Source organism: Bartonella sp. CL63NXGY (assembly GCF_042194905.1).
In the GTDB taxonomy this organism is placed as follows: domain Bacteria; phylum Pseudomonadota; class Alphaproteobacteria; order Rhizobiales; family Rhizobiaceae; genus Bartonella.
Genome location: NZ_JBHINK010000002.1, coordinates 1 through 230,686, shown reverse-complemented (window position 1 = coordinate 230,686; position 230,686 = coordinate 1). Strand labels below are relative to the sequence as shown.

The 230,686-nt window shown below is 37.2% G+C and carries 178 protein-coding genes, 1 tRNA gene and 13 pseudogenes (1 of these 192 cut by a window edge); 91 read left to right on the top strand and 101 right to left on the bottom strand.

Annotated features, from left to right (window positions below):
* The 4 genes in view from serS to tatA are tightly spaced (at most 60 nt apart) and all read right to left on the bottom strand, a layout consistent with a single transcriptional unit that may run on beyond the window.
* Nucleotides 1-426 carry the start of a serine--tRNA ligase gene (serS, locus tag ACFIK0_RS02080; protein ID WP_375631757.1) on the bottom strand. The gene continues 852 nt to the left of window position 1, outside the view, so only the first 426 of its 1,278 coding nucleotides appear in the window; its start codon is at nt 424-426; its stop codon lies beyond the left edge, outside the window.
* A 60-nt stretch (nt 427-486) separates the two neighbouring features.
* Nucleotides 487-1,269, bottom strand: coding sequence for a twin-arginine translocase subunit TatC (gene tatC / locus ACFIK0_RS02075; protein ID WP_375637380.1), 783 nt, complete (start codon nt 1,267-1,269; stop codon nt 487-489).
* The gene (gene tatB, locus ACFIK0_RS02070; protein WP_375631369.1) at nt 1,266-1,670 is read right to left on the bottom strand and encodes a Sec-independent protein translocase protein TatB; all 405 of its coding nucleotides are present in this window, start codon (nt 1,668-1,670) and stop codon (nt 1,266-1,268) included. Before tatB ends, tatC begins: the two co-directional genes overlap by 4 nt.
* 55 nt (nt 1,671-1,725) lie before the next feature.
* Nucleotides 1,726-2,028 carry a twin-arginine translocase TatA/TatE family subunit gene (gene tatA, locus ACFIK0_RS02065; protein ID WP_375637381.1) on the bottom strand — a complete coding sequence of 101 codons (303 nt, stop codon included), beginning with the start codon at nt 2,026-2,028 and terminating at the stop codon, nt 1,726-1,728.
* Between the two features lie 1,643 nt (nt 2,029-3,671).
* Here tatA and ACFIK0_RS02060 point away from each other — a divergent pair.
* The 3 genes from ACFIK0_RS02060 (at nt 3,672) to pgsA (ending at nt 7,565) form a co-directional block, all read left to right on the top strand.
* Nucleotides 3,672-4,535, top strand: coding sequence for a 23S rRNA (adenine(2030)-N(6))-methyltransferase RlmJ (locus tag ACFIK0_RS02060; protein ID WP_375631751.1), 864 nt, complete (start codon nt 3,672-3,674; stop codon nt 4,533-4,535).
* Between the two features lie 396 nt (nt 4,536-4,931).
* Nucleotides 4,932-6,911, top strand: coding sequence for an excinuclease ABC subunit UvrC (gene uvrC, locus ACFIK0_RS02055; protein ID WP_273791127.1), 1,980 nt, complete (start codon nt 4,932-4,934; stop codon nt 6,909-6,911).
* A gap of 72 nt (nt 6,912-6,983) precedes the next feature.
* Nucleotides 6,984-7,565, top strand: coding sequence for a CDP-diacylglycerol--glycerol-3-phosphate 3-phosphatidyltransferase (gene pgsA, locus ACFIK0_RS02050; protein ID WP_273723320.1), 582 nt, complete (start codon nt 6,984-6,986; stop codon nt 7,563-7,565).
* A gap of 311 nt (nt 7,566-7,876) precedes the next feature.
* Here the strand turns inward: pgsA and ndk are convergent, their stop codons facing one another.
* The 5 genes and pseudogenes from ndk to bafA (ACFIK0_RS02025) all read right to left on the bottom strand — a co-directional run bounded on the left by ndk (nt 7,877) and on the right by bafA (ACFIK0_RS02025) (nt 20,513).
* Nucleotides 7,877-8,299, bottom strand: a complete 423-nt coding sequence (gene ndk / locus ACFIK0_RS02045; RefSeq protein WP_375660508.1) for a nucleoside-diphosphate kinase — start codon at nt 8,297-8,299, stop codon at nt 7,877-7,879.
* 384 nt (nt 8,300-8,683) lie between these two features.
* The gene (gene bafA / locus ACFIK0_RS02040) at nt 8,684-11,245 is read right to left on the bottom strand and encodes a BafA family autotransporter (protein WP_375663402.1); all 2,562 of its coding nucleotides are present in this window, start codon (nt 11,243-11,245) and stop codon (nt 8,684-8,686) included.
* Between the two features lie 258 nt (nt 11,246-11,503).
* Nucleotides 11,504-11,737 (bottom strand): annotated as a pseudogene (locus ACFIK0_RS02035) (Arm DNA-binding domain-containing protein); the annotation flags it as partial.
* A gap of 339 nt (nt 11,738-12,076) precedes the next feature.
* Nucleotides 12,077-14,641 carry a BafA family autotransporter gene (gene bafA, locus ACFIK0_RS02030; protein ID WP_375659944.1) on the bottom strand — a complete coding sequence of 855 codons (2,565 nt, stop codon included), beginning with the start codon at nt 14,639-14,641 and terminating at the stop codon, nt 12,077-12,079.
* Nucleotides 14,642-15,002: 361 nt separating this feature from the next.
* Nucleotides 15,003-20,513 carry a BafA family autotransporter gene (gene bafA / locus ACFIK0_RS02025; RefSeq protein ID WP_375663401.1) on the bottom strand — a complete coding sequence of 1,837 codons (5,511 nt, stop codon included), beginning with the start codon at nt 20,511-20,513 and terminating at the stop codon, nt 15,003-15,005.
* 572 nt (nt 20,514-21,085) lie between these two features.
* Between bafA (ACFIK0_RS02025) and ACFIK0_RS02020 the strand changes: the two genes are divergently transcribed.
* Nucleotides 21,086-22,375, top strand: coding sequence for an MFS transporter (locus tag ACFIK0_RS02020; RefSeq protein ID WP_273791063.1), 1,290 nt, complete (start codon nt 21,086-21,088; stop codon nt 22,373-22,375).
* On the opposite strand, the gene ACFIK0_RS02015 is transcribed toward ACFIK0_RS02020, so the two are convergent.
* The 3 genes from ACFIK0_RS02015 to ACFIK0_RS02005 are packed head-to-tail and all read right to left on the bottom strand — an operon-like array spanning nt 22,372 to nt 23,250.
* Nucleotides 22,372-22,635 (bottom strand): hypothetical protein, encoded by a 264-nt coding sequence (locus ACFIK0_RS02015; protein ID WP_375663411.1) that lies wholly within the window; start codon nt 22,633-22,635, stop codon nt 22,372-22,374. The two genes, ACFIK0_RS02020 and ACFIK0_RS02015, sit on opposite strands and share 4 nt — an antisense overlap.
* Nucleotides 22,625-22,804, bottom strand: coding sequence for a hypothetical protein (locus ACFIK0_RS02010; RefSeq protein ID WP_375630745.1), 180 nt, complete (start codon nt 22,802-22,804; stop codon nt 22,625-22,627). The genes ACFIK0_RS02015 and ACFIK0_RS02010 overlap by 11 nt, the downstream gene beginning before the upstream one ends.
* Nucleotides 22,804-23,250, bottom strand: a complete 447-nt coding sequence (locus ACFIK0_RS02005) for a DNA polymerase III subunit chi (protein ID WP_273791065.1) — start codon at nt 23,248-23,250, stop codon at nt 22,804-22,806. Before ACFIK0_RS02005 ends, ACFIK0_RS02010 begins: the two co-directional genes overlap by 1 nt.
* Before the next feature lie 397 nt (nt 23,251-23,647).
* On the opposite strand from ACFIK0_RS02005, the gene lptF reads away from it, so the two are divergent.
* The 6 genes from lptF (at nt 23,648) to rsmA (ending at nt 31,187) form a co-directional block, all read left to right on the top strand.
* A complete protein-coding gene (gene lptF, locus ACFIK0_RS02000; protein ID WP_375630747.1) occupies nt 23,648-24,838 on the top strand; it encodes an LPS export ABC transporter permease LptF in 1,191 nt (396 codons plus the stop codon).
* Nucleotides 24,835-25,926, top strand: a complete 1,092-nt coding sequence (gene lptG, locus ACFIK0_RS01995; RefSeq protein WP_375612925.1) for an LPS export ABC transporter permease LptG — start codon at nt 24,835-24,837, stop codon at nt 25,924-25,926. The genes lptF and lptG overlap by 4 nt, the downstream gene beginning before the upstream one ends.
* Nucleotides 25,927-28,287 (top strand): LPS-assembly protein LptD, encoded by a 2,361-nt coding sequence (locus tag ACFIK0_RS01990; protein WP_375663400.1) that lies wholly within the window; start codon nt 25,927-25,929, stop codon nt 28,285-28,287.
* A gap of 109 nt (nt 28,288-28,396) precedes the next feature.
* The gene (locus ACFIK0_RS01985; RefSeq protein ID WP_375612927.1) at nt 28,397-29,353 is read left to right on the top strand and encodes a SurA N-terminal domain-containing protein; all 957 of its coding nucleotides are present in this window, start codon (nt 28,397-28,399) and stop codon (nt 29,351-29,353) included.
* Nucleotides 29,353-30,366 carry a 4-hydroxythreonine-4-phosphate dehydrogenase PdxA gene (gene pdxA, locus ACFIK0_RS01980; protein ID WP_273791070.1) on the top strand — a complete coding sequence of 338 codons (1,014 nt, stop codon included), beginning with the start codon at nt 29,353-29,355 and terminating at the stop codon, nt 30,364-30,366. Before ACFIK0_RS01985 ends, pdxA begins: the two co-directional genes overlap by 1 nt.
* Nucleotides 30,357-31,187 (top strand): 16S rRNA (adenine(1518)-N(6)/adenine(1519)-N(6))-dimethyltransferase RsmA, encoded by an 831-nt coding sequence (gene rsmA, locus ACFIK0_RS01975; protein WP_375630755.1) that lies wholly within the window; start codon nt 30,357-30,359, stop codon nt 31,185-31,187. The genes pdxA and rsmA overlap by 10 nt, the downstream gene beginning before the upstream one ends.
* Nucleotides 31,188-31,216: 29 nt before the next feature.
* Here the strand turns inward: rsmA and gmk are convergent, their stop codons facing one another.
* From gmk to ACFIK0_RS01940, 7 genes and pseudogenes are all read right to left on the bottom strand, one after another.
* Nucleotides 31,217-31,894, bottom strand: a complete 678-nt coding sequence (gene gmk / locus ACFIK0_RS01970; RefSeq protein WP_375657717.1) for a guanylate kinase — start codon at nt 31,892-31,894, stop codon at nt 31,217-31,219.
* 299 nt (nt 31,895-32,193) lie between these two features.
* Nucleotides 32,194-33,302, bottom strand: a pseudogene (mltG, locus tag ACFIK0_RS01965) (endolytic transglycosylase MltG).
* A 96-nt stretch (nt 33,303-33,398) separates the two neighbouring features.
* Entirely contained in the window at nt 33,399-34,661 is a 1,263-nt protein-coding gene (fabF, locus tag ACFIK0_RS01960) for a beta-ketoacyl-ACP synthase II (protein ID WP_375637388.1), read from the bottom strand.
* A 101-nt stretch (nt 34,662-34,762) separates the two neighbouring features.
* The gene (locus ACFIK0_RS01955) at nt 34,763-34,999 is read right to left on the bottom strand and encodes an acyl carrier protein (RefSeq protein WP_004860281.1); all 237 of its coding nucleotides are present in this window, start codon (nt 34,997-34,999) and stop codon (nt 34,763-34,765) included.
* Nucleotides 35,000-35,260: 261 nt separating this feature from the next.
* Nucleotides 35,261-35,998 (bottom strand): 3-oxoacyl-[acyl-carrier-protein] reductase, encoded by a 738-nt coding sequence (gene fabG / locus ACFIK0_RS01950; RefSeq protein WP_273791075.1) that lies wholly within the window; start codon nt 35,996-35,998, stop codon nt 35,261-35,263.
* An 18-nt stretch (nt 35,999-36,016) separates the two neighbouring features.
* Nucleotides 36,017-36,961 carry an ACP S-malonyltransferase gene (gene fabD, locus ACFIK0_RS01945; RefSeq protein WP_273791076.1) on the bottom strand — a complete coding sequence of 315 codons (945 nt, stop codon included), beginning with the start codon at nt 36,959-36,961 and terminating at the stop codon, nt 36,017-36,019.
* A 77-nt stretch (nt 36,962-37,038) separates the two neighbouring features.
* Entirely contained in the window at nt 37,039-37,626 is a 588-nt protein-coding gene (locus tag ACFIK0_RS01940; RefSeq protein WP_375663399.1) for an undecaprenyl-diphosphatase, read from the bottom strand.
* Nucleotides 37,627-37,961: 335 nt separating this feature from the next.
* On the opposite strand from ACFIK0_RS01940, the gene rpsF reads away from it, so the two are divergent.
* The 9 genes from rpsF (at nt 37,962) to ACFIK0_RS01895 (ending at nt 46,881) form a co-directional block, all read left to right on the top strand.
* Nucleotides 37,962-38,369 carry a 30S ribosomal protein S6 gene (gene rpsF, locus ACFIK0_RS01935; RefSeq protein WP_273791078.1) on the top strand — a complete coding sequence of 136 codons (408 nt, stop codon included), beginning with the start codon at nt 37,962-37,964 and terminating at the stop codon, nt 38,367-38,369.
* The gene (rpsR, locus tag ACFIK0_RS01930; protein WP_012754957.1) at nt 38,369-38,617 is read left to right on the top strand and encodes a 30S ribosomal protein S18; all 249 of its coding nucleotides are present in this window, start codon (nt 38,369-38,371) and stop codon (nt 38,615-38,617) included. Before rpsF ends, rpsR begins: the two co-directional genes overlap by 1 nt.
* A 148-nt stretch (nt 38,618-38,765) precedes the next feature.
* Nucleotides 38,766-39,746 (top strand): hypothetical protein, encoded by a 981-nt coding sequence (locus ACFIK0_RS01925; protein ID WP_375663398.1) that lies wholly within the window; start codon nt 38,766-38,768, stop codon nt 39,744-39,746.
* A gap of 25 nt (nt 39,747-39,771) precedes the next feature.
* Nucleotides 39,772-40,368, top strand: a complete 597-nt coding sequence (gene rplI, locus ACFIK0_RS01920; RefSeq protein ID WP_375663397.1) for a 50S ribosomal protein L9 — start codon at nt 39,772-39,774, stop codon at nt 40,366-40,368.
* A gap of 594 nt (nt 40,369-40,962) precedes the next feature.
* Nucleotides 40,963-42,453, top strand: a complete 1,491-nt coding sequence (locus tag ACFIK0_RS01915; protein ID WP_273791081.1) for a replicative DNA helicase — start codon at nt 40,963-40,965, stop codon at nt 42,451-42,453.
* A 6-nt stretch (nt 42,454-42,459) separates the two neighbouring features.
* The gene (gene radA / locus ACFIK0_RS01910; RefSeq protein WP_375630763.1) at nt 42,460-43,836 is read left to right on the top strand and encodes a DNA repair protein RadA; all 1,377 of its coding nucleotides are present in this window, start codon (nt 42,460-42,462) and stop codon (nt 43,834-43,836) included.
* Nucleotides 43,837-43,978: 142 nt separating this feature from the next.
* Nucleotides 43,979-44,560 (top strand): CvpA family protein, encoded by a 582-nt coding sequence (locus ACFIK0_RS01905; protein WP_273791083.1) that lies wholly within the window; start codon nt 43,979-43,981, stop codon nt 44,558-44,560.
* A gap of 78 nt (nt 44,561-44,638) precedes the next feature.
* Entirely contained in the window at nt 44,639-46,129 is a 1,491-nt protein-coding gene (gene purF, locus ACFIK0_RS01900) for an amidophosphoribosyltransferase (protein WP_273791084.1), read from the top strand.
* Between the two features lie 2 nt (nt 46,130-46,131).
* Nucleotides 46,132-46,881 carry an SDR family NAD(P)-dependent oxidoreductase gene (locus ACFIK0_RS01895; RefSeq protein WP_273791085.1) on the top strand — a complete coding sequence of 250 codons (750 nt, stop codon included), beginning with the start codon at nt 46,132-46,134 and terminating at the stop codon, nt 46,879-46,881.
* 70 nt (nt 46,882-46,951) lie between these two features.
* Here ACFIK0_RS01895 and pssA read toward each other — a convergent pair whose 3' ends face one another.
* From pssA to cysS, 5 genes are all read right to left on the bottom strand, one after another.
* Complete coding sequence (pssA, locus tag ACFIK0_RS01890; protein WP_375657719.1) at nt 46,952-47,791, bottom strand: CDP-diacylglycerol--serine O-phosphatidyltransferase; 840 nt, start codon at nt 47,789-47,791, stop codon at nt 46,952-46,954.
* Nucleotides 47,792-47,799: 8 nt separating this feature from the next.
* A complete protein-coding gene (locus ACFIK0_RS01885) occupies nt 47,800-48,498 on the bottom strand; it encodes a phosphatidylserine decarboxylase (protein ID WP_273791087.1) in 699 nt (232 codons plus the stop codon).
* A gap of 117 nt (nt 48,499-48,615) precedes the next feature.
* On the bottom strand, nt 48,616-50,499 hold the full coding sequence (locus ACFIK0_RS01880; protein WP_273791088.1) for an ABC transporter ATP-binding protein/permease: 1,884 nt from the start codon (nt 50,497-50,499) through the stop codon (nt 48,616-48,618).
* A 114-nt stretch (nt 50,500-50,613) separates the two neighbouring features.
* Entirely contained in the window at nt 50,614-51,285 is a 672-nt protein-coding gene (locus ACFIK0_RS01875; protein ID WP_375613046.1) for a DUF421 domain-containing protein, read from the bottom strand.
* A 39-nt stretch (nt 51,286-51,324) separates the two neighbouring features.
* Entirely contained in the window at nt 51,325-52,833 is a 1,509-nt protein-coding gene (gene cysS, locus ACFIK0_RS01870; protein WP_375660517.1) for a cysteine--tRNA ligase, read from the bottom strand.
* A gap of 498 nt (nt 52,834-53,331) precedes the next feature.
* Between cysS and ACFIK0_RS01865 the strand changes: the two genes are divergently transcribed.
* Nucleotides 53,332-53,700 carry a TIGR02301 family protein gene (locus ACFIK0_RS01865; protein WP_375657721.1) on the top strand — a complete coding sequence of 123 codons (369 nt, stop codon included), beginning with the start codon at nt 53,332-53,334 and terminating at the stop codon, nt 53,698-53,700.
* Between the two features lie 419 nt (nt 53,701-54,119).
* On the opposite strand, the gene ACFIK0_RS01860 is transcribed toward ACFIK0_RS01865, so the two are convergent.
* Entirely contained in the window at nt 54,120-55,448 is a 1,329-nt protein-coding gene (locus tag ACFIK0_RS01860) for a dihydroorotase (RefSeq protein ID WP_375630776.1), read from the bottom strand.
* A 64-nt stretch (nt 55,449-55,512) separates the two neighbouring features.
* On the opposite strand from ACFIK0_RS01860, the gene ACFIK0_RS01855 reads away from it, so the two are divergent.
* The 3 genes and pseudogenes from ACFIK0_RS01855 to ACFIK0_RS01845 all read left to right on the top strand — a co-directional run.
* Complete coding sequence (locus ACFIK0_RS01855) at nt 55,513-56,385, top strand: YgfZ/GcvT domain-containing protein (protein ID WP_375659939.1); 873 nt, start codon at nt 55,513-55,515, stop codon at nt 56,383-56,385.
* Nucleotides 56,378-56,995, top strand: coding sequence for a YfbR-like 5'-deoxynucleotidase (locus ACFIK0_RS01850; protein ID WP_375630780.1), 618 nt, complete (start codon nt 56,378-56,380; stop codon nt 56,993-56,995). Before ACFIK0_RS01855 ends, ACFIK0_RS01850 begins: the two co-directional genes overlap by 8 nt.
* A 351-nt stretch (nt 56,996-57,346) precedes the next feature.
* Nucleotides 57,347-57,489 (top strand): annotated as a pseudogene (locus tag ACFIK0_RS01845) (integrase); the annotation flags it as partial.
* A 98-nt stretch (nt 57,490-57,587) separates the two neighbouring features.
* On the opposite strand, the gene panB reads toward ACFIK0_RS01845, so the two are convergent.
* From panB to rpoZ, 11 genes are all read right to left on the bottom strand, one after another.
* Entirely contained in the window at nt 57,588-58,403 is an 816-nt protein-coding gene (gene panB / locus ACFIK0_RS01840) for a 3-methyl-2-oxobutanoate hydroxymethyltransferase (protein WP_375630782.1), read from the bottom strand.
* The gene (gene panC, locus ACFIK0_RS01835; RefSeq protein WP_375611217.1) at nt 58,400-59,260 is read right to left on the bottom strand and encodes a pantoate--beta-alanine ligase; all 861 of its coding nucleotides are present in this window, start codon (nt 59,258-59,260) and stop codon (nt 58,400-58,402) included. Before panC ends, panB begins: the two co-directional genes overlap by 4 nt.
* Nucleotides 59,261-59,283: 23 nt before the next feature.
* Nucleotides 59,284-60,030 (bottom strand): DNA repair protein RecO, encoded by a 747-nt coding sequence (gene recO / locus ACFIK0_RS01830; protein WP_273791097.1) that lies wholly within the window; start codon nt 60,028-60,030, stop codon nt 59,284-59,286.
* A gap of 26 nt (nt 60,031-60,056) precedes the next feature.
* Nucleotides 60,057-60,962, bottom strand: a complete 906-nt coding sequence (gene era / locus ACFIK0_RS01825; protein WP_273791098.1) for a GTPase Era — start codon at nt 60,960-60,962, stop codon at nt 60,057-60,059.
* On the bottom strand, nt 60,955-61,662 hold the full coding sequence (gene rnc / locus ACFIK0_RS01820) for a ribonuclease III (RefSeq protein ID WP_273791099.1): 708 nt from the start codon (nt 61,660-61,662) through the stop codon (nt 60,955-60,957). Before rnc ends, era begins: the two co-directional genes overlap by 8 nt.
* Nucleotides 61,643-62,455, bottom strand: coding sequence for a signal peptidase I (gene lepB / locus ACFIK0_RS01815; protein ID WP_273791100.1), 813 nt, complete (start codon nt 62,453-62,455; stop codon nt 61,643-61,645). The genes rnc and lepB overlap by 20 nt, the downstream gene beginning before the upstream one ends.
* An 80-nt stretch (nt 62,456-62,535) precedes the next feature.
* Nucleotides 62,536-62,937 carry a holo-ACP synthase gene (acpS, locus tag ACFIK0_RS01810; RefSeq protein WP_273791101.1) on the bottom strand — a complete coding sequence of 134 codons (402 nt, stop codon included), beginning with the start codon at nt 62,935-62,937 and terminating at the stop codon, nt 62,536-62,538.
* Nucleotides 62,938-62,964: 27 nt separating this feature from the next.
* Nucleotides 62,965-63,573, bottom strand: coding sequence for a DUF2062 domain-containing protein (locus tag ACFIK0_RS01805; RefSeq protein WP_375630786.1), 609 nt, complete (start codon nt 63,571-63,573; stop codon nt 62,965-62,967).
* 95 nt (nt 63,574-63,668) lie between these two features.
* On the bottom strand, nt 63,669-64,247 hold the full coding sequence (pyrE, locus tag ACFIK0_RS01800; RefSeq protein WP_273791120.1) for an orotate phosphoribosyltransferase: 579 nt from the start codon (nt 64,245-64,247) through the stop codon (nt 63,669-63,671).
* 16 nt (nt 64,248-64,263) lie between these two features.
* Nucleotides 64,264-66,489, bottom strand: a complete 2,226-nt coding sequence (locus ACFIK0_RS01795; protein ID WP_273791103.1) for a bifunctional (p)ppGpp synthetase/guanosine-3',5'-bis(diphosphate) 3'-pyrophosphohydrolase — start codon at nt 66,487-66,489, stop codon at nt 64,264-64,266.
* Nucleotides 66,490-66,617: 128 nt separating this feature from the next.
* Complete coding sequence (gene rpoZ / locus ACFIK0_RS01790) at nt 66,618-67,016, bottom strand: DNA-directed RNA polymerase subunit omega (RefSeq protein WP_273791104.1); 399 nt, start codon at nt 67,014-67,016, stop codon at nt 66,618-66,620.
* 569 nt (nt 67,017-67,585) lie between these two features.
* On the opposite strand from rpoZ, the gene ACFIK0_RS01785 reads away from it, so the two are divergent.
* Complete coding sequence (locus tag ACFIK0_RS01785) at nt 67,586-68,254, top strand: uracil-DNA glycosylase (RefSeq protein ID WP_273791121.1); 669 nt, start codon at nt 67,586-67,588, stop codon at nt 68,252-68,254.
* 48 nt (nt 68,255-68,302) lie between these two features.
* On the opposite strand, the gene smpB is transcribed toward ACFIK0_RS01785, so the two are convergent.
* Complete coding sequence (gene smpB / locus ACFIK0_RS01780; RefSeq protein ID WP_012231306.1) at nt 68,303-68,779, bottom strand: SsrA-binding protein SmpB; 477 nt, start codon at nt 68,777-68,779, stop codon at nt 68,303-68,305.
* A gap of 18 nt (nt 68,780-68,797) precedes the next feature.
* Nucleotides 68,798-69,682, bottom strand: coding sequence for a 4-hydroxy-tetrahydrodipicolinate synthase (gene dapA, locus ACFIK0_RS01775; RefSeq protein WP_273791105.1), 885 nt, complete (start codon nt 69,680-69,682; stop codon nt 68,798-68,800).
* A gap of 250 nt (nt 69,683-69,932) precedes the next feature.
* Between dapA and ACFIK0_RS01770 the strand changes: the two genes are divergently transcribed.
* A complete protein-coding gene (locus ACFIK0_RS01770) occupies nt 69,933-72,023 on the top strand; it encodes a lytic transglycosylase domain-containing protein (RefSeq protein WP_375663396.1) in 2,091 nt (696 codons plus the stop codon).
* 1,039 nt (nt 72,024-73,062) lie between these two features.
* On the opposite strand, the gene ACFIK0_RS01765 is transcribed toward ACFIK0_RS01770, so the two are convergent.
* Complete coding sequence (locus ACFIK0_RS01765) at nt 73,063-73,833, bottom strand: energy transducer TonB (protein ID WP_375663410.1); 771 nt, start codon at nt 73,831-73,833, stop codon at nt 73,063-73,065.
* A gap of 244 nt (nt 73,834-74,077) precedes the next feature.
* Between ACFIK0_RS01765 and ACFIK0_RS01760 the strand changes: the two genes are divergently transcribed.
* From ACFIK0_RS01760 to ACFIK0_RS01740, 5 genes are all read left to right on the top strand, one after another.
* On the top strand, nt 74,078-76,258 hold the full coding sequence (locus tag ACFIK0_RS01760) for a TonB-dependent hemoglobin/transferrin/lactoferrin family receptor (protein ID WP_375663395.1): 2,181 nt from the start codon (nt 74,078-74,080) through the stop codon (nt 76,256-76,258).
* A gap of 271 nt (nt 76,259-76,529) precedes the next feature.
* Nucleotides 76,530-77,573: a hemin-degrading factor gene (locus ACFIK0_RS01755; protein WP_375663394.1), complete on the top strand. Its 1,044-nt coding sequence runs from the start codon at nt 76,530-76,532 to the stop codon at nt 77,571-77,573.
* 18 nt (nt 77,574-77,591) lie between these two features.
* Nucleotides 77,592-78,494 carry a hemin ABC transporter substrate-binding protein gene (locus ACFIK0_RS01750; protein WP_273791109.1) on the top strand — a complete coding sequence of 301 codons (903 nt, stop codon included), beginning with the start codon at nt 77,592-77,594 and terminating at the stop codon, nt 78,492-78,494.
* A gap of 5 nt (nt 78,495-78,499) precedes the next feature.
* Nucleotides 78,500-79,597 (top strand): FecCD family ABC transporter permease, encoded by a 1,098-nt coding sequence (locus ACFIK0_RS01745; protein ID WP_375630798.1) that lies wholly within the window; start codon nt 78,500-78,502, stop codon nt 79,595-79,597.
* Nucleotides 79,594-80,427: a heme ABC transporter ATP-binding protein gene (locus ACFIK0_RS01740; protein WP_375643106.1), complete on the top strand. Its 834-nt coding sequence runs from the start codon at nt 79,594-79,596 to the stop codon at nt 80,425-80,427. The genes ACFIK0_RS01745 and ACFIK0_RS01740 overlap by 4 nt, the downstream gene beginning before the upstream one ends.
* Before the next feature lie 1,125 nt (nt 80,428-81,552).
* Here the strand turns inward: ACFIK0_RS01740 and ACFIK0_RS01735 are convergent.
* Complete coding sequence (locus ACFIK0_RS01735) at nt 81,553-82,527, bottom strand: tail fiber protein (protein WP_375663393.1); 975 nt, start codon at nt 82,525-82,527, stop codon at nt 81,553-81,555.
* Between the two features lie 3,335 nt (nt 82,528-85,862).
* On the opposite strand from ACFIK0_RS01735, the gene thiC reads away from it, so the two are divergent.
* From thiC to ACFIK0_RS01690, 9 genes are all read left to right on the top strand, one after another.
* On the top strand, nt 85,863-87,698 hold the full coding sequence (gene thiC / locus ACFIK0_RS01730; protein ID WP_375663392.1) for a phosphomethylpyrimidine synthase ThiC: 1,836 nt from the start codon (nt 85,863-85,865) through the stop codon (nt 87,696-87,698).
* Complete coding sequence (thiO, locus tag ACFIK0_RS01725) at nt 87,695-88,645, top strand: glycine oxidase ThiO (RefSeq protein WP_273791114.1); 951 nt, start codon at nt 87,695-87,697, stop codon at nt 88,643-88,645. The genes thiC and thiO overlap by 4 nt, the downstream gene beginning before the upstream one ends.
* A 3-nt stretch (nt 88,646-88,648) precedes the next feature.
* Nucleotides 88,649-88,846 (top strand): sulfur carrier protein ThiS, encoded by a 198-nt coding sequence (gene thiS / locus ACFIK0_RS01720; protein WP_273791115.1) that lies wholly within the window; start codon nt 88,649-88,651, stop codon nt 88,844-88,846.
* Between the two features lie 4 nt (nt 88,847-88,850).
* A complete protein-coding gene (locus ACFIK0_RS01715; protein ID WP_273791116.1) occupies nt 88,851-89,624 on the top strand; it encodes a thiazole synthase in 774 nt (257 codons plus the stop codon).
* The gene (locus tag ACFIK0_RS01710) at nt 89,621-90,226 is read left to right on the top strand and encodes a thiamine phosphate synthase (protein ID WP_273791117.1); all 606 of its coding nucleotides are present in this window, start codon (nt 89,621-89,623) and stop codon (nt 90,224-90,226) included. The genes ACFIK0_RS01715 and ACFIK0_RS01710 overlap by 4 nt, the downstream gene beginning before the upstream one ends.
* Nucleotides 90,217-90,975, top strand: a complete 759-nt coding sequence (locus tag ACFIK0_RS01705; RefSeq protein WP_273791118.1) for a hydroxymethylpyrimidine/phosphomethylpyrimidine kinase — start codon at nt 90,217-90,219, stop codon at nt 90,973-90,975. The genes ACFIK0_RS01710 and ACFIK0_RS01705 overlap by 10 nt, the downstream gene beginning before the upstream one ends.
* A gap of 445 nt (nt 90,976-91,420) precedes the next feature.
* Nucleotides 91,421-92,260 (top strand): uracil-DNA glycosylase family protein, encoded by an 840-nt coding sequence (locus ACFIK0_RS01700; RefSeq protein WP_375663391.1) that lies wholly within the window; start codon nt 91,421-91,423, stop codon nt 92,258-92,260.
* A gap of 73 nt (nt 92,261-92,333) precedes the next feature.
* Nucleotides 92,334-94,961: an aminopeptidase N gene (gene pepN, locus ACFIK0_RS01695; RefSeq protein ID WP_375663390.1), complete on the top strand. Its 2,628-nt coding sequence runs from the start codon at nt 92,334-92,336 to the stop codon at nt 94,959-94,961.
* A gap of 285 nt (nt 94,962-95,246) precedes the next feature.
* Nucleotides 95,247-97,568: an ATP-binding protein gene (locus tag ACFIK0_RS01690; RefSeq protein ID WP_375630809.1), complete on the top strand. Its 2,322-nt coding sequence runs from the start codon at nt 95,247-95,249 to the stop codon at nt 97,566-97,568.
* On the opposite strand, the gene ACFIK0_RS01685 is transcribed toward ACFIK0_RS01690, so the two are convergent.
* Nucleotides 97,565-98,089, bottom strand: coding sequence for a methylated-DNA--[protein]-cysteine S-methyltransferase (locus ACFIK0_RS01685; protein ID WP_273791214.1), 525 nt, complete (start codon nt 98,087-98,089; stop codon nt 97,565-97,567). The genes ACFIK0_RS01690 and ACFIK0_RS01685 overlap by 4 nt on opposite strands.
* An 819-nt stretch (nt 98,090-98,908) precedes the next feature.
* Between ACFIK0_RS01685 and carB the strand changes: the two genes are divergently transcribed.
* From carB to ACFIK0_RS01670, 3 genes are all read left to right on the top strand, one after another.
* A complete protein-coding gene (carB, locus tag ACFIK0_RS01680; RefSeq protein WP_273791215.1) occupies nt 98,909-102,394 on the top strand; it encodes a carbamoyl-phosphate synthase large subunit in 3,486 nt (1,161 codons plus the stop codon).
* 245 nt (nt 102,395-102,639) lie between these two features.
* Nucleotides 102,640-102,849, top strand: coding sequence for a cold-shock protein (locus ACFIK0_RS01675; RefSeq protein ID WP_012754908.1), 210 nt, complete (start codon nt 102,640-102,642; stop codon nt 102,847-102,849).
* A 317-nt stretch (nt 102,850-103,166) separates the two neighbouring features.
* Nucleotides 103,167-104,369, top strand: coding sequence for a pyridoxal phosphate-dependent aminotransferase (locus tag ACFIK0_RS01670; protein ID WP_375663389.1), 1,203 nt, complete (start codon nt 103,167-103,169; stop codon nt 104,367-104,369).
* 1,153 nt (nt 104,370-105,522) lie between these two features.
* On the opposite strand, the gene ACFIK0_RS01665 is transcribed toward ACFIK0_RS01670, so the two are convergent.
* Entirely contained in the window at nt 105,523-106,428 is a 906-nt protein-coding gene (locus ACFIK0_RS01665; protein WP_273791217.1) for a LysR family transcriptional regulator, read from the bottom strand.
* A gap of 42 nt (nt 106,429-106,470) precedes the next feature.
* Nucleotides 106,471-107,427 carry a thioredoxin-disulfide reductase gene (trxB, locus tag ACFIK0_RS01660; protein WP_375643115.1) on the bottom strand — a complete coding sequence of 319 codons (957 nt, stop codon included), beginning with the start codon at nt 107,425-107,427 and terminating at the stop codon, nt 106,471-106,473.
* A gap of 310 nt (nt 107,428-107,737) precedes the next feature.
* On the opposite strand from trxB, the gene ACFIK0_RS01655 reads away from it, so the two are divergent.
* Nucleotides 107,738-109,132: a TrkH family potassium uptake protein gene (locus tag ACFIK0_RS01655; RefSeq protein ID WP_375637398.1), complete on the top strand. Its 1,395-nt coding sequence runs from the start codon at nt 107,738-107,740 to the stop codon at nt 109,130-109,132.
* A 1,216-nt stretch (nt 109,133-110,348) separates the two neighbouring features.
* Here ACFIK0_RS01655 and ACFIK0_RS01650 read toward each other — a convergent pair.
* Nucleotides 110,349-111,407, bottom strand: a complete 1,059-nt coding sequence (locus ACFIK0_RS01650) for a glycosyltransferase family 4 protein (RefSeq protein ID WP_273791220.1) — start codon at nt 111,405-111,407, stop codon at nt 110,349-110,351.
* A gap of 17 nt (nt 111,408-111,424) precedes the next feature.
* On the bottom strand, nt 111,425-111,898 hold the full coding sequence (greA, locus tag ACFIK0_RS01645; protein ID WP_007347010.1) for a transcription elongation factor GreA: 474 nt from the start codon (nt 111,896-111,898) through the stop codon (nt 111,425-111,427).
* A 339-nt stretch (nt 111,899-112,237) separates the two neighbouring features.
* Between greA and ACFIK0_RS01640 the strand changes: the two genes are divergently transcribed.
* From ACFIK0_RS01640 to ACFIK0_RS01630, 3 genes are all read left to right on the top strand, one after another.
* Nucleotides 112,238-112,552 carry an SH3 domain-containing protein gene (locus tag ACFIK0_RS01640; protein ID WP_375630822.1) on the top strand — a complete coding sequence of 105 codons (315 nt, stop codon included), beginning with the start codon at nt 112,238-112,240 and terminating at the stop codon, nt 112,550-112,552.
* 258 nt (nt 112,553-112,810) lie between these two features.
* On the top strand, nt 112,811-115,120 hold the full coding sequence (gene uvrB, locus ACFIK0_RS01635; protein ID WP_375663388.1) for an excinuclease ABC subunit UvrB: 2,310 nt from the start codon (nt 112,811-112,813) through the stop codon (nt 115,118-115,120).
* Nucleotides 115,121-115,747: 627 nt separating this feature from the next.
* Entirely contained in the window at nt 115,748-116,530 is a 783-nt protein-coding gene (locus ACFIK0_RS01630; RefSeq protein ID WP_375657738.1) for a BA14K family protein, read from the top strand.
* A gap of 69 nt (nt 116,531-116,599) precedes the next feature.
* Here the strand turns inward: ACFIK0_RS01630 and ACFIK0_RS01625 are convergent.
* Nucleotides 116,600-116,911, bottom strand: a pseudogene (locus tag ACFIK0_RS01625) (MBL fold metallo-hydrolase); the annotation flags it as partial.
* A 4-nt stretch (nt 116,912-116,915) separates the two neighbouring features.
* Here ACFIK0_RS01625 and ACFIK0_RS01620 point away from each other — a divergent pair.
* Together ACFIK0_RS01620 and ACFIK0_RS01615 are read left to right on the top strand one after the other, a co-directional pair.
* Nucleotides 116,916-117,536: pseudogene (locus ACFIK0_RS01620) on the top strand (sensor histidine kinase); the annotation flags it as partial.
* Between the two features lie 579 nt (nt 117,537-118,115).
* Nucleotides 118,116-118,739, top strand: coding sequence for a BA14K family protein (locus ACFIK0_RS01615; protein WP_375630826.1), 624 nt, complete (start codon nt 118,116-118,118; stop codon nt 118,737-118,739).
* Between the two features lie 69 nt (nt 118,740-118,808).
* On the opposite strand, the gene ACFIK0_RS01610 is transcribed toward ACFIK0_RS01615, so the two are convergent.
* Entirely contained in the window at nt 118,809-119,459 is a 651-nt protein-coding gene (locus ACFIK0_RS01610) for an MBL fold metallo-hydrolase (protein WP_273791225.1), read from the bottom strand.
* A gap of 144 nt (nt 119,460-119,603) precedes the next feature.
* Here ACFIK0_RS01610 and ACFIK0_RS01605 point away from each other — a divergent pair, with 144 nt between their 5' ends.
* Both ACFIK0_RS01605 and ACFIK0_RS01600 read left to right on the top strand, forming a co-directional pair.
* Entirely contained in the window at nt 119,604-120,308 is a 705-nt protein-coding gene (locus ACFIK0_RS01605) for a response regulator (protein ID WP_375663387.1), read from the top strand.
* 8 nt (nt 120,309-120,316) lie between these two features.
* Complete coding sequence (locus ACFIK0_RS01600; protein ID WP_273791227.1) at nt 120,317-121,657, top strand: ATP-binding protein; 1,341 nt, start codon at nt 120,317-120,319, stop codon at nt 121,655-121,657.
* Between the two features lie 45 nt (nt 121,658-121,702).
* Here the strand turns inward: ACFIK0_RS01600 and ACFIK0_RS01595 are convergent, their stop codons facing one another.
* Both ACFIK0_RS01595 and ACFIK0_RS01590 read right to left on the bottom strand, forming a co-directional pair.
* Nucleotides 121,703-122,203, bottom strand: a complete 501-nt coding sequence (locus tag ACFIK0_RS01595) for a YbjN domain-containing protein (RefSeq protein ID WP_375629408.1) — start codon at nt 122,201-122,203, stop codon at nt 121,703-121,705.
* 404 nt (nt 122,204-122,607) lie between these two features.
* Nucleotides 122,608-122,853: an accessory factor UbiK family protein gene (locus ACFIK0_RS01590; protein ID WP_375630830.1), complete on the bottom strand. Its 246-nt coding sequence runs from the start codon at nt 122,851-122,853 to the stop codon at nt 122,608-122,610.
* Between the two features lie 305 nt (nt 122,854-123,158).
* Here ACFIK0_RS01590 and lgt point away from each other — a divergent pair, with 305 nt between their 5' ends.
* The 4 genes from lgt (at nt 123,159) to ACFIK0_RS01570 (ending at nt 127,392) form a co-directional block, all read left to right on the top strand.
* Nucleotides 123,159-124,037 carry a prolipoprotein diacylglyceryl transferase gene (lgt, locus tag ACFIK0_RS01585; protein ID WP_273791229.1) on the top strand — a complete coding sequence of 293 codons (879 nt, stop codon included), beginning with the start codon at nt 123,159-123,161 and terminating at the stop codon, nt 124,035-124,037.
* Nucleotides 124,012-125,091, top strand: coding sequence for a class I SAM-dependent methyltransferase (locus ACFIK0_RS01580; RefSeq protein WP_375643121.1), 1,080 nt, complete (start codon nt 124,012-124,014; stop codon nt 125,089-125,091). The genes lgt and ACFIK0_RS01580 overlap by 26 nt, the downstream gene beginning before the upstream one ends.
* Nucleotides 125,092-125,193: 102 nt before the next feature.
* Nucleotides 125,194-125,985 carry a peptidoglycan editing factor PgeF gene (gene pgeF / locus ACFIK0_RS01575; protein WP_375643122.1) on the top strand — a complete coding sequence of 264 codons (792 nt, stop codon included), beginning with the start codon at nt 125,194-125,196 and terminating at the stop codon, nt 125,983-125,985.
* A 474-nt stretch (nt 125,986-126,459) separates the two neighbouring features.
* Nucleotides 126,460-127,392, top strand: coding sequence for a ribose-phosphate pyrophosphokinase (locus ACFIK0_RS01570; RefSeq protein WP_273791232.1), 933 nt, complete (start codon nt 126,460-126,462; stop codon nt 127,390-127,392).
* On the opposite strand, the gene ACFIK0_RS01565 is transcribed toward ACFIK0_RS01570, so the two are convergent.
* Nucleotides 127,389-128,888 (bottom strand): ATP-binding protein, encoded by a 1,500-nt coding sequence (locus ACFIK0_RS01565; protein WP_273791233.1) that lies wholly within the window; start codon nt 128,886-128,888, stop codon nt 127,389-127,391. The two genes, ACFIK0_RS01570 and ACFIK0_RS01565, sit on opposite strands and share 4 nt — an antisense overlap.
* Nucleotides 128,889-129,180: 292 nt before the next feature.
* On the opposite strand from ACFIK0_RS01565, the gene ACFIK0_RS01560 reads away from it, so the two are divergent.
* A complete protein-coding gene (locus ACFIK0_RS01560; RefSeq protein ID WP_375630835.1) occupies nt 129,181-129,810 on the top strand; it encodes a 50S ribosomal protein L25/general stress protein Ctc in 630 nt (209 codons plus the stop codon).
* Between the two features lie 76 nt (nt 129,811-129,886).
* The gene (pth, locus tag ACFIK0_RS01555) at nt 129,887-130,513 is read left to right on the top strand and encodes an aminoacyl-tRNA hydrolase (protein ID WP_375630837.1); all 627 of its coding nucleotides are present in this window, start codon (nt 129,887-129,889) and stop codon (nt 130,511-130,513) included.
* Between the two features lie 190 nt (nt 130,514-130,703).
* Here pth and ACFIK0_RS01550 read toward each other — a convergent pair whose 3' ends face one another.
* On the bottom strand, nt 130,704-131,447 hold the full coding sequence (locus ACFIK0_RS01550) for a L,D-transpeptidase (RefSeq protein ID WP_273791236.1): 744 nt from the start codon (nt 131,445-131,447) through the stop codon (nt 130,704-130,706).
* A 266-nt stretch (nt 131,448-131,713) separates the two neighbouring features.
* Between ACFIK0_RS01550 and ychF the strand changes: the two genes are divergently transcribed.
* Nucleotides 131,714-132,817, top strand: a complete 1,104-nt coding sequence (gene ychF / locus ACFIK0_RS01545; RefSeq protein WP_375663386.1) for a redox-regulated ATPase YchF — start codon at nt 131,714-131,716, stop codon at nt 132,815-132,817.
* Nucleotides 132,818-132,976: 159 nt separating this feature from the next.
* On the opposite strand, the gene ACFIK0_RS01540 is transcribed toward ychF, so the two are convergent.
* From ACFIK0_RS01540 to petA, 4 genes are all read right to left on the bottom strand, one after another.
* A complete protein-coding gene (locus tag ACFIK0_RS01540) occupies nt 132,977-133,417 on the bottom strand; it encodes a PRC-barrel domain-containing protein (RefSeq protein WP_273791238.1) in 441 nt (146 codons plus the stop codon).
* Nucleotides 133,418-133,527: 110 nt separating this feature from the next.
* Nucleotides 133,528-134,424 (bottom strand): cytochrome c1, encoded by an 897-nt coding sequence (locus ACFIK0_RS01535; RefSeq protein ID WP_273791239.1) that lies wholly within the window; start codon nt 134,422-134,424, stop codon nt 133,528-133,530.
* Complete coding sequence (locus ACFIK0_RS01530) at nt 134,418-135,671, bottom strand: cytochrome bc complex cytochrome b subunit (RefSeq protein WP_375663385.1); 1,254 nt, start codon at nt 135,669-135,671, stop codon at nt 134,418-134,420. Before ACFIK0_RS01530 ends, ACFIK0_RS01535 begins: the two co-directional genes overlap by 7 nt.
* Nucleotides 135,672-135,675: 4 nt before the next feature.
* Nucleotides 135,676-136,224 carry a ubiquinol-cytochrome c reductase iron-sulfur subunit gene (petA, locus tag ACFIK0_RS01525; RefSeq protein ID WP_375663384.1) on the bottom strand — a complete coding sequence of 183 codons (549 nt, stop codon included), beginning with the start codon at nt 136,222-136,224 and terminating at the stop codon, nt 135,676-135,678.
* 723 nt (nt 136,225-136,947) lie between these two features.
* Here petA and ACFIK0_RS01520 point away from each other — a divergent pair.
* Complete coding sequence (locus tag ACFIK0_RS01520; RefSeq protein WP_273791242.1) at nt 136,948-137,424, top strand: tRNA (cytidine(34)-2'-O)-methyltransferase; 477 nt, start codon at nt 136,948-136,950, stop codon at nt 137,422-137,424.
* Nucleotides 137,425-138,056: 632 nt separating this feature from the next.
* On the opposite strand, the gene ACFIK0_RS01515 is transcribed toward ACFIK0_RS01520, so the two are convergent.
* Nucleotides 138,057-139,310: a CCA tRNA nucleotidyltransferase gene (locus ACFIK0_RS01515; RefSeq protein ID WP_375663383.1), complete on the bottom strand. Its 1,254-nt coding sequence runs from the start codon at nt 139,308-139,310 to the stop codon at nt 138,057-138,059.
* 245 nt (nt 139,311-139,555) lie between these two features.
* Between ACFIK0_RS01515 and ACFIK0_RS01510 the strand changes: the two genes are divergently transcribed.
* The 5 genes from ACFIK0_RS01510 to ACFIK0_RS01490 all read left to right on the top strand — a co-directional run bounded on the left by ACFIK0_RS01510 (nt 139,556) and on the right by ACFIK0_RS01490 (nt 147,863).
* A complete protein-coding gene (locus tag ACFIK0_RS01510; RefSeq protein WP_375663382.1) occupies nt 139,556-140,587 on the top strand; it encodes an AAA family ATPase in 1,032 nt (343 codons plus the stop codon).
* On the top strand, nt 140,588-141,499 hold the full coding sequence (locus ACFIK0_RS01505; protein ID WP_375663381.1) for a DUF58 domain-containing protein: 912 nt from the start codon (nt 140,588-140,590) through the stop codon (nt 141,497-141,499). It abuts the gene before it with no gap.
* Nucleotides 141,496-144,294 (top strand): DUF4159 domain-containing protein, encoded by a 2,799-nt coding sequence (locus tag ACFIK0_RS01500; protein ID WP_375663380.1) that lies wholly within the window; start codon nt 141,496-141,498, stop codon nt 144,292-144,294. The genes ACFIK0_RS01505 and ACFIK0_RS01500 overlap by 4 nt, the downstream gene beginning before the upstream one ends.
* Nucleotides 144,291-146,387: a glutamine amidotransferase gene (locus ACFIK0_RS01495; RefSeq protein ID WP_375663379.1), complete on the top strand. Its 2,097-nt coding sequence runs from the start codon at nt 144,291-144,293 to the stop codon at nt 146,385-146,387. Before ACFIK0_RS01500 ends, ACFIK0_RS01495 begins: the two co-directional genes overlap by 4 nt.
* 591 nt (nt 146,388-146,978) lie before the next feature.
* Nucleotides 146,979-147,863, top strand: coding sequence for a metallophosphoesterase family protein (locus ACFIK0_RS01490; RefSeq protein ID WP_375630853.1), 885 nt, complete (start codon nt 146,979-146,981; stop codon nt 147,861-147,863).
* Nucleotides 147,864-149,312: 1,449 nt separating this feature from the next.
* On the opposite strand, the gene ACFIK0_RS01485 is transcribed toward ACFIK0_RS01490, so the two are convergent.
* The 12 genes from ACFIK0_RS01485 to ACFIK0_RS01430 all read right to left on the bottom strand — a co-directional run bounded on the left by ACFIK0_RS01485 (nt 149,313) and on the right by ACFIK0_RS01430 (nt 163,771).
* Nucleotides 149,313-150,137: an outer membrane protein gene (locus ACFIK0_RS01485; protein WP_273791555.1), complete on the bottom strand. Its 825-nt coding sequence runs from the start codon at nt 150,135-150,137 to the stop codon at nt 149,313-149,315.
* A gap of 443 nt (nt 150,138-150,580) precedes the next feature.
* Nucleotides 150,581-153,526, bottom strand: coding sequence for a bifunctional [glutamine synthetase] adenylyltransferase/[glutamine synthetase]-adenylyl-L-tyrosine phosphorylase (locus tag ACFIK0_RS01480; protein WP_273791554.1), 2,946 nt, complete (start codon nt 153,524-153,526; stop codon nt 150,581-150,583).
* Nucleotides 153,527-153,603: 77 nt separating this feature from the next.
* Entirely contained in the window at nt 153,604-154,986 is a 1,383-nt protein-coding gene (locus ACFIK0_RS01475; protein WP_273791553.1) for a HAMP domain-containing sensor histidine kinase, read from the bottom strand.
* Nucleotides 154,983-155,669 carry a response regulator transcription factor gene (locus ACFIK0_RS01470; protein WP_273791552.1) on the bottom strand — a complete coding sequence of 229 codons (687 nt, stop codon included), beginning with the start codon at nt 155,667-155,669 and terminating at the stop codon, nt 154,983-154,985. Before ACFIK0_RS01470 ends, ACFIK0_RS01475 begins: the two co-directional genes overlap by 4 nt.
* Nucleotides 155,670-155,742: 73 nt before the next feature.
* Nucleotides 155,743-157,254, bottom strand: coding sequence for a Do family serine endopeptidase (locus ACFIK0_RS01465; RefSeq protein ID WP_273791551.1), 1,512 nt, complete (start codon nt 157,252-157,254; stop codon nt 155,743-155,745).
* A 214-nt stretch (nt 157,255-157,468) separates the two neighbouring features.
* Nucleotides 157,469-157,879 (bottom strand): cytochrome c-type biogenesis protein CcmH, encoded by a 411-nt coding sequence (locus tag ACFIK0_RS01460; RefSeq protein ID WP_375654403.1) that lies wholly within the window; start codon nt 157,877-157,879, stop codon nt 157,469-157,471.
* A gap of 1 nt (nt 157,880) precedes the next feature.
* The gene (locus tag ACFIK0_RS01455) at nt 157,881-159,860 is read right to left on the bottom strand and encodes a heme lyase CcmF/NrfE family subunit (protein WP_273791549.1); all 1,980 of its coding nucleotides are present in this window, start codon (nt 159,858-159,860) and stop codon (nt 157,881-157,883) included.
* A gap of 7 nt (nt 159,861-159,867) precedes the next feature.
* Nucleotides 159,868-160,347 carry a cytochrome c maturation protein CcmE gene (ccmE, locus tag ACFIK0_RS01450; RefSeq protein WP_273791548.1) on the bottom strand — a complete coding sequence of 160 codons (480 nt, stop codon included), beginning with the start codon at nt 160,345-160,347 and terminating at the stop codon, nt 159,868-159,870.
* A 77-nt stretch (nt 160,348-160,424) separates the two neighbouring features.
* The gene (locus tag ACFIK0_RS01445) at nt 160,425-161,195 is read right to left on the bottom strand and encodes a tetratricopeptide repeat protein (protein WP_273791547.1); all 771 of its coding nucleotides are present in this window, start codon (nt 161,193-161,195) and stop codon (nt 160,425-160,427) included.
* A gap of 234 nt (nt 161,196-161,429) precedes the next feature.
* On the bottom strand, nt 161,430-162,848 hold the full coding sequence (locus ACFIK0_RS01440; protein WP_273791546.1) for an ATP-binding protein: 1,419 nt from the start codon (nt 162,846-162,848) through the stop codon (nt 161,430-161,432).
* Nucleotides 162,848-163,513, bottom strand: coding sequence for a response regulator transcription factor (locus ACFIK0_RS01435; protein ID WP_375630861.1), 666 nt, complete (start codon nt 163,511-163,513; stop codon nt 162,848-162,850). The genes ACFIK0_RS01440 and ACFIK0_RS01435 overlap by 1 nt, the downstream gene beginning before the upstream one ends.
* A 21-nt stretch (nt 163,514-163,534) precedes the next feature.
* Complete coding sequence (locus tag ACFIK0_RS01430) at nt 163,535-163,771, bottom strand: hypothetical protein (RefSeq protein ID WP_273723886.1); 237 nt, start codon at nt 163,769-163,771, stop codon at nt 163,535-163,537.
* 343 nt (nt 163,772-164,114) lie between these two features.
* On the opposite strand from ACFIK0_RS01430, the gene ACFIK0_RS01425 reads away from it, so the two are divergent.
* From ACFIK0_RS01425 to ACFIK0_RS01410, 4 genes are all read left to right on the top strand, one after another.
* Nucleotides 164,115-166,265 carry a transglycosylase domain-containing protein gene (locus tag ACFIK0_RS01425; protein ID WP_375630862.1) on the top strand — a complete coding sequence of 717 codons (2,151 nt, stop codon included), beginning with the start codon at nt 164,115-164,117 and terminating at the stop codon, nt 166,263-166,265.
* 17 nt (nt 166,266-166,282) lie between these two features.
* Nucleotides 166,283-166,879 (top strand): DUF1214 domain-containing protein, encoded by a 597-nt coding sequence (locus ACFIK0_RS01420; protein ID WP_273791544.1) that lies wholly within the window; start codon nt 166,283-166,285, stop codon nt 166,877-166,879.
* Complete coding sequence (locus tag ACFIK0_RS01415) at nt 166,872-167,411, top strand: hypothetical protein (RefSeq protein ID WP_375663378.1); 540 nt, start codon at nt 166,872-166,874, stop codon at nt 167,409-167,411. Before ACFIK0_RS01420 ends, ACFIK0_RS01415 begins: the two co-directional genes overlap by 8 nt.
* A 534-nt stretch (nt 167,412-167,945) precedes the next feature.
* Nucleotides 167,946-168,731, top strand: a complete 786-nt coding sequence (locus ACFIK0_RS01410) for a DUF1499 domain-containing protein (protein WP_375663377.1) — start codon at nt 167,946-167,948, stop codon at nt 168,729-168,731.
* Nucleotides 168,732-169,941: 1,210 nt separating this feature from the next.
* Here the strand turns inward: ACFIK0_RS01410 and ACFIK0_RS01405 are convergent.
* Nucleotides 169,942-170,136: a hypothetical protein gene (locus ACFIK0_RS01405; protein WP_273791622.1), complete on the bottom strand. Its 195-nt coding sequence runs from the start codon at nt 170,134-170,136 to the stop codon at nt 169,942-169,944.
* 210 nt (nt 170,137-170,346) lie between these two features.
* On the opposite strand from ACFIK0_RS01405, the pseudogene ACFIK0_RS01400 reads away from it, so the two are divergent.
* From ACFIK0_RS01400 to ACFIK0_RS01385, 4 genes and pseudogenes are all read left to right on the top strand, one after another.
* Nucleotides 170,347-171,309 (top strand): annotated as a pseudogene (locus ACFIK0_RS01400) (ABC transporter transmembrane domain-containing protein).
* A 6-nt stretch (nt 171,310-171,315) separates the two neighbouring features.
* Nucleotides 171,316-172,062: an ATP-binding cassette domain-containing protein gene (locus ACFIK0_RS01395; protein WP_375663376.1), complete on the top strand. Its 747-nt coding sequence runs from the start codon at nt 171,316-171,318 to the stop codon at nt 172,060-172,062.
* Nucleotides 172,052-173,377 carry an HlyD family type I secretion periplasmic adaptor subunit gene (locus tag ACFIK0_RS01390; RefSeq protein ID WP_375663375.1) on the top strand — a complete coding sequence of 442 codons (1,326 nt, stop codon included), beginning with the start codon at nt 172,052-172,054 and terminating at the stop codon, nt 173,375-173,377. Before ACFIK0_RS01395 ends, ACFIK0_RS01390 begins: the two co-directional genes overlap by 11 nt.
* Nucleotides 173,374-173,772: a toxin-activating lysine-acyltransferase gene (locus ACFIK0_RS01385; protein ID WP_375663374.1), complete on the top strand. Its 399-nt coding sequence runs from the start codon at nt 173,374-173,376 to the stop codon at nt 173,770-173,772. Before ACFIK0_RS01390 ends, ACFIK0_RS01385 begins: the two co-directional genes overlap by 4 nt.
* Nucleotides 173,773-174,072: 300 nt before the next feature.
* Here the strand turns inward: ACFIK0_RS01385 and ACFIK0_RS01380 are convergent.
* Nucleotides 174,073-174,147 (bottom strand) — tRNA-Gln (locus tag ACFIK0_RS01380).
* Between the two features lie 869 nt (nt 174,148-175,016).
* Between ACFIK0_RS01380 and ACFIK0_RS01375 the strand changes: the two genes are divergently transcribed.
* Nucleotides 175,017-175,619, top strand: coding sequence for a superoxide dismutase (locus tag ACFIK0_RS01375; RefSeq protein ID WP_273791618.1), 603 nt, complete (start codon nt 175,017-175,019; stop codon nt 175,617-175,619).
* Between the two features lie 82 nt (nt 175,620-175,701).
* On the opposite strand, the gene ACFIK0_RS01370 is transcribed toward ACFIK0_RS01375, so the two are convergent.
* Nucleotides 175,702-177,795, bottom strand: a complete 2,094-nt coding sequence (locus ACFIK0_RS01370) for a S9 family peptidase (protein WP_375663373.1) — start codon at nt 177,793-177,795, stop codon at nt 175,702-175,704.
* A gap of 854 nt (nt 177,796-178,649) precedes the next feature.
* Here ACFIK0_RS01370 and ACFIK0_RS01365 point away from each other — a divergent pair.
* Nucleotides 178,650-179,087: a MucR family transcriptional regulator gene (locus ACFIK0_RS01365; protein ID WP_012754848.1), complete on the top strand. Its 438-nt coding sequence runs from the start codon at nt 178,650-178,652 to the stop codon at nt 179,085-179,087.
* A gap of 98 nt (nt 179,088-179,185) precedes the next feature.
* On the opposite strand, the gene ACFIK0_RS01360 is transcribed toward ACFIK0_RS01365, so the two are convergent.
* Together ACFIK0_RS01360 and ACFIK0_RS01355 are read right to left on the bottom strand one after the other, a co-directional pair.
* A complete protein-coding gene (locus ACFIK0_RS01360) occupies nt 179,186-179,596 on the bottom strand; it encodes a SufE family protein (RefSeq protein ID WP_375637421.1) in 411 nt (136 codons plus the stop codon).
* Nucleotides 179,597-179,704: 108 nt separating this feature from the next.
* A pseudogene (locus ACFIK0_RS01355) lies at nt 179,705-180,080 on the bottom strand (DUF5330 domain-containing protein).
* 1,021 nt (nt 180,081-181,101) lie between these two features.
* Between ACFIK0_RS01355 and ACFIK0_RS01350 the strand changes: the two are divergent.
* Nucleotides 181,102-181,935 carry a peptidoglycan-binding domain-containing protein gene (locus ACFIK0_RS01350; protein WP_375663372.1) on the top strand — a complete coding sequence of 278 codons (834 nt, stop codon included), beginning with the start codon at nt 181,102-181,104 and terminating at the stop codon, nt 181,933-181,935.
* 848 nt (nt 181,936-182,783) lie between these two features.
* Here the strand turns inward: ACFIK0_RS01350 and ACFIK0_RS01345 are convergent.
* The 4 genes from ACFIK0_RS01345 to ACFIK0_RS01330 all read right to left on the bottom strand — a co-directional run bounded on the left by ACFIK0_RS01345 (nt 182,784) and on the right by ACFIK0_RS01330 (nt 187,766).
* Nucleotides 182,784-182,984, bottom strand: a complete 201-nt coding sequence (locus tag ACFIK0_RS01345; protein WP_375663371.1) for a hypothetical protein — start codon at nt 182,982-182,984, stop codon at nt 182,784-182,786.
* Nucleotides 182,985-183,679: 695 nt separating this feature from the next.
* Nucleotides 183,680-186,346 (bottom strand): pyruvate, phosphate dikinase, encoded by a 2,667-nt coding sequence (gene ppdK / locus ACFIK0_RS01340; RefSeq protein WP_375631392.1) that lies wholly within the window; start codon nt 186,344-186,346, stop codon nt 183,680-183,682.
* Between the two features lie 177 nt (nt 186,347-186,523).
* Nucleotides 186,524-187,183, bottom strand: a complete 660-nt coding sequence (locus ACFIK0_RS01335) for a DsbA family protein (RefSeq protein WP_273791562.1) — start codon at nt 187,181-187,183, stop codon at nt 186,524-186,526.
* 82 nt (nt 187,184-187,265) lie between these two features.
* Nucleotides 187,266-187,766, bottom strand: coding sequence for a DUF721 domain-containing protein (locus tag ACFIK0_RS01330; RefSeq protein ID WP_273791561.1), 501 nt, complete (start codon nt 187,764-187,766; stop codon nt 187,266-187,268).
* A gap of 202 nt (nt 187,767-187,968) precedes the next feature.
* Here ACFIK0_RS01330 and mutY point away from each other — a divergent pair, with 202 nt between their 5' ends.
* Nucleotides 187,969-189,027, top strand: coding sequence for an A/G-specific adenine glycosylase (gene mutY / locus ACFIK0_RS01325; protein ID WP_375663370.1), 1,059 nt, complete (start codon nt 187,969-187,971; stop codon nt 189,025-189,027).
* A 756-nt stretch (nt 189,028-189,783) separates the two neighbouring features.
* Here the strand turns inward: mutY and ACFIK0_RS01320 are convergent.
* Nucleotides 189,784-190,872, bottom strand: coding sequence for a site-specific DNA-methyltransferase (locus tag ACFIK0_RS01320; protein WP_375613050.1), 1,089 nt, complete (start codon nt 190,870-190,872; stop codon nt 189,784-189,786).
* Between the two features lie 371 nt (nt 190,873-191,243).
* On the opposite strand from ACFIK0_RS01320, the gene ACFIK0_RS01315 reads away from it, so the two are divergent.
* From ACFIK0_RS01315 to ACFIK0_RS01280, 8 genes are all read left to right on the top strand, one after another.
* Entirely contained in the window at nt 191,244-191,939 is a 696-nt protein-coding gene (locus ACFIK0_RS01315) for an HAD family hydrolase (RefSeq protein ID WP_375660123.1), read from the top strand.
* Between the two features lie 877 nt (nt 191,940-192,816).
* Complete coding sequence (locus tag ACFIK0_RS01310) at nt 192,817-193,050, top strand: hypothetical protein (RefSeq protein WP_273791557.1); 234 nt, start codon at nt 192,817-192,819, stop codon at nt 193,048-193,050.
* A gap of 884 nt (nt 193,051-193,934) precedes the next feature.
* Nucleotides 193,935-194,291, top strand: coding sequence for a hypothetical protein (locus ACFIK0_RS01305; protein ID WP_375663369.1), 357 nt, complete (start codon nt 193,935-193,937; stop codon nt 194,289-194,291).
* A gap of 173 nt (nt 194,292-194,464) precedes the next feature.
* Nucleotides 194,465-194,827 (top strand): hypothetical protein, encoded by a 363-nt coding sequence (locus ACFIK0_RS01300; protein WP_375663368.1) that lies wholly within the window; start codon nt 194,465-194,467, stop codon nt 194,825-194,827.
* A gap of 216 nt (nt 194,828-195,043) precedes the next feature.
* Nucleotides 195,044-195,406, top strand: a complete 363-nt coding sequence (locus tag ACFIK0_RS01295) for a hypothetical protein (RefSeq protein WP_375663367.1) — start codon at nt 195,044-195,046, stop codon at nt 195,404-195,406.
* Nucleotides 195,407-196,041: 635 nt separating this feature from the next.
* Nucleotides 196,042-197,439, top strand: a complete 1,398-nt coding sequence (gene thrC, locus ACFIK0_RS01290) for a threonine synthase (RefSeq protein WP_375663366.1) — start codon at nt 196,042-196,044, stop codon at nt 197,437-197,439.
* An 82-nt stretch (nt 197,440-197,521) separates the two neighbouring features.
* Entirely contained in the window at nt 197,522-198,796 is a 1,275-nt protein-coding gene (locus ACFIK0_RS01285) for a M16 family metallopeptidase (RefSeq protein ID WP_375663365.1), read from the top strand.
* A 398-nt stretch (nt 198,797-199,194) separates the two neighbouring features.
* Complete coding sequence (locus ACFIK0_RS01280; RefSeq protein ID WP_375631388.1) at nt 199,195-202,080, top strand: EAL domain-containing protein; 2,886 nt, start codon at nt 199,195-199,197, stop codon at nt 202,078-202,080.
* 42 nt (nt 202,081-202,122) lie between these two features.
* On the opposite strand, the gene ACFIK0_RS01275 is transcribed toward ACFIK0_RS01280, so the two are convergent.
* Complete coding sequence (locus ACFIK0_RS01275; RefSeq protein WP_375663364.1) at nt 202,123-202,707, bottom strand: YqgE/AlgH family protein; 585 nt, start codon at nt 202,705-202,707, stop codon at nt 202,123-202,125.
* A 71-nt stretch (nt 202,708-202,778) separates the two neighbouring features.
* Between ACFIK0_RS01275 and ACFIK0_RS01270 the strand changes: the two genes are divergently transcribed.
* The gene (locus ACFIK0_RS01270; RefSeq protein ID WP_375622303.1) at nt 202,779-203,657 is read left to right on the top strand and encodes a protein-disulfide reductase DsbD domain-containing protein; all 879 of its coding nucleotides are present in this window, start codon (nt 202,779-202,781) and stop codon (nt 203,655-203,657) included.
* Between the two features lie 26 nt (nt 203,658-203,683).
* On the opposite strand, the gene rnhA is transcribed toward ACFIK0_RS01270, so the two are convergent.
* The 4 genes from rnhA to cyoE all read right to left on the bottom strand — a co-directional run bounded on the left by rnhA (nt 203,684) and on the right by cyoE (nt 207,289).
* Nucleotides 203,684-204,151: a ribonuclease HI gene (gene rnhA, locus ACFIK0_RS01265; RefSeq protein WP_375663363.1), complete on the bottom strand. Its 468-nt coding sequence runs from the start codon at nt 204,149-204,151 to the stop codon at nt 203,684-203,686.
* Between the two features lie 5 nt (nt 204,152-204,156).
* Complete coding sequence (locus ACFIK0_RS01260) at nt 204,157-205,116, bottom strand: homoserine kinase (protein WP_375663362.1); 960 nt, start codon at nt 205,114-205,116, stop codon at nt 204,157-204,159.
* Entirely contained in the window at nt 205,116-206,171 is a 1,056-nt protein-coding gene (ispH, locus tag ACFIK0_RS01255; RefSeq protein ID WP_375663361.1) for a 4-hydroxy-3-methylbut-2-enyl diphosphate reductase, read from the bottom strand. Before ispH ends, ACFIK0_RS01260 begins: the two co-directional genes overlap by 1 nt.
* A gap of 182 nt (nt 206,172-206,353) precedes the next feature.
* Nucleotides 206,354-207,289 carry a heme o synthase gene (gene cyoE / locus ACFIK0_RS01250; RefSeq protein ID WP_273791365.1) on the bottom strand — a complete coding sequence of 312 codons (936 nt, stop codon included), beginning with the start codon at nt 207,287-207,289 and terminating at the stop codon, nt 206,354-206,356.
* Between the two features lie 344 nt (nt 207,290-207,633).
* On the opposite strand from cyoE, the gene ACFIK0_RS01245 reads away from it, so the two are divergent.
* On the top strand, nt 207,634-208,173 hold the full coding sequence (locus tag ACFIK0_RS01245) for an invasion associated locus B family protein (protein ID WP_273791352.1): 540 nt from the start codon (nt 207,634-207,636) through the stop codon (nt 208,171-208,173).
* Between the two features lie 110 nt (nt 208,174-208,283).
* Nucleotides 208,284-209,708, top strand: coding sequence for a metalloprotease TldD (tldD, locus tag ACFIK0_RS01240; protein ID WP_273791351.1), 1,425 nt, complete (start codon nt 208,284-208,286; stop codon nt 209,706-209,708).
* A 518-nt stretch (nt 209,709-210,226) separates the two neighbouring features.
* Here the strand turns inward: tldD and ACFIK0_RS01235 are convergent.
* The 8 genes from ACFIK0_RS01235 to ACFIK0_RS01200 form a co-directional block, all read right to left on the bottom strand.
* Nucleotides 210,227-211,480 (bottom strand): class I SAM-dependent RNA methyltransferase, encoded by a 1,254-nt coding sequence (locus tag ACFIK0_RS01235; RefSeq protein WP_375663360.1) that lies wholly within the window; start codon nt 211,478-211,480, stop codon nt 210,227-210,229.
* On the bottom strand, nt 211,477-212,220 hold the full coding sequence (locus tag ACFIK0_RS01230; RefSeq protein ID WP_375637430.1) for a TlyA family RNA methyltransferase: 744 nt from the start codon (nt 212,218-212,220) through the stop codon (nt 211,477-211,479). Before ACFIK0_RS01230 ends, ACFIK0_RS01235 begins: the two co-directional genes overlap by 4 nt.
* Nucleotides 212,221-212,236: 16 nt before the next feature.
* Nucleotides 212,237-214,144 (bottom strand): 1-deoxy-D-xylulose-5-phosphate synthase, encoded by a 1,908-nt coding sequence (dxs, locus tag ACFIK0_RS01225; RefSeq protein ID WP_375637431.1) that lies wholly within the window; start codon nt 214,142-214,144, stop codon nt 212,237-212,239.
* 236 nt (nt 214,145-214,380) lie between these two features.
* Nucleotides 214,381-214,635, bottom strand: a complete 255-nt coding sequence (locus ACFIK0_RS01220) for an exodeoxyribonuclease VII small subunit (RefSeq protein ID WP_273791347.1) — start codon at nt 214,633-214,635, stop codon at nt 214,381-214,383.
* A gap of 7 nt (nt 214,636-214,642) precedes the next feature.
* Complete coding sequence (ribB, locus tag ACFIK0_RS01215) at nt 214,643-215,746, bottom strand: 3,4-dihydroxy-2-butanone-4-phosphate synthase (RefSeq protein WP_375631382.1); 1,104 nt, start codon at nt 215,744-215,746, stop codon at nt 214,643-214,645.
* A 15-nt stretch (nt 215,747-215,761) separates the two neighbouring features.
* Nucleotides 215,762-216,850, bottom strand: a complete 1,089-nt coding sequence (gene aroC, locus ACFIK0_RS01210) for a chorismate synthase (RefSeq protein ID WP_375631381.1) — start codon at nt 216,848-216,850, stop codon at nt 215,762-215,764.
* A gap of 146 nt (nt 216,851-216,996) precedes the next feature.
* Entirely contained in the window at nt 216,997-217,815 is an 819-nt protein-coding gene (gene fabI / locus ACFIK0_RS01205) for an enoyl-ACP reductase FabI (RefSeq protein ID WP_273791344.1), read from the bottom strand.
* A 127-nt stretch (nt 217,816-217,942) separates the two neighbouring features.
* Nucleotides 217,943-218,845 carry a J domain-containing protein gene (locus ACFIK0_RS01200; protein WP_273791343.1) on the bottom strand — a complete coding sequence of 301 codons (903 nt, stop codon included), beginning with the start codon at nt 218,843-218,845 and terminating at the stop codon, nt 217,943-217,945.
* Between the two features lie 324 nt (nt 218,846-219,169).
* Between ACFIK0_RS01200 and pdxH the strand changes: the two genes are divergently transcribed.
* Nucleotides 219,170-219,793 carry a pyridoxamine 5'-phosphate oxidase gene (gene pdxH, locus ACFIK0_RS01195; RefSeq protein ID WP_375628318.1) on the top strand — a complete coding sequence of 208 codons (624 nt, stop codon included), beginning with the start codon at nt 219,170-219,172 and terminating at the stop codon, nt 219,791-219,793.
* A 237-nt stretch (nt 219,794-220,030) separates the two neighbouring features.
* On the opposite strand, the gene ubiA is transcribed toward pdxH, so the two are convergent.
* Entirely contained in the window at nt 220,031-221,035 is a 1,005-nt protein-coding gene (gene ubiA, locus ACFIK0_RS01190; protein WP_375631380.1) for a 4-hydroxybenzoate octaprenyltransferase, read from the bottom strand.
* Nucleotides 221,036-221,125: 90 nt separating this feature from the next.
* Here ubiA and purD point away from each other — a divergent pair, with 90 nt between their 5' ends.
* Nucleotides 221,126-222,409 (top strand): phosphoribosylamine--glycine ligase, encoded by a 1,284-nt coding sequence (gene purD, locus ACFIK0_RS01185; RefSeq protein WP_273791340.1) that lies wholly within the window; start codon nt 221,126-221,128, stop codon nt 222,407-222,409.
* Nucleotides 222,410-223,427: 1,018 nt separating this feature from the next.
* Here purD and ACFIK0_RS01180 read toward each other — a convergent pair.
* From ACFIK0_RS01180 to ACFIK0_RS01170, 3 genes are all read right to left on the bottom strand, one after another.
* Nucleotides 223,428-223,955 (bottom strand): DUF6101 family protein, encoded by a 528-nt coding sequence (locus ACFIK0_RS01180; protein WP_012754813.1) that lies wholly within the window; start codon nt 223,953-223,955, stop codon nt 223,428-223,430.
* A gap of 144 nt (nt 223,956-224,099) precedes the next feature.
* Nucleotides 224,100-225,509, bottom strand: a complete 1,410-nt coding sequence (locus ACFIK0_RS01175) for an FAD-binding oxidoreductase (protein ID WP_375663359.1) — start codon at nt 225,507-225,509, stop codon at nt 224,100-224,102.
* Between the two features lie 2 nt (nt 225,510-225,511).
* A complete protein-coding gene (locus tag ACFIK0_RS01170; protein WP_273791338.1) occupies nt 225,512-226,474 on the bottom strand; it encodes an L-threonylcarbamoyladenylate synthase in 963 nt (320 codons plus the stop codon).
* 281 nt (nt 226,475-226,755) lie between these two features.
* On the opposite strand from ACFIK0_RS01170, the gene ACFIK0_RS01165 reads away from it, so the two are divergent.
* Nucleotides 226,756-227,037 (top strand): type II toxin-antitoxin system RelB/DinJ family antitoxin, encoded by a 282-nt coding sequence (locus ACFIK0_RS01165; RefSeq protein WP_375663358.1) that lies wholly within the window; start codon nt 226,756-226,758, stop codon nt 227,035-227,037.
* 7 nt (nt 227,038-227,044) lie between these two features.
* Nucleotides 227,045-227,326 (top strand): annotated as a pseudogene (locus ACFIK0_RS01160) (type II toxin-antitoxin system YafQ family toxin).
* 60 nt (nt 227,327-227,386) lie between these two features.
* Here the strand turns inward: ACFIK0_RS01160 and ACFIK0_RS01155 are convergent.
* The 6 genes and pseudogenes from ACFIK0_RS01155 to ACFIK0_RS01130 all read right to left on the bottom strand — a co-directional run bounded on the left by ACFIK0_RS01155 (nt 227,387) and on the right by ACFIK0_RS01130 (nt 229,506).
* Nucleotides 227,387-227,606 (bottom strand): annotated as a pseudogene (locus ACFIK0_RS01155) (hypothetical protein).
* Nucleotides 227,593-227,805: pseudogene (locus ACFIK0_RS01150) on the bottom strand (hypothetical protein); the annotation flags it as partial. The pseudogenes ACFIK0_RS01155 and ACFIK0_RS01150, both read right to left, overlap by 14 nt.
* Nucleotides 227,738-227,953: a hypothetical protein gene (locus ACFIK0_RS01145; protein WP_375663357.1), complete on the bottom strand. Its 216-nt coding sequence runs from the start codon at nt 227,951-227,953 to the stop codon at nt 227,738-227,740. The pseudogene ACFIK0_RS01150 and the gene ACFIK0_RS01145, both read right to left, overlap by 68 nt.
* Before the next feature lie 66 nt (nt 227,954-228,019).
* A pseudogene (locus ACFIK0_RS01140) lies at nt 228,020-228,286 on the bottom strand (lysozyme); the annotation flags it as partial.
* A pseudogene (locus ACFIK0_RS01135) lies at nt 228,281-229,294 on the bottom strand (hypothetical protein); the annotation flags it as partial. The pseudogenes ACFIK0_RS01140 and ACFIK0_RS01135, both read right to left, overlap by 6 nt.
* Entirely contained in the window at nt 229,294-229,506 is a 213-nt protein-coding gene (locus tag ACFIK0_RS01130) for a hypothetical protein (RefSeq protein ID WP_375645322.1), read from the bottom strand. The pseudogene ACFIK0_RS01135 and the gene ACFIK0_RS01130, both read right to left, overlap by 1 nt.
* 252 nt (nt 229,507-229,758) lie before the next feature.
* On the opposite strand from ACFIK0_RS01130, the pseudogene ACFIK0_RS01125 reads away from it, so the two are divergent.
* Nucleotides 229,759-230,686: pseudogene (locus tag ACFIK0_RS01125) on the top strand (tyrosine-type recombinase/integrase); the annotation flags it as partial.

Below are 230,686 nucleotides of genomic sequence, written 5' to 3'. Positions count from 1 at the left end.
AAAATGTTCCTTTGGTGTAAAATTAAATGTTGGAGGTGTACCAAAATGTCGAATGACGACATTATCACTTTCATCTTTACCTTCTGGAACATCATCTAATGGAATATTTGGAAGTGCTGAAAGAATTTTCTCAAGACTCTCCGTCAGCTGTTTTTCTTCCACTGTTGCAGAGGAAAGAAAAGCTTTAATCTCTTCAACTTCAGCTCTAAGACGTTCAGCCATTTGCTGATCCGATACCGCTAAAGCCTGTCCTATTTCCTTTGAAACAGCATTGCGACGTTCCTGCGCCAATTGCACCTTAGCAATATGCGACCGACGTGCAAGATCAAGTTGTATTAACCTTTCAGCTTGTGGCTCAAGACCTCTACTTACGAGTGCTTTATCTAATTTCTCAGGATTGTCACGAATCCACTTAATATCAAGCATAAAAATTCCTCATTTATATTGTTTTATTCATTCCTTATCGCATAAGATTATACACTTTTCTTAAGCGGATTTTCTTCTCTTTTCTATACTATAAGCAATTAAAATTGAAATCTCGTAAAGTGCTATCGTTGGTAAAGCCACTGCAAACATCGTAAAAAAATCCGACGGCGTTATGATTGCCGCAATAATAAAAGAGAGCAAAATAGCCCATTTTCGTTTAGACGCCAAATCATAAGACGTTAAAAATCCAATTTTTGTTAAAAGACTGATGACAAGAGGTAATTGAAAAATCAAACCAAAAATTAGGATAAATGATGTCATAAAGCCCAAATAATCAGAAATACGCACTATAAACTCTATTTTTAAATGAACATCTGGAAGAAATTGTTGAGAAAGGCTAAACCATAGTATTATTGGCGCTAATAGACCATAAACAAACGCTCCCCCAATACAAAATAAAATAGGCCCCCCAATGAGAAATGGTAAAAAAGCCATCCGCTCATTTTTATAAAGCCCTGGTGCAATAAAACTATAAAACTGAAAAGCCGTATAGGGAAAAGATAAAATAATTCCCCCAAAAGCAGAAAGCTTCATCTTCGTTAAAAAAGTTTCCCATACTTGCGTTGATTGCAAACGAATACCCTCAGGATTACCCCCTGCTATTTTCATTGCCCACTGATATGGCCATAGTAAAAAAATTAAGATATAATCTTTAACAAGAAAACACATCATAAAAGCGATCATAAATGCAACCAAGGCAGCAATAATTCGCTGACGAAGTTCAATTAAATGTTCTAAAAGTGGTGCCATATGGGCATCAACTTCATCTTTCTTAACATTCATGACATATCTTCTTTATCTTTAGAAGCAATAGATACTGTCGTATCTTTATTGGTTACGTTTTGATCGCATTCCAAAATTTCTTTATCTTTTTTTGATTTATGGTGTGTTGCCTTAACATCCAAATTATCGTGGATATCTTCTAATGTATTTTGAATGGGATCAAAAGTCTCTGTCAACTTCTTACTTGAATCGCTAATATTCGAACATGTTTTTTGCAAAGCATCGAGCTCGATTTGTCTTATTGCATCATCAAACTGATGACGCAATTCATTTGCTGTTGAACACATACGAGCTCTTACCTTTGCTACTGTTTTTAATATTTTAGGTAAATCTTTCGGTCCAACGACAATGATGAGAACAAGTAAGATTACGATAAACTCTGGTCCATCAATCCCAAACATCTCTTAATTCGACTTTCTCATCAAAAAATAATGCACAATGATGATTGCGTTTTTGTTACTGTTTTTTAGCAACAGATGTTTTGCGTTTTTTAGAAGCAGAAGAAACCTTTCTGCGCGCTGTTGCATGTTTTACCGATAACGGCTGAGATTGTTGAGATTCTACATCAATTATTTGGGAAGTAGGAGCCATTTCAACTTTATCCTCAATGCTGTCATCTTCTTCCTTCATATTTTTTTTGAAGGCTTTAATTCCCTTAGCAACATCGCCCATTAATTCAGAAATTTTACCGCGACCGAAAAGCACAAAGATAATCAATAAAATTATAATTAAATGCGTTGGTGAAAAAATATTACCCATTACTCTCTCTAACTTATGCTTTTAAATTTGATTTCATTTATTCATGCTTCCTCTGAAGAATGTATCAAAATAATATCTTACTTGTATATTTTCTTCTTAACTTAAAAACAATTACACGCTTTTATTGCAAAAGAACTTTTTATCCTCTCATCCCTTTTTAGCGTACTATAACACAAACTATTCAACAATGATAAACCGCCTCATACAAAATTCAAAACACTTAAAAACTTTTCTAAAATAACTTCATCTGATCTCCTAGGTTACTCATCTTCCTGTAAATACTATAACTAATGTCTCTCCTTTTACACAATGTTTTACGTATCATTACAAACATTTCCGTCAAATTATCCTTTACTGATAAAGATCATAACATGTTGTAAAATACTTTACGTATTCAATTAAAAAATTCAGAAAGAAAAATCTCTAAAAAACTTTCTTAACACATCATCAGTCTCTTCAAAAACTATCATCTTACGCACAACATTTATTCTTTGCGTTGGGGTAGGAATTTTATCATTCATTATTCTATGTACAATACGAAATATGAGCCATCATCGCGTTCAGTTAAATATCTGGCGTGTAAATAAAAACTATTAGCGGAAAGAGTAAAAATGCACTTTATGAACTAACTCAAGTGCCAAGAGGTATGGCAATACTGCTAAAAAATAAAAAAGGTACCAGCTTGCGCCTTTATTCAGAAAATACCTCCATATAACCAGCTCTCTAAGCCACTGTATGCTCTAACTATTACACGTCTCCGGATTCTGGGCATGCGTTCTCATAATATCATGTGTTTAACCTATCTCAGTATTGAAAACAGAATGGGCAGGAATAGAAAATTACATTCAATCAAAGGCATGGTATCGAAGCATAATCCATATAAAAAGAATTTCTTATCCTAGCCTTTTTTATAAGATTACCTCATAAAGCCGCTCGATAATACAGTGTTAGAGATAGATAAACCTATTTACTTTAGTTTAAAATTCCTCATTTTGATTGAGATAGCTTGCAGAGCACATATCAATTTTTAAAAGTTTTATTTTAGCATCATACACAATAACCTAGCTATTTAGCGTGTATAATGTAAAGCTTTGGCTCTGCTTAAAGCAATGAGATTCATTCACACTTTTACAAAAATCTATCACTATAACACCAGCACTTTATTGCTCTATCCATAATTTTACGCTCGCTAAAAAAACTTATAAATGTAACAATGTTTTTATCAAGCATTTGAAATTCTTTAATCTTTAAACAAGAAAATTTATGAATGAATTTGAAAGATACCCTTCAATTTTTCAACAAACTTCACTAATATTCTCGTTAATTGAGTGTTTTTTATAGTCTTCCTGGAAGAGTCCGCGATCATAAAGAAAAATCTCTTACAACATAAATATCTCTATTGAAATGTTTGATCTCTTCTTGTCTATCTTTCATATAAAAAATTTAAAATTTTAACGATTAATCTCATAATATAAAAATAGCCTTGTGAATAAATGCTCCGATGACATTAATATTTTTTCTGTAGTGTATAATGTGGGAGTGAGGGTATTGTTTGATTTCTATAAGAATATTTTTATGGATATCAATTCTATTATTCTATGCTAATAATCCGGTACAGTTATACATATGATAGAGTTTACTCCATGAATTATCGGCATATTTATCATGCTGGCAATTTTGCTGATGTTTTTAAACACATTATTGTCACTCGCATTGTAGAATATCTCAAACGCAAAGAAAAAGCTTTTCGCGTTATAGATACGCATGCTGGAATCGGTATTTATGACCTTTCTTCTTTAGAAGCACATAAAACAGGAGAGTGGCGCGAAGGTGTCCAACGACTTTTTTCAACTCCTATCCCAGAAGATTTAAGAACACTCCTTTGTCCATGGTGTGATATCATTGATGCCCTCAATAAAGGGGAAAAAGAAATTGTATTTTATCCTGGATCTCCTGTTCTTATTCGTCAATTATTACGGAAACAAGATCGCCTCACTGCAATAGAATTGCACAATGAAGATTATCATATTTTAGCAAAAAACTTTGCAGGAGATTATCAGACAAAAGTTCTGCATTTAGATGGTTGGCTTTCCTTAAATGCTCATGTACCACCAAAAGAAAAACGTGGGTTTATCCTTGTTGACCCTCCCTTTGAAAAAACTGGAGAGTTTTCCCGCCTTATTGATGGATTAACGAAAGCCTATCGTCGCTTTTCTGGAGGAATCTACGCTTTATGGTATCCTGTTAAATATGACAAAGAAATTGAAAGTTTTCTTCACGCGCTTTATCAAACCGGAATTCCTAAGATTCTACAGCTTGAAATGCGTATCCGAAAAAGTTCAAGTCCACCGACAATGAATGGAAGTGGTATGATTATTATTAACCCTCCCTACCTTTTGGAAGAAGAAATGAAAAAACTCAGCCCCTTTCTTATCAACCGTCTGGGACAAGATGAAAATGCCCAAATAACGCATAAGTGGCTTCAAAAAGAACATCTATTATGTTAGACTTTTCTCTATATTTTTTCTAAATCAAATATCATGTTGTAAAATACAAAGGCATTAAATGATAAAGTTCTTTGATTCTTTGGATAATACCAACATATTATAATGGTAAGCTAATAACGATCAGCGTGAATTAATTTTTTTCTTTTAGAAAGTCTATCCTCTTAATCATCATGGATTTCCTATTCAATCATTTTAATGGATAAATTAGGCAAATTCATAAAGCTGTCTTAGAATAACAACTCTCATATTTTTTATGAAAGATCGGCTCTCTAAAATCATACTCTTATGCTATAAGATATTATTTATAGAAAAAAATTATAAAGACATAAATAATCATTATTTAATAAAAAAGAATATTTCATATATTAAACAAACAACATATTTGTAATAAACGGAATGGTCCTGAAAAGTAATACAAATTGTCCGCAAAATGAACGGGAAAAACTTTCTTTTCTCTCTAATATTACATGGCATAATGCTAATCAAAGCAATGAGAAAAATCAATTCCAAGGTATCAAGTTCATACAAGAGTTTGTTAGACACCTTCCGCATAAGCCAGGGGTTTACCGGATGATTGGTGAAAATGGTGATATTCTCTATGTTGGAAAAGCCCGTAATCTCAAAAAACGTGTTTCAAACTATACACGTGAACAAGGACACAATAATCGTATTACCCGCATGATTCGTGCAACATATCATATGGAATTTATCGTCACCCATACAGAAACAGAAGCACTCCTTTTAGAAGCCAATCTCATCAAAAGATTGCATCCACATTTTAATGTACTCCTACGTGATGATAAAAGTTTTCCTTATATTATGATTACAGATGATCATCGAGTGCCTGCACTTTACAAACATCGTGGTGCTCGAATACGAAAAGCTCACTATTTTGGTCCTTTTGCTTCTGCTGGTGCAGTGACACAAACAGTTCATGTTTTACAACGCGTCTTTTTATTACGAACCTGTACTGATTCAGTTTTTGAAAACCGTACACGCCCCTGCTTGCTTTATCAAATTAAGCGATGTTCTGCACCTTGTACTCATGAAATTAGTGACAGTGATTATAAAGAACTGGTGAAAGGAGCAAAAGCGTTCCTTTCGGGAAAAGATCAATCTATTAAAAGCGATATGGTTCAAGCTATGCATAAAGCCGCAGAAAATCTTGATTTTGAACAAGCAGCTTCCTATCGTGACCGCTTATCAGCCCTTTCTCACATACAAAGCCATCAAGGTATTAATCCTCAAACGATAAAAGAAGCGGATGTATTTGCAATTGCGCAAAAAGAAGGAATGACCTGTATTCAAGTGTTCTTTTTTCGCATGGGGCAAAATTGGGGAAACCGTGCCTATTTTCCTAAAGCAGATCCCTCTTTTTCCCGCACTGAAATTTTAGCGAGTTTTCTTGCCCAATTTTACGATGATAAACCACTTCCTAAAAGCATCCTTTTATCTGAAGAAATTGAAGAAAAGACACTTCTTACAGAGGCATTTAGTCTCAAAGCAAATCACAAAGTGTCCCTCTCTTTACCTAAACAAGGTGAACGAAAAACTCTTGTTAATCGTGCCTATCTCAATGCTCATGAAGCACTTGAACATAAGCTTTCTGAAACAGCCACCCATACAAAATTGCTTCAAGGTCTTGCTAAAACATTCCAACTACCTGTTCCTCCACGCCGGATAGAAGTCTATGATAATTCTCATATCATGGGAACAAATGCTGTAGGGGCTATGATTGTTGCTGGTCAAATGGGATTTATTAAAAATCAATATCGAAAATTCAACATTCGCTCAACAGATATCACGCCTGGCGATGATTTTGGCATGATGAAAGAAGTGATTAAACGAAGATTTTCACGCCTTATCAAAGAGTATGATCTGCCAAATAGAAGTCATGACATAAAAGATGATGATCTTTTTCCCATTTGGCCTGACCTTATCTTAATCGATGGTGGTGAAGGACAAATCAACAGCGTACATGCAATACTTGCTGAATTACAATTAAATGATCTCTTCACAGTTGTTGGAATCGCCAAAGGTGTTGACCGTCATGCGGGACGTGAACGATTTTTTATAAAAGGTATCCCCCCCTTTACACTTCCTCCACGTGATCCTATCCTCTATTTTTTGCAACGTCTGCGTGATGAAGCACACCGTTTTGCGATTGGAACTCATAGGATAAAACGAAAAAAAGCAACATTCAAAAACCCACTTGATGAAATCGAAAATATTGGTCCGACAAGAAAGCGTGCATTGCTTCATCATTTTGGAAGTGCCAAAGCTGTTGCTAGTGCCTCATTTGAAGATTTAAAAAAAGTTACGGGAATCTCTATGACAATTGCACAAAAAATTCATAACCATTTTCATGAAAAATAGGCTTGTTTCATAACCTTCGACTTGTTACGTTAAGGAAATATATTCTCTTTCACAAGAATTAAAAATGGCTCCATGAAAAATCATACTTTTTCTTTTCCAAATATTTTAACTTATGCACGAATTGTTGCAGTCCCAATGGTTGTTGCATGCTTTTTTTTAGAAGGGCGGCTACAATCAAGTGATATCACTCGCTGGATTGCTGTTTCCATTTTTATCGTTGCATCCATTACTGACTTTCTTGACGGTTACCTTGCTCGTATTTGGGAACAAACATCCAATATTGGTCGCATGTTAGATCCAATTGCCGATAAACTTCTCGTCTCTGCTTGTTTGCTCTTGCTTGCCGCAGACAGTACCATCGCTGGGTGGACACTATGGGCAGCTATTATCATTCTTTGCAGAGAAATTCTTGTATCAGGATTACGTGAATATTTGGCTGAGTTAAAAGTTAGTGTTCCTGTCTCTCGTCTTGCAAAATGGAAAACTTTTGTACAAATGATCGCTATTGTATTTCTTTTAGCTGGACCAGCCGGTAATAAAATTTTCCCTTACACAGTAGAGTTTGGCATTACTATGCTGTGGATTTCTGCCCTCCTTACATTGTGGACAGGGTGGGATTATTTTCGTGCAGGTTTAAAACACGTTATCCTATGAAGAGTATGGAGATTTATAATGATAATTTATCTTTTTGTACTTAAATAAGAGATAAGAATAGCATAAGATTGATTTATTTTTATTAATGATAAATCAATCAAGCACTTTTTTGCACATTACAAGTAAGGGTGGTATATAGATAAAAGCTCTTCAAAAAAGAGTAAATAGGCTTTATATTTTCGTAAAAGCAGCTGTAATATTAAAAGCTAAAAAACAATTAATGCTCCATATGCTTTCAAAAAAGTCTATAATCTTATAAGCAAAAAACCGAAATATAGTGTTTCGGATTTTTGCTTTTTATATACGCTTTATTAACCAACAATTTCTATCTCAGAAAACCAAAAGGCGATTTCTGTTTTTGCCGTTTCAGCACTATCGGATCCATGGACAGAATTTTCGCCAATCGATAAAGCATGAACCTTACGAATTGTCCCTTCTTCTGCATCACTAGGATTCGTAGCCCCCATTACTTCACGGTTTTTAGCTATTGCATTTTCGCCTTCCAAAACTTGTACAACGGTTGGACCAGAAGACATGAATTCAACCAATTCACTAAAAAAAGGGCGTTCTTTATGAATAGCATAAAATTTTTCAGCCTCAGGTTTGCTCATCCAAACACGTTTAGACGCAATAACACGTAGCTCCGCATCCTCAAGCATTTTAGTAATTGCGCCAGTCAAATTACGACGGGTTGCATCTGGTTTAATCATCGAAAAAGTACGCTCTAAAGCCATTTACTCACCTTTATTTCATTTATAACATTCTCTGACTGTTTCTATAGCGAGCAAGGAGCCCTTTGCCAAGTGACTCTGCAAAAATCTACACAAATTCTCAAAATATAGAATGAATTATAAAGAAAACTTTAATAAAAATACCTGCAATCGCTCATCCCATCATAAAGATGCGCTACCGACTCTCAATAAATATTGAACCTTCTTTCATAATCTTAAATGCTTCCCATCAAAATTATCATTTAAGCAATAAAAAGTCATAAGAAAAAACTCACATGCAAAAAATATATCTTTTTGAAAGCCTTCTTCTTTAAAGAGGACGAACCTAGACACTTGGTTTGAAAATCCTTCTACACACATTGAGATCAATTAAAAATAACCATATATTTAGAAACTATAGCGTACACCTATAATTCCCTGAAAGGACTGTTTTGTTTTACGCCCTTTAATATAATGGGCCTCACCATATAACTTTAACTTCTCACTCACTAAACTGCTTAAACCTATTCCTAATTTACCTGCATTCCCTGATAAGTCCGTGGTAAATGAATGCCGTTGATTAATTAACGTTTGATTGTCATCTTTATTCTCACGTAACCATGCTGCTGTAATATACGCAAGCGATGAGGAATCCATGTGAGAACCAAATTCATATCCTAAAGATAAGCCAACCTCACTGCGTAATGAAGTGAATGGACGCATGTCACCTGTCATGTCATTCGATAACTTGATTTCTTTACCCTCAACTTGCAACCATGTAAATTGTCCATAAGGCTGCAACCAACTGTTCTTTGACGTCTGAAGTCGATAACCTGCTTCAAAGGAGGTGCCCACCGCCCATTGCCTATAACTTCCTTCAATCCCTAAACCATTCGTTGAAACTGCCTTTAGAGTATTTTGATAATGATTGTATTTTAAAATACCATCGAGATACCATCCACTATGATCCAAATAAGTGACATAAGCGCCAATACCATAAGTATTGATACCACTGATACCCCCCCGTGCATGCGCAACACGGACACGATCATAACTGCCAAAACCACCTATATAAAATTCTCCATTTTCCCACTCGCTTAAACCATTGATCCCTAAAACAATACCTATCTGATCTAACTTAAAATCTATATGCTCTGTCGCAATACTCTCTTTAGATTTAATCGCATAGGTCCATAAAGCTGCATTCTTTTTACTTTTATCTAGAATTCCTCTTCCCGCACGCACTGTTTGCATTTCGTTGTGAAACACCATCGCTGGAGCTACAGACATAGACAATACCGCATCTGTAGAGGGCGTGGTCAAAAAGTGAGAAACTGAAAGCGTCTCACTCAATTGTGGAGAAGGCTGTTCTTTATGAACTGGACGCACAATCATCTGATCGGCTAAAGAGTGAGAAGATTCTGAAACAGCAGTTTGTTGCTCTTCAGCAGAAAGAGGATGAGAACTGACTAGAGGAAACACCAGACGATTCTGATTTTCTTGAGAGGGAGATACAGAAACACTAGAGACATTCTGCACTTCTCTTAAATGACGTGGAGGCCGTGGTTTAGCTGGTTGTTTTTTAGTAGGTTTACGAGAACCGGTATTTTTTCCTCTAGAAGAAGCACTTTGATCAAACAATGCAAGAGGAATCTTCGTTTTCTTGTTTACACACTGTGTTTCAGTATTCGAACGTGTCGTACTTTCAGAGGCAGAACTTAAATACCAAATTGTAGAATAACCACTAGAATCAGCACATCTTTCTCTCTTTCGTAAAACATACTGATAAGCTCCACCATCAACAGCTGTAATGTCCTTACCCGAAAGATCTTCCAGAGTAAAATTAGCGCCTCCAAATTTATTAGTAACTAAATTAATCTCTGTGGTCCAACCATTTTTCTGAGAGATAGGACCTGTAATTTCACGACCAGAATCTGCAACGCTTATTTTGTGATTACCTGAACCTTCATCAATCGACAAGTAATCACTTGCATCCCCCGTAGCACTAATATTGAATCGAAAATGCAAACTTCCTGAAAGTTTCTCAACATGAAGTGAAATATGTCGTGGATCATACGGTATAGAAGTAAAAATAACAGTCCCATTCTGCCCCCCTAAATCTTCAATTTCAATCTGAGGTTTTTCTCCTATATTCCGTTCACCAACCTCAAATATTGTTTCTTCAGATCTGTCCTGTATAGGAATTTTTTTCTTAGTCGTATGATTTGTCCTATCACCAGCGAATAAATAAAGTTCTCCGTGATCATTGATCCTTACTTCTCCAACGACATCTTTTATACCAACATGGAACCACGACTTAGCAAAGCTGTTAACAGTCAGACCATCCACAAACCCTTCAGGATATACAACTTGAATAGCATGATCTTTCAAATTAGTATCATAAGATTCTCCTAACGCTAAAACGTGCTGCCTCCCATTCCCAGAGACCTGAGCATACATTGATTTTCCCCCCTCTTTTCTTTCTCCTGCATAAAGATTTTGTTCTCCGTTATCTCCCACTTTCGTATACCACACCCACGCTTCATCATATACATTCTGCTGTCCCACTGCTCCACCGCCGCCAGAAACTGTGGTATTAGAAGCACTGCTTTTTCTCACCACGCTTGTAAGATCAATATTTTTCTCTTCATGAACAAACTGCTGACCTCCAAGGATTTTAGCATCTATTGCATTTCCTCCACGTGTAACTATTTGCATCCCTCCTTTTTCAATAGTGGATCCCATGGAAGTTTTTCCATTTTCAACAATTTCAACACCACCACCTTCGATCTTAACATTATTGTTGAAAAGGGTTGTAATCAGTGCTGAACCTTTTGGTACCTTCCCTCCACTTTCCACATTTTCTAATCTTTTTAACTCTTCATTCCTGTTTTCAACTGCACTTGCAACTTGTACAAAACAACTACTGATCATCAATACTGAAAAACTCAACTTATGTTTATACTGCATTATCGACACTCCACTCTCAATTATTTAGAAAAATATCCCACGGCTACGTAGGTAACTCGTCTTAGATTGTATCGTAATGTGTTTTATTTATGTTTATAAACACTTTTTAAGTGTATTTTTTAATATAAACAACTTTAGGTTGTGTTTCTATAAAAGCCACTAGAAAGTTCTAACTTACGGCTGAAAATCTTAATAAAATTCAAATTGTTTACTTGAGTTCAAGGAATAATTTTCAATATTTGAAGTTAGATGAACAAAATGCTCGTGCCTAACGAGGTCACGTCCTTCACGGAACACAAAACGCCATTGGATTGTACATTCACGCGCTTGTTTTAAAGAGACATCTCTCAACGCACCCAAACCCATTTCGCGACGTCATCCATGAATGGTATACCGGTAAAGCCATTGAGCCCCCAATCTTTACGCTTATGAAGAAGCGAGCCGATATCATCATACACTTTGCCATCCTAATGTTGTGACAGCCCTTGACACTAGAGAAGATTCATAAGAAACATTTTTACTCTTTTCTTATATAGTTTTTATCTACATGTTCATCCCGCTTGTGATGTGCTAGGCGAATAATTTTGATTGATTCAACATAAACAGATTTGGAATGAGAGAATCCTATGATACTCGGGACTCTCATTCAACATGCATAGAAATGAATTATTATTATAAATTCAGTATGTTGCCTTTAAAAGAGAGAGTATAAAGACATTCCTACTATTTGAGAAAGTCCCTATACTCTCGAAAAGACATAGCCGGGCGTTATCTGTTTAAGCTTGCAAAACAATTACATTTGTAAAATTAATCAGCCGTGTACACACATATTTAGAAACTATAGCGTAATCCTAAAATACCTTGAAGAGCATTCTTAATCTTATGTCCTTTTAGATAATGTGCTTCCGCATAAAGTGTTAGTTTATCATTGACCGTACCGTTTAAACCAATTCCCAATTTACCCGCACTGCCTGATAAATCTGTAATAAATTTATACTGCTTATTAATTGTCGTATAATTATTATTTATATTCTCACGCAACCAAGCTGCCATAATGTAAGCTGTTAATGAAGTTTCTGAATTCACAAAAAATTCATGTCCTGCAGTCAATCCAACTTCACTGCGGAATGAATTTAATGGGCTTAGATCACCTATCATTTCATTGGAAAGTTTTATTCTTTTACCTTCAACCTGCAAACCTGTTAGCTTGATATAAGGCTGCATCCAAGTATTCTGTGCCGGTTCAAAATAACAGCCAATCTCAAATGATCCACCTATCGCCCACTGATTGTAATGACTTTGAATAGCTAAACCATTCGTTGATATGGCTTTTAAATTATCTCGATAATAATTATATTTCAAAACACCATCCATATACCATCCACGATGATCAAAATAAGTTGCGTAAGTTCCAATGCTATAAGAGCTCAAATCACTATCACCACCTCGTGCATGAGAAACACGTGCTTGATCATAACTCCCAAAACCACCAACATACAACTCTCCATGCCTTAATTCACTCAACTGATCAGCACCAAAGACTAAACCTGTCTGCCCAAGCTTAAAGTGTGTATGGCCTGTCGCAACACGTTCTCTGCTCTTAATCCCATAAGTCCATAGTTCGATATCTTTCTTATTTCTGTCCCAAATTTTTCTACCATTCCGTACAACTTGCAACTCATTATTAAAAATAAGTCCAGGGACTACGGACAACGTTAACACTGCATCTGTAGAGGGGGTTGTTGATGTTTCACCAGGAAAAAAAGGATCTGTCGGATCTGGCATAGAAGGCTCTGGTCCACTGAGGCGGTCTGCCGATAAAAACCAAACTTTCCCATTTTCATCCTTTCTTTCTTTCAAATCATACATATAAGTTCCACCATCAATGGCGTTAATTTTTTCACCCTTAAGATCTGTCAGCGTAAAATGCGCACCACCACTTTGATCCGTAATTAAATCACGCTTATTTGAAAAAGGATCCGTGATTTCAACTCCAGAATCAGAAACACTTATTGTATGTTTCCCAGCGCCTTTCTCAACCAAGAGATAATCACCACGGTTATGGGCAATCGTAGTATTGAACGCGAAATGTAAATTTCCTGAAAGATTATTCACATGAAGCTGAGAATAATATGGATCAGAACCTGTAAACGAAAAAATAACACTCCCTTCACCACTTAATTTTTGTATCAAAGAACTTTTTCCATCAAACTCATCAGTAACAGAGTACAGTTTTGTATCTTTTCCATTTAAAATAATATCTTCTACTGTGGTGCGTTGTTGATCATTCCCAGCATAAAGATGGATCTGCCCAGAATGGTTTACCTGTGTCTTGCCTTCTAATGTTGCTCCAGCATGCACCCATGATTTTGTTTGATCATTCATTGTTAGATTCTTTACAGATCCATCAGTATATATTTCCTGAATAGCACTCTCATTTAAAGTGACTCCAATAGCCTGACCGCCTTTTAAGATACGTTGTTTACCACCACCAAAAACTTCTGTGTCAAATGCAAAACCACCATTTTTTGCACTTTGAGACTTTTTTCCAACCTCTTGGACACCCCCTCGCATAACTTTCGTATTCCAAACTTTTCCGCCATCATATACTTTTTGTTGGCCTAGTGTTTCATCTTGACCATAAATGACAGTATGAGAAGCACTACTCCCTTTAATCTCTCCTCCAATATCCCCCTCGCCGAAAACAAGCTGCTCACCACCATAAATTTTAGTCCCTTCTACTTTTCCTCCATTTCCAACACTTTGGTGTCCGCCTTCTTCAACAACAGCATTTTTCGAAAAACCTTGTTTTCCCTTCAAAGCCTGAACATTTTCAATTCCACCATGTTCAATTTTACTATTCTCACTGAGTCCTCCTGCATACACATAAAGCTCTGCACCATTCCTTACAGTGTTATTAATGGATCGCCCTGGACTATCAATCTCACCATCATTTGAAATGTATGCTTTACCTTCATTATCAAGGATATAATTTTCTAAAATTGCCCCATCTTTAATGGAGATAAGTTCAGGCTTTTTAAGAAACGCAGTATTTTGTTCTTGTGCATTATATCCAGCATTGTCACGATGACTACTGTCAAGTTCCTGTTGACTCGCAAACACTCTAGCACCCTTATCCATGATAAAATCGCTAGGCTTTTTCAAAAAGTCTAATTCATTGCGCGTTCTTACCATGACATCATTAGAGGCTCCAAGTATGCATCTGCCTGTTTTCATATCCTCATTGTATTGATCTTGAAATACTTTATCATTTTCATAACTTGAAGATTGACAAAAAAGTGCTGTCCCCCCCTCATTTGCAGCAGCAGCTTGCACAAAACAGCTGCTCAACATGAGTATCCAACAATGTCGTTTCCATTTATATTGTAGAGCCATATCCTCCCCCTTCACGCCTGCATAGACACTAAACGTAATTAGCTCTACAAAATATATTTTCAACCTTAGATTGCAACAATCCTTCTTAAAAATCATCCTTATCTCATAAAAAACCGCTCTTTATAGTTTTTAAATACTTTTTTGATCAAGAATATAAGAGCGCTCTTATAGTGCTTCTTTAGCATTTTCTCGGAGTTTTCTTATCAAAGATAAAAAGTAATGCATAATCAAGTATATAAGGGTATACAGTTTATCATGAACAACGAAGCTGCATGCTCTGAAAAATTGTTCTCTGAACCTTTAATTAAAGACCTTTAAAAACAATCATATATTTAAAGATAACTAAAAAATAACCATATATTTAGAAACTATAGCGTACACCTATAATTCCCTGAAGGGACTGTTTTGTTTTACGCCCTTTAATATAATGGGCCTCACCATATAACTTTAACTTCTCACTCACTAAACTGCTTAAACCTATTCCTAATTTACCTGCATTCCCTGATAAGTCCGTGGTAAATGAATGCCGTTGATTAATTAACGTTTGATTGTCATCTTTATTCTCACGTAACCATGCTGCTGTAATATACGCAAGCGATGAGGAATCCATGTGAGAACCAAATTCATATCCTAAAGATAAGCCAACCTCACTGCGTAATGAAGTGAATGGACGCATGTCACCTGTCATGTCATTCGATAACTTGATTTCTTTACCCTCAACTTGCAACCATGTAAATTGTCCATAAGGCTGCAACCAACTGTTCTTTGACGTCTGAAGTCGATAACCTGCTTCAAAGGAGGTGCCCACCGCCCATTGCCTATAACTTCCTTCAATCCCTAAACCATTCGTTGAAACTGCCTTTAGAGTATTTTGATAATGATTGTATTTTAAAATACCATCGAGATACCATCCACTATGATCCAAATAAGTGACATAAGCGCCAATACCATAAGTATTGATACCACTGATACCCCCCCGTGCATGCGCAACACGGACACGATCATAACTGCCAAAACCACCTATATAAAATTCTCCATTTTCCCACTCGCTTAAACCATTGATCCCTAAAACAATACCTATCTGATCTAACTTAAAATCTATATGCTCTGTCGCAATACTCTCTTTAGATTTAATCGCATAGGTCCATAAAGCTGCATTCTTTTTACTTTTATCTAGAATTCCTCTTCCCGCACGCACTGTTTGCATTTCGTTGTGAAACACCATCGCTGGAGCTACAGACATAGACAATACCGCATCTGTAGAGGGCGTGGTCAAAAAGTGAGAAACTGAAAGCGTCTCACTCAATTGTGGAGAAGGCTGTTCTTTATGAACTGGACGCACAATCATCTGATCGGCTAAAGAGTGAGAAGATTCTGAAACAGCAGTTTGTTTCTCTTCAGCAGAAAGAGGATGAGAACTCGCTGGACCTGAGACTTCAATAACGTGACTTCCAAGAGAGGAAACAGTTGAAGAAACAAAAGCTGGAGATCTTTGACTCAAGTTTTGGCGGTTTTTTCTTCGACGTGGCAATTTAATAACATGTGCTTGTGGTGCTGCAATCGTTGAAAGAGAAGAAACTGATTGATTTTGATTTAAATGCCGCACAGATCTGCTTCTACTACGTGGTAAACTGTTGAGAAATGAAACATTATCAATAAATACTGCAGATAAATACCAAACTTTTTCACCCCCATCCTCATCAATTCTCTGTTTTAAACCATACGTATAGGTTCCGCCATCAATAGTTTTAACATTTGCACCAGAAAAGCTTCTCAGGGTAAAATGTGCGCCACCACTTTGATCAAAAATTAAATCAAGTCCTGCTGAAGAAGGATCAACAATTTCAATACCAGAATCTACGACACTTATTGTATGAAAACCACTCCCATTCTCAATAAAGAGGTAATCACCTTTTTCTTCTGCAAGGCTAACATTAAAGTTAAAATGTAGACTCCCTGCTAGATTATCAATGTAAAGCTGAGAGTAATATAAATCATCTTCAAAAGAGGTAAAAATGACTTTTCCTACACCGCTTAACTGCTGAATGCGTGTACTTTTGTCGTCAAACCCACGAGCAACGGAGTATAATTGAGCGTCTTCTCCATTTAATTCAATGTTTTCTACTATAGTTTGTTGACCATCGTCTCCAGCATCAAGATGGAGCCCACCAAAATCCTGAACTTTTATTTCTCCTCCTAATATTGCACCAGGAGAAATCCATGAATTAGCATTACCTTCAATCGTTAGATTCTTTACAATTCCACCTGCATAGACTTCTTGAACACCACCAGTGCGTAAAATGACTGTATTTGCTTCACCTCCTGCTAAAACACGCTGCACACCCTCTGAAAAGATTTCAGCATTTACAGCTAAACCGCCGGCTTTTTCTGCAGAGTTATCATCATTAGGAAACCACTTAGCAAGAGTTTGTACTCCTCCACTCATCACTTTTGTTCCCACAGCCATCCCATCATCATATACATTCTGCTGTCCCGGCGTATCACCTTGACCATAAAGTGTCGTGTTATAAGCACTGCTCCCCACAATTCCACCATTTACATAACCATTTCCGAAAACAAGCTGCTCCCCACCATAAATTTCAACTCTCAATGCAGAGCCTCCCCCCTCCACTTTTTGTTTTCCACCCTCGTAAATAATCGTAGATTCTGAGACCCCCTGTTCCCCTACAATCTCAGTACCACCATTTTCAATGGTTGTATTTTTACTGAAACCACCAGCTTCAACATAAAGTCTTCCTGATCCCTGAATTGTATTATTAATAGACTTCTTAAGAACACCTTGCTCTCCATCATCAAAGACATAAACTACGTTATCATCACCGAGCAAAGAGCTTTGTAGAATTCCTCCTCCTTCCCCAATGCTGTAATGAATTACATCAGAGATACTAAAATCTTTTGACGATGTCATATTTTCTTCTTTTTCAGGAAGCTTATCTATAGGCGACTCCACATGAGGTGAAGGAATTACAGGAGCAGAAGTTATTTGTGATGTAGCCAAAGACCAAGTCTTTCCCCCATTATCATCTTTTGTCTTTAAGCCATACATGTAGGCTCCACCATCAATCGTACTCGTCTCTTCACCAGAAAAATCTGTCAGAGTAAAATGCGCATTTCCGCTTTGAACATGAATTAAATCAAGCTCCAAAACTAAATTCTGATCTTGTAGAGAAGAATTGGTCATTTCAACACCAGAATCGATAACACTTATGGTGTGATTACCTGATCCTTGTTTTATCAGAAGATAATCACCGCGCTGTTCTGCAAAATTAGTATGCAACCTAAAATGTAAACTCCCTGAAAGATCATTGATCTCAAGTTTGGAGTAATGTGGATTAAACACGGTAGAAGTAAAAATAACACTGCCATTACCACTCAAACTTTCAATCAAAGAACTTTCACCATCCATCTTGGAAGCAATCGCATACAATTTTGTATCTCTGCCATTTAAGACAATTTTTTCTACTTCAGTACGAGATCGCTCAGCACCAGCATAAAGATAAATCCGTCCAGAATCATGAATCATAGTGCTTCCTTCTAATGTTGCACCAAAATGTAACCACGATTGTGCTTGATCTCTAATTATTAAATCCTTTACATAGCCTCCTAAATCTATTGCTTGGAAAGCATTCCCTTGTAAAAGAACGCCAATCGCGATTCCCCCCGCTAAAATGTGTTGCTCTCCACCAGAAAAGACCTTCGTATCAAAGGCAAAACTGCTATAATCGTTTAGATCCTCTTCTCCATAAAGATTTTGTATCCCTCCTTCCATGATCTGTGTGTTAAAAACCTCTCCATCATCATACACATTCTGATATCCTCGCACTCCATTCTCACCAGAAACGATAGTGTCATAGGCACTGCTTCTTACCATCGCACCTTTGATATCAGACTTTCCTGAAACAAACTGCTCACCACCGTAAATTTTAACCCCTTCAGCTTTTCCCCCATCTTCAACCTTTTGTTGCCCACCTTTATGAACAATAGTATCCTGTGAAAGACCCTGTGTTTTAATAAGCTCAGTGCCACCTCTTTGAATTGTCGTATACAAGCTAAAACCACCGCTATAAACGGAAAGCTTTCCACCATCTTTAACTGTATTACTAATTGAAGTTTCTCCATTGCTATCAACTTCCTTGCTACTCGTGTCAAAGCTAGGATCTGCAATAGAAACAGTTGTTCCTTGATCAATTGTGAGTTCTGTAAGTAAATCACTTGATGAACCAGTATATGGTTTCAATACACTATCAAAAACTTGAGAAGTTGTCTCATCAATGGTGTGGTTTGCATCTAAGTACCAAACTTTACCAGTACCCTTATTGTTTCTATGTTTCAAACTGTACCGATAGGTTCCGGCATCAACAGTTCCGATTTTTTCACCAAAAGTGTTTGTCAGAGTAAAATGGGCATTTCCGCTGCGATCAGTAATTAATTTAAGCTTTTTGTAAGAAGAATTTGTAATTTCACGCCCAGAATCAGCCACACTTATTGTGTGAGAACCAGAGCCCCTTTTTTTAATCACAAGATAATCACTAAGCTGCTTGGCAAAATTGACATTAAAATCGAAATGTAAAGAACCTGAAAGATCATCAATATTAAGTTGAGAATAGAGCTTATTCGTCCCTAAAGACGTAAAAATAACTCTGCCACTTCCTTTTAAATTCTTAACATTAATCTCAGGTTTTTTGCCGTTATCTTCAGACGCAATAATGTATAGTTTGCTATCTTCTCCATTTAAATTAAGATTTTCTACTTCCGTAACAGCTTCACCATTCCCAGCATAAAGATAAAGACTACCAAAATCATGAACATTTGTATTTTCACCTAATATCGCACCAGCAAAACCCCATGACCTTGCTTGATGATTAATAGTTAGATTATCCGCATATCCAGAATCATATATATTCTGAATAGCTCTATCGTATAAAGTAACTTCACTCGCATTCCCTCCTGCAAAGATATTCTGCATACCATTTTTAAAAAGTTCGCTACTCAGTGCAAAAGCCCCCTCATTAATTGTAAAATCTTCATCTTCTGTATCGGCTGTATCAGCATCTTCTGAGAAGCCGTTATGAAAATTCTCTTCACCATCAAGATTCTGGACACCTCCTCTCATAATCTTTGTGTCAACAGCCATCCCCCCACTATAGACACTTTGTAGTCCTAGTATTCCATCTTCAGCATAAATTTCGGTGTTATAAGCACTACTTGCCTTATCTTTACGCAACAAACCAGATCCAAGACTTCCCTTACCAAAAATAATTTGCTCGCCACCATAAATTTTAGTACCTTCTGCATTTGCACCACTCTCAACAATTTGTTTACCCCCTTTTTTAACAGCGGCATATTCTGAAATGCTCAAGTTTTGGACAAACTCAATCCCACCATGCTCAATTGTCGTATCCCTGCTAACACTTGCTGCATCAATGTAAAGTTTTCCACCCTCCTGAACCGTATTATTGATAGAATATCCAGCGTCTTCATAATTAAAGCTATTTACTTTTTTACCAGAGTCCTCAGAATCACGGTCAGTAATATAAACGGCAATATCATCATAAATTATTGAATTTGTGAGTACTTCAAAGAATAGGTTTTCTAATCTCTTCCTCCCCTCTTCTGAAGGATTACTTCCTTCTGCTCTCTGTTTATTCTCTATCCTTTTTGATCCCCCCTTTTTTTCTTTTAATCCCCTTACTTCCGATAACAACTTTCTTGTCTCTTCTAGATGTTCACTGATACTTACTGGTGTTAATAACTTTTCTCTTGGTGTAGCTACTCCATCTGCACTCGCAATCTTGACAAAAAAACCACTGGTCATTAATGCATAAAAACTTAATTTCATTTTGCGGTGCATTATTCACACTCCATAATTTCAAATTTAAATTCCCCCATTTAGAAAAAAGTGCATAGACAAAAACAACACAACGTAATTGCTCAACCTCATGTCTTTTAAGATAGCAAAGCATACGATGGATTAAGCTCTGATAGACGAAATATACACCTTGTGTTTTAAAATGCATACACAACTAAAAGATTTAATTTATTTTAGATACACTTTAAAAGTGTTGCAATTGCATCCATAAAAAATATTTTTAATATTTTGAGACACTAAATACTGATCTACGAATAAGATTGATCCCTTAATAGATAAAAATGGCATTAAACTTTAAAGGAAACAGCAATGTGAATGAGAGCTGCGTTTATAGCCACCTATTGCCATCTTCTACAGCATTTAAAGCAGCGTCTTTATTTTATTCATTTTGGATAATATCTAGAGCACTTATTCATACTCATCAGTCCATAATCATTGTTCTAATATATAACGAAGTGTCATAATATTGACTCGACACTGATTTGAAATTTCTATACTTATAGTCAGTTAACTCGTTATTTGATTTGTCATATACTGAAAGGGACATTCTATTCATGTCTATAAACTCAGAAATGAAAGCTACAAGCAACAGAAACTCCCCTCGTCGAATTTTATTTGCAAGCCTTATTGGACCAACAATTGAATTCTTCGATTTCTATGTCTTTGGCACTGCCGCAGCTCTTATATTTCCTCATGTGTTTTTTCCAACACAAAATGATCAGACTGCCATTTTACAATCTTTCCTCATATTTGGAGCAGCCTTTTTTGCCCGCCCTTTTGGATCAGTTGTTTTTGGACATTTTGGGGATAAAATTGGAAGAAAAGCAACACTTATTGCTTCTCTTCTCACAATGGGTCTTTCAACAGTCATTATTGGTTTTCTTCCTACTTATGAAATAGCAGGGTGGTTTGCCCCTTTCCTCTTAACCTTGTGCCGTATTGGACAGGGAATGGGATTAGGAGGAGAATGGGGAGGCGCTGTTTTACTCGCAACAGAAAATGCCCCTCCAGAAAAGCGCGGCTGGTATGCGATGTTCCCCCAATTAGGCGTTTCAATAGGTTTGTTTTTATCTATTGCTGTTTATTTAGCTCTGTTGCATTTCCTTGATCGTGCGGAACTTTTAGCTTGGGGATGGCGTATTCCTTTTATTGCTTCAGTTGTTTTTATGATTATAGGATTATGGGTCCGTCTTTCAATTAATGAAACTGTTCAATTCAAAAAAACTCTTGAAAGTAAAGAACATGTCAAAGTTCCTATCATAGATGTCTTTTTAAAATGTCCACGAATCCTATTTCTTGGAGTATTTTCTGGTATGGCAACTTTTGTTTTGTTTTACTTGGTTACTACATATTTGTTAAGCTATTCAACAAACCATCTGCAATTGCCATTTCATCAAGCTCTTCAAATCGAAATTGTCGGTGCTATTTTTTGTGGGATTTTTACTGTCATCACTGGAAAACTCGCTGACCGTATTAGACGTAGAACTTTGATGATTTGGATTACAATCATCACCGGTATTTATTCTTTCGCAATTCCTTATTTCTTAAATTCTGGAGTTATAGGAGTCCTTGCAATGTCTGTTATTGGTTTGTCTCTCATGGGAATGATATACAGTCCTCTTGGTGCTGTTTTGGCTTCACCATACCCAACAGCAATCCGATATACCGGTTCTTCTATCACTTTCAATTTATCTGCTATCATAGGAGCTTCTCTCGCGCCTTATATTGCAGAATATCTGGTGCAACATTTCGATACATCTTATATCGGTTATTATTTGCTTCTTGCTTCTTTTATTTCACTGATTTGCTTCGTCGGATTTACAGATGATGAAATATCCAACTAAAATATAATAACGAAGAATAAAATAAGGACTGGCGGCAAAAATGCTGCCAGTTTTGTTTTTAAAGACAGGGGTTGAGGTATTTTCCACCACAATATTCCCGCAAAAAATGCACTCAAAAAGAAAAATAAAAAATCTGCAATATTACTCATATAAGCAACAGCAAACATTTTTGATAAGATATGCGTTGTCCCCAACCACGACACGCAAAAGAAGGACAACATCACAGCCCATAAAATAAGCAAAATTCGATCAATAATCATCATCATGGCGTTTCGTTTTTTTAATTATAGGCCATATCTTTAGCATGCCTAAAAGAAAAATCACAATAAAAACCCAACGCCCTCCCCCTGAACCTTCCGTAATAAAAAGTGCTGGATTTACTATTCCCAGCAATCCTATAAAAATCAGAGCAATAGATACGAGACGCATTAAACCTGTTTTTCCCAGCGACGATCTTCAGTCTGTTGCCAATACGTTAAATTATGATTTTCCATTTTATATTTTTTCCACTGTGCACGAACGAGATTCAACTGCTCTTCACTTCTACCATCAAATATCACGACAAGCCGTTGATAAGCATCAATATCCGAACAAACAGCTCCCTCTATGAGAAAACGAACCTTTGAATCATTCGGATTTTCTTGTCCTGTCGTCAGAAATACAGGCTGAAAGTTTGAATATTGATCACACTCCGTTCCATGTCCAATAAATGATTCATCAGCATAAACCCATAAATGTATATCTATAGAATCGCGTTGTTCTTTACTCACACATTGTATTGTTACTTTACCAAAACGAGCCAATGCACGCTCCACAAGCGTCGGCAAAATATCCTTCAGCGTTGACTGCGTCAAATGATAGAATAAAATATCCAATCTCTTAAGCCTTCATCATTCTTTATAAAAAAGCTAACATCTTTTTAAAAAAACTTCTATATCTCTAATACAAAGGAAACGGTTCAAGATATAAACCCTCTTTTTTGATGGAGATGCATCATCTTTTTGCACGTGTCTTTAAAAGACAATAATTTTTATTTTCAACGTTAATAAAAAAGTTTTTTAAGTTATTTTCTAGATTCTTTGTAGACTATAGTTGAAAATAAAATATAATGTACGGAAAATTTAAAGAGGACCTCATAGGCAATTTTATATTATTTATTTGGTAAAAATATCCAATTCATGAAAGGATATTTTTTCAAACTTTATTACATTTTAACCGAAAGCAGTAAAAATATTTGCTATCGAATTAAAGACTGAGGATTTTCCCCAATTTATGCGTATTATTGAGTTCTACATCCTGAAACGTGTCCTTGTTTTGTTTAGTTCTGTCATGATTGCAGCAGTGGGCGTTAGTTGGACTATACAAATTCTTGCACGGATAAACTTTCTCACAACAAGTAAACAAACACTCCTCACAGTCTTACAATTTTCACTTTCATTGGTTCCTTCTGTTATTTTTCTTGTCATTCCATTTGCATTAGTGATCGCAGTTACAACCATCCTCTCAGCAATGCATCAAGACTCAGAATTTGCTGTCATCAATGCCTCTGGTTTTCCTAAAAGTACTGTTTGGAAACCTATCCTTCTTCTTGCTATTGTTGCATCCTGTATCTCCTTTTCTATAGCTAATTTTGTTGTTCCTCAAGCGCGTCTTCATATGCGACAAATGCTAGCAAGCGCTCATTTTGATCTTATTAATCTATTCATTAGTGAAGGGAGCTTTCAAAAACTCGCCAATAACCTTTACATAGAAATTGGCGAACGAAATCCAAACGGAACACTTGAACGCCTTTTCATTGCCGACCAGCGTGATCCTAAGACTGATCTTTTTTATTATGCAACAGACGCATCCATTGTGAGCAATAAAAACGGCAGTTTTCTGGTTCTCAATAACGGTGAAATAGAAAGAGTCAATCATCAAAATAACAGTGTTTCAATCGTGCAATTTAGCTCATATACTTTTAGCCTAGGAGAGTTTATCCCCAGTGATAAAACACCTACTCTTTATCCAAAAGATCAGTCTCTTTCTTATTTACAAAACCCTGACCCAAAAGATCCCTATTATCAACGAAAACCACTCCAATATAAAGCTGAATTTCACCGCAGATTAACACAATGGCTCTACCCTATTGTTTTTTCACTTATTGCATTAGCAGCGGCAGGAGATGTACGCTCCCATCGACAAGCTCGTCATTCCGCAAATCTCTCGGCAATTGCCCTTTCTTTTCTGGTGTATTGGATAGGATATTTTTTCGCAGAAAAATCAAAAAGCGATCTTGCATACGTTCCTCTCCTTTATATTATACCCATAGGAACAAGTGCATTTGTCTTTTTTATGCTTTTAACGAATCATAAAATTGGGCTTCCCACAAAAGTTAATGAGATACTTCAAATCGCTTTTCAAAAAATAATGAACAAATTTGAACAGCGAAAATCTCAAGATTCCTCGGATAAAATATCATGATTGGGTGGACACTTGGACGATATTTTTTTATACGGTATCTTAAAATAACTTGTTATTTCTGGGGAAGCATTTTTGTTCTTGCTCTTTTAATCGATTTCACAGAGAATTCCGGTAGGCTATCTTCCCTTCCGCATTATACAGCAAAAGATGCATTTTTCCTCTCTGCTTTACGCATCCCTTTTATCATGCAACAACTTATCCCTTTCATTGCACTCTTTTCTGCAATGGCAACGCTTATCTCGCTCAACAAAAAACTTGAACTTGTAGTGACTCGTTCAATCGGTGTTTCTGCATGGCAATTTCTTATGCCAGCTTGTTTTGGAGCTTTTCTTTTGGGATTATTTTCAATTCTTCTCATTAATCCACTTGCTGCATGGGGATTTTCTCAAGCAGAAAAAAAGATGACTGAATGGCGCAATCACAATGTACTAACACCTCTTCACAATACAAGTATCCACTGGTTAACACAACGTACAAATTTAGGCAGAACAACCATTGGCGCCAAATCTATCACCGATCAAGGACTTTCTCTTCTCGATGCAACCTTTGTACAATACAATGACAACGCAACCGTCAAAAATTGGATTAACGCCCCAAAAGCAACCTTGACTAATGGATTTTGGCTATTAACAAATGGAACAATCTATAAAATAGGGCATCCTCCTGAAAAATTTACCGTGTTGCAAATAAAAACCAATCTAAAACCTGAATTTTTAACGGAACGTTTAGTGAATCCCGCAACTATTCCATTTTACCAATTGCCAAAAAAAATTATGATTGCACGTTCATTTGGCTATTCTGCTAATAATTTTGATATGTATTTTCAATCTTTGATTGCATTACCGGCATTGCTTGTGGCAATGACCCTCATTGCAGCAACTGTATCTTTAAATTTTACACGTTTTGGGCAATCTAGAATGTTGATTCTTGGTGGCGTAATAGCTGGGTTTATGCTTTATGTTATTTCCGTACTTGTTCAAGCTTTTGGTAATGCTGGATATATTCCACCAATTATTGCAGCTTGGACACCCGTTGTTATTGCGTTATTCTTAGGAATCTCTTTTTTACTTCATAAAGAGGATGGCTAAGTGAAAGCATTAACACTTAAAAAAACTATTTTAACAAAATTAAGTGCTCTCGCTTTTAAAAGTGTTATAGGGGTTATTTTAGGAAGTGCTTTGTCTTATTGTGCGCACGCTCAAAGCCTTCTATCTCCTTCTCAAAGTCGCATTCAAAATCCGGAACCTCCTCTTTTGCTCTCTGCGGATGAACTCATCTACAATCGTGATGAAAACACTGTTTCTGCACACGGTAATGTTCAAATCGAATATGATGGCAATAAAGTTGTCGCTCAAAAAATTATTTACAATCAAAAAACAGGACGGCTTATAGCACAAGGGAACGTTGAAATTACTCAAAAGGATGGTAATAAAATTTATTCCAACCAAATTGATATGACCAAAGATCTTGGCGAGGGTTTTGTAAACGCCTTACGTATTGATACAGCCAACAATGTTCACTTTTCAGCCCAAAATGCTACACGCAAACACAACCACATAACAGTCTTTGAAAATGCAACCTATACAGCCTGTGAACCTTGCTCTTATAAACCAGATCGAGACGTCCTATGGAAAATTAAAGCAAGAAAGATCATATGGAATAATAGCATCAAAAAAATTCGGTTTGAAAATAGCAGTTTTGAAGTTTTTGGTGTACCGATTATAAAATTTCCAAATTTTGAGATCTATGATCCAACTGTTAGGCGTGCTAGCGGTCTGCTTACTCCTCATTTTTTTTATACTGATTATCTCGGTATGGGGATAAAGAATTCTTATTTCTGGAATCTCGCCCCCCATTATGATTTTACCCTTTCTTCTACGGTTTATACCCAACAAGGGCTTTTAACCGAAGGGGAATGGCGTCAGCGTTTAAAAACGGGACGTTATAATATTCGCTTTGCTCATATATATCAAATGAAACCGCATAGATTTGATAATGATACGATTGATGCCCAACATAAAAACCGTTATATGCTGGCGACAAAGGGGGATTTTCGTATTAATTCACACTGGACTTATGGATGGGATATTCTTGCACAATCAGATCGGCATTTTAGTCGTGCCTATAAACTTGAAAACTATAACAATCCTACACAACTTTCTCAGATCTATCTGAATGGTCTTGCAGGAAAAAATTATTTTGATATGCGTTTTTATCATTTTAAAGTTCAAGATTCAATATTGAATGATCCTCATTATGAACGTCACTCTCGGCAAGCGTGGGTCTTACCACGCATCGATTATTTTTTCACACCAGATGAACCCATTTATAATGGAGAGCTTACCTTCCATAGTAATATGCAATCAGTTTATCGTCGCCATGCTGACTTCAGTTCACCCGACCAGAACGGAAACCCTCTCAACACAGTAAAACTTTCTGGTATGGCTGGAAATAGTTTGCGTTTAACAAACGAGCTTCAGTGGAAAAAGCGCTTCAACACGCACAACGGACTCATCTTAACCCCTCTTCTCTCTCTACGAGCTGATATCATTACAACCAATGCAAGAGAAAATCACACAGATTCTATAGAAAACAATGCCTTATCCGCAATTCATGGTTCAGCAATTCGTGGCATGGCAACAGCAGGGTTGGAACTACGCTATCCCTTCCTCATTACAGCTGATCATTCTACACATATTATAGAACCAACTGCACAAATTTTTATACGCAATAATGAACAATATATTGGACAAATTCCTAATGAAGATGCTCAAAGCTTTGTCTTTGATGCCACCACTCTCTTTCAACGAGACAAATTTTCTGGTTATGATCGTGTAGAAGGCGGTACAAGAGCCAATATAGGTATAAGATATTCTGGAAGCCTTAATGATAATTGGTCTCTTTATGGTCTCATTGGACAATCCTTTCATCTAGCAGGAAAGAATTCTTTTGCAGAAAAGGACTTTATCAATGTCGGTACTCATTCTAGCTTAGAGGCAAAACGTTCAGACTATGTTGCAATGTTTGGTACAACCCATAAAAGTGGTTTTTCCTTAGAAACGCGTGGACGCTTTGACAAAAAAACAGGAAAAATCCGCCGTAGTGAAATCGAAGCATCACAAAAATGGCAAAATTTTTGGGCAGCTCTACAATATGCCTATATCGCAAAGCAACCAGATTATGAATATTCTCAAGAGCGCCAAGAAATTTCTTTTCAAACAGGACTTAAATTGGCAGATTATTGGTCCATTAATAGCAACACCGGTTATGATTTAGTATCTGGTACATTTATAAAGCGAGGAATTAGCTTGAGTTATATGGATGAATGTTTCGGGTTAACATTCGGTTATCAACAGGTAACGAATCCAGGCAGGAAAGCACCCTTGCAAAACTTTAATTTCTCTCTTTCATTGCGTACGATTGCAGATATCGGAAAAAAGATAGATTAATTTATAAAGGGAATGTATCAGTCATTTAACTTATCATTGTTTTTATGAAAGAAAGCGTGTATTTTAAGTTGTTGATGAGAATTAATAAACAATGCGAAAGCCTATTTACATGAATAAATTGAAAAAGCGTTTTCTTGCTTTATTTTATATTGCGTCTTTGAGCGTAAGTAGCCTGTTAATAAATGGATTTTTGATTCCGACAGTCTTTGCGCAGACTTCTATTGTTGTTACAGTTAATGGCAACCCCATCACAAATTATGATATACAAAGACGCCTTGCTTTTCTCAGATTACAACAAAAGCAAGGCAATTTGGTGGCACAGGCTAAAAAAGAGCTTATTGACGAAAAGCTAAAAAATATTGAAATAAAACGTCTTAATATTGAAGTAAGCAATGATGAAGTTGATAGAGCTTTTGAGAATTTTGCGACACAAAATAATATGACGATTGATCAGCTCAACCAGATTCTGATCCAAACTGAGATCACAGTGCAACACTTTAAAGATTACATCCGTGGACAAATAGGATGGGGGCGTCTTGTTAGCGCACGCTATCAAGCTGAAACAGGTATGATTAGCGAACAAGAAGCTGTACGCAGAATATTAAAAAATGGTGGTGTAAAACCTTCAACCAACGAATATACATTACAGCGAATTGTTTTTGTCATTCCTGCGCATCGTCGTTCAGAGATCTTTGAAAGACGTCAAAGAGAAGCAAGTAATTTTCGCGCACATTTCCGTGGATGTGCCAATGCTCACAATCAAGCAAGAGGTATTTTAGACGTTACTATCCGCCACTTAGGAAAGTTTCTGGAGCCACAACTTCCTAATGCATGGGAACAAGCTATTCTTGAAACGCCTGCTGGAAAAATGACAAAATTACAAGAAACATCTGATGGAATTGAAGCAATTGCTGTCTGCAAAATAAAAAGAGTTTCTGATGATTATGTCGCTCGACTGATATTTTCTCTTCAAGATAGTAAAAAAAGAAGCCCGCAAAAACTTGAAGAATTAAGCGACAAATATTTAGGAGAACTGCGGCGAGTGGCACGCATTCAAAATTCATAATGGCTGCTCTTATTGTTAGTGGTGGTGATCCTGCCGGTATTGGTCCTGAAATAGTATTAAAAGCGTGGAATTTGCGTGTTACGCGCCAAATTCCACCTTTTGTACTTCTTGCTGATCCAGATGTTATTCGTTCGCGCGCTCGTTTTTTACAGATTGATGTTGAGGTGCAATCTGTTTTAAGCAATAATCCTGCAAAAAATTTTCAAAACGCTCTTCCTATCATACCGTTAAAAAACAAACAAAGTGATCAATTAGGTATACCTTCATCGAATAATGCCGCTGGAATTATTGAAGCAATTAAACGCTGTGTTCAATTGATTCAAAATGGCCATGCATGTGCACTTATCACTTGTCCTATTGCAAAAAAGAATCTTTATGATGCCGGTTTTCAATTTCCAGGTCATACAGAATTTTTAGCTGATTTAGCCCATAAAGCTTTTCATAAATACTATCATCCAGTTATGATGTTAGCAGGACCTCGATTAAAAACAGTACCAATAACTGTTCATATTCCATTTAAAAATGTTCCTTCACAGCTTACCCGTGATTTAATTATTCAAACGGTACTTATTACTGAATGTGACTTAAAAACACGGTTTAAAATAACGTCACCCCGACTAGCTGTTGCTGGTCTTAATCCTCATGCTGGAGAAGGAGGTGCAATGGGCAAAGAAGATATTGAAGTTATCACTCCTGCTATTGAATATCTTAAAAAGAAAGGACTCAATATTGCAGGCCCGCTACCTGCCGACACAATGTTCCATGAATGTGCAAGAAAGGCATATGACGTTGCCATTTGTATGTATCATGATCAAGCCCTTATCCCTGTTAAGACATTAGACTTTGACAGCACTGTTAATGTCACGTTAGGTCTACCTTTTATTCGCACGTCTCCAGATCACGGAACTGCTTTTGACATTGCTGATAAAGGGATAGCCTCTCCCGAAAGCTTTATTGCTGCTCTTAAACTTGCAAATCAACTTGCAAAAAATAGTTTAATACCATGCCAATAGATAATCTCCCTCCTCTGCGTGAGGTCATTGATATATATGGATTACAAGCGCATAAATCTTTGGGGCAGAATTTTCTTTTTGATCTTAATTTAACATCTAAAATTGCTCATCAAGCAGGCAATATAGAAGGAAAACCTGTTCTTGAAATTGGTCCTGGTCCTGGAGGTCTCACACGTGCCTTGCTAGCAAAGGGTGCCATTGTAACAGCAATAGAACGCGATGAGCGCTGCATACCGGCTCTCTTAGAAATAGAAAAACACTATCCTAAAAAATTAAAAGTTATTTGTAATGATGCACTAAAGCAAGACTTCTCAAAACTCTTTGAAACAAGCCCAGAAAAACCTCGTATTATTGCAAATCTTCCCTATAATATTGGGACAAAACTCTTATTAAATTGGCTTTTGACTGAACCATGGCCTCCTTTTTATGAATCAATGACATTGATGTTTCAACGTGAAGTTGCCAAACGGATTACAGCTAAACCTCAATCTACTCATTATGGGCGTCTTAGTGTCTTAACTGGCTGGCGTACTACTGCTAAAATTGCTTTCGATGTACCCCCTCAAGCCTTCATACCAATACCTAAAGTAACATCTTCCGTTGTTCATATTATTCCACGAACACAACCTCTTGCCTGCTCTGCACAAAAACTAAGCCTCGTCACAAAAACCGCCTTTGGGCAAAGACGAAAAATGCTTCGTCAAAATCTCAAAACACTTGGAGGTGAAGTGCTATTAGAAAAAGCTGGAATTGATGGAATGCGCCGTGCTGAAACGCTCTCGGTTTCTGAATTTGTAACTCTAGCGCATCTAGTGCTCTAAAAAATACACTTTGTGTTATGAAACCTTTTTTAATCACAACATTTATCGATTTTTTCAGCAATAAGCCCATCAACAAAAGAGCCAAGATAAGAACAACGCTCACGTTTTACGGTTTCAGCTAAATAAATTGATTTAATAAAAGATAAAGACTGATCTAAATCTTTGTTAATCACAACATAATCATAAGAACGCCAATGCTTTAACTCCGTTCGTGCATTTTCCAATCGCAAATTGATGATATCTTGACTATCTTCTGCTCGACGATGTAAACGCGAAACAAGCTCTTTCATTGATGGTGGAAGGATAAAAACAGATACAGTGTCTCCTAGCATCTTTTTTTGCAGCTGCTCGGTACCTTGATAATCAATATCAAATAACATATCATGGCCAGCATTCAATGCGTTTTCAACAGTTTCACGCAAAGTGCCATAATAATTTCCGTGAACTTCTGCCCATTCAATAAATTCATCTCTATCACGCTTATATTCAAACTCTTCCTTTGAAATAAAGTGATAATGTAGCCCATCTACTTCACTAGGACGCCTTTTCCTTGTGGTCATACTTACGGAAAGCTCTAATTGTCCATCTTTTAGAAGTAATCGAGAAATTGTTGATTTACCAGCACCTGAAGGTGAAGAGAGAATAAATAAAAAACCGCGGCGTTGATTTATTTTTATAGCACTCAATTTACTTTCAAAGACTGTCATTACATCACTCTACTTTGTTCATAAATGTTTCTCCAAAATTTGAATTATACATTATCTCAACCTCTCCCCTAATCAATGTGTTTTCTTAGCAATTCTCAATGTTATTTTGCTCTTTTTTGAGATAAGGTATTAGCAGTATATTCACTTCTTTCTTAAATATTTTTATCCATACGCCAATCCCACTTGTGACAGACAAGAAAATGATTTTTTATCATTCTCATAAAAAGTTTAAATAGAAAAATTTTACTATATTTGGGATTCTCATTTACGATGCAAAAAGATGTGTTATCACTATAAATTCAATGTTTTGCCTTTAATTCTCGCCACTTGCGAACATTCATATTATGTTCCTCTAAAGTTCGAGAAAAAACATGCCCTCCTGAACCATCAGCAACAAAATAAAGTGCATCACTGCTTGGTGGATGTGCCACCGCTTTTAAAGAATCCCGACCTGGATTTGCAATAGCCGTTGGGGGCAAACCATTAATTTTATAAGTATTATATGGTGTTTCCTTCTCAAGATCTGAACGATAAATTGCACGACCGGATGGTTTTCCTTTTCCTCCGAAGAGACCATAAATTACTGTTGGATCCGATTGAAGACGCATATGCTTTGTAAGGCGGTTATAAAATACCGCAGCAACCATTGGTCTTTCTGCTGCAATTCCCGTTTCTTTCTCAACAATTGAGGCTAATATAACAAATTCATCAATTGATTTAATGGGTAAATCAGGTGAACGCGTAGCCCATATAGCATGAATTAATTTTGTCTGTCCTTCACGCAACCTGTTTAAAATCTCTTTACGCGTTGTTCCCCGAATAAAACGAACAGTATCCGTCATTAAATAACCTTCTGGAGGCAAAATTTTTGGAAGGTCTCCAATCAAAATTTCATTCGCAGCTAATCGATCGAAAACTTGCTGAACCGTTAAACCTTCAGGTACTGTAAATGTATACTCTATAGATTTTCCTTTCACAAGAATATCCATAATATCCTGCATCGAAGCATGAGCTGGAATTAAATATTCACCAGCCTTCAGATGCGTTGTTTTTTGGTGATAACCAACCCCATAAACAAAAATATCTGATGATCGAATGAAACCACGTTTTTCTAGCAATGAAGCAATTTCACGAATTCCGGTACCAGGATGGATAAGAACAATTTGTTCTTCCTCAATTTTTCCCTTTTCTTCAAAAATACTTTTTCCAATATAAAGAGGAATACTTATGGCAAAAAGAATAATCACAATCAGCATAAGAAAAAAATGACCGAGAATGACCAACGGATTACGGACGATAGATGATTTCTTTCGTTTTTTATGTATTAACATGTCATAACTATCTGCTAAATGATTCGAAGAGGAATCACTTACGTCCTTTAATGATTTCCATTTTTCACATCGGACATAACCCCTCAATAGCGATTAAGGATAATATTATAATTTCTCATTCACCTTATAATAAAATAGAAAACTCAAAAGCAAAAATTAAATAAAAATACTTATTATCCCCTAAAACGTCGCATCACCAACGATGCATTTGTCCCACCAAATCCAAAAGAATTAGAAAGAATCGTATCAATCTTTCGTTCACGCGGTTTGTGTGGTACAAGATCGATTTTCGTTTCAATCGATGGATTGTCAAGATTAAGTGTCGCTGGGGCTATATTATCCCGTATAGCTAAAATAGAAAAAATAGCCTCAGCAGCACCGGCTGCACCAAGTAAATGCCCGATAGATGATTTCGTTGATGACATAGAAACTTGTGGTGCATAACTCCCTAAAACACGCTCAACAGCCGCTAGCTCTATGGAATCAGCCATCGTAGATGTACCATGAGCATTAATATAATCAAGTTCACTCACATTCACTTGTGCACGCTTAAGAGCAGCTATCATACTACGCTGAGCCCCTTCACCACTTTCTGAAGGCGCTGTAATGTGGTAAGCGTCACCAGATAAACCATAGCCAATAACCTCAGCATAAATACGCGCTCCTCGTTTTTTGGCATGTTCCAGCTCTTCTAAAACAACAACTGCCGCTCCTTCCCCCATCACAAAACCATCACGATCAGTATCATAAGGACGTGACGCCCGTTCAGGATCATCATTGCGACAAGTAGAAAGAGCTCTACAAGCTGCAAAACCTGCAAGAGATATCCGATTTATCGGAGATTCAGCCCCCCCTGCCACCATGACATCTGCATCACCAAACATAATCAAACGTGCCGCATCACCAATCGCATGCGCCCCTGTTGAACAAGCCGTTACAACAGAATGATTAGGCCCCCGTAAACCATATTGAATAGACACATAACCAGAAGCAAGATTAATCAAACGACCTGGAATAAAAAAAGGAGAAACACGACGTGGGCCCTTGTCACGAAGCGTATAACCAGCTTCAACAATACCCTCAACTCCCCCAATTCCCGAACCAATTAACACACCTGTACAAATCTGATCTTCATCACTCTTAGGAAACCATTCGGCATCTGCAAGCGCTTGGTTAGCAGCAGCCATTGCATAAACAATAAATGCATCAACTTTACGTTGCTCTTTAGGTTCCATATACAAATCAGCATTATAAGTCCCCTCTGTTCCATCCCCTAAGGGGATACGCGCAGCAATCTGGCATGGCAAATCTGACACATCAAACTCTGTGATACGTCGGACACCACTTCTTCCTTCAAGAAGTCGTTTCCAACTATATTCAGTATTACCAGCTAATGGAGATACCAACCCTAAACCAGTAACAACAACACGTCTCATAACTTCTAACCTTGAACTAAACTTCACCTCTCAAAGCTCTCTTTTCAAAAGAGCTCCGAAGAATATAGGCAAAAGCAATTCATGCCTTTGCCCTTTAGTAATCACGCAGAAGCTTTATCAATGAACTTGACTGCATCGCCAACTGTGAAAATCGTTTCAGCAGCTTCATCTGGAATTTCTACCCCAAACTCTTCTTCAAAAGCCATAACGAGTTCAACCGTATCAAGGCTATCAGCCCCTAGATCATCGATAAAGCTTGCATTTTCTACAACTTTATCAGCATTAACCCCAAGATGTTCCACGATAATTTTCTTAACGCGCTCTACTGTATCACTCATGTTGAAATCCTCGAATTTATATTTTCCTATAATTTGGTTAACTATATCGGTTCATCTAATCAAGCAATAGATGCATTACTTTAAAAGATTTTAGTAATGATTTAAAACATCCTGTGGATATCCCCTACAAAATGAACCAATCTGACATTCCGACATCAATTGATCAACGACCATATTAAAGAAATAGATGCATCTATCCATTTCAATCGTTACTATCTAAAATAATACAACTCATAAATCAATGTGGAATAAAATAAATACTCAAATCATTGCCATTCCACCATTGATATGGAGTGTTTGACCTGTCGTATAGGCTGCTTCATCGCTTGCTAAATAAACAGCAGCAGCGGCTATTTCTTGCCCACTTCCCATACGCTTCATCGGAATCGCAGCCATAATGGCTTCTTTTTGCTTTTCATTAAGCTTGTCTGTCATTGCGGATTTAATAAATCCTGGAGCAATACAATTGACAGTGATGTTTCGCGAAGCAATTTCTTGTGCCAATGCTTTAGAAAAACCTATCAAGCCTGCTTTTGCAGCACAATAATTCGTTTGTCCAGGGTTTCCCACAACACCAACAACAGATGTAATGTTAATAATCCTTCCATAACGGCGGCGCATCATAGAATGTATTAATTCACGCGTCAAAAGAGAAGCAGCTGTTAGGTTAACTTCTAAAACATCATCCCAGTCTTTATCTTGCATACGCACAAAAAGACCATCCCTAGTGATTCCCGCATTGTTAACCAAAATATCGACGCCATCCATTTCTCTTTCTGCAACTTCAGCCAATTGTTTAATCGATTGGCGTTCAGAAAGATTAGCGGGAAATACAAAAACATTCTGCCCTAATTCTGCCGCCACTTCTCTAAGCTTTTCTTCGCGTGTTCCATGAAGTCCAACAATGGCTCCTTGTGCATGAAAGCAGCGTGCAATTGCCTCACCAATTCCTCCCGAAGCCCCCGTTACAAGAGCTTTACGTCCTGTTAATCTAAACATCTTTTAACTCCTTATAGATTAAACGCCGAGCATACCTAGCGCTGATTCTATTTCATCAACTGTTCCAATGGTTACCCCCTTTATATCTTTGTTAATACGACGCGTTAAACCTGTTAATACTTTTCCAGAACCAACTTCAAAAAGCGTATCAACTCCATTAGCAGCGATCCATTCTATTGTTTCACGCCATCGCACCCTCCCAGTCACTTGTTGGACAAGAAGAGTAGTAATACGCTCTGGATTGCTCTCAGGTGCAACAGAAACATTGGCAATCAAAGGAACAATAGGGGACATTTTGTTAACAGTCAAAAGTGCTTTCTTCATGGCATCAGCAGCAGGTTGCATTAAAGATGAATGAAAAGGTGCAGAAACAGGAAGAAGAAGTGCACGTTTTGCACCTTTTGTTGATGCAATCTCTACCGCTGCTTCAACTGCTTTTGCTTTACCGGAAATAACAATTTGCCCACCACCATTATCATTAGCAATCTGACATAGTCCTTCTCCAGAAACAGTTTCACAAATTTCTTCCACAATGTGCTCTTCTAAACCAATTAATGCAGCCATAGAACCTTCACCAACCGCGACAGCAGCCTGCATAGCATTGCCACGAATACGCAAAAGTCTTGCCGTATCTGTGAGAGTAAATGTACCAGCAGCACAAAGAGCCGAGTATTCGCCTAAAGAATGACCAGCAACAAATCTTACCTTTTCTTCTATACGAAGCCCTAATTGTTTCATCACACGAATGACAGCCATAGATACAGCCATTAATGCCGGTTGTGCATTTGCTGTTAACGTTAAAACATCTGCTGGTCCTTCAAAAATGATCTTTGATAATTTCTCACCCAAAGCATCATCAACTTCCTCGAAAACCATCCGTGCGGCAATAAATTGCTCTGTAAGCGCCTTCCCCATACCAACAAGTTGACTCCCCTGCCCTGGAAAAATAAAAGCTGCACCCATTTATCAACTCCTAAAACTGTACAATTAAATTATTTTCTTTTGACCTTATTCATCCGCACAAATCAAAATAAAGCCCTTTATTTAAAACGAATACCACACTTAAAATTATATTTTAAGGGCGGAATTTGATATAAAAACTTAGGGAAATAGGGTGCTATAAACTGAATAACACCCAAACTTATGAGACTTCCTAAAATTGCACCTGCTAAAATATCAAAGGGATAATGTACACCCACAAAGATGCGCGCCCAACAGATCAAACACAAAAATACCGAAGCAAATTTAAAAGCAACTTTGTATCGGTAAAAATAAAAGTTAGCTGTATAAGATGCAATGGTCAAGGCATGATTACTAGGAAAAGAAGCTGTCGCACGATGTTGAATAAGCGGTGTCGTCAGCCCTACCACGAATGGGCGAGGATGAAAATAAAAAAGAGAAATGAGATAACCTATGAAAAGAGCCGCACAAATACTCATGCAAATGCTTAGCACGACACATCGTTCCCTCTCCCCACCACAAAACCACAACGCACAAAGATGGAGAGGAATAATATAAATTAAAAACTTTGCACAAAAAATACTAAACAAAACTACAATCGACCAAGCGTGATGATTGCCGACAAACATTTCAAAGAGTGTAACATCAATCTGGTTTAAAAAGTCCATTTTTCCCTCCTTTACCTTTATATTACAGTATTATCTTTTTGTAGAAGAAGGAAATATATCAAGATTTAACAAATCAATTTTTTTATGTGCATAAACTTGCTATTTTAAAAGATAACCTGTAAATGTGAAATGTTCGTTGCCGGCACTTTAGCTGGAGGTTGAACGGAGGGCTGTAAAATATCAGTAGGAAATACAATGTTTCCGGCCTCCCGTGTCTCCGCTCTGAGATGTCTCGAATTGTAAACGCGTCCTTTCTTCTTTGGATTTCCAAAAAAGACAAGTCGCAGAGGCTTTGCGCTAAAGCCGGTGAAATTTAATTGAAGAAAGGCAAAACAATGGCTCTTTATGAACATATGTTCCTTGCCCGACAAGACATCGCACCGCAGCAAGTTGATGAACTTTTGAGTCTCTACAAAGGTGTCATTGAAGCGCATGGTGGAAAAGTTGGGCGTATAGAAAATTGGGGACTTCGTCCTCTTGCTTACCGTATTCGTAAAAACCGTAAAGCTTATTATGTCTTGGTCAATATTGATGCACCAGCTTCAGCAATTGCTGAAGTGGAGCGTCAGATGCGCATCAATGAGGATATTTTGCGTTATATGACCATTCGCGTAGAAAAACACGAAAAAGAAAAATCTGCTATGCTCTCACACCTTGATCGCAATAGTCACATTGGACACGATGAAGAGCGTCCTCGTTTTCCACGTCGTCAACGTGAAAATGCTATAGAAGAGGTAGAATGATGACTGATACTAATCAAAACTCTGCACGTCGCCCCTTTCATCGTCGTCGTAAAACATGTCCTTTTTCAGGGACCAATGCTCCCAAAATTGATTATAAAGACATCAAGTTGTTACAACGTTATATTTCCGAACGTGGGAAAATTGTTCCTTCGCGGATTACTGCTGTTAGTCAGAAAAAACAGCGTGAATTAGCTAATGCTATCAAACGTGCTCGCTTTTTAGGCTTACTTCCGTACGTTATAAAGTAAGCGATCAATACGCTATGCAACTGGAGAGTTTCTCCAGTTGCATTTCTTATATGGTTAAAAATAGCTTGTTGTATCCTATGTTAAGCTATTAAATGTCGAAGTTGGGGTATTGACACGCCTCTAACTGCAGAAAGCAGGACAGCAATAAATGAAAAAAAATCGTACTTATGAGATATTAACCGGTATTTTGGCAGGATTATTTGCTGTTGTGATAGGAATGGCAATCATCAGTGTTGCAAATATCGCGCCCTTTTTTTCTCTTCTTCTTGGCTGCTTTCTTTCATTGCCAATTTTTATTGTTGCGTTCGGTCAAGGAACATTAGCCAGTCTCATCGCCCTCATAAGTGCCACTGTTGTTCTTATCATAACCACTAATACCTATATTGCTCTTGGCTCTATGTTCTTATTTTTCCTTCCTGCTGTCTATGCTTCTTGGCTTCTTGGGCTTGCACGACCAGCGCAAAAAGAAAACGAACTGATATGGTATCCATTATCATCGGTTATTTTTCATTTAACTAATTTTATCGCTCTTATAGCAACTTTCATTGGGCTCTATGTTCAAACCCGTCCATCCACACCCGTCATTGCAAAAAAAATCACCGAAAACATAGCACAAACTCTGCAACAATCACAGTCAATAAAAGAAGCCGATATACGCGCTTTTAGTGAGCTTTTAATGACGCATACAGCAACTTTTACTGCTTTTTCTTTGACTGTTTATAGTTTGGTTTTTCTCATTGGTAACCTTTACTTTTCCATGATAGCAGCACAACATATGAAATGGCTGAAAAGACCCCGTGATGATTGGAGCCAAACTCTCCGCCTTCCAATTTCTGGAATTATTATTTTCATTATTGTTTGCATAGCATCGATGATTGAGCTGAGCGCTTCTCTTAACTTGAGTACCCGTATCTTTAGCACTGCATACATTGTCATCATATTAATTAGCGGTCTAGCATATCTTCACAATATTACAAAAGGGGTAAACGGTCGAATTATTATACTTTCTCTTGTTTATATTGCTATTTTTACAGTCGTTTTTACTCCACCTATTGTTTTCATGATGCTTTTGATGGGAATTTGGGCTGCTATTCAATACAATTTTCAATCACGCAAAAAACTCCACTAAATTTATTTGTTCGAAAGGAAAAACTATGGATATTATTTTACTTGAGCGCATTCCTCGTCTTGGTCAGATGGGTGATATTGTCTCAGTTAAAGATGGTTATGCGCGTAATTTTCTCTTGCCTCAATGTAAAGCTTTACGCGCAAATGAAGCTAATAAAAAACATTTTGAGGTACAACGTGCACAACTTGAAGCACGTAATCTTGAACGGAAAAGCGAAGCGCAAAAAATTGCTGAAAAACTTGATGGACAATCATTCATTGTTGTTCGTTCTGCTGGTGAAACGGGACAACTTTATGGTTCTGTGTCAACACGTGATATTGCTGAAATCATAACAGATGAAGGCTTTTCTATTGGAAGAAATCAAATCGAACTTAATCATCCAATAAAAATGATCGGTCTTCACACTATCACTCTTAGCTTACATCCAGAGGTTCAAATTTCTGTGATTATTAACGTTGCGCGTTCTACCAGTGAAGCACAACGCCAAGCAGAAGGTGAAACTCTCACTTCGGCTAAAGAAATATATAATATTCAAGAAGAATTATTAGAAGAAAGTCAGGAAGAATTATTGGCAGAAGAAATTAATGACAACGATATAAACAGTTCTCATCAAGAAGCTTAACTGCTATTTTTGCTTTGTGTTTTATATTTTTTATTCCATTTTAAATATTGTTCATAAAATACTCACACTTTAAAAGTGAGTATTTTATGGCTATCGTACATAAATAACCTAATTTTTATGAAAGAATTAGAAATATATTATTTAAAGGCATTACATGCCGAGAATGATAATATCACTAAGAGGAAATGTCTTTTGTCTTCCAGCATATAAAGCAAAAATAATTTAAAGTCCTACCCTTAAGGCTAAAGTTTGTATGAGCGTTAAGTTGATTATATCCTCACATGATCTGAAATAATTTCAGTTATAAAAAAATAATTCTACTTACACAGATATTGGAATTTTAAGGTTAAGTAACTTAAAAATACTTAAATTTAGAGTAGCAAAACTTCCACTTTAAAATCACATATTATAAAATAAAATAGATAGACGTTATATAAATAATACACAAATGATAAATGAGGAACGAAAAGAGAGTTTTAAAAAATTATATAATTTTAACTTAAAATGAAGATTTGTCGCTCTATTCTTTTAATTATACGATTTTCAATTTATCGCCTAAAGTAGCTAGACTTAGAATTTTAGTGGAAAAATATTATGGAAGAAACTAACGTTGTTAATGTCAGCTCTTCAAAGAAAGAGGATTCTCCTTCTTTTCGGCAACTTCCGCATAATATTGAAGCTGAACAGGCATTGCTTGGTGCCATCTTTATCAACAATGATTCTCTTGACCGCGTTTCAGATTTTCTAAAACCAGAACATTTTTTTGAACCATTGCATCAAAAAATTTATCATGTTTTATCTCACCTTATTAAAACAGGAAAACGTGTAGATCCAGTTACAATCAAGCCCTATATCCAAATGGAAGAAAAAATTGGAGATATTACTGTATACCAATATGTTGTTCGCTTAGCCACAGAGGCAGTCACTATTATTAACGCTGAAGATTATGGACGCGTCATTTACGATCTTTTTATCCGACGGTCTTTGATTAACCTTGGAACTCAAGTTGTCAATACAGCCTTTGATGCTCCTGTAGAACTCACGCCTACCCAACAAATTGAAACTGTTGAAAATCAGTTATTTGAGCTAGCAGAAAAAGGGAAATATGGAGGTGGATTTGAAAATTTTAATGAGGCTATTAAAAAAGCTATCGATATGGCAAGTGCTGCGAAAAAGCGCTCTTCACAATTATCAGGGATAGCCACCCATATTAAAACACTTGATGAAAAAATGGGAGGATTACAAGCATCTGACTTAATTATCCTTGCGGGGCGCCCTGGTATGGGTAAAACCTCACTGGCTACCAATATTGCCTTTAATATTGCTAATGCTTATAATCGTAATGCCAATATCCAAGAAAATGAAGGCGGCATTGTGGGATTCTTCTCACTTGAGATGTCATCCGAACAGCTTGCAACCCGTATTATTTCTGAACAAACAGAAGTCTCTTCTTCTGATATTCGGCGTGGTAATATTTCAGATGAACAATTTTCAAAAATTATTCGTGCGGTGAACCAACTACAAAAGGCACCACTTTATATTGATCAAACTGGGGGAATATCAATTACGCAATTAGCTGCTCGTGCGCGGCGTCTCAAGCGGCAACATGGTTTAGATATCTTGTTTATTGACTATATCCAACTCATGACAAGCAGTTCAAAGCGTTCATCAGAAAATCGTGTCCAAGAGATCACAGAAATTACCACAGGATTAAAAGCATTAGCGAAAGAATTGAATATTCCTATTATCGCTCTCTCTCAACTTTCACGTCAAGTAGAAAATAGAACAGATAAACGTCCACAGCTCTCAGATTTACGTGAATCTGGTTCAATTGAGCAAGATGCAGACATCGTTCTTTTTGTCTATCGCGAAGAATATTATCTCAAAAATGAAGAACCAAAGTTAGGTAGCTTGGAACATACAAAATGGCAAGAAATAATGGACAAAGCTTTTGGAAAAGCTGATGTTATTATTGCAAAACAGCGCCATGGGCCGACAGGAATCGTGCCCCTTGCCTTTCAATCTGATTTCACACGATTCAGTGATCTTGCCGATAGCAATTATCTTCCAGAGCAAATTGGTTAAATCAACATGGTACGTAATCGTATTCAATTTATCTGTCAAAATTGTGGCACTGTTCATTCTCGTTGGGCAGGAAAATGTAGTGCTTGTGGAGAATGGAATTCCCTTATCGAAGAAAATATAAATGGCGGCATAGGAAGTGGTCCTAAGCAGAATACGCGTAAAGGACGCATCGTTGCCCTTACATCTCTTTCTGGAGATATCCAAGATGCTCCACGTATTTATTCTGGTATTGCGGAACTTGATCGTGTTACCGGTGGGGGCTTTGTCCGTGGATCGGCACTCCTTGTTGGAGGTGATCCGGGTATTGGTAAATCAACATTGCTGACACAAACAGCTGCTGCTTTATCACGTAAAGGATATAATGTCATCTATGTTTCAGGTGAAGAGGCTATTGCGCAAATTTGTCTGCGCGCACAAAGGCTTGAAGCTAACAATACAGAGGTGAAACTTGCTGCTGAAACCAATGTTGAAGATATTCTGGCAACCTTAAGCGAACATAAAAACCTTGATATGGTGATTATCGATTCGATTCAAACCCTATGGTCAGATACAGCAGATTCAGCACCTGGCACTGTCACACAAGTACGTATCGGTGCTCAGGCAATGATCCGCTTTGCCAAGAAAACAGGAGCCGCCGTTGTTCTTGTTGGGCATGTTACAAAAGATGGACAAATTGCTGGTCCTCGGGTCGTTGAACATATGGTTGATGGCGTTCTCTATTTTGAGGGTGAAGGAGGACATCATTATCGCATTCTTAGAACTGTAAAAAATCGCTTCGGACCAACAGATGAAATTGGTGTCTTTGAAATGTCTGATAAAGGATTACGCGAAGTGATAAATCCATCCGAATTGTTTTTAGGAGAACGTAATGAAAAAGCCCCAGGCGCTGCTGTTTTCGCCGGTATGGAAGGAACACGCCCGATACTCGTAGAAATTCAAGCGCTTGTTGCTCCTTCTTCCCTTGGGACACCAAGACGTGCGGTTGTCGGATGGGATGGAAATCGTCTTTCTATGATTCTTGCCGTTTTAGAAGCCCATTGTGGCATTCGTTTTGGACAGCATGATGTCTATCTGAACGTGGCAGGTGGCTATCGCATATCAGAACCCGCTGCTGATTTAGCTGTAGCCGCTGCTTTGGTATCTTCTCTTGCCAATATCGCATTGCCAACGGATTATGTCTATTTTGGTGAAGTCAGTCTTTCAGGAGCTACCCGCGCTGTTGCACATTCAGCACAGCGCATAAATGAAGCCAAAAAACTCGGCTTTCAAGGAGCCTTTCATCCCACAACAACAACCGAAATGATGAAGTCGCTCAACTTTAAACAAAAAACTTTCTCCGACCTTCCCGAACTCGTTGCTACTCTTACCGTAAGTAAAAAATGATCTGCACCACAGATATGATAATATAGAAAAAACTCTATAACATACAAAAGATCCTTGCTATAAGAACAAAAAATGGCATAACAAAAAATATATTTGCACACAGACTTAAAAGAACGCAACTTTATGTATAAGGAACAAACAAATGATCATAACAATCCTTGATGGAATTGTCGTAGTAATCATCCTGTTGTCCGCTTTTCTTGCTATGCTTCGAGGATTTTCACGTGAAGTGTTATCGTTGATTTCTTGGGCAGTTGCAGCTGTTACGACACTGTTTTTATTCAAACCTGTCTTACCTTTCTTTGAACAATATCTCTCTAATAAAATGATTGCATTGATCACAACATTGGTCACAATTTTTATTATTGTTCTCATTATTACTTCAATTATTACAATGAAGATCTCTGATTTTATTATTGATAGTCGAATTGGTATCCTTGACCGTGCTATTGGTTTTATTTTTGGAGCACTTCGTGGTTTACTTATCATGGTCATCGGTATGTTGCTGATTAATGCACTGATTAAACCCGAGCTTCAAGCGAATTGGTTAAAAAATGCAAAAACAAGACCCATTTTAGATTCATTGGGACAAAAAGTTTGGGAAATACTCCCAAAAGATATTGGATCTGTTCTCGAAAAGGCTGAAAATTTGTTTAAAGACAGCAATAAACATACGTATGAGCAACACTCTCATGAAAAGATAATTTTAAAAAATAGAGAATAGTTTTTCATGAGGAAAAAGAACTAAATGATGTAAAATGTGATATTAATGATTCCTCCATATCACAACTGAAAGAATATAATGATAAAAAGCGATGTTTTCTGTCAAGAATTTTCATTAGATGATGATACCCTTCATGAAGAATGTGGAGTTTTTGGTATTCTTGGGCATGAAGATGCCGCAACATTAACAGCTCTTGGACTCCACGCACTTCAGCATCGTGGGCAAGAAGCAGCTGGGATTGTTTCTTACCACAATAAAATATTTCATCAAGAAAAGCATTTAGGTCTTGTCGGTGATCACTATACAAACCCTGCAACACTTGCGCGCTTACCAGGAAATCGTGCTATTGGACATACCCGTTATTCAACAACTGGAGAAGTGGCATTACGCAATGTTCAACCCCTTTTTGCTGAATTGAAAGTTGGAGGTATTGCTATTGCACATAATGGTAATCTTACCAATGGTCTCACATTACGCCGTGAACTCATCGCTTCTGGTGCTATCTGTCAATCAACGTCAGATTCAGAAGTTTTTCTCCATCTTATTGCCCGCTCACGTTATGAATCGTCCTCTGATCGTTTTGTTGATGCGATTCGGCAAGTAGAAGGTGGGTATGCTATGTTAGCGCTCACACGTACAAAGCTTATTGCGGCACGCGATCCAACAGGAATTAGACCTCTCGTGATGGGAGAACTTGATGGTAAGCCTATCTTTTGTTCTGAAACTTGTGCTCTTGATATTATTGGAGCAAAATATGTCCGTGATGTTAAAAATGGAGAAATCATCATATGTGAAATACAAAAAAATGGGGAAATTACGAAAAAAATTATAAAACCAGAAAATACAAAACCAGAAAAACTTTGCTTGTTTGAATATGTTTATTTTGCCCGCCCAGACTCAATCGTTGGAGGACGTAGTGTTTATACAACACGCAAAAATATGGGAATCCATTTAGCACAGGAAGCCCCTTGTGAGGGTGATGTTGTGGTTCCTGTTCCTGATGGAGGAACGCCTGCCGCAATTGGCTATGCACAAGAAATTGGAATTCCCTTCGAGCTTGGTATTATTCGTAATCACTATGTTGGCCGCACTTTTATCGAACCAACACAACAAATTCGCGCTTTTGGCGTCAAGTTAAAACATTCGGCAAACCGTCCTGTGATTGAAGGAAAACGTGTTATTCTGGTTGATGACTCTATTGTACGTGGAACAACATCCCTTAAAATTGTACGAATGCTTCGCGATGCAGGAGCAAAAGAAGTTCATATGCGCATTTCTAGCCCTATGATTTTTTATCCTGACTTTTATGGTATTGATACACCTAAAGCTGAAAATCTTTTAGCAAATCAATATCCAGATTTAAAATCTATGTGTGATTTTATTGGAGCGGATTCATTAGAATTTCTTTCAACGGATGGATTATATCTTGCTGTAGCAGGGGAAAAACGGAATAACGCCGATCCACAATTTACTGACCATTATTTTACTGGATATTATCCTACGCATCTGGTTGATCAAGAAAATCTCTCCAAAATTCATCAATCATCTGTTCTTAAAACAAGAGATTAATGATGGCAAAATGTGATTTTAGTCTCCATGGGCGTGTGGCACTTGTTACTGGCGCATCAAGAGGGATTGGCTATTATTTGGCACTCGAGCTTGCTGCACGCGGGGCTCATATTATTGCTCTTGCACGAACAGTCAGTGGACTTACTGAATTAGATAATCAAATCCGAGAAAAAGGAGCTCATGCAACCCTTGTTCCCCTTGACTTGCATCATATGGAAAACATCGATACTCTTGCTATCTCAATTGCCAAACGCTGGAAAAAACTTGATATTATCGTTGCAAACGCAGGAATTCTTGGAACACTCTCACCAATAGCGCATATAGAAAACACGGTATTTGAAGATGTTTTTCAAATAAATCTTTTCAGCCAATGGCGCTTAATGAAAGCCGTTGAGCCTTTATTACGTGAATCTGATGCTGGACGAGCCATCCTGTTATCCTCAAGCGTTGCGCATGCTGCGCGCCCTTTCTGGGGAGCTTATGCAGCCTCTAAAGCGGCTTTAGAGGTGATTGCCCGTTGTTGGGCAGAAGAACTCAAACAAACCCCTATTAAGATTAATTGTGTCAACCCTGGTGCCACACGCACTGCCATGCGCGCTGAAGCTATGCCTGGTGAAGATCCACAAACTCTGCCTTCACCACAAGAGGTCGCAAAAAAGATCGTACATTTGTTATCACCTGATTTAAAGGAAACTGGAAAACTCTTTAATGTCCATAAAAATCGGTTTGTAAATTATCACATACCTGATTGATCATCATATGAGAAGTAAATCGTTTGACTCTCTCTTTTTTCTGTGCTCTTCGACAGAAGCATGAAGCACTTTATGATTCTTGGATAGCTTTAGCATCAGCCTTTTTCTCTTCTAAAGTAGCACGTTTATTATAAGCGATAAAACTACAGGGGAGAAAAATAATATAGCTAACAGCTGTAATCAATAAAGTTTCCCATGTGTAAGTCGCAAGAAAACCGACATAAATAACAATGACCAACATGCACGGTATAACGATATCGCGCCTTAAATTTTGATCAATTGTTTTTGCATTCCATACCGGTAAACGACTAATCAAAAGAAAAGCAATAATTACAGTATAAAGACTAAAAAATAATGCCCACCCCCAATTGGGAACCAAACCAAGAGTGCCTAAATAGGTAGGCAATAAAAGTAATAATGCTCCTGCTGGTGCTGGAACACCAACAAAATAACTTTTCTGCCACTTAGGTATATTGGGGTTATCTAACATCACATTAAAACGTGCTAATCGCAAACAACAAGCAACACAATAAACAAGAGCAGCAACCCAACCAATGTGATTTGCTTGATTCAAGATAAAAGAATAAACAATGAGTGCAGGGGTAACACCAAAATTTATAACATCAGCAAGAGAATCCATCTGTGCCCCAAAAGATGAACTACCATCTATTAAACGGGCAATGCGACCATCAGCACCATCTAAAACTGCGGCCAAAAGCACCATTAAAATAGCAGCTTCATAGCGATGTTCAAAAGCCAAACGAATACTGCTCATCCCTGCACAAATTGCTAAAATAGTAATGATATTGGGAATGACATACCGCATCGATGTAGGTGAACGCCGCCGATTTGCACCTTCATCATGCTGCCCCTCAGGATTGAATGAAGAAAATGGCGAAAAATTTTTCATTGTGAGTCCTAATCGTATCTGAAATCCGTTGTGGCACTCTTATCATCAAAAGAACCCAAAACTGTTTCTCCAGCAATTGCTGTCTGTCCAACTGCAACACGCACTTTCATTTCAGTTGGTATATAAATATCAAGGCGAGAACCAAAACGAATCAATCCAAATCGCTCACCAGTCATAACGGCATCATTTTCTTTTGACCAGCAAACAATCCGGCGTGCAACCATTCCCGCTATTTGTACGATACCGATTTTACCATGTTTGCTATCAATTACCATCCCATTACGCTCATTAAACTGACTAGCTTTATCAAAGTCAGCATTAGTAAATCGACCTGGCTGATAAACGATAGACTCTACTGTACCACTGATAGGAATACGATTAATATGGCATGAAAAAACATCCATAAAAATGGAAATACGGATCATTTCATCTTTCCCTAATCCTAATTCTTCAGGTGGAACACATGATTCCACAAATGAAATACGCCCATCTGCAGGCGACATAACCCAATTTGAATTCAAAGGGATCACACGATCTGGATCACGGAAAAAGTATACACACCACACCGTGAGAATGAGACCAAACCAAAACAACGGACTCCATATCCAACCAAGAATGAGCGAAATAACAAAAAACGCTACAATAAAAGGATAGCCTTCTTTATGAACCGATACAAAGCTATTATGGAAAGATTGCAGAATACTCATATAATTTCCTATTCATCGTAAACTTAAACAAGCAACAAATCTTTTTGTTCCTCTTGTGTCTTTTTATGTATTTAATCAATCACTCCATATAAAGATATAGATTACATTTTGCTCTATTTATTTTTTACGATTAACAACACTCATCTCATCTTCTTCACGCATTTTACGTAACTTTTCTTCAGCTTTCGTTGCTTCAAGCTGCTTATTCCACATTGAAGCATAGAGACCTTTCTTGCGTAAAAGCTCTGTATGCGTCCCATTTTCAATAATACGACCACTTTTAAGAACTAAAATTTCATCAGCATTGATAACAGTAGAAAGACGGTGAGCAATAATCAATGTTGTACGTCCACGGCTTACAATATCTAATGCTTGTTGAATTTCCTGTTCCGTCGCCGTATCAAGAGCCGCCGTTGCTTCATCTAGAATAAGAAGTGGGGGAGCTTTTAAAAGTGTCCGGGCAATAGCCACGCGTTGTTTTTCACCACCTGATAATTTGAGACCTCGCTCTCCTACCATAGACTGAAAACCTTCCGGTAAAATTTCAATAAATTTTGATATTTGTGCCATTTCAGCAGCTTTGCGCATCTCTTCATCTGTAGCACTTGGACGCCCATAGCAAATATTATAGGCAATTGTATCATTAAATAACACCGTATCTTGTGGGACCATGCCAATCGCTTCACGCAAACTCTTTTGTGTTACGTCACGAATATCCTGCCCGTCAATTGTGATAGAGCCCGCATCAACATCATAAAACCGAAAAAGCAACCGAGAAATAGTGGATTTACCGGCACCAGATGGACCAACAATGGCGACTGTTTTTCCTCCCGGAACTTTAAAATCAATATCTCTGAGAATCTGACGTCTCGAATCGTAGGAAAACTTTACCTGATGAAAACAAATGGTCCCATCACTTATCTCTAACGGTTTAGCATCCGATTTATCAACGATCTCCTTCTGAACATCTAAAAGATCAAACATTGCTTCAATATCCGTTAAACCTTGTCGAATATCACGATACATTGACCCAATAAAATTTAGTGGAATAGAAAGTTGCATTAAAAGCGCATTAATAAAAACAAAATCTCCTAAAGTTTGTGTCTTATAAAAAACTTCATAAGCTGACATCAGCATCATGATCGTCATTCCAATACCAAAGATAAGAGTCTGACCAAAATTAAGCCAGCTTAACGATGTCCAAATCTTCGTTGCGGCTTTTTCATAACCTACCATAGAAGCATCAAATCGATCGGCTTCTAGAGTTTCATTACCAAAATATTTGACCGTTTCAAAATTCAAAAGAGAATCAACAGCGCGAGTATTCGCCTCAGTATCCGCTGTATTCATTTTTTGTCGAATGCGAATACGCCAATCACTCGCCTTAATGGTAAATAAGATATATAATCCAACCGTTGCAACAACGATGAGAAGATAATGCCACCCATAACTTATGTAAAATACCAGTGCCGTTAATATAAATTCTAAAACTGTCGGTACTGTACTAAGAATTGAAAATCTTACAATCGCTTCAATTCCTTTTGTTCCACGCTCAATCACACGAGAAAGCCCACCTGTTCGGCGTTCCAAATGAAATCGCAAGGATAACTCATGCATATGTACAAAGGTTTTATAAGCTAATTGACGAACAGCGTATTGACCAACAGTGGCAAACAGGGAGTCGCGTAATTGATTTAATCCAGCCTGCATAATACGCGCGACATTGTATGCCAAAACGAGCATGATGGGAATAATCCAACTGGATGGGAACCATTCAGGTAGCTGAAAGCTTGAATCAAGCACATTCGTAGAATATTTAAATAAATACGGTACAGATATGAGAACGAGCTTAGCCAAAACAAGATAAAATATTGCCCATAGCACACGCATTTTTAGATCACGCCGACCTACCGGCCACATATAGGGCCATAAATTGTAAAGTGTGTGCAGAGTCTTCCCTGTATCTGATGATACAGTTTTTGTCATTTCATTGCGTTTCATAAAGTCCTTACTTCTCTATCATCCGCACAAACAGGCAAAATACCCTCTGTGGTTATTTATAGATTTATCTCTTTATTATACTTCCAATAAGCTATACCTACCCGTTTTTTGAAGTTAGACTGTTTTTGAAAAAGGAACAAGAAATAATCCACTATACAATTTATTATTTTGATCTGTATTTTCATACCACTCTGCTGCGAATAAACTTTCAACTTTTACATGTTTTTTTTTCAATTCTGCCTGAAGCCACTTTTTTGTTTTACCAATCTCTTTAAGTCCATCATCAATAACTTCACCATTTTCTATTAAAATCGTCGATTTCTTTCCCTCTTCCTTTTTAATGACAGTGCAATCACCATTGGTTTCCAAACGAACAAAAGCAGCTTCATGTAAGTGACACCCTTTAAGACGTAACATCGTAATGAGATCATTAATATTGATCCCTAAGTTCTTAATCTTATCCATTTGGAAAACTCCATCTAAAACTAATGTGACATTCCGCCCTGCAATAAGACGACGAAAAAAAACTGAATAACGTGCAATAAAATTAAAAGATGTAATCAAGGTTTGCCAGATGAGTAAAACAAGCAATAATTGAATGCTACTAATATTCTGATTATAAATAACGCCTCCAATAATACCTCCCATGACAAAATTACTGACCAAATCAACTGGTGTCATTTGACTAAGACTCCCCCGCCCCGTCGTTCTTAAAATAAATAAGAAGGCAACAAGACCTACAGCCAGCTTAAGCGCGATATATCCATAATGATATAAAAATTCCATCATATTCTCCTTTTTTATGGAGCTGCTGGAATAGAGACATTAGTGTCGCTTTATTTCCCACACAGTTATGCGCTCACCACTCTGCGGATCCTTACTGTCTTTTAAAAGAACCCCCTCGGCTGCAAGCTCATCACGAATTGTATCCGCAGCTTCCCACTCTTTATTATGGATAAGTCTTAGTCTTTCGGCAATGCGCTGATCAATAAATTTTGTATCAAGGAAAGTTTTTCTTATAAATAATGGGCAATCTATTTCTTTAATCCATTCTTGTCTTAACAGTCCTAATAAATTCATTCCATTTACAAGAGCCAAAGCATTTCCTTCCTTATAAAATTTTCGCAAAAGAGTCAGTGCTTTTGGAGTATTAAGATCATCACTAAGTGCATCTATCAAAGTATCATCAATTGCTTCATTGTTTTTCATCTCACTCTTTTTGCTGCGAAGCCATTTATACCAACGATACAGTTCGCTGCTCGATTGTATTAAACGCTGTGCAGTCCAATTTAATGGTTCACGATAATGCGTTTGCAACATCGAAAAACGCGCAGACAAACCAGCCCAATTTTGCTTCATTTCATCGGTTAAAATACCATTAAGCTCCAAAAAATTATTCTCTAAAACAGAACGAATAGTTATGAAATTGCCAAAGCTTTTCGACATCTTTTTGCCTTCAACTTGTAAAAAACCATTATGCATCCAAAAATTAGCCATTCGCTCCGTCCCAAAAGCTGAACAACTTTGTGCAATCTCATTTTCATGATGAGGAAAAATTAAATCAATTCCACCACCATGGATATCAAAAACATTGGCGGTCGGATCATCACAGGTTAAACCACCGCCATAGGGCGCTAATAACTTTGCCATTGACATTGCAGAACATTCAATATGCCAACCTGGACGACCTAAAACAGGAATTCCGCCCGGTGATTCCCAACCTGGTTCTCCTTCCACAGAAGGCTTCCATAAAACAAAATCCATCTCTTCCCTTTTATAAGCAGCAACATCGATACGCGCCCCCGCCCTCATTTCATCTAAAGAACGATTTGCAAATGCCCCATAATGGGGAGGATTTTTTATGCTACTTACAGAAAACAATATATGGTTTTCCGCTTTATAAGCGTGCCCCTTTTCAAGCAATCTTTCAATTAAAGAGCGCATTTCCTCTAAATGCTCGGTTGCGCGCGGCTGGCTGGTTGGCAAAAGACAACCAAGTGCTATTGTATCTTGCTGAAACTGAGAATATGTACGTTCTGTTAATTGACGAATAGCATCATTCAATGACAAGTTTGGATATTCGCAAGCTGCTCGTGCATTAATTTTATCATCAACATCTGTAATATTACGTGCATATAGAACATGCTCATTACCATAAACATGACGCAATAAACGAAATAAAATATCAAAAACAATGACAGGGCGTGCATTTCCTATATGCGCATAATCATAAACTGTCGGACCACAAACATAAAGACGTACTCTTGTCGCATCTATTGGTGTAAAATTTTCTTTTTTACGTGTCAGCGTATTATAAAATCGCAACTCTTTCATTTATTGACTCCATGAACGATATTATGCACCGATCCTTTTAGATGTATCTTATCTCAAATTATTGTATTACGCTGTTTAGGCTAAAAACTTTTATCTTATAGTAAATTCTTCTTACCATTTTCCCATTGTATTCACGGCTGTATCCATCATTTATCATAAAAATAATCTATTTTATTTGATTGGACAAAAGCGTTCTATCATTAGAAATGCTTTCCCTCCTTAAAGAAAACGAGCTTAGAAAAAATTCTATAGGTAATACAATATAAATCTATGTGAAAAATAGATAGTTTGCAGAAAGAAAATCTTAAATTTTAAACTACACAAAGCTTCATCAGTATTTTCAATATTCCACAATGGGTTCCTTACTATCTCTTACGCCCTATATTTTATAATCAATAATTGAGAATAATGTAGCAATCAACTCTATTTTTTACACCGTTCTCATGACAAAATTATTTTATCTTTACAGAGTTTTATTCAAAGAAAGCAATAAAAATAATGCGTAATAGATTGATGAACATCATTATTTTAATATTTCTTGTCATTTCAATGCCAACCTTTGCACAACAATCTCCACCTTATGAAAAAAAATTACTCCGACTAGCAGAAATTTTGGGATCATTGCATTCTCTCCAAAATCTTTGCGAGCCTCCAACAAACCAATGGTATGACTATATGAATGCACTGATTGAAGCAGAACACCCCATTCCACAAAGACGTGCTTATTTTTATGAAGCGTTTAATGAAGCGTATCGTGCTTTCTCAGAAAATTATCATCATTGTACACAAGAAGCCATTGAAGCCAATCAAAGATACATTGAGGAAGGAAGAACTTTATCTGAAAACCTCCTCATGCATTATAAATAATTAATCTATACAAAAAGTATCTCTCTCAATTTTAGCGGTATCAATGATACTCCTTTCACAAATGCGGGGAGCAATAAACCAGCTCTGAAAATAGAGAGACGTTTAAAGAATAATGTCTCGATACGCTTTTATTCGTATGAGCGCCTTTTTCCCCATACAAAATCGCTCTTTGGCTTCCTCCCCACACCTCAAAGGACGAAGATTTTTAACTAAATTTGCTCTGTAAATAATCTAGGTTCTTGTTGAACAAGGTTCCTCTTGGCTTCTAACGCATGTAATTTGCTGCATAGTTTCTACAAACAAGCCTAAGAATATTCACCACGCATTAAAAAAACACTTATGTATCAAAGAGGCTGACATACCCTATATCACCACTCTAAAGGATGGTATTTTACGGCATACTTATAATTTTAATCTGTTTACACCAAAGTTTCCATAAATTTAACAGGCTCTCCTTGTGAAGGTGTGACAATTTCACCTTCCCACATAACGCGCATACCACGGATAATAGTCCCAACAGGCCAACCTTTAACTTTTTGACCATCATAAGGTGTCCAACCGGCGCGAGAACCAATTAAGCTATTCGTAATAATTTCTTCTCTCTTAAGATCAACAATGGTTAAATCAGCATCAAACCCAACAGCAATGCGCCCTTTACAGCTTATACCAAAAATACGACTAGGGCCATGTGAAGTGAGATCAACAAAACGTTCAAGAGATATTTTTCCTGCATTCACATGTGTCAACATAATTGCTGCTGTTGTTTGCACGCCTGTCATACCTGAAGGTGAAGAGGGATAAGGTTGAAGTTTTTCTTCAAGAGTATGAGGCGCATGATCTGAGCCTAAGACATCAATTATTCCTTGTTGAACACCGTACCAAAGAGCTTCACGGTGGCGCAATTCACGAATAGGCGGATTCATCTGAATTAATGTACCAAACTTCTTATAATCATCAGCCGTGAGTGTCAAATGATGTTGTGTCACTTCAATTGTTGCAACATCCTTATGTTTTTTTAGAAAATCAATTTCTTCTTCTGTCGAAAGATGTAACACATGAATGCGAGCCTTCGTCTCATGAGCAATTTTTACCAAACGCTGCGTACATTTTAATGCCGCAACTTCATCACGCCAAATCGGATGTGACGATGCATCACCTTCAATACGCAATATTTTACGCTCTTTGAGCCTCGCCTCATCTTCAGAATGAAAAGCCGCACGACGGCGTGTATTCTTCAAAATAAGGCGTACACTTTCATCATCATCAACCAAAAGATCACCGGTAGAGGACCCCATAAAGACTTTAATTCCAGCCGCACCAGGAAGTCTTTCTAATTCAGACAATTCATGAGCATTTTCACGCGTTCCTCCAACCCAAAATGCAAAATCACAATGCATTCGATGAAATGCGCGTTTAACCTTATCGCTTAATGTTTCTTCTGATGTTGTTAATGGACTGGTATTAGGCATTTCAAAAACTGCCGTAACCCCCCCTAACACAGCAGAATACGAGCCACTTTCCAAATCCTCCTTATATTCATTTCCTGGTTCACGAAAATGCACTTGGCTATCAATAATTCCTGGTAAAATATGAAGCCCCGTACAATCAATGACCTCACTAGCCGATGCACATGTAAGGTCGCCTATTTCAGCAATACGACCATTTGTAATACCAATATCACGCTTGCTTCTTCCATCATGATTCACAAGTGTTGCACCTTTAAAAATTGTATCAAATGTTTTAAACATAACCACGCTCCTTACATATTGCTCACTTATCGATTATGTAACTTTGAGCAGAAAGGCAAGAACCATGATTAAAAAACAAAATGCCATTTGCTTAAAAAACCGCGGGCTTATTCAAATTACAGGCGAAGAAGCAACAGATTTTCTACAATCCCTGATCACGACAGATGTAAAAAAAATCAGTCCACAGGAACTTTTCCCTGGAGCCCTTTTATCCCCACAAGGAAAGGTTCTTGCTGATTTTCTTATCGGAAAAAAAGAAGATGGTTACCTGATTGATATCAGGATGCCTTTAGCTGATACGCTCCATAAGCGTCTGTTGCTCTATAAGCTGCGCAAAAAAGTAGAAATTACACAACCATTCCAAGAGCTTGTTACAGTTTCTTTGAATAATGAATCAGATTCTTTAAATTTTGATTCAAGTTTTGTTGATAAACGCTTCCCACAACAAGAAAAAATAATACGAATCTATAGCAAAAAACCTTTTTTAACTTCAGAATATCATGACACATGGAATCGATTGCGTATCCGTTATGCAATTGCGGAAAGTGGTCAAGACTATGAAGTTGGCAAAGTCTTTCCTCATGATATTAATTACGATCAAATCAATGGACTTGCATTCAATAAAGGATGTTATATTGGACAAGAAATTGTTTCACGAATGCACCACCGCCGTGCAGCACGTCGCCGTATTTTTATTGTAAAAGGCCAGTGTGAATTAACCCCTCAATCTAGCATTGAAGCAGAAACAAAAGTAATTGGCTACTTGGGAACATGTGTAGAAAATGAGGCTCTTGCTTTAATGCGTATTGACCACGTCAAAGATGCTATGGATCATAACATCCCCTTTACTGTAAAAAACATTCCTGTCACTATAAGCATTGCTGAAAATATGAATTTTACCTTTCCTGAAAATACTATAGAAAACACTCATGGCTAAAGCTGAATTATTAAAAAATGGAGAAGCCCGCGCTTGGCAAAGAATGCTCTCTGGAAGGCGACTTGATCTTCTCAACCCTTCTCCTTTTGATGTTGAAATTGAAGATATTGCCCATGGACTTTCTCGCGTGGCACGTTGGAACGGTCAAACACGAGGAGAGCATGCCTATTCTGTTGCACAACATTCACTTTTGGTTGAACAAATATTTCAAAAACTTTTTCCACAATCGGGAAGCAACGAATGTCTTTATGCCCTTCTTCATGATGCTCCAGAATATGTCATCGGCGATATGATTTCCCCTTTTAAAGCTGTCATAGGAAAACAATATGAACGCGTTGAAAAACGCATCCAAGATGCTATCCACATGCGCTTTTCTCTTCCCGTTGATCTTTCTCAAAAACTTTTAAAAAAAATTAAACAAGCCGACCGTATTGCTGCCTATTATGAAGCGATTACGCTTGCTGGATTTAATACAGAAGAAGCCCTTCGCTATTTTGGCTCTCCCAATAATATTCTACCCGATGATCTTAATTTATCCCCCTATTCTACACAACACATTGAAAACGCATTTTTAACGCGCTTTAATGACTTGGATGCCCAAAGATTATAGACTCTTCGCATTGTTGATTCCTTGTCATTACAGAATCATCACACTGACTTATAATAATAATTCATTGTTTTTTCATTTTGAATGAGAGCTCCTAATATCGTAAGCTTCACTCATTTCAAATCTGTTTATATTGAATCAATCAAAATCATTCTCTTGCACACCACAAGTGGGGCTGGCGTGTAGATAAAACTTTTTAAAGAAAGAATTAAAATGCTTCTTATGAACTATCTCAAGTGCTAAGCGCTGTCGCAACATTGAAAATTGGCAAAGTGCGTGATGATGCCGGCTTGCTCTCTTATGAAGCGTAAAGACGGGAGTGCTCTATAAATTTTATACACTTCATAAGGGACTTACTACTATACTATCCACGAACGCCGTCGCGAAATAGGATTGGGTACCTTAAGAAAGCTTTCTTTAAAAAAGCACGTGAATTAGCGACCCAATGGCGTTCTGTTTTGCATGAGAGGCGTGACTTCATTAAAGAAATGGAAAAAATCACAGTTCAAATTGCATACAAAATATATTAAAAATGCACATTCATTATCAAAATAACAAATGTTCTCTTGTCAAACCTTTCATCTTAAACTGAAGTTTATTTTAGTTTATAAACTTCATTATCCGCTGGGAAAGCACGAGATGTGACATCCTCTGCATAATTCTTTATTGCAGTTTCCATGGCTTGTTCAAGGTCTCCATAACGGCGTACAAATTTTGGCACATGAGAACCATAGCCCAACATATCTTCCATAACCAATACTTGCCCATCACATTGATTGGACGCCCCTATACCGATCGTAGGGATAGAAAGCTTATTTGTCAGTTTCACCGCTAAAGGTTCGACCATTGCTTCTAAAACAACAGCAAAAGCACCTGCCTCTTCAATCGCTGCTCCATCTGCTTCAATTCTTTGCCAATCATTCTCCTTGCGTCCTTGTGTTTTAAAACCACCAAAACGATTCATTGCTTGGGGTGTAAGACCGATATGCCCCATCACTGGAATGCCACGTTTACACAAAAAATCTATTGTTTCGGCTATATAAACGCCCCCTTCAAGCTTAACTGCACCACACCCCGTTTGTGCAAGAATGCGCGATGCATTTAAAAAAGCTTGCTCTGGACTTTCCTCATAAGAACCAAAAGGCATATCAATAACAACAAGAGCTTTTTGAGATCCACGCACCACGGCTTTCCCGTGTGAAATCATCATATCTAAATTAACAGGAAGCGTTGTCTCAAACCCATACACAACCATCCCAACGCTATCACCAACCAAAAGGATATCGCAATATGGATCAGCAATCCGCGCAGTATAAGCTTGATAAGCTGTTAAAGAAACAATTGGCTGTTGTCCCTTTCTTGCACGTATTTCGGAAGATGTTATACGCTTTACGGTTTTATGTACACTCATTTTCCACTCTTCTCTTGCAATATATATTGATCAATCAGCCTTACCTCACCAAAGCGGACAGTAAGGAGTAAAACCGCCGGTTTATTCAATGTTCCTTTAACCACGCATAAAGTTTCCATATCCCGTAAATCTATCGCTTCAATGATTGCACGCGTTTCTTGTTGTAAAATATCACGAACAGTTTTGCATAATTTATCAACCGACCGTTCACCTTCATGATAAAGCTTTTCAGCAGCTTTTCCACTTTCAGGAATAATTTTGGCAGCTTTACGATCTTCTAATGTTAAAAGCTGATTGCGTGAAGAACAAGCTACACCATCTGACTCCCGTAGAATAGGAACTCCAACGATTTCAATAGGAAAAGCCAAATCTTCAACCATACGCCGAATAATTAAAATTTGTTGAAAATCCTTTTCCCCAAAAAAAGCCTTATCTGGTTGGACAATGTTAAAAAGTTTAGCAACAACGCTTGTTACACCACAAAAATGCCCCGGACGTAATTTTCCCATCAAAATACGTGATAATTTTTTCACTTGTACAATTGTATCATTCCCCAGTGGCCACATTTCATCTACAGAAGGAGCAAAAACACATTCAACACCTGCTTCTTTTAACAAAGCACAATCGCCCTTCAAATCTCTTGGATATTGAGAAAAATCTTCATGAGGTCCAAATTGCTTTGGATTGACAAAAATAGAAACCACTACGCGATCACACATTGCTCTTGCATACTGTACTAATGCAAGATGGCCATCATGCAATGCCCCCATTGTTGGAACAAAACCAATCGAAAAACCTAAACGTCGTTCCTCTGAAGTATATTGGCGGACTTCAGCAATTGTCTTTAAAATTCTCATTTTCCCATTCAATTATCATCAGATCAACCAATTAATGCCTGCACACCAAATTGGCGCTCAAACAATTGTATCATATTCATGCGCACTGACGGCTGCTTTATATCTCGTGGCTCCCAGACATGACGCATAAGAAAAAAACCCGTTAGTATAAAACCATTTATTATGTCACTAAAATCAGCAGGACGAGTCGTTCTTTGTACAAGAAACTGTGGTAGAATGAGAAGCTTTTTTTTCCAAGGTTCCCCTGCTTCTTCACAGACAGCCCGTCCAGATTTTGGTGATACGTAATGAAGCCTTTCCTGACGACCTGTTGCAGCACAACAAGATAAATCAAGACCAAAACCAAGTTCTTCAAGAAGCCGCATTTCAAAACGTACAAGCAATTCTGCATTTACAAATGGTTCATCAAAATTCTGCATAAAAAGGTGTAAAATATCATATAAAATGGGGTGCGGATCACGTTCGGGAAGAAGCCGCAAATGAAAAGCTATCAATTGCAAAGCATAAAGTGCTTCTGGTAGACAGATTAATCGTGCCGCATGTAAATCAAGAGCTTCAAGCCGAAAAAGTCCCAAATGTTCGTCTAAACGAGCCCACCATTCAGCCTCCACAAAATTTCCAGGTTGAAGAAGAGCTGCCATACGACGCGACCGCCCCCCTTTTACCACTCCCATATAACGACCATGTTCACGTGTCATAATCTCAAGAATAACACTTGTTTCACCATATTGGCGCGTACCAAGAATAACGGCTTGTTCTTTCCACTTCATTTTACTTTAATTATTTTTTAAAAATCTTATTTTAAAAAATCCAATCCCATTTCGCGATAACGTTCTGGATCGGTATCCCAATTATCGCGCACTTTCACAAAGAGAAAAAGATGAACCTTTTGATCCATAATTTCCATGAGTTCTTTACGTGCTGCTTGTCCAATCGCTTTAATTGTATCGCCTTTTGCTCCTAAGACAATTTTTTTCTGACTCTCACGCTCGACATAAATAACTTGATTAATTTTAACGGAACCATCTGAACGCTCTTCCCAGCTTTCTGTTTCAACCGTTGAGGAATAAGGAAGTTCATCATGAAGACGAAGAAAAAGTTTTTCACGCGTAATTTCAGCAGCAAGATGACGCATGGGCATATCAGAAATTTGATCTTCCGGATAATACCATGGCCCCTCCTGCATCATATTACTCAACGCATGAAGTAAATCCTTGCAACCAGAACCGTTTAGAGCAGAAATCATAAATGTTTGCGCAAACTTTACACGTTCATTTATTTTAGTGGTTAACGCTAGAAGAGATGATTTAACAACTGTATCAACCTTATTAAGAACAAGAACTTTTTCTTGTTTCAGATTGTTTACAATATCTAACATCATATCAACTTCATCCGAAAGACCATTTTGAGCGTCGATTAAAACGAGTAGAACATCAGCGCTCTTAGCCCCTCCCCAAGCAGCAGAGACCATGGCTCGTTCTAAGCGCTTATGGGGACGAAAAACACCCGGTGTATCGACCAACACAATTTGCACATCATCATGAATGACAATACCGCGGATTAAAGTTCGTGTTGTTTGTACCTTATGCGTTACAATTGAAACCTTTGTTCCAACCAATTGATTAACCAGTGTCGATTTACCGGCATTAGGCATCCCAATAAGCACAACAAACCCAGAACGCGTTTTCATAACGTCACTCATGATCATTTTTTCCCACTGTTTTCCATACACCCTCTCGTCGCAAAATTTTTTCAGCTGCCATTCTTTCGGCATATCTTTTGGAGCTTCCCTGCCCAATCTCTGAAGCAAACCCAGAAATACTGACCTCTACCATAAAAACAGGATCGTGATCGGGACCTGAACGTTTGATAACCTGATAATGTGGTTGTGCATTGCCTTGGATATGCGCCCATTCTTGTAATTCTGTCTTGGCATCACGTCGACCAGCATCCATTTTCTTTGCCCGACTTTGCCAATATTTTTGAATAAAAGGGCGAACACTTTCCAATCCTCCATCGAGATATATCACGGCAATCAAAGCTTCCACGACATCTGCATGCATATTGATAAGTCGACGCCCCTCGAAATTTTTCATCTCAAAACCAACACGAATCATATCAGGAAGCCTCATTTCACGCGCAATATCAGCACATGTCTGCGCATTGACAAGATGATTCAAACGGACTGATAATTCACCTTCACTTGCCTGAGGAAAAAGTTGATACAGCATTTCCGCAATCAAAAGCCCTAAAACCCGATCCCCTAAAAACTCTAGTCGTTCATAATTTCCCTGTTCCGAATCTTGTACACTCGAATGTGTTAATGCCTTCGTTAACCTCTCTTCATCTTTAAAACGATGCCCCGTCAGCTTGAAAAGCTGATCAATCATGAGACGTTTCATCGTTGTTTCCTTGCTTGATAAGCGGCAAATCATGAACCGTATTTATGAAAGAAAACAAACGTTTCCAACGCACATCAAATGGCCAGCGCCAAATCTGCCAAGCACTTGAACCGTTACTGATAGAAAAGAAAATCACGCTCGCGCGACCAATAAGATTTTCTTCTGGAACATAGCCTACATCTAAACGACTATCATCTGAATTGTCGCGGTTATCTCCCATCATAAAGTAATGTCCTTGAGGAACTTCAAAAACTTTTGTATCATCAACTTTCGGGATGAAAGCTAAATCAAGTGTATCATAACTGACACCGTTAGGCATTGTCTCGCGATAAACCTCAACAGGATAGTTAACCTCTGTTATATCAGAATTATTAATCTCCCCCATAAAGTGACGTGAAACAGCCTCATCATTAATATAAAGAACACTTTGACGGACTTGTATACGATCACCTGGTAGCCCAACAACGCGTTTTATATAATCAATCTTCGGATTACTTGGTAAGCGAAAAACGACCACATCTCCACGTTGAGGTTGAGATGCCCAAATCCGTCCAGAAAAAAGAGGGGGAGAAAAGGGGATGGAAAAATGAGAATACCCATATGCATACTTAGAAACAAACAGATAATCTCCCACCAACAAAGTAGGACGCATTGAACCGGAAGGAATACTAAACGGCTGGAAAAAAAGTGTCCGAATAAACGCTGCTAAAAGCAGAGCCTGTACTAAAACAGAAATAAATTCACGAATCCCACCTTTTTTTTCTTTTTTATGCACTTTATCTTTTTGGATCATCACCAACTGCCTTCTCATCACAGATATAATTTTTTTTCATCATAATATTCAAATAACAAAAGCACAATCTCTCACGCCATCTATCCACGTGGAAGTGCTTCGATAATAATAAATGCCTGTGCCCAAGGAAAATCATCTGTTATGCTAAGATGAATAACTGCATCATGATGAGGAGGTAATAACTTTTGAAGTTGCATTTGCGCACGATTTGTTAATTGCATTATTGGTTTACCAGATGGCAAATTAACTACCCCCATGTCTTTCCAATTGATACCACAAGCGATTCCCGTTCCTAAGGCTTTAGCACATGCTTCTTTAGCAGCAAATCTTTTTGCATAGGAAGAGGAGCTTTTTTTGAGATTTTCAGATCTATTTTTTTCAATATCCGTAAAAATACGTTGGATAAAACGCTCACCATAACGAACCAACATTTTCTCAATACGTCGTATATCAACCAGATCATTTCCAAGACCAATAATCATAAGATATTAACCCGATCTTTCTCAAATTTATTTCTGTTTTAATACAGGCGATGAACGCTTCTTTAAACGCCTTTTTTTTATAATCTTTTGATATCGCTTTTGTTTAAAACGAACCGTTGCTCTGTAAACACCTATATAAGATAAACCACCAAAAACAATACCTAAAAGAGTTCCACCTAAAATCATAGGACTCATAATTGTGTCCCATGCGCCTTTAAAGAGGAGAGAGAGATTTGACAATGTCAAACCATTAAATAGAGCACGAATTTGCGAAAGAGAAATCTCTTTGACATCGCTAAAAAGTGATAAACAAAAGTACCCTACTTTATAATCAGCCATGATAATCAATAAAAATGTGAGTGGATTAGAAAAAATCGTCCCAATGATTGCGGCAGCAAAGTTTGCACGCAAAAGCCAAGAAAAAAATATTGCCAAAATAATATGCAGCCCAAAGAAAGGGGAACAAGCTAAAAAAATGCCAACAGCAACCCCTAATGCTACTTCATGCGGTGTTGCTGATATACGCAAAATACGTTTATATATGTAGCAAAATGAGCGAGAAAATGAACGACGTGGCCATAACCAAAGTCGAATACGCGTTACAAAATCTATTGGTTCTCGACGACGAAAAAGCATATGACTCTCAATATACATCTTTTGATAATGAAATAACCTATATCATCCAAATTAATCTTTTTAAGCTTTTGCACAAAAAAAAAATAGAAAGACAATTAAATATTTCGACTGCCTGGTTTAATCGCTGGAAGAACAGAAAGCTCTGCAGGAAGAGCATCACTAGCATAAGAGGTTATCTCGTATTCAGCAAGCGCAATCAATGGAACTCCAACATTGACCTTACCACCAGAACGATCAAGAATACATGCACTGGCCAATACCTCTGCTCCTGCTGCAACAAGCGCTTCAACAGTCTCACGAATGGAAAGACCCGTTGTCACAATATCTTCAACAATAACAACCCGTGCACCCTTCTTGATTTCAAAACGACGCAATTCAAAGATGCCATTTACACGCTCTACCCAAAGAGAAGGAACACCAAGGTGACGTGAAGTTTCATAGGAAGGAATAAGACCGCCAATTGCGGGCCCAACAACATAATCAATTTTTTCCTCGATAGATTTTTTAATTTTTTCAGCCAATCCACGACATAACTTTTCTGTCAAGTCAGCATGCATGAATACTTTCGCTTTTTGCATATAAGTCGCACTATGGCGCCCCGATGTTAAAATAAAATGCCCTTCTAGAATAGCATCTGCTTGTTTAAAAATATCAATGACATCTTGTGTATTCATTGCTAAATCTTTCTTTTTATCCATGAACCCGCCGTACTGTACTTACTGAACCTGCCTTTTTTAATTGAGAAAAAATACGATTCAAATGTTTTAAATCCCACACTTCCAAATCAATCATAATTTCTGTAAAATCTGGTGCTGTACGGATAAAAGATAAATTTTGGATATTGGCATCGTTAGCAGAAATTATTTGTGTAATTTCAGCCAAAGAACCAGGACTATTTACAACCAAAATATTCATCCGTGCAGGAAAACGTTCATTCATTTGGGCATCAATATCCCAGCGAACATCAATCCATCGTTCTGGCTGATCATCATACGCCATCAAAGCTGAAGACTGTATTGGATAAATAACGATCCCAGCTCCTGGCTGCATAATACCAACAATCCGATCTCCAGGTACTGCTCCTTCCGGTGAAAAACGTACGGGTATATCTCCATGGGTTCCTCTAATAGGCAATGCTTTAGATTGATGATTCTCGACCTTTGCATTCTTTTCATTTTCTGGAACTTTAAAAATCATACCTTGAGCATTTTCAATATTAAACCAACCTTCTTCCCCAGGCCTAAAAGATGACTTTTGTACCACACGGTGATCTTGATAATCAGGATAAACCGCTTTAATCACATCAGCGGAAAACAGCTCTCCACGCCCAACAGCAGCCAATACATCCTCTACATCTTTACGTGCTAAACGTGGCAAAACTTTCTTCAAAAGGTCTTTTGAAAATTGCTTTCCCATATATTCAAATGAACGCTCGAGAATACGATATCCTAAACCCGAATATTGTTTACGTACCGCTGCACGACTTGCTCGTCGAATAGCTGAACGTGCTTTACCTGTGACAACAAGAAATTCCCATGCTGCTGGCGGAATTTGAGCGTGTGAGCGAATAATATCAACCTCATCACCATTTTTTAATTTGGTCATTAAAGGCATAATACGACCATTGATTTTTACACCCACACAAGAATCACCGATGTCTGTATGGACGGCATAAGCAAAATCAATAGGCGTAGCTCCTTTAGGAAAAGCAATTAATCGACCTTTCGGCGTAAAACAAAAAACTTGGTCTTGAAAAAGCTCAAGTTTTGTATGTTCTAAAAACTCTTCTGGATTATCTCCATCAGACAAAGATTGTATCGTTTGACGCAACCATGCATAGGCATTCGTTTCACTTGATAACTTCACAGTCGAATAATTGGAACCGCGCTCTTTATATATGGAATGAGCAGCAACCCCATATTCAGCAACTTCATCCATAGCAGCCGTTCTAATTTGCAACTCAACACGTTGTCTTGAAGGGCCAACAATTGTTGTATGAATAGAACGATAATCATTTTGCTTTGGTATAGAGATATAATCTTTGAAACGACCAGGAACCATTGGCCATGTCGTATGAATGACACCAAGAGCACGATAACAATCATTCACGGACTCAACAATCACACGAAATCCAAAAATATCCGATAATTGTTCAAAAGATAATGCTTTACTTTCCATTTTGCGAAAGACTGAATAAGATTTTTTCTGACGGCTTTTAACATCTGCTTTAATGCCATGCTCCAAAAAAAGTTTTGTCAATTCATTTTCAATTGTGGAAAGCAAATCACGGTTGTGTTTCAATAATTCAGAAAGTCGATTGGTAATCGTACGATAACCTTCTGGATTTAAATAAAAGAAAGAGAGATCCTCTAATTCCTCACGCATATCCTGCATACCCATACGGCCTGCAAGTGGCGCATAGATATCCATCGTCTCTTCAGCAATTCGCCGACGTTTATCATCACGCATAACACCAAGGGTACGCATATTATGAAGACGGTCAGCAAGTTTGACTAAAAGAACACGAACATCATCAGAAATAGCAATAAGAAGTTTACGAAGATTTTCTGCCTGTACGGCTTTCTTTGATACAAGATCAAGCTTATTAAGCTTTGTAAGCCCTTCAACCAACTTCCCAATTTCAGAACCAAAAAGCTGATCAATTTCTGCTCGTGTAGCGCTTGTATCTTCAATTGTATCATGCAAAAGAGCAACAGCAATCGTTGCCTCGTCCAACCGCATATCTGTCAAAATAGCAGCAACTTCTAAAGGATGAGAAAAATAAAGATCACCTGACGCACGCTTTTGATGCGCATGCTTTTTCATTGCATAATCATAGGCCCTGTTTAAAAGAGCCTCATCTACGTCAGACTTGTAACGTTGAACACGTCCAACAAGCTCACACTGACGCATCATACGAGCATATCCTTTATCTTTTCACACCCCTAATCTTTATTGAACACGTCCTATTAATAAAAGACACGAAAAATAATTGCTCCTCACATGACAAAGTATCTTTACTCCTGTAACATAAATTGCTGCAATTAATAATCGTCACTTTTTTCTGGAACAACCAAACCTTCAATACCCGCTAAAAGCTCTTCTTCTGACATATGATCAAATGAGGTACCTTCTTCTTGCGATGACGTATTAAAAACACTTTCAGCTTCACCTGAATGGGTAATAAATTCACTTGCCATTTCTGGCTCATCTACTTCCACATGCTTTTGCAGCGAATGAATAAGGTCTTCCTTTAAATCAGCAGGCGACAATGTTTCTTCTGCTATTTCACGCAAAGCAACAACTGGATTTTTATCATTATCGCGATCAACCGTAATCTGGGCTCCTTGTGAAATCTGACGCGCCCGATGACCTGCTAAAAGTACCAACTCAAAGCGGTTGTCAACTTTATCAATACAATCTTCTACCGTTACGCGGGCCATTTATGCCTCTTTCTCAAATAAAAAAATTTAATAGCGGATAAAGGAGTATATACAATAATCAAAATAAAACACAAGAAAAACAACACAAACTTTTATATTTTTTGATTAAAGAACTTATTTAAGAAAATTCTTGGAAAATTTATAAAAATGTATAACCTATTCATGCTCGTTATCAAAGTTTCTCGTAAAAGCATTCCAATAGATTGACTTCAAACAAAGGACGGTCTTTCTTGACAAAATATTTGTCTGGAGTATTCATCCTTTTAAAAGGAATACCAGCTATTTAAAATCCTTCGCAATAACGGCAGCCTTACGCATACTTTTTATGATAATATCTTTATCTAAAGAGAAAACTTTTTTTCTTTGAACATCATGTGTATTGCACTCTTATTCATCGAATAAATTACTGAAAGATGACCTCTTACACAATAATTAGCAATAAGTTTATATTAAACTTTCTTCTAAAAAAGTTTATTTATATTCATTATAGATTGTTTATCAAAACATAACCCGTCATATACGCTATAAAAGACTCAAAAAAAATAGAAAAACGATTGATGCCTAACACCATGAATAGCCAATTAACATCACTTTGCCCAGAACCACCCCAAAATTGCAATTTATGTCCTAGGCTTCATCAATTTATCGCTGGCTGGCGTGTAAAAGAACCAAGTTGGTATAACGCACCGGTGCGCCCATTCTTTCCTCATAAAGGGCCCGACACAACACGCCTTCTTATTGTTGGGCTTGCTCCTGGATTGCGCGGAGCAAATCGAACTGGACGTCCATTTACTGGTGATTATGCTGGGCACTTACTTTATTCAACTTTAAAAAAGTTTGGTTTTGCCCAAGGAACCTTTGAAGAAAGAGCAGACGATACTCTTGAACTTATTGATGCAGCAATCGTTAACTCTGTTCGTTGCGTTCCACCAGAAAATAAACCCACCGGTGCAGAAATTAACACGTGCCGCTATTTCTTCTCACCTCTTTTAACAAATCTTCCCAAACTTAAAGCCGTTATCACCTTAGGCACCATTGCGCACCATTCAACGATACGTGCCCTTAATGCAAAAGTTTTATCTCACCCTTTTGGACATGGTGAAATCAATAACATCGGCAGATTACGCATCTTTTCGAGCTATCACTGTTCTCGTTATAATACAAATACTGGGCGCTTGACAGACGCCATGTTTCACCAAATCTTTCAAGCAGCAAAAACATACTTAGATCAATGCTAAAACTGTTTTAAAAAGTGCTATAAATAAAGAATATCGAAATTGCATCCATCATCCATATCTTTTTAAAAGTCTTGCTTTTTCACGTCCCCAATCACGTTTTTTTTCCGTTTCGCGCTTATCATGAAGCTTTTTCCCCCGCGCTAGAGCGATCTCCAACTTAACGCGCCCTCGTTCATTAAAATAAAGTTTGAGAGGAACAAGTGTCATTCCTTCACGAGACGTTGCATTAAAAAAACGTGCCATCTCACGTTTTGAAAGTAATAATTTGCGCAAACGTCGTGGTTCATGATTAAAACGATTAGCCTGCGTATATTCAGGAATATAGCTGTTTACTAACCATAATTCCCCATTCTCAAAACTCGCATAGCTTTCAGCAATATTGGCATGATTAGAACGTAAGGACTTCACTTCCGCTCCCTGAAGGACAAGACCAGCCTCGAGATTATTAAGGATTTCAAAATTAAAACGTGCTTTACGATTGTCAGCAATTATTTTCCGTACGGGCGCGTTCTTTTTTTTATTCATGGCTTTGTCAATATCATTTTATGCTTTTAAAAGACCAGCATGACTGAGGGCTGCATCAATAATCTTCTTTGTTCTTTCTGTTAATGGAACAATAGGAGAACGCACAGTATCACCACAAAATCCTAATTTTGCAGCAGCATATTTAATACCTGCTGGACTAGGTTCAATAAACACAGCACGATTAAGAGGCATCAAGCGATCATTTAATTCTCGTGCTGTTTTATAATCACCACGAAAACAAGCTGCTTGAAGTTCTGCACAAAGCTTCGGAGCAACATTGGAGGAAACTGAAATACACCCCATACCTCCATGTGCATTAAAACCTAACGCCGTACAATCATCACCGGAAAGCTGCACAAAATCTTTTCCACACTTTTCACTTTGTTCACTAACGCGCTCAATTCTGCTCGTTGCATCCTTAACACCAATGATATTGTTAAAATCTTGATAAAGGTCTTTCATCGTTTCTACAGCCATATCGATAATAGAACGACCAGGAATATTATAAATTATAATCGGAATAGAAACAGCTTTGGCAATGGAAGAAAAATGCTTGTATAAACCAGATTGATTTGGTTTATTATAATAGGGAGTGACAACCAAAACTGCATCTGCACCAGCTTTTTGCGCGTATTGTGCAAGCTCTACAGCCTCGCTTGTGCTATTTGATCCCGCTCCAGCAACAACAGGAACACGCTTTGCAACCTGCTCAACACACAATTCTATAATCCGCTTATGTTCTTCATGACTTAACGTTGCTGATTCACCTGTTGTCCCAACAGGGCTTACACCGTTAATCCCTTGTGTGATCTGCCATTCAACAAAATCACAAAACGCCTTCTCATCAATTGCGCCCTTGTTATCAAACGGTGTGATAAGCGCAGTTATAGCTCCCTTGAGCATGATAAACTCCCTATAATGTTTGCTTTTATTTTTTTATAATCGCCTTTTATAAATTTTAAATAGAGCATAATCTTGCTCTATCATTGAAGCAAGATGAATTTCAAAAAAAGCCCTCATAAGATGAAAATGCCCCTCCTTAAATGTTGAACAGTTCTTTAAAATAAGCCGTCTATATTAACGCGTTTTTCACGCTTGTGTTCTATAAATCCTTAAGTTTTTACAAAAAGCAAGGTCTCAAGGTCTTTTCTCTATGCGTGTATTCTCCACCTCTCTTTTCGTATCAACCTTTACTGCACTTATACTGGCAATAAGAATTTTATTTTCAAGTGCATACGCGCAAACACCCCTTTTGCAAGGGAAAGCGCCAATCCCTTTGGTTCGCCCTACTCCCTTTACCACAAAAGAATCTCAAGACTCTCTTCAACAGATACACACGACATCACACAATACTGCTACACTTCAGCAACTGAAAGCTGGGCTAGATGCACTAGCAAACAACAATATTGCAAAAACAATAAATCTTCGTAATTCAATGGAAAAACATAGCCTTGATCGTCATATTTTGACATGGGCGCTGGGGGTATCAAACCAAGCGAATATACCAAGTTCTGAAATATTTAATGCAATCAACATGCTAAAAGGATGGCCAGGTATAGAAACGATGCAACGCAATGCTGAACGTGCTTTTCTTAACGAAACCAACGTTACACGCGCAATCATCCAAAAATTTTCTCATCACCCGCCCCAAACAGCACAAGGGATGGCTCTCTTCGCTAAAGCACTTATCGAAACCAGACAAACCACTCGTGCTCAACACATTATTGCACCATGGTGGCATAAAACACAACTCAGTGCAAAAGAAGAAGTATTTGTTCTTAAAAATGCAAGCGCTGCATTAAAACCTATTGATCATTTGAAACGCATGCAGTTTATGCTGTATGCACATCGTTTTGATTCAGCAGCACGCGTTGCAAAATTAGCCCATGCTCAATCTCTTTTTAATGCTTTTGTGGCCGTTGAAAAAAATGATCCTAGAGCTACACAAAAATTAAAAGCTGTAGAGAGATCATGGCAAAAAGATCCTCTTTTTCAGTTTGCTCGAATACGCCATCTTCGACGAACAGAGCAATATGATGCAGCCGCAGCACTCATGATGAAAACATCAAACGATGCATTTCGCCTTATGAACCCTCATTCATTGTGGAAAGAACAACGCGCCCTTTCTCGTGAAATGCTCGATTTAAACAAACCAAAAATTGCTTATCAACTCGTTGCAACGCACACTGGTATAACATCTGCATTAGCCGTCGATGCTGAGTTTCATGCAGGATGGTATGCACTACGGTTTCTTCATAACCCTAAATTAGCAATGCAGCATTTTTCACGTATTCCTCAACTCTCTTCTTTACCTTTTTATGCATCACGTGGATATTACTGGATGGGACGAACAGCAGAAACGCTAAAAGAACATCAAAATGCCCAGCAATACTTTCATCGTGCAGCTCATTTTGGTGCAACTTACTATGGTCAATTAGCCGCTGCACGACTCAACCAACAAAAGCTTAAAGTTTTCTTTCCCAAACCAACAACCGCTGAGCGACAACATTTTAGTGCACGAAAAGCGATCAAAGCAATTCAACGTCTTGAAGCAGCCGGCTATGCTGATTTTGCTAAAATTTTTTATAGAGAGCTCGGAAAAAGAATAGAAAGCCCCGGTGAATTAGCTCTTCTGGCTGTTATGGCAGAAAAAAATGGAGACTATTATACCAGCCTCAAAATTGGAAAAATGGCTGCTTTTCAGGGAAAAAATGTTGGTGCACTCTCTCATCCTCTGGGAGCTATACCAGCTTCTGCTAATATTTCTGTAGAAGAAAAATCGCTTATCTATGCCATTGCACGCCAAGAAAGCGAATTTAATCCAACAGCCATATCAAAAGCAGGTGCACAAGGTATACTCCAATTGCTTCCTACAACAGCAAAAGCACTGGCAAAAAAATACTCAATCGCATGGTCTCCTAAAAAATTTAGCAGTGATGCTCATTATAATGCAACATTAGGTGCCCATTTTCTCAATGAACAATTAGAACGTTTTAATGGATCCTATATACTAACTCTTATTGGCTATAATGCGGGTCCCCGTCGAGTTAATGAATGGATAAAACGTTATGGCGATCCTCGAGGACAATCTCTCGATAACGTCATTGATTGGATTGAACGTATTCCTTATACAGAAACACGTAATTACGTGATGCGTGTCATGGAAAATTATGGTGTCTACAAAGCAAGACTCACTGGGAAAATAGATATAAAAACCGACCTGCTTTCTGGTCGACGGAAATAATATGCCTTAACTTCCCAAATAGCATTTGAAAGCATTCATAAGAAGTATTTTTATTCCTTTTTAAATAGTACCCACATACCAGCCTTCTTATGTTGTATAAGCAAGTAATTTTAATTGATTCAGTATCAATAAATTCAAAATAAGAAAACCCTGCGCTATTCGGGTCTTTTATTCTAAATACAAAATGATGAATTATCATTATAAATCAACATGTCATACAAATAGTTCATTTCTTCTCAACATAAACGACAATATCATAGAGATTACAAATATAAGAGAAGAGTGAAACAAATAGCTCATCCTTTTACTGTTGCTTATTAGTCAATATTCAAATCTTGTAAAACAGCATATTTTAAAACTATTTTTTTCTGCTTATAACATTTCTATACCAAATAGAGAGTAGGTTGTTATATATATCGTTTGGATTATCTCTGATAACAGAAAAACAGACTCATTGAGTTAGAAAGCCTTAAAGACAAACAATTTTCTTCTGCCCCTTCCCTTTCATTCGGTTTTACGACTTTCAAATACGTCAATATCTTTTAATGATGAAGATGAAGCTTTGCTTTTTGTTTTTCTCATTTTTACATATAAGTTCACATCCTTCACACAAAAACAGAGCATCCCAAAATAGTATGTTTTTCTTATTGATATTCTTGTTTTATTTTAATGTTTCTAAGTCTATTTCACAACGGTGTATCTGGAAAGTACTTACGAAAATCCTCTCACGAACGGTATAAAAATCGATGAGACACGTTTAACCTTTACTTAATTACTTAATAAAAGCTATAGCTCTATCATCCCATAACTCCCAATGTTGCAACAACCCTTTCATTTAGAGCATTCATAAGAAGTATATTCGCTGCTTTTCAGAAGTTTTTATTCATGCTCCCCCCTCAACTTATATCATAAGTAAGCGAATGGTTTTGATTAATTCAACGTCAAAAAAATTAGAACAAACTATATTTTAACTTTCATTAAAATTATAAACAATCATTATAAATCAATATATTATAAGAAAAGCGCCCCGCATAAGAAATCAGCTAAATATTAGGGATACTCTGATTGTTTTATTCACTTTTGATGGTGGTGGTGGTGGAAAAGAACCAATGCGTTGAAGTGCCGCCATCGCTAATCGATCAAGTTCCGGATCACCAGCAGAGACTGCTACACGACTAGAAAAAATACTCCCCTGCTCATGTACCATAAATTCTAACTTCACCGTTCCTTTTGTATGACTGGTACGCTGTCCCACAATATAATTTTTTTGCCTTTCTAATTGTGACTGTACCTTTGCTAACCACTCCATTAACAACATATCTTCAGTCCCTGCTGTAACACCGCCCTTATTGGTGGAAGAAGAACGTACCGCCTTTGTATTGGAGCGCTTTACTACAGCCTTTGGCATCGGTATTGTTTTTTTGATAAACGCTTTATGCTCCACTTTTTGAGGAAGGGGGGCTTCTAAAGACTTTAAGTCATCCTGTTCTACTATATGCTGAGGTTCTTGCGATTGAACTTCATCCACGGATTGCAATCCTTCTAACTCCTGCTCTAGGAGATCAGACTGTAATACTTCTGGCTCTGTATTAATATCCGACTCTGTATGAATATCTGGCAAGTCTGTATCAACATCCGGATATACAGTTTCTTGCGCAAAAGTCAGCATAATCTCCGACGAGAGCAAGCCATTACTTACACCAATACTTTGAAAATAAAACTGCGCTCCCAATAATACATGCAAAAAGAAAGCTCCAACAAATGCACCAATCCAAAGAGTTAATAATTGCTTCGTATTTGCAAAATTCATCGTTTTTTCTGCCACTATTTTAAGCTTAATATTGGTGTTCAATCTCATTAAAACAGGCTATTTTGAAATTGCAACTTTTTTCTTGACTGATTTTGTCATGTTTAATATGGTTTTCCAGTGATTTTGTGTTGTTTTCAAAATCATTTCTACTTGGCTGGCAAGTTTTAATCAGCGGGTCCAGCCTTTTTGTATGTAAATAAAATTTCAAAACAGAGAGGGGACGTTAAAAGGGTTGTGATGTGTTATGCAAATAAGACGAAAAAATATCTATAAAAGCTGTGTGATTTTAAGTGCATTATCGGTCTGTATACCTTCATTTGTTTTCGCACGAAGTAATGATGGAGCTTCTGTCACTGAACTCAAACCAATTGTTATTGAAGAGAAAAAAATAGGGACGGCCTTGGATTCGGTCACTATTTTGACGAGTCGAAAAACCGCGAAAGATATTCGTGAAAAACAAATAACTGATGCCTATGATATTAATCGCCTTGATCCATCCGTATCCTATAACCCAGGGAATAACAGTTTTGTCATTCGTGGTTTAGAGGCAAGCCGTATTCTTACAACGATGGATGGTATCGTTCTTCCATGGTTGGACGATATATTCCGCGGAAATAGTGGTAACACAACGTTTGATTTTGGTGCACTTTCCACACTTGATATTATTCAAGGATCGGATTCTAGCCTTTATGGATCTGGTGCGCTAGGAGGAATTGTTGCTTTGCGTACCCTTGATCCTGAAGATCTTATCACAGAAGGAAAAAATTGGGGTGGTCTTATAAAAGGTGGTTATCATTCTGTTGATAATAGTTGGCACGTAGATCAAGCTGTTGCAATGCGTGCTCAACAAACGTTTTTGCTTTTCCAAGGTTCTTATGCGGAAGGTCATGAGCGCAAAAATATGGGAACCTTAGAAGGCTATGGAGAGCGCACACGTAAAAACCCTGCTCATTTTGATCAAAATAATTTGCTCTTTAAAATTCACCAATACCTTGATGATAATCACCGACTTGGTTTTACCGCCGAGCGTTTTGGTCACACCATTGATACACATTCATTGAATGCTTCTGAGAGATATTATGCCCCTAGTTCTGTTTATGATAAGGACGACAAACTTCGTGAACGCCTTTCTCTTTCTTATGACTATAACGGCAATGAAGATGCACTTTTTGATGCATTTCGTGGGCAGATTTATTGGCAAAGACAGTCAAATCGTCATATTCTGACCGGATTTCGTGTTAGGGCCCCCAAAGGGGATTTTTTGAGAGATAATTTTTTGCGTAATACTAATTATGGTATCAATGCTAACGCTCTCAAGAAAGTTCATATTGGCACTGTAGATCATACGTTAAAGATTGCCACTAATGTTTTATCATCTAAATTTCATCATTATTTGTTAGGGAAAGATAATTGTCATTTGGCGGAAAATGCACGGGGCTGTCTCTTTGTACCCGCTAATCGGTCAGATTCACCAGATGCGAATGGCTATAATTTGGGTTTTGTTTTCGAAGATGAAATTGGCTTTGCTGATAACCATTTCCGTATAACACCTGGAGTTCGTTATGATTGGTTTAAATATATCCCTCAAAAAACGTCCTCTTATGAGAAAGCTCTGATTTCTGACAAATTTCCTCCAGAAAGAAATGGTTCACGTTTTTCTCCCAAATTACGTATGGAGCTGGATGTTCGTAATCAAGTAACACTTTATGCTCAATGGGCGCAAGCTTTTCGTGCACCACGTATTCCAGAACTTTATGTCTCTTATATAAAACCCTCTGCTTATTATGTGAAGGGAAACCCTGATCTTAAAGCAGAAACAAGCAATGGATATGATGTTGGTATAAGGTATGGAAATGGAAATTTCGGCGGTTCAGTCAGTGCCTTTTTCAATCAATACAAGGACTTCATAGATACTATAGATAAAGGGCCATCAGAGGAATTCAAATTTGCGCGTCGCCATTACATAAATCGTGCGAATGTGCGTATTTATGGTGCTGAAGCCAAAATACATTTGGCTCTTAATGGTGGATTCCATAGCAATTTTGCTCTTGCCTATTCGCAAGGAAAAGATCTTGATAAAGATGAATATCTTAACTCAATTCCATCTTTAAAAGCGATTGTTGGGATCGGATATGCAAAAGAAATCTGGGGAGCAGACGTTGTTCTTACCTCATCTGCCAAACGCGATAAAGTTGCTAAGGAATCGGACTATCAAAAAATTCCAGGTTATAATATTATTGATGTGTCAGGTTGGTTGAAGCCATTTGGTGAAAAGGGTCCTGTTATAAGGGCTGGTGTTTATAATCTGTTCAATCAAAAATATTGGAATGTATCAGATCTTCCTTCCGGTGAAAGCTCAACGCCGAAGGATTATTATACTCAGCCTGGTCGCAACTTTAAAGTTTCGTTCGTGCAAAAATTTTAGTTACTTTTGTTAACCATTAGATCAATTAAAAAGGTTAGATCGATAAAGAATAAGTCATTGTGTTTCTGTTCTTCTTGTTCTCTAAACAACAGATTTTGAGGTTTACGCTTTAGCTTTTTGCAATTTATCGGTTTTTATTGTTCTACTGTTAATAAAAAAAGGGCTTATTTGGTAGTAGGTTGAACCATTAGTTGATAGTGGTTCGACTTACTGTCTTTGAGTTGAAAAATTAAACAATTAACCCTCAAACAGGTAACATAAGGATAAGCCCATGTCATACACAGCCGAAATGATTATTCGCTTGCGTGAAGAAAAAAAAGAGATGCGTAACCGCGATTTCGCGGACTCTATTGGTATATCCGAAGCAGAACTCATTGCGGCTTATTGTACAATTGGAAAAGCAAAAAAACTACGCGCTGATGTCGCTACTCTCTTGGAAAATGCTCCTAAACTTGGCACAGTTATGGCATTGACACGGAATGATAATGCTGTCCATGAAATAACAGGATGTTTTGAGAAAATTGTTCAAAGCCAGCATATCCCGATAACACTCGGTGAAATTGACTTGCGTATTTTTTCAAAAAAATGGAAGTTTGGTTTCGAGCATGATGTGATTATTCTCGGAACACCTATGAAAAGTTTGCAATTCTTTGATCAATATGGCATTGCCATTTTCAAACTCTATTCTAAAGACGCAACAAATATGGATGAATGGGCTGCACTTGTTGAAAAGTTGCTTCATGACGATCAATCACCTGTACTTGATATTTCTCCCGTTCTTACTCCAGTACAATGTGATACGACAAAGCTGGATGTTGAAAAGTTCCGAGATCGTTGGCGCCAGATGACTGATGTGCATCAACTTCATGAGATTATTTCTGAACTGAAAATTAATCGACATGATGCTGTAAAACATGTCGGAAATGAGTTTGCCGATGAGTTAAAAATAGAAGCTGTTGAAATGATGCTCAGACAAGTTGCACAACAAGAGTTACCAATTATGTGTTTTGTTGGTAATAAAGGATGTATCCAAATTTTCACTGGGCAAGTAAAGAACATTAAGCAAATGGGACCTTGGCTTAATGTTCTCGATCAGAAATTTCACCTTCATTTACTCGTTTCTGGATTTTATAAGGTATGGCGTGTTCGCAAGCCTACGATTGATGGGTATGTCAGCTCACTTGAAGTTTTCGATAAAGCTGATGAGATGGTTATTCAATTCTTTGGCGTACGCAAGGAGGGACAAAAAGAACGTGACGATTGGCGCTCTTTATTGAATAGTTTGCCATCATGCCAAGAAAACAGCAGTAACTAAGATAAGGTAAGGTTGGACATGTTCATATCTCTTTTACATAGGTTATCAAACCTTTTTCTTATGTGTTTACTGCTCTCTCTTACTTGTTTTTCTAAACAAGTAATTGCTGAACCTGCAACGCGTTTTCCTGAAAATGCTCGAATTGTTTCTATCGGCGGAGCACTTACAGAAATTGTCTATGCATTAGGAGCCCAAGATCAACTTGTCGCCCGTGATAGTACAAGTGTCTACCCACAAGAAGCGCTCAAGCTTCCTGTGCTTGGATATATGCGTGCTCTTTCACCTGAGGGTGTTTTATCACTTGCTCCAGAGGGTATATTGCTTGTTGAAGGAAGCGGTCCCGCTTCAACAATTGATATTCTCAAAAAAACATCGATACCTCTGGTGATCATACCAGAAGACTACTCCCGTGAAAATGTGATAGAAAAGATTCGCCTCGTTGGTCAAGCCATTCATCGGGAAGTGCAAGCCGCGGCGTTAATTGAGAAATTGAAGCGTAATTTTTTAGACAACGATGCGCTTTTGGCGAAAGTAACAAGACCAAAGCGTGTTCTTTTTGTTTTCTCTGTGCAAAATGGACGCGTCATGGCATCTGGAACAGGTACTGCAGCTGATAGTATGATAAAACTTTCAGGCGCTATCAATGCTATCACCGATTATAAAGGATATAAACTTCTTAACGGCGAAGCGTTATTGAAATCAGATCCCGATGTTATCTTACTTGTAAAACATGGTGCAAGATCAACCAGCATTGATAAGATTTTAGCCATACCGGCAGTTCAAGCAACAACTGCAGCAAAAAATCATGCCATAAAACAGATGGATGCCATGTATTTTTTGGGATTTGGTCCACGCACTGCAGACGCATCAAGAGAGCTTATTGAGATACTTTATGGTGCAAATCAAAACGGTAAGAGCTGATAAAAATGGTAGACGGTACATCCATGATGCATTTACCTGAAGCAAAAGAAGGTAAAAAAATAAGCCGTTCAAAGCAGGGGAAGATTTTATTATTAAGCTTAATAATCTTCCTTATCTTCAGTATTTTTGGTGGGCTCTTGAATGGTGCTGCAAAAGTTTCTTTCGTTGATCTCCTCCATGTGATGCTTACACAAGATTTTTCGGTAAGTAGTAAAACGCGTGATTACCTCGTGCTCATAGACATAAGGCTTCCCCGTGTTATCTTGGGATTATTGATTGGAGCAGCTTTAGCTGTCTCCGGTGTTCTTATGCAAGGGCTTTTTCGTAATCCTCTTGCAGATCCCGGAATTGTAGGTGTATCAGCAGGTGCTGGACTTGGAGCAGTCTTAGCAATTGTTGTCGGCATTGCTTTTCCTGTTTCATTTGCACCTTTTCTAGAGCCTTATAAAGTTATCATAGGTGCTTTTTTTGGTGGACTTTTATCAACGATTATTCTCTACATAATAGCAACGCATAATAGCTTTACCTCTATTGCAACCATGCTGCTTGCTGGTATTGCTCTTGGTGCATTAAGCAGTGCAGTTGTCGGAACATTGATTTTTGTCGCAAATGACCAACAACTGCGTGATATCACTTTTTGGAGTCTTGGCTCTCTTGCGGGCGCTACATGGTTAAAAGTATGGCTCGTTCTTCCTTTTATCGTTATTGGTCTTCTTTTCTCTCCCTTTTTATCACGAGCACTTAATGCCCTTGCTCTTGGAGAAGCTGTTGCTGGCCATATTGGTTTCCATATTCAACGCGTCAAAAATATTGCTATTCCCCTTGTTGCTCTTATGTGTGGTAGTGCTGTTGCTGTCAGTGGTGGTATTGGTTTTATTGGTATTATTGTTCCTCATATTTTACGTCAGCTCATAGGTCCTGATCATCGCTATCTCATTCCTTGCTCTGCTCTCCTGGGAGCAGCATTACTTATTTTTGCTGATATGTTTGCACGCTTAATTGTTGCCCCCGCAGAATTGCCGATTGGGATTGTAACAGCACTTTTTGGTGCACCTTTCTTTCTATGGATCCTTATATGCAAACGAGGAACAGACTTTTCATGATTGAAGCGACAAATATTTGTGTTCAGCGCGGAAAGAAGAAGATTCTTAAACACATTAATCTTCAAGCTAAAAGTGGTGCTTTTACCATTATTATTGGTCCTAATGGATCAGGAAAAAGTACTTTTATCAAAGCTCTGAGTGGTGAAATTCCTTACAGCGGAAAAATAACCTTAAATGGTTATAATGTACGCCAAACAAAAACTCATGTAATGGCAAAAATGCGCGCTGTACTACCACAATCAACAACGCTCGTATTTCCATTCTTAGTCCATGAAGTTGTAGGACTTGGTCTTTCTGTAAACCAATTTACCTTTGCCACAGCCGAATTGCAAAATCTTATCCAGAAAGCTTTAGAGTGCGTTGACCTTTCTGATTATGGCAACCTGTATTATCACCAATTATCAGGCGGAGAACAAGCTAGAGTACAACTTGCCCGTGTACTTTGCCAAGTCTGGAAACCTGTTCATAATGGGATTCCTCGCTGGATGATATTAGATGAACCTATTGCTAGCCTCGATATTCAACATCAAATCATCGTTATGGATATTGCTAAACAATTTTCCTATTCTGGTGGCGGCGTTCTTGCTGTTCTTCATGACCTCAATCTCGCGGCACATTATGCAGATAACATGATCTTGCTCAAGGAAGGTGAGATTTATTGCGAAGGAAATGCAACTAATGTTTTGACAACACAAAATCTCCGCAATGTTTATCATTGTTCTTTAAACGTTTCTGAATTACCTAAAGAAGATATCCCTTTTATACTCCCTCAAACGGCATCCTCCTATGAAATTAGATCTCTAAGCTGTCGGCTTCAATCTAAAAACTAAAGTCCATAGCAAAATAAAACACGCAAATATTCAAGAATCTTTTTTATTTTTATATGAACTCCTTTTTGTCATCTATCATTAAAAAAGAAGACCAAGCACCCTAAAGATATTTTTTGAAAAAACTACCAGTTTAAAATCTTTCAAGATTTTACGTAACTAAAAACATGTGAAGTTTTGTTTTGCTATCAAACTGTTAGATAATACGAATTTATACAACATAAATATGCGTTTTCCTACTCTTTCTATCACTTTTATCTTTATAAAAATGATTCAAGAAATGCGTACAAATGCCTTTGTTATAATAACGGGTGTATTATTTATATCCTCTAAGGACCATATAGAAATCAAGTACTTTTCTCCCCTCCACAAAAGATTTGTTTGTAGCTTTAATAGTAACATCTTCTTTATAACACATATACTTTAACTTTTTTTATAAATAAATATTAATTTATACTAATACTTTTTACTTTTCTCTTTCTATTAAAAAATTGTTTATTGGCATATCACAAAGAATTAACCTATTGAATAAAAACTTTAAAATAAACTCAATAACGCTTCTTGTAAGCCCCCCTAATGCAAAAACAATGCGGAATATAGGGATGAGGAGAGAGTATAGAAATAGCGTTTGTCTTCTGCTTCACAAGCATAATGATGATTCCACTCAAGGAGTACTATCATTTACAGATAAAGCCTCCACCATGGCAATGCAAAGAAATGAAATCGACAACAAGGTGAGAGATATCTTTATAAGATGAATTAACTCATACGGGGGTATGCTGTTTTTGCACAAAAAAACGTTAAAATATTGTACTTTATTTATGCCTCAGGTTGAAATTTTATCACCTTACCCCCTATCAAAACACCTTATGAAAAAATGTATCTCTAGATCACTTCACGGTACAGTTTAAATGATTTTTACATATTTTCCCTATGTTATCATACAATTATAAAATAAATTATATCCTTAACTCTTTCTTTCAATCATTTTTAAATTGTTTTTTGACTCTCTCAAGTATCCTATTAACAATATAGATTTCCTCTTCATATGCATAGAAAATAACGCGGAATTGCTCCGCGTTAACAAAATTATCAAGGTCTATAGATTATTTATGGACCCGACCATACTCATGATTTTATAGCATAGACAACGGTTGTATTAACAGGGCGCGTTTCTGCCTCACCCGTATGGGAAAGAGTTACCTTGTGTGTATGTGCACCAGCAGAAGCTGTTCTCCCTTTCAGGGTCGTATTATAAGTATAATGATTCGGGAGTCTCCCAATATCACCAACGGGCCAGCCTACCCCTTGATACTCAAAATTGTGTGCATGCTCGCCTGCGTTTTCAATGTTTCCAATATGCGTATGCGATTTTATGCTATCTTGTTGTTCATCCGCAAACTTTCTACCACCATCTAAACCCCGACCATTATCAAAGCCGCGTAAAAACATGCCTCTAAAATCAGGAACTTTAAAAGTTTTATTACTGTCTTTTCCCCATTTATCACCTATTGCATTGAATAACAGCGGATAATCTTCACGCTTATAGGCCTTACCATCACATAAAAGCCAACCATTTGGCACATTTTGCATAGCAAATGTTGCAATGAATCCAGCGGGGAAACTTTCTATCTTTGGTGGTGTAGGATTTAATAAATACCAACCCTCATGCTCTTTTATTAAAACACCATTATTGTATACCATTTCATAAATGCCATCTGTTTGAAATTCTCCACCTTCTAATGGTATAACCCCCACATCAGTGGCTTTATAGATAAGCTTTTCTCCTATATTATTAACAGTTATGGTTGTCGCGCCAATATTTACACCACAAGCTTTAAAACGTATGACGATATCATTGTTGTATTTCTTTATAGGCGAAACTGTCTTTAAAGTAATTAATGTTGTTTTATCATCCACATTTACTGTAAAGCTTGAATTAATAGATCCTCCATTATCTGCAAGATATTCACGTACGCGCTGCATCATCGCCCGTGCACTATCATTAACAGAACTAGGCGGCTGACCTTCTGCCCAATTAATGATACTATCTGAATAAGCATTTTCATCAGCCTTTAGAGACCAATCGTAAATATTAGACATTTTAAATCCCCCATTATTTTCATAGTTTTTCTAACAATTTCTCGTTCTGTGCACTAAAATGTGCGGCCGCTGTTGATTGGTACATCATAACCACTGTACCATCCGTATTTACGCATTTTATCTCTCTTCACTCCTTCCAATTTTATAACCTAAATTCACCAGACGCTTTTCATAACATTAGTATTAATGCTTTCTCTTCTAATGTGTAATGTAACCACCTCATTTGAGGTTACTCAGTATCTTGTTTTGTTGTTTTGCTGTTGTTATATAATTATTTCTCAAATCTTGCATCTTGTTGCAAAATTTATAAATACTGTTCAAAATTTTTCTTATTATGGATTTCATATAACCATTACTGAATGTAATAACTTATCACCCACATAGAAAGTTTCTGACTTAAACATTATCTTTTTTTATTTTTTCAATAGTTTAAATCTATCTCGTCGATATTTTATACCATATATTTTAAACAAAGAAATTCTATCTTTTAGCTATCATTTGTATTAAAATTTTAAAATTAGCTTCAAATTTTTTGCATGCTTCATTATGTTTTTATTCACATGCAGATACTTTGTTCTATTTTATTCAATTTATTCCTGAAATTGTGTTACAGGATTATCACCAATGTTTTTTTGAACAAGCTTTTGTTCAATCTAAATACATCATAGAGAATATATTCAATATGGCTATTTCCTCACGCTTTCATTGAACTGAAAAGAAATACTTTGAAATACTAAAGAAACACTACACACCTTCACAAAATTTGAAGGTTGTATCCGATCCGGAAAAAATTAAAAAGCATAACCTAGCGCCCTCCCCCAATTTTTATGAACAATATCCTTGTTTTTTAAACGCCCCATAACCAACTTTTCCCCTCCCACACTTAGCACATCTGCCTCTATATATTATTATATGTATATCTTTTTTGCAAGAACAATAAATCATTCTAAACAACATCTTGCAATTATTGGTGTTCTTCTTAATTCATGACAATATCAAAAAGCATTCTCTAAACTATTTTTCTAACTCATCTGCTTCATCAATCCAAACAAAAAATACGCTCCATCGATTTAACACTTGCTATACCCTTAACTATCAAAGAAAACACCTTACAAAATCTTGCATAAGTAGCCAGACAATTGGACTATCCATGGCTTGTCTTTTCCAAATAAAATATCCCCTCCACTCATTACCGACTTTATTTTCAGTGTTCTCTGCACCTTGAACTTCTATCTTCCCTTTAAAATATACATCATTTATTAGCTACACCCTTTACCAGCTCTCGATGGGGTTATTTTTACTGTTTTTGAAGTTATTGCTATATTTTCTAATGTCAGAAACATTTTCTTTAGGTAATAAAAAACTCAGAAATTCCAGAATTTTTACATACATAACGCTAATATATAACCTTACAATACATGAATAAAATGTGATCTATTCTACAAAATATAATACGTATTGATGAATCAACAAAACCAACACTCAAAAAGAAAGATGGGAATATGAGTTTTGGAGATCTTATCGTATGCAGTATATTAGGATTTTTGTTTACAATCTTTTCATTGGGGGGATGCTTAAAATCGTTACAGTAGAATTACAAAAAGAATATTTTAGGTGTCCTTTTCTATTCCTTCCAGCATTTACCTCACTATTTAGTATAATTGCACTACTTAAATATGATCTTTTTAACAAGATTTAAAAGATAAGCTGTTTTTATATCCTTCATAAGGTGCATAACGAGTTTTATGATGTGAGTGGGGTAATGCAAAGCGATTATAGAATGCTATGATACTGCAGATAAAGAATTCACTAACGAATTTATTTATGAATCTCTTGTCAACACATTTGTCTATTTTTGGGGTGCACCAATCATCACTGGCTGTATAGCTGCAGCTTTTATATGGCTACCATTTATAATACTGTTAATAATAGTAATATTGGTGGAAATTTGGTTACTCTTCCTCATAATTCCCTACTTATTCAAAAATTGGTTTTCGGCTTTATTAATCATCATCATAATAATTATTTGTTTGCGTTTATTTTAATTATTAATAACCATTTATAAAAAAATACTGTAGCGTTTCATATGGAATTTATTGTCTATAAAAATATTCTATTTTGTTTATTTCCTCTTTTATTGTTTAAAAATTGTTTTTCCGTAAATTTATTCAATTTTTATATTGTTTCATTATAATAATTATAATAGAATTACATTATAAGTAGTATTTTTTATTGCATATAAAACATAATTAGTTATTTTTTATATGTAAATATTGTTGCACGATATCATATGGCTCTTAAATGAATTTACGTATACTTTTGTGCTGAGATACATCCTTTTGCTTTCCTCTCTCTTCCAACTATTTAAAATTGTTGATGAAATTTCAAGATAAAAAGCCTTTGTTCATTTTCATCATCATTTTTTAATTCAGCTTACGATTTTCAAAAGATTCAAAACAATATTATTTTTAATAATAAAGATTAGGTATTGTTTCACGCTTTTGTTTATCGCATTCTTAATGGGAACATCCCCCTCATGAAGAATAGAATGCTCCAAACAAAATATAATGATATTGCATATTACGCACTTTTTAAAGAAATATTGCTCAAAATATACTCCTTTTATTTTACGACAGCGCACGTCAATAATAAAATAGTAAGCCATTATAAATCATCAGCGTTAAGCTTTTGAAAATACAAGCTGGAACCCATTATACATTTTACTGTCCCCCACGTTTTGACAGTCCTCACATCTTAGAATGTTCATTAAATGACATTTGGCTTCCTTTCTTCAAGTGTTTTGCCCCATACGCCCCCACTTATGACGTGCAAGGAAGTGATTTTATATGAAAAGATGTATGATGAGAGAATCTTATGGTATTCTGAGTTATTATTTTAATATGAAAAAAATCTCAATCAGAGCCATAAACTATCTACTTTTTCCCTGATAATCCGTTTTTAACTTTATTCTGGTTTATAAAAGCTTCAATATCATAGTTTATCACTTCATAATATCTATTTACACTCTTAAAAACACACCAAAATCGTTTAAAATATATTTTTATGATTGACAATATAGATATTTAAGCCAACCATATTCGTATTAACAAAAATACTTCAAGTGGGAGGAGGCATGCAAATATTAGAATAGATATTGTATCAATTTTCAAAATAACTTTTCTTGAGCTGTATTGGATTTTCTTTGCTACAAAGCAATATTATTCCTATTCACCCGGATGCTCGTGATTGATAATTTGAATACATCTCCATTAACATCGTAACTCCATTAACATCGCAACCTATTTTTGAACTCTGTGTCTATAAGGAAAAAGTTTGTGCAGAAAAATACTCCATCAATCAGTTGTAGCCCCTTTCCCGCTTCACGCAAAATTTATCAACAGAGCCTTCTCTTTTCTGATGTGCGCGTACCATTGCGTGAAATTTCACTGACTGATGGCAGTGGTGAAAAACCTTTAAACGTCTACGATACTTCTGGCCCCTATACAGATAAAGATATGATCATTGATATTACAAAAGGCTTGCCAGCAATTAGCTTACCTTGGCTCTCTAAGCGGGATGATACTGAAACTTATCCTGCACGATTAGTTAAACCTGAAGATAATGGATTGACTTCTGATAAAAACCTTACACCAGCCTTTAAACAAAAACGTCCTATTTTACGAGCAAAAAATGGCAAAGCAATTACACAAATGGCTTACGCACGCGCAGGCATTATTACCGAAGAAATGGAATATGTGGCTATACGAGAAAATGAAGGATTAGCAGTAAAAGAACGGCAGAATGTACCATCAAATGAAACATTTTCTGGATCAATACCAGAAATTTATACTGCCGAATTTGTTCGCAATGAAATTGCTTGTGGACGCGCCATTATTCCACAAAACATTAATCATCCAGAGTGCGAACCCATGATTATTGGGCGTAATTTCCGTGTTAAAATTAATGCCAATATTGGTAATTCAGCAGTAACGTCATCTATGGAAAAAGAAGTTGATAAAATGGTTTGGGCCATTCGCTGGGGAGCAGATACAGTTATGGATCTCTCTACAGGACGAAATATTCACAATATTCGTGAATGGATTATCCGAAATTCTCCTGTGCCCATCGGAACAGTCCCTCTTTATCAAGCACTCGAAAAAGTACAGGGTATTGCCGAAAACTTAACATGGGATATTTTCCGTGATACCCTTATTGAGCAAGCAGAGCAAGGTGTTGATTATTTTACCATTCATGCAGGATTAAGATTACCATTTATTCCTATGACCATTGATCGTGTAACAGGTATTGTTTCACGAGGCGGTTCTATTATGGCAAAATGGTGTCTCCATCATCACAAAGAAAGCTTTCTCTATGAACATTTTGATGAAATTTGTGATGTTGCAAAAACATATGATATCTCTCTTTCATTGGGGGATGGATTGCGCCCTGGCTCTATTGCCGATGCCAATGATGAAGCCCAATTTGCAGAGCTTAAAACTTTGGGAGAATTGACAAAAATTGCTTGGAAAAAAGATGTACAGGTTATGATTGAAGGTCCTGGACATGTCCCAATGCACAAAATTAAAGAAAATATGGAGCAACAATTAGATCTTTGTCATGAGGCGCCTTTTTATACTTTGGGACCTCTTACAACGGACATTGCTCCTGGTTATGACCATATTACATCAGCAATTGGTGCCGCTATGATTGGATGGTTTGGAACTGCTATGTTGTGTTATGTAACACCTAAAGAACACCTAGGACTCCCCGATAGGAATGATGTAAAAACTGGTGTGATCACTTATAAAATTGCTGCTCATGCCGCTGACCTTGCTAAAGGTTTGCCTAGAGCACAATTGCGCGACAATGCTCTTTCGCGTGCACGATTTGATTTTAGATGGCACGATCAATTTAACCTTTCTCTTGATCCAGAAACAGCCTGTGCCTTTCATGATGAGACAATGCCTAAAGAAGCCCATAAATTAGTGCATTTTTGTTCCATGTGTGGACCAAAATTCTGTTCTATGCGTATTTCCCATGATATTCGTGAGGCAGCTGCAATAAGAAAAACAAAAGGGGAAGGTATGATCGCCATGGCCGAAAAATATCAGAAAAATGGTGACCTTTATATGGAAACTGTTCCTCCTCAAAAAAAGAAAGTAAACAGTTGAAGAACATTCTTATCAAAGGTGCAGGTGTAGGCGGCTTAACAGTTGCCTTTATGTTACAGCAAAAAGGTGCTTCTGTTACTGTATCGGCCCCCCCTCATTCACCTATAGGAAGTGCTAGTTGGTATGCAGGAGGAATGCTTGCACCTTACTGTGAAAGGGAAAGTGCAGAACAAATTGTTGAAGATCTTGGTGTACAAGCTATACAATGGTGGCGTAAAACGCTCCCCAACCTTGTCATACAAAAAGGCACTTTAGTGGTTGCACCTACACGAGATAGAGGAGAGCTTGAACGATTTTCTGTGCGTACGCATAATCACAAAACCGTAGATAATACAGAAATAGCTCATCTTGAACCAGATCTTGCGGAACGTTTTAACTGTGCACTCTTTTATGAAAATGAAGCCCATATTGATCCTCGCAAAGCACTTATGGCTTTAAAAGAAAAGCTTCTCAACAATGGAGCCTGTTTTGTTGATGTAGAAATAGCTGAAAAAAAATTTGATATTGTTATTGATGCGACAGGAATAGCACGTTTAGGAAAAGATAAAAATATACGGGGCGTACGTGGTGAAATGCTTCTCGTGCGCTGCACCGATATTAAAATTTCGCGTCCAATTCGTCTTCTTCACCCACGGTTTCCTCTCTACATTGTACCTCGACAAGATAATATTTTTATGATTGGTGCAACGATGATTGAAAGTGACTTTGATGGTGCAATCTCTGTAAGATCAATGATGGAACTGCTCAACGCGGCTTATACTTTACATCCTGCTTTTGCTGAAGCAGAAATTATTGAATCTGGCGTTGGTGTTCGTCCATGTTATCCTAATAACTTCCCTTCTGTGCATAAAGATGGTAACTTTATTTCTATTAATGGATTTTATAGACATGGTTTTCTGTTGTCTCCAGAAATGGCAAAACGAGCAATGGAATTGGCATTGGAATAAAACATGCAAATATTTGTTAATGGTGAAACAGTCCAAACAGAAGTTATGACTCTCGGTCTCTTGCTTGAAGAATTGGGATATGAAGGAAATTGGCTTGCAACTGCTGTTAACGCTGAAGTTGTTCCCATAGATGCACGAAGCCAATTTGTCTTGCATGAAGGAGATAAAATTGAAATTTTAAGCCCAATGCAAGGAGGCTAAAATTATGCTGAATCTTTATGGACGACAATTCTCTTCCCGTCTTCTATTAGGTACAGCGCAATATCCTTCACCAGCAATCCTTCGTGATGCTATTCATAAATCGAATACGGAAATTGTAACTGTTTCCTTGCGCCGTGAAACTGCAGGTGGAAAACAAGGTGGACAATTTTGGAAATTTCTTCAAGAACTTGGGGTAACAGTGCTTCCTAATACTGCTGGTTGTTATACTGTTAAAGAGGCCGTAACCACAGCCCAATTAGCAAGAGATCTTTTTAAAACGGCTTGGATTAAACTCGAAATTATCGGTAATTCAGATACCTTACAGCCAAATATTTTTTCCTTAATCGAAGCTGCTCAAATTTTAAACAATGAAGGTTTCAAAATTTTTGCCTATACAACGGATGATCTCATTGTTGCTGAAAAACTTTTTGACATTGGTTGCCGTGTTATTATGCCTTGGTGTGCTCCTATTGGTTCTGCCAAAGGACCTCATAATACTGATGGATTGCGTTCTATCCGTGCTTACCTTCCTGATGCTACTCTTGTTATTGATGCCGGCATTGGACGCCCATCACATGCCGCCATTGCGATGGAACTCGGTTATGATGCAGTACTGCTTAATACCGCAGTTGCTAAAGCAGGTGATCCTGTCTTAATGGCTGAAGCATTTTCTAAAGCTGTTCAAGCAGGACGTATGGGATATAAAGCTGGCATGATCGAAGCACGCAGTGTAGCAGTCCCTTCAACGCCAATCATTGGAAAAGCAGTATTTTCATGAAACTGGATCCATTTTACCTCATCGTTGATAACGCTGATTGGATTGAACGTTTGCTTCCTCTTGGTATCAAGCTCGTACAATTGCGTATGAAACATGAAAATCAACAAATAATCCGTCAACATATCAAGCGTGCAAAAAACATATGCAATAAATTGGGAGCACAATTAATTATTAATGATCATTGGGAAATAGCAATTGATGAAAAGTGCAATTTTATTCATCTGGGACAAGAAGACCTGAGCAATGCTGATCTTCACGCAATTCGTAAAAGTGATATAAAAGTTGGTCTTAGTACACATGATGAACATGAATTGGATACCGCACTCTCTGCTAATCCTGAGTATATTGCACTTGGTCCTATTTATCCGACAATCTTAAAAAAAATGAAATGGATGCCGCAAGGATTAGAGAAAATCAAACAATGGAGAAAGCGGATTGGTGCTTTACCTTTGGTGGGTATTGGTGGTTTAACACCAGAACGCGCAGTTGGTGTTTTAAAAGCAGGAGCAAATAGTGCTGCTGTTGTGACTGATATTATCCTCCATAAAAAACCTGAAGAGCGTGTACAGCAGTGGATAAAAGTGACACAAACATGGCGTTGATACCTTCCATTCTTATTGTTGCGGGCACTGATCCAACAGGAGGTGCTGGTATTGTTCGTGATATAGAAACCTCTGCGCATTTTCAAATAAAAGCAAATTTAGCAATTACTTGTGTTAACGTACAAGATGATAATCGCGTTGTCGAAATCATTCCAATGCGTGGAGACCTCGTCGCTGCGCAAATGCGTGCTGCCCTAGAAGCAAATCCAATAAGCGCAATAAAAATCGGTATGACGGGGACAAAAGCAATTATAGCAGCAATCTGTAACGTACTCAAAGACTATCCCCATGTTCCAGTTATTTTGGACCCTGTACTTGTCGCTTCATCAGGAGGAAAACTAATAACGGAAACAATCATCGACACTATGATCGATAAACTGCTTCCTCATGTTGATCTTTTAACACCGAATAGAGAAGAACTCGCTCTTCTTAGCCAAAGTCCATTGGCATCTCATGATAAGCAAGCAATACAACAAGCAAAAAAACTTTTGTCATTGGGAGCTCGCTCTATTTTAGTAAAAGGGGGACATGCGGAGGGGCCTCTTGCAATTGATAGCTTCATTGACAAAACTGAAGTCATAAATATCTCTACTCCACGTTTAAAAGGAACAATGCGAGGAACAGGTTGCATTCTCTCAAGCGCTATTGCAGCGCATTTAGCATTAAATGAACCTCTCATTTCAGCGGTAAAAAAAGCAAAAGAATATATCCACACATTGCTTTTAACCCATTGTAAAAATAGTTTATAACGTCTTAGTATTTTTCTCATATAAAATTAATATTTATATATTCATTAATATATTTATTTTTTAATAAAAATTATTTAAAAAATATAATAATAAAAAATTTATACTTTATTTTATAAATAAAATACTACAAAAGTAACTTTAATTAAGTATTAAATATATAATACAATGATAACAAATATTATAACACCACTTGCATTCAGTAAAAAAATCTTTTATTATGAATGAGTTTAGTCTGTTTAAAAAGTTGAAATAGCGCAATTTAAACAAATTGTACATTTAAAGATGTATATAATCGCGAACACTCGCATTTTACGATTTGCCTTTTTTGTGAAAAGAGAGAATCCTATCAGCGTTCTTATACATTAATGGCTAGCGAATACATTTAATAAAACTTGAAGGATAATTTTGTTTGATCTATAATCGCTAGATCATTAGAAAAAGTAAAATGTTAAATCAAACGCCGTGCTCAATTTCCTATGAAGAACTCTTAAACTTTTATAAAGAAAGTGGTGCGGATGCCGTTCTGACGGATTTCCCTATTGATCGTTTTAAGCAGTCTGCTTGTTCAGAGAGAAAATTAATATCTGTCGTGAACATTTCTCATAATCAACAAGAATCTCCCAAAACATCTCCAACCGTAAAATTAGATCATCATCAGCTGCATAACTCTAGGACTATACAAAATGAATCCACAGCTATAGAGAGTGCAAAAAGTGCCAAGACACTTGATGAATTAAAATCTGCTCTCCTTGCATTTAATAGCTGTTCATTAAAATTGACAGCAAAAAATACCTGTTTTTCAGATGGAACAGCAGGAAGCCCCCTGATGCTTATAGGCGAAGCACCAGGACGAGACGAGGATATACAAGGAATTCCTTTTGTGGGAAAAGCTGGGATGTTGCTTAATAAAATCCTCGCATCAATTGGCTTAACAAGAAATAATGTTTACATTGCCAACACTATTCCTTGGCGTCCACCAGGAAATCGTACACCAACACCAAGAGAAGTTGCCTTGTGCCGCCCTTTTATTGAACGGCACATTTATTTAGCGCGTCCTCGTGTTCTTATAGCACTGGGAGGTGTTGCTGCACAGTTTCTTACTGGATCTCAAAATGGGATTATCCGAACAAGAGGGAAATGGCATATCTATGAAAGCGAGGATAATATAAAAATACCTGTTATGCCAACTTTCCACCCAGCCTACCTTCTTAGAACCCCTAGTCAAAAGAAGCTTACATGGATAGACTTCTTAGAAGTAAAAAATCGCCTCGACAGCCTTTTGTAATTCTTTAATCCTATCTTGCTTCTAAAATTAACACACCCTTCTTTAACTCTTAAAATACAAATGGGAAAAAACTATGAAACAGCCAATAACATCTATTTATCGTTTGGAAGACTACCAACCAACCCCTTACGTTATCCCTAAAACACAACTTTCTTTCCAATTGGCACCGACAAAAACCTATGTTACAGCCATATTGTCTATTGAATCCCGTCACGATACAAAAGAATTAACACCTCTTGTTCTTTCTGGTGATGATCTTACTTTAATTTCCGTTTCTATTAATGATGAGATATTAGCCCCAAACACTTATAAAGTGACGCCTTCACGTTTAGAAATTACAACGCCACCAACGGCTCCTTTTACATTGAAATTGGTTACAGAACTGAATCCTGAAAGCAACCGCCAACTTATGGGGCTTTACCTTTCAAATGGTGTTTATTGCTCACAATGCGAATCGGAAGGTTTTCGTCGTATTACTTATTTTTACGACCGCCCAGATGTTCTTTCTACCTATAGAGTGAAAATTGAAGCAGATTCCCAAACAATCCCAATCTTGCTTTCCAATGGTAATCTGGTGGAAACAGGAACTTTAGAGAATAATCGCCATTTTGCCATTTGGGAAGATCCTTATCCCAAACCATCTTATCTCTTTGCTTTAGTAGGTGGAGATCTTGATAAGTTAGAAGACCATTTTACAACTGTATCTGGACGACGTATCGAGCTTGGTATCTATGTAGAAAAAGGAAAAACCGAACGCGCAACCTATGCAATGGATGCTCTTAAACGTTCCATGCGTTGGGATGAACAATGTTTCGGACGCGAATATGATCTTGATGTTTTCAATATTGTTGCTGTGTCCGACTTTAACATGGGAGCAATGGAAAACAAAGGCCTTAACGTTTTTAATGATAAATATGTTCTTGTCGATCCTGAAACAGCAACCGATCAGGATTATAGAAATGTTGAACGTGTCATTGCACATGAATATTTCCATAATTGGAGCGGTAATCGTGTTACCTGTCGCGATTGGTTTCAACTCTGTTTAAAAGAAGGATTCACTGTTTATCGTGATCAGGAATTTTCATCAGATCAAAATGTACGCAGCCTACAGAGAATTGAAAATGTAAAAGCATTAAAAGCAACGCAATTTGCAGAAGACGCAGGACCTCTTGCGCATCCTGTACGTCCTCGTCAATATAGCCAAATTAATAATTTTTACACCACAACTGTTTATGAAAAAGGTGCTGAAGTTGTTCGCATGATACGAACTATTTTAGGTCCTACTCTGTTTCGTAAAGGCACTGATCTTTATTTTCAACGTCATGATGGACAAGCTTGTACAATTGAAGATTTTATTACCTGTTTTGCTGAAGTGTCTGGTCAAGACTTCTCCCAATTCATGCTATGGTATGAACAGGCAGGAACACCCAATGTAGAAATCGATAGTCATTATAGCGATGGTGTTTTAACAATTCATGCAAAGCAACATATTCCCGCAACCCCACAACAAAATACAAAAAAGCCCATGCTTATCCCTATCGTATTTGGCTTGTTAGGACCTAACGGAGAAAACCTCACCTATGAAGCAGATACAGATATTCAATCAGATGTTATGCTTTTATCCAAGGAAAGCCAAACGTTTACATTAAAGGGACTGCGTGAAAAACCCGTTTTATCACTGCTGCGGGACTTTTCAGCACCAATCATTCTACACACTCCATTCAATGAAAGAGAACTTATTTTTCTTGCACAACATGATGACAATCACATCAATCGCTGGCAATCTCTTAATCATTTAATGACGCAAGCTTTGATTCAAAGCATTCAAGATAAAACACAAGAAAAAGCAACACTCTCTTCTGCTTTGCTAAAGCTGATTGAAACGATCATAACAGATGAAACCTTAGAGCCTGAATTTCGTGCCTTCTGTTTAAATTTACCTAGTGAAGTTGAGCTTGCTCATACAATCGGTAAAAATATTGACCCAGATCGTATTCATTATATCCGCAATCAGTTTTTAGCTTCACTTGCACAAACTCATCAAGAGCTCTTAACAAAATTCTATGGACAAATGCAAACCCAAGAGCCCTATTCACCAAACACTGCACAAGCTGGAAAACGAGCATTAAAGAATATCATACTGGATTACCTTTCCATTGCTGAAGCCAATCCAAATCGAGCTGCTATACAATATGCAACAGCTGATAATATGACTGACCGTATGGCTAGTATCGCTGTTCTCGTGAAGCGTTTTAATGAAAGTGAGCAGGCACAAAATGCCTTAAATGATTTTGAAAACCGCTATCGGCATGACCCTTTGGTCATGGATAAATGGTTTTCTATTCAAGCAATGGTTGCTGGCTCATCAACACTCGAGAATGTTCAAAAGCTCATGCAACATCCGCTTTTTTCACAAGATAATCCTAATCGTGTACGTTCCCTAATCGGTGTTTTTGCCTCTAACAATCTCACGGGCTTTAATAGGATGGATGGAGCGTCTTATCATTTTCTTTGCCAAGTCATTTTGGAAATTGACAAAAAAAATCCACAGCTTGCTTCACGATTATTAACAATGATGCGCTCTTGGCGACAATTAGAACCTATTCGACAACAAAAACTTGAAACTGAATTAAAAATGATTGCTGTTGCGCCAAAATTATCAAGCGATGTTGCTGATATCATTAATCGTCTGCTTACTTAAAACAAAAAATTATTTTAAATCAATATGCTATAATATTTTTTAAAATAAATTCTATAAACTATTCGATCATCATTAAACCTATAAACAGGTAATCTAAGCCTGTTTATAGGTCACGTTTAAAGTGCTTTTTTCTTTTCATATTCCAAAATTATAAAAGTAAAATTATTTTTTTTAAAAAAAGACTGGACAGAAGACTCCTGTTTTGATTCATTGCACTCGATGGGGTTACTATGAATATCGAAGCAGTTTTTAAATCACATTATTCCAGAATTAAAGGAACGCGAGATGGCTAAATTGGACGCATATAATGCGCCAAGGGAGGTGTATGCTGATTCAAAATCAAGCGCTCAAAGTCGCAAGGAGCGGACAGAGCGTACCAATCTGTTTTCTGGTCCTGCCTATCAAAAACTTCTTTTTATTGAACCTTGGCTGCGACGTTCACTCCCATTTGTAATTCTTGCATTTCTTGTTACGCTAGCAGCGATCCGTTTCCTATCAATCTATGATTGGCGCAACACAATTGATAAAAACACGCATTCTACCATCACTCTCTTAGCTTCTCATATTACCAATACGATTGACCGTGACTTACTTGCAGCCACTCGACAAGGAAAAACTGCTGTTCTTTCTCATAATCATTTACAAAATATCCTGACTAATTTTCGTAACAAAGGTCTTATAAAAACCAGCGCTGTTATTGCTATTGTCGATCAAAAAGGCAATGTCCTAGCTTCATCAAGTTCCGAGATTGTCTTAGGAAAACCCTTACAGGATTTTACCTCTGAAAGCATTGCTTTACAAGCTCTAGGAAAACATGCTGGAATCATGAAAATTACAATAGGAAAAGATATTCCTGCTCTCGCTTCCTTTCAGCAAACAGAAAATGGACAATATGGGGTATTCATCAGTGAAAAAATGCAACATATTTACATGGAATGGCGGAAAGCTCTCTCGTTAAATATAACCATGTTTATTGGAACTAGTGGCGTTATCCTCGCTCTTCTTTATGCTTATTACAACCAAATTGTACGAGCACGCAAAACAGATCTTGTTTCAGAAAAAATTCAAAACCGTATTGATATGGCAATGATGCGTGGACGCTGTGGACTATGGGATTGGAATATGGCAAGTGGACGTGTCTACTGGTCACGAGCAATGTACGAAATGCTCGGCTATGTCCCTCAAGATGCACTGCTCTCAATTTCCCAAATTAGCGCCATTATCAATCCAAATGATGCGAATTTTTTTGATCTTGCTCAGGAATTAATGAGCGGTAAAAAAAAGCATATCGATATTAACGTTCCTATGCGTCATGCTGATGGTCATTATGTATGGATGCGCATTCGTGCCGAAGTTACTGAAGAAGAAGAACCCCATTTGGTTGGTATTTCCTTCGATATTAGTGAACAGCAACAATTGGCTGAACAAACAGCGCAAGCCGACCTTCGTATCCGTGATGCGATTGAAAACATTTCAGAATCTTTCGTCTTGTGGGATGCTGAAGGACGTTTAGTCATGTCCAACAGCAAATTTTGCGAATATGCCGCTATTCCTAAACAAATTCTCCAATCAGGTATCCAACGTGCAACGGTCGAAGCCATGGCACGCCCTGCACTCAGTGAATATCCCCTTAAAGATGATGGTACTGGTAACTTAACCAGTATTCGCCAAACGGCAGATGGTTGTTGGCTCAAAATTAACGAACGACGAACCCAAGATGGAGGATTGGTTTGTATTGGTACTGACATTTCTGAGCTTAAACAACAACAGGAAAAATTTGAAGACAGTGAAAGGCGTCTTTTTTCTTTCATTCAAGAACTCAAGCGCGCGCGAGGGAGTGCTCAACAACGCGCAACAGAAGTTGAAAAACTTAATAAAAGTTTGAAAGCAGAAAAAGAACGCGCCGAAAGTGCTAATAAGGCTAAATCAGAATTTTTAGCCAATATGTCTCATGAATTGCGCACGCCTCTGAATGCTATTCTTGGTTTTTCAGATATCATGTTGCAATCGACTTTTGGTCCTCTTGGTTCACAACGCTATAAGGAATATATGCATGATATTTACAATTCAGGAACCCATCTTCTAACCCTTATCAATGACATCCTTGATATGTCAAAAATCGAAGCAGGAAGATTTACGCTTGATTGTAAAAATACCGATCTTGAGCCCATCATTAGTGAAGCAGTACGAACACTAACACCTCAAGCTCAAGAAAAAAATATTGTTGTTACAACAAACATTACCCCAGAACTTCATGCTGAAGTTGATGGTCGTGCAATGAAACAGATTTTCCTTAATCTCATCTCTAATGCCGTTAAATTTACGCCTTCTGGCGGAAATATTGATGTCTGCGCTTTCAAGAAAAAAAATAACCTTATTTTTAAAATTACAGATACAGGCGTTGGTATTCCCCAATCAGCAATTAAAAAACTTGGGCAACCTTTTGAACAAGTCGAAAATCAGCTCACTAAATCTCATACGGGCTCAGGTCTTGGATTAGCCATTTCACGCTCCTTGCTAGAACTCCACAAAGGAAAACTTGAAATTACTTCAAAAGAAATGAAAGGAACAACTGTAACGATTATAATGCCCATCACACAAAGTTAAATTTTTCCATTTTGTTCCCGTTGTAGTAAAATCTGTTTCCGTTTTTCCCCCCAACGATACCCTGAAATAAAACCATTTTTACGCACAACACGATGACACGGAATGATAATAGCCAATTCGTTACGTGCACAGGCATGAGCAACGGCACGAAAAGCTTTCGGCATACCAATACGGCATGCTAAGATCTCATATGAAATTGTCTCACCACATGGTATATCACATAATACTGCCCATACTTGTCGTTGAAAAACTGTACCATTTATATCTAAGGGAAAATTATATTTTTTTACCAGCTTAGGTGTTTCTATCATGGCTATAATATGAGCAACTTCTCTCTTAAATGTATTGTCACCTACAACTTGTTGTGCATCACCAAAGCGTATCGTAAACTCCTGTAATAATTGCTCTATAGTGTCTCCTAACGCTATATGACAGATCCCTTTTTGAGACCTAGCCACCAAAAGCTTTCCTATTGATACATCTTTCAGACAGAATACTCTCGTTTGGGAAATGTTCAGCATTTTAGCCTTCTTTATATTTTAAATAAGTCTTGAACATCATCCATAAAGTAAAAGGAGAGTATTCACTATCTTTTAAAAACAAACAAAATCATTCTGAAATTATATCCTTAGCCATTGTATTAAAATACACTCTCACCCTTTTATGAAATGGAAAGATACATAGATTGACTGTCTTCCTACCCTAAAACGGAAACTTCGACCAGAACCGGATCTATCAACAATCTTGCTTTTTATATAACAGATTCCAACTGAACCCATTTGATATGGTTTATTTCATAAGCTCTCTACAGACAAATCCTGCTCTGAATTCTATCATACACTCTAACAAAAACACCTTAATGTGGTAAATTTTCATACCTTATATCACAACTCTAAACGGCAGTATTTTACGAAACAACACGATAAGCTTCCCATTTTATTTTACGAAATCCCATCGAACCATAAATAATAGCTTATGTTTTACAAGCAACAGAAAAAGCGCGTGCTCTCTTAAGCAAAAAACGTCATAAAACACAAAGAAAGTATGCCGGCAATGGATTGGAAAGATGTTCCGGCTTTTTATGCTCCACAGTATGCTTGAATATTCTAATTTGTTGGAGCACTGTTATTATTTTTTATCAAAGATCATACTTTTGATAAACTGACGAGATGACTCAACTCAAAAAAGAAATTTATCTTCAATTTTATGAAAAAAAGCATGGAAAAGGTATTTTAATGCTTACTTTCTTTGTCACTTAACTTATAAAATGACGGTAGCCTCAGAACTAAAATATTTTGCCCGCAACAATCGCACACAGATATTTGTCATAGGAAAAAGTCATGCCCAAACGCACAGATATAAAATCTATTCTTATCATCGGAGCAGGACCTATTATCATTGGTCAGGCATGTGAATTTGATTATTCAGGCACTCAAGCCTGTAAAGCATTAAAAGAAGAAGGTTACCGAATTATTTTGGTAAATTCTAATCCTGCCACGATTATGACAGATCCAGATCTAGCTGATGCAACTTATATAGAGCCCATTACTCCTGAAATAGTTGCCAAAATTATTGCTCACGAGCGTCCCGATGCCCTTTTGCCCACTATGGGAGGACAAACAGCCCTCAATACTGCTTTATCATTAAAGCGTATGGGTATTTTAGACCGCTACCATGTTGAAATGATAGGAGCCAATGCTGATGCTATTGATAAAGCTGAAGATCGTGCTTTATTCCGCCAAGCGATGGCAAAAATCGGTTTGGAAACGCCACGCTCTATGTTAGCCAATGCAACAGAACTGAAAGAAGAAAATCGCCAACAACACGCAAAAACGTGTGCTGAACTTAAAGCAAAGCTTTCTGGTGCTGCGCTTGACAAAGCACTCGAAGAACTTGAGCGCAACTGGCGACATACCGAAGCTGATCGCAAACAACATTATATCGCTCATGCAACAGCAAAAGCAGTTCAAGCTCTTGATGTTGTTGGGCTTCCAGCTATTATTCGTCCTTCATTCACCCTTGGTGGAACTGGTGGTGGAATCGCTTATAACCGCTCTGAATTCTATGAAATTATTGAACGTGGGCTTGAAGCTTCACCAACAACAGAAGTATTAATTGAAGAAAGTGTTTTAGGGTGGAAAGAATATGAGATGGAAGTTGTTCGTGATAAGAACGACAACTGTATCATCGTTTGTTCTATTGAAAACATTGATCCAATGGGGATTCATACCGGTGATTCGATCACTGTAGCACCTGCTCTCACCTTAACCGATAAAGAATATCAATGTATGCGTAATGCTTCGATTGCTGTTTTGCGCGAAATTGGTGTTGAAACGGGGGGATCCAATGTACAGTTTGCTGTCAATCCTGAAAATGGGCGCCTCATTGTTATTGAAATGAATCCGCGTGTTTCTCGCTCTTCAGCGCTTGCCTCAAAAGCAACGGGGTTTCCCATTGCCAAAGTAGCGGCTAAACTGGCTGTTGGTTATACACTTGATGAATTAAAAAATGATATCACGGGTGGTGCAACACCAGCATCATTTGAACCTTCTATTGACTATATTGTGACAAAAATTCCTCGTTTTGCGTTCGAAAAATTTCCCGGTTCATCACCTGTCCTCACAACTGCGATGAAATCTGTAGGAGAAGTCATGGCAATTGGACGCACTTTTCAAGAATCGTTACAAAAAGCACTCCGTGGACTTGAAACAGGGCTTACGGGTCTTGATGAAATTGTGATTCCAGAGCATGCTGAAGGTGATGAAAAAAGTTCTATACGCTCAGCCATTGCCATACCAAGCCCTGATCGTCTACGCTATATTGCTCAAGCCATGCGCACAGGCTTACCCTTAAATGAGATTCACCAAATTAGCAAAATTGATCCGTGGTTTTTAGAACAAATAGCCTCCATCATTGAAATGGAGCAGCGTATCCGCATTCATGGATTACCCCAAGATGCAGATAATTTACGTATGTTAAAAGCTATGGGCTTTTCAGATGCGCGATTAGCCTCCCTTACAGGGAAAGAACCCGATTATATCGCAGCTTTACGTAAATCACTGAATGTTAAACACGTCTTCAAACGGATTGATACTTGTGCCGCTGAATTTTCTTCTCCTACAGCCTATATGTATTCAACATATGAAGTTCCCTTTGCAGGTGTAGAGCACTCGGAAGCACACGTTTCTGAACGCAAAAAAATTGCTATTTTAGGCGGTGGACCAAACCGCATTGGGCAAGGTATTGAATTTGATTACTGTTGCTGCCACGCTGCTTTTGCACTGCGTGATGCAGGATTTGAAGCGATTATGATTAACTGTAATCCTGAAACAGTTTCAACCGACTATGATACCTCTGATCGCCTTTACTTTGAATCTTTAACAACAGAAGACGTTATCGCTATTTTAGAAGCAGAACAGGAAAAAGGAGATTTGGTTGGAGTCATCGTCCAATTTGGCGGACAAACACCCTTGAAATTGGCAAGCGCTCTAGAAAAACACAATATCCCCATCCTAGGTACTTCACCTGACGCTATCGACTTAGCAGAAGATAGAGACCGCTTTCAAAAACTGTTATTTAAACTTAATTTAACACAACCTCAAAATGGTATTGCCCACTCCATTGAACAAGCACGCCTCATTGCCCACGAACTAGGCTTCCCTTTGGTTGTACGTCCCTCTTATGTTTTAGGAGGACGTGCTATGCAAATTATTCGTGATGAACGTAGCTTACAAAATTATTTACTTGAGAGTGTCCCTGAATTAATTTCAGAAGATATCAAAGTCCGTTATCCTAACGACACAACAGGACAAATCAATATATTGCTTGGTAAAAATCCGCTTCTCTTTGATACCTATTTAACAGAAGCAATTGAAGTAGATGTTGATTGTCTATGTGATGGTAACGAAACACTAATCGTTGGTATTATGGAACATATTGAAGAAGCTGGTATCCACTCTGGTGATTCAGCATGTTCTCTACCAGTCCATACGCTCTCAAATAAAATAGTTACTGAATTAGAGCGTCAAACCAAAGCATTAGCACAAGCACTTCATGTTCGCGGCTTAATGAATGTACAATATGCTATAAAAGATGACACCATTTATGTCTTAGAAGTCAATCCCCGTGCTTCACGTACTGTCCCATTTGTTGCAAAAACGATTGGTCGCCCTATTGCTAAAATGGCTGCACGTATTATGGCAGGAGAAACGCTTCATGATGCTCTTCAGGCTTATGGTGGATTACCTTCTTTGCAAAAAAAACAACATATTGCCGTCAAGGAAGCAGTATTTCCTTTTGCTCGTTTTTCAGGTGTTGATACACTTCTTGGTCCAGAAATGCGCTCAACCGGTGAAGTTATGGGACTTGACTATGAATTTTCGCTTGCTTTTGCTAAAGCCCAACTTGGAGCTGGTGTAAAACTCCCTAAAGAGGGAACTTTGTTCGTTTCTGTAAGAGATGAAGATAAAAAACGCATCTTAAATCCTGTAAAACGTTTAACTGAGCTTGGCTTTTCTGTTGTCGCCACAAGTGGAACACAAAAATTTCTCACCGAACACCACGTTGAAGCAAAAAAAATTAACAAAGTTCTAGAGGGACACCCCCATATTGAAGACGCTATTCGTAATCGCAAAATTCAATTGATTTTTAATACAACTAGCACGGCCAGTGCCATCTCAGACTCAAAATCATTACGTTATGCAGCCCTCATGCAAAATGTTCCCTATTATACAACAATAGCTGGAGCCGAAGCCGTTGTAGAAGCGATCAAAGCACTCAAAAAAAGGCGCCTTGAAGTACGTTCACTACAAAGTTATTTCAGTTGAATTTTTCTACTTAACAAAATGTACACTGTTTTCTTATTTTTTCTTTATATAAAAATTGATTAAGACTTGCTTTTTGTTCCAAAAACTTTTATAGAGGTTTCATCGAATTTTCGGTTACGTGACTTTCTTTCCTGTGCAATCTGCACTTTCGACGAAACTTCTCCCACCTAATTTCGATCTACAACCGTATTGAAGAAATGAAAGCTTCAATACTCAATATAATTATATATTCTAAGGAGTTTCCTATGTCTACAGGAACAGTTAAGTGGTTTAATACAACAAAAGGTTTCGGATTCATTCAACCTAGTGATGGTAGTGCAGATGTATTTGTACACATTTCTGCTGTCGAGCGTTCTGGTCTAAACAGTCTTAATGAAGGGCAAAAAATTTCTTATGATGTTCTTCAAGATCGTCGTTCAGGAAAATTTGCCGCTGGTAACCTTGCAGCCCTTTAAAGTTTAAATTCTGCAATATTTTACTTAAAAATCTTCGTCTGTAATGACGAAGATTTTTTTTATTTTGTATAAAGCATCATTTTACCTTGTTAACATAAAAGACTGCTTATCTCCTTTGCACAATTTATCCCCCCCTTATACTTCCTCAAAACTTTCATAAAATCTACAAAGAGATTATCTTGTGAAATCTCAAAAAAGAAGAATATAAAGCCCGTGTAAGAGTATTTTAGAAGTTTTTTATTGCATACAATATAATCTCTTATAGAATATCCTTAAAGCAATAACCATTTGTTGATATAATATAAGGATTTAAAATTATGGCTTTTATTGCCGACAAACTGTCTCTTATCAAACCTTCTGCAACAATAGCTGCTTCTCAAAAGGCCCGCCATTTAAAAGCATTAGGGCGCAATGTTATTGCTTTAAGTGCTGGAGAGCCAGACTTTGATACCCCAGACAACATCAAAAACGCGGCTATTGAAGCTATTCGAAGAGGAGAAACAAAATACCCTCCCATATCTGGAATTCCAGAATTGCGCCAAGCAATTTCTGCAAAGTTTAAAAGAGAAAATAACCTTCTTTACCAACCAGAACAAATTATTGTTGGTACCGGTGGAAAACAAATTCTCTTTAATGCATTCATGGCAACTTTGAATAAAGGAGATGAGGTCATCATTCCATCCCCTTATTGGGTTAGTTATCCAGAAATGGTCGCACTCAACGATGGTACGCCTGTCTTTTTAGAAACAAAAGCCGAATTTTCTTATAAACTCCAACCCCAAGAGCTAGAAGCTGCCATTACCCCCAAAACCAAATGGTTCATCTTTAACTCTCCTTCAAATCCATCAGGTGCTGCTTATACACATAATGAATTGAAAAAACTCACAGATGTTTTAGTAAAATATCCTCATGTTTATATCCTTTCCGATGATATATATGAACATCTCACATATGAGGGTTTTACCTTTGTTACTCCAACTCAAGTAGAACCAGCGCTTTATGAGCGTACACTCACAATGAATGGTGTTTCTAAAGCCTATGCGATGACGGGATGGAGAATCGGCTATGCAGGCGGACCACAAGAATTAATTAAAGCCATGGATACCATTCAAGGACAGCAAACATCTGGAACAAGTGTCATTTCACAATGGGCTGCGGTTGAAGCACTCAACGGGCCACAAGACTTTATTGCTAAAAATAAAAGTATTTTTCAAACACGCCGTGATCTCGTTGTCTCCATGCTAAATCAAGCTCCTGGCATTCACTGTCCAACGCCTGAGGGTGCTTTCTATGTTTATCCTTCTTGCTCCGGAATTATTGGAAAGAAAACACCTAACGGCCAATGTATTACCAATGATGAGGACTTCGCCATAGCGCTTCTAGAAACAGAAGCTGTTGCTGTCGTCCAAGGATCTGCTTTTGGACTTGGATCAGCTTTTCGTATTTCTTATGCAACATCAGAAGAATTACTTGAAGAAGCTTGTATACGTATACAGCGCTTTTGCAACAGTCTAATTTAAAATTTTTAAATATCATCTCTTGTGATTGTTTTTACCGAATGTCAGTATATCCGAGAAAATATCGGAAACTGTGTCATGGTCTAAATCTATCGATTCAGCAAAAATATCTATGAATAAACACAAAAATAGAGGCTGTAGATAAAGATCAAAAAAATCTAGCTATCAAATAAATGAATCGGTCTATCATAAGAGATGAAAAACCTATTCTGCTTTCTCCATTCAATTTATAACTCTAAAAAAGACCGAGCGCTTTTAAACACAATTGCCCTTATAATCAAAGGCCCTTACAATAAAATCTCTTCTATTTCTCAGCTTCTTCTTCGTCCTAAAATGAAGAAGAAGCCACCTCCCATCGTTGTGTAAGCAATCCAGTTTCCTTTAAGTTCTATCTAATAACTACTTGATTTACTTCATAGGCTTTATGAACAAGACCTGCCTTAAATATTCACCTCACACTCTAATAAAAAGCACTTCATGTATAAGGTTTTAAATATTTTATATCACACCCCTAAAAGACAGACTTTTATGGTATAACAGGATAAATCTCTCTTAAACTCCTCATTGAATTTTAGTATTCTTAAAAAATTGTTGGATATCCACAAGTTTCGAAATTTTTGCCTTATCATCTTCCCATATATTGCAATTTCTAAGGACTCTTTCAAAAATAATAAAAAAAAGCCGGACATATTGTCCGGCAAATTTGGAAAATCTTCAGAGATAAAATCAATCTGATAGATCTTCGTAAGGGAACACTCAAGAAAACGCACTGGGAGGCAACATAATCAAGAGATAGCATTCTATGTCATTTTATAAGAAAAAGCACAATAAAGACTTAAGCGTATCTGCTATGCAATAAACACATAGCTTTAAATTTGTCTCCATTATGTAGCACTCTCTTTAATTAAATATAAAAATGTAAGCTACACCATCACACGATTGTTCATTATATAATAGCTCTCACGTTTGCTAGCATTTGTAAAAAAACATTTATCCCTTTTTTCAAAAATATTTACCCGCGCAGACTCCCTCCACTTTTAATGTGCAACGAATAATTTTAATTGATTCAATATGAGCAAATTTGAAACGAAAGAATATTACGGGAGTCTCAAGTTGCAAAACAGCTAATTGTTCCTTATAAATTAAGACATTAATATTAAAAAGACCACTGACGGGCTTTTAAAAAAATATAATCTCGAAAAGCATTTAACCTTGCCAAATTCTTTAAATTATAAGGATAACAAAAAAAAGTATCAAAAGAAGGAATATCAACCATATCAGGAAAAAGACGCACCAAATGCTCATCATTATTGACGATATAATCAGGAAGCACAGCAATCCCAAGATCACGCATAAGCGCATTCTTTATTGAGATGATATTGTTGATTTGTAGAACTGAAACGCGCAATGATCCATCACTTCTACCAGCCTTTTCCAACCAATTTAAACCAGACAAATAAGGTGGAACAGGTTCACCGAACGAAATAATACGATGCTCATCGAGATCAGATAATTTTTCCGGCTTTCCATAATTTGCAATATACTTTTCCGAAGCATAAACATGCATATGAATTGTAAAGAGTTTTCTTTGTATAAGATCAGGTTGTTTGGGTTGATGTAAGCGAACAGCACAATCCGCATGACACATTGTCAAATCAAGCTCTTCATCGGAAAGCAAAAGCTGAACCTGCATATCAGGATAAAGACTAAGAAATTCTGGCATACGCTCTGCAATCCACCCTGCCCCCATTCCAAAGGTCGAGGTCACACGCAAGTGCCCCGTTGGTTTTGCATAGCTTTCACTTAATTGCAAACGCACACTTTCAAGCTTCATCAAAACATCATGAGCTGTACGATAAAGAGTTTCTCCCTGTTCTGTAAGAATCAAACCACGCGCATGACGTTGAAATAAGGATACCCCAACCTCTTGTTCTAAAGCCGAAACCTGTCGTGAAACGGCTGATTGAGATAAATGAAGTTTTTGAGCAGCATGCGTAAAAGATCCCGCTTCTGCTGCAGCGTGAAAAACCCTTAACTTATCCCAATCCAACGGTGGCGCCACAATTAATTCTACCTCTATATTCTCTATTTTCTCAATGAGTTACTAACGCTTGGATATATCCAAAAACCGTTCTGCTTCCAACGCTGCCATACATCCTCTTCCCGCAGCTGTTACAGCTTGGCGGAATGTTTCATCTGTCACATCCCCAGCAGCAAAAACACCAGCAATGCTTGTTGCTGTTGAGTCCGGTGCTGTCCATAAATAGCCGCCTCGTTTTTGTTTCAGCTGTCCTTCAAACAGAGAAACAGCAGGATCATGCCCAATGGCAATAAATATGCCCTCTGCATTCACTTTCATCTCATGACCTGTCTTAACATTTTTCAGACGTGCCCCTGTTACAACAGCGCCCATTGAATCTTGAGCTGGCAGCCCCAGAATTTCTTCAACCACATGATCCCAAAAAACACGCACATTATTACAAGCCAGCAACCTATCTTGCAAAATTTTTTCTGCCCGAAACTGCCCCCGCCTGTGAACCACGCTTACACTCTTAGCCAAATGCGATAAATAAAGTGCTTCTTCAACAGCCGTATTTCCTCCTCCCACGACAATAACGTCCTTATCACGATAAAAAAAGCCATCACATGTAGCACAAGCGGAAACACCTCCGCCCATAAAGGTCTGTTCACTTTCTAAACCAAGCCAGCGTGCTTGAGCTCCTGTTGCAATAATCAGTGCATCACAAGAATATTGTGTTCCTGAATCCCCATATAAGACAAAAGGATACTTCAACAAATCAGCCTTTATAATTGTATCATAGACAATTTTTGTCCCCATATTCTCAGCTTGTTTTGCCATTTGTTCCATCAACCATGGTCCTTGAATGGGATCTGCAAAACCTGGATAATTCTCAACATCAGTTGTAATTGTTAATTGTCCACCCTGCTGCAAGCCCGTCACCAAAACCGGCTTAAGCATTGCTCTTGCTGCATAGATCGCCGCTGTATAACCAGCCGGACCTGAGCCAATAATCAGCAGACGAATATGCGATTGCACCATTAAATCCCCTTCACTTTATTATAAATTAATTATTCTATAAATGATAACGGAATGCAGCCTTTTAAAAAAATATTTTTCAAGAGCTCCAATTATGTTATGTATACTTCTTTTCAAGTTTTATGAAAAGGTCTGATTACCAATTCATCAAGGCACGCTAATGTTACGAATTAATCCTTATCCTATAAAGAGAAAAACGTAAATTCTTATGAGCACAAAACCGTAATAAAAAGAGATACAAAGATAGGGAACGATCATTTTTCAATTTATTATCAATGTCTGTGCACGTTTTGCCTTAATCATGGGAGGAGCAATGCTTTTGCCAATTTTTGTGGATTTGCACGACAACAATCGTAATTGGATAAGCTTTCTCTATTCTTGTGCCATAACCACCATGTTAGCAACGCTGATTCTTTTAGCAACTAAGGGAGCTACTTGTCGTTTTTCAGCACGGCTTGGCTTTATGCTCACTGTTTGTCTTTGGCTTACAGGAAGCATCGTAGGTGCCTTACCTCTTTATCTTTCTCCTCTTCCCATCTCTCTAGCAGGAGCCATTTTTGAATCTGTTTCTGGAATTACAACAACAGGCTCCACAGTCCTTTCTGATCTTGATAATTTATCGCGAAGTATTTTGTTATGGCGTTCCCTTATATGCTGGATTGGGGGCATTGGTTTTATCGGTTTAGCCCTCTTGCTTTTGCCTTCACTGCGTGTGGGTGGCGTGCGACTTTTTCATATGGAATCATCTGATAAATCTGAAAAAATATTGCCTCGCATCAACCAAATTGCTAACGGAATTATCATCGCTTATGTTGGGTTAACATTGGCTTGTATGCTTTCTTATTTTGCTGCAGGCATGAATTTATTTGATGCCATTAACCATGCAATGAGTACAGTAGCAACAGCTGGTTTTTCAACGCATGATGCTTCTTTTGGCTATTTTTCTGATAAACCAGCCATCTTAATTATTTCAACAATCTTCATGTTGCTTTCTGCTTTACCCTTCGTACTTTATGTTAAATTAGTCCTTCCTGGACACTCCAAACGCTTCCTTGACCCACAAGTGATTGTTTTTCTCCATATCGTTCTCCTTTTCAGCTTTGCTTTAGCGGCATGGCTACGGTTTTATGATCATCGCGCATTCCACTTGATTTTCCTTGATGTCATTTTTCACCTTTCATCCATTATTAGTACCACAGGTTATAGCGCTGAAGATTATCAACTTTGGGGACCGTTTGCGCTTGGAATTTTCTTCATTGTTTCTTTTACAGGCGGATGTGCTGGTTCTACTTCTGGTGGCATGAAAATCAATCGCCTCATTATTCTTTGGCGTATTACACAAACAAATATAGAAAAACTTCTTTCTCCTAATGTCGTTGTAAAAGCGCGCTACGATCACTCAAATATATCAAATGATGTTGCTCAAGCCGTTTTGTTTTTTGTCTGTCTTTATATGTTTTGCCTTGTTATCGGCACTGCACTTTTGCTTACAACCGGTCTTGACTTTACCTCTGCCTTTACGGGGGTCTTAACCGCACTTTCAAATGTTGGTCCAGGCTTTGGAGATATTATTGGCCCCACTGGTAATTTCTCTACAATCAACGACCATGCTTTATGGATTTTAAGTTTTCTAATGTTAGCTGGACGCCTTGAAATCATAACAATATTCGTCCTTTTTATTCCCGCTTTCTGGCGTGAACAATTCTAATGCAGAGAGTATTTTATTCTACCATGATAAAAATTTACAAGATAAAAAGGTGTGAACAGTATGCATCATAATATTCACCCCTTACTCAATCCACTGAAGATTTTCTAAAATTTCATACAAATCATCATATCAATGATATAAAAATAATTCAACAAAAACAATCAAATACCAATATTTTCAAAGCCATAACATATAAAACTTCACTTTATTGATCTTCTTTATCAAATAAAGTGGACGCATAGAACATTCTTTTTTACGAATAATCTCTCATGCAAAAAATATGAATATTTGCTGATAAAAGTGTTTTTTCTCTTTAATAGAGTTACCTCCTTATAGAAAAAAATGCTATTATATTACGAACTCACAAGCTTATAAAAAACATCTCACAGTACTCATCACACCCATTCCACGACAGCCTTCATGAAAGATATAAAATGGTCACCATCATTTTTACTTAAATAATAATAAGGTGCAAGTCGGTACTACAAAATAAGATATAAATTAGTACCACCATATTATTTTTTTCTGTTAATGTCGTAACAGCCTGCATTTCAGACAATTTATAAGAAAACTCTTTACACCTTGTCTTCAATAGTTTTTATCCACCACATGCCTTCTTCCGATTGTGATGTGCTAGAGGATAGCTCTCATTGATTTAATATCAACAGATTTGACATAAGAAAATCTTACGCTACTCAAAGCTCTTATTCAAATTGAAAAGGTAAATTATCTATAAAAATCATATATATATATATATATATTGATCTTAAATCCATCTTATCATGAATTTATTGAAAATATGTACGACTATTTTATCCATGGAGATAGCATCATTATCTTTTTAAGACAAGAAAACGTTTTTTTGCTATCTATTTAAGTCTTACAAAACGAACAATATCAGTACGACACCGTATAAGATAGTGCATAAATCCCCAGACTTGAGTTAAAGCATTATTTTCTTATTCTAAAATATCAATGAATAAAAGTAGCTTTCCTCTCTCCTAGTATGCTTTATCATAAACTACATATCGCTCTCAAGCGTATACATTTTTAATCTTTTATCCAAAATTTTGGGAACTTTTTATAGTGTTCTACTAAAGACAATATAAATTTTGTAAAATAACATTTATATCATTGAGCTGTTTTCTTGATGACTATGAAAAACCTTTAAGGAAAATACTTTTTATCATCCCTCAAGAAGATTTTTGATATCATATCAAAGTGTTTTTTCCGCAAACAGTTCTTTGTAAACACTTTCAATCTTGCTTGCCTCTTTTTCCAAAGGAAAGTGAGTACGAACATGGGTTAAAGCTTTCTTTCCGGCTGCCAATGTTTTTTCCACATCAGAAAAATAAGGTTCAATTGCTGCGGTTAAAGCCGAACCATCTCCTGCTTTTACAACTGTTCCTGTCGCTTCTACAACCAATTCTTTATAAGCTCCTGCATCACTCGTTACAACCGCAACCTGTGATGCCATTGCTTCTAATGGCGTTAAACCGAAACCTTCTGTACGAGAAGGTGCAACATAAAGTGTTAAACGACGATACCACAAAGGGATGTCCAGAATCTCACCAAGAAAAATAATGCGATCATCCAGACCAGCTTTAGCAATCTTTTGGCGTAACTCTTTTTCAAAATGATAATATTGCTCTGTCGTACGACCAGCGATAAGTGCTGTCCATTCGGGGTAATCAGGCAATAATGCTATCATGGCATCAACAAATAAATCTGTTCCCTTTGAGTAGCGCAGACGCCCAAAACATCCTACCGCATATTTTCCTGGAAATCCTGTCGAAGAAAAGCAATCATCAAAAGTCTGTGGTGGAGTAAAACGCCTCACATCCACCCCATGCATAATAACCTTATGAGGCACTTCTAGATAAGCGCCCGTACGTGTACTGGTAGCTATAACCCTATCCATACAGCGAATCAACCATTTGGTAAAAGGCTTATGATGACGTTGTGAAGCCGAAGTAAAGATGAGTTTAAGCTTCATTCGCAAAACATCGCGTAAAAAGATCCCACAAAGCATCTCAATATTGCGTCGTGCATGCCAAATACGAAATGGCTTCCCTTTCGGACTTTTCCAAAGTCCGAAAAGGTCCCTAAAGGCAAGAGCCGGTAAAGTTTGTGGTAAACCAAACCCCAAAGTGGATATACGCATACCCTGTTCGCGTTGCATTGGAATAAGCTGAATAATCGTAGATGTTACTCCCGACAAACGCCTTTTAAAGTGAGGCGCAATAACCTCAGTTTCGTCCAAAGATACACGCATAATAATCCATATGTTATTTAGATGTACTGAACCTTAATGATCTCATAATTATGCGCACCACCTGGTGCATTCACCTCAATCACATCACCTTCTTGCTTGCCAATAAGTGCACGTGCGATAGGCGAAGAAATAGAGATTTTACCAACCTTTACATCAGCTTCTTGATCTCCTACGATCTGATACACTTTTTTTTCTTCAGTGTCCTCATCCAAGAGTTTAATGGTTGCGCCAAATTTTATTTTGTCACCTGAAAGACGCGAGACATCTATAACTTCTGCTCGCGCGATATAATCTTCAAGCTCATTTATACGCCCCTCATTATGACTTTGCGCTTCTTTAGCTGCGTGATACTCAGCATTTTCGGATAAATCACCATGCGCACGCGCTTCAGAAATTGCTTCAATAATTCGCGGACGCTCCTGTTGTTGACGCCAACGCAACTCTTCTTTAAGACTCTCAAAACCAGCTGTAGTCATCGGAACTTTTTCCATAATCCGTCCCTTTCTATTACACGGAAGGTTTAATAAAAATACAAAAAACGGCTTCCAAAATTACTTTTGGAATCCGAAAACTACGATCTTTTTTATTATATAGTACAGTATCGCTGTTTTCCATACAAAAATAAATAAAGGAAACAAAACATGCACAAATAGTGATTAAAACATCTCATTTTGGTGTTTAAAACGTTAAACTTCACTATTCTCTTTAAAAGTGTCCTAAAGAAGAAAGAATTGTATTTTTTTCTGTTTTATCATAATCTAGTAAAAGAAATCATATGGGATATGAAGAGAGAAGGATAGAAAATCTCTAAAGAAATTCTTTACAGAAAAATGAAAAAAATCGTCATTTTTTTTATGTTTGGCTCTTTCTTTTTAGCCACAACAATATCAGAGGCAGCAGATGCTTTTGTTACGAGAAATCTTAATTTTAGAACAGGTCCCAGCACTCAGTATGCGCTTTGCGGCTTAATCTCTGCTGGAGAATTGGTTTTTGTTAAAAACTGTGAAGGAAATTGGTGCCATATCCGATATAACACTCAAATAGGTTGGGTGTCATCTCGTTATCTTTCATTTAAAGATGGAAACGATCTTTATCACACATATACAATGTCTTTAGTGCCCAAACATACCGATTATTCTCCATAACAGCCATAATAACTTATGCCCTCTTGAATATCATCATGGCAAAAATGCAATAGTGTCCACGAACAACCACAAATATGCCCCCTCCAAAGAAATACTTCAAAGAACTCGTCTCATGAAAAACTTGATCAATATCCTAATGAAAGCTCTAATAAACCAAAATAAATCTGTTCAATAACGTTTTGCTGTTGTCGTAATAAATTTGTAAAAATTAGTATTTTCTTTAAAATCACCAACACTTTTCTATCAAAGGATACAACAATGAAAAATGGTGTTACTGCAACAGTAGAAGCTCTTTCTGCTCTTATTGCTTCAGGTAATCCTCTTTTTAAGAATGGTGCATTATGGACACCTCACCGCCCTGTTCGTCCTGAAAAGTCTGAAGGTGGTATTCCATTTCAACTCGAAACATCTTTTAAACCCGCGGGAGATCAACCTCAAGCCATTAAAACTCTGATTGAGGGAATTGAAAAAAATGAACGTACACAAGTGCTTTTGGGTGTTACCGGCTCAGGAAAAACCTATACAATGGCCAATATCATTGAAAAAACACAGCGTCCAGCTTTAATCTTAGCACCAAATAAAACTCTAGCAGCGCAGCTTTACGGTGAATTTAAAAGTTTTTTTCCCCATAATGCCGTCGAATATTTTGTTTCCTATTATGACTATTATCAGCCAGAAGCCTACGTTGCACGCTCTGATACCTATATTGAAAAAGAATCCTCAATTAATGAACAAATCGACCGGATGCGTCATGCTGCAACACGCGCCGTCTTAGAGCGTGATGACGTTATTATCGTCGCCTCTGTCTCCTGCATATACGGAATTGGTTCCGTAGAAACCTATACGGCCATGACCTTCCAAATAGCAAAAGGGGACAAACTCAATCAACGAACACTCTTGGCTGATTTAGTCTCTCAACAGTATTATCGACAAGATATCAATTTCATTCGTGGTTCCTTTCGTGTACGAGGGGATACAATCGAAATTTTCCCTGCCCACCTCGAAGATCGTGCTTGGCGTATTTCGCTCTTTGGCGATGAAGTGGAAACAATTACGGAATTCGATCCTCTCACCGGACAAAAAACAGGCGATCTTCAATCGATTAAAATTTATGCCAATTCACACTATGTAATACCGCGACCAACACTCAATCAAGCAATGAAAGCCATCAAAATGGAACTCGTTCAACGCCTCGATGAGTTGAACGCAGCTGGACGTCTTTTAGAAGCACAACGTTTAGAACAACGTACAATTTTTGATTTAGAAATGTTAGAAACCACCGGTTCATGCGCCGGAATAGAAAATTATTCACGTTATTTAACAGGACGAAAACCCGGAGAACCACCACCAACCTTATTCGAATATATTCCAAATAATGCTCTTGTTTTTATCGATGAAAGCCACGTAACTATTCCCCAAATTGGTGGTATGTACCGAGGTGACTTTCGTAGAAAAGCAACACTAGCAGAATATGGTTTTCGCCTCCCTTCTTGTATGGATAACCGTCCTTTGCGCTTTGAAGAATGGGATGCCATGCGCCCACAAACGATTGCTGTCTCCGCAACACCTGGACGCTGGGAAATAGAACAATCTCACGGCACTTTTGCGGAACAAGTTATTCGCCCAACAGGGCTGGTTGACCCACCAACAGAGGTTCGTCCAGCCAAAAATCAAGTCGATGATGTTGTGAATGAAATTCGTAAAACAATTCAAAAAGGCTACCGTACATTGGTGACAGTTCTCACAAAGCGTATGGCCGAGGACTTAACTGAATATCTCCACGAACAAGATATTCGTGTACGCTATATGCATTCTGACATTGATACATTAGAACGCATTGAAATTCTACGCGATCTTCGGCTTGGCACCTTTGATGTCCTGATCGGTATCAACTTGCTCCGAGAAGGCTTAGATATTCCAGAATGTGGTTTTGTTGCCATTCTAGATGCCGATAAAGAGGGCTTTTTGCGCTCTGAAACTTCCCTCATACAAACAATCGGACGTGCTGCACGTAACGTAGATGGCCGTGTTATCCTCTATGCAGATACGATCACTGGTTCCATAGAACGAGCCTTACAGGAGACACAAAGACGTCGACAAAAACAAATAGCCTATAATGAAGAACACCATATCACACCGAAAAGTATCAAAAAAAATATCGGAGATATTCTCAATTTAGGCGATGAAAACAACCATGTTCGTACAAATATCCCTGATGTTATCGAGAAAAAAAATATAGTTGGCAACAATTTAGCATCTCATATTAAACACCTTGAAAAATTAATGCATGAAGCAGCTGCTGATCTTAATTTTGAAGAAGCAGCGCGACTTCGCGATGAAATCAAACAATTACAAAAGATAGAACTAGAACTTGCAGAAAATCCCTTAACACATCATAGCGAACAATCCACCCATGAGCCCGTGTTACAACAAAGTCTTTTCTCCAAACCAGACCTTGCACACATGGGACCAACCATGGACACTGGTATTTTGGAAAATCAAAAAGGAAAATCTCGTAAAAACACCCCTAATCAAGCAACAATAAAACGAAAAAAACGCAATCAATGAAGGAGTAAGAAATTTCAAACCGCATAAAATAATCTTCAGCTCTTCTAAAAAAGACTAAGGTTCAAAAGCAAACAGCATTATTCGAAAAATAGACAACCTCCAACATCAAGGGTGCTCCAATTTGTCTAAAACAACATAAGAAAGAACATTTTACAAAAAATTCCAAAATATATTATTTTATACAGTTATACTCTGATATTTAACTCAATATTATCGATCCTTACAAAAAAATATTCAAATAGGTCACTGTTCTATAACACAAATAAAGTAAAATAAGACTTTCTCATAGAACCATAAGACTATGATAAAAAATGATAACTTTGTATTCATACACCTATTGTTCAATTCATATTGTACCAAACAATAAAAAAGTACCAATAAATAAAGATTTTATATCCCATAGTAAAAAATCTGGTACTCTCAATACAAATTTATTAATTAACCTCAAGCAGAGTACATTAATTGAAATCAAAATTCTGTTATGATTTTATTGTACTGTCTCCGTGGTAGATTTAACTAAATGAATTTTTATTTTTTTGTCACAATAAAGTCCAAAATTGTTCAGGCTCTATTCAGTTTGAAACGTGTAGGATGTGAAAAATACGAATTTACACAAGGAGCATCATTATGAAAAAAGTGATCAGGTTAGCGGTATTATCAGCAATGTCAACTGTGACCGTTTTGATGCCGCTAAATGCAACGCTTGCGAATATGGCATGGAATCGTAGTGACTCTATCTCGAGAGAAATAGATGATATGATGAGGAAGATGCGTAAAGAAACAGATGATGCGATAAGGGAAATAAGGAAGAAAGCTGATATCCCGCCTTGCGGTTTTTCTCGCTCCCATTGTTCTGATAGAAAACGTGGCTTTTTTTCTGATGATTTCCAAAAGTTTGTTGATGATTTCCACAAGCGTTTTGAAGACGGCAAAAGAAGATTTAAAGCCGAACATGAAAGGTTTGTAGCCAAACATAGTAAGACGGAACAACAACACCATCATCACCACCACCACCATTATCATTATATTGAAAACAAAACGTATCATTACGTCGAGCGCAAAAAAACAAAACACCGTAATGTTCATATAGACAACTCAAGAGATGCTGTAGTAATGGGTATTCTTGGTCTTGCAACAGGTACGATTCTTGGTACAGTTTTAAAAAAACCAGAACAGCCACAAGTTGTTTATAAAACCGTACCACAACATCAAATTGTATATCAACAGGTTCCACAAGAACAGATAATTTATGAAGCTCCGCAAACGGTGAAATATGAGCCAGTACAACAATCATGGGAATCTGATTGGCTTAACTATTGCAAGAAAAAATACCGTTCTTTCAACCCTAAAACAGGAACTTTCCGAGACCGTAATGGTTTGGAACACGTTTGTTATGCCCCAATAAATTAACTTCTGTTCCGCCCTACTAAAAAGTCTTAAATGGCACAAAAAAACGCTTCAAAGCGTTTTTTTGTTTGCTCATATATTAAAATCTTGAAGAAAAGGATTATTTTGGCGCTCATAGCCTATGCTACTTTTAGGACCATGCCCACAAATAAAACAAACATTATCGCCTAAGGGTAAAACTTTTTCTCGAAGAGATTGTATCAATTTTTCATAGGAACAGAAGGGGAAGTCCGTACGTCCAATAGAACCACGAAAGAGAACATCACCCAAGAGGGCTAAGCGCTCTTTTTCATTGAAATAAATAACATGACCAAGGGAATGCCCTAGTGTATGCAAAACCCTAAACTCATGTCTAGCAAAATACACACACTCACCATCTTCTAACTATATCGAACAACGCACCATGATGCTTTCGGGTGTAAGCCATGATTTAAGAACCATTCTCACCCGTTTTAAACTTCAACTAGCGTTAGCAAATACTGACTTTGATATTAAGCCGCTTGAGCAAGATGTGAGCGACATGCAAAATATGTTAGAAAATGACCTTGCTTTTGCCCGTAGTGAAGGAAGTGAGTGTATTAAAACTTTTGATTTAAATGCTCTTATGCAAAAATTCTCTACCGATGCGCATCTTCACAAACGTCAATTTTCCTACACCATTGAAAGCCCTACACAAATACAAGTACGCCCACATGCCTTCACGCGTCTCATCAGCAATCTTGTATCAAAAGCATTTTGTCATGCTAATACTGTCAAACTAACAGCCATATCCCAACAAGAATCTTTCATCATAACTATTGATGATGATGGACTTGGGATTCATAAAAATATGCGCACAGAAGTCTTTAAGCCATTCTTTAAACTTGATAAAACACAAAATCAAGATGCGAGTAGAGCAGGACTCGGCCTTTCTATTGCTCAAGATATAGCACGTAGCCATGGAGGCAATATTCAATTGGATGATAGCCCTCTAGGGGGCTTACGCGCTATTATTGATGTCCCCCTTTAGCAATTTTTCTTGTTAAACCACGTTATAAAAAAATCCCTAAAACTATCAAAACACGCCAAAAATACTTCTAAAACCTAAACGAGCACAAAAAAATTAAAGAGAATGTTTCCCATATATAAAAAAAAGTTCCCGCAATATATTATCTTATACAGTTATAATCTGATATCGAACTCAATATTTAACCTCACAAGAGAGTAGTCAAACAGGACTGTATTCTATCACACAAATAAGATTTTATCTTAGCACCATAAGCCTATAATAAAAAACGATAACTTTTATTCATACACCTATTGTTTAATTCATATTGAATTAATTAATAAAAAAGTACTCATCAATAAAGAATTTATAACCAATAGTAAAAAATCTGCTGCTCTCAATACAAGCTGCTTAATTAACCTTAAGAATATTACATTAATTGAAATCAAAATTTTGTCATGATTTTATTTTACTGTACCGGCAATGTTTTAACTAAATGAATTTTTATTTTTTTGTCACAATAAAGTCCAAAATTGTTCAGGCTCTATTCAATTTGAAACGTGTAGGATGTGAAAAATACGAATTTACACAAGGAGCATCATTATGAAAAAACTCTTCAGATTAGCGGTATTATCAGCAATGTCTACTGCAACCGTTTTGATGCCATTAAATCCAACGCTTGCAGATATGGCATGGTATCATAGCTATGATATGAGGAGGGAGGCTGGTTTACCAGCTCACAATTTTAGCTCCCATTTTTCTCATAGTGAACATCGCTCTTTTGATAATCCCCACAAGCGTCATTATGTTAGCCATAAATGGGGAGCACAACAACACCATCATGTTGAACACAAGACATATCATTATGTCGAGCGCAAAAAGACAAAACACAGTAGTATTAATATAAATAACTCAGGAGAAGCTTTAGCAATAGGCATTCTTGCTCTTGCAGCAGGTGCACTTCTCGGCAAAATTTTAAAAAAACCAGAACAGCCACAAGTTGTTTATCAAACCGCACCACAGCATCAAATTGTATATCAACAGGTTCCACAAGAACAGATAATTTATGAAGCTCCGCAAACGGTGGAATATGAGCCAGTACAACAATCATGGGAGTCTGATTGGCTTAACTATTGCAAGAAAAAATACCGTTCTTTCAACCCTAAAACAGGAACTTTCCGAGACCGTAATGGTTTGGAACACGTTTGTTATGCCCCAATAAATTAACTTCTGTTCCGCCCTACTAAAAAGTCTTAAATGGCACAAAAAAACGCTTCAAAGCGTTTTTTTGTTTGCTCATATATTAAAATCTTGAAGAAAAGGATTATTTTGGCGCTCATAGCCTATGCTACTTTTGGGACCATGCCCACAAATAAAACAAACATCATCGCCTAAGGGTAAAACTTTTTCTCGAAGAGATTGCATCAATTTTTCATAGGAACAGAAGGGGAAGTCCGTACGTCCAATAGAACCACGAAAAAGAACATCACCCAAGAGGGCTAAGCGCTCTTTTTCATTGAAATAAATAACATGACCAGGGGAATGTCCTGGGGTGTGAAAAACCTTAAACACATGTCCAGCAAAATGAACACACTCACCATCTTCTAACCATTTGTCAGGAATACAGATGCAAGCATCAGTGATGCCATAATTTTTTGCGCTTTCGCTCACAGCATCCATCACAGGCTTATCATCGCGATGTGAACCGATAATTTTTACATTAAGCGCTTCTTTCGCTTGCATTGCTGCTCCTACATGATCAAAATGACCATGTGTTACCCAAATAGCCTCGACAATAACACCATTCTTTTCGATTACGTCTTGAATCCGCGGCCAATCACCACCAGGATCAACGAGAACCCCCGTTTTACATTCACTATCAAAAAGCAAAGTGCAATTTTGTTGGAATGTCGTAACGGGAATAATATGTATATTAAGACTACCCATAATATCCTTTTCAAAAGTAACTTTTTTAAATTTATAAATAAAACTTTCTCTCCTTTAAGGTAAAGGTGCTGCTCGACAGCTTTATACAACTTATGTAAACTTGTATTTTGTGTAAACTAAATTTTTATCAAGGTTTTTTTAAGAATGACCAATCACGTTCAAGTTTTGTGTGACGATGCCCCTCACCTTCTTGTGATTGATGACGATACTCGTATTCGCAATCTTTTATTTCAGTTTCTCATTAAAAATGGATTTCGTGTTTCAGTTTCAGCCAATGCGAATGAAGCAAGACGACTGTTGGCAAGTTTAGATTTTGATCTTCTTATTGTTGATGTCATGATGCCTGGTGAAAACGGTATTGATCTTACTCATTCACTCCGCCAAACAAAAGATGTTCCTATCTTGATGCTAACAGCTTTATCAGAAATAGACAATCGTATCCGTGGATTAGAAGCAGGGGCCGATGATTATCTGTCTAAGCCGTTTGACCCTCGTGAACTTCTCCTTCGCATCAACGCCATTTTACGACGTGGTTTTCCCCTTAGCCAACCTAAAATTGAGCAAATCGTTTTTGGTCCTTATATATTTTCAATTTCACGACGCGAACTCAAAAAAGGAGGAGAAATTATTAAATTAACAGATAAAGAACAAGAAATGATGGTCATGTTTGCCGAAAATGCAGGCGATACAATTCCGCGCCATAAATTCGCGACAGATGACAGCAATATAAGTGAACGTGCCATTGATGTGCAGATCAACCGCCTTCGTCGTAAGATCGAAAAAAACCCAGCACTGCCTATATGGCTCCAAACCGTGCGAGGAATAGGGTATAAACTCTCTATTGAATAGGCACAAGAATGATCAAACCTTTAAGATTTTTTCTTCGATGGTTAACGAAAAAAATGCCTAAACGGCTTTATGCTCGCTCTTTAATCATTATTATCGCTCCCATGGTGCTTCTGCAAACGGTCATTGCTTATGTCTTTATGGAACGCCATTGGCAAATGGTAACCGAGCGTCTTTCAACGGCTGTCGTGCATGATATTTCAGCCATTATTGATATTCTTGAAACATATCCCCAACAAGATAACTATGAAGATATCAAGCGTATTGCACAACAACGTATGGGATTAAATATTTCTATTCTATCTCCTACCTCCTTACCCCCTCCAGGACCTAAGCCATTTTTTGCAATTCTTGACTATTTTTTAAGTGAAGAAATCACCCGCCAAATTAACCGTCCCTTCTGGATCGATACCGTAGGAGATTCTGATCTTGTTGAAATCCGTATCCACCTTGGTCACAACATCTTACGCGTCTTTGCTCCACGCAGCCAAGCCTATGCTTCCAATACTGCTATTTTTTTAAGCTGGATGGTAGGAACAGCTCTTGTTTTATTGCTGATAGCAATTTACTTCTTGCGCAATCAAATCAAACCGATTCAACAATTGGCTGAAGCAGCAGAAAGCTTTGGACGCGGTCGTCCTTTACCAAAAGGATTTCAACCACAAGGAGCTGATGAAGTCCGTCGTGCAGGCATCGCTTTTTTACGCATGCGTGAACGTATTGAACGCCAAATTGAACAACGTACCATGATGCTCTCAGGAGTAAGTCATGATTTAAGAACCATTCTTACACGCTTTAAACTTCAGCTGGCATTAGTAAATACTGACTTTGATATTAAACCGCTTGAGCAAGATGTAAGTGACATGCAAAATATGTTAGAAGATTATCTTGCTTTTGCTCGTGGTGAAGGAAGTGAAAGTGTCAAGACTTTTGATTTAAATGCTCTTATGCAAAAATTCTCCACCGATGCTCGTCTTCACAAACGTCAATTTTCTTACACCATTGAAGGTCCTACAGAAATACAAGTACGTCCCCGTGCTTTCACACGCTTAGTCAGCAATCTTGTAACAAATGCATTTTGTTACGGCACGACTGTTAAACTAACCGCTAACTCTCAACAAGAATCTTTTATATTGATAATCGATGATAATGGACCTGGAATTCATGAAGATATGCGCACAGAAGTTTTTAAGCCATTCTTTCGACTTGATAAAGCGCGAAATCAAGATGCAAGTGGAACAGGACTTGGTCTTTCTATTGCTCAAGACATAGCACGCAGCCATGGTGGCAATATACAATTAGATGAGAGCCCACTCGGGGGAGTGCGCGCTATTCTTGATGTCCCCCTATGAGCAATATTTCCGCAAACCGTCTGTAAAAATAACAGACTGTATATTTTAGGCATTCCCTACAGTTTCAAACAAAGTGTACTGTAGTGCCTTGTAAGCACTTTCTCCCGACAAAGCAACCATCTGAAATGCAACATAATGGCTTTCACAGGCTTTAAGTGCATGTATCAACAATGTTTCAACCTGTATATGAGATGGATGCATCCCACCAGCCAAAAGAAGACCTTGTCGATAAATAACTGAATTATTCCTTTGCCAGTAATCAAAATGTCCCAACAACAACTTTTCATTAATTGCTAGCAATAAGCGCTGTATTTCAGCTGTTCGAGCATTTTTAGTAGAGAGATCAAACGAACAAGCTAAATGAAGTGCTTCATGCTCTTCCATCCATGAAAAAGCAAGACGATAGTTTGCGCGTTTTCCTTCCACACAAACGCTAATTTCATCTTGTGCATCCCGCTCAAACGACCAATCATATTCACAGGCAATCTGTTCGATAAAGTCAACAGGGTGCTCTTTTCTTTCTGTGGCGCAAAATGCAAGCCTCATCACAATCCTCAATCATCTTAAAACATTGTCAACAGAATATAAACCGTCTAAACTGTAACAATATTTTGCTACAATCAGAACCTTTACACCAAACAAATACACATAAAAACATCGACAGTACACAAACACCCAGAACACAATCGCGCTGTTTAGGGCAACCTGATAGTCATAAAACGAATCATCAAGTCTTTTCAGTGTATTGATACAATTTCATAGCGCCAGCCCCCCTGATTCAAAAAAATGTATTTTACCCAAAAAAAAATCAAAAATAAACAAATGCTCCGCTCTAACAGACTCAAGATTAAGCATTTTTTAGTTTCACGCATCACATTGAAAAATTGGGGATATTTTTTGAAGATTCTTTTTTTAAGAAACTATTTTACTTTTTTGTGTCTGCGTTTTTTTTAATCACCTTTCTTTAAATCATCAAGGCGCCTTTTCAAATCAGCATTATCAGCATGGATTTTCAGCACCATCTCCTTAAAAGTCTCAAACTCTTCGCGAGAAACAAGATCAAGCTTGTTTGCTATCTTTTCAGCCTGCACACGAAAAGCTGTTCCAGCTTCACGTCGTATGCCTTGCGCAACGTCAGCAGCATCCGTTGCTAATTTTGCTAATTCATCAAGAATACGATTTGATCCATTACGCATAACATTTTTCCTTAAATTTTAATTATTGACGCACGCATTATAGCGTATTCTCATAACATTTAGATACTGTAATTTGTTCCTTTTACTCTATATTTTACATACTATGTAGACTTTTCATAACGATTTTGTTTAAGATTTTTTAATATTCCTTTATCACCATATTTTTTTACCGCGATAAATCAGTGGAAATCTATCTCCCTTTCTGACTAGCCTCCCTACTGACTTGACCATTGTGCATTCATCTGTCATTTCTGACCATCAGAGTCACTTCATATTCATCTCGTATAATGTAAAATGCTTAACTCATGAACAATCTGTCTTGTCCAGCCATTGCTTTTCCGTCTTTCCTTGATCCTGTCATTATCCAGCTAGGTCCCATAGCACTTCATTGGTATGGACTTGGTTACGTACTGGGTATTCTTTTTGCTTGGTGGTATGCGCAAAAATTATTAAAAAAAACATCTCTATGGTATAGAGACCACCCTCCTATGGATAAAGAAAAGATCGGAGATTTTGTTGTCTGGTCTGCCATAAGTGTTGTTATCGGAGGGCGTTTAGGACAAGTTCTTGTATGGGATCCCATTTACTATTTTAACCATCCAAGTGCTATCATTGCCGTATGGGATGGGGGAATGTCCTTTCATGGCGGACTTATTGGTATTATCATTGCTATGATCTGGTTTGCCCGTAAAAATTATATTAACATACGAGCCATGTTTGATATCATTGCTGCAGGTGCTCCTATTGGTATCGGCATTGTACGAATCTGCAACTTCATCAACCAAGAGTTATGGGGCAATATCACTACACATCCTTGGGCTGTTTGTTTTCCTCTCGATCCTTACTATTTACCGCGCCATCCAAGCCAGCTTTACGAAGCATTTATGGAAGGATTTCTTCTCTTCATCATCTTGTGTCTTCTTATTTTTGGGTTCAAAGCATTAAAGCGTCCCGGTGCTGTATCAGGAACATTTATTATAGGCTACGCAGTAGCACGCAGCATTTCTGAAGTTTACCGTGCGCCTCAAGAAGATCCAGAATGGTTTTCGACACTTTTCCATTCTACTGGTTTTACCTATGGCATGGCTTTATCTCTTCCCATGCTTCTTTTAGGGGGGTATCTTCTTCTCCACGCCTTTAAATATAAATCGACAGAAAATGGCCAATCTAAAAGAAAAAATTAAAGAAATTATTGTCCTTAATGGACCAATCACTGTTAGCCAATATATGACGTTGGCACTTACAGATCCTCAGTTTGGTTATTATCAAACACAAACACCTTTTGGACGTGATGGTGATTTCATTACAGCACCTGAAATAAGCCAATTATTTGGAGAGATGATTGGCATTTGGACTCTTGCGAGCTGGAAAGCTCAAGGTTGTCCTCATCCTTTTATCCTCGCTGAGATAGGTCCAGGACGTGGAATTTTGATGGATGACATTTTGCGAACCATCCAAAAGCTTTCTACAAGAGCATTTAATGCTGCTGAAATTTTTCTGATCGAAATAAGCAAAAAACTTGCAAAAGAACAAAAAAAGCGCCTTTGCTCTTATCAAAAACAAATCCATAGCATTGAAAATTTTAATCAAATTCCTTCAAAACCTCTCTTCCTCATTGCTAATGAATTTCTCGATACACTCCCTATCAACCAATATATTAAAGTCAATGGAGAATGGAAAGAGCGCTGCATTACAGTCAATCAAAATGGAGATTTCATCTTTATTGCTGCCCCGCATAAACTTCCCTCTTCTTGTCTACAAACCTATTGTTCTAAAGTGCCTGACGGAACAATTTTTGAACATGCCCCTTTACGGCATCAATTCATGCAACAAATCAGCCACCATTTAGTGCAAGTGACAGGTTCTGCTTTACTTATCGACTATGGTGCTTGTGAGCTTGCCTTTGGCGATACCTTGCAAGCACTCTCAAAACATAAATTTCGTGATGTTTTTGATGCCCCTGGTGAACATGATTTAACATCCCATGTTGATTTTTCTTTTTTAAAAAACATAGCTCTTGAACAGGGCTGTTTTGCTGAAATCTTAGAGCAAGGAGAATTTCTTTTTAAAATGGGGCTACTGGAGCGCGCAAACCAGCTTGGAGTTGGCAAAAGTGCTCCTTTGCAAGACAAAATCCGCCAAGACATCGAACGGCTCGCTGGTCCAGATCAGATGGGAAAATTATTTAAAGTTTTACATTTCAGTGATAAAAACATCTCCATACCTCCTCAATTTTGATGATCGGCGCTTTTGTCAATAAGCACATCAGTATCTGAAATATTCATTGACAAATATGAACATCTCCATCCTCATTTCAAATAATCTCCATAAGGAACTTTTATGAAATCTATCCCTCATCCCATTCTTGCAAAAAATCTTTCTACTTTACACACCCATGGGATAAAACATGGATTTTTTACACGTCAAGGTGGTGTTTCAAAAAATCTTTATCATAGTCTTAATGTTGGGAAAGGTTCAAATGATCAGCTTGAATATATTGTACAGAATCGTCTTTTGATCGCCAATTATTTTTCTATTGAGGCGCAAAATTTAGTCACAGTCAATCAAATACACTCCTGTAACGTTGTCGTAGCTCATCAAGCAACTATCGGTGCACCTCCTCAAGCTGATGCTTTGGTTACGACCACCCCAGAACTCGTTATTGGGGTTCTTACAGCAGATTGCGGACCCATTCTGTTTGCTGATCCACAAGCTGAAGTCATCGCTGCAACTCATGCTGGCTGGCGTGGAAGCTTAAATGGAATTATCGAGAAAACAATTGCTGTTATGGAAACACAAGGAGCCAAAAGACAATCAATAACAGCAGTCCTTGGACCTTGTATTGGCCCTTATCACTACGAAGTAACAAATGAATTTTACGACCAATTTATTGATTACCACAGCAAATACCAAAAATATTTTTTAAAAACAGACAAAATAAATCGCTTTTATTTTAATCTATGGGCATTTATTATAAACCAACTCAAAGAAGCAGGCGTTAATGCTTCTTGTGTAGAGCTTTGTACCTATCAAGATGAACAGCGTTTTTTCTCCTATCGCCGTGCAATACACCGCAACGAACCCGATTACGGACGGCAAATTTCTGCTATTATGCTGAAAAACAAAAGATGAGCCCCTTTTATACTTGAGAACAATACCAAAACTGCAAAACTAAACTTTTTACCCAAATGTAAAAATAAATCCCATTGGACTTTGCTTTTTTCACAAAATTATCTACCAGCACATAAAATATGATAGCCTTCGCTGTGATCATTTTCAATGTTTGGTTATAATAATTGAAGGCAAGATGATACTTCTTTTTATTACTCCCCTTCATTCATCTTAAATATGAAACATTCCCCATATTGAAAGCATTTTTATAAAGTAATAACCAAAAAGATTAATCAATATGTATTTCTTTGCCGCATGGAGAAAAAACTTTGCTCTAAAAGTAACAAACTTTTGGAAAAAGAGAAAACATACTGCATAGCTCTTTAATAATAATCGATAAAATTGTAAGGCTTTTGTAATTGTTCTCTTGCAATTTAATAAAAAGAAATTAAAAACCGTGTCGCATTCTCACCATGATGATTCAGAGGTTCTACTATGAAACTTTTCTGCGGAAATTCTAATCCACGCCTAGCTGAAGATGTTGCAAATTATTTGAACATCCCCTTAGGCAAAGCAACTGTAAAGCGCTTTGCTGATCAAGAAATTTTCGTAGAACTGCATGAAAATGTACGTGGCCAAGATGTTTTTGTTTTGCAATCTACATCCTATCCCGCAAATGATCATTTGATGGAATTGCTCATCATGATTGATGCCCTTCGTCGTTCTTCTGCACGTCGTATTACAGCTGTTATCCCCTATTTTGGCTATGCCCGCCAAGATAGAAAACCAGGACCACGGACTCCTATTTCTGCAAAACTTGTTGCCAACCTAATTACGGAAGCAGGGGCCCATCGTGTTTTAACATTGGACCTTCATGCAGGACAAATTCAAGGTTTTTTTGATATCCCTACAGATAATCTCTATGCTGTTCCTGTCATTTCTCGCGATGTCAAAGTGCATTATTCTCTTGAAAATGTTATCGTTGTTTCACCTGATGTGGGTGGTGTGGTTCGCGCGCGCGCGCTCGCCAAGCGCTTGAACAGTTTGCTCGCTATTGTGGATAAACGTCGCGAAAGCCCCGGTGAATCAGAAGTTATGAATATCATTGGAGATGTATCGGGAAAAGATTGCCTTTTGCTTGATGATATTGTTGATTCAGGTGGAACTTTATGCAATGCAGCAAGTGCTCTGCTTAAACATGGTGCCAATAGTGTCACGGCTTATATCACGCACGGTGTTCTTTCTGGTAATGCAATCGAACGAATTGCCAATTCAGAGATGAAAGAATTGGTTATTACAGATTCAATTATGCCAACACAAGCTATTGAGAAAACCCATAATATTCGTGTTTTGCCCATTGCCGACCTTATTGGAGAAGCAATAGCAAGGACAGCAGCAGAACAATCGGTTTCCAGCTTATTTGGTTAAAGTGGTTCCTTGGGGTCTCCCGGTGCTGTTTCAACACCAAGATCAGGAAATGCAACAATACGTTGACCACTAAAATGCGTATGAATAACAATAAGTCCACGCTCTTCAAAGTAGGTTAAAAGTCGGCGTGCACGGCTTAAAGAATGAGTTCCATAAAGACGTGCTAAAAATGCATCAGATGGACATGGCTTTCCCCCTAATGCGGCCTGTGCCACATTCAAGAAGACTCCTTGAACATCTTCTTCCAAACTTTCTGATATCTGCAAAATATGTTTCCAATGTTCACTGACAGCCGTTTGTTCATCAACAAAAGCCTGAGCAATAGCCAATTTACGCCGAAATTGTGAAAGATTAAAAGGAACCTTTGACATACCATGGATACGGCAACGAACTGAAAAATCTTGATAAAGCACCGCTGTTGAACGATAAAAAGCCTCAGAATCCTCAAGAATTTCCCGAATAATATGTTCTGCTTGGCCGTCACGCTCAACATCAGAAAGTTCAGGAAATAAACTCAGGTTTTCTTCCAACAGCTCTTGTTTTTTATGCACTACCTCCTCTAACATCTCGTGCATTGATTTTTCCCTCATCGGCTCTCGTGTTTGTTTAAATGGCGTTAAAATTTCCTCTGGTGAAGCAGTAAAAACGAGCTCTTGCACATCATCCCGCTCTGTTGGAAGTGGCATTAATTTAGGACTAGAAGAGCGTGCCAAAGTTTCAACAGAACCGATAATGATTGGTAAGGGACGTCGTGATAAAGCAGGGCCTAAAGCTATAAAATTTCCCCGTTCAAGATCTCTAAACATTTCCGCTTGGCGACGCTCCATTCCCAAAAGATCAGCAGCGCGCACCATATCAATATCTAAAAAAGTCCGCCCTATTAAAAAGTTTGAAGCTTCAGCAGCAACATTTTTGGCAAGCTTAGCCAAACGTTGTGTCGCAATAACACCAGCAAGACCACGTTTACGTCCTCGACACATAAGATTGGTCATAGCGCTCAAAGAAATTTTACGCGCTTCATCAGAAACTTCTCCTGCTGCAGTTGGAGCAAACAATTGTGCTTCATCGACAACGACAAGCATAGGATACCAATAATCACGTTCCACATCAAAAAGTGCCCCAAGGAAAGCCCCTACAGCACGCATCTGTTGTTCAGTATCCAAGCCTTCAAGATTAAATACCACTGAAACTCGATGTTGTCGAATGCGATGGGCAATACGAGTCAACTCTAATTCACTACGTTGAGCCTCTACAATAACATGACCAAATTTATCTGCCAAAGTTACAAAATCGCCTTCTGGATCAATTACACAATGCTGCACCCACTTAGCACTTTGCTCCAAAAGACGGCGTAAAAGATGTGATTTCCCTGAACCGGAATTACCTTGTACAAGAAGACGTGTCGCCAATAATTCTTCTAAGTCAAGAAGTGCTGGCATCGATTTATGCAAAGCACGATTCTCTGACATCTCACCCAAGGCAATCTCAACCTTCATAACATCTCCAGTGTTTGATTTTGAACATATCAGTGCCAGCACATATTGGTTGATTCTCCATCCACACCGCAATTTGTAACATTTCCTCCTTTTTAACGGTAGAAATCATCGATTTTTCCCACAACTCTTGCATCTATGAATAGTTTGAACTATAGAACAAACTTCTGCGTAGACACCCTTGGAGGCAACGTAGAATGGAGTGATCGCTGTTGGTTAGCGCATATCTTCATATCCATGCAAAAACTATTACTGTTTTTGAAGGATCTCCAATCATGTAAAAAGGACTTAAATTATGAGTAAAAGCTACACTCTTAAGGCCGAAAAACGCGAGCGGGTTGGTAAGGGGTCCTCCCGTGAACTTCGCCGCAACGGTCTTATTCCTGCTGTCATTTATGGTGAAAAACAACCACCCTTGGCAATAACAGTTCCCTATAAAGAAATTTTCTACAAAATTCATGCCGGTGGCTTTCGTACCACCATTGCAACGATTATTCTTGACAAGCAAAAAATTATGGTTTTGCCAAAAGATTATCAATTAGATCCCGTGCGTGACTTTCCCCTCCATGTAGACTTTTTACGCATTTCAGCAAAATCTGTTGTAGAAGTGAATATTCCTGTCCACTTCCTCAATGAAGATACGGCACCTGGACTTAAAAAGGGTGGTGTCCTCAATATTGTTCGGCACGAAATTGAATGTACAGCTCCAGCAAGTGCTATTCCTGAAGCTATTGAAATTGATCTCTCCAGCTACTCTATTGGTGATTCTATTCACATTTCAGCAGTGCAACTGCCAAAAGATGTGACTCCCATCATCCAAGATCGAGACTTTACCATTGCAACTATTGCAACTCCTGCTGGCATGGATGTCAGCGATGAAACTTCTGAGCAAGAAAATGATGAAGAAAACACGGAAACTTCATAAAACTCAAAAGGCGGGAATTTTTTCCGCCTTAATTTATGAGGCATTACCCTTACTCATACTTTGACTGAAGATACACATGTGGCTTATTGCTGGTCTTGGCAATCCTGGTTTACAATATCAAAATAACCGCCATAATATCGGTTTTATGGCTGTTGATGCCATTTATCAGTCCTTCTCTTTTTCTCCATGGTCAAAGAAGTTTCAAGCAGAAATCTCCAATGGTTTCATAAGTAATGAGAAAATTTTTCTTATAAAACCACAAACTTTCATGAATCTTTCTGGTCAAGCTATTGGCGAAGCTTTGCGATTTTATAAATTAGATTTGAAGAATTTGATCATCATTTATGATGAGTTAGACCTGTCACCGGGAAAAGTTCGTATAAAAATTGGTGGAGGAAATAATGGGCATAATGGCATTAAGTCTATTGATGCCCATTGTGGTACTGACTATTGTCGTATACGCATAGGAATTGGTCATCCTGGAAGCAAAGAACTTGTTCATCAGCATGTTCTGGGAAATTTCACCAAATCTGATCAAGAATGGTTATCCCCTCTCTTAGAGGCAATTGCAAAAAATATTGCTCTCCTTATAAAAGATGAGAAATCCCTCTTTATGAATGAAGTTTCACAAACGATAAAAAACAATCAAAACCATTGGCTTGAGTGTCCCAGTCGCGTGAAGAATATGGATAAGAACTCTTAAAAAAAATCCTCTTATAAACTTTCTCAAAGGAAAAATCTGTTGGCAACGTGAGAAGCTAAAAAATAGAATCAGAATACAAGCTTGTATGCACTTTTGAAAAAGAAAGGCTTATTTTCTCTTTTAAGAAAAAGAGAAGATTGAACAGAAAACCAAAACACTTAAACAGCTCTCTCCAATCTTCTCCCCAAAATTAAAAAAATTCATTTGGCTGAATGGTCGACTGTAGCGGATCATAGCCATTTGATTGTTGACTATAAACTGTAGGAATACTCCTATTGTTTTGCAATACCACAACACGCGAACCAACGGGAACACGATCATAAAGATCGATAATATCTTGATTAAGCAAACGAATGCACCCACTTGAAATAGCACGCCCAATTGACCACGATTCGTGTGAACCATGAATACGGAAAAGTGTATCTTTCCCATTTTTGAACAAATAAAGTGCCCGCGCACCTAATGGATTATCGGGTCCTGGTGGCATTCCTTTCCCAAGATGTCCATAACGTTCTGGTTCTCGAGCCATCATAGCTGCAGTAGGAGCCCAATTTGGCCACCGACGCTTGCGCTGTATAACCCCCTCACCTTCAAATGCTAAACCTTCCTTACCGACCCCAATCCCATAACGCAAAGCTTTTCCATTTTCACCAATAAGGTAAAGAAAACACTCTTGCGTATCTACAACCAATGTTCCAGCTGGATAAGATGTATAATAAATCACTTCTTGTCGCCAATATTTTGGATCAATTGTCGCAAGATCAACAGCAGGTAACGAATAAGTCTCATTCGTTACAGGACCATACAAAGCCTGTATTTCTGGTGGAATGTATCGAACTTGTTGAAAAGAAACCGATGACATATCTGACTGATGTGTAGCACATCCAGCCAAAGCCAAAAGTGCTGCAATTAAAAAGGCACAACGAGATAACACTCTTCTATTTTCTCCGATTAATTATTTATGCAGATTTGCATACCATGAAAAACTTAGCACAATATTAACATTAATTCGAAGTTTTCTTATCCTTGAAACTAAGGAGAGAATTAAGATAAGAAGAACTAAGGTAAAAAAAGCAGATACCTGCTACTTTATACTTTTTTCTCACTTATCGCAAGGCAAGGACTATAACTCTTATGAAAATATGCTATAAAAAAGAAGCTTTATCTTGACTATAAAATCAAACGAAAAGAAAGACTCTCATGGGCTTTAAATGCGGTATTGTCGGATTACCTAATGTTGGGAAATCAACTCTTTTTAATGCATTAACAAAAACAGCCACTGCACAGGCTGCCAATTATCCTTTCTGTACCATTGAACCCAATACCGGTGAAGTTGCTGTTCCAGATTTACGAATGGAAAAAATTGCATCAATCGCTGGTTCAAAAGAAATGATTCCTACACGCATTAACTTCGTCGATATTGCGGGGCTTGTGCGAGGAGCTTCAAAAGGCGAAGGTTTAGGAAACAAATTTTTAGCCAATATTCGCGAAGTCGATGCCATTGTCCACGTTTTACGCTGTTTTCAAAATGAAGATATTACCCATGTAGAGGGACGTATTGATCCTGTTAGTGATGCAACAACGGTTGAAACCGAACTCATGCTTGCGGATCTTGAAAGTCTTGAGAGACGAATCATACAAATTCGTAAACGAGCAACCGGAAAAGACAAAGAAGCTCTCACAATTTTGCCTATTATGGAAAAAGCATTAAACATACTGCAACAGGGAAACCCTGTCCGGTTATTACTCAAAGATATCTCTTCCGATGAACACCACATTCTTAAAAGCTTGAATCTTTTAACCTCCAAGCCTGTACTTTATGTTTGTAATGTAAGCGAAAATGACGCCGCTCATGGAAATAGCTTTACCCAAACAGTTGAAAAAATGGCAACAGAGCAAAATGCACAAAGCATTATCATTTCTGCTTCTATCGAAGCGGAAATCACACAACTGAGTGATGCTGAAGCATCAGAATATCTCAATGCTTTAGGACTCTTTGAACCGAGTCTCAATCGCCTCATTCGCGCTGGTTACCATTTACTTGATCTCATTACTTACTTCACCTGTGGGCCTAAGGAAACACGAGCATGGACAATTACGCGTGGTACAAAAGCTCCCCAAGCAGCTGGCGTTATTCACTCAGATTTTGAGCGCGGTTTCATTCGTGCCCAAACCATCAGCTACAATGACTATATTGCTCTGGGTGGAGAAAGCGGTGCAAAAGAAGCAGGAAAAACCCGCGATGAAGGAAAAGAATACATTGTGCAAGATGGCGATATCATGTTATTTAAACATAATACTTAAATCTTCACTCTGTCTTAATAGTTTATCTTGAAAACTTTGGTAATAGCTCCCTGGAATCTTGTCGCAAAAGCTCTCAAGTGTTTTTAGAACAAAAAGACTGTTGCTAGCATATGATTATGATAGCAACAGTTCTATCCATTAAAGAATGAAAATATAAAATTAGCGTGTCCAACGCCCTTCGTATTTAAATGTTGGAGCGTCCTTTAAAGAATCTTTTGTCGCATTTGTAATGAGTTTCCATTTACCATAATCATTTGTCATCTGGATTGTTTCTGGAGAAACGACCACATAACTCTCGCCTATGCCAAGAAAACCACCAACAGCAATAACAAATCCTGCAATATTATTTTCACGTAAAATAATATCTTTTACTTCACCAATATTTTCATCTTCTATATTATATACATTGGCGCCTATAAGACTGGAAGCTACAAAATCCGTTGCTAAAGGTGTCACATAACGCACAGACTTATCTATCCCCACCTGTACAATACCCGTCGAAGAGATCATTTCAGGTTTTGAAGGCACTTCAAAAGACTGAGCATAAGTACTAGAAACCATCAAAATTGACATAAGAGTAGTACATGCAATTTTTTTCATTTTAACATCTCCATTTTTACTTTGCTTTTACTTTATAAAACCTCAATGCATCATAAAAAGATTTGTTCCTTATGCTCTTTATACTCTATACTCTTTCGAGTCTTGTCGCTTTACCCTTTTCTCTTTATTTCGTCTTTTATTTCTTTCTCTAACTCTTTTTCTAAACCACACCAAATACGATTTTTTAAAATATAAACAAGCCCTGCAAAAATGATTAAAAATAAAATAACACGAAAACCGGTTTTTTTACGAATTTCCATATGAGGATCGGCAGCCCACATCAAAAAAGCAGAAACATCGCGCGCATAATGTTCAATGATTTCTGGAGTTCCATCTTCATAAGCAACCATACCATCACTCAAAGGAGGAGCCATCGTTAAAGAATTACCGGCAATAAAATAAGGATTATACCAATAACCATTCGCAATTTTTATCTCCTTCGGTGCCTTCTGATATCCTGTTAAAAGAGCTGTAATATAATCTGGACCAGCTGTATCATAATGAGTTAATACATCAGTAATTAAAGCAGGAAACGGCAAAGATACCCCACGTGCACGTGCCATCAATGACAAATCTGGAGGATAAGCACTATTCAAAATAAATCTTTCTTCTTCTTCATGTGAAAAGGGAGAAGGAAAATAATCCGTTGCAACCCCAGCACGTTTAAAAAATTTTCCTTCTCGATTAGGGCCATCGCGCACTTCATATTGCCCCGCCAAAGCTTTAATCTGTTCTTGATCATACCCTAGAGCTTTTAAATTGCGAAACGCCACATATTTTAGCCCATGGCAGCTGGAACAAACTTGTTTATAAACCTTTAATCCGCGCCTCAATTGCGCCTTATCATAAAGCCCAAATGGACCTGAAAAACTCCATTCTTGTTTTTTAGGAACTTGTAAAGGAAAAGAAATAAATCCCTCTTCCTGATCAGAGTCATCACTCGCTAAACTCTGAGCAGAAAAGCTCATAGCAACAATAAAAATCAGTCCGACAAAAACATTTACCATAGTCTCTTTTTCTGTTTTAAATCTTGCATAATTGAAGAAGGAAGAGAACAATTTTTTTCAAATGCTGGCAAAATCGGCAAAATAACCAAAAAAAATATAAAATAATAAACAGTAGCCAATTGTGTCCATAAAAGAATTTTATCACTTATTTCTCTTGACCCCAACCAACCAAGAAAAACGACATCAATAACCAACGCCCAAAAGAAAATTTTATAAACAGGTCGATATCTTGCTGAACATATTTTAGAACGGTCTAACCATGGCACAAAAATTAAAATGCAAATCGAACTGACGAATAAAACAAAGCCAACAAAGTTTGAAGAGAAAATACCAATATCAAAAGTTATAGCACGAAGCATCGCATAAAAAGGCAAAAAATACCATTCTGGAACCACACGAAGAGGTACCTTTAAAGGATCTGCCACACTATAATTTTCAGCCTGCCCCATATAATCGGGCATATAAAACAAAAACCAGGCAAAGAAGATCAGAAAAACAGTAATAGCAAAAATATCTTTGATAAGCGCATAAGGCGAAAATGGAACTGTTTCCTTATCTGATTGTATAGCAAGACCCGTTGGATTACCTTGCCCAACACAATGGATTGCCCAAATATGCAGCCCCACAAAAAGAAGCAAAACAAATGATAAAACATAATGGAAAACATAAAAACGATTCAACGTTGGTTGTCCTACGACATAACCACCCAGAAGTGTCTCATGCAACCATGTCCCCACCAAAGGTATCGTTTTAAAAAGCCCTGCAATCACTGAAGCCGCTGAAATAGACATCATCCCCCAAACAAGCACATAACCAAAAAATGCTATTGCCATCATGATGATATAAATAAAAATACCTGTAACCCATACCATTTCTCGCATGTTTTTATAAGAACCATAATAAAGTCCACGTGCCAAATGGATATAAACAGCAATAAAAAAAAACGAAGAGCCTACACAATGCCATGGACGAAAAAGCCAACCAAACTGCCCTTCACGCCGAAATCGTTCACTAGTTTCAAAAGCCAAATGAATATCTGGAACATAATGCATAGCCAAGACAATACCAGTCAAGAGCTGTGATAAAAGCATAATGGTCAAAATACCGCCAAATGTGTAAAAGTAATTAAGATTACGTGGAACAGGAAAAGTCACAAATGTATTATAAAAAAAACGAGGAAGAGGAAAACGCTTATCAAACCAACGAGCAAGAGCATTTTTAGGACAATAAGGAGGAAACCTTGTCATAACCTTATCCTATTTTGAGCAAAGTGTCAGAAAGAAATTGGTAAGGTGGAATAACCAAATTATAGTTAGCTGGGCCTGACCGCACTCTTCCAGCGGTATCATAAACAGACCCATGACAGGGACACAACCATCCTCCAAATTTACCCGATTGCCCAAGTGTTACACAGCCTAGATGCGTACAAAGATTAATAACAATCAGCCAATTTTCACGTCCTTTACCTGCTGAACGCGCAAAATCTGTTGCTTCTTTTTCACCTTCAAGATTAGGATTGCGCGCTTGACGATCTTTTAGAAGTCTCAATTCAGTAGCGCGCGCATCAGCAATTTCTTTTGCCGTACGATTTCGAATAACAACAGGCTGTCCTCGCCACTTTACCGTTACCGACATCCCCTCTTCAATACCAGAAAGATCAACCTCAACAGAGGAAGATGCCAAAACAGCTTCATCTGGACGCAACTGACGGATAAAAGGCCACGCAACCGCTCCCATTCCAACTGCTCCTGCAACAGTTGTTACCAAAAACAGAAAATCCCGCCTCGTTTGCTCACCCATGGACTTAACTTAAAGAGACACTTTGCTAAAACATTCTTTTACCATACCCTCTCCCATTGTACAATGCTTGATCATTCAGTTACCTCAACCATGAAAACATCCCCGTAAAAAACTCCGCCATTTGTATGGTTTATACAAAAACTGTTTTATAATGATAATTCATCGTTTTACAGAGTGAATGAAATCCTGAAACACCGTAAGTTTCTTTCATTTCAAACCTATTCATATTAATCAATCAAAATTACTCCCCCACCCGTGAAAATCAGAGATAGCATGTAAATAAACACTTCTAAAGAAAGAAACATTGTCTTGTTATGATCATATCTCAGTAAATAAGTTGAGCTTATCGGTTATTTCTTTAACACATTTACAGCATCTCTCCCTTCCTCAATTCCAACTGGTTGCATGAGTATTTTTTTTGCTTCTGTTTTTGCATAAAAAGCATATTTTGTTGATTTTAATTAAAATGGATGATCTAACCTCATTAAATACCCCACTTTTCAACATAATGAGCCAATCCATTTCATGGATCGCTCAATAAAAGGAAGTCTCTAATAGGGAGCTTCTCTCTTATCCCAAACAGACCTGTATACATAACGTTTTCCCTGAAATTTAAAGGGAATAAAAATTAACCGTAAAAACATGTATTTCTCAAAGCATATTTTTCGAATAAATTGTGGTGCTTCTTTACAAAGTCGAAAGAAAAATCATATTACAGAGAACATGACACTTCATATAGCTCTTTTCCAACCTGATATTGCTGGTAATACTGGAACGATTTTACGTCTTAGCGCTTGCTTTGGTTTACATGTGCACATTATTGAACCTGCAGGCTTTAATCTGTCGGATCGTAATCTCAAACGCGCAGGATTGGATTATCTCGAATATGCTTCCTTAGAACGACACATTGATTGGCAACATTTTATAAGCTCCATGAAACACTTAAACCGCCGCCTGTTGCTTTTAAGTACAAAAGCAAAAACATGCTATACGCAGATATGCTATCAAAGAAATGATGTTTTACTTTTTGGTCGTGAAACAGCTGGCGTTCCCGATTATGTTCATGAAGCGGCCGATTACACATTGAAAATTCCCATGCAACCACAGGCACGCTCTCTAAATCTCGCCATGAGCGTAGCCATAACAACAGGAGAAGCATTACGCCAAATTGGTTATCATGAAAGAACCTGTAATCTATAAAACACAGCAATTCCACTAAAATTTTTAATAGAACGATAAAAATACATAAAATATGGTTTTAAATAATTAAAAAATATTTTTTATAGCGTATAATAAGTAATTAAAAGCGCATACGTTTCAATAATACTTTTGGAATAACTTACAGAATTCCTGTAAAAAAACATAAATTATTACGAAAAACAATATACAATATATAAAAAACAGTTAGAGCGTATAATGCCTATCATTTTCCAACAATTAAGTGCTGATAAAATAAACATTTCTTAGTGCCCATCATATCCATTTCATATCACCACCTATAAATGATTAAATACTCCTCCTAGTAAAAATCCATTAGACATCCCCCTCTTCATGCTCATACAAAGTACAAACAGCTATCACTATTCTCTTTATTCGTTCTCATTTTCGAGAATCCTTATCTTTGAGATGGTTCATAAGAGACATTTTTCCTCTCTGTAATCATTTTTCCTCACTTGTGACATCTAAGGCAATAATTTTGATTGATGTAATATGAACAGGTTTGAAATAACCTTACAATATTTGGAGCTCTTGTTTCACATGAAAAATTACTATTATAAATTAATATGTTGACTTAAAAAATATAAACAACAGTGGGTTTGTAAACAGATATATTATAAATCAATTTTTTCTAATAGTGCATGACGATCCATTAAAAATCCGCTTTCAACCCATATCATTTCTAGCTCTTTAAGCTTTTTTCCTAAAAGTACACCTTTCGTAAAACCTTTCTTTATTAAATCGTTACCATTAATAGGAAAAGTTGGAATCTGCCATTTTTTGGCAAGTTGATGAAGCTTGACATAACCCTCTGCTTTTTGCAAAGCATCACTTTTTTCCAGATGATCAAGATGTGATGCAGCGACAGACAACGATAATTGATCTAAAACTGGCTGTCGTCCATGAAAATAAATCAGTTTTTGCACAAAATGATCAGAACAGTTTTGGTTTATTATTTCTAACTCTGCCCATTCTTTTAATCGCGTTCTTTCTTTATGGGAAAAATGCAAGCGCTGTGCCATTTCATGAAGACGTATGGGGTCAGGAGGAAGAAGGCTTTCTAGCCGTAATAATGGATCAACTTTCCAACCAAGAGTCTGTTCTGTCTTCACCAATGCGTGAATTGCATCAATGCCCCATCGTTCTGTTTCAGGAAAAATGAGTGCCAAAACTCTGCTTTGTCGCATCCATAAAAGAGCACGCGTTGGATCAAACGCCGCAAGAAGCTTTTTCATTTCTGCCCAAATACGTTCAGAAGAAAGTTTTTTTAAACCGTGTTTTAAACGAACACATGCCTTCAATCCTTGCACATCAGGTCGCCCTGCTCCATACCACGCAAAAAAGCGAAAAAACCGTAAAATACGCAAATAATCTTCGCAAATACGATCTTCTGCAACCCCAATAAAACGAACTGTTCGGCTAGCAATATCACTCAAACCTCCCACATCATCATAAAGGTTTCCAGCAGCATCACAATAAAGTGCATTTATCGTAAAATCCCGCCGTTCAGCATCTTTTTTCCAATCACGACCAAATGCCACTTTTGCATGACGACCATCTGTTTCAATATCGCAGCGAAGCGTTGTAACCTCATAAGAACATGAATGAGCAATTACTGTTATTGTACCAAAAGCAATCCCTGTAGGAATAGCTTTAAATCCTGCTTCTTCTACACGTGCAATAACCTGTTGCGGCAAACAGGTTGTTGCAATATCAATATCACTAATAGGCTGCCCTAGCAGTTGATTGCGCACTGCTCCCCCTACAATACGCGCCTCTTCCCCCTCCTCAGACAAAACACGAAGAAGTGTTTGAATATCACTTTGTTGTAACCACGCAACCTGTTTGAAGTTCTGTCTTATATTCACCCTTTAACCTTTCAAAAAAGTTGTCTTCACTGCTTTAAAGAACTCTCTTCATAAAACAAAATTTTTAAGACATCCCTTATAAAGCACGTCTATTCTTCCAAAGAAACTTTTCTCTTCTATACGAATATGAAAAAAAACGGCATATGATACTTCATTTCTTCTCATTTTCTGTTACAAACAATAAGATATCCATTATCATGCAGAGAAAATTACCATTTTTGCGACAAACGCCTTAAGGAAGAAATATGAGTCAACATGATCCATCATCCAATTCTATAAAAAAGGTCAATATCAATCATGAGGCTCAAGTCATTATTGATGATATTGATACGACACACAAAGAATTGGATATTTTACAACAAGAAATTGACAAAGTTATTTTTGGGCAAAATCAGGTAATCGAATATGCTTTAATCGCTATTTTTGCTGGTGGTCACGCCCTTCTTGTCGGTGCTCCAGGACTTGCAAAAACACGTCTTGTTGAAACATTGGGAACAGTCTTAGGACTTGATGAAAAACGCATCCAATTCACTCCTGACTTAATGCCATCGGATATTATTGGTTCTGAAATTATGGATTCCGATAAAGACGGTAAACGTTCTTTTCGATACATTCAAGGTCCTATTTTTACGCAACTTCTCATGGCCGATGAAATCAATCGTGCTTCCCCACGGACACAGTCAGCCCTTTTACAAGCTATGCAAGAATATCATGTCACTGTTGCAGGTACCCGTTATGATTTGCCACAACCTTTTCATGTTCTTGCAACGCAAAACCCTCTCGAACAAGAAGGGACATATCCACTTCCTGAAGCACAACTGGATCGCTTTTTGATGCAAATCGATATTGACTATCCTGACCTCACAACAGAGCGACGGATTATTTTAGAAACAACAAAAGAAAAAAAATCAAAGGCAAAACCAATTTTATCCGGCAAAAAATTGCAAAAAATTCAAAATATCGTTCGCAAAATGCCTCTTTCAGAAAATGTGATTGAAGCTATTTTAAAAATTGTCCGCTCATCTCGCCCTCATAAAGACAATAGCCTTGCTAATACTTATGTTTCTTGGGGACCTGGTCCACGGGCATCACAAGCCCTTTCACTTTGTGTTCGCGCCCGTGCTCTTTATTATGGACGCTTAGCCCCTTCACTTGATGATGTTGAAGCATTAGCCTATCCCGTATTACAACACCGCATGGCTCTTAATTTTTCTGCCCGTGCTGAAGATATAACCGTAAAAGATATTATCAATAACCTTGTGAAAGATGCTCTTTGAATGGCACTTGGCAAAAAAGTTTTACAAAAGCCTCCATTGTCGCTGGCAAATGAACTGCATAAGGATACTGGCAAAATGCCATATTTCCTTTTGCAAGCGCGTCATATCGCTAATACACTGATAACCGGATGGCACAGACAACGTAAAAGCGGTAATGGGGAAAACTTTTGGCAATTTCGTCCCTATATGGAAGGAGAATCCATTACCCGCATTGATTGGCGTCGCTCAGCGCGTGATGAAAATACGTATCTGCGCGAAAACGAATGGCAAATGACACAAACCGTTTGGCTTTGTCCTGATCAGAGCGCATCAATGCATTACTGTTCGCGCTTTTCTAAAATCTCTAAAGGTAATCATGCCATTATTCTTACCCTTACCTTGGCATCCCTTCTTGCACGCAATGGCGAACATATTGCTATTCCCAATTTAATGTCCCCCACAATGACATCCAATGTCGTAGAACGAATAGCCTTTGCTTTAGAAAATCATTCAGATGAAAATTCATTTCCGGATTTTTCAACGATTACACGCTTTTCACATGTCGTTATAATGAGTGATTTTCTCGACTATCCTGAAAAAATCATCCAACATTTAACCGTTTTAACTACAAAACAGGTGACAGCTCATTTAATTGAAATTTCTGATCCCGCAGAAGAAAGCTTTCCCTACACAGGTCACACAGAATTTTTGGATCCTGAAACGAAAGAGAAACATGTTTCCACTAAAGCAGAAGATCTTCGTAAGAGCTATTGTAAACTATATCACGCAAGGCGACAAGAATTGGTAAATTTTTGCGCACGCCAAGGATGGTCTTATCACGTTAGTACAACGGATCAACCTTTAACAGAGACCATTTTTCATCTTGCAAATACAATGAGCGACTCTCCATTGCAAAAAAGGAGGGCACTTTGAGTTTTGCTGCTCCCTTTCTGTTACTAGGGCTTTTGTTCCTACCGGTCATTTGGTGGCTGTTGCGGATAACTCCTCCATCTCCGCGCAAAGAGCTTTTTCCCCCTTTTCGCTTCTTACCCAAACCAACTCATCAACAAGAAACAGCAAAACATACACCTTGGTGGTTGCTCTTGTTGCGTTTAACCATAGCGGCACTCGTTATCATAGCTCTAGCACGCCCCACTTGGAATCAAAAACCAATCAGCTTTTCTGGATCTCAACCCCTTGCACTCATTATTGATAATGGTTGGGCTTCTGTAAAAGAATGGAAAAAGCGCATCTCTATCACTGAAATGCTTCTTGCACAGGCAGAAAAACAGCAAAAAAATATTTATCTTGTTGCAACGGCTGAAAATGATATCTCCAATATAGAGCCCCAACCAGCCAAGATTATAAAACAGCATTTAATGCATTTGCAACCGCGTCCTTGGCCTGTCAACCGTGTGCATGCCTTCAAAAAACTCAGCGAAATAACCAAAGGAAAACCTCTTGATATTGCTTATTTGAGTGATGGATTACGAACAAATGAAGATGAGCAAGCTTTTGCTCATCTTGAAGAATTAAAACCTAGAAAATTCTTGTGGTATTTGACTGATATTTCCGATTTAACCGGCATAACATCCATAGAAAATAACAATGGAAACATGGGCGCGCGTATTATCCGCTCAACAACACACAGCAACACTCCCGCTATACTCAGCCTCTACGATTCAAATAATCAACTTCTCGGTCAATTTACGAACAATTTCTCTGAAGGAGAAACAACAGCACTTGTTCCTTTTAATGTACCACTTGAACTACGCAATGATATCGCTTGGATAAAAATAAACAATCAAAACCATGCTGCTGCAACCTTCTTGGTAGACAGCCATAACAGGATAAGCCGTGTTGCTCTTCTCTCACCAGATACCAATGAAATGGCACAGCCTTTACTTGCTCCATTTTATTACATTATCAAAGCCTTACAAGGTCATACACAGCTTATAACAGCCGGTGGAAGAGAACTTTCAACGGATATTGATCATTTGCTTAAACAAAATCCATCTGTTTTGATTATGGGTGACATTGTTAACATGCCCCCAAAAGCAGAAAAAAAACTTTCTGATTTTGTGAATAAAGGGGGAACACTCATCCGCTTTGCAGGAGAAAAACTCAGTGGCGCAGAACATTACGATAACCTTCTTCCGATACCACTACGCCCAGGTCAACGTTCCCTTGGAAGTATTATGTCTTGGACAAAACCACAAAAGCTTGCCCCTTTTGCAAAAAATAGCTTTTTCTTTGATCTTCCTTTTCCAAAAGATGTCACTGTCTCGCGCCAAATCCTCGCAGAACCAACCCCAGATCTTTTTGAAAAAACGTGGCTTAGCCTTTCGGACGGAACTCCTCTTATTACCGCAGCAAAACGTGGTAAAGGAACCCTCATTCTCATTCATGTTGCTCCTGACCCAACATGGTCTAATCTTCCTCTTTCTGGCTTTTTTGCACAAATGCTGCAAAAATTAATCACATTAGGTTCTAACGAAAACACAAACCTAACACACAGAGAAAAAAGAACCGTGGTACAAAGCCCTTGGCGAACTATAGCCGTTGACGGACAATTACAAGTACCACCCTCTGATGTTGTTCCTTTGATCTTTGACTCTCAAAATCCACCCCATCCTTCCTACCATACTCCCCCAGGACTTTATGGTGTCAAAAACAATTTTTATGCACTCAATCTCTTAACTCATTCGTCGCACTTGATGAAACAATCATCATTGCCAACTTCTCTTAATAAAAGCCCTTTATCTTACGATACAAAAGAAAAAAATCTTATTGGTCCACTTTTAGGATTAGCCATCTTATTATTCGCCTTTGACAATTTTCTCATTTTATGGATGGGAGATATTTTTTCTTTCATGAAACGGCGTAATATGTTTCTCCTCCCCTTTATAAGTCTTATTGCCTTGTTTTCATATGATCCAACTCTTCATGCACAAACGAAAGAAAACCATCATGATAGTGTACAAGCTGCCGGCGCAACACATCTTGCCTATGTTATAACCAATAATCATGAAATTGATACAACGAGTAAAAGTGGTCTAGAAGCGTTAAGTCAATTTATCGCAGAGCGCACAATGCTTACCCTCGGCTCTGTTACAGCACTTGATCTCGATAAAGATGAACTCTCTTTTTATCCTCTTATTTACTGGCCAATTGATGTTAAAAGTCCTATACCAACCCCCAAAAGCCTTGAAAAAATAAATAACTTTATGAAACATGGGGGAACAATTTTATTTGACACGCGCGATCAGATAAAGAGCAATCTTAATCTTGAAGGAGATGCCACTCCAGAAACGCAAAGATTACGAGATATCTTAAAAGAGTTAAATATTCCATCCATTGAGCCAGCATCAACAGATCATGTTGTTGCACGTTCTTTTTATATTATGCCAGATTTTCCAGGTCTCTACCGTGGTTCACCTTTATGGATTGAATCCTCCTCAACAAACAAAAAAAATAAAAATTCTCTTGCCAGCGGCGATAATGTAAGTTCTCTTCTCATTACTGCCAATAACTTTGCCGGTGCTTGGGCACTCGATGAAAAAGGGACATGGAAATATCCCCTTGTTCCCAATGATCCCATGCAACGTCTATGGGCATTTCGTGCAGGTTTAAATATTGTCCTTTATGTTCTTACAGGAAACTATAAAGCGGATCAAGTTCATGTTCCAGCACTCTTGGAACGCTTTAAAAGAGAAAGAAGGCAATGATATCATTTTTCACTTTTCAGCCTTTTTTACCACTCATTTGGATTCTGTTCTTAAGTGGAATATCGATTCTTTTTGTCGTTGTTGGTCTTGTTACGCAACGGCAAGGTTCTTTATTTCGTCTGATGGCATTAAGCGCCCTCATCCTTGCTTTGCTCAATCCAATGATCATAAAAGAACAGCGCGAACCACTGAAAAGCACAGTGGGAATTGTTATTGACCGCAGCAAAAGCCAAACATTTGGAACACGTACAAACGACAGTGATGAAGCGCGCGCGCAATTAACTCAAGCATTGGCGCATTATCCACAATTTGAACCACGCTTTATTGAAGCTGGAAAACTTGCTGATAATCAGTATGCGCCCTCAACGAATTTGTTTGAGGCTTTAACACAAGCAGTATCTGATGTACCGCTCTCTCGTTATGCAGGAACCATTTTTATCACCGATGGACAAGTGCATGACATTCCTGACCTATCAGACCTTCATCATGAAGCCCCTCTCAATGCCCTGATTACAGGGCACTCAGAGGAATTTGATCGCCAAATTAAGTTTATCTCTCCTCCACGATTTGCCCTTGTCAACAAACCACAAACGCTCTCCATTTTGGTAGAAGATAAAGGCCCCACCAAAAAAACAATACCACAGAAAGCAAATATTACATTAAGCGTCAATGGACAAGACATTGGCCATTATTCTGTGACTCCTGGCGTGATTTTTCAAACTGAAATTACCCTTCCTCATGCTGAAAAAAATATTATCCAAGTTATAACCGATCCACACAAAGGTGAACTAAGCTTTGAAAACAACCGCGCCATAACAATTATTGAAGGAATCAGAGAAAATTTACGCGTTCTTCTTATTTCAGGTGCTCCTTATAATGGAGAACGGACATGGCGAGACCTTTTGAAAGGTGACTCCAATATTGATCTTGTTCACTTTACTATTTTGCGTCCTCCCACCAAAGCAGATAATACGCCCTCAAGCCAATTATCCTTAGTGGTCTTTCCCACAAGAAAACTCTTTGTTGAAGAAATTAATAACTTTGATCTCATCATCCTTGATGGCTACCAGCACTCTACTGTTCTCCCCTTAATCTATTATGATTATATCGCCCAATATGTACAAAAGGGGGGGGCATTGTTGATGGTAACAGGACCTGAATTTGCCCAAAAAAACTCACTTGCGAAAACACCTTTAATAAGCATTTTACCGGCATTACCTAATGGAACTATTATTGAAAAACCTTTTCGCCCCACATTAACCAAAGAAGGTGAGCGCCATCCTGTCACAAGAGGTCTTGCAACACTTAACCTTCCAGCTTCTCAATGGGGGCAATGGTTGAGACAAATTGCTATTCAAAACATAAATAACGGAATCGCCCTCATGAAAGGAGCCGATGAGCAACCACTTTTACTTCTCTCGCATGTTGATAAAGGACGTGTAGGCATGTTGCTTTCTGATGAAAGTTGGCTTTGGGCTCGAGGTTTCGAAGGCGGCGGTCCTTATGCTGCTCTTTATCGACGAATTGCTCATTGGCTCATGAAAGAACCAGAACTTGAAGAAGAAAAATTAAGTGCGACCAGCAGCCATCATCATTTAACAATTCGCCGCCAAACTCTAAAAGACCATCCAGAACCCGCTGAAATAATCTTTCCCTCTGGAAAAAAAGAAAATATTACTCTGACCAAAGATCAAGAAGGCCTTTTTACTGCAACTGTGACCACTGATGAGACAGGAATTTTTACCATTAAAAATGGCGATTTAACAATACTTTCTTCTGTAGGGATGCTCGATAATCTTGAGTTGTTGGACTTGACTTCAACACAAGAAAAACTAGCCCCCATTATTAAGCACACAGGCGGCTACATCGGACGTTTACACCCTGAGGGAAAAGAAAACATTCATCTTCCTCCATTCAAGCTGATTCAATCAAAAACAAGTCCGTCCTCTTCCCCAGCACATTCAATTGTTCTGAAAGAAGCAACAGAAACCCGTTTAATCAATACCTTTTATTTTTCGATATTTTCTGGTTTTTTTGCATTGCTTGCTTGCCTTTTACTGTTGAGCAGCATGTGGTATTATGAAGGACGTTAAAAGGTTTGAGATTTCGTATAATAGTTTTAAAATTCAGCTTATCTTTTTACGTATTTACTTGTCTTTTATAATTAGATAACGTATTGATTTATAACTAAAAATACAGTATAATTCTCCTTATTTCAAATATCCTCATATTAAAAAAATAAAAAACATTCTCTTGCGTATTATTAGAAGAGATGCTGTATGGATAGAAACCATCGAAGAAAAGAATGAAATACCTCTTATGAATCCTTCTAAAGCAAGGATTTTCATAAAATTGGAGGAAAATAGTATGATGGTTTTTATTTGCACCTTGTATAAGCGTAGAGATGGTAGTGTACAGTAAGCCCTATATACTTCACAGAAGCTTTCTATTATAGCATCGAATACCGGTCGTGAAATTAGCTCAAACGCATTGAGAAATGTTTTTTTACAAATATGTGAATGTACAACACAATGATATTCTATTGGGGATATTCTATTTGGAACATTCCGCTTGAGGCGTTCTTTTTTGCAAGCTAATTTTTATTTTACAATCTTTCTTGCCTTTAAGCACTAACTTATCTTATGTTTATTCTTTAAATCGTTTTTAATACTCTACGAGCTTTTATGTTTTATCTTGCCCATATATCGGATGTACATCTTTCACCTCTCCCGCAACCTTCCCTCTTCGAACTTTCTGGGAAACGTCTTACCGGTTATCTGAATTGGCAAAAAAAACGTAAGAGTCAGATGGCAACAGACGTCCTAGAAACTTTAATAGATGCCTTGAACAAAACAAAACCTGATCACCTTGTGATCTCTGGTGATCTTGTAAATCTTGCTCTCGATAAGGAATTTGAACAAGCACGTCGTTGGCTACTTAACTTAGGACAACCTCAAGATATTTCTTTGACATTTGGAAATCACGATGCCTATGTCCGCGGCGCTTTCCAAAAAGCATGCACTCTCTTTAAACCTTGGATTACAGGTGACATCCCTCAAAAAAGCGTCTTTCCTTATATGCGCATTCGCAAAGATGTTGCCATCATAGCAGCTTCTTCAGCCATTGCGACACTGCCTTTTCAAGCTTCTGGTTATTTTGGTAAAATGCAAGCGCAAACTTTACCGCTCTTTTTAAAAGAAGCAGCACAGCGCAACCTTTTTCGTGTCGTCATGATTCACCATCCCCCTTTTCCCAATGCAACATCTTGGCATAAAAAACTACGGGATATAAAACGTTTTCTAAACGTTATCAAATATCACGGTTGTGAACTTATTCTTCACGGACATACTCATTTACCCACATTGAATTACATTGAAGGACCAATTAAAAAAATTCCTATTGTTGGTGTTCCTTCCGCATCACAAGCTTTTGGTGATAAAAAACCACCCGCAGGCTTTAATTTATTTTCCATTGAACGCTTACAAAATCAATGGCATTGCCAATTACAACGTTATAGCATTATCAACCCCAAAAACGAGATTGCATGTACTGAAACAATTAATCTTTAAACACCTTCATAGTTGCCAAAACAACCAAAAACGAAAATATTTTTATTTCACATCCCTTTGGAAATCATAATTCTTATTTCCCTTTTTCTCCTTAAAAGACAAAGTTTCACCTTCTCTGTTAATAGATCAATTTTTCTCAGAGAATTCCATCTGCTGCCCCACTTATGTAACGAGCTTTTTACAAACTTATTGGTTTTCTTCCTTCCCGCCCTAAAGGACGAAAATTCTACCCCATCTGATTTATAAATAATCCGGATTCTTGTCGCATGGGTTCCAGCTGCTAATTGCGCATGTGATTTACTTCACAAAGCTCTACACATAAACCCTGCTTTAAATTTCATCATACACTCCTCCAAAAGCATCTAATGCGTAAAATCCTTATAATATTACAATGATGATATTTTATAGAATAATAGAGAAGCTCATTCAGCTTCTATACCTGAAAATAGATGACTAAAAAAGCCAAATAATAACTAAAGTATATAATTTCAATAACCCAACCTACTTGTGATTTATAAACAAATAATGTTGATTGATTTATCGTAAATAGATTTGAAATAATCCCTTACTATTTCACTTGATATTTATTATCGTACATTTAAAAAAATATAAAAAATAATAGATTATATTTCGATAACAGATATAGGTAATAATGTTTTTTATGTCTCGATAAATTCCTAATTTGCTATCTATTTTTTCCTATAAATAAATTTATAATACTCTTTATAATTATTTTATTATTATAAATTATTATTTATAATATCACATAAAATATCTAATAATAAAAATTATAATATGAATTTTTATTATTATTGAGTTATATTGCGGATGTAATTTTATGTGCTTTAGAATTTTTTTGCGATCTTTTTGTTATTAAATAAAATATTTTACGATAACGCAAAACAGAAAAGTCGATTGTATCAGAGGTCTTTCAAATAAAACAAAACGCCATTAAGTTGCCAATTCATGTGTTGGTTTAAAAAAGCATCTTTTACAGCACCCAAACTCATTTCCCGACGGCACCTATGAATGATGTAATGATAAGTCCATTTAGCATCACCATCTTTACGTTTATGGAAAAGCAAGCTAGTATCAAATCTCACACTTTGCCAATCCCCAATGTAGCGACAGCTTTTGGCACTTAAGATGATTCATAAGAGGCATTTTTATTCTTTCTTTAATGTTGTTTATCTCACTGCTCTCCCTCCTTTTGACGTACAAAAGACGCGGTTTTGATTGGTCAACATGGTATAGGTTTAAAATGAGAAAATCTTATGATCCTTGGATCTCTCACTCAACATGACAAAAAGTAAATTATATTTATAAATCAACGTATTGTTCGAATAAAATAGTAGCTCTTTTGAGTGAAGAATATTTTCCAGCGCATATCTGAAAAATAAAAGCCTCATTCGAAAATGAGACTTTTGAATTGTTTAATTCTGCAAAAAATTAAAATTTATAAGCTACACCCACACGGAAATCATTTGTTTTGTAGCCCATTTCAAATTTATCCTGTATGAACTTCTTTTTGCCAAAATCTGAATAACGATATTCTGCACGCACAATAACATTATCAGTCATTGCAAAATCAATACCACCTCCAAGGGTGTAACCAATCATGGTCTTTTTTTCATCATGCAACCAATCAGAAAAATCAACTTCTCCATTTTTGCTATCAGTAACTAACCCAAAAATATTCTGAAGCTGCGTATAAGCAACCCCTCCGGAAATATAAGGCATCATACGCTCAATCGCAAAACCAACTCTCACCCGTGTAGCACCAGCCCATTTTTGTTTTAAGGTATGACGTACAGCTTTAATACGCCTTGTTGAATCATTCTCATGCAAATCTCTTGTTAGACTTTTTTCTTCTGTAGGTTGTGGTTTTTCTTCAGTTGGACTTTTTTCCGGTAGATCGACATCTTTAGAATCCTTTTTACCAGACCACATAATATCCGTATCAATACCTATAATAAAACTATTATCGATATCAATATTGGAACCTGCATAAACTCCCCCTATAAAACCAGAAAGTTTAGGTAAATTCTCCTTTCCAATTGGATTCCATATCCTTGTCTCATCTTTTAAATAACTTGCAGTTGTTTTACCTGAAAAGTTACCAATCTGTCCTCCAAGATAAAATCCTGTCCAAGAAAAAGCAGGCGCTGCAATAACAGGAACAGGCTGTTCAGGAATAGCGATATCCGACGCCTGTACTACAGAAATTGAAATTAAAGAAAATATAGATGTTGAGGCTAAATACTTTGTAATCATAATTGCTCCCCTAAAAGCTAATGTGATACATAAATAATAATAAATCGTTTCACACTTTTTTCAAAAAATCTATAGCAAAAATGACACAGTTGAAAAATTAAAATCTTATTTATAATTTCCTAAAACTATTAATCTATAGTAGCTTTTATAGCTTCATATTGATCATTATTATCCAGAATTATATAAATAATTATAATATCAATTTTTTGAAAAGAATGAGATAAGGCTCATAAAGCATATCATTCACTAAACTAGTCACTCATCGCTTTTTGTATAAAGAATAATACCTAGAATAGCACATTTAACAGAGAAATTTTTTCATCACACTTGAAAAACCACTAGAGAACTTCACTCTAACCCTCTCAAACGTGTAATGAAATAAAAGACAAAAATTAATATATAAAAATGGAATTAATAATTTTTATTATTCTTATAGAATTATTTTAATGTTTCATGATTTTTGTAAAAACTGAACAGACCAATTGCCCAGTTTCTGCAATTAATTTTTCAACACGAAGCAAATCAGGTTCCCCAACACTATTTAACAAAAGGTCACTTAATCCAGGTGGCATGTCATTGGGATCAAGAGAATCATTTAAGCAAAGCCGTATAATTTGACTCAAATTTGTATAAAGACGATAGGCATAATGTAAATCAGCAATACATGACTGATTAAGAAAACTGTTTGGTAAGTGATCTAAAATATCCGCTGTCGTCGCTCCAATTTGAAACTCAATGACATGCGTAATAAGAGAAAATTGAGCAATAAACTCCAAATCCATAATGCCACCAGACATCGTTTTTAAATCCCATTGATTTTTTGGCGGCTTTTCTTTTGCAATCAAGGAACGCATTTCACACACTTCTTTTGCAACTTCCTTCTTATCACGAGAAATAGCAATAATTGCACACACTTCATTTTCTAGCTTTTGTAAAAAATCAGGATCTCCTGCAATGCCTCGAGCCCTTGTTAAAGCAAGATATTCCCATATCCATGCTTCTTGGCGATAATACTTTTTAAAAAATGGAAAAGAAACAGCAATAGGTCCTTTATTGCCTAACGGCCGTAACCTTAAATCAACGACATAAAGAACACCTTGGCTTGTAAGAGTGGATAAAGCAGAAACGAGGCGCTGTGCTAAACGCGTATAATATTGAGAAATATAAAGAGGCTTTTCTCCATCAGATATTTCTGCATCATCATCATGTTCATAAAGCAAAACGAGGTCAACATCGGAATCTGCTGTTAATTCACGACTTCCAAGTTTCCCCATACCCAATATGCCAACACGCCCCCCTTTAATACGACCATGAAGACGAGAAAATTCCTCTTGAACGGTAGCAAATGTTTTTGTAATCATAAGATCAGCAAGTGCAGTAAAAGCAAAACCCGCTCTTTCTCCTGTAATTGCACCATTCAAAATTCGAATACCAATCAAAAAACGTTGTTCATCTGCAAAAATCCTTAAATGGTCAAGAATCTCCTCATAAGAAAGAACATTTTCAAGAAAATATTCAAGCCGTTTTTCTAAATACGTTTTTGTTGGTAATTCTGAAAGAATATTTGGGTCTAACATTCCATCAAAAACGTGGGATCTGCGTGTAATAATTTCTGCAAGACGTGGAGCAGCACCCATAATAAGGACAAGCATATCCAAAAGAGAGGGATTAGACTGCAAAAGACTAAAAAGCTGAATTCCTGAAGGTAAGCCCTGTAAAAAACCATCAAAACGCAACATCGCCTCATCAGCTCGTTTTGTCCCACCAAAAGCTTTCAAAAGAGCTGGTGTTAATTCCGTTAATCTCTCGCGTGCTTCGGCTGATTGCGTTGCTTTATAACGACCAAAATGGAGCGTGCGCATAATACGACAAATATCACTTGCTCTTTCGAAGCCTAAACGGCTTAACGTTATTAATGTCTCCGGATCATCTTCTTCACCGGTAAAAACTAAATTACCAATTTCTAAACCAAGTTCTTGCTCATTCTCAAACAGTGCTGCATAATGTTTTTCAACAACCTGAAGTGTTTTTAATAAATCACGGATAAAACTGCTACTGTCTTGATAACCCATTAAATAGGCAACACTTGTGAATTGAGCAGTATCATTTGGAAGAAGATGTGTTTGTTCATCGAAAAGCATTTGAATACGATGTTCCACATTTCGAAGAAAAGCATAACTTTTTATAAGGCTATTTCTCGTTTTCTCACTGATCCAACCAAGCGTGTGAAGTTCTGCTAACATTGCAACTGTCTGACGTCCACGTAATTGAGGAAAACGTCCACCAGCAATGAGTTGCTGTGTCTGAACAAAAAACTCAATCTCACGAATACCACCACGACCTAACTTTATATTATGCCCATAAGCTGCAATTTGACCGTAATTTTTATGCGCATGAATTTGACGTTTGATCGAATGAATATCAGCAATAGCAGCGTAATCTAAATATTTCCGCCATACATAGGGAAAAAGCTCTTTGAGAAAGTTAAAACCTGCCCTCTTATCACCAGCAACTGGACGTGCTTTAATCATGGCTGCTCGTTCCCAATTTTGCCCACGCCCTTCGTAATAACGCAATGCAGTCCTTACTGGTAAGGCCAAAGGGGTTGAACCTGGATCTGGACGAAGACGAAAATCAAGACGAAAAACATATCCTTCCGCAGTGCGTTCTTGAATGATACGGATTAATCGGCGTACCATTTTAGAAAATACGTCAACACTTTCAGAAAGATTACCAATATGAGGTGATGTTTCATCAATGAAAACAATAAGATCAATATCAGAAGAATAATTAAGTTCCCCTGCTCCTAACTTTCCCATCCCTAAAATAATTAAACCACAGTCTTTTTCTGGATTCTCACGGCTTAATAAATTGATCTTACCATGATCATGCGCTTCTCTTAATAGAAAACGTAGTGCTACACTTAATGCTGCTTCGCCCAAACGTGTCAACCAAGCACATGAAACTTCGTAAGTAAAAACACCTCCCAAATCAGCTAAAGCAATGAGAACATGCGCTTCTCGTTTTTTGCGCCTTAAAGCAGCCATCAATGAAGTTTCATTTATAGTTTCATCCTTATCGATAGCCGTAATATCATCTATAATTTCGCTCAGCCTTGTTTCTACATCAACATTTAATAAAGCACTAAGATATGATGGATTGGCAATTAAAACCTCACGCAAAAAAGGAGATAAGGTCATAACCGAACTGATAAAATCAATCTGCGTTCCACTCTCTGAAATGATGGAAATAAGCGATTCTAAACCTTCTTTCCTTGCTTGTTCTTCCATGTCTTTTAACCATTGGGAACTACTTTTATCGAGAGGGCATAAAGGGAGAAGCTGTGTTTTTAAAAAAGCTTGTTTCGTCTGCGCTCCCTTGAAAAGCATTTTGCTTTCCTTTCTACTGCTTTATACTTTTAAAATAGTTGTTACGTATGAAAAGAGAAAAGTGAAGAAAAATATCTTTAAGGAAATAACAAAACAGCCCTAAGCCCTGGATTTGCATTTTCAAGTAACAATTCACCCCCGTGAAGCTTCATAACTGCTTTTGCTATACTTAACCCAATCCCAAACCCAGGTTGTGTGCGGCTTTCTTCAAGACGAACAAATCGTTCTGTCACTTTTTCACGTTTATCCTCTGCTATTCCTGGTCCATTATCGCTCACAACAACTAATAAATGTTCATCACGATATTCCATTGATAAGCAAACCTCCGCTTTCCTTTCACCTTTAGACGCATATTTAATGGCATTATCTATAAGATTAAAAATTGATTGTGCAACAAGCTCACGATTCAACTTAAGCTCTTTATCAAATATATTCCCCAACCGAAGTAAAACACCTGACTCTTCAGCAAAAGGTTCGTAAATCTCAACAGCATCCTCAAGGATCAGTTTCATATTCATCATTTCAAGATGCTCAATTGCACTGCTGGCCTCAATACGTGAAATCATTAAAATTGCATTGAACGTACAAATAAGTTGATCTGATTCTGCAATAACCCTATCAAGGACCTGACGATATTCAAGCTTTGTCTTATTTCCTGAAAGCGCTTCTTCAGCACGATTTCTAAGACGCGTTAACGGCGTTTTCAGGTCATGAGCAATATTATCTGATACTTGACGTAAACCAATATTTAACTCTTCAATGCGGTCTAACATAACATTAAGATTGGTTGACAATCGATCAAACTCATCCCCTACTCCAGAGACAGGTAAACGCCCACTGAAGTCACCATCCATCAAGCGCTGTGATGCAGCCGTTACATGATCAATCCTTTGTAAAGCTCTCCTGCCAACAAAAAACCATATGAGTAAAGCGCCTCCAACCATTGCAGCAAGTGCAATGATCACAGCTTTACGAATAACCACTGCAAAACGTTCTGGCTCATCCAAATCACGTCCTATAAGAATCTTCATAGCATTAGGCAAATCAACAATAACCGCCAAAGCGCGATGTTCACTTGTTTTGCCATGTTCTCCAAAACGGGAATACAAAAAAGAGGTAGAAATAAAACCACTCTGATTCAAAAGACCTAATTCAATACGTGCTACATTTCCTGCTAAAATACGCCCCATAGAATCTGTAACAAGATAAAGAAATGCTCCTGGTTGTCTTGAACGATAATCAATAGTGCGCATTAATAAGGATAATCCCCCATAATTATAAGCATTTTCAATATACTTTAATTCTTCATGTAAAGCCTGTTCAGTTTGCTCTGTTAACAATGAAGCAGAAAATGCCGTCATATAAATAGAAAGTCCTGTTGCCACCAATCCAAACAATAAAATGTAAAGTGCTGAAAGCCTTAGCGCTGTCGTGCGCATTATATTAATCAAACGATTCATGCTTTGTTATCTGGTACTTTCAGCATATATCCAGCTCCACGCACTGTATGAAGAAGGGGAACATCAAAATCTTTTTCAATTTTGGCTCTCAAACGGGAGATATGGACATCAATGACATTCGTTTGTGGATCAAAATGGTAATTCCAAACATTTTCCAAAAGCATAGTGCGTGTAACAACCTGCCCGGCATAACGCATCAAATATTCAAGTAAACGAAACTCTCGTGGTTGCAATAGAATGTTTCTATCACCTCGTTTTACCGTATGTGCTAGCCGATCAAGCTCAAGATTACCTACACAGTAAACAGTTTCTGCTTCTTTAGGATTTTTCCGCCGTTGTAAAACTTCAACACGCGCAAGAAGTTCAGAAAAAGCATAAGGCTTTGTCAAATAATCATCTCCCCCTGCACGCAGCCCCGTTACACGATCATTAACTTGCCCTAAAGCAGACAGGATAAGAACCGGTGTTTCATTGCCTTTAGCGCGCAATTCAGCAATAATAGAAAGACCATCACGATGTAAAAGCATTCGGTCAACAACCATAACGTCATAATTTTCCGTGGTTGCTAAAGCATATCCCGTATCCCCATCATAAGCAACATCAACGGAATGCCCTACTTCCAAAAAAGCTTTTTCGAGATAATGCCCCGTCTCATGATCATCTTCAATAACGAGTATCTTCATAAAACGTATCTCCATTATTTTATTATGTTGTAGGACAAATATTTAATAAACATTTGTCCTACAAACTAAAGCCTTACTTTTTGAAAATTGGAAGAGCAACAAAACGATTTTGATCATTTGTCCGCACTTGTAAGAGTATAGCCTTTCGTCCTAACTGCTGAGCATTTTTGATTGTGTTAATAATATCAGAGACTCGTTTAACCGGTTTATTATTTACTGTCACAATGACATCACCAGGGCGTATCCCTTTATCTGCAGCATCTGAATCGGTATCGACATCCGTTACGACAACCCCTACACCATCATCAGAAGGCATAACAATCAGACCATAATCTTCCAATGTTTCATCTAAATCACTCTGTCCATTTGAATATTTTGAAGTCTCTTTCTTACTTTCATCTTCAGACATTGAAGCGAGTTTAACCTTGATGCTCTCCTCCTTACCTGATCTCCAAATCCCTATGGTTACCATTTCTCCTGGTTTAATATTTGCAATACGTTTCGCCAGCTCACGCGCATCAGCAATTTTTTCATTATTCACTGAAATAATTACATCACCCGCTTTAATACCAGCCTTTTCTGCCGGTCCTTTTAACGGATCAGTAACCAAAGCACCTTTGGCTTCTTTCAAACCTATTGAATCGGAAATCTCCTTTGTTACCGGCTGAATCTGAACACCTAACCAACCACGTTGAACTGAACCTTTTTCAATAAGTTGTTGTACAACCTGTTTTACAGTCGCAGCCGGAATAGCAAAAGCAATCCCAACATTTCCTCCAGAAGGAGAAAAAATTGCTGTATTAACCCCAACAACCTTTCCATTAAGATCAAACGTTGGACCACCAGAGTTTCCTCTATTAACAGCAGCATCAATCTGAATAAAATCATCGTACACACCAGTGCCAATATCACGTCCACGTGCAGAAACAATACCTGCTGTCACAGTTCCACCAAGACCAAATGGATTCCCAATGGCAACAACCCAATCCCCAACACGAAGCTTTGAATCATCACCAAAATCAACATAGGAAAATTTTCTTTTATCATTCACTTTTAGTACGGCAAGATCGGTTTTGGGGTCTTTCCCAATGAGCTTTGCATTCAATTCTGTACCATCATCAAGAACAACAGTATAACTTGTTCCATCAGAAATCACATGATCATTGGTCACAATGTAACCATCAGATGAAATAAAAAAACCCGATCCAAAAGCAACAGGACGGAGTCTCTGCGATTGGTGCGGAAATTTATTTTTAGGTTTATCAAAATCATAAAACTCTTTAAAAAATCTTTTTAAAGGATGCTGATCTGGTAATTGATCAAGTCCTGGACCACTAAAAAAGTTGCTAAAGAACCTATCTTCTTTCTTTTTATTGCTCTTTACTTGTACTGCTACAACGGCTGGTTTCACTTGAGCAACAATATCGGCAAATCCCTGTTGTTGCATTAACGAAGTAAATACAGAACTTGCATGAGCCTTTGTCATCCACAAGCTTGATGTACATCCACTAAAAAACAGTGCACTTTCCAATATCGCAGAAAAACTCACTGCGACAAATGTTTTAAAGAAAGCCTTTTTAACCATTTACTCTATGCTCCTATTCAATCATACCTTTATTCCAATTCCGACCACTTATAAAATACCAGACCTTACCGTTTTCTGTCTAAATTATTAAAGTTTTGTAAGGTTTCAGTATTCCCTAATATAATTACAATAAGATTGTATGCTCATTGCAAATGATCTGATTTCTTTTATGTAACATCTTTTTTAATGCAATGACATTTTTGACTGTTCTTTTTCATTCACATAACGCATGATTATTCCGTTTGAAGTGGAAAAATATGATACTTATGCCAATGATAATAATGATCAAAGGCGAGAACCATAAAAACCAAGTTATTTTATTCAATGGTGGCTTCAAGAGAATAAATTCACCATATCGCTCAACAAGAAAGTCAGTGACTTGCTGATTACTATAGCCCATTTTTAGCCTTTCCCGAATTAAAAGCCGTAAATCACGTGCTAAAGCAGCATCTGAATCATCAATTGATTGATTTTGACAAACCGGACAACGTAAATGCGATGAAATATGGCGTGCTCGCGCTTCAAGAATCTTATCCTTTAAAATCTCATCCGGCTCTACTGCTATTGCTAATTGAAAAGGAAACGTTGCAATTAAAAAAAATACAATCCAAAGAATTTTTTTCATCTCAATGTCTTTTCCAAAAATTTAAAGCAAGCACTACCCTATTGTACATGCCAATGCGAAACCAATACCCCAGAAGAGAAAGACATCCCCCCATAGCCATCATGAATGCCCCTAACCAAATACATATTACATAAGGCTTCCACCATACGTGCACAACAAGACCCCGATTATCGATATGTCCCGGTACAATATATAGCTGCGATAAGCCATGATTTTTCAGACCAACTTCTGTTGTTGATGTATTTTGACTTGAGTAAAATCGCTTTGAGGCTGTTACATGACCCACAATGTTTTTATTTTCATATATTTTAAAATAAAACTCCATTGTCGAATAATTCGAACCAACACCATCATACACTGCATCAAAATGAAGCGTTTTATCCGCTATCGTCACCCTATCCCCTATGTTCATGATTAAAATACGTTCTTGCCCAAAACTTGCCACACAAACAATACCAAATAGTGTAACGCCTAATCCCATATGTGCTATTGCTGCACCAAAAGTAGACCATGGCAATCCAAGAAATCTCTTAACGCGTACTGAAAAAGCTCTCTTGCCATATCCACTCTTTCCCCATAGATCCGCTAAACTGCCTAAAAAAACAAACGCTGAAAGCCCAATCCCTAAAACTGCAAAAATATCACGCACAGATGCCGCATAGAATATTATAAAACAGACGATACCAACGAATACAAAAACAAACCATAACCGTTCAAAAACTGCAAGAAAATCACCGCGTTTCCATGCCATCATTGTCCCAAACGGAACAAACAACAACAGCAAAACCATTAGCGGTCCACAGGTAAGGTTAAAAAAAGCAGCCCCTACAGAAATTTTTTGCCCAGTTAATATCTCAATAAAATAAGGATAAAGCGTACCAATCAATACTGTTGCTGTTATTGTTGTAAGTAACAAATTATTTAAAACAATAAACCCTTCACGTGAAATTGGTTGAAAAAATCTTTCTGTTTTTAAAATAGGGGTGCGCAAAGCAAAAAGAAAAAAAGCCGCTCCTGTAAAAAAAAAGAAAAGCGCAAGCATTGCCTGCCCCCGTGCTGGATCAACAGCAAAACTATGAACAGAAATTAAAAGCCCAGAACGCACAAGAAAAGTTCCCATCAGAGAAAGGGAAAAAGTAAGCAGCGCTAAAAACAAAGTCCAACTTTTCAATATTTCTCGTTTTTCGAGAACAAGAGCAGAATGTAAAAGAGCCGTTCCTGAAAGCCAAGGCATAAACGAAACATTTTCAACAGGATCCCAAAACCAATAGCCGCCCCATCCTAGCTCATAATAAGCCCAATAGGAGCCAACCATAATACCCAATGTCAAAAAACACCAAGAAAGTAAAAGCCACGGACGAATTCCACGCGCCCAAATTCTATCAACATGTCCCATAATCAATGCCGCAACGGCAAAAGAAAAACAAAGTGAAAAACCAACATAACCTAAATAAAGTAGCGGTGGATGAATTGCTAATGCGATATCTTGTAAAAGAGGATTGAGACCATTTCCCTGCAATGCTGGTGGATTCACGCGTAAAAATGGATTGGATACAAAAAGAATAAATAAAAGAAAAGCAGTTGTAATCCAACTTTGGCAAATTAAAACAAGCGTCTTAAAATCTTCTGGCAAATGTTGGCTAAAAAAAGCCATCAATGCGCTAAAAAAAGCAAGACTTAAAACCCATAACAACATAGAGCCTTCGTGATTTCCCCAAACACCTGTAATTTTATAGAGCATCGGTTTTTCTGAATGAGAATTCTCAACAACGTTCAAAACAGAAAAATCAGATACGACATAAGCATAAATTATCACTAAAAAAGATAAAAGTAGTAATGTAAAAGTGATATATGTTAGAGGAACAGCTGTTTGCATTAACAAACGCTCTCTCCACCAAAAACCTAAAGCAGGTAAAAACGCCCCTAATAAGCTTACTGAAAATGCTGCAGCTAAAAAAATATGACCCAGTTCGACAAGCACAATCGAATTATTTCTCCATAATGTAATGTTTTTTCAAACGATCAGCTGTTTCTTTAGGCATATAAGTTTCATCATGTTTTGCTAAAATACGCATCCCTATAAAAAAGCCCTGTTTATCGAAATGCCCTTCTACAATCACCCCCTGACCTTCACGAAAAAGATCCGGTAAGGCACCATTGAAAACCACTTTTTCATGTTTTTTGTTATCCGTTACAAAAAAAATAACTCCTCTCTCTCCAACATATTGAACGGTTCCCTTTTCAACAAAGCCACCCAAACGCAAAGGGCGCTCCGTTAAAATATCTTCTCTTGTAATTTCAGAGGGCATTCTAAAAAAACTGACCGCATGACGCATTGCATACACTATGAGACTTGCTGCAATTGTCATAACCAAACAACATAATAATATGATCAGTAAGCGCCTTTTTTTTCGCTGCTCTAAAATAACCTTCCATGAGGCAGAACTCTTTAAAGATTGACTGTTCATAGACACTCTGCGAAAAAAGTTTAAATACGTTATAATTAAGTATCAATATTTTATTTTTTAAGAGCTTTGCACATCTTCTACATAGGTGCAAGATTTCTTTTCTCTGTATGCTCACTCGATAAATCACGTAACTGAATCATCATTTTTTTAACACGTGATTGTCCTGAAAAATTTTCAGGCATTGTATCAAGAAAGCTTTGTAAAAATTGCACTGCCTGCGCAGTTTTTCCTGCTTGATGCAATGCATCGGCCAACAACAAACGTGGATAAAAATCTGTTGGGGCTAAATCTGCTGCTTTTTGAAAGGCATTTTGCGCTTCTTGCGTTATCACCCCCCCTTCATAACCAACCAATGCTAAACCGTATCCGACAAGCCTTGGAGCTGTTTCTCCATTCAAACGAAGTGCATCTAAATAAGTATTCACAGCTTCTTGAAAAAGGCTTTCTTCGAGATACCCTACCGCTAACGCATCTGCTAGCTTGCCATCGTGAGGTGCACGGAAAAAAAGCACTTGTAAACGAATAAGCTTTTCTTGCTTACTGAGAGTTTTAGGATCCTTATCCATTAATTCGCTAAAAAAATAACTTTTCACTTCTGGATTGCCTGTCAGCCCATAAATACTCCATGTCATCAGAAGAACAAACAAAATACTCAAAGCCTTAAGAATATTTCTTTTTTTATAATTCATATAAAGCTTGTTAAACTCAATCATACGCTTATGGCTTCTATAACCATCTACGGTTTCAACTGTCCATTCTTTCTTTATCTCATCGTCAAAACGTAGTGAAAGAAAAAGAATACTTGCCAGAAAAGTCAGAAAAAATGCTGCAAAAATTAATAAGAGCATATCGTTTTTTTCCAATACGAACAGAGAATAACTCGCTTACATTTTATCCTCTTCATGAGAAAAGTAATGTGAATTAATAAAAATTCATTTTTTCATGGAGAATATTATAAAATATCTATCATATATATCAATTAAGCAAAGAAACTAAAAACAATGTTTCCCTACTCTTTATGTATTGTCTAAAATACTGCTTTATAAACTTTATAGACATTTCTTGCTTAAGAAGAAAATATGTTATTCTCCCATCTTAGGTAACAAAACTTTTGCATACAATCCACCCAAATCAGAACGTGATAAAAAGAGATTGCCACCATATTCACTGACCATATCTGAAACAATTGCTAACCCTAAGCCTGCCCCTAGTTTACTTTCATTAAACCGCCGCCCTCTTTTTAATGCTTCATCAATTTTGTCTTCTGTTAAACCAGGACCATCATCTTCTACAAAGATACTAAAATATTCTTTTTCTTCAACATTTTCTTCTAAACAACAAGAGATCAAAACCTTTGCTCGAGACCACTGAGTAGCATTTTCAATCAAATTCCCTACAATTTCTTCTAAATCTTCCTTCTCTCCAGAAAAAACAATATCATCAACATCCATAATAAATTGAATTTGTTTTTCAGGATTAAGCTTTTTCATAACCCGCACCAAACGTTCAAGCACACTGCGAACAGACGTATGATAGACAATACTATCGCATTGTGCTGCAATCCGTGCACGCTGAAGATAATGATTGATTTGAGCTTGCATTATTTGCGTTTGCTCTCTCAACAAACAAGCCTTTTCTCCGCGCATCTTATCTGTCTCATTCATAATCACAGATAGAGGCGTCTTCAATGAATGCGCGAGATTACCAACTTGTGTGCGAAATCGCTCAATAATACGCTGATTATTATTAATGAGAGCATTCATCTCTTGTACAAGCGGCATCACTTCGCTTACTAAATCCGTATTCACATAATGAACTCTTCCTTCGCGAATATCATTCAATGCGTGTCGAATAAGCTTCAACGGTTGAAAACTAAAGAAAATAATAGCAATATTAATAAGAACACTCCCGATACCGAAACTCCAAAGAAAAATTTGCAAAGTTCGCGTAAATTCCTTTACCTGGGCATGAGCTTCATCGATATTCCCAACAAGCCGAAAACGTGCAATATGATTTTTATTATCAAGAACAACATCACTCTCAATCACTTGTAACTTTTGACCATTGTTCCCCGTTATCCGATAAGAGCGAAAGAATTTATTGTCAAAAGGTATATCAACATCACTTGGTGTAAATATCTCGCCTGTTCCCAATGAGGGGGATGTCAATCTTCCTTTTAAATTATGGGATATCGCAACAACTTCCCAATACCATCCTGTTGTTGGATCAGAATAACGAATATCATCAATCCCAGCCCCTCCTATCAAAGTACCTTCCGATGACACCGTCACTGTTGCAATAAGACTGTAGAGTTGAGCAGAAAGGATACGCTCTAGGCTTTGTTCAGTTGAACGCTTATAAAATAAAATACTTACTGCAGAAATCGATAAAAGAGAAATAACAACCCATAATGTTGATAAGATCATAACACGTAAACTGAGAGATCGAGTAATTACAAAAAAGAACCTCCTACACCAATTATTCTCTTCAAAAACATTCATTAATCACCTAGCATTCTCACGCGATACCCCATTCCTCGAATAGTTTCAATCAAATCCACTCCAAGCTTTTTCCGTAACCGACCTACAAAGACTTCCACCGTATTCGAGTCCTTATCAAAATCCTGATCATAAAGATGTTCTGTAAGCTCTGTTCTTGAAATGACCCTGTCACAATGATGCATGAGATACGAAAGCAGTCTGAATTCATAAGATGTTAGTTTAATCAATTGACCATCTACAAAAACACGAGACGTCTTTGTATCCAACAAAACATTTCCGCAACATAATGCACTTGTCGCATGTCCCGTAGTGCGACGAATTAATGCTCGCAAACGTGCCATCACTTCCTCCAAATGAAATGGCTTCACAACATAATCGTCAGCTCCAGCATCAATACCGTGCACCTTATCAGACCAACGGTCTCGCGCCGTTAGCATTAAAACAGGCATGGAGAGCCCTTCTTGACGCCACTTTTCAACAACACTAATACCATCAATCTGCGGTAAACCTATATCAAGTATCACCGCGTCGTAAGACTCTGTGCTCCCTAAAAAATAAGCTTCTTCACCATCGAAAGCACTATCGGAAACATATCCTGCACGTCTTACAGCTTCTGCTAATTGATGGTGAAGATTCCGATCATCTTCAACGATTAAGATACGCATCACAACACCATCTGCCAAAAACTAATCAGCAGGAACAAAAAACTCAACACGACGTAACTTTTCACCATTACGGGCTGGTACAACAACTACAATTGCACACATGTCCTTTCCATCCTGAACAACCGGTTTTGAACGGACGAGAACCCCGCTCTCTTGCGCGGCAGCCTTCTTACCTACTTCAGCACACCCAGAAGCTAGAACAGAATCTGCTCCTAAAAAAGCTGCTATTATTACGAACAAGAATTTTTTTTTCATCATAAATATTTCAATAACCCATCTCTTCTCCTTGATAAAGGATAAAAGAAATAATGGTTTTTTTCAGTCGATTTAAAAATCACAAATGGAAATAATTTATCCTCTATCTTACAGAAGAACATATTAACATTACTCCAAATTTTTAAAAAATCAAAAAAATATTTTTAATAATGAGAATAAAATTTATTCAATAAAATAATAAAATATTAACACACTATCTTACGAAAAATGAATAATTCTAAAATCAACTCTTTCTCTGTTAGCACTATAGCAAAAAAATACTTCTACTCCATATAATTATTGTAGATTTGTTTGGTTGTATTTCTTTGCCATAGGCTCTCTTTAAATGTTTGATTTTTTTAAAAAAAAGAAAGGGCAACATCGTAAGCCATTTCACAGTCCTGCTCTCATTGAATTAGACGCACGATTAGACACAGCGCTTTATCACATTCGTTCTGCTAACAGTTTTTTCTGGAAAAAGGCAAAAATCGTCTCACAAAATTTTCATCTTCAAGGATGGAAACGTTTTATCGTTGAAGTTCTCGATGAAATACTGACATTAGGGTTGATGGGATTTACTCTTTTCACTATTTTGGGCATTTCTGTTTTTGAAGTGACCAAAACAGATTGGTCTTCTCCTAAAAACTTTTCCATTCTTTTTCTAGATCGCTATGGAAATTCCATTGGGCACCGTGGTGCACTGCCGGCGATCTCTGTCCCCGTTGAAGAAATGCCTGACACTGTTATTAAAGCGGTTCTCGCTACAGAAGACCGTCGTTTTTTTGATCATTGGGGCATTGATTTTCAAGGACTTACACGGGCAATTTCACAAAATATGCAAGCTAAAGGTGTGGTGCAAGGTGGTTCAACTCTCACACAACAATTGGCTAAAAATTTATTTTTAACAAACGAAAGAACCATAACACGTAAAATCAAAGAAGCTTATCTTGCTCTTTGGCTAGAAGCAAATTTTAGCAAAAAGCAGATTTTACAACTTTACCTTGACCGAGCCTATATGGGAGGAAACAATTTTGGTATTGCCGCAGCAGCAAAATTTTATTTTGGAAAAAACATACGTCATGTCTCTTTAAGTGAATCTGCTATGTTAGCAGGACTCTTTAAAGCTCCAACAAAATATGCTCCTCATAGTCATCTCTTTGCGGCTCAAACACGTGCCAATATCGTCCTTTCTAATCTTGTTAATAGTGGCTTTATGACGAAGAGCCAGATTATCAATGCACATCGCCACCCTGCTAGGGCACTTCCCCAAATAGAAAATAATCAGCCTGATTATTTTCTTGATTGGGCATTCGAGGAAGTCAAAAAAATGCGCAATCAACTTCCAAGCCATAGTTTAATTATTCAAACGACTCTTGATCCAAATATTCAAAAAGCAGCAGAAGAATCAATTGCATATCATTTACATCAGTATGGTCAACAATATCGCGTAACACAAGCTTCCACTGTTATACTCGATAATAACGGTGCCGTATGCGCAATTGTTGGAGGACAAGATTATAAAAAGAGCCAATTTAACAGAGCAACACAAGGCGGACGGCAAACTGGTTCTTCATTCAAACCTTATGTTTACGCAACCGCACTGGAACACGGACTTTCTCCCTCGACAATCGTTTTAGATGCTCCGATCAATTGGGGAGGTTGGACACCAAAAAATAATTCTGGCCGTTATTTGGGGAAAATTGATTTAGCAACAGCTTTAGCTTTTTCTATTAATACAGTCCCTGTGTATCTCACCTATCAATATCTTCACCGCGATACCCAACCTATCATAGATCTCATCAAGAATATGGGGATTAACGCGCATATTTTATCACACAAAACGATGGTTCTGGGCACTTCCAACATGACCCCCATGGATCAAGCAACTGGCTTTAATGTCTTTGCGAATGGCGGGATAGCTGGTAATCGTCATGGGTTCACGCAAATCAGAACAATCGATGGACATGTGGTATGGGATTTCGAGCATAACGGAAATAAGTTACACCGAGTTCTCAGCAGACAATCAGCTGCTTATATGAACCAAATGATGGTGGGTGTCACAACACGAGGGTCTGGTAAGCGTGCTGCTCTGCCCATGACTCTCGTCGCTGGGAAAACTGGAACATCACAATCCTATCGTGATGCTTGGTTTGTTGGCTTTACTGGCAATTATACTGGAGCGGTATGGATGGGAAATGATAACTTTTCACCGATGAATCGTGCTTTTGGGGGTGGAGTCCCTGCCATGATATGGCAACGCATCATGCTTGCTGCACACCAAAATATTATGCTCAAACAACTCTATGGTGTTAAAGATTCTCTTCTTCCTTATCATCCCCCAATACTTTCCTCCCATGCAGATTCTGAATTTTTTTCCCCAATACCCTCTACGCTTTCTCCTGAAACATTGAATATTGTGCGATTGATTAACAAAGATCTGAAAAAACCATCTGCAATTTCTTTGAAGGTGAAAACAACTGGAGATTCAACATTTTGAATTCAAGATATTCACTGATGTTTTTTAATATCACCATTTTCTTTTTTATCTTCGCTTTTTCCATTTTATGTGGAAAACTGAGTGTCGATTATGTGCTCAATTCCTTTCCTCATTTTGAACGCTTTAGAATTGGAAAATGGAGTGCTTATCCAAAAATGGGAACCGCCAATATGGATCCTTATACCCGCGCCCGCACGACCAAACGAGGCATTGTTTCACTCGGACGCACTGAAGGTCTTCAATTCCAGATTTGGCAAGACAACCAAGGGCGTCCACTCCACCCCCACTGTCATTATTTACTCAAAGGCACCATCCCTGAAACTCGTCTTTTCACCCTTTATACAGCTGACAAATCCCTAAAACCCTATACTTCATCCAAAGAAATACCTTTTGAACTCCACACGAACGCTATTATTTATGAGCATGATGGCTCATTGCGCATCAATATTTCACCTACACCACAAGCTGGCAATTGGCTTGCAACAGTTAGTCAAAAAGAATTCGGGCTTATTCTTACCTTATACGATACCTCAATCATCTCTGCAACGGCATTACAAAAGCTTACAATGCCATCAATAGAACAAATTCCATCAGGACAAATAAATTGTGACTAGATTTATTCATACCGCACTTCTTGCAATCATTGGCGCTATTATCGTTCATATTTGCGTTCTCTTTCTGATCCCCTATTGGACACAAAATAATATATGGACAGCACTTAAAAAATCCGGAGCCCCTTATCAATTTGTTGCTTTTACTCCCGATAATCCTATTCAACAATCTGCTGATCCCCTCTTTCTTCTTAAAGTCTGCAGATTTAATCTTGAAAATGGACCTGTTCATTTAAAAGCTTTGAAAACACGACAATTTTGGTCACTAGCAGCCTACACACACAAAGGAATTATTTTCTATAGCCTTAATGACCGAACAGCCCCTGATAATACACTCGATCTTATTATTGGAAAACCAATACAAATCATAGAACTCAAAAAATCAAAACCTAAAAAAAATGCCAATTCAGTTTTGGTTGCTAAAAATTTGAATGAAGGTTTTGTCATTTTACGTATTTTTGCCCCTTCTTCACTTGCAAAAAAAGAAAGTGAAACTTTTCTTTCATCTGCGACCTGCCGCATATTTTATGAATAAAAACGGAGTAACCTCTCATTTGTACAATACCTTACTTTCTATACAAAATACATGAAGCCTATCAAAATGGTTATCTTTTTTCTCTATTAATTGAATCTTCGAATTCAGATTTATCTGATTATAAATCCCTCAATTTTTTATTGAGATAGAATGAAATCTCTATTGCACATCATCATATCCTATTTGATTACGCATTATCTGACAGAAAAAACTCCCAGCAATCAGAAGAGAAAATCAAGAGTAAAGTTCTAGAAAAATATGCTGCTAACAACCGTAAAACTTGTTATTTGAGTTTATTTCTTTTTATTTACAAACATTCCCATAAAATTCGCATCAATGACATGATAAACTATAGAAGAAATACTGATTACCTTCAATGAAGTGCAAAAATAATCGCTGGAGACTTATAAGACATTATGCATCCTTGACCTCAAAAATAAGTGCTTTATTTTTGTTTTATGAGCATAAGCTTTTTGTAAGATATGCACTCTGAAAAAACTTGGCTTATAGTTTACAATTGAGGGGAAAAACTTCATGAAGAAGAGATATGTTCGGTTCATTTCAAGAGCAGCAGTATGGTCCCCTCGATTTGGTGGATTGTCGTTCTTTGTTTTATTATTTTCATTCATTTTACAACGTTTTTCCGTCATTAACGTAACCGACTTCATAATTTTGATCGGAATCTCTACCGGCTGTGTGATTATTTCTCTTTTTCTTGCTTTAAAAGCACTTTACAGCTTATGGGTCTATGGAGCCCTAGGGGGAATGAAAGCTTTAAAAGGGATCATTTATTCGGTAATAACGGCTACACCACTGATGTTATTTTTTGGACTTTGGTTTACCTTACCGGCTCTTTACGATATTTCTACCGATACACAAAGCCCGCCGGCTTTTTTTCGCACAATACGTCCCAGCGATGCTTTACCGCTCAAAAGTGTTTTGACTGAACAAGAAACATTACAGATGTCACAATGGCCAGAAATATCGGGGCGCCGTTATGATGGTTCACCTGATCGTATTCGCGAATCTGTTCTCAATGTTTTAGCAGCCTATGATTGGCCTGTTGTGGCTCAACGAGAGTTTAAAGGTGAAGAAAATGCGCTTTATATTGAAACGAGAGCTAAAACTTTTTACCTTGGGTTTATTTCGGATATCGTGATACGCTTAACTGATGAAGGGGATACAACTTTTGTTGATATGCGTTCTGCTTCTCGTTATTTGCCAAGAGATTTGGGGACAAATGCTGCTTTTATTATCGATTTTATGGATGCCCTTGATACGGAAATCGCTTCCCTTCCTCTTTCACAAGAAGATGAATAACGATCAAGAGCGAGAGAGAAGACACTTTATTTCACAAAAATTGCTTATTTTTCAATAAACATGATACATAAGCAAACAATCACTTTTCAAAAGCTATAAACTAAAAATTCTTATACAAAAGATAATATTCTCAAACCTAACCATTCTTGAAATAATGAAAAAGATTAAAAAAATAGGAAATAAAAAACAGAAATATTGATAATAATATTAAAGTCTCTGTCTAACTGTAATCAGTAAATATTTTTTAAATTTTAATATTAAATAAATTATTATAAAACTCATATCAAAAACATTATTATATAAAGATAATAAATAATTATTTTTCATATAAATAACGTATACAAATAAAAACTGTTATAGAAAGTAATATAACAAATATAATGAACAAAAATGTGCTTAAAAACATTTTTTTCACAATTTCTTTGTTACTATAACCTTTAAATTTATACTGTAAAAACATATAGAAGATAATTATTTTGCAATAATACGAATAATATCACTCATAAAAAATCCAAATTAAAAATATATAAAAACAATAAACATTAATATATATTATATCATATAAAACTTAATAATTTAAAATAATATAAAAAACGAATTTATTCTTAATTAATGATTTAATTTTAATATTTTTTTCATTACATACCTTAGATACATAATACAATTTAAATAAATATAATTAAACAAAAAATGCAAAAAACAATTAATAAAGTATATTAAAAATATATATAACAAATAAAATTTCCAAATTAATCTATAATTATAAATTAATAATGAATAATCATTGTTCATAGAAATAACGTATATAAATAAAAAATATTATAGAAAATAATATAAAGAAAAAAAATATTCTTAACAAAATTTTTTTCCAAATTTCTTTTTTACTATAACCTTTAGATTTATAATATGAAAACAATGTATAGAAAAATATAACTAAAGCACCTATAGAAAATAATAATTCTACAATAATACTAATAAGCTCATTCATAAAAAAAATCCAAATTAAATATATAATTTTGTAGAATTATGCACCTAAACCTTCCTGTCAAGTTTGTAGACACATAATTATGCCTACAAGCTTGTTCATTTTAGAAATATCTGCTGATTTTTATATTAGCGATAACATTCATAGCCTATATATCCCAAACCTGTACCAAATCCTACTGCAGAGCCAACTCCTCCTCCTAATGATAGACCTCTTCCGCAGCGCCTATTGGTCCTCCAACTGACACCCCATAACTCCACCAATTACCACTCCCATATTATGTCCCCTATGTCCCATTGAAAATCCTGCTGAGAAATAATCTCCAACAGTACACCCAAGTCGTGATCCACTGCTTGAAAAATTCATTGAAGTAAAATTAGACCAACCATTAGAAAAACTAGAACCAAATGAACGAAACATATAAAACCTCTTTAATTATTGTTAAAAATAACTGTATCACAAAGATACAGTGGAAAATTCATTATTGTTCACTTTATAAGAAGTAAAACATAATTTGTAAAAATAATAATAAAAATACTGTATAAATAATAAATACATTATGTTTATATTATATTAATACAAGATATATATTTTGTATTAATATAATACTATTTACAATACTGTTTAAATATGCGACATAAATCGCTCTTTCTCTTAAATAAAATCATAAATTCAAATGAGACATTCACAAGAAAAACTAGTATCCTTTTCTCTTGGTTTACAATAACAACAAAGAAATATATTTATTATGTCATCGAACTCAGTTGCGTTGCTGTTGTTTTGCGTTTGCTGGGCTTGGTGAATCCTTTTATTTTTCAAGCGATTATCGACCGTATTCCCCCTTTTCAGCGTATTGAAAGTCTCTATGCTATCGTTGTCTTGATGGTTGCTATCATGCTGTTTAGCACGGCTCTTAGCACTCTTTCAGGTTACTTAGGTGCCTATTTAGCCAATCGGCTTACGCTAGAATTTGGACGGCGCATTTACACCCATGTGTTAAGCCTTTCCTTGCCCACTTTACGCACTTGGCAAATGGGGAAACTGTTCACGCGAATCTGAGATGTTGATACAATTCGCGGGTTTCTAACAGGAACCATCGCCACAACCGTACTGAATGTTCTGTTTGCCATTATTTATATTGCTGCACTCTTTTCCATTAGTCCAAAACTGACCTTTATTGTCCTTATCATTTTACCTTTACAAATGGGTTCTTTAGCGTTTGTCGGTCCCTTCTTGCTCCGCCAATTACGCCGTGCTTTCACTCTGCAAGCCGCCCATCAATCGCGCCTTATTGAAAGTTTTATCAATCTTGAAGCCATTAAAGCGCATGTAAAGGAGCCAGCCCATACAATACGCATGCAAGAGACTTTAGCCCGTAGTTTAGATCAAAGCCTTACAACTAGTAAATTGCATCTTCTCAATGGAGCCATGAGTCATATTTTTGGTGATCTTTTCACTATTTTTATTATCTTTTTTGGTGCTCAGGCAGTTCTTCAAAACCAGATTACACTAGGACAACTTATTGCCTTTCATCTCCTCGCTGGAAATGTTTCTGGTCCTATCTTAAACCTTGCATCCCTATGGGAAGAATGACAGCATTTGAAAATCTCTCGTCTTCGTTTGGGCGATATTCTTAACTCCCCTTCAGAATGGGAAGAAGAAAAGCCGCCTCTTCAACTCAGTGCTCCTCCTCATCTTGAAGCCAACGATCTCTGTTTTTCTTATGGAGATAAATCCATTATCAATCATCTTGATGTCTGTTTACAACCTGGGCAACCAATTATGTTACTTGGTCCTTCAGGGTGCGGAAAAACAACCTTGGCGAAGCTCCTTTGTGGACTCTACCCCCCAACAAGCGGAAAGATATTGATTAACGCCCAACCTTTACAGAATTTTGATGTCCGTAGCGTGCGTGAAACAATCGCGTATTTTCCTCAAAATCCTTGCCTTTTTTCCGGAACCATTCTTGAGAATATGCTTCTTGCTAAACCAGATGCCACTAAAGATGAAATCGACGCTGCACTATATGTTAGTGCTTGCCATGATTTGATTGCTCAGTTGCCTTTAGGACTCAATACTCAAGTAGGAGAGCAAGGTGGTTTTTTATCAGGTGGTCAGCGCCAACGCTTGGCTTTGGCTTGTTTCTTTCTGATAAACCCAAGCCTTCTTATTTTGGATGAACCTACTTCCGCATTGGATGACACTGTCAGTGCACAAATTGTTGAGCATTTATATAAACTTTCGCAAGAACGTATTGTTCTTGTTATTACCCACAAAAGCGACCTCTTTCCTCAGCATGCAACCGTCTTAAACTGTACTGATTTGGAGGCAACAAATGGCAGATAAAGCTCCCTATTTGCGCCCTTTGTCACCAACGCTTCATATGGTGGTTGCTGTTTTGGTCACCTTATTTCTCTTTATTGTAATCGGCAGCTTTATCGCAAAAACAGAGATTGTTGCACGGGGGCAAGGAAGTGTTATTCCCACCACCTATGTTCAGCTGGTCCAAGCGCAAAATACAGGACGCATTGAGAAAATTCTTGTAAAAGAAGGGCAATTTGTTCATCAAGGGGATCTCCTTATTCAATTAGATCCCCGTGAAGCCCTCAATGAGTGCGCACGTGTTCAAGCAGATATCGCGCAACAAACCCTTCAAGCACAAATTGCAACAGCTATTTTAACAGCTTTGCATGAAAGTGATCCTTTGGATAAAGATTTTGTAACCAAAGGGCTTGCCTATCTGCCAGTTCCTCCTTCTGGCAATCAGACTGCAAGAATAGAAGGGGAAAAACTCATTAGCGTTACCCTTCAATCTCTCCAAGATAAATTAAGAGCGCTAAAAGCACAGGCGGACCGCGTCGAGCGCAGCGGTGCAACACAACATGCGCAATTAGATAGGTTGGAAGATGATCGTCAATTAAGCCAAGGAAAATTAAAAGCTGCAAAAAGCCTGATGGAAACAAAAGTCATTAGCCAAGCCGTTTATTTAGAGCGTTTACATGACTTTAAAAATGTCGAGCATGAAATTTTAACCAATCAAAGGCGTTTGGAAGAAAATGCCGCCGAAATAAACACCCTACGCCAACAACGGAAAAGTCTCATTTCCGATGAAATCGCCCGCTATCGGCAACTTTCGCGTGAAACAGAACTGAATCTTCAAGGATTAAAAGCAAAGCTTGATAGCACTCAATACCATCTTGACCACTTATCACTCTATGCACCTGTTGATGGACGTATCGATGATTTAAGTATCCATACTTTGGGCGGCTTTGTAGAGGCTGGTAAAACTCTCATGCGCATTGTCCCTGGTGCGGGTGGTCTCATTATTGAAGCATTTTTTGATAATCGAGATATTGGTTTTTTAGAAAAGGGCCAACGTGCTTACATCAAGTTTTCTGCCTTTCCTCCTGAACGTTTCGGTGTTATCCACGGTACAGTCGTTAATGTAGGCGCTACAGCGCGCTATAATAAAGAAATTAATGGTGTCTACGCTGTTTTAATCAAAATTGACCAAGATCACATCACTTTGAATAACAAACAACTTAAATTTATCCCTGGCATGACTGTAACAACGGATGTCATTACCTCAAAACGACGTCTCATTTCTTATTTCTTTGAACCTATCACCAAAATTTTAGAACAATCTCTAAAGGAAAGATGATGTCTGTAAATGAAAATCCATCACCATCACTCATAGATCCTCTTACAGCGTTAGGAGCTATGGTTGTTTTAATGCTTACATCTCCCTTATACCGCCGCTGGCGAATCTGGGATATTGAACGCAACATAGGCCCCGCCTTACAGACTGGGCAATATAAACTCTATAAAAATGAACGTGGAGAATTTTGTGCCTTTATCACTTGGGCTTTTTTAGATGAGAAAAATCATCAATCTATGTTTGAAAAGGGAGAGCTTTTACCCGATGTCAATTGGCAGAATGGAAAATACGTATGGTTTATTGATTGTGTAGCACCCTATGGACATGCTTCTGGTATGGTACGTGACATGCAGCGACATGTGTTTCCACCAGCATTATTGCTACGCTGTTCGACGTAATGAAGATGGTGGGATACGGAAAAATTGCACGCTGGTGTTGCTATAGAGCGCAAAATCCAGCCAAATAGTTTTTCTAAAGCAAGTGCGCATAAATCATTTACCCCTCGTCTTATAGAAAAGAATCTTTTAAAAGAGTTCTTTGAGCGATAGCTATAGCAAGAGAACCTTAACATATTTAGAGCTAACCCACTATAAATAAGTGTTTCTCAACTTACCAGACTTGCTATGAATAGCAACACAGAGGTTAAGGGGGCTAATCCACTCTCAAGCTGAACTTTGATTAACTAATTTCACTAGAATTGGCTGGGGTACCTGGATTCGAACCAGGGAATGCCGGTACCAAAAACCGGTGCCTTACCGCTTGGCTATACCCCAAAAAAACACGCTTTATAGCGAATCCTGCACCTTATAGCGATTCCTGTGATTGGACGCAATATCTGAAAATCAAAGACCTTACTTTTTTATCATAAAATTTCTGAGTCTTGTATGGCATTGCATCAATACAAATTCGTAGCAGAAACTGATATACAGTTGTGCTTTTAACACAAGTAGAAACTATTTATCCACCAATTATTTTACTCTTTGTATTGATTTTTTAGGAACAGAAAATGAAAATCTTGCAGTTTACTCATTCTAATAAATTTGCATATGATTTACTTTTCTTGATATCTAAAATCTCATCTTGCTCAATTAAGATAAAAGCTGTCACCACATTGGCAACCGGTAAGTGTATGATAGTGCTGCTGTGCTCTTGCATTAAGCATAAAGATGGTAATGTCCACTAATTTTTACATTATATTATTCATGGGTAGCACCATAAAATAAAATCAAGCACATTGAAAAATATTTCCTAAAAAATAACACTTAATATTCTGTTGAAAACATTATGATACACCCATAAACTGGAAGAGTTTTGCAAAAATTAAAAACATTTTATATGGTATTTGAAAAAATAGAGATACAAAAACAAGGAATAATAGCTATTTCCATTTACTTTTTATTCAAAAGATAATGATATTTATTACCCACTCATAGATGTAAAAAATCTTCAGAAGCAATCTTTATGTAGACCAATACCCTTTTTGATTGATGAATATACATTTCCTAAAAGCTTCTTTTACAAAAAGAGAGACATTAAAACTATTTCATACAAACTAGGTATTCAACATTTGCTTTTAAATGCGGTAAATGGCAAATTAGGCTTATGAAATAAGCTTAACAATTAGAATCGAGGAGATTTTTAAATGGCTTTTGAATTGCCCCCATTGCCTTATGATTACGATGCCCTTTCGCCTTATATGTCACGCGAAACGCTTGAATATCATCATGATAAGCATCACCTCGCTTATCTTACCAACACCAATAATTTTGTGAAAGAGTTAGGCTTAGAAAATGAAAGCCTTGAAGATATTGTTAAAAAAAGTTTTGGAAAAAATATTGGTTTGTTTAATAATGCAGCGCAGTATTACAATCATAACCACTTTTGGCTTTGGATGAAAAAAAATGGTGGTGGCCAAAAACTTCCTGAAAAGTTAGCAAAAGCTATTGACGCTGATCTAGGTGGTTACGACAAATTCCGCGCTGATTTTATTGCTGCTGCTAGTGCCCAATTTGGTTCTGGATGGGCGTGGGTTGCTGTTAAAAATGGCAAGCTTGAAATTATGAAAACGCCTAATGGTGAAAATCCCTTAGTGCACAATGCTCGACCTATTTTGGGTGTCGATGTGTGGGAACATTCCTATTACATTGATTATCGCAATACTCGACCGAAGTACCTCGAAGCCTTTGTAGACCATTTAATTAATTGGGACTATGTTTTGAAACTTTATGAAGAATGTGAATTTTAAACTGTCTCAATAATTTTTTAGTGTATGAAAGTCCCTATAATCCAATAAATTATCGGAGACTTTCATACAGAGGTATTATGGATTAGCAAAAGTCTTTTCCTGCTATCTTTAGAATATATGCATAGATATAGGCAACTTCTTCTAGCTTTGAAAAACGTCCAGCTGCACCAGCGTGCCCTGAATCCATATTAATACGTAATAAAATTGCATTATCGTCTGTTTTTAGGTCTCGTAATTTTGCCACCCATTTTGCAGGCTCCCAGTAAGTTACACGAGGATCTGTTAATCCTGCCATCACAAGTATAGGGGGATAGTTTTGAGCTTTGACATTATCGTAAGGGGAATAGGAAGCAATAAGCTTATAATCTTCTTCTGATTCAAGAGGATTCCCCCATTCGGCCCATTCTGGAGGTGTGAGTGGCAATGAAGCATCTAACATTGTCGCTAAGACATCAACAAAAGGCACATTTGCTACGATCCCAGCAAAATCCTGTGGAGCTATATTGGCAATGGCTCCCATCAACATCCCCCCTGCTGAACCACCATGAGCAATCAGCCGGTCGTGAGAAGTGAATTTATTGTTTACAAGGTAACGCCCACAAGCAATAAAATCTGTAAATGTATTGTGCTTAAAGAGATGTTTTCCTTTCTCATACCATTCTACTCCCTTTTCTTTTCCTCCGCGAATATGAGCAATAGCGTAAATAAAACCTCTGTTTACTAGAGAAAGTACATTACTATTGAAACTGGCAGGTATAGAGATCCCATAAGCACCATAACCGTAAAGCAGACAAGGCGCACCACCATCAAGGGGAGTATTTTTGTGATAAAAAAGTGAAATAGGAATCTTCTCACCATCGTCTGCTATTGCTGTAATACGTCGTGTTATATATGCATCTTTATTATGCCCAGAGGGAATTATTTGCGTTTTTAAAAGCATCCGTTTACAACTTTTCATCTCATAATCAAACACTTGATCAGGTGTTGTCATAGACGAATAGGAAAAACGAATAGTTGGACTGTTATATTCTGCAACTCCTTGCAGACCTAAAGAATAAGCCTCTTCAGTAAAAGCAATGGAATTAACTTGTTTAGTGGTACGTTCCATTACTTTTATACGTGGAAGCCCCTCAAAACGTTCGATCCAGACAAGAAAATCTTGATAAGCATCATGGGATAATATTAGGCACCCAAGCTGATGTGGGACAAACTCAGACCAATTTTCTGATTGTGGAGATGTATATGGCGCTACCATAATTTTGAAATCTTTTGCATTATCTAAATTGGTCAGAATATAAAAGACATCACCACCTTCTGTAAGTGAATATTCAATACCTTTTTGTCGTTTCCGTACACATTGGGGAATAGTAAAAGGCGCCTCAGCAGGAATTAACCAGATCTCGGATGTTTCATGATCATGAATATTAATATAAATAACATCATTAAGCTTAGAACCGCTTACATCTAAGAAAAAACCTGGATTGTCTTCACGAAAAATAAGCTTATCTTGTGATTGATCTGTGTTTAATTGGTGATAATAGAGCTCTGAAGGTCGGTGGTTTTTATCCATCTTAGTATAGAAAAAACCTTCAGATCTAGCATCCCATACAATTTGACCAGATGTATCAGTAATTGTGTCCATACAGTCAGACAATGTCTCAAAATTACGAATTTTAGCTGTATAGAATTCTGATCCTTTGTCATCATAGGTCCATACCACATGTGTATGGTCAGGAGATTCTTGAACTGAACCAAATTTGAAATATTCTTTGCCTTCTGCCAAGACGTCACCATTAAGGTACACGTTTTTTTCTCCGCCATTCCTTGGTGTCCGAAAATAATGTGGTTGTTGGCCTCCGGTAACATAAGAGAATCCGTAAGCAAAAGGACCATGTTTTATAGGAACAGAACTATCATTCTCTTGGATCCTGTTTTTCATTTCGGTAAAAAGCAAATCTCGTAGTGGTTTTGTATCAGCCATTTGAGCTGATTGATAAGCATTTTCTTTTTCAAGATAATGTCGAATATTGAGATCAAGACAGTTAGGATTTTTAAAAACATCTTGCCAGTTAGACGCACGTAGCCAATGATAGGGATCATCACGAAAAATACCATGATATATTTCCTTATGAGTGATTCTAGATGCTTTGGGAGGAATTGCAAAAGTGCGAGTCATACACAATCCTATATTAAAATATGTTAACAGCTTCATTTATATGTTAGAATCACAATTATTGATGCAAGTGTACAAATCTATAAGTTCTATTCACTTGCAAAAATAGTGCCATGATAATTTTTAAAACTAATACCTTTCTGTTCATTACATATCACAGCTATTGTTTTCTAGGGATATAATACCACTTTTATAATGAAAGTGACTGGTAAAACAATTAAACTATGAGAAAAAGAATTGATTTTTTTTGAAACAGTATAATCGCATAATTTTATAGAAATGAATAAATATATCAGAAATATTATTATTACTTTATAAAAAATAAAAATATTCTATGTCGTTTTAATGAATAGTTTTATATTATAAACAATGCTATTGTGTCATGTTTGTAATATATATTGTTTTTTATTATTAAATTTAATAAATATAAATAATAAAAATAAATTTGAAATTTATTAAAAATAAACTTACTAAATTATAAGTATTCAAAACATAAAATAATAATTTATATATTATATTTTTATAATTAGTAATTTTATTTTTACGTTCTCAAAAAAATAAATAAATTTCATCCTATATCTTTTTATATTTGTGATGTATTATATATTATGTATGATATGTTATAGGCTAAAAATATATTTTAGCATGTAATAATTTCGTTTTTCTTATTGTATATTATGACAAAAAATGGGTATTTATTTGATTTTTTTGTGTTTTGGCAATTTTATAGAATAATTGAATTGACAAAAAAGATTTTTGTACAATATGAAACTCATGTGCATGAGATCTTTATATCATGAGTATATGCACTATATCTCGATTTTGAATTACTCAATTTTAAATTAAAGGAAACAAGAATGGAACATCGTGCAGTCTTAGAGACTGAAAGCAATTTAGTTATTACATTGGTTGCTGATATTGTTGCTGCCTACGTGAGTAATAATTCTATTCGACCGACTGAAGTGCCAAGTTTAATTGCTGATGTCCATGCTGCTTTTCGTAAAGCAGGGAATCTAGAGTTAACAGAAGTCGAAGTTGAAAAACAAAGGCCTGCCGTTAATCCAAAACGTTCAGTATTTCCTGATTATCTCATTTGCCTTGAAGATGGAAAGAAGTTTAAATCTCTAAAGCGTCATCTCATGACACATTATGGAATGTTGCCAGAGGAATATCGTGAAAAATGGCAGTTAGATAGTTCTTATCCTATGGTGGCGCCTAATTATGCAAAAACACGATCGGCTTTGGCCAAAGAAATGGGTCTTGGACGCAAAAGCAAACGGAAAAAAACTAAATAATCTTATTTTGCGAAAAAATGGTTTCGTGTATAAAGTTGATTTTAGTATACATGTGTTGTGTGAAGCTTTTGTATATATAGCAATTTCTATCAAGGGGATTACATATAGCTTTCGTTACGAATCCGTTTAATCATTGATTTCAAACCATTTGATCGTTGTGGTGTAAGATTTTCATTTAAACCAAGTTTTTCAAAGAGCTCTTGAGCATCAGAATTGCGAATTTCAGAAGCTTTTTTGCCTGAATAAAAAGCAAGAAGTATATAAATGAGTCCACGCACAATATGAGCATCGGAATCACCTTGAAACGTCAATATTGGATCTTCTGAGTTATTACGTGAAGATAAAAGCCACACTTGGCTAACACAACCAGGAACTTTGTGAGCATCATTTCGAGCGCTTTCCGGAAAAGGTGGCAATTCATAGCCAAGCTCGATGACATAACGATAACGATCTTCCCAATTATCCAAAAGCGAAAAGTTCTCTATAATAGTACCGATTTTTTCCGCCATTATTTTAGTCCTGTTTCGTTTGAATAATCATTCTTGAATACACTTATAAAAAATAAATATTTATTCTTCCTAACATAAATAACACGAAGAACGTTAAAAATCCTTATTTCAAGATAACATTTCATGGTTTTGTAAGAACTCTTGTATTTCTATTTTGTAAGAAACATTAGGGGAAGTCTCTGATATTATTTTTGTTCCCTAATATGTTCCCTAAATATTCATAAGCAGCTCTTGCACCGTAATATGCGCGTTCGCCAAGTGAACTTAAAAAAGATTTTCCTACTTTACAGGTTTTTATATTACGGTCACAAAATGCGCCTAAATCATTTAAGGCTTCCTTAAAAGCAATAATCACATCGCTCGTTGTTGTCTCATTATTTTTGGGGCTAGAAGAATGATTACTGCTTGGATCTGCTACAAAAAATGAAATAATGACAAAAATAAAAAATAATAATAATAATAATTTGATTAAAAAACGTATCATGGATAATCAATGTAGCGCAGTGGTAAATACAATAAAAGAAGCATTTTATATACTGTTGCTTTATAAACAATTTATAAAATGTGCTTTTTATAAAATTGAGTATTCATGTATTGGGTCTATATCATTGGCTTTTTTATAAATATGGCACAATTCCGCCGTATAAAATAGGATACATTGTCTATTCAGTAAAAAATTAACATCAAAATTATACACTTACAGGCTGATCATGTTAATGAACATACTATGGTAAAAAATGAGAGATATAATTATGTCGTGTACATACTTATTTTAGATAATAGCTCACATCTTAGCTTAGTTGAAAAAGCTAAAAAGAGTAAAATTCTGTTATTCTGACTCTAGTGTCGATAAAATATCTATATTATCTATAAAATTTTTACTAGCACATCATAAACATGATCAACATGTCGATCAAAATATTAAACAATAGATGCATCTCTTACAACTCCATCTAAAGATCTCAAGACCAGTTTTTCTATAATATTGTAAATCAATTTAATTGATACGAAGTTATTTACACTAAAATATAATTATATTTTACCAAACCGTTTATGGATAAGTAACCATCTATATGTAAATTATAAAGAATAGATAATGATTGTCATCTGTTTAGTGTTATAGGCAAATATTTTCAATTTTATTTTAAATAATAGGCAAACATATGCCCCAAAATGAAGAATAACGTGGCATTATTGTTTAGATAATTATATGTGATAATGCAGTTTGCAAACACCAAAATGATCTTGAATGCTAATCATTTGGTGCTCTCTTTATACACATTAAAGACTTGTCAAAATGAAATGAATAAAAGTTGCCAAGAACTCTTGTTGATTTATCAACTTATAAATTGATATAATGAAGCTGCTCATTTTAGGAGTTTGAAAGGAAAAATCAATAATGTCAATGCACTTCTCTCTGGCTGGAAGTAAGAACTGATTCATATTCGTTTCCTAATTTATATTTGTTTCTTTGTAAAAAATAAACGCAACTGAAAATAAAAGTAATGGCAACAAAACGAAAGACATACCGAAAAAAAACTGTAAAACACCGTAAATACTATAGTAGTATTGTTATAACACTTCTTCTTATAATTTTTCATTTTATTTTTTGGAGTGCAAAAACTCTTTATTTCTATACGCGAAAAAATACTTTATTTTTTGTTGGATCTCTTCTTTTTAGCATTAGTTTTTTATTTATTTCATTTAATGCTTTATTTTCGCAAATGACAACGCATCAAAATATTTTAACTCAAATGAAATTTTCCTCTGTTCAAAGTATAGGTAAGAGCTCTACTTTATCGGAAAAAGAAGAAAAATCACAAGAACTCTCCCGTGTAACTTCTGTACATTCTCAAAATCATAACCACACAAATTCATCTTTATCCTCTCAATCAGTAAGCATGCTGGAAAAGCAAAAAGAACTAGCAAAATTAGGCCTTTATGATGGACCCTTAGATGGATTGGAAGGACCTAAAACACGCCGAGCCATCACTTTATGGAAACAGCAAACTGCTCAGAGAATGCAAAAGAATGTTCTATCTAATCCCGCAACAGATGAAATCGCGATATTAATTAAGCAAAGCGAAATAGAAACAAACAATACAAAAAATATGACACACTTAAAAGAAGCTATTTTAGAGCCTTCTGTTGAAGATATTATACAAGTGCAAAAAGCTTTACATATTTTTGGGAATGAAGAGGTTATTGTCACAGGAATAGAAGATCAAAAGACGATAGAAGCTTTAAAACAGTTTCAAAAAATATTTGATCTTCCTGTAACAGGTAAAATTAATCACACAATTTTAATGAAAATGCGTGAAATTGGTTTATTTAATTGAAGCTAATCATCTACATTATAAAAATAATCTCTTAATTTATAATGATAATTCATCTTTCGTTTGTTTAATGCTCCCCTCAAACATTCCTTCATCTCAAGCCCTCTTATATTCAATCAATCAGAATGGTTTTCTTACACATTACATATTGAGCCGTATAATTTGCTGCAAGAAAACCACAACCGATTGCAGAAAAAAGAAATATTGCAAAATAGAAAACGCGCTTGTTCTAGCATTTTTATTGCTTCTGATGATAAAAGGACACAAAATTTTTGTAGTATCACGTAAACCTTTCATATTATCGAACCACGAATTGTCCATATATTATCGTCAATTTGATCTTTATAAATATGATGCAAAGAATTTATGCAAACACCTGTAAGGATAAGTAGACGTAAAGCTAGTTGTGTTATGGTTGTTGTTTTGCAAAGTATCTGAAAAAAACAGCACTTCTCTCCAATCTATTGCTGGAAAATTATGTGTTTTATGACATTGTTTTCCTAAAATAGCGTGTGTGTTTAATATTGCCTATAAATCAACATCTAAATTTAACGCAGCAGTATATTTGAAACAAATGTTAAGACAGTTTAGTACTTTTCTCAGCTGTTATAGCTTTTGTATGCCAAATGGGGGCAAGAATATTGCGCATCTCTGTTTGTATAATCTCTTAAAACAGGGAGACAGCCTAATTTGGGAAGAATATGAAATTTTAAGGTAAAAACCAGTTTTCATCTTTGCCATTTCCTTTTAATTCAGCTTTACGCCTTTCAAAGACATCTAAAGCAATATCTTTAAAATAATGGAGATTACCTATTGCCTCATGCTTTTATTTATCACATGTCTTTTTGAACTCACTCCCCCCCCCCCTCACGCAAAACAAAATGTCCCAAACGAAATACACTTGGATTGCCATTCACGGGCTTTCTTAAAAAAACATCTCTTAAAGCACCCAAGATCATTTCACAACAACGCCCGTGAATAATAGCAGCCCCTACTGCGCGCGCGCTATCATTTTTACACTTGTGAAAAAGCAAGCCAGCACCATTACACACTGTACCTACCTTCAATTTGTGACAGCTCTTGACACTTGAGACGATTCATAAGAGGCATATCCTTGCTTTATTTTTTATCCACAGACGCTCATCCCGCCTATAACATGCAAAAAACATGGTTTTGATTGATTCATTATAAAAGAAGTTGAAATGAGAAGATCTTATGATATTTACAGCTTTTGTTCAATATAAAAAATAAAAAAATATCATTATAAATCAACATATTGTATAACTTTGATATTCCTTCATAAAGGTAAAGATGGTAGCGTATAGTGGAGTTTATAAACTTACGGGGAGTTTACATAATCCCCATTCCACGAATGTCAATGTGAAATGGACATCCACTGAAAGATGTCTATCTCAAACAGCATGATGTGCAAAAAAATACATTTGTTTGGAGCATTCTATTTTGCGTGAGGAGCTCATTCCCCCATAAAAAAGCAAACGCGTAAATTGACTGCACAATAACACGTTTCTCTCTATCAAGAGGTTCTTCAATAGAAAGTGTATTAATAATACATCTTTGTCTATTCTGCTTTATATTTTTTCTTATAAACTTCTAAAAAAAGCACTTTCTCGCGTAACATAACTTATCGTGCATTTTAGAAGCATTTTTATTCCCTTTATTAAAGAAAATAAAAGAATATATAAAAATTTATTTCAGTAATAACGATACAACAAAAAATATTAACCCATTACATCCTTTTTGCTATTGCGGCCTGAGCTGCTGCTAAACGAGCAATTGGTACTCGAAAAGGAGAACACGAAACATAATCTAAGTTATTTTCTTCGCATAAAGTAATAGAAGCAGGATCGCCTCCATGTTCACCGCAAATTCCCAATTTTATTTTTGCACGCTTTGAACGTCCACGCTGTGCAGCAATGGTAATAAGTTCCCCTACTCCATCACGGTCAATAGACACGAAAGGATCTTGCTCTAAAAGACCTTTTTGAAAATAGGTTGCTAAAAAAGGAGCAGCATCATCACGGGAAATCCCAAAAGTAGTTTGTGTCAAATCGTTTGTTCCAAATGAAAAAAATTCAGCAGTTTCAGCAATTTCATCTGCTCGAAGTGCCGCCCTTGGAAGTTCAATCATCGTCCCAACCATATATTGAATAGTGCTTCCCTTTTCTTTCATCACTTCTTCAGCAACCTGATCAATACGCGCTTTTACAAAATCGAGTTCAGATTTAAGCGCAACCAGTGGCACCATAATTTCAAGCATAACAGGAGATCCAGATTTTTGGGCAGCTTCTGCTGCTGCTTCAAAAATCGCCCGCGCTTGCATTTCTGCAATTTCAGGATAAGTAATAGCTAAACGGCATCCTCGTAATCCAAGCATAGGATTAAATTCGTGCAACTGCTGAGCGCGTTCAGCAAGCACTTCAGCAGAAACCCCCATAGCTGTTGCAACATCAAGAATTTCTGCTTTCGTTTTAGGCAAAAATTCATGTAATGGTGGATCTAGCAAGCGGATAGTAACAGGTAAACCACACATAATTTCAAATAATTCACTAAAATCTGAACGCTGCATTGGCAAAAGCTTATCTAGTGCTTTACGACGACCACTTTCATCATGACTTAAAATCATTTCACGCATAGCAACGATACGTTCATCAGAAAAAAACATGTGCTCCGTACGGCAAAGACCTATACCTTCAGCCCCAAAAGATCGCCCCATACGGGCATCAGATGGTGTATCAGCATTAGCGCGAACTCTTATACGTCGCATCCCATCAGCCCATTCCATTAATTTTGCAAAGTCTCCGCAAAGCTGAGGCTGCAACATTGCAACTTTCCCTTTGAAAATTTCTCCACTTCCACCATCAATTGTGATAACATCACCTTTTTTTAAGCTTTCTCCTGAGGCAAACAACGTATTTGTGTTATAATCAATCCGCACACTGCCAGCACCAGAAATACATGGTTTTCCCATCCCCCGCGCAACAACAGCAGCGTGACTTGTCATACCGCCACGCGTTGTTAAAATTCCTTCTGCAGCATGCATACCATGAATATCTTCTGGGCTTGTTTCTACACGGACCAAAATAACTTTGCGACCTTCCGCCGACACAGTTTCTGCCTCTTCTGAAGTAAAAACAATTTCACCAGTTGCGGCTCCAGGAGAAGCAGGTAAACCACGTCCTATAACAAAACGTTCTGCTTTAGGATCAAGTGTTGGATGCAAAAGTTGGTCCAGCGACTTTGCATCAATACGCATCACAGCCTCTTCACGGTTTATTAACCCCTCCTCAACCATTTCAATTGCCATCTTGAGAGCCGCACGAGCCGTGCGTTTTCCTGAACGAGTCTGAAGCATCCATAATTTACCTTTTTCAATGGTAAATTCGAGATCTTGCATATCCCGATAATGCTGCTCAAGCTTCTGCGCAATCTGACATAATTTCAAAAAAGCCTCAGGCATAATTTTTTCTAACGACGGTCTATTTGAACCAGCAACAATACGCGCACTTTCTGTAATATTTTGAGGCGTTCGAATGCCCGCCACAACATCTTCCCCTTGCGCATTAACTAAAAATTCACCATAAAGTTCTTTTTTCCCTGTCGATGGATTGCGTGTAAAAGCAACACCTGTTGCCGAATCTTCTCCCATGTTACCAAAAACCATAGCTTGCACATTAACTGCCGTTCCCCAACTTTCAGGAATGCTATGTAAACGGCGATAAGTAACTGCGCGTGCCGTCATCCAACTTGAAAAAACGGCTCCAATTGCCCCCCATAACTGTTGTTCAGGATCTTGTGGAAAAGGGGTTCCTAATTTTTCTTCAACATAGGCTTTATAAGAAATAATAACATTCTTCCAATCATCTGCTGTCATTTCTGTATCAATAGTGTAACCATTGCATGCCTTTGCTTCATCAAGAATCTCTTCAAAATACGAATGGTCTAGCCCCAAAACAACGTTAGAATACATTTGGATAAAACGCCGATAACTATCATAAGCAAAACGTTCATTATTGGCTTGTAAAGCAATGGCTTTTACAGTCTCATCATTCATGCCAAGGTTAAGCACTGTATCCATCATCCCTGGCATAGAAGCCCTAGCCCCTGAACGAACAGAAAGCAAAAGTGGCTTTTGCTCACTCCCAAATTCACGTCCTGTTTGTTCACCAACACGTCTTAGTGCTTGCTTAACAGATTCCTGTAGCTCTTCTGGATATGATTTGTCATGGGCGTAATAAAAATTACAAACTTCTGTTGTCAGCGTAAATCCTGGCGGTACGGGCAAACCAAGATTACTCATTTCTGCCAAATTAGCCCCTTTACCTCCGAGAAGGTTACGCTCACTTGCACTTCCTTCTGCCTTTCCATCTCCAAAACTATAAACCCATTTTTTCACTGTACAAATCCTCCCATATCAGCATCAAAACATCATTCAACCGAGGCTCACTTAAAAGCAATGATTTGATTCAAAATTGGCTCAAAAACAATATCGCTTCATAAATGCATAATATTAATCCTTCCAAAGGAGATAATGGCCAAAAGTATCACTATCCATCTTCTGGAAGATTAAGATTCAGTTTTTAAGAAAACTATCAATCACCGAAAAAAATTCTTCTACTTTCATGGCACCTTCATATTTACTACCATTAATAAAGAAAGTAGGTGTTGCTGTGACACCAAGCTCTTTACCGCGTTCAAAAGATGCATTTACTTCATCTAAAATGGACTGATTTTTCAAACAAGCAGTAAAACTTTCATCTGTAAAACCAGCCATTAAGCCAATTTTTTTCAATGGTGTTAGAGCATTTTTTCCGAAAGCCCATTCATTTTGTTTTTGAAATAAAACTTCTATCAAAGGAAAATAGCGATCTTCTGGTGCACACCGTGCCAACATAAAACCTGCTGTTGCCCGAGGATCAAAAGCATATTCTCGGAAAATAAGTTTTACTTTTCCTGTTTTGATATATTTTTTACGAATTTGGGGAAGTATATCATTATAAAAATGCGCACAATGGGTACATGTCAACGAAGCATACTCAACAATGACGACTGGTGCATCCGCCTCTCCCTCAAAGCGATCCTTTACTTTACCCGATTGGAGAAGCTCTGCCATATCAACAGTTGTTGCCACTGGTTTGGGATCACGCGCTAAAGCAACTGTTACACTGTTTTGTACAATCGTTATGAAGAGAAAAATTATCCCGAAAGATAAAAAAGAACGATATTTTACCATAAATAATACTTTTCTGTTGTTATTAACGAATAGGAATCCAATGCTTTCTCATATATTAAAGAAAAATATATAAAATATCTTCCTATTTATTATTTTTTTCCAAGAAAATGCAACAGCCAAGTTTATAAAGTGCTTGGTGCAAGCTTTTATCTTCAATTCCTTCAAGCATTTTTTCCACGCATTTTTTGTCTTGTTCACTCAAAGGCGGTTTTAGAGGCAAGTGATTCATAAAAACCGACATACTCCTTTGCTCAATCTTGATGCGATCAATAGCAATATAGCCAAAAAATCCGTTAATTCTATGAAGTAATTCCTCTGTTTCATGCATCAATTTTAACGCAGCAAATCCTTCACATGCGACAACAAGTGTTGCTGGCTGAAAAACTTCATCTTGATCTGCACGACGTTTCCAAATAATTTTAAGCGGCATTGTATGTTCACTGATATCATAGCCCGCAATCTGTGGCCAATGTTCTATAAGCGCTACATTAAGCCCTGTCCGTTTGCGTAAAACTGGATCAAGTATTTTGTATACCGTCTCAGAAAGAGAATAAAAGATACGTTTTTTAAGTTGTTTTCTCATTTTTAGATCATTGTTCAACCGCTTACTAAATTAAAATCATTTGTTTCATCTAAAAATTGTTGCCTCCTCAATTTATGAAATATCAACAAAATAAAAAGCCTTTTCTCACCAGAGCCTTGACAATAAAGAGCAAAAAACATGAATTACAAAATAAATAATTTTTTCTTTTGCATTTTATATCTCCCTATGCTTGAAAGCAATCATGTATGAAATTTCTTCGCACCTCCTTGCTTGGTACGATCAAAATCACAGACATCTTCCATGGCGGATTACCCCTGAAAAGCAAAAACAAGGTATCCGTCCTGATCCTTATCAAGTTTGGCTTTCTGAAATCATGCTTCAACAAACAACCGTTGAAACAGTTAAGCCTTATTTTAAAAAATTTCTAAAACTATGGCCTGATCTTTCCTCTTTAGCAAAAGCCTCACAAGATGATATCATGAAAGCATGGGCTGGACTTGGTTATTATTCACGCGCACGTAATCTTAAAAAATGTGCGCGACAGCTTGTTGAAAACTACGCGGGACAATTTCCACAATCTGTAAAAGAATTGCGAACTCTAGCCGGTATTGGAGATTATACTGCCGCAGCCATTGCTGCGATTGCTTTTAACCACCCTGTAGCAGTGGTTGATGGTAATGTCGAACGTGTGGTAGCGCGACTTTTTGCTATCACTTCAATATTGCAAAAAGCAAAAGTTGAAATTAAAGAAAAAACACAAAAAATTACTGCTTTAAATCGTCCTGGTGACTTTGCTCAAGCAATGATGGATTTGGGAGCAACAATTTGTACTCCACGCAAACCATCTTGTTATACCTGCCCTCTTCAATGTTTATGCAAAGCAGAAAAGATGCAACAACCGGAGTCTTTTCCAGTTAAAGCCCCTAAAAAAGAACGCCCTTCAAAAACAGGTATTGCTTTTGTGGTCCTTAATAAAAAGAGACAAATTTATTTGGAAAAACGACAGACACAAAAGCTCCTTGGTGGAATGACCCAAATTCCTAACAATATTGGCATAAACAACGAAAATGGGCTCCAAAACGCACCCTTTACTGCCAATTGGCAATTCAAGGGACAAATTACACATGTTTTTACTCACTTTTCTCTAAAACTCGATGTTTACTATACCGAAGATGTTCATGAAATGAATTGTGAAAATGGTTGGTGGTGTAACATTCAACATCTTACCGAAGAAGCATTACCTACTGTTATGAAAAAAGCCATTTCCGTAGCACTTCCCAATTCTTTCAGATTTAAATAACCTTCCCTATTCATAAAAATGTTTTCTAACAGAGACTTTTGTATCTCTAGCAATTATTTATTAATCTGCAAAAGAAAAATTAAAAAAATGAAATAACCAATTTTTTCTACAGATAAGAATTAAGGAGGAATAGAAAAGCTTAGAAATCTTAAATTTAAATTTCAGGTTCTATCCTTTTTTCGCTTATGAAGGAGTAAGTCGGCTCCATCGTTATATTTACCAGCCCCCTCAACATCCCTTGGTACGTGAAACGGTTCATAAGAGGTATTTTTAGTTCTTTCGTTAACAATTTTTATTCACACGCCAACCCCGTTTATGACATGCAAGCAAGTAATTTTCATCGATTCAATATGGAACAAGTTTGAAATGAAAAAACTTGACGATATTCCGAGGGCAATTCAATATGAGTTGCGTTAAATTATCTTTATAAATAAATACATTTTACGCACTTTACAGATGTACGTATTCAAAAAAGCACTTAATTTGGAACTTCTGAATGAACCTTTTAATTCTGATATTTCATTTTTATAAGCTTATATTGAAATTTTACTGTCTTGGAACTAAAACTAGAACATAGAGTGAAAATTTCTCATTTTAATTTCTTCTACAAGAAGCATAAAAATACTCGCTTGCCGCTTACAAGCGAGATTAGTGTGTCAATAAAAAACATCTAAGAAAGGCATAAAACGCCCTCACGTCCATCTTAATCAAGATCAGGTACATTGGTGGTCAATAGAATGAAGCGATCAGCTTAGTTCATAAAACACCCGTTTTTAACATTTGTGAACGTATAATCATTCTTAAATGATCTATGGACTTCAACCGTCCATTTTCCTCATAATACCAAAAGGTCCAACCATTACAACTCTGCGAATCTTGAGCCTTTCTTCCCATTGCGTGAATTGAACCCGCTTCACCACCATGCATAATCGTACCATCAGCTCTTACAATAGCAGATACTTGCTTCTTACGATCATAAAGAACTTCTCCAGGATAGAGTAAACCTGCTTCAAGCAAACTGTTGAATGCTACGCGCGGTTCTGCTTTTTTTCTATCCAAAATCGCTAGTTCTGGTTGCGCTAAAGGTTGAACCGCCGCAATTCTCTCACATGCTGCATCGATGTAATCTTGCTCGCGTTCAATCCCAACAAAATCACGCCCTAAAAGCTTGGCAACAGCACCTGTTGTTCCCGAACCAAAAAACGGATCGAGAATAACATCACCAGGTTTACTAGAAGCCATAATAATACGCGCTAATAACGCTTGCGGTTTTTGTGTTGGATGCAATTTACGCCCTGAATCATCCTTTAAACGTTCAGCTCCAGTGCAGAGAGGGAAAAGCCAATCTGAACGCATTTGTAGATCTTCATTTGCCGCTTTTAAGGCATCATAATTAAATGTGTACTTTTTATCTTTTTGATCTCGCACGGCCCAAATAAGCGTCTCATGAGCATTTTGAAAACGGCGCCCTCGAAAATTAGGCATCGGATTATTCTTGCGCCAAATAATATCATTAAGCATCCAAAAACCTAAATCTTGTAATGCCGTCCCAACCCGAAAAATATTATGGTAAGATCCGATAACCCAAAGTGTTCCGTTGGGTTTTAATACACGACGACAAGCAAGCAACCATGCACGGGTAAAAGCATCATAAGCAGCAAAACTCTCAAACTGATCCCATGCATCATCAACCGCATCAACAAGCGAATGATCTGGACGGTATAAAGCTCCATCCAATTGCAAATTATAGGGTGGATCTGCAAAAATCATATCAACAGAATGTTTTGGAAGTTTTTCTAGAACGGAAACACAATCTCCTTTAAAAATTTTATTGCGCCATGGCATTTGTGAGGGGATACGAAGGAAATCTTTTTGAAGCTGAATAACTGTCATGAAAAACCCAACAAAATTAACTAAATTTGCCCTATAATCAACTAAAATAGTTTATAGGCCCGCATTACCAATCCATATTTACAAAATAGCGTAAACGTATCGTTAAAATTCTACAAAATTGATAATTGTTTTTGTTTTTTTAGTAAAAAAAACTTTCACATGAATGAAACCTTAATTTTCTTTTTTTCAATGTACTGTTCCCATATCTTTTATTTCGTAAAAGAATTAAGAATCATTTTCAAAACTTATTTTTATGAAATAAGATCCTCTCAATATCGTTTTCATGAAAATTGTCCATCTCGTAACATGTAAAGGAATATCTTATGCCTCAGATAGATCTTATTATTTTTGATTGTGACGGAGTTCTCGTTGACTCTGAATATCTTGCAGCAAAAATTGGATCACAATTGCTCAAACAAACAGGATATGAAATATCACCCGAAGAATTGAGTGAGCGTTTTGCAGGGCTTATCTTTCGCGATATTCTTAAACACGTTGAACAGGAAACAGAAAAACCAATTTCTGCTCATCTCATAGACCAAATGACTAATATTTTTCGTACACAAATAAAAACTAAATTACGGGCTATTGATGATGTAAGAGAAGCTGTAGAAATTATTCAAACACGCTATCCCTACTGTATCTGCTCTAATGCAAAAAGCGTAGATATAAAAGAGATGCTCACCACGGTTGATCTCTATGACCTTTTTGAAGGTAAAATATTTTCAGCACCTGAAGTTGGAACAAAAAGAACGAAACCGGCCCCTGATGTTTTCCTTTTTGCCGCACAACAATTACAGGCAGAGCCCCAAAACACTATCGTTATAGAAGATTCACTTCATGGTGTACACGCAGCCATAGCAGCAGGCATGCGTGTCATCGGCTTTACGGGAGGATCACATAGCTATTTTGGCCATTCTAATGCACTTGCAGAAGCTGGTGCAGAAACAGTTATTGCAAAACATGCTCATTTAGGAGAAGTCTTAGAAGCAATGGCAGTATGGCGAGATCTATTATAAAAAATCTCTTGAATATATCAATTTGTAAACTCTTGTAAGAAGCATTTTTATTCAAATGTCCTTCTCTTCTCGCTGCTCCTTTTATAATAACTTCAATAAATGCGTAATTCACGACACGGGTGAATTGCATCTCAATGTGAAGGAAAAATATAGCGCCTCATTGAAATCATAAGTCTGTTAACCATTGCACGTGCTTTAAAAAAAGCAAAAAACAGGGGTGCCAACTCATGAAAATTAAACCCTGCTTATCTATCTCAACTCCGATATCCCACTCCCAACCTCAGCAGCTCATCCTGATAAATTATTATATTTGTCAAAAAAGGAATATTACAATGCCTTGCTCGATAAGATGTGAGAATTGCTAGCCTCTTTCATCTGATCAAAAAAATCACATACTATGGTAAAATTGTAAGGGATGTGCCTATTGATCATGGAAAAAAATATTAAAATTCGCGGAATCTATGGAACACAAGAGTTTATTGAAAATGACAAAAGCGTCTTTGTTGAGTTACACGGGCTTATATTTACTCAATCCAAATCTCGTAAACTTGTTGAAGGCTTATTTACTTTGCTGCTCAAACAGTATTTTAACAGCATCAATTAGTACAACCTCCCTAAGATTACAAAAAACAAAAAGAATACATTTTTATGAAAAATGTGCCTTTTATAAAAAACATTTCATACCAAGTAATTTACAGACAACATGTTGATTTATAATCAATAATTAATCATTATTCAAATTAAGCAAAAAAACCGAATATTGTAAGATCCTCTCATTTAAAATCTGGATATGCTGAATTAAAGAAATAAAAATGCCTTTTAATGAATTATCTCAAAAGGCAAAAATTAGTAGCAACATTAGGAGCGAGCAAAGTGTATGGCACTGCCATCTTTCTTCTTTATAAACGTCAAAAATTCTGATGTCCTAAGAATTTTATATTATGGGACTTTATCATCATATATAGCGTTGCAAAATAGGCTTGAGTACCTTGAGAACGGTTTCTTTAAAAAAGCACTTAAATATGAAACATACAATCATGTTAAACAACGTACAGAGATACCAGTAGTTGCTCAAAATTTTCCAAAAGCACTTAATAGACTTTTTAAATAAGCAATGAAATCAGATCTTTTCAAAAGTAATCCAACTTTAGGAAAAACACCCTTTCTAAAAATAAAAGCGGCTTTTCAGTTTGGAAAGAAGAAAATGTCGAAAAATATTATCCAATGCTGATCTTTCGGCACTCATAAATATGTCTGAATTGACATTCTTCTATACACTTTGCATCATAGTAATACGCCGCTCACATTGGCGAGAAAAAGATAATATCATTTATCTCTATCCAATTCGAGCTCTACTTTCCACTATGAGAGAGCTGTATATTTTTTAGTATCTATAACATATTATTATCTATAAGATAAATGTATATAATTAATAGTGAAGTAAGCAGTAGTATTATGCTATCATGATGCAATTAATAAACATTGAATAATAATTTAATAATATCTATAGAATACACATATTATTACAATAATAACTCATATAAATAATAATATTTTAGCATGTCCATTAATATTTTAATTTTTAAGAATATTTTTATAAATACATCATAATTTTTATATTTTTATTATAATATCTATAATAAATAAATTTATATATATTTAATATGTAAAAAGTTTGATCAACTTTATTATTTATAAATGTATTAAAAAAATAATATTAATATCATTTTATAAAAATCATACGATAACCACGTGTTGTTTTATATATAACACATAATAAGATATTGCATAAAATTTTTTAAAAAATATTTTTGTAATTATTACTGTTACTTTTTTACAATAATATTTATAAAAAATTACAGTTATATTTTTATATGTATTTTTATTATTGACTAAAAATACATATTGAAATATATAAATTATATATAGTGTGAGATACATAAACATTATGTATATTTCTTACATATATAACTTAAAAATATTTGAGGTAAAGTTATGATAAAAATATTTAAAAATTATATCTTAAGCATTTTTATAGCGAGCACTTTTTTTATTTCACAAACTGTAAATGTTAATGCAAACTATTTGAAAAATGATACTCCAAAAGAGGAACTTTCTGTTTTCCCAATGGAACAAGTAAAATATGCGACATCCGATGTAGTTTCTACGACTGCTTTCTATGTTCCATCTGTAAATTATCAAACAGAAAATGGAACAACTGGTAAAGGAAAATTAGAAAAGGTCGTTGCGCCTATGACTATAGGAATGGGACTATTGTTTACTGGATATGCAATGAGCTTTATAGGATCGATAATAAGTTGGATAAAGGACATAGTATTGATGTTCAAATAATTCAACCTCATCTAGAACTCTAGAATATTGGCTTCATTATGTATCTATAATTTATTGTAAATAATTACATAATGAAGCTCATCTTTCTGCAAAATATAAATGTTGTAGATTATATCCAAATATCCAAAGTATAAATTTACGCATATATATAAAAAAAATATTTGAGGTAAATTATGATTAAATTATTTAAAAATCATATATTAAGTATTTTCATTATGTCTGCCTTTTCTCTTTCTCAGGTTGTAAATGTACATGCAAACTCTTTGCAAAATAGTACTCATCGTGAGAATATTTCTGTTTCTACAATAGAGCAGAAAAGAAAGGCTGCAGTCCATACCGTTTCTCTCTATAGACCCAGTCTAAATCTTGGAGTGGATAATGAAACTACTATTGAAGGAAAATTTGAAAAGGTCGTTGAACCTCTTACAATCGGGAATTTTGGTATGGGGATGGCACTTGGATATGCATCAAGTACGATAGGCATGTTTTTAGGATGGATAATAAGTAAAATAATATCGTATTTTAAATCTCGTTAAAATTGAAATTTCATCAGAATAAAACCTTCTCATATGAAATATAAACTATGGATATATTCTGTGTTGATCGATTGTTGATGACAAAAAACTAATGAATTATCACACTAAAAATGAAAAAAGCTTTAAATGCTTCTGTTTCTCTCAATGTGCACTAATTCTGCCGATGCATCTATTCAATTCAGATTAAAATAAAAGTAAAAGTATTGGTGAAAAATTATGATTAAAGTATTGAAAACTTACGTATTAAATATTTTAATAGCAGTTTCTTTTTTGCTTTCACAAGTTATAAATGTTCATGCCAATCATTTGAAAAATGATACTCAATGGGAAACTGTCTCTTTAATAGAACAAGGAAAGAAAAAAGCTATCGATATAGCTGCTCTTTATGTCCCAAGTTTCACTCATAAAGCAAAAAGTGAAACTGCCATTGAAGGAAAATTTGAGAAAGTATTTGAACCAATTACGCTAGGAATTTTTTCTACAGTAGGAGCTTTGGGTTTTGGATTCTTGACTGGATTTGTTATGTCCATATTTAGCGGGACAATCGGATGGGCAATAGGAAAAATTAAAGGCAAATAATTCAAAGATACTCAGTATTTTTTCTATTAAAACGAGAACAATTTACAGCCTGCTTCACATCATTTAGCAGGCTGTTGTATGTTTTCTATGGATAAACTTTAGGTTACCATACTGTATAGCACAAATATAATATCTATTATTATACAAAATGATAAATTAAGCTAAAAAAAGATTATTCAAAGTATAGATTTGCGCACGAAATGCCATAAAATTACCTTATAAATCTTCCAGTGTGAATTCTGAGATGTATCATTTTAACATTCGGTTTAACAGCTTTAATTGTTACAAAGTATTAAGAGCATAAAATATAACTATGAATGATTGAGTTATACAAAAGTTCTTCAGTAGGTACCATTCTATCTATTTAATTTTATTATTTAAGAAGGTGTACAAGTGAAGATACGTTGTAAAATTTAAGTGAATGAATAATAGAGAGGAAATTTTCGTCTGCAAAAGATTTTCTGTGAATATTTGACGTTTATATCTCAAAAATAAAAATGCTTAAGACTATTTCCTTTCATTATTGAGTTAAAAAGAAGAAAAAAAGCTCTATCCATTTAATAATTTAAATATTATGAAAAACGTGAAATAAATAACTTCACCAATTTGCCAGAAATAAAAAAAGGATAAGACTTATGGAATATATCAGCACGAGAGGTGAAGCTCCTGCTTTAAGCTTTACGGAAACAATCATGACAGGGTTGGCAAGTGATGGGGGACTTTATTTGCCAGATAAATTTCCTCAGCTATCATTTGATGCGTTACGAGCACTTCGTGGTCAGTCCTATACAACAATTGCTAAAACTATTCTGTGGCCCTTTGTGAATAACGAAATCGAATATACAGCTTTTGAAAATATGATCGCTGAATCTTATGCAACCTTTCACCATCCAGCAATCTGTCCGTTACGACAAACTGGAGCAGATGAATTTATCCTTGAACTCTTTCATGGTCCTACTTTAGCTTTTAAAGATGTAGCAATGCAGTTTCTTTCTCGACTGATGGATTATGTTTTGACTGAAAAAAATAGATGTGCAACGATTATTGCTGCAACATCAGGTGATACAGGTGGAGCTGCGATACAAGCTTTTGCTGGAAAAGAACACTCAGATATTTTTATTTTATTTCCTAAAGGACGTGTATCACCTGTTCAACAACGGCAAATGACAACCAATCAATGTTCAAATGTTCATGCCATTGCCATTGAAGGAAATTTTGATGATTGCCAAGCCCTTGTCAAAGCAATGTTTAATGACCACAATTTTCGTACAAAAAGAGCACTTTCAGGTGTGAATTCTATAAATTGGGCGCGTATCATGGCGCAAATTGTTTACTATTTTTCATCTGCACTTTCTTTAGGAGCTCCTGATAGAGCTGTTTCATTTACTGTTCCTACTGGAAATTTTGGTGATATTTTTGCAGGTTATGTCGCAGCCCGTATGGGATTACCCATTGCTCAACTGGTCATCGCAACGAATGATAACGACATCCTTGTACGTACATTGACCAGTGGTACTTATGAAACACAACCAATAGTCCATACAACATCACCTTCTATGGATATTCAGATCTCTTCTAATTTTGAACGTTTGCTCTTTGAAAGTGGCAATCGTGATCCAATCTGGATTCGCAATGCAATGGAAAACTTGAAAAAAACGGGGCTCTTTACTCTTGATGAAAAGCAACTCAAAAATATTCGTTCCCTATTTTCCGCCGGGAAAAGCAACATGGCTACAACAGCTCAAACAATTGATAGTGTCTATAAGGAAAGTGGCTATCTTGTTGATCCACATACAGCGGTTGCTCTTCAAGTAGCGCGTGAAAACAAAAAACCGCATATTCCAATGATCGTTCTTGCCACGGCTCATCCAGCTAAATTTCCTGATACGATTAAAAGCGCTTGTGGCCTTCATGCTCCATGGCCATCTCATCTCAATGATGTAATGAAACACGAAGAACATTTTATAAGTCTTGCTAATGATGAAAAAATAGTAAAAGATTATATTTCTTTAAAATCGCGTGCATCTTATTAAAGTTAGCTGCATTAATTTAAATCAAGAATATTCTAATACCTTTACAATGAGGTATTTAGCTTATTAATGGAGTTGTAAATACATGGATGTAGATATATGTCGCCTTAATAATGGTTTGACTATCGCCACACATACAATGCAACAAATTGATAGTGTTGCCCTCGGGATATGGGTTAAAGTGGGCTCACGCAATGAAACCTCCACACAGCATGGTATTGCTCATCTTCTTGAGCATATGGCTTTTAAAGGAACCGAAAACCGCACTGCTTTTCAAATTGCAACCGATATTGAAGATGTTGGCGGTGAAATAAATGCTACAACCAGTATTGAAACAACAGCTTACTTTGCACGTGTACTTAAAAGCGATATCCCTCTTGCTATAGATATTTTAGCCGATATTTTAATGCATTCAAAATTTGACGACAATGAACTAGAACGAGAAAAACAAGTAATATTTCAGGAAATTGGTGCTGCCCATGACACCCCTGATGATATTGTTTTTGATCATTTTACAGAAACAGCCTTTCGTCATCAATCCCTTGGGCGCTCTATTTTAGGAACAGCTAAAACTATTCAATCATTTACATCTACTGATCTCCATGATTTCATCAATAAACAATATAGTGCAGATCGTATGATTGTCGTTGCAGCAGGAGCTGTAAAGCACGAAAGTTTCGTGCGAGAAGTTGAAAGTCGTCTTGGTACTTTTCGCTCCCATTCAACCGCACCTCTTACTAATCTTGCAAATTATGTCGGTGGCGACTTTCGTGAATATCGCGATTTAATGGATACACAAGTTGTTCTAGGGTTTGAAGGACGCGCTTATCACGCGCGTGATTTTTATGCGGCCCAAATTCTTTCAATCATTCTTGGTGGTGGTATGTCTTCACGTCTTTTTCAAGAGGTAAGAGAGAAACGTGGATTATGCTATTCTATTTATGCTTTTCATTGGGGATTTTCAGATACTGGACTTTTTGGTGTTCACGCAGCTACCGGACAAGACGGGCTCAAAGAACTTATTCCTGTGATTCTTGATGAACTTTCCAAGGTCAGCAAAAATATTCACGCTAATGAACTACAACGAGCACAAACGCAATATCGTGCGAACCTGACAATGTCACAGGAAAATCCTTCTAGTCAAGCACATCTCATTGCTCGCCAAATACTCCTTTATGGTCGACCAATTCCAATATCGGAAACAATTGAACGCCTCAATCTCATTACTCCTAAAAGATTAACTGATTTAGCACATCGTCTTTTTACAAACTCCACACCAACACTAACTGCTGTCGGACCTGTAGGACCCCTCATAAATTTTGATGATTTAACGTCAACTCTTTCATACAAGCTAAAGTAAAAACTTCTTTTCAAAGCAGCATCACAATAACATCACATATTTTATCATAAAATTTACCACAAAAGCTCTTCTCATTAAATAAGTTTTGGAAATATTGGGCAAAGAGGCGTACAAAACTACCCAATTCATACTTCATGTGATAAAGATTCTAATGAGTGAAGGTATATCCGTGAAATCTGGAAATTTATGGTTTAACTTTGCCCTTTTAAAATATAAAACTTCATTCGCTTCAAGTTCTATTGGAGCAAATGGGTATGTGGTTTATTTGTATATAAAATCACACAACTTAAGAAAAAGTGATAACAATTTATTATGTAAATAAATTATAAAAGGTGGACGTTTTTTCTCAAAAATCGAAATGAAAATTAAACATCCTAAAATATTGAGAGTGGGACATTGTGAAGAGTTTGCGTAAAATAATTGACATCATTTTCATTGTAGTCGTTAGTTCTTTTGTCCATCTTACATCAGCACAAGCAATTGAGCCAGTTAAAATTTCTTCTCAAGATGCTGCTCTTGATCTCTCAAAAGCAATTGAAATTCACCATACAAACAACTCTATTTTTCAAACAAGTACAGCGCCAGGACCAGATGGTATTGTATGGCGTATTGAAGTGCAGGCAAAAAATGAAAAATTTTCCGGAAATTGGGCAGTTTTTTCTCTTGCAAATCCAACAGATGAACAAGTTGATCGTCTCATTGTTGCCCCCCATTACCGCATGGCACGTTCTGGATTTTTTTGGCCAGACCTTGGATCAGCAAGGATTCAATCCATAACGCCAAGCGAAGGTTTTTCCCTCGATCGTCAACTTAGTGCAAACTCTGATATCTTTCGTATTACTCTTAACCCTGGTGCTGTTGTTACATTTGTGGCCGAACTTAACTCTGCAAATCTACCGCAAATCTATTTATGGCAACCTGAAGCTTATAAAGATGCAATTAATTCTTATACGCTTTATCATGGTATTCTTCTTGGGATATCAGGTCTCTTAGCGCTTTTGTTAACTGTTCTCTTCGTCGTCCGTGGAACAGGGCTGTTTCCTGCAACAGCTGCTGTTGCTTGGGCAGTGCTTTTTTATATTGGTATTGACTTCAACTTTTTAAATAAATTCTTTGCAGTTACACTCACAACACAACCAATCTGGCGTGCTGGTACAGAAGTAGCTCTTACTGCTACACTCTTCATTTTTCTTTTTACCTATCTCAGCCTTAACCGCTGGCATTATCATTTTAGTTACGGTGCTATCGCTTGGACCATTGCCTTTTGCAGTCTAGGAGCCTTTGCTATTTATGATCCCATCAGAGCAGCTGGAATTGCGCGTTTGTCTTTTGGCCTTACCGCTGTGCTTGGTATAATATTAATCATCTATTTCTCAATCAGAAGCTATGACCGCGCTATTATGCTTATTCCAACATGGTTGCTCATTAGCTTTTGGTGTGTTGGAGCCTATGCTTGCATAGCTGGACATTTAAACAATGATATTATCCAGCCAGCATTAGCGGGGGGATTAGTGCTCATTGTTCTTCTCATAAGCTTTACTGTCCTGCAACAAACTTTTTCTAATGACGCTTTCCATGAAGGAATATTTTCCGACCTTGAACAACAAGTACTCGCAGCAAAGGGAGCTGGAAATATTATTTGGGATTGGAATATCGAGCGTGACCGTATTGTTGTACATCCAAACATGGCAACCCTTTTTGGTACTGAAATTCATAACCTCAATGGACCTATGCGCAACTGGATTTCAGCCTTGCACCATGATGATCGTGAACGCTTTCAAGCTGTATTGGATATCATTCTTAAAAATAAAAAAGGGCGCATTGATCAAATTTTTCGTCTTTCTTCCGGTGGTGGTTATTATCATTGGTTTTCTCTTCGTGCACGTCCGGCTATGCAAAAAGATGGAAAAATCACACGTGTCATTGGAACCATTGTCAATATTACTAACCATAAAAAATCCGAAGAACGCTTATTGCATGATGCAATCCACGACAGCTTAACCGGACTTCCTAACCAACAAATTTTCTTTGATAGACTACAAAATTATACCTCTTTAGCGAAAGCAAATATCAAAATTAGACCGACTGTCTTTATGATTGATTTTGACAATTTTCGCCAAATTAATCGCAAATTAGGCATAGCAGTTGGGGATACTGTACTGCTTATAATCGCACGTCGTTTAAATCGTCTCATTAACTTTCAAGACACCTTATCGCGTCTTTCAGCAGACCGCTTTGCAATTATTTTACTTAGTGAAACCGAACCACAAAAAATTGCAGCATTTGCAGATCATTTGCACAAAACAATTTCAGCACCTATTTCACTTTCAGAAAACAAAATAATCCTTTCAACCTCTATCGGATTGGTTACATGGAGTGAAAGCCGATCGACGGCTAAAGATATTTTTAATGATAGTGAATTAGCGATGATTCGCGCAAAACAAATGGGTGGAAACCATATTGAACCTTTTCGTCCTAATTTTCGCACTTTGGGTCTCGAACATAATACTCTGGAGAAAGATGTTCATTATGCCATAAAACGTAATGAGATGAAAATCCTCTACCATCCTATTCTTAATTTATCAGACGGACATATTATTGGTTTTGAAACAATTGTAGAATGGCATCATCCCACTTATGGAAATTTAAATGTCTCTGATTTCATAAAAATCGTAGAAAATGAACAAATTGTTATGGATTTGTCACAATTTATCATCGATAATGCCATTATTGATCTTATAAATGTACAAGAAAAGTTTTCCCAACAATCTTTCTTTATTTCAATTAATTTACCAAGCGCAGAAATGATTCATCCTCGTTTTATCAGTCAATTGCGTGCCGCTTTGCTTCGCCATCCGCTCCACAAAGGGCGTCTGATGATTGAAATATCTGAATTTGTCTTAAGAAATAATCCTGAACAATCAGCGCACTTTCTTGAACAAATTAAAACACTTGGAATGAATCTCGCACTCGATAATTTTGGAACAGGTTATTCGTCTCTGACCTATCTCGTACGTTATCCATTTGATATGGTTAAACTTGATCGTTCACTTATCTCAATCGACTCTCTTAAGAAGAAAATTGTTCTAAAGTCTATCATTAATATGGCAACAGATCTTAATTTGCAAATTATCGCAGAAGGTGTTGAAAATGAAAAAGAAGCAATCTTTCTTCGTCAAGAAGGCTGTAAATATGTTCAAAGTACACTTGTGACGAAACCGATTGCCATAGAAGAATTAATTACACTCGTTCAGAGCCATTTCCCTTATAAAATAAAAACATAATGGATAAAATAACGTGTAAAGTTAAAAAGCTTAGAAAAAACTCTACGCGTGTCCCATTTCAGAAGCAAGATAAGTTGGATCGATACCCATGCGTGTTAAACTTTTATCATATTTGCAGCTTAAATCGCTTTCAAAAAGAAAACTAGGTGATGTAGAACTGATTAGCCAACCATTTGTAGAAATTTCTGCCTCAAGTTGCCCCGCTTTCCATCCAGCATAGCCTAATGCGACCAGTGCATGTTGCGGACCTTGTTCGCAACTGATCGCTTTTAATATATCAATTGTCGCAGTAAAACAGATCTTATCTGCAATAAAAACAGTTTCTTCACAAGCATAATCATCTGAATGAAGGACAAAACCACGCAAAGGATCAACAGGACCACCATAGCGAACTGGAAACTGTTTTATTGGTTCAGAAAGACTTTTTTTTTGGCCACTGTCTATGACTCCCAAATGAAGCAAAAGCTCTGGAAAATCAATATGATGCAATTGATTAAGAATGATGCCCATCGCACCGGCATCAGAATGCGCACAAATATAAATAACAGAACGAATAAAGCGTTTGTCATTCATCCCAGGCATTGCTATGAGTAATTGTCCACCTAAAAAGCCATTACACCGCTTCATTAATCTGTTATTCTCCATAATTTACATGATAAAAGTTTGTTCATTTAGCACACTAGGAAAATAAAACTCCAATGAAAAAAAGTCGTATATTTACAAATTTACAAAATATCGCAACTTTCTTTTATAAAAAGCTTTTCGTTACTTTAAGCTTAACATTCATAGTTTTAGAATTACTTAACATTCCTGTAAATGCTCAAACAGAACAAAAACTCCAGCTTTTCGCAACATCTTGGTATGAATCAGATGGTGGTCGTATCCGATTAGCGATCACTGAACCTTCTCTTTCTGGAATAAGAGAAGGCATTATTGAAATTGAGCTTAAACCAGGATGGAAAACTTACTGGCGTAATCCAGGTAATTCTGGCATGGCACCATTTTTTAATTTCAACCAACAGATTTCTTATGAAATCTTTTATCCTACTCCACAGCTTTTTGAAACAGAAAATGATTGGTCATTAGGTTATAAAGATAAAGTAATATTGCCCTTCAATCTTTCTGGTTCAAGCAAAAATTTAAGTGGTGCTTTCACTCTTGGATTATGTAATAAAATCTGTCTTCCATTTACTATTAACTTTGATTTTTCGCCATCTGCTCTTAAAAATAAACATCTTCCTGCTTCCTTCTTAAAAAAGGCGCAAGATTCTTTGCCCCGCATGATGCAGAATGCACTAAAAATAAGTGCCGAAAAAAATAACAGTACCCTTCTTATAAAAATACAAAATAACAACAAAACTACACCTTCCTCTCTCTTTTTAGATGGAGGAGAAATGCAAATTGGAGCAGCAAGAAAAGTCAGTGATAACGCAGAATATACACTCTTCAGTGCTCCACTCTATTTCGCACCAGAAGAAATAAACCAAAAAATTTTTTATACAATTTCTTTTAAAGATCACGCCTTAAGTGGAACATTCATATTCCATACGCAGCCAACCCCGCTTGCGACTCCGTGATAAAAGAAAAAGCTCCCAAACAGCAATTATGCTGGAAAACGTCCATTTTCACGATATTGAGTAATTGCTTTGCGAGCAAGGGCATCTGCGCGTTCATTTTCTGGATGTCCCGCATGCCCTTTTACCCAGTGCCATCTGACTGTATGACAAGAACTAGCATCCTCAAGAGCTTGCCATAGCTCCATATTTTTAACAGGACTTTTTGATGCGGTGCGCCAATTATTCTTTTTCCAATCTTCAATCCACTTAGATATACCGTTACGCACATAAACTGAGTCTGTATAAAGATCGACCAAACAGGACTCTTTAAGCGCCTTTAATGCACAAATAGCCGCCATGAGTTCCATTTGATTGTTTGTCGTATGAACCTTACCGCCATAAAGCTCCCGTTCATGACCATTCCAGCGTAAAATTGCCCCCCATCCTCCAATTCCAGGGTTCCCTGAGCAAGCACCATCTGTATAAATTTCAACGACTTTTTGTTGAGTTGCCATAAAATTTAAAAACCTAATTCACTTAGCGAATTTACATTACTGAAAAAACAAAGCTTGTGCCAATACTCCCATGGATCTTTCTTAATAACAAAGCTATTAGGCGGTGTATTAAACCAATCATATAGACGTGTGAGTAAGAAACGTAGAGACGCACCACGAGCTAATAAAACCATCTTGTCCAATTCTAAAGGGATCAATGGTCTTATTTTTTGATAACTTTCCAATAACTTACGTGCTTTGGTAAGATTATAGGAATGATCAGGCTCAAAGCACCAAGCATTTAAACAGATCGCTAAATCATAAGCAAAAAAGTCATTACAAGCAAAATAGAAATCTATCATCCCAGAAAGACGATGATTCACAAAAAAGACGTTATCATTAAATAGATCTGCATGAATAATGCCTATTGGTAAATTGAACGGCCAATTTTTCTGTAAAAAAGCCAATTCCAACTCAATTTTTTGTCCAAATTCTTTTAACAATGCATCTTCTTTGGTTTGACAACGTTGCCACAAGACCTTCCAATCCATAACAGAAAGAGTATTTTTACGACTAAGTGTAAAATCCTGTCCTGCTAAATGTAATTGTGCGAGCCCCATCCCCACTTCGCCACAATGATCTATATTGGGCTGGCTGATCCACTCTCCTTCCAGAAAAGTAATAATAGCGGCAGGACGTCCTGCTAGTTCACAGATCATCATTCCATCATTTTGAATAACAGGTTGAGGACAAGGAATTCCACGCTGTCCTAAATGCTGCATCAAGCGACAAAAAAAAGGTAAATCATCTTTTGAAATACGCTTTTCATAAAGTGTTAAAATAAATCGCCCTTGTGTTGTCTCTAACATAAAATTAGAATTTTCAATCCCCTCCTCTATACCTTGATAAGATAAAAGTGATCCTATTGCATAACGTGTTAAAAACACTTTTAAATCATTTGGGTGAATATCTGTATAAACGGCCATTATTCTGCTTTCGTTGTAGACATGTTTGTATTCTGATTTTTATTTTTTGCATTATTTGCTTGACCATTGACGAAAGCCATATCTTGAGACGTTAAAATGACGTCACGTAATTCGCGACTCACTAAAAATTTTTCCGTTTCTACCGCTGTTTCAGCTAATTCTATTGTGACATCATAACGCTCACGAAATGCTGAAATAATTTCATCAATAATAATTTCAGGAGCCGAAGCCCCTGCTGAAAGACTGACAATAGAAAGAGATTTTAGGTTTTCAAAATTAATTTCATCAGCGCGCTGAACTAAAATAGCTTGCCGCGCACCAGACTTTTCGGCAACCTCTACTAAACGTCGTGAATTAGAAGAATTTGGTGCTCCAACAATCAAAAACAAATCGCTCCCCTTTGCCGCTGCTTTAACCGCATCTTGTCGATTCGTTGTAGCATAGCAAATTGACTCAGCCGCTGGGGCTGCTAATGTAGGAAAACGTTGTTGTAATATATCGATAATTCCTGCAGTATCTTCAACAGAAAGCGTTGTTTGTGTCACAAATCCTAATTTATCTGGATCATTGGGTTGATAATGCAAAGCATCTTCTATCGTTTCAATAAGCGTCACAGCCCCTTCTTCAAGCTGTCCCATTGTCCCTATCACCTCAGGATGACCAGCATGACCAATCAATATAACATGACGACCATGACGTTGATGTCGTATCGCTTGTTTATGCACTTTCGAGACCAACGGACATGTTGCATCGAGATAAAACAAATTATAGCATCGCGCTTCTTCTGAAACAGATTTTGGTACACCATGAGCAGAAAAAACAACCGGTTGATTGCGATGTTCTTCTGGAATCTCATCAAGTTCTTCGACAAAAACAGCTCCCCGTTGCTGTAATCCCTCAACCACGTAGCGGTTGTGTACAATTTCATGACGAACATATACTGGAGCACTATATTTTTTTAATGCAAGCAGAACAATCTGGATAGCACGATCAACCCCTGCACAAAATCCACGTGGACCACAAAGACGTATCGTTAAAGGGGGAAGTCCAGACATAAATCATCCTTAATCTCTATAGTTTTAGCTATATATTCAAACAACCTATTATTATACATGAATAAGCAATGTAAAAAAACGCGCAATATCATCTTTTGCATAAGAACAGACTCTATCGTGTTTTCTTACAGAATTTTCTTGAAGAAAAGCTCTTTTTAAATTTGCTTTTTCATTTTATTTGCCTAAAGAGCGATAAAATACCAAACAAGAGATTCAATCAAAAGAACTCCAAAGATAGCTGCCAAATAGAGTAACGAAAAGAAAAACGTTTTTTTGGCCATCAAAATAGTTTCATTATGTGTATCAGCTTTCCATAAACGATAGGCAAAATAAATAAAGATAATGCTTAAAATTGTTGAAAAAATAGCATAAAAAATTCCGCCAAGACCAATAAAGCAAGGAGCAGCAGCACATAATGCCATCAAAATAGTATAAAATAAAATCTGTTTTTTTGTTGAATGTTCACCTCGTACATTAGGCATCATAGGGATGCCTGCAGCCTCATAATCAAGAGATGAAAATAAAGAAAGAGACCAAAAATGGGGGGGGGTCCACATAAAAATGATCAAAAATAATAAAAAGCTATCAATACTCACTGTCCCTGTTGCCGCGGCCCATCCAATCATTGGTGGAAAAGCCCCAGAAGCACCACCAATAACAATATTTTGTGGTGTGATACGCTTTAACCAAATTGTATAGATAACGACATAAAAGAAAATCGTAAAAGCAAGAAAAAATGCCGCAAACCAATTAATGAAGCTCCCCATAACCAATACCGAGAGCATAGAAAGAACCATGCCAAAAATAAATGCCTTTTGAGAGCTGATTTTACCCATGGGAATGGGACGCTTTTTAGTCCGTTCCATCACAGCATCAATGTCAGCATCATACCACATGTTCAGTGCTCCCGCACCACCGCCACCAGCAGCAATACATAAAATTGCTAAAAAACCATACCACGGATTGATAGGAACAGGAGACACCATCAAACCAACTAAAGCCGTAAAGATCACAAGAGACATAACACGTGGCTTTAATAATGTGATATAATCACTAATAGTGGATTTTGGTGGCGTTGATTTACCATTCACAACCGATAACTTTTCTGAAACTGACATTCCACTCAAAGCCCTTTTCCATTTCTGTCATTCACAAACCCAATATTATCTGACAAATATTATCTAGCGTATGGAAATGACCAATTAAGACCAATCGTATTTTTGAGAAAATATGAAATATCTCTTTCGCACGTATACCCTAAAAGTAGATGAAAATACTGGCAATAAAAACACATTTTTTCAATCAACGTTCTTTCCCATATTACAAGTGTATCATAAAAATATATCCTATGAATTAATATATTTGGGTAAATACTGATTTTGTGTTATAGTTTTTTATAGGGAATTCATTTTTTATGTAAATCTATGCATGGTTGTGAGTGTTGAGTCGGATAGGATTTTCTGTGATACTTTATAAATTACTCAAAAAAACTTTTTTTATTGGCACTGTTTTTTACACACTTTATAGTAGTTTTATCAGTCATGCATTTGCACAAACACCCTATGCGCAAAGTGTCCCTGCTCCACAAACCTATGGTGCATGGACAAAAGTTTGTTCTCTACCACCAGGTACACCTAACATGCAGTGTGAAGTTGTACAAAACGTTCACACACAAGGGCGTCAAGATATTACCTTGCGCGTTACATTTTATAAACTTCCTCAAAAGCAAGGTGCCTTGATGCGTGTTTTTGTTCCGATTCGCGTTGAATTACGTCCTGGCGTTGGAATTAAAATTGACGATAAAAATATGGGCAGAATGGAATATCGTCGTTGTCTTGGTGATAATTGTGTTGCTGAAGCCTTTCTTAAAGAAGACATATTGCAGCTCTTTTTAAAAGGAAAAATGGCAACCTATTTTATCTTTACAACTCCGGAACAAGGGATTGGAGGTTTTGTTGACCTTCATGGTCTTGGCGACGCCTATGCAACCTTACCAACATGAGTGAAATCAATACACTTTAAACGATTGAAATTTCATCGTATATTTTGAAAGATTCTTAAAATTAGATTGATAAAAATCTTCTAAGCCCCCATAAAAATAGGATAATTCTTATGAAATCGCTGATTGATCATTTTGATATTGCTTCCTCTAAAGTGCAATCACTTGTACAGGAAACACTTCATCATGCTGATGATGGTGAGCTTTACCTTGAGTACACAGAAAGCGAAGCTCTTTTATTTGATAATGGGCAGCTTAAAAACGGCTCATTTCATCAAGATATGGGATTTGGACTACGCGTTGTTGCTGGAGAGGCTACTGGATATGCTCACTCTAGTGAGTTATCAGCTGCTGCACTCAAACGTGCCAGTGAAGCTGCTAAAGCTGTTACCTATAATAATCATGCAGGGCCTTATAGTATAGCACCTCAACAAACAAACAAAAGACTTTATCAACCGCATAATCCCCTTGATGCTCCATCATTTGAAGAAAAAAGTGCTCTTTTGCAAAAAATTGATGCCTATTTACGTGCTAAAAATGATAAATTGCATCAAGTGACTGTTTCTCTTTCCGGCTCGCTACAACATGTTGAAATTTTACGTGCAGATGGTTATTTGGTTCGTGATATTCGTCCCCTTGTGCGACTTTCTATATCTGTGGTCGTAGCTGAAGGCAATCGACGTGAAAATGGTTTTTATGGGTGTGGAGGGAGACAAGCATTTAACCAATTTATTCATGAAGACAATTGGAAGAAAGCTGCAGATGAAGCCTTACGTATGGCTTTAACAAATTTAGAAGCAGAAGCAGCACCTGCTGGATCTTTTGATGTTGTCTTAGCCAACGGATGGCCTGGTGTTATGCTCCATGAAGCCGTAGGTCATGGTTTAGAAGGTGACTTTAACCGTAAAAAAACATCCGCTTTTGCTGGACTTTTAGGACAACAAGTTGCAGCAAAAGGTGTTACAGTTGTTGATGACGGAACAATTCCACAATGCCGTGGCTCTCTCACTGTTGATGATGAGGGGACCCCTTCAGGATATAACGTTCTCATTGAAGATGGAAAGCTCGTTGGTTTTATGCAAGACAGGCTTAATGCACGGCTTATGGGAGGTAAATCAACTGGAAATGGACGGCGTGAATCTTATGCTTATGCACCAATGCCACGAATGACCAATACAATCATGCTAGGAGGAGATAAAACACCTGAAGAAATCCTTTCTTCACTTAAAAGTGGTATCTATGCTGTTTCATTTGGTGGAGGACAAGTTGATATTACTTCTGGAAAATTCGTCTTTGAATGTACTGAAGCATACCGAGTAGAAAATGGTAAAATTTGTGCACCAATCAAAGGGGCAACTCTTATTGGAAATGGACCGGATGCTATGAAACGTATCACAATGATTGGTAATGATAGTAAACTAGATAATGGTATTGGTATGTGTGGAAAAGCTGGCCAAAATGTCCCTGTTGGTGTTGGCCAACCTCACCTTCGAATCAATAATATGACAATCGGTGGAACTGCGCTTATAGAGGAATAAGCTTGCTCATTCCTTCCCCGTATTGCCTCCTTCTCGTCTATTACGACCATTTTGTGAGGGGGTACAATGCATTGATTTATAAAGATAATCTAGCGTTATTCATATTGTATTAGAACCTTGAATACCGTAAGATTCTCTCATTTTAAATCTGTGTCTGTTGAACCAATCAAAATCATTCGTTTATACATTACAGGCAGGGAGAGTTATATGGATAAAAACTGTACAAGAAAGAACTAAAGATTCTTCTTATGGACCGTCTCAAGTACCAAGAATTTTAGAAACATTGGGAGATGGCAAATATAACGATGGAACAGGCTTATTCAGATACATATTCTTCGTAATCCATTCGTCTTTTTTGTGGTTTTTTTGTGTGGGGTAACTTGTCTTTTATATTTCATAATAAAAAAGCACTTTCTACATTCAGTGCTCTTAGATCAACGAGAAAAAGGTTATTATTATAGATAAATTTTGGAGAGATTTTATAATAATACTCAGGTAAACTTTTAAAAAAAATTAGGCTAAAGTTTCCAACCTTTCTTTTTTTTCTTTTTGCTCAAAACAGCAACAATTTCGACATGTGGTGACCATAAAAATTGATCGATCGGTATGATTTTTTCTACTGTATACCCCCCTGCAACAAGAAGAGATAAATCACGAGCAAATGTAGTAGGATTACAAGAAATTGCCACAACACGTGATACTGTTGTCTTCGCTAATTCACGTACTTGTTGCTCTGCACCAGCACGGGGAGGATCAAAAACAACACTCTCAAAACATTCAAGTTCCTTTACAGAAAGGGGATGTCGGAAAAGATCACGTTTTTCACAAGTGACCGTTTTTAAACCAGTCGCAAAACGTGCTGCTGTATTTAGATTTCTTAATGCATCTTCATTATTTTCTACTGCATGAACACTCATCTTTTTTGCCATACGCAAGGTAAATGTTCCTACCCCTGAAAACAAATCAACAGCATTCTTTGCTTTTTTTAAATGAGTCAAAATAATATTGCCCATTATATTTTCCGCTTCACAAGTTGCTTGCAGAAAACCACCAGAAGGAAATTCAACACGGACATCTCCAAAGTAAATCTCTGGTTTTTCTCGTTCAACCAAAACTTCACCGTCAACAGATAAACGTATAATCCCATATGAAAGAGCAGCACTGATCATTTTCTGACGAAGTGATTCATGGTGTATAATGCAACCGCTTAAAGCAACATCTAAACCATTTTCAACACATGTTATCGTAACATGAAACCGTTTGGCAGAGTTCTTTAGAAAAGCACAGAGCTCTTTGATATTATGCAACTGAGAAATAAGCTCTGGACGGCTTACTGGGCATTCCTCAAGAGCTACAATCTCATGAGAGAGATAACGGTTAAAACCAACTTTTTGCCCCTGTGGGGTCATGGATGCTGTTAGAGTAATCCGCCGTCGGCTATAAGGTTTACATTCTATTAAAGGCGCAACAACATTATTAAGTCCATACTTTTTAAGCGCCTCAACAACCAATTGTTGTTTCCATACGCGATAAGCATCCATATGCCAATGCTGAAGAGTACACCCTCCACATTCTCCAAAATGCTGACAAAGAGTATCAATGCGTTCTGATGATTTTTCTTTTAATGCTATATATGTTGCATATTTTCCATGAACAGTAATTTCAGCACACTCTCCTGGTAAAGTAAAAGGAACAGAAACGAAGCCGTGAGACATCTTAGCAATACCATAACCATTTACTCCGATATGATCGATTATGACATTGTCATTCACTCTTGTTTTTCTCCGAATAGTAAATATTCCACGTTGCCATCACCACCTGTAATAGGGGAAGAAATTAAACCTTTTGCACTCCACCCTGTTTGTGTATTTAACCAAACAAAAAGTGCCTCAGCAGTTTCTTTAGCACTTGATGGACTTAATATTCCTCCCTTACTAAAATGTTTACGACCAACCTCAAACTGAGGCTTTACCAGTAAAACAGCTTGGGCACCCTTCTTGGCTAAAGACAACACGGGAGGCAATGCAAGTTTGAGCGAAATAAAGCTAACATCTGAAACGATAAGATCAATTTCTCGCCCACCTAAATGTTCCTGTTTAAAATCTCTGACATTCAAGCATTCTAATAACGTTATAGCACTGTTGCCCAATAAACGTTTATCAAATTGATGATGCCCAACATCAACGGCAATAACATGATCTGCTCCACGCTCTAAGAGAACTTGCGTAAAACCACCTGTTGATGCACCAACATCAATGGCTGTCACTTTATCTGTTATAATTGGAAATGCATCAAGTGCAGCAATCAATTTTAACGCTGCCCGAGAAACATAATTCTGCGCTGGATCACAAACGGTAATCTCTGCATCATCAAAAACGATTTGCCCAGCTTTAAAAACGATTTCTCCGTTAACTTTAACAGTTTGGCGCATAACAGCATCACGTGCGCGTGAACGTGTCTTAAAAAAGTTTTTTTCAACTAAAAGAATATCGAGTCTTTTTCTGGCAGCCATCTCATACTCGAATTTTTTATCCTGTTCGAATCTCGCGGTCCAAAGCTGTAAAAACCGTGTTGACAATGCCCATAGCATCAAGCCCGATACGTGAAAGAACTTTTTCTGGTGAGCCTTGATTCAAATATTCATCTGGAAGTTGTAGTGTACGAACTTTCAAACCATGCTCTAAGAGCCCTTCTTGCGCTAAAAATTGTAATATGTGCGCTCCAAATCCACCGATTGCCCCTTCTTCAATTGTCACCAATACCTCATGCTCACGTGCCAAACGACGCATCAAATCCTTATCTAAAGGTTTTGCAAACCGTGCATCTGCAACCGTTGTAGATAACCCTTCAACCTCCAACGCATCAGCAGCTTGCAACACTTCTGACATCCGCGTTCCAAAACAAACCAAAGCGATCTTATTCCCTTCACGCAGAACGCGCCCTTTTCCAATTTCTAATAACTCACCACGTTGCGGTAAATCTATACCAATCCCCTCACCACGCGGATAACGAAAAGAAATTGGTCCCTGATCATAAGCTGCAGCTGTACGCACCATATGCATCAATTCAAGCTCATCAGAAGGTGCCATAACAACAAACTCAGGAAGAGTGGACAAAAAAACAATATCAAAACTTCCAGCATGTGTTGCGCCATCTGCCCCCACAAAACCTGCTCGGTCAATAGCAAAACGTACCGGTAATTTTTGAATTGATACATCATGAATAATTTGATCATAAGCACGCTGTAAAAAAGTAGAATAAATTGCAACAAAAGGCTTATACCCTTCACAAGCAAGTCCTGCCGCAAAAGTTACGGCATGTTGCTCAGCGATACCAACATCAAACATTTTTTCAGGAAATTTTTTCGCAAAAGAATCAAGACCTGTCCCTGTTGGCATCGCTGCTGTTATGCCAACAATCTTATCATCATGGTGAGCTTCTTCTATTAAAGCTTTAGAAAATACCTTGGTATAGGGTAGAATATTACTTGATGCTTTAACCTGTTTTCCTGTCGTGACATCAAAACGATTAACACCATGATATTTATCAGACGAGGCCTCTGCAGGTGGATATCCCTTTCCCTTATGGGTTACAACATGCACCAAAACAGGACCATTAGGATATTCACGAACATTTTTAAAAACAGGCAATAAATGCCCCAAATTGTGCCCATCTATGGGTCCAACATAATAAAAGCCAAGCTCATCAAATAAAGTTCCCCCAACCAAAAGTCCACGCGCAAATTCCTCTGAACGACGGGCCTTATCCAAAAAAAACTTTGGCAATTTTTCGCTCAACATCTTTACGCGTTCACGCAAATGACGATAAGAAGGACGAGACACTAATCGTGCAAGATGTGCACTCATAGCACCTGTAGGTGGTGCTATAGACATATCGTTATCATTAAGAACAACAATCAAGCGCGCATTCAAAACACCAGCGTTGTTCATTGCTTCATATGCCATACCCGCAGACATTGCACCATCACCAATGACAGTTATGATATTGCGTCTTGTCTCTGCTTTCAAAGCACTTGCCACCGCCATGCCAAGCCCCGCTGAAATAGAAGTAGATGAATGCCCCGCTCCAAATGGATCATACACACTTTCTGAACGTTTTGTAAAACCAGATAATCCGCCCTCTTGACGTAATGTGCGAATTTTTTCTCTACGCCCCGTTAAAATCTTGTGTGGATAGGTTTGATGACCAACATCCCAAATAATCCTATCCTCTGGTGTATTAAAAATATAATGTAATGCAACAGTGAGCTCAACAACACCAAGTCCCGCCCCAAGATGACCACCTGTTACAGAAACCGCATCAATTGTTGCTGTCCGCAACTCATCAACCAACTGTACCAAATCAGACTCATGCAATGCCCGCAAATCTTGCGGAAAACAAACACGGTCAAGCAATGGTGTTAGGACCTGAGACAAAAAAAATCCTTTCTATTATCTTAACTCAAGAAAACGCAACGAAATACATCTTCTCTACTCTTATTTACAGTTTTGCATCTTTTTTTACTGAAAAATGCTCTTTTCTATTGAGATGAACTATAATTTCCTCATTTTTAAATTATTATATAAAAAAGAAATCAATAAATTTTTCTGTTTATAAACTAAGGTTATTGCATCTCTTAAGTCCCACAATAAATATCCAAAAAGATTTAATATTATTTAGCATCAAGTGGTTCTACTCCTTCTGGAGAACCTTCTTCTGAAAACTGGATTTTTTCAACTTTAGCTTCAGCAACTCTTAAGAGTTTTTCACAATGCTTTTTAAGCGCTTCACCGCGTTCATAAATATCAATGGATTGTTCCAAAGGCACATCGCCACGTTCCAAATTTTCGACAATAACTTCAAGTTGCTTAAGCGCTTGCTCGAAACTTAAGGTCGTAATATCTCCCTCTTGTATCTCTTTTTTCATATGAACCTCAAAAAATATCTGTTCTGGATATACGAATTCCAAAACCTTCCAAACCTACATAATGGCGCTCTTTAGAAGCATAAACAATAACAGAGCCTATTCCTAAATATTTTAAAATTTGTGATCCTAAACCAATTTTGCGCCATTCTTCTTCGCGTTCAATCGCCTGCACATGGTTTTCTGAACTGTCTCTTGCCATGTTTTGAATATCAATAGTTGATTGTATAACAGATCCTTCACGCAAATAAATAAATACGCCACGTTTTTCTTTTTCCATCATACGCCGCATCATCACCATAATATCTGAAGTTTGACAAAAAACGTCATTTATAATGTTTTCATGATGTAAATACACAGGAATATCCTCCCCCTCACGGACATCACCAAAAACAATTGCAATATGCTGAACGGCTTCCCAAGGGAGTTGATAACTTTGAATAATAGCGGGACCTACAAATGTTTCAATAGGCATTTCTCCAACATTTTTGATCAATATTTCCTTACGTTGGCGGTAAGCAATTAAATCTGCAACCGTTATAATATGCAACCGATGTTCTTGCGCAAATTTCATAATCTGATCGCCATGTTTAACGCTTCCATCATCATTAACTAACTCACCGATAACACCAACCGGCGGCAAATTAGCTAATTTACATAAATCAACAGCCGCCTCTGTGTGACCTGAACGCATGAGCACCCCCCCTTCATGCGCAATCAAAGGAAAAACATGCCCTGGACGAACAAAATCATCCGCACTTGCATTTGAATTCGCAAGATTACGTACAGCTAATGTACGGTCATGTGCTGAGATCCCTGTTGTTATGCCGTGTTTAAAATCAACAGTAACCGTAAATTGTGTCCCATGTGCAGAGTTATTATCTGGTACCATAGGAGAAAGATTAAACCGTTTTGCTTCTGTTTTTGGCATAGGTGTGCACACAATACCTGTTGTGTGACGAAGAATAAACGCCATCTTTTCTTCTGTACAATGCGCTGCAGCAACAGTTAAATCACCCTCATTTTCACGGTCATCATCATCTGTTACCACAACAATTTCACCGTGTTCAAAAGCTTTAAGTGCAGAAACAATTTTTTTTTCATCATACGCCATTGTTCACCTTCTCAATCACCCAACTTGACCGCGATGTCTTAGATAATGGTCAGCAATAGCACAAGCAACCATCGCTTCACCAACAGGAACGGCACGGATCCCAACACATGGATCATGACGCCCCTTTGTTATAACGTTTATATCATGACCATCAACATCAATAGAGCGACGAGGTGTTAAAATTGATGAAGTAGGCTTTACAGCAAAACGTGCAACAATTGGCTGTCCACTCGATATTCCCCCTAAAATACCTCCCGCATGATTTGATAAAAAAAGCGGTTTTCCATCATTTCCCATTCGCATTTCATCGGCATTTTCTTCTCCACTCAAGCGGGCTGCCGCAAAACCATCACCAATTTCCACACCTTTTACCGCATTAATCGACATAAGTAACGAGGCAATATCTTGATCAAGCTTTGCGTAAATAGGGGCTCCTAAACCTGCCGGAACATTTTCTGCAACGATCTCAACAACCGCTCCAACAGATGTCCCCTCTTTACGGAGTTTACTGATATAATCACTAAAAATGTGAACCATCTCTGCATCAGCTGTAAAAAAAGGATTATTATCAACCTCTGACCAATCCCAACGATCACGATTAATATTATGAGGACCAATTGCTATCACTGCTCCTCGTACAATCAAACCAGGAACGATTTTACGAGCAAATGCACCAGCTGCAACACGTGCTGCCGTCTCCCGTGCCGAAGCACGTCCCCCGCCTCGAAAATCACGAATGCCATATTTAATATCATAAGTATAATCCGCATGTCCTGGACGATACTGATGGGCAATCGAGCTATAATCCTTCGAACGCTGATCTGTGTTTCGAATCAACAGAGAAATTGGTGTACCTGTTGTCACCAATGTCGTCCCATCGTCTTGAACAACAACTCCTGAAAGGACCTCTACTTTATCTGGTTCTCGGCGCTGCGTTGTATATTTTGATTGTCCTGGTTTGCGTTTATCAAGATAAGCTTGAACTTCTGCAAGAGTAAAAATAATTCCAGGTGGACAACCATCAATGACACAACCAAGAGCAGCACCATGACTTTCACCCCATGTTGTTACACGAAACAAATGACCAAATGTATTATGCGACATGAAAAAGATCCGTTTCTCTGTCAAATATTACAACGACAACGCATGTTGTATGCTATACACAAGGTAGCTCTTTGCGCTCAAATACTCTTAGCCACTTTAAATTTGGTCAAATTACTGCTGTCCAATAAAATCCTATAAACCAAACTTTATTCTTTAACGACAGAAATGTCTGGTGCATCAACGGCTTTCATACCTATGATATTATAACCCGAATCGACATGATGGACTTCACCAGTAACAGAACGAGACAAATCTGAAAGAAAATAAAGCGCAGAATCACCAACCTCTTCAATTGTTACCGTACGACGTAATGGAGCATTATATTCATTCCATTTTAAAATATAACGAAAATCACCAATACCAGAAGCTGCTAACGTTTTAATGGGTCCAGCAGATATAGCATTAACACGAATATTTTGAGGACCTAAATCTACCGCTAAATATTTCACGCTCGCTTCAAGAGCCGCTTTAGCAACCCCCATTACATTATAATTTGGAACAACCTTTTCTGCTCCATAATAGGTCAGTGTCAAGATTGAACCACCATCTGGCATCAATTTTTCTGCACGCTTCGTTAGAGCCGTTAGGGAATAAACGGAAATATTCATGGTCATCATAAAATTTGATTCGCTGATATCAATATAACGACCACTTAATTCATCTTTATCAGAAAAACCAATAGCATGAACTAAAAAATCGAGTTTTCCCCATTTCTTCTCTATTTCTTTAAAGACCGTATCAATAGAGACACTGTCAGAAACATCACAATGTCCACAAACAAACCCCTTTAATTCTTCAGCCAAAGGCTCAACACGCTTTTTCATTGCTTCACCCTGATAGGTAAAAGCAAGCTCTGCCCCTGCGCTACTTGCCGCTTTAGCGATTCCCCAAGCGATGGAGCGATTATTGGCCAACCCCAAAATTAAACCACGCTTACCGTACAATAAACCATTACCCTTAGCCATCAGCACTGCCCCATTGTTACTTAAAATTAATATTATTCATCTGCCTATGACACAGGTCAACTTTTTCTTCAAGCAATTGGTTTAAAATCAAACAAAAACTACGCTTTTATATATAAAAATTTTAAAATTAATCTTGTTGCATTTGCAAAAACTGTTCTAGCGCGGCATTTTCACCTTCCGGCAACATAATGCGAACATGCACATAAAGATCATCTCTTGTACCATTTTTTAAACGAAGCCCTTTCCCTTTCAACCGTAAAACGCGATCAGAACTTGACCACGCAGGAATCGTTAAAACCACACGTCCCTCCAACGTCTCAACTTCTTCTTTTGCTCCCAAAACAGCATGTTTAAGAGAAACTGGTAAATCAAGATGAAGTGCTCTTCCTTCAACCCGAAAACGAGGATGTTTTTGAATCTGAATGGTTATCAACGCATCTCCTGCTTGCCCAAGAGCTACCTCTTCTCCCTGACCTTTTAAACGAATAACCTGTCCGTCTTCAATATAATATGGAAGTTTAATTTTTAACTTTTTTCCATTTGGAAAAACAGCTTCCACCTTTTCTGCGCCAACCATCTGCTCTAGTGTTATGGCAAGATTAGCACGAACATGTGCTCCTTGTTGGGGACGGTTATAGTGTGTGGAATTCGAAAAGCTACCTCCTCCTCCAAACAGATCCCGAAAAATATCACTCGCATCAAAACCTGCACCACCTGAAGAGGAAAAATCAAATCCCTTTGCTCTTCCTGAAAAGGGATTTTGTTTATTGCTAAAATTTTCACCAGTACCATAGGCTTGATAAAGCGGTTTTCCTTCCATATCAATTTCACCGCGGTCAAATTGTGCCTTTTTATCTTTATCACCTATAATTTCATAAGCTTGATTAATTTCAGCAAATTTTTCTTTAGCCTTTGCATCATCTCTATTATGATCTGGATGATACTTCTTTGCTAATCTTCTAAATGCCGATTTAATCTCTTGCGATTTTGCGGTACGTGCCACACCCAGAATCGTGTAGGGATCACGCATATTGCCCTCTTTTCAATTTCTTCGTTTTCAAAATATCAACTGATACGTTGTTAATACCCTTTATAGCTTCATCAATCTATTCTAGAGAATAATTTCTTCTTTTCTCTTTATATGTCTATCAATAAACTAAAATACCAGATAAAATGAGATATTTATTTAATATAGCTCCTTGTAGTCTATGCTAAAGTAAAAATAATTAAACTACCATAGAAATACACGATAGCATTGGCTTTTTGAAAATAAGGAAAAATGGTACTGTGACTTTTTGATGATAAAGTAAATGAGAAAATGCCTCACCCATGCTCACTGATATTTGGAGAAACTATGAGCAAAAAAATACCAACAGATGATCATTTTATGCAAATGCAAAAACCTTTTGAACTTTTCGCAAAGTGGCTTGAAGAAGCAACGATAAGTGAAATAAATGATCCGAATGCTATGGCATTAGCAACAGTTGACGAAACAGGACTCCCTAATGTTCGTATGGTTCTCCTCAAAGACTACAGTCCCCAAGGCTTTGTCTTCTATACCAATTATGAAAGCTGTAAAGGACAAGAAATTTTAAAATCAATGAAAGCATCCTTAGGTTTTCATTGGAAATCGCTCCGTCGTCAGGTAAGAATTAGAGGAATTGTTGAAAAAGTAAGTCAACAGGAAGCCGATGCCTATTTCCAATCACGACCACGTGGTAGTCGAATTGGTGCATGGGCATCTAAACAATCTCAACCTTTAGACAATCGTTTTGTGCTCGAAAAAGCAATTGCTCAATATACTGCGCGTTATGCTCTAGGTAATATTCCACGACCACCTTATTGGTCTGGGTTTCGTGTTAAACCCCTTTCTATAGAGTTCTGGTGTGATCGCCCATTTCGTTTACATGATCGTCTGCTTTTTACACGCGATTGTGTTGAACACAGCGATTGGAAAAGACAAAAACTTTATCCCTAATCCTTCAAATTTCATCGTTATGAAGATTTTTTCTTCCCAACAGTTAAACAAATATTTTTTATTTGAAAAATTCTAAAAGAAGATGATTTATTTTATTTAAATAGAAGAATTTCATTTCCACTGTAACAGTTGATTAGTAATATTTTCTACTGTATCGCTTAAAAATAGATTAGCAACAAGCTTATTTAAAAAAACATACTGTATTCAGTAGAAACTATGATTTTAGCTAACTTATTTTTAGACCGCAGGATAAAATATCGTCCATATACCCCCACATACTAAACCAGCAAAAATCACAAAACCAATAAGCGAATTAGATTTGAAAAGCCTGAGGCATTGTGAACTGTCATCTATATCAATGACTTTAATTTGAATAAACATATGGATGCTTGCCACAAAAATCCCCAAAAAACTAAGAACAGGGACTCCAGCTAAATAAAATGCTAGACTAATGAACATCACAAAACCACCATACAAAAATACTAAAGCACGCTTGGTTGCTTTACCAAAGAGAAGAGCCGTAGAACGGACACCAACAGTAACGTCATCTTCTTTATCTTGATGTGCGTAGATTGTATCATATCCTATGGTCCACAAAATTGATCCCACATAAAGCAAGATTGGTGCCCAGCTTAAACTTCCAAAGACAACAGCCCACCCCATTAATGCCCCCCAATTAAACGCAACGCCTAAAAAAAACTGCGGCCAATATGTTACGCGTTTCATAAAAGGATAAAATGCAACAGCTATCAATGACGAAATACCTAGAAAAAAACTAAACCTATTAAATTGTGATAAAACAACTAAACCAACCAAACATTGCACAAGTATAAAAACTCTTGCTTGAAACCGACTCACATGACCTGTCGGCAATGGGCGAGAACGTGTCCTTTCTACCTGAGCATCAATTTTATGGTCAATAAGATCATTCCAAGTACATCCTGCCCCTCGCATAGCAATAGATCCCAGAAAAAAAAGAAAAAGATACCAAACCCAATGAAGAAACATTGATAAAAGAGTATCGTAATGCATTTTATAAGAGAAAAAAGCCATTGTTGTTGACCAAAAACAAGGCCACATCAACAATTGCCATCCAATAGGCCGATCCCAACGCGCCAATTGCGCATAAAACCATAAAGAACAGGGAAGGAAATTGTAGACCCATTGTTTGGAAGATGCATCCATAACCCGTCCTTGGCTATCATAGGACTGAACATGCGCGATATTTTTATTTTTTTTCATCAAATGATTTACCTTTGGTCTTGCGATAGAGACATTTCATTCTTATGAGAAGGGGATGAGATTAATCATCTTTTATGAGAGGAGCAAGCAATGAATATTCTTCTTATTGGCTCAGGTGGACGAGAACACGCTTTAGCATGGAAAATAGCAGCATCACCACTGCTAACAAAGTTATACTGTGCTCCTGGAAATCCTGCAACAACAGAATTTGGTGAAAATATTAATTTAAACATTGATGACCATTCCCTTGTTATTGATTTTTGTAAAGCACGTTCTATTGATCTTGTAATTGTAGGACCAGAAGCACCATTGGTTGCGGGTATAACAGACTCTCTTAATAGCGCTAACATCTGTGTATTTGGTCCTACTCAAAAAGCTGCTCAACTAGAAGGTTCAAAAGCTTTTACAAAAGATTTATGTCGTAAGAATAACATTCCTACAGGAAGTTACCAATGCTTTAATGATGCCTCTAAAGCTAAAGCTTACATTCAGCAACAAGATGTTCCCATTGTTATTAAAGCTGATGGCTTAGCAGCTGGCAAAGGTGTTGTGGTTGCAACAACTATGGAAGAAGCATTTAACGCAGTTGATGCCTGCTTCAAAAGTACATTTGGAGATGCAGGAAACAAAATTGTTGTAGAATCTTTTCTTGAAGGTGAAGAAGCAAGCTTCTTCTGCCTTTGTGATGGTAAAGTTGCTCTTCCTTTTGGATCTGCTCAAGATCATAAACGTGTAGGTGATGGGGATATTGGAGCAAACACCGGTGGTATGGGTGCTTATTCACCAGCGCCCATCATGACCAAAGAAATAGTGAATCGTACTCTCAAAGAAATTGTTGAACCAGCTTTAAAAAGCATGAAAGAAATGGGCGCTCCCTTTAAAGGTATTCTCTTCGTCGGATTAATGATAACGCAAAAAGGACCCGAATTAATTGAATTTAACGTACGATTCGGTGATCCTGAATGTCAAGTTTTAATGATGCGCCTCAAAGATGACATTTTGCCAATTTTTCTTGCTGCTGCTCAAGGAAAACTTGAAAATAAGCCTCTTCGGTGGTCTGAAAAAGCTGCTCTCACCGTTGTTATGGCTGCTAATGGTTATCCAGACTCCCCCCAAAAAGGTACTGTTATCCGTAACGTTGATCAAGTAAACTCTCTTCCCGATGTGAGAGTTTTTCAAGCTGGTACAGTGTTGCGTGATGGAGAACTCATTGCAAATGGTGGACGTGTTCTCAATATAACTGCAACAGGAAAAACGATTACGCATGCACAAAAACGTGCCTATGAAGCTGTTGATTGTATTGATTGGCCAGAAGGTTTTGTTCGTCGTGATATCGGATGGAGAGCCGTTGCGCGAGAAAATAAAATCCTTTGAATATTCTTTTTTACGATTTTATTATTTTATATAAGAGCATGACACACAAATTTTCTCACTGTTTTACGTTGACCATAATTTTGAAAAAATGAGTGTGCTTTCCTTTGAACAATCAAATATTATAAATAGAATATCTACTCATGATAAAATAGGAAAATTTTTTGAATCTGAAAATGTAATATAAAATGATCATTTTACTGTTACTTTAAACGTATTTTCTCATCATTTTTATAAACACTTTCTTTCTTATAAAATCCTGAAGAAAAACATATATACTATCATTTCTTTTATCTATCGCGTTTTTAATGAAATTCCGCTTTTACAAAAAATAAAATGCCCAAAAAAGATAGTTATATTATTCACATACAAATTCTTAAACAATACCTCTCATGCTCATCACTCCCATTTTACGACACTACCTGCAAATAGTATAAATCCACTCTTCCATCTTTCTGGAATAAAAACCGATACCATCTTTGTATTTTCCAACTCTCAATATTACGATAACCCTTTCTATCTAAATGATTTTGATTATAAGAGAGAGATGAAATAAGAATATTCTGCAATATTCAAAGCTCTCATTCAACATGGAGAAATTATTTATAAAAAAATTCAAAAACACTTCCAGCAATCTGCTGGTGTTTTTATGATGTGGCAAAAACCCAAAATTATACCGCCAAAAAAAGCGTTTTACATAATCAATTCCTGCTGCCAATGTATGGTGTCAAAAAACTCTCATTTACAATCATTGACTTCCTCTTTGTTTTCAAGAACCAAACGTAACACCAAATCCCGTCTGTAAAGGTCTGGATTCTCATTGAGCGGGTTCCTCTTGCTTCCCACTCCTATGCTGCACTTACACAAATACCTAAAAGCAAACTTAAGAATATTTGCCATATCCTCTAAAACACTTCATGTGTGAAGTTTACATGCCTTATATTACCGCTCCAAACAACGATGTTTTACAGCACAACAAGATAAATGCTGACGGTAGTACAAAAATGAATGCATGTTAATATTACTGGAGTGCAATTCGATTCGCAATCACCAAACGCAAGCCTAACGGATTGCTATAACGAAGTAAAAAACGCTTTTGTTTAGAATGTGCTGTTGTACCAAAAAATCGATGTAAATCAGAACGATCTTTTACAACCAGAATGCGATTATCTTCATTGATCATAAGCATGGGAAGGCCATAAGTATCCGCCCATAACCGCCAATCCAGAAGAACATTATTCAAATCTCTGGAAACCAAAAGTGGTATACAAGCTTCCTCATCGGCATGAAGTAATTCTAATGCAACAGCTCTTTCTCCTGAACGCGTTTTTACGGTACGTGCTGCAATTCCTTGGAAATGATAAGGGGGTATTAAATGCGATAAACTTGAAGGCATATCCGTTTTAAAAGAAACACCACGCTCATTTAACGAACAAATAACCTGATTACCCGTTTTGGATGAAAAATATGTCGTCGTTTGTGGCAAATGGCACGGATCTAACCGAAATTCAAGCACCGCTTTTGCCTGATTAAAGCATTGATTAGCCATATACATTATCCCAATTTATCTTAAATAACATACACCCTTTAGCAGCTTTTTCTCATTGGATTATTAAAAGTTTGAATAAAAAACAACTGGTTTCTTTTTTGGTTATTAAAATCTAAACAAAAATACATGATCACCATTCTTGAATTATAATACTTTTCCAGGATTCATTATCCCTAAAGGATCGAGCGTTTTTTTAATCCCTTGCATAATATCCAATGCGACAGGCGATTTAAAAGAACGAAGTTCTTCGCGCTTAAGCTGACCAATTCCATGCTCAGCAGAAAATGCACCTCTATAGTCCACCACTAAACTATGAATGCGATGATTCATTGTTGACCATAACTGCAAGAACACTGTCGTATCAGCTCCTACAGGTTGTGTAATATTATAATGTAAATTTCCATCACCCATGTGTCCAAAACAAATCACCCGTGCTCCTGGAGCAATATCTTCTACAATAAGCGCTGCCTCAGCAATAAAATCAGGAATAGAAGCAAGTGGGATTGCAATATCATGCTTAATGGACCCTCCTGCTAACTTTTGTGCTGATGATATACTTTCTCGTAATTGCCAAAAAAAATCTTGCTGTTTTAAAGATTGCGCAACAACTGCATCTTCTATCACCGCATTCTTTAAAGCTTCTTCTAAAATAGTACTCAATACCGATAATGCCTCATCATTGCCTTGCAACGATGAAATGTTCATTAATACATACCATTCATGTTTCCGCTGAAGAGGAGGCTTCTCACACATCTTATAATCTAAAGCCATTTGCAAACTGAGATTTCCCATGAGCTCAAAACCTGTCAACATCCCTCCTCCATATTCTTGAGCCAGAGATAAAAACTCTAAAGCCTTCGCCGGACTATATAATCCCACCAAAGCAACAGCTTTTCCTTTTATTTTTGGAAACATCTTCAAAACGGCTGCGGTTATAACTCCCAATGTGCCTTCTGCACCAATAAAAAGATCTTTTAAATCGTAACCGCTATTGTCTTTTTTAACAAAACGCAAATCATCTAAAATACGCCCATCCGGTAAAACAACTTCTAAACCAAGACAAAGATCACGCATATTGCCATAAGCTAAAACAGCTGTCCCTCCAGCATTCGACGAAAGATTACCTCCTACTTGGCAAGAACCTTCAGATGCCAAAGAAAGAGGGAAAAAACGACCTGATTCATCCACTTTTTTCTGTAAATCCTGTAAAATAACACCAGCCTCTACAACAACAAAATTTCCCTCAAGATTTATAGCTCTAATCTTATTTAATCGCTCCATGGATAAAAGAACGCTCCCTCCTCTTTCATCTGGTTGTTGTCCCCCCACAAGCCCTGTATTTCCACCCTGTGGCACAATCGGTGTGCGCGTTTTGCTCGCTAACTGCATAATCGATGAGATCTCTGCGCAAGAAGATGGACGTAAAAGTAAAGGTGTTTTTCCATGAAAAATCCCACGCTCTTCAAGCAAATACGGCGCAATCAACGCTTGATCTGTTATAGCATGCTTAGCACCAACAATTTCCCTAAACCCCTCAATTAATTCCTGCTCCATGTTCATTTCTCCTTTGGAGCTGCAGCCCGTATAAGACGATCATTGATAGCCTCCCCTAATCCGTATGATGGAATAGGTTCTACTGCGATACATCTCACTTTAAATGAATCTAATTCCTTCATATATTGAAATAAATGAGAGGCTGCCTCTTCCAACTTTCCATCTTCGCTAAGGTTTAAAATAGAAACGGCATTTTCAGCCCCCATAACACGCTTTGAACCAAATGCTAAAAGCGCTTCACCATTTTCCACCTTTTCTACATTCAAACGAACCGTGGCATTGGGGGCATAATGCGATTTTAACATCCCAGGAGCTTCAATCGCCGCCCTTTGATCTATCCGTTTTAAAGACTTCCCCACAACTTCTTCAATTTTATCAGCCGTAAGCCCCCCTGGACGCAAAAGATAAATATTTTCACCACAAATTTTAATAATCGTTGATTCTAGCCCTATTTTAGCAGGTCCTCCGTCCAATATTAAAGGAACAGATTCCCCCAAAGATGCAAAAACAGCCTCAGCTGAAGTAGGGCTAAGACGCCCCGATTGATTCGCACTAGGAGCAGCAAGTGGACGGCCAAAATGTTGTACCACTTCCGCAAAACGACTGTCTGGAAAACGAACAGCCAAGGTATTCAAACCAGAGGTTGTTAAAGGATGGATATTATGCTGTTCCTTTAAAGGCAAAACCAATGTCAAAGGCCCTGGCCAAAATTCCTCCATTAATTGGCGTGAAAGAAAGTCAATTTCAACATAACGTTGTGCCATTTCGATGCCGCTGACATGCGCAATAAGAGGATTAATTTGCGGACGACCCTTTGTAGAATAAATAGAAGAAATTGCCCTCCCATTGGTTGCATCGCCCGCTAATCCATAAACAGTTTCCGTTGGTAACGCTACTAACTTCCCTTTTTCAAGAAGCGCTATTGCTTCTCTTATCGAAGCACTATCGAGTGGTAGAATCGTCATGATACATCATTTCTATAACACTCTTTTAGTGATATTATGCTCTTTTTTATTCATATATCACATTGATTTTATATAGTTTTTTTAAAAGTGCGAGGTTCATAAATAAAGGTTAGGGAATAGGATTTTCCAATATTCTTCTACAAAACATATCTTATTCTGCCAACTTTCTCTAATCATTTTTTGAATTTTGCTAAGTTCTCTTGTGAAAAACTATTGTTGAAACTCTTGACATAAACTTAACGTGTAGTACATTGTACTACAATTGAATAGGAGGTTTAGCAATGGGAAAAATTCAAGCCCGCATACCTGATGAAGTTCAAGAAATTGCAAGTGCAGTTATTAAGTCTACGGGTTTAACTGTATCGGATGTAGTACGCATGTTTATGACCCGCATTGCTAGAGATCGAGCATTACCGCTTGATCTATTCCAACCAAATCCGGAAACATTACGAGCTATCGAGGATGCTGAAATGAGACGCATCGAACATACATCATTAGACGACTTAAGGACCATGATACGGGAAGATAGAACCGAAATGCGTAAATCTGAAAAGCAAACCTAAGCTTGCTATGCGGGAAATTGTCTATACGCGTTCATTCCGGTGTGATCTTAAACATGAAAGCAAAGGTAGGTATGCTAATGCACTAGAGGAGAATTTACTGCTTGTGGTCAAAGCGTTAGCGGAGAATGAACCGCTAACGGCGCATTGAAGAGATCATGCACTAACATGTCAATGGCGCAATTGTCGTGATTGTCATATCAAGCCAGATTTAGTTGTGATCTATCGAAAGCCAGATACCAAAACACTAGAGCTCTTACGTCTTGGTTTGCATTCTGAACTACGCTTATGATTGGATCTCCAATTCATAGTAAAAAGAATTTTTCGTAGTTTTGCTTGTATGACAGTTTTTCTAATTCTTTGAGAACCATTGTTTTAAATGTGCGAAGATGTTGTCTATTGCATCCATGAGGCGTGCAAAATCAAGGATAAGCAAAAAAAAGAAAAAATGCTATCCACTTCATCAAGCGAGACATCATTTTCACGCTTTGATAGGTGATGATCATTTCTTGAAGCATTTCTTTTTCTGATTCTGTAAGCTCTGTGTGTTTTTTGGATTTTTTTATAACCATGTTTCCACCCACACAAGCGTTCACCTAGATTATTGTGCTTTAAGATCTCTCTTGCTAAGTTTGAACTGATGGCGTTCAGATCTTGCCGGCTTAAATAAATAGGTAACCAACCAACACAAGAAAAAGCATATTTATTTGTTGCGCAACCAGTCAGAGAGAGCAGCACGCACATCAGCATCACTTTTTTGATTAACTTCATTTTCCACCTCCAGCCGTGTTGTGGCTGCTTTTAAAGCTTTTTCTGTTTGCTTTTGTTGCTCTGCTTTTTTCCCAAGAGTAAAAGCTCTTGCCAAGGCAATAAAAAAAGCGGCTAAAGCCGCACCTGTTACCATCAAGTTTCTTTTCATCCATAAGATCCATAGGCGGTGCTCCTGAAAGCGTTTAGCAACAAAGAAAATGCCAGTACATGCGGCTCAAACCATAATGGCGGCTAAAGCCCATTGAATGGGTCCATTGCCCGCTAAAAAACCGCCAAGACCTGAGAAAGAACCAATAATGGGTGCCAATGCTTCTGCTTTACCCCCCCGTTTCTACTGTTTGATAATTAGCAGAAGCACAAGCCCCTTTCGTCCATAGCCCTGCCTCACCTTGTAAACGTTTGCCTCTTGGCTTTGGTCCATTTTCTGCAATTCGGTTGGTACAGCTTCATAATCACCCCGATTAAGCCTTTTAAGCAATGTTCTATAGCCTTCTTGAGGGCTTAACGTGTTGCCTATGATTTTCATGGCAAGATCTGGATATTGTGTGAGTGCTTGCGCATCTTCATCGCTATACCCTTTAGAGCGTAAAAATTGCAAAGTTTGTTTATGTTGTGCGCGTTCCTTGTTGCCCTGCCGCATAAGGATAGATGCATTTGAAAAACTTTCTTGTGGTGTCTTTCCTAACGCAAGCCCCGCAAAAAAATCCATTAAATGCTCGGAAAATTCTGATTTTCTAAAACGCTCCCATAAGCTACTTGGATTTGCTCCTGTCTGAACAAAGTTATCAAGTGACTTGATATAATCTGTTTTTTGTTCAAGATCACCACTTGCTTTTAAATGCTCCTCTTCTGGTAAGTGTGCATTCAAATGTTTTTCTTCTCCTATAGGTGCCTCAAAAAGCTTTTCTTCATCATTTCCAGAATCGTTTTTCAAAGAGTTTTCCGCTATAGATTTCTCATTAAGTTGAGCAATATAATCCATCACATCTTTTTGCTGTCGCCCAGCTTCATCCCCATTAGACTGATCAATGTTCGCAACAAGTGGAGATTGAGGAATCATTGATGCAACACCTCCCTGATCTGAGAAGTCATACTTTTGTTGCTCTGGCGCCTCTTGTATCTTAACAGTATCCTTTGAAGCATCCGGTAATGGAGGCATTTGGCGCTTTAAATCATCTGTAGACATAATCAATTCTGCTGGCGTTTTTTTCCCAGCTTGTTCTGTCCCTGTTTGAGAACCGCGAATAAGCTCTGTAGGACTCAATTTTTGTGGAGTATCAGCCCCATTGCTCGCATCAAAAGGGTTTGTGCTAAAAGCAACACGTTCTAAAAAACTTTGCGTGTATTGCCCTTACAACGGCGTGCTTAGAGGGGTAGAGAGTTGTTGAAATAAATATCTAGGTAACTGCGGTATAACCTGATACATAAAAGGACGCAAAAATTTTGGATCAAACAACTTTGATAGAGAATTCGTGTTTTCTTGTTCCATCACTGCACCCTTTCCATCTCAAAGCCAAGCTTGCCATAATCCACATGCAAAAAGCCTGTCGCCTTATGCAAGAAAACAGCTTCAGGTTTTGACTTCAAAACATCTTGCGCCATCACCCCGCGATAGCGCTCTGGATAGCCCTTGTAATTATACTCATAGAGTTTGTGTCCATCTCGCTGCCCTACTCGTACAATATTTTCTTTCGATCTGATGTCGCTAAGCCCAGCAAAAGTACCAAGGATAGTTCCAACATTTCCAACAATCTCTCATGGATTAGGTTTTGGCTACAACAAGATATTGATTTATAATGATAATTCACTGTTTTGTATGTTGAATTAGACCCCCGAATAACGTAAGATTCTCTCATTTCAAATCTGTTTATCTTGAAACAACTAAAACCACTCATTTGCACATAACAAGTGGGATGAGTGTGTGGATAAAATTTATATAAGAAAGGAGTAAAAATGGTTCTTATGAATCGTCTTAATGCAAGGGCTGTCGCAACACCCACGAGCTGGTAAATATAATGATGGTGCCGGCTTGCTTCTTCACAAACGTAAAGATGGTGGTGCTCAATGGCTTTATCGTTATACCATTCATGGTCGGCGCCGCGAAATGGGCTTGGGTGCCTTGCGAGATGTTTCTTTAAAACAAGCCCGTGAATTGGCAACTAGGTGGCGTGCTGTTTTACGTGAAGGGCGTGACCCTATTAAAGAACGTGAAAAACAAAAGCGTGAAGCAATAAGCAATCTCCATTACTTAAAAGACATTGCCGTGGATGCTTTTGAAAGTCGTAAAGCCGAATTAAAAAGAGATGGTAAGGCTAGTGATTGGTTTTCACCTTTGCGGCTTTACATTCTCCCTAAATTAGGTTGCCTCCCCGTTTCAGAGATTACACAAACAGAGATACGCGATACCCTTGCTCCCATTTGGCATACAAAAGCTGGAACTGCTCAGATAGCATTGATACGTCTTAATCTTTGTCTCAAACATGCGGCTGCTTTGGGTTTGGATGTTGATTTACAAGCAACAGAAAAAGCACGTGCTCTCTTAGGAAAACAACGTCATAAGATCATTAATAGACCAGCAATGGATTGGAAAGATATACCAGCTTTTTATCAGTTCCTCTGTAAAACACAAAACATAACACATCTTGCTTTGCGTCTGCTTATCCTTACAGGGGTTCGCTCTAACCCTTTACGTCATATTCATAAAGATCAAATTGATGGGGATATATGGATCATACCTGCTGAGAATATGAAAGGAAAGCGTGATACTACAACAGAATTTCGCGTGCCCTTATCATCTGAAGCATTAAAAGTAATTGAACAAGCCCGCTGTATCTCTAAAAGTGATTTCATCTTTTCACTTACCGGTCGTGGTCCTCTTTCA

What these genes read in the sequence shown, in the direction of transcription:
- tatC (WP_375637380.1), bottom strand. Translation starts at nt 1,269, where the DNA reads ATGAATGTTAAGAAAGATGAAGTTGATGCCCATATGGCACCACTTTTA.
- tatB (WP_375631369.1), bottom strand. Translation starts at nt 1,670, where the DNA reads ATGTTTGGGATTGATGGACCAGAGTTTATCGTAATCTTACTTGTTCTC.
- tatA (WP_375637381.1), bottom strand. Translation starts at nt 2,028, where the DNA reads ATGGGTAATATTTTTTCACCAACGCATTTAATTATAATTTTATTGATT.
- ACFIK0_RS02060 (WP_375631751.1), top strand. Translation starts at nt 3,672, where the DNA reads ATGAATTATCGGCATATTTATCATGCTGGCAATTTTGCTGATGTTTTT.
- uvrC (WP_273791127.1), top strand. Translation starts at nt 4,932, where the DNA reads ATGGTCCTGAAAAGTAATACAAATTGTCCGCAAAATGAACGGGAAAAA.
- pgsA (WP_273723320.1), top strand. Translation starts at nt 6,984, where the DNA reads ATGAAAAATCATACTTTTTCTTTTCCAAATATTTTAACTTATGCACGA.
- ndk (WP_375660508.1), bottom strand. Translation starts at nt 8,299, where the DNA reads ATGGCTTTAGAGCGTACTTTTTCGATGATTAAACCAGATGCAACCCGT.
- bafA (WP_375663402.1), bottom strand. Translation starts at nt 11,245, where the DNA reads ATGCAGTATAAACATAAGTTGAGTTTTTCAGTATTGATGATCAGTAGT.
- bafA (WP_375659944.1), bottom strand. Translation starts at nt 14,641, where the DNA reads ATGGCTCTACAATATAAATGGAAACGACATTGTTGGATACTCATGTTG.
- bafA (WP_375663401.1), bottom strand. Translation starts at nt 20,513, where the DNA reads ATGCACCGCAAAATGAAATTAAGTTTTTATGCATTAATGACCAGTGGT.
- ACFIK0_RS02020 (WP_273791063.1), top strand. Translation starts at nt 21,086, where the DNA reads ATGTCTATAAACTCAGAAATGAAAGCTACAAGCAACAGAAACTCCCCT.
- ACFIK0_RS02015 (WP_375663411.1), bottom strand. Translation starts at nt 22,635, where the DNA reads ATGATTATTGATCGAATTTTGCTTATTTTATGGGCTGTGATGTTGTCC.
- ACFIK0_RS02010 (WP_375630745.1), bottom strand. Translation starts at nt 22,804, where the DNA reads ATGCGTCTCGTATCTATTGCTCTGATTTTTATAGGATTGCTGGGAATA.
- lptF (WP_375630747.1), top strand. Translation starts at nt 23,648, where the DNA reads ATGCGTATTATTGAGTTCTACATCCTGAAACGTGTCCTTGTTTTGTTT.
- lptG (WP_375612925.1), top strand. Translation starts at nt 24,835, where the DNA reads ATGATTGGGTGGACACTTGGACGATATTTTTTTATACGGTATCTTAAA.
- ACFIK0_RS01985 (WP_375612927.1), top strand. Translation starts at nt 28,397, where the DNA reads ATGAATAAATTGAAAAAGCGTTTTCTTGCTTTATTTTATATTGCGTCT.
- pdxA (WP_273791070.1), top strand. Translation starts at nt 29,353, where the DNA reads ATGGCTGCTCTTATTGTTAGTGGTGGTGATCCTGCCGGTATTGGTCCT.
- rsmA (WP_375630755.1), top strand. Translation starts at nt 30,357, where the DNA reads ATGCCAATAGATAATCTCCCTCCTCTGCGTGAGGTCATTGATATATAT.
- gmk (WP_375657717.1), bottom strand. Translation starts at nt 31,894, where the DNA reads ATGACAGTCTTTGAAAGTAAATTGAGTGCTATAAAAATAAATCAACGC.
- fabF (WP_375637388.1), bottom strand. Translation starts at nt 34,661, where the DNA reads ATGAGACGTGTTGTTGTTACTGGTTTAGGGTTGGTATCTCCATTAGCT.
- ACFIK0_RS01955 (WP_004860281.1), bottom strand. Translation starts at nt 34,999, where the DNA reads ATGAGTGATACAGTAGAGCGCGTTAAGAAAATTATCGTGGAACATCTT.
- fabG (WP_273791075.1), bottom strand. Translation starts at nt 35,998, where the DNA reads ATGTTTAGATTAACAGGACGTAAAGCTCTTGTAACGGGGGCTTCGGGA.
- fabD (WP_273791076.1), bottom strand. Translation starts at nt 36,961, where the DNA reads ATGGGTGCAGCTTTTATTTTTCCAGGGCAGGGGAGTCAACTTGTTGGT.
- ACFIK0_RS01940 (WP_375663399.1), bottom strand. Translation starts at nt 37,626, where the DNA reads ATGGACTTTTTAAACCAGATTGATGTTACACTCTTTGAAATGTTTGTC.
- rpsF (WP_273791078.1), top strand. Translation starts at nt 37,962, where the DNA reads ATGGCTCTTTATGAACATATGTTCCTTGCCCGACAAGACATCGCACCG.
- rpsR (WP_012754957.1), top strand. Translation starts at nt 38,369, where the DNA reads ATGACTGATACTAATCAAAACTCTGCACGTCGCCCCTTTCATCGTCGT.
- ACFIK0_RS01925 (WP_375663398.1), top strand. Translation starts at nt 38,766, where the DNA reads ATGAAAAAAAATCGTACTTATGAGATATTAACCGGTATTTTGGCAGGA.
- rplI (WP_375663397.1), top strand. Translation starts at nt 39,772, where the DNA reads ATGGATATTATTTTACTTGAGCGCATTCCTCGTCTTGGTCAGATGGGT.
- ACFIK0_RS01915 (WP_273791081.1), top strand. Translation starts at nt 40,963, where the DNA reads ATGGAAGAAACTAACGTTGTTAATGTCAGCTCTTCAAAGAAAGAGGAT.
- radA (WP_375630763.1), top strand. Translation starts at nt 42,460, where the DNA reads ATGGTACGTAATCGTATTCAATTTATCTGTCAAAATTGTGGCACTGTT.
- ACFIK0_RS01905 (WP_273791083.1), top strand. Translation starts at nt 43,979, where the DNA reads ATGATCATAACAATCCTTGATGGAATTGTCGTAGTAATCATCCTGTTG.
- purF (WP_273791084.1), top strand. Translation starts at nt 44,639, where the DNA reads ATGATAAAAAGCGATGTTTTCTGTCAAGAATTTTCATTAGATGATGAT.
- ACFIK0_RS01895 (WP_273791085.1), top strand. Translation starts at nt 46,132, where the DNA reads ATGGCAAAATGTGATTTTAGTCTCCATGGGCGTGTGGCACTTGTTACT.
- pssA (WP_375657719.1), bottom strand. Translation starts at nt 47,791, where the DNA reads ATGAAAAATTTTTCGCCATTTTCTTCATTCAATCCTGAGGGGCAGCAT.
- ACFIK0_RS01885 (WP_273791087.1), bottom strand. Translation starts at nt 48,498, where the DNA reads ATGAGTATTCTGCAATCTTTCCATAATAGCTTTGTATCGGTTCATAAA.
- ACFIK0_RS01880 (WP_273791088.1), bottom strand. Translation starts at nt 50,499, where the DNA reads ATGAAACGCAATGAAATGACAAAAACTGTATCATCAGATACAGGGAAG.
- ACFIK0_RS01875 (WP_375613046.1), bottom strand. Translation starts at nt 51,285, where the DNA reads ATGGAATTTTTATATCATTATGGATATATCGCGCTTAAGCTGGCTGTA.
- cysS (WP_375660517.1), bottom strand. Translation starts at nt 52,833, where the DNA reads ATGAAAGAGTTGCGATTTTATAATACGCTGACACGTAAAAAAGAAAAT.
- ACFIK0_RS01865 (WP_375657721.1), top strand. Translation starts at nt 53,332, where the DNA reads ATGCGTAATAGATTGATGAACATCATTATTTTAATATTTCTTGTCATT.
- ACFIK0_RS01860 (WP_375630776.1), bottom strand. Translation starts at nt 55,448, where the DNA reads ATGTTTAAAACATTTGATACAATTTTTAAAGGTGCAACACTTGTGAAT.
- ACFIK0_RS01855 (WP_375659939.1), top strand. Translation starts at nt 55,513, where the DNA reads ATGATTAAAAAACAAAATGCCATTTGCTTAAAAAACCGCGGGCTTATT.
- ACFIK0_RS01850 (WP_375630780.1), top strand. Translation starts at nt 56,378, where the DNA reads ATGGCTAAAGCTGAATTATTAAAAAATGGAGAAGCCCGCGCTTGGCAA.
- panB (WP_375630782.1), bottom strand. Translation starts at nt 58,403, where the DNA reads ATGAGTGTACATAAAACCGTAAAGCGTATAACATCTTCCGAAATACGT.
- panC (WP_375611217.1), bottom strand. Translation starts at nt 59,260, where the DNA reads ATGAGAATTTTAAAGACAATTGCTGAAGTCCGCCAATATACTTCAGAG.
- recO (WP_273791097.1), bottom strand. Translation starts at nt 60,030, where the DNA reads ATGAAGTGGAAAGAACAAGCCGTTATTCTTGGTACGCGCCAATATGGT.
- era (WP_273791098.1), bottom strand. Translation starts at nt 60,962, where the DNA reads ATGAGTGACGTTATGAAAACGCGTTCTGGGTTTGTTGTGCTTATTGGG.
- rnc (WP_273791099.1), bottom strand. Translation starts at nt 61,662, where the DNA reads ATGAAACGTCTCATGATTGATCAGCTTTTCAAGCTGACGGGGCATCGT.
- lepB (WP_273791100.1), bottom strand. Translation starts at nt 62,455, where the DNA reads ATGATCCAAAAAGATAAAGTGCATAAAAAAGAAAAAAAAGGTGGGATT.
- acpS (WP_273791101.1), bottom strand. Translation starts at nt 62,937, where the DNA reads ATGATTATTGGTCTTGGAAATGATCTGGTTGATATACGACGTATTGAG.
- ACFIK0_RS01805 (WP_375630786.1), bottom strand. Translation starts at nt 63,573, where the DNA reads ATGCTTTTTCGTCGTCGAGAACCAATAGATTTTGTAACGCGTATTCGA.
- pyrE (WP_273791120.1), bottom strand. Translation starts at nt 64,247, where the DNA reads ATGAATACACAAGATGTCATTGATATTTTTAAACAAGCAGATGCTATT.
- ACFIK0_RS01795 (WP_273791103.1), bottom strand. Translation starts at nt 66,489, where the DNA reads ATGATGCGTCAGTGTGAGCTTGTTGGACGTGTTCAACGTTACAAGTCT.
- rpoZ (WP_273791104.1), bottom strand. Translation starts at nt 67,016, where the DNA reads ATGGCCCGCGTAACGGTAGAAGATTGTATTGATAAAGTTGACAACCGC.
- ACFIK0_RS01785 (WP_273791121.1), top strand. Translation starts at nt 67,586, where the DNA reads ATGAATAGCCAATTAACATCACTTTGCCCAGAACCACCCCAAAATTGC.
- smpB (WP_012231306.1), bottom strand. Translation starts at nt 68,779, where the DNA reads ATGAATAAAAAAAAGAACGCGCCCGTACGGAAAATAATTGCTGACAAT.
- dapA (WP_273791105.1), bottom strand. Translation starts at nt 69,682, where the DNA reads ATGCTCAAGGGAGCTATAACTGCGCTTATCACACCGTTTGATAACAAG.
- ACFIK0_RS01770 (WP_375663396.1), top strand. Translation starts at nt 69,933, where the DNA reads ATGCGTGTATTCTCCACCTCTCTTTTCGTATCAACCTTTACTGCACTT.
- ACFIK0_RS01765 (WP_375663410.1), bottom strand. Translation starts at nt 73,833, where the DNA reads ATGAATTTTGCAAATACGAAGCAATTATTAACTCTTTGGATTGGTGCA.
- ACFIK0_RS01760 (WP_375663395.1), top strand. Translation starts at nt 74,078, where the DNA reads ATGCAAATAAGACGAAAAAATATCTATAAAAGCTGTGTGATTTTAAGT.
- ACFIK0_RS01755 (WP_375663394.1), top strand. Translation starts at nt 76,530, where the DNA reads ATGTCATACACAGCCGAAATGATTATTCGCTTGCGTGAAGAAAAAAAA.
- ACFIK0_RS01750 (WP_273791109.1), top strand. Translation starts at nt 77,592, where the DNA reads ATGTTCATATCTCTTTTACATAGGTTATCAAACCTTTTTCTTATGTGT.
- ACFIK0_RS01745 (WP_375630798.1), top strand. Translation starts at nt 78,500, where the DNA reads ATGGTAGACGGTACATCCATGATGCATTTACCTGAAGCAAAAGAAGGT.
- ACFIK0_RS01740 (WP_375643106.1), top strand. Translation starts at nt 79,594, where the DNA reads ATGATTGAAGCGACAAATATTTGTGTTCAGCGCGGAAAGAAGAAGATT.
- ACFIK0_RS01735 (WP_375663393.1), bottom strand. Translation starts at nt 82,527, where the DNA reads ATGTCTAATATTTACGATTGGTCTCTAAAGGCTGATGAAAATGCTTAT.
- thiS (WP_273791115.1), top strand. Translation starts at nt 88,649, where the DNA reads ATGCAAATATTTGTTAATGGTGAAACAGTCCAAACAGAAGTTATGACT.
- ACFIK0_RS01715 (WP_273791116.1), top strand. Translation starts at nt 88,851, where the DNA reads ATGCTGAATCTTTATGGACGACAATTCTCTTCCCGTCTTCTATTAGGT.
- ACFIK0_RS01710 (WP_273791117.1), top strand. Translation starts at nt 89,621, where the DNA reads ATGAAACTGGATCCATTTTACCTCATCGTTGATAACGCTGATTGGATT.
- ACFIK0_RS01705 (WP_273791118.1), top strand. Translation starts at nt 90,217, where the DNA reads ATGGCGTTGATACCTTCCATTCTTATTGTTGCGGGCACTGATCCAACA.
- ACFIK0_RS01700 (WP_375663391.1), top strand. Translation starts at nt 91,421, where the DNA reads ATGTTAAATCAAACGCCGTGCTCAATTTCCTATGAAGAACTCTTAAAC.
- pepN (WP_375663390.1), top strand. Translation starts at nt 92,334, where the DNA reads ATGAAACAGCCAATAACATCTATTTATCGTTTGGAAGACTACCAACCA.
- ACFIK0_RS01690 (WP_375630809.1), top strand. Translation starts at nt 95,247, where the DNA reads ATGGCTAAATTGGACGCATATAATGCGCCAAGGGAGGTGTATGCTGAT.
- ACFIK0_RS01685 (WP_273791214.1), bottom strand. Translation starts at nt 98,089, where the DNA reads ATGCTGAACATTTCCCAAACGAGAGTATTCTGTCTGAAAGATGTATCA.
- carB (WP_273791215.1), top strand. Translation starts at nt 98,909, where the DNA reads ATGCCCAAACGCACAGATATAAAATCTATTCTTATCATCGGAGCAGGA.
- ACFIK0_RS01675 (WP_012754908.1), top strand. Translation starts at nt 102,640, where the DNA reads ATGTCTACAGGAACAGTTAAGTGGTTTAATACAACAAAAGGTTTCGGA.
- ACFIK0_RS01670 (WP_375663389.1), top strand. Translation starts at nt 103,167, where the DNA reads ATGGCTTTTATTGCCGACAAACTGTCTCTTATCAAACCTTCTGCAACA.
- trxB (WP_375643115.1), bottom strand. Translation starts at nt 107,427, where the DNA reads ATGGTGCAATCGCATATTCGTCTGCTGATTATTGGCTCAGGTCCGGCT.
- ACFIK0_RS01655 (WP_375637398.1), top strand. Translation starts at nt 107,738, where the DNA reads ATGCTTTTGCCAATTTTTGTGGATTTGCACGACAACAATCGTAATTGG.
- ACFIK0_RS01650 (WP_273791220.1), bottom strand. Translation starts at nt 111,407, where the DNA reads ATGCGTGTATCTTTGGACGAAACTGAGGTTATTGCGCCTCACTTTAAA.
- greA (WP_007347010.1), bottom strand. Translation starts at nt 111,898, where the DNA reads ATGGAAAAAGTTCCGATGACTACAGCTGGTTTTGAGAGTCTTAAAGAA.
- ACFIK0_RS01640 (WP_375630822.1), top strand. Translation starts at nt 112,238, where the DNA reads ATGAAAAAAATCGTCATTTTTTTTATGTTTGGCTCTTTCTTTTTAGCC.
- uvrB (WP_375663388.1), top strand. Translation starts at nt 112,811, where the DNA reads ATGAAAAATGGTGTTACTGCAACAGTAGAAGCTCTTTCTGCTCTTATT.
- ACFIK0_RS01630 (WP_375657738.1), top strand. Translation starts at nt 115,748, where the DNA reads ATGAAAAAAGTGATCAGGTTAGCGGTATTATCAGCAATGTCAACTGTG.
- ACFIK0_RS01615 (WP_375630826.1), top strand. Translation starts at nt 118,116, where the DNA reads ATGAAAAAACTCTTCAGATTAGCGGTATTATCAGCAATGTCTACTGCA.
- ACFIK0_RS01610 (WP_273791225.1), bottom strand. Translation starts at nt 119,459, where the DNA reads ATGGGTAGTCTTAATATACATATTATTCCCGTTACGACATTCCAACAA.
- ACFIK0_RS01605 (WP_375663387.1), top strand. Translation starts at nt 119,604, where the DNA reads ATGACCAATCACGTTCAAGTTTTGTGTGACGATGCCCCTCACCTTCTT.
- ACFIK0_RS01600 (WP_273791227.1), top strand. Translation starts at nt 120,317, where the DNA reads ATGATCAAACCTTTAAGATTTTTTCTTCGATGGTTAACGAAAAAAATG.
- ACFIK0_RS01595 (WP_375629408.1), bottom strand. Translation starts at nt 122,203, where the DNA reads ATGAGGCTTGCATTTTGCGCCACAGAAAGAAAAGAGCACCCTGTTGAC.
- ACFIK0_RS01590 (WP_375630830.1), bottom strand. Translation starts at nt 122,853, where the DNA reads ATGCGTAATGGATCAAATCGTATTCTTGATGAATTAGCAAAATTAGCA.
- lgt (WP_273791229.1), top strand. Translation starts at nt 123,159, where the DNA reads ATGAACAATCTGTCTTGTCCAGCCATTGCTTTTCCGTCTTTCCTTGAT.
- ACFIK0_RS01580 (WP_375643121.1), top strand. Translation starts at nt 124,012, where the DNA reads ATGGCCAATCTAAAAGAAAAAATTAAAGAAATTATTGTCCTTAATGGA.
- pgeF (WP_375643122.1), top strand. Translation starts at nt 125,194, where the DNA reads ATGAAATCTATCCCTCATCCCATTCTTGCAAAAAATCTTTCTACTTTA.
- ACFIK0_RS01570 (WP_273791232.1), top strand. Translation starts at nt 126,460, where the DNA reads ATGAAACTTTTCTGCGGAAATTCTAATCCACGCCTAGCTGAAGATGTT.
- ACFIK0_RS01565 (WP_273791233.1), bottom strand. Translation starts at nt 128,888, where the DNA reads ATGAAGGTTGAGATTGCCTTGGGTGAGATGTCAGAGAATCGTGCTTTG.
- ACFIK0_RS01560 (WP_375630835.1), top strand. Translation starts at nt 129,181, where the DNA reads ATGAGTAAAAGCTACACTCTTAAGGCCGAAAAACGCGAGCGGGTTGGT.
- pth (WP_375630837.1), top strand. Translation starts at nt 129,887, where the DNA reads ATGTGGCTTATTGCTGGTCTTGGCAATCCTGGTTTACAATATCAAAAT.
- ychF (WP_375663386.1), top strand. Translation starts at nt 131,714, where the DNA reads ATGGGCTTTAAATGCGGTATTGTCGGATTACCTAATGTTGGGAAATCA.
- ACFIK0_RS01540 (WP_273791238.1), bottom strand. Translation starts at nt 133,417, where the DNA reads ATGAAAAAAATTGCATGTACTACTCTTATGTCAATTTTGATGGTTTCT.
- ACFIK0_RS01535 (WP_273791239.1), bottom strand. Translation starts at nt 134,424, where the DNA reads ATGGTAAATGTTTTTGTCGGACTGATTTTTATTGTTGCTATGAGCTTT.
- ACFIK0_RS01530 (WP_375663385.1), bottom strand. Translation starts at nt 135,671, where the DNA reads ATGACAAGGTTTCCTCCTTATTGTCCTAAAAATGCTCTTGCTCGTTGG.
- petA (WP_375663384.1), bottom strand. Translation starts at nt 136,224, where the DNA reads ATGGGTGAGCAAACGAGGCGGGATTTTCTGTTTTTGGTAACAACTGTT.
- ACFIK0_RS01520 (WP_273791242.1), top strand. Translation starts at nt 136,948, where the DNA reads ATGACACTTCATATAGCTCTTTTCCAACCTGATATTGCTGGTAATACT.
- ACFIK0_RS01510 (WP_375663382.1), top strand. Translation starts at nt 139,556, where the DNA reads ATGAGTCAACATGATCCATCATCCAATTCTATAAAAAAGGTCAATATC.
- ACFIK0_RS01505 (WP_375663381.1), top strand. Translation starts at nt 140,588, where the DNA reads ATGGCACTTGGCAAAAAAGTTTTACAAAAGCCTCCATTGTCGCTGGCA.
- ACFIK0_RS01495 (WP_375663379.1), top strand. Translation starts at nt 144,291, where the DNA reads ATGATATCATTTTTCACTTTTCAGCCTTTTTTACCACTCATTTGGATT.
- ACFIK0_RS01490 (WP_375630853.1), top strand. Translation starts at nt 146,979, where the DNA reads ATGTTTTATCTTGCCCATATATCGGATGTACATCTTTCACCTCTCCCG.
- ACFIK0_RS01485 (WP_273791555.1), bottom strand. Translation starts at nt 150,137, where the DNA reads ATGATTACAAAGTATTTAGCCTCAACATCTATATTTTCTTTAATTTCA.
- ACFIK0_RS01480 (WP_273791554.1), bottom strand. Translation starts at nt 153,526, where the DNA reads ATGCTTTTCAAGGGAGCGCAGACGAAACAAGCTTTTTTAAAAACACAG.
- ACFIK0_RS01475 (WP_273791553.1), bottom strand. Translation starts at nt 154,986, where the DNA reads ATGAATCGTTTGATTAATATAATGCGCACGACAGCGCTAAGGCTTTCA.
- ACFIK0_RS01470 (WP_273791552.1), bottom strand. Translation starts at nt 155,669, where the DNA reads ATGAAGATACTCGTTATTGAAGATGATCATGAGACGGGGCATTATCTC.
- ACFIK0_RS01465 (WP_273791551.1), bottom strand. Translation starts at nt 157,254, where the DNA reads ATGGTTAAAAAGGCTTTCTTTAAAACATTTGTCGCAGTGAGTTTTTCT.
- ACFIK0_RS01460 (WP_375654403.1), bottom strand. Translation starts at nt 157,879, where the DNA reads ATGAAAAAAATTCTTTGGATTGTATTTTTTTTAATTGCAACGTTTCCT.
- ccmE (WP_273791548.1), bottom strand. Translation starts at nt 160,347, where the DNA reads ATGAACAGTCAATCTTTAAAGAGTTCTGCCTCATGGAAGGTTATTTTA.
- ACFIK0_RS01445 (WP_273791547.1), bottom strand. Translation starts at nt 161,195, where the DNA reads ATGCTCTTATTAATTTTTGCAGCATTTTTTCTGACTTTTCTGGCAAGT.
- ACFIK0_RS01440 (WP_273791546.1), bottom strand. Translation starts at nt 162,848, where the DNA reads ATGAATGTTTTTGAAGAGAATAATTGGTGTAGGAGGTTCTTTTTTGTA.
- ACFIK0_RS01435 (WP_375630861.1), bottom strand. Translation starts at nt 163,513, where the DNA reads ATGCGTATCTTAATCGTTGAAGATGATCGGAATCTTCACCATCAATTA.
- ACFIK0_RS01430 (WP_273723886.1), bottom strand. Translation starts at nt 163,771, where the DNA reads ATGATGAAAAAAAAATTCTTGTTCGTAATAATAGCAGCTTTTTTAGGA.
- ACFIK0_RS01425 (WP_375630862.1), top strand. Translation starts at nt 164,115, where the DNA reads ATGTTTGATTTTTTTAAAAAAAAGAAAGGGCAACATCGTAAGCCATTT.
- ACFIK0_RS01420 (WP_273791544.1), top strand. Translation starts at nt 166,283, where the DNA reads ATGTTTTTTAATATCACCATTTTCTTTTTTATCTTCGCTTTTTCCATT.
- ACFIK0_RS01410 (WP_375663377.1), top strand. Translation starts at nt 167,946, where the DNA reads ATGAAGAAGAGATATGTTCGGTTCATTTCAAGAGCAGCAGTATGGTCC.
- ACFIK0_RS01405 (WP_273791622.1), bottom strand. Translation starts at nt 170,136, where the DNA reads ATGTTTCGTTCATTTGGTTCTAGTTTTTCTAATGGTTGGTCTAATTTT.
- ACFIK0_RS01390 (WP_375663375.1), top strand. Translation starts at nt 172,052, where the DNA reads ATGGCAGATAAAGCTCCCTATTTGCGCCCTTTGTCACCAACGCTTCAT.
- ACFIK0_RS01385 (WP_375663374.1), top strand. Translation starts at nt 173,374, where the DNA reads ATGATGTCTGTAAATGAAAATCCATCACCATCACTCATAGATCCTCTT.
- ACFIK0_RS01375 (WP_273791618.1), top strand. Translation starts at nt 175,017, where the DNA reads ATGGCTTTTGAATTGCCCCCATTGCCTTATGATTACGATGCCCTTTCG.
- ACFIK0_RS01370 (WP_375663373.1), bottom strand. Translation starts at nt 177,795, where the DNA reads ATGACTCGCACTTTTGCAATTCCTCCCAAAGCATCTAGAATCACTCAT.
- ACFIK0_RS01365 (WP_012754848.1), top strand. Translation starts at nt 178,650, where the DNA reads ATGGAACATCGTGCAGTCTTAGAGACTGAAAGCAATTTAGTTATTACA.
- ACFIK0_RS01360 (WP_375637421.1), bottom strand. Translation starts at nt 179,596, where the DNA reads ATGGCGGAAAAAATCGGTACTATTATAGAGAACTTTTCGCTTTTGGAT.
- ACFIK0_RS01350 (WP_375663372.1), top strand. Translation starts at nt 181,102, where the DNA reads ATGGCAACAAAACGAAAGACATACCGAAAAAAAACTGTAAAACACCGT.
- ACFIK0_RS01335 (WP_273791562.1), bottom strand. Translation starts at nt 187,183, where the DNA reads ATGGTAAAATATCGTTCTTTTTTATCTTTCGGGATAATTTTTCTCTTC.
- ACFIK0_RS01330 (WP_273791561.1), bottom strand. Translation starts at nt 187,766, where the DNA reads ATGAGAAAACAACTTAAAAAACGTATCTTTTATTCTCTTTCTGAGACG.
- mutY (WP_375663370.1), top strand. Translation starts at nt 187,969, where the DNA reads ATGTATGAAATTTCTTCGCACCTCCTTGCTTGGTACGATCAAAATCAC.
- ACFIK0_RS01320 (WP_375613050.1), bottom strand. Translation starts at nt 190,872, where the DNA reads ATGCCATGGCGCAATAAAATTTTTAAAGGAGATTGTGTTTCCGTTCTA.
- ACFIK0_RS01315 (WP_375660123.1), top strand. Translation starts at nt 191,244, where the DNA reads ATGCCTCAGATAGATCTTATTATTTTTGATTGTGACGGAGTTCTCGTT.
- ACFIK0_RS01310 (WP_273791557.1), top strand. Translation starts at nt 192,817, where the DNA reads ATGGCACTGCCATCTTTCTTCTTTATAAACGTCAAAAATTCTGATGTC.
- ACFIK0_RS01305 (WP_375663369.1), top strand. Translation starts at nt 193,935, where the DNA reads ATGATAAAAATATTTAAAAATTATATCTTAAGCATTTTTATAGCGAGC.
- ACFIK0_RS01300 (WP_375663368.1), top strand. Translation starts at nt 194,465, where the DNA reads ATGATTAAATTATTTAAAAATCATATATTAAGTATTTTCATTATGTCT.
- ACFIK0_RS01295 (WP_375663367.1), top strand. Translation starts at nt 195,044, where the DNA reads ATGATTAAAGTATTGAAAACTTACGTATTAAATATTTTAATAGCAGTT.
- thrC (WP_375663366.1), top strand. Translation starts at nt 196,042, where the DNA reads ATGGAATATATCAGCACGAGAGGTGAAGCTCCTGCTTTAAGCTTTACG.
- ACFIK0_RS01285 (WP_375663365.1), top strand. Translation starts at nt 197,522, where the DNA reads ATGGATGTAGATATATGTCGCCTTAATAATGGTTTGACTATCGCCACA.
- ACFIK0_RS01275 (WP_375663364.1), bottom strand. Translation starts at nt 202,707, where the DNA reads ATGAAGCGGTGTAATGGCTTTTTAGGTGGACAATTACTCATAGCAATG.
- ACFIK0_RS01270 (WP_375622303.1), top strand. Translation starts at nt 202,779, where the DNA reads ATGAAAAAAAGTCGTATATTTACAAATTTACAAAATATCGCAACTTTC.
- rnhA (WP_375663363.1), bottom strand. Translation starts at nt 204,151, where the DNA reads ATGGCAACTCAACAAAAAGTCGTTGAAATTTATACAGATGGTGCTTGC.
- ACFIK0_RS01260 (WP_375663362.1), bottom strand. Translation starts at nt 205,116, where the DNA reads ATGGCCGTTTATACAGATATTCACCCAAATGATTTAAAAGTGTTTTTA.
- ispH (WP_375663361.1), bottom strand. Translation starts at nt 206,171, where the DNA reads ATGTCTGGACTTCCCCCTTTAACGATACGTCTTTGTGGTCCACGTGGA.
- cyoE (WP_273791365.1), bottom strand. Translation starts at nt 207,289, where the DNA reads ATGTCAGTTTCAGAAAAGTTATCGGTTGTGAATGGTAAATCAACGCCA.
- tldD (WP_273791351.1), top strand. Translation starts at nt 208,284, where the DNA reads ATGAAATCGCTGATTGATCATTTTGATATTGCTTCCTCTAAAGTGCAA.
- ACFIK0_RS01230 (WP_375637430.1), bottom strand. Translation starts at nt 212,220, where the DNA reads ATGGCTGCCAGAAAAAGACTCGATATTCTTTTAGTTGAAAAAAACTTT.
- ACFIK0_RS01220 (WP_273791347.1), bottom strand. Translation starts at nt 214,635, where the DNA reads ATGAAAAAAGAGATACAAGAGGGAGATATTACGACCTTAAGTTTCGAG.
- ribB (WP_375631382.1), bottom strand. Translation starts at nt 215,746, where the DNA reads ATGGCGTATGATGAAAAAAAAATTGTTTCTGCACTTAAAGCTTTTGAA.
- aroC (WP_375631381.1), bottom strand. Translation starts at nt 216,850, where the DNA reads ATGTCGCATAATACATTTGGTCATTTGTTTCGTGTAACAACATGGGGT.
- fabI (WP_273791344.1), bottom strand. Translation starts at nt 217,815, where the DNA reads ATGGCTAAGGGTAATGGTTTATTGTACGGTAAGCGTGGTTTAATTTTG.
- ACFIK0_RS01200 (WP_273791343.1), bottom strand. Translation starts at nt 218,845, where the DNA reads ATGCGTGATCCCTACACGATTCTGGGTGTGGCACGTACCGCAAAATCG.
- pdxH (WP_375628318.1), top strand. Translation starts at nt 219,170, where the DNA reads ATGAGCAAAAAAATACCAACAGATGATCATTTTATGCAAATGCAAAAA.
- ubiA (WP_375631380.1), bottom strand. Translation starts at nt 221,035, where the DNA reads ATGAAAAAAAATAAAAATATCGCGCATGTTCAGTCCTATGATAGCCAA.
- purD (WP_273791340.1), top strand. Translation starts at nt 221,126, where the DNA reads ATGAATATTCTTCTTATTGGCTCAGGTGGACGAGAACACGCTTTAGCA.
- ACFIK0_RS01180 (WP_012754813.1), bottom strand. Translation starts at nt 223,955, where the DNA reads ATGGCTAATCAATGCTTTAATCAGGCAAAAGCGGTGCTTGAATTTCGG.
- ACFIK0_RS01175 (WP_375663359.1), bottom strand. Translation starts at nt 225,509, where the DNA reads ATGGAGCAGGAATTAATTGAGGGGTTTAGGGAAATTGTTGGTGCTAAG.
- ACFIK0_RS01170 (WP_273791338.1), bottom strand. Translation starts at nt 226,474, where the DNA reads ATGACGATTCTACCACTCGATAGTGCTTCGATAAGAGAAGCAATAGCG.
- ACFIK0_RS01165 (WP_375663358.1), top strand. Translation starts at nt 226,756, where the DNA reads ATGGGAAAAATTCAAGCCCGCATACCTGATGAAGTTCAAGAAATTGCA.
- ACFIK0_RS01145 (WP_375663357.1), bottom strand. Translation starts at nt 227,953, where the DNA reads ATGAAAAGAAACTTGATGGTAACAGGTGCGGCTTTAGCCGCTTTTTTT.